Origin of the sequence: Streptomyces sp. NPDC090025, from assembly GCF_044748125.1 — a bacterium.
Taxonomy (GTDB): domain Bacteria; phylum Actinomycetota; class Actinomycetes; order Streptomycetales; family Streptomycetaceae; genus Streptomyces.
Window position 1 is genome coordinate 507041 of record NZ_JBIVFL010000003.1, and the last position, 210299, is coordinate 717339.

191 protein-coding genes, 4 tRNA genes, 1 other RNA gene and 2 pseudogenes (1 of these 198 cut by a window edge) are annotated in these 210299 nt (G+C 72.9%); 95 read left to right on the plus strand and 103 right to left on the minus strand.

Annotated elements, in window-relative coordinates; all coding sequences use genetic code 11:
• Positions 1-10, plus strand: partial view of an SDR family oxidoreductase gene (locus ACIPXM_RS11595; RefSeq protein ID WP_401654558.1) — the end only. Its footprint begins 776 nt before the window's first position; 10 of the gene's 786 nt are visible here — the last part of the coding sequence; its start codon lies off the left edge, out of view; its stop codon occupies positions 8-10.
• A gap of 51 nt (positions 11-61) precedes the next feature.
• On the opposite strand, the gene ACIPXM_RS11600 is transcribed toward ACIPXM_RS11595, so the two are convergent.
• Positions 62-385: a nuclear transport factor 2 family protein gene (locus ACIPXM_RS11600; RefSeq protein WP_401654560.1), complete on the minus strand. Its 324-nt coding sequence runs from the start codon at positions 383-385 to the stop codon at positions 62-64.
• A 67-nt stretch (positions 386-452) separates the two neighbouring features.
• On the opposite strand from ACIPXM_RS11600, the gene ACIPXM_RS11605 reads away from it, so the two are divergent.
• Positions 453-782, plus strand: coding sequence for a MazG-like family protein (locus ACIPXM_RS11605; RefSeq protein ID WP_401654562.1), 330 nt, complete (start codon positions 453-455; stop codon positions 780-782).
• A gap of 30 nt (positions 783-812) precedes the next feature.
• On the opposite strand, the gene ACIPXM_RS11610 is transcribed toward ACIPXM_RS11605, so the two are convergent.
• From ACIPXM_RS11610 to ACIPXM_RS11620, 3 genes are all read right to left on the minus strand, one after another.
• A complete protein-coding gene (locus tag ACIPXM_RS11610) occupies positions 813-1109 on the minus strand; it encodes a hypothetical protein (RefSeq protein WP_401654564.1) in 297 nt (98 codons plus the stop codon).
• 169 nt (positions 1110-1278) lie between these two features.
• Positions 1279-1632, minus strand: a complete 354-nt coding sequence (locus tag ACIPXM_RS11615; RefSeq protein ID WP_401654806.1) for a hypothetical protein — start codon at positions 1630-1632, stop codon at positions 1279-1281.
• Positions 1633-1648: 16 nt separating this feature from the next.
• Entirely contained in the window at positions 1649-2905 is a 1257-nt protein-coding gene (locus ACIPXM_RS11620; protein ID WP_401654566.1) for a helix-turn-helix transcriptional regulator, read from the minus strand.
• A gap of 320 nt (positions 2906-3225) precedes the next feature.
• Here ACIPXM_RS11620 and ACIPXM_RS11625 point away from each other — a divergent pair.
• Positions 3226-3825 (plus strand): annotated as a pseudogene (locus tag ACIPXM_RS11625) (ATP-grasp ribosomal peptide maturase); the annotation flags it as partial.
• On the plus strand, positions 3822-4985 hold the full coding sequence (gene tgmC / locus ACIPXM_RS11630; RefSeq protein WP_401654568.1) for an ATP-grasp peptide maturase system methyltransferase: 1164 nt from the start codon (positions 3822-3824) through the stop codon (positions 4983-4985). The pseudogene ACIPXM_RS11625 and the gene tgmC, both read left to right, overlap by 4 nt.
• Before the next feature lie 77 nt (positions 4986-5062).
• Here the strand turns inward: tgmC and rnpB are convergent.
• Positions 5063-5461, minus strand: an RNA gene (gene rnpB, locus ACIPXM_RS11635) — RNase P RNA component class A.
• A 28-nt stretch (positions 5462-5489) separates the two neighbouring features.
• Positions 5490-6068 carry a Uma2 family endonuclease gene (locus tag ACIPXM_RS11640; protein ID WP_401654570.1) on the minus strand — a complete coding sequence of 193 codons (579 nt, stop codon included), beginning with the start codon at positions 6066-6068 and terminating at the stop codon, positions 5490-5492.
• Positions 6069-6265: 197 nt separating this feature from the next.
• Here ACIPXM_RS11640 and ACIPXM_RS11645 point away from each other — a divergent pair, with 197 nt between their 5' ends.
• Both ACIPXM_RS11645 and ACIPXM_RS11650 read left to right on the plus strand, forming a co-directional pair.
• Entirely contained in the window at positions 6266-7006 is a 741-nt protein-coding gene (locus tag ACIPXM_RS11645; protein ID WP_401654572.1) for a MerR family transcriptional regulator, read from the plus strand.
• On the plus strand, positions 7003-7869 hold the full coding sequence (locus ACIPXM_RS11650; RefSeq protein WP_401654574.1) for a hypothetical protein: 867 nt from the start codon (positions 7003-7005) through the stop codon (positions 7867-7869). The genes ACIPXM_RS11645 and ACIPXM_RS11650 overlap by 4 nt, the downstream gene beginning before the upstream one ends.
• Here ACIPXM_RS11650 and ACIPXM_RS11655 read toward each other — a convergent pair.
• Positions 7814-9289, minus strand: coding sequence for an RNB domain-containing ribonuclease (locus tag ACIPXM_RS11655; RefSeq protein WP_401654576.1), 1476 nt, complete (start codon positions 9287-9289; stop codon positions 7814-7816). The genes ACIPXM_RS11650 and ACIPXM_RS11655 overlap by 56 nt on opposite strands.
• A 241-nt stretch (positions 9290-9530) precedes the next feature.
• On the opposite strand from ACIPXM_RS11655, the gene yaaA reads away from it, so the two are divergent.
• Both yaaA and eda read left to right on the plus strand, forming a co-directional pair.
• The gene (gene yaaA / locus ACIPXM_RS11660) at positions 9531-10298 is read left to right on the plus strand and encodes a peroxide stress protein YaaA (RefSeq protein ID WP_401654578.1); all 768 of its coding nucleotides are present in this window, start codon (positions 9531-9533) and stop codon (positions 10296-10298) included.
• A 74-nt stretch (positions 10299-10372) separates the two neighbouring features.
• Complete coding sequence (eda, locus tag ACIPXM_RS11665) at positions 10373-10999, plus strand: bifunctional 4-hydroxy-2-oxoglutarate aldolase/2-dehydro-3-deoxy-phosphogluconate aldolase (protein WP_401654580.1); 627 nt, start codon at positions 10373-10375, stop codon at positions 10997-10999.
• A gap of 7 nt (positions 11000-11006) precedes the next feature.
• Here the strand turns inward: eda and ACIPXM_RS11670 are convergent, their stop codons facing one another.
• The 6 genes from ACIPXM_RS11670 to ACIPXM_RS11695 all read right to left on the minus strand — a co-directional run bounded on the left by ACIPXM_RS11670 (position 11007) and on the right by ACIPXM_RS11695 (position 17217).
• Positions 11007-11693, minus strand: a complete 687-nt coding sequence (locus ACIPXM_RS11670; RefSeq protein WP_401654582.1) for a TMEM175 family protein — start codon at positions 11691-11693, stop codon at positions 11007-11009.
• A 165-nt stretch (positions 11694-11858) separates the two neighbouring features.
• Entirely contained in the window at positions 11859-12692 is an 834-nt protein-coding gene (locus ACIPXM_RS11675) for a GNAT family N-acetyltransferase (protein WP_401654584.1), read from the minus strand.
• A gap of 89 nt (positions 12693-12781) precedes the next feature.
• Positions 12782-14428, minus strand: coding sequence for a bifunctional RNase H/acid phosphatase (locus ACIPXM_RS11680; protein WP_401654586.1), 1647 nt, complete (start codon positions 14426-14428; stop codon positions 12782-12784).
• Positions 14429-14441: 13 nt separating this feature from the next.
• On the minus strand, positions 14442-15185 hold the full coding sequence (locus ACIPXM_RS11685; RefSeq protein WP_401654807.1) for a zinc ribbon domain-containing protein: 744 nt from the start codon (positions 15183-15185) through the stop codon (positions 14442-14444).
• A complete protein-coding gene (locus ACIPXM_RS11690) occupies positions 15182-16000 on the minus strand; it encodes a Nif3-like dinuclear metal center hexameric protein (RefSeq protein WP_401654588.1) in 819 nt (272 codons plus the stop codon). Before ACIPXM_RS11690 ends, ACIPXM_RS11685 begins: the two co-directional genes overlap by 4 nt.
• A 173-nt stretch (positions 16001-16173) precedes the next feature.
• Positions 16174-17217: an ABC transporter substrate-binding protein gene (locus ACIPXM_RS11695; protein ID WP_401654590.1), complete on the minus strand. Its 1044-nt coding sequence runs from the start codon at positions 17215-17217 to the stop codon at positions 16174-16176.
• Positions 17218-17488: 271 nt separating this feature from the next.
• Between ACIPXM_RS11695 and ACIPXM_RS11700 the strand changes: the two genes are divergently transcribed.
• Entirely contained in the window at positions 17489-18841 is a 1353-nt protein-coding gene (locus ACIPXM_RS11700; protein ID WP_401654808.1) for a hypothetical protein, read from the plus strand.
• Positions 18842-18912: 71 nt separating this feature from the next.
• Entirely contained in the window at positions 18913-19098 is a 186-nt protein-coding gene (locus ACIPXM_RS11705; protein ID WP_401654592.1) for a hypothetical protein, read from the plus strand.
• A gap of 76 nt (positions 19099-19174) precedes the next feature.
• On the opposite strand, the gene ACIPXM_RS11710 is transcribed toward ACIPXM_RS11705, so the two are convergent.
• The 3 genes from ACIPXM_RS11710 to ACIPXM_RS11720 all read right to left on the minus strand — a co-directional run bounded on the left by ACIPXM_RS11710 (position 19175) and on the right by ACIPXM_RS11720 (position 22269).
• Positions 19175-20119 (minus strand): 3-oxoacyl-ACP reductase, encoded by a 945-nt coding sequence (locus tag ACIPXM_RS11710; RefSeq protein WP_401654594.1) that lies wholly within the window; start codon positions 20117-20119, stop codon positions 19175-19177.
• Between the two features lie 133 nt (positions 20120-20252).
• Positions 20253-21329 carry a Zn-dependent alcohol dehydrogenase gene (locus ACIPXM_RS11715; protein WP_401654596.1) on the minus strand — a complete coding sequence of 359 codons (1077 nt, stop codon included), beginning with the start codon at positions 21327-21329 and terminating at the stop codon, positions 20253-20255.
• 73 nt (positions 21330-21402) lie between these two features.
• Positions 21403-22269: a MaoC/PaaZ C-terminal domain-containing protein gene (locus ACIPXM_RS11720; protein WP_401654598.1), complete on the minus strand. Its 867-nt coding sequence runs from the start codon at positions 22267-22269 to the stop codon at positions 21403-21405.
• Between the two features lie 332 nt (positions 22270-22601).
• Here ACIPXM_RS11720 and ACIPXM_RS11725 point away from each other — a divergent pair, with 332 nt between their 5' ends.
• The 6 genes from ACIPXM_RS11725 (at position 22602) to ACIPXM_RS11750 (ending at position 28619) form a co-directional block, all read left to right on the plus strand.
• Positions 22602-23564, plus strand: coding sequence for an ABC transporter ATP-binding protein (locus tag ACIPXM_RS11725; protein ID WP_401654600.1), 963 nt, complete (start codon positions 22602-22604; stop codon positions 23562-23564).
• Positions 23561-24283: an ABC transporter permease gene (locus ACIPXM_RS11730; RefSeq protein WP_401654602.1), complete on the plus strand. Its 723-nt coding sequence runs from the start codon at positions 23561-23563 to the stop codon at positions 24281-24283. Before ACIPXM_RS11725 ends, ACIPXM_RS11730 begins: the two co-directional genes overlap by 4 nt.
• 68 nt (positions 24284-24351) lie before the next feature.
• Positions 24352-25518, plus strand: coding sequence for a sensor histidine kinase (locus ACIPXM_RS11735; RefSeq protein WP_401654605.1), 1167 nt, complete (start codon positions 24352-24354; stop codon positions 25516-25518).
• 192 nt (positions 25519-25710) lie between these two features.
• On the plus strand, positions 25711-26829 hold the full coding sequence (locus ACIPXM_RS11740) for a nucleotide disphospho-sugar-binding domain-containing protein (RefSeq protein ID WP_401654607.1): 1119 nt from the start codon (positions 25711-25713) through the stop codon (positions 26827-26829).
• 452 nt (positions 26830-27281) lie between these two features.
• Complete coding sequence (locus tag ACIPXM_RS11745) at positions 27282-27722, plus strand: tyrosinase cofactor (protein WP_401654609.1); 441 nt, start codon at positions 27282-27284, stop codon at positions 27720-27722.
• A gap of 69 nt (positions 27723-27791) precedes the next feature.
• Positions 27792-28619, plus strand: coding sequence for a tyrosinase family protein (locus ACIPXM_RS11750; RefSeq protein WP_401654611.1), 828 nt, complete (start codon positions 27792-27794; stop codon positions 28617-28619).
• Positions 28620-28649: 30 nt separating this feature from the next.
• Here ACIPXM_RS11750 and ACIPXM_RS11755 read toward each other — a convergent pair whose 3' ends face one another.
• Complete coding sequence (locus ACIPXM_RS11755) at positions 28650-28907, minus strand: hypothetical protein (protein ID WP_401654613.1); 258 nt, start codon at positions 28905-28907, stop codon at positions 28650-28652.
• Positions 28908-29042: 135 nt separating this feature from the next.
• On the opposite strand from ACIPXM_RS11755, the gene ACIPXM_RS11760 reads away from it, so the two are divergent.
• On the plus strand, positions 29043-29540 hold the full coding sequence (locus ACIPXM_RS11760) for a hypothetical protein (RefSeq protein WP_401654615.1): 498 nt from the start codon (positions 29043-29045) through the stop codon (positions 29538-29540).
• Positions 29541-29559: 19 nt separating this feature from the next.
• Here ACIPXM_RS11760 and ACIPXM_RS11765 read toward each other — a convergent pair whose 3' ends face one another.
• On the minus strand, positions 29560-29742 hold the full coding sequence (locus ACIPXM_RS11765) for a hypothetical protein (RefSeq protein WP_401654617.1): 183 nt from the start codon (positions 29740-29742) through the stop codon (positions 29560-29562).
• Positions 29743-29881: 139 nt separating this feature from the next.
• Here ACIPXM_RS11765 and ACIPXM_RS11770 point away from each other — a divergent pair, with 139 nt between their 5' ends.
• Positions 29882-30514, plus strand: coding sequence for a response regulator (locus ACIPXM_RS11770; RefSeq protein ID WP_401654809.1), 633 nt, complete (start codon positions 29882-29884; stop codon positions 30512-30514).
• 518 nt (positions 30515-31032) lie between these two features.
• Here the strand turns inward: ACIPXM_RS11770 and ACIPXM_RS11775 are convergent.
• From ACIPXM_RS11775 to ACIPXM_RS11800, 6 genes are all read right to left on the minus strand, one after another.
• Positions 31033-37449: an RHS repeat domain-containing protein gene (locus ACIPXM_RS11775; protein ID WP_401654810.1), complete on the minus strand. Its 6417-nt coding sequence runs from the start codon at positions 37447-37449 to the stop codon at positions 31033-31035.
• Between the two features lie 196 nt (positions 37450-37645).
• Entirely contained in the window at positions 37646-41329 is a 3684-nt protein-coding gene (locus ACIPXM_RS11780; RefSeq protein WP_401654619.1) for a LamG domain-containing protein, read from the minus strand.
• Between the two features lie 194 nt (positions 41330-41523).
• Entirely contained in the window at positions 41524-42975 is a 1452-nt protein-coding gene (locus tag ACIPXM_RS11785) for an MFS transporter (protein ID WP_401654811.1), read from the minus strand.
• 62 nt (positions 42976-43037) lie between these two features.
• Positions 43038-44225 (minus strand): lipid-transfer protein, encoded by a 1188-nt coding sequence (locus tag ACIPXM_RS11790; RefSeq protein WP_401654621.1) that lies wholly within the window; start codon positions 44223-44225, stop codon positions 43038-43040.
• Positions 44226-44273: 48 nt separating this feature from the next.
• Positions 44274-46496: an acyl-CoA dehydrogenase gene (locus tag ACIPXM_RS11795; protein ID WP_401654622.1), complete on the minus strand. Its 2223-nt coding sequence runs from the start codon at positions 46494-46496 to the stop codon at positions 44274-44276.
• A gap of 139 nt (positions 46497-46635) precedes the next feature.
• Positions 46636-47484: a helix-turn-helix domain-containing protein gene (locus tag ACIPXM_RS11800; RefSeq protein ID WP_401654623.1), complete on the minus strand. Its 849-nt coding sequence runs from the start codon at positions 47482-47484 to the stop codon at positions 46636-46638.
• A 160-nt stretch (positions 47485-47644) separates the two neighbouring features.
• On the opposite strand from ACIPXM_RS11800, the gene ACIPXM_RS11805 reads away from it, so the two are divergent.
• Complete coding sequence (locus tag ACIPXM_RS11805; RefSeq protein ID WP_401654624.1) at positions 47645-48706, plus strand: aldo/keto reductase; 1062 nt, start codon at positions 47645-47647, stop codon at positions 48704-48706.
• A 128-nt stretch (positions 48707-48834) separates the two neighbouring features.
• On the plus strand, positions 48835-49236 hold the full coding sequence (locus ACIPXM_RS11810; protein ID WP_401654626.1) for a DUF4259 domain-containing protein: 402 nt from the start codon (positions 48835-48837) through the stop codon (positions 49234-49236).
• 169 nt (positions 49237-49405) lie between these two features.
• Here ACIPXM_RS11810 and ACIPXM_RS11815 read toward each other — a convergent pair whose 3' ends face one another.
• Complete coding sequence (locus tag ACIPXM_RS11815; RefSeq protein WP_401654627.1) at positions 49406-50416, minus strand: quinone oxidoreductase family protein; 1011 nt, start codon at positions 50414-50416, stop codon at positions 49406-49408.
• A 172-nt stretch (positions 50417-50588) separates the two neighbouring features.
• Here ACIPXM_RS11815 and ACIPXM_RS11820 point away from each other — a divergent pair, with 172 nt between their 5' ends.
• Positions 50589-51095: a DinB family protein gene (locus ACIPXM_RS11820; protein WP_401654628.1), complete on the plus strand. Its 507-nt coding sequence runs from the start codon at positions 50589-50591 to the stop codon at positions 51093-51095.
• Between the two features lie 39 nt (positions 51096-51134).
• Here the strand turns inward: ACIPXM_RS11820 and ACIPXM_RS11825 are convergent, their stop codons facing one another.
• From ACIPXM_RS11825 to ACIPXM_RS11850, 6 genes and pseudogenes are all read right to left on the minus strand, one after another.
• Positions 51135-51515, minus strand: coding sequence for a hypothetical protein (locus ACIPXM_RS11825; RefSeq protein ID WP_401654629.1), 381 nt, complete (start codon positions 51513-51515; stop codon positions 51135-51137).
• 56 nt (positions 51516-51571) lie between these two features.
• Entirely contained in the window at positions 51572-52360 is a 789-nt protein-coding gene (locus ACIPXM_RS11830; protein WP_401654812.1) for a VOC family protein, read from the minus strand.
• 77 nt (positions 52361-52437) lie between these two features.
• Positions 52438-53427 carry an alpha/beta hydrolase gene (locus tag ACIPXM_RS11835; protein WP_401654630.1) on the minus strand — a complete coding sequence of 330 codons (990 nt, stop codon included), beginning with the start codon at positions 53425-53427 and terminating at the stop codon, positions 52438-52440.
• Between the two features lie 38 nt (positions 53428-53465).
• Entirely contained in the window at positions 53466-53891 is a 426-nt protein-coding gene (locus tag ACIPXM_RS11840) for a hypothetical protein (protein WP_401654631.1), read from the minus strand.
• 14 nt (positions 53892-53905) lie between these two features.
• Positions 53906-54241: a DUF397 domain-containing protein gene (locus ACIPXM_RS11845; protein ID WP_401654632.1), complete on the minus strand. Its 336-nt coding sequence runs from the start codon at positions 54239-54241 to the stop codon at positions 53906-53908.
• Positions 54216-55048 (minus strand): annotated as a pseudogene (locus ACIPXM_RS11850) (Scr1 family TA system antitoxin-like transcriptional regulator). The gene ACIPXM_RS11845 and the pseudogene ACIPXM_RS11850 overlap by 26 nt, the downstream one beginning before the upstream one ends.
• A gap of 85 nt (positions 55049-55133) precedes the next feature.
• On the opposite strand from ACIPXM_RS11850, the gene ACIPXM_RS11855 reads away from it, so the two are divergent.
• A complete protein-coding gene (locus ACIPXM_RS11855; RefSeq protein WP_401654633.1) occupies positions 55134-55559 on the plus strand; it encodes an ATP-binding protein in 426 nt (141 codons plus the stop codon).
• Positions 55560-55624: 65 nt separating this feature from the next.
• On the plus strand, positions 55625-56275 hold the full coding sequence (locus ACIPXM_RS11860) for a class I SAM-dependent methyltransferase (protein WP_401654634.1): 651 nt from the start codon (positions 55625-55627) through the stop codon (positions 56273-56275).
• Between the two features lie 31 nt (positions 56276-56306).
• On the opposite strand, the gene ACIPXM_RS11865 is transcribed toward ACIPXM_RS11860, so the two are convergent.
• Positions 56307-58172 carry a tol-pal system YbgF family protein gene (locus tag ACIPXM_RS11865; protein ID WP_401654636.1) on the minus strand — a complete coding sequence of 622 codons (1866 nt, stop codon included), beginning with the start codon at positions 58170-58172 and terminating at the stop codon, positions 56307-56309.
• Between the two features lie 116 nt (positions 58173-58288).
• On the opposite strand from ACIPXM_RS11865, the gene ACIPXM_RS11870 reads away from it, so the two are divergent.
• The 3 genes from ACIPXM_RS11870 (at position 58289) to ACIPXM_RS11880 (ending at position 61315) form a co-directional block, all read left to right on the plus strand.
• The gene (locus ACIPXM_RS11870; protein ID WP_401654637.1) at positions 58289-59164 is read left to right on the plus strand and encodes an N-acetylmuramoyl-L-alanine amidase; all 876 of its coding nucleotides are present in this window, start codon (positions 58289-58291) and stop codon (positions 59162-59164) included.
• Positions 59165-59266: 102 nt separating this feature from the next.
• Positions 59267-60178, plus strand: a complete 912-nt coding sequence (locus tag ACIPXM_RS11875; protein WP_401654638.1) for a DUF5336 domain-containing protein — start codon at positions 59267-59269, stop codon at positions 60176-60178.
• 126 nt (positions 60179-60304) lie between these two features.
• Entirely contained in the window at positions 60305-61315 is a 1011-nt protein-coding gene (locus ACIPXM_RS11880) for an LLM class F420-dependent oxidoreductase (RefSeq protein WP_401654639.1), read from the plus strand.
• Positions 61316-61367: 52 nt separating this feature from the next.
• Here ACIPXM_RS11880 and ACIPXM_RS11885 read toward each other — a convergent pair whose 3' ends face one another.
• The 3 genes from ACIPXM_RS11885 to ACIPXM_RS11895 form a co-directional block, all read right to left on the minus strand.
• The gene (locus ACIPXM_RS11885; protein ID WP_401654640.1) at positions 61368-61751 is read right to left on the minus strand and encodes a hypothetical protein; all 384 of its coding nucleotides are present in this window, start codon (positions 61749-61751) and stop codon (positions 61368-61370) included.
• A gap of 80 nt (positions 61752-61831) precedes the next feature.
• Positions 61832-62410, minus strand: a complete 579-nt coding sequence (locus ACIPXM_RS11890) for a TetR/AcrR family transcriptional regulator (protein WP_401654641.1) — start codon at positions 62408-62410, stop codon at positions 61832-61834.
• Positions 62411-62482: 72 nt separating this feature from the next.
• Positions 62483-63043: a hypothetical protein gene (locus ACIPXM_RS11895; protein ID WP_401654642.1), complete on the minus strand. Its 561-nt coding sequence runs from the start codon at positions 63041-63043 to the stop codon at positions 62483-62485.
• 306 nt (positions 63044-63349) lie between these two features.
• Between ACIPXM_RS11895 and ACIPXM_RS11900 the strand changes: the two genes are divergently transcribed.
• Complete coding sequence (locus ACIPXM_RS11900; protein WP_401654643.1) at positions 63350-64294, plus strand: helix-turn-helix domain-containing protein; 945 nt, start codon at positions 63350-63352, stop codon at positions 64292-64294.
• Between the two features lie 214 nt (positions 64295-64508).
• Here ACIPXM_RS11900 and ACIPXM_RS11905 read toward each other — a convergent pair whose 3' ends face one another.
• The 4 genes from ACIPXM_RS11905 to ACIPXM_RS11920 form a co-directional block, all read right to left on the minus strand.
• Positions 64509-65477 (minus strand): DUF2690 domain-containing protein, encoded by a 969-nt coding sequence (locus tag ACIPXM_RS11905; protein WP_401654644.1) that lies wholly within the window; start codon positions 65475-65477, stop codon positions 64509-64511.
• A gap of 148 nt (positions 65478-65625) precedes the next feature.
• Positions 65626-66714, minus strand: a complete 1089-nt coding sequence (locus tag ACIPXM_RS11910) for a prenyltransferase (protein WP_401654645.1) — start codon at positions 66712-66714, stop codon at positions 65626-65628.
• Positions 66711-67481 carry a class I SAM-dependent methyltransferase gene (locus ACIPXM_RS11915; protein WP_401654646.1) on the minus strand — a complete coding sequence of 257 codons (771 nt, stop codon included), beginning with the start codon at positions 67479-67481 and terminating at the stop codon, positions 66711-66713. The genes ACIPXM_RS11910 and ACIPXM_RS11915 overlap by 4 nt, the downstream gene beginning before the upstream one ends.
• A gap of 84 nt (positions 67482-67565) precedes the next feature.
• Entirely contained in the window at positions 67566-68954 is a 1389-nt protein-coding gene (locus ACIPXM_RS11920) for a glycosyltransferase family 4 protein (RefSeq protein ID WP_401654647.1), read from the minus strand.
• 296 nt (positions 68955-69250) lie between these two features.
• Here ACIPXM_RS11920 and ACIPXM_RS11925 point away from each other — a divergent pair, with 296 nt between their 5' ends.
• The gene (locus tag ACIPXM_RS11925) at positions 69251-69868 is read left to right on the plus strand and encodes a TetR family transcriptional regulator (protein ID WP_401654648.1); all 618 of its coding nucleotides are present in this window, start codon (positions 69251-69253) and stop codon (positions 69866-69868) included.
• A gap of 41 nt (positions 69869-69909) precedes the next feature.
• Here ACIPXM_RS11925 and ACIPXM_RS11930 read toward each other — a convergent pair whose 3' ends face one another.
• The 3 genes from ACIPXM_RS11930 to ACIPXM_RS11940 form a co-directional block, all read right to left on the minus strand.
• Positions 69910-70452, minus strand: coding sequence for a hypothetical protein (locus ACIPXM_RS11930; RefSeq protein WP_401654649.1), 543 nt, complete (start codon positions 70450-70452; stop codon positions 69910-69912).
• A 193-nt stretch (positions 70453-70645) separates the two neighbouring features.
• Positions 70646-70879, minus strand: coding sequence for a ferredoxin (locus ACIPXM_RS11935; protein WP_401654650.1), 234 nt, complete (start codon positions 70877-70879; stop codon positions 70646-70648).
• Positions 70879-72348, minus strand: a complete 1470-nt coding sequence (locus ACIPXM_RS11940) for an aldehyde dehydrogenase (protein WP_401654651.1) — start codon at positions 72346-72348, stop codon at positions 70879-70881. Before ACIPXM_RS11940 ends, ACIPXM_RS11935 begins: the two co-directional genes overlap by 1 nt.
• A gap of 137 nt (positions 72349-72485) precedes the next feature.
• Here ACIPXM_RS11940 and ACIPXM_RS11945 point away from each other — a divergent pair, with 137 nt between their 5' ends.
• From ACIPXM_RS11945 to ACIPXM_RS11975, 7 genes are all read left to right on the plus strand, one after another.
• Positions 72486-73538, plus strand: coding sequence for an MBL fold metallo-hydrolase (locus ACIPXM_RS11945; RefSeq protein ID WP_401654652.1), 1053 nt, complete (start codon positions 72486-72488; stop codon positions 73536-73538).
• A 278-nt stretch (positions 73539-73816) separates the two neighbouring features.
• Complete coding sequence (locus ACIPXM_RS11950) at positions 73817-75067, plus strand: prenyltransferase/squalene oxidase repeat-containing protein (RefSeq protein WP_401654653.1); 1251 nt, start codon at positions 73817-73819, stop codon at positions 75065-75067.
• On the plus strand, positions 75064-75774 hold the full coding sequence (locus ACIPXM_RS11955) for an SCO2322 family protein (protein ID WP_401654654.1): 711 nt from the start codon (positions 75064-75066) through the stop codon (positions 75772-75774). Before ACIPXM_RS11950 ends, ACIPXM_RS11955 begins: the two co-directional genes overlap by 4 nt.
• Positions 75775-75788: 14 nt before the next feature.
• Positions 75789-77069 (plus strand): energy-coupling factor transporter transmembrane component T, encoded by a 1281-nt coding sequence (locus tag ACIPXM_RS11960; RefSeq protein WP_401654655.1) that lies wholly within the window; start codon positions 75789-75791, stop codon positions 77067-77069.
• Positions 77066-78778: an ABC transporter ATP-binding protein gene (locus tag ACIPXM_RS11965; protein ID WP_401654656.1), complete on the plus strand. Its 1713-nt coding sequence runs from the start codon at positions 77066-77068 to the stop codon at positions 78776-78778. The genes ACIPXM_RS11960 and ACIPXM_RS11965 overlap by 4 nt, the downstream gene beginning before the upstream one ends.
• A complete protein-coding gene (locus ACIPXM_RS11970; RefSeq protein ID WP_401654657.1) occupies positions 78775-79713 on the plus strand; it encodes an ECF transporter S component in 939 nt (312 codons plus the stop codon). The genes ACIPXM_RS11965 and ACIPXM_RS11970 overlap by 4 nt, the downstream gene beginning before the upstream one ends.
• 307 nt (positions 79714-80020) lie before the next feature.
• Positions 80021-80422: a transglycosylase SLT domain-containing protein gene (locus tag ACIPXM_RS11975; protein ID WP_401654658.1), complete on the plus strand. Its 402-nt coding sequence runs from the start codon at positions 80021-80023 to the stop codon at positions 80420-80422.
• A gap of 145 nt (positions 80423-80567) precedes the next feature.
• Here the strand turns inward: ACIPXM_RS11975 and ACIPXM_RS11980 are convergent, their stop codons facing one another.
• Positions 80568-81737, minus strand: a complete 1170-nt coding sequence (locus ACIPXM_RS11980) for a steroid 3-ketoacyl-CoA thiolase (protein ID WP_401654659.1) — start codon at positions 81735-81737, stop codon at positions 80568-80570.
• A gap of 230 nt (positions 81738-81967) precedes the next feature.
• Between ACIPXM_RS11980 and ACIPXM_RS11985 the strand changes: the two genes are divergently transcribed.
• The 3 genes from ACIPXM_RS11985 to ACIPXM_RS11995 all read left to right on the plus strand — a co-directional run bounded on the left by ACIPXM_RS11985 (position 81968) and on the right by ACIPXM_RS11995 (position 84530).
• Positions 81968-83212, plus strand: coding sequence for a cytochrome P450 (locus ACIPXM_RS11985; protein WP_401654660.1), 1245 nt, complete (start codon positions 81968-81970; stop codon positions 83210-83212).
• Positions 83213-83286: 74 nt separating this feature from the next.
• The gene (locus ACIPXM_RS11990) at positions 83287-83961 is read left to right on the plus strand and encodes an O-methyltransferase (protein WP_401654661.1); all 675 of its coding nucleotides are present in this window, start codon (positions 83287-83289) and stop codon (positions 83959-83961) included.
• Between the two features lie 83 nt (positions 83962-84044).
• A complete protein-coding gene (locus tag ACIPXM_RS11995) occupies positions 84045-84530 on the plus strand; it encodes a GNAT family N-acetyltransferase (protein ID WP_401654662.1) in 486 nt (161 codons plus the stop codon).
• A 34-nt stretch (positions 84531-84564) separates the two neighbouring features.
• Here the strand turns inward: ACIPXM_RS11995 and ACIPXM_RS12000 are convergent, their stop codons facing one another.
• Entirely contained in the window at positions 84565-86619 is a 2055-nt protein-coding gene (locus tag ACIPXM_RS12000) for a DHA2 family efflux MFS transporter permease subunit (RefSeq protein WP_401654663.1), read from the minus strand.
• A gap of 187 nt (positions 86620-86806) precedes the next feature.
• Here ACIPXM_RS12000 and ACIPXM_RS12005 point away from each other — a divergent pair, with 187 nt between their 5' ends.
• The 5 genes from ACIPXM_RS12005 to ACIPXM_RS12025 all read left to right on the plus strand — a co-directional run bounded on the left by ACIPXM_RS12005 (position 86807) and on the right by ACIPXM_RS12025 (position 91188).
• On the plus strand, positions 86807-87946 hold the full coding sequence (locus ACIPXM_RS12005; protein ID WP_401654665.1) for a peptidoglycan-binding protein: 1140 nt from the start codon (positions 86807-86809) through the stop codon (positions 87944-87946).
• Between the two features lie 184 nt (positions 87947-88130).
• Entirely contained in the window at positions 88131-88796 is a 666-nt protein-coding gene (locus ACIPXM_RS12010; protein ID WP_401654666.1) for an HAD-IA family hydrolase, read from the plus strand.
• Positions 88797-89047: 251 nt separating this feature from the next.
• Positions 89048-89698 carry an HNH endonuclease family protein gene (locus ACIPXM_RS12015; protein WP_401654667.1) on the plus strand — a complete coding sequence of 217 codons (651 nt, stop codon included), beginning with the start codon at positions 89048-89050 and terminating at the stop codon, positions 89696-89698.
• A 221-nt stretch (positions 89699-89919) separates the two neighbouring features.
• Positions 89920-90411 (plus strand): DoxX family protein, encoded by a 492-nt coding sequence (locus ACIPXM_RS12020; RefSeq protein WP_401654668.1) that lies wholly within the window; start codon positions 89920-89922, stop codon positions 90409-90411.
• 126 nt (positions 90412-90537) lie between these two features.
• The gene (locus ACIPXM_RS12025) at positions 90538-91188 is read left to right on the plus strand and encodes a DedA family protein (protein WP_401654813.1); all 651 of its coding nucleotides are present in this window, start codon (positions 90538-90540) and stop codon (positions 91186-91188) included.
• Here the strand turns inward: ACIPXM_RS12025 and ACIPXM_RS12030 are convergent.
• A complete protein-coding gene (locus ACIPXM_RS12030) occupies positions 91142-91405 on the minus strand; it encodes a DUF2277 domain-containing protein (protein ID WP_401654669.1) in 264 nt (87 codons plus the stop codon). The genes ACIPXM_RS12025 and ACIPXM_RS12030 overlap by 47 nt on opposite strands.
• An 87-nt stretch (positions 91406-91492) precedes the next feature.
• On the minus strand, positions 91493-91717 hold the full coding sequence (locus tag ACIPXM_RS12035; RefSeq protein WP_401654670.1) for a hypothetical protein: 225 nt from the start codon (positions 91715-91717) through the stop codon (positions 91493-91495).
• Positions 91718-91933: 216 nt separating this feature from the next.
• On the opposite strand from ACIPXM_RS12035, the gene ACIPXM_RS12040 reads away from it, so the two are divergent.
• Both ACIPXM_RS12040 and ACIPXM_RS12045 read left to right on the plus strand, forming a co-directional pair.
• On the plus strand, positions 91934-92698 hold the full coding sequence (locus ACIPXM_RS12040; protein WP_401654671.1) for a GntR family transcriptional regulator: 765 nt from the start codon (positions 91934-91936) through the stop codon (positions 92696-92698).
• Positions 92699-92884: 186 nt separating this feature from the next.
• The gene (locus ACIPXM_RS12045; protein WP_401654672.1) at positions 92885-93334 is read left to right on the plus strand and encodes a lamin tail domain-containing protein; all 450 of its coding nucleotides are present in this window, start codon (positions 92885-92887) and stop codon (positions 93332-93334) included.
• A gap of 30 nt (positions 93335-93364) precedes the next feature.
• Here the strand turns inward: ACIPXM_RS12045 and ACIPXM_RS12050 are convergent, their stop codons facing one another.
• From ACIPXM_RS12050 to ACIPXM_RS12065, 4 genes are all read right to left on the minus strand, one after another.
• A complete protein-coding gene (locus ACIPXM_RS12050; protein ID WP_401654673.1) occupies positions 93365-93952 on the minus strand; it encodes a DUF4231 domain-containing protein in 588 nt (195 codons plus the stop codon).
• A gap of 33 nt (positions 93953-93985) precedes the next feature.
• Positions 93986-94513: a hypothetical protein gene (locus tag ACIPXM_RS12055; RefSeq protein ID WP_401654674.1), complete on the minus strand. Its 528-nt coding sequence runs from the start codon at positions 94511-94513 to the stop codon at positions 93986-93988.
• A gap of 205 nt (positions 94514-94718) precedes the next feature.
• Entirely contained in the window at positions 94719-95186 is a 468-nt protein-coding gene (locus ACIPXM_RS12060) for a hypothetical protein (RefSeq protein ID WP_401654675.1), read from the minus strand.
• Positions 95187-95615: 429 nt separating this feature from the next.
• A tRNA-Val gene (locus ACIPXM_RS12065) sits at positions 95616-95687 on the minus strand.
• Between the two features lie 170 nt (positions 95688-95857).
• Between ACIPXM_RS12065 and ACIPXM_RS12070 the strand changes: the two genes are divergently transcribed.
• Both ACIPXM_RS12070 and ACIPXM_RS12075 read left to right on the plus strand, forming a co-directional pair.
• Entirely contained in the window at positions 95858-97207 is a 1350-nt protein-coding gene (locus tag ACIPXM_RS12070; RefSeq protein WP_401654677.1) for a hypothetical protein, read from the plus strand.
• A 23-nt stretch (positions 97208-97230) separates the two neighbouring features.
• Positions 97231-97443, plus strand: a complete 213-nt coding sequence (locus tag ACIPXM_RS12075) for a zinc ribbon domain-containing protein (protein WP_401654678.1) — start codon at positions 97231-97233, stop codon at positions 97441-97443.
• 11 nt (positions 97444-97454) lie between these two features.
• On the opposite strand, the gene ACIPXM_RS12080 is transcribed toward ACIPXM_RS12075, so the two are convergent.
• The 3 genes from ACIPXM_RS12080 to ACIPXM_RS12090 all read right to left on the minus strand — a co-directional run bounded on the left by ACIPXM_RS12080 (position 97455) and on the right by ACIPXM_RS12090 (position 102217).
• On the minus strand, positions 97455-98327 hold the full coding sequence (locus tag ACIPXM_RS12080) for an HAD family hydrolase (protein WP_401654814.1): 873 nt from the start codon (positions 98325-98327) through the stop codon (positions 97455-97457).
• Between the two features lie 17 nt (positions 98328-98344).
• The gene (locus ACIPXM_RS12085; protein ID WP_401654679.1) at positions 98345-100936 is read right to left on the minus strand and encodes a phosphoribosyltransferase; all 2592 of its coding nucleotides are present in this window, start codon (positions 100934-100936) and stop codon (positions 98345-98347) included.
• 66 nt (positions 100937-101002) lie between these two features.
• The gene (locus tag ACIPXM_RS12090) at positions 101003-102217 is read right to left on the minus strand and encodes an HpcH/HpaI aldolase/citrate lyase family protein (RefSeq protein ID WP_401654680.1); all 1215 of its coding nucleotides are present in this window, start codon (positions 102215-102217) and stop codon (positions 101003-101005) included.
• A 154-nt stretch (positions 102218-102371) separates the two neighbouring features.
• On the opposite strand from ACIPXM_RS12090, the gene ACIPXM_RS12095 reads away from it, so the two are divergent.
• Positions 102372-103274, plus strand: coding sequence for a TerD family protein (locus ACIPXM_RS12095; protein WP_401654681.1), 903 nt, complete (start codon positions 102372-102374; stop codon positions 103272-103274).
• An 85-nt stretch (positions 103275-103359) separates the two neighbouring features.
• On the opposite strand, the gene ACIPXM_RS12100 is transcribed toward ACIPXM_RS12095, so the two are convergent.
• The 6 genes from ACIPXM_RS12100 to ACIPXM_RS12125 form a co-directional block, all read right to left on the minus strand.
• Positions 103360-104106, minus strand: a complete 747-nt coding sequence (locus ACIPXM_RS12100; protein WP_401654682.1) for a Tellurium resistance — start codon at positions 104104-104106, stop codon at positions 103360-103362.
• A gap of 123 nt (positions 104107-104229) precedes the next feature.
• Positions 104230-105378 carry a DUF475 domain-containing protein gene (locus tag ACIPXM_RS12105; RefSeq protein WP_401654683.1) on the minus strand — a complete coding sequence of 383 codons (1149 nt, stop codon included), beginning with the start codon at positions 105376-105378 and terminating at the stop codon, positions 104230-104232.
• A gap of 30 nt (positions 105379-105408) precedes the next feature.
• Entirely contained in the window at positions 105409-105984 is a 576-nt protein-coding gene (locus ACIPXM_RS12110) for a TerD family protein (protein ID WP_401654684.1), read from the minus strand.
• A gap of 283 nt (positions 105985-106267) precedes the next feature.
• Positions 106268-106843: a TerD family protein gene (locus tag ACIPXM_RS12115; RefSeq protein ID WP_030210761.1), complete on the minus strand. Its 576-nt coding sequence runs from the start codon at positions 106841-106843 to the stop codon at positions 106268-106270.
• 138 nt (positions 106844-106981) lie between these two features.
• Positions 106982-107440, minus strand: a complete 459-nt coding sequence (locus tag ACIPXM_RS12120) for a peroxiredoxin (RefSeq protein ID WP_401654685.1) — start codon at positions 107438-107440, stop codon at positions 106982-106984.
• Between the two features lie 171 nt (positions 107441-107611).
• Positions 107612-108034, minus strand: a complete 423-nt coding sequence (locus tag ACIPXM_RS12125) for a DUF3052 domain-containing protein (protein ID WP_401654686.1) — start codon at positions 108032-108034, stop codon at positions 107612-107614.
• A 449-nt stretch (positions 108035-108483) separates the two neighbouring features.
• On the opposite strand from ACIPXM_RS12125, the gene aceE reads away from it, so the two are divergent.
• Together aceE and ACIPXM_RS12135 are read left to right on the plus strand one after the other, a co-directional pair.
• Positions 108484-111216: a pyruvate dehydrogenase (acetyl-transferring), homodimeric type gene (gene aceE / locus ACIPXM_RS12130; protein WP_401654687.1), complete on the plus strand. Its 2733-nt coding sequence runs from the start codon at positions 108484-108486 to the stop codon at positions 111214-111216.
• 108 nt (positions 111217-111324) lie between these two features.
• Entirely contained in the window at positions 111325-112134 is an 810-nt protein-coding gene (locus tag ACIPXM_RS12135; protein ID WP_401654688.1) for a potassium channel family protein, read from the plus strand.
• On the opposite strand, the gene ACIPXM_RS12140 is transcribed toward ACIPXM_RS12135, so the two are convergent.
• Together ACIPXM_RS12140 and ACIPXM_RS12145 are read right to left on the minus strand one after the other, a co-directional pair.
• Complete coding sequence (locus ACIPXM_RS12140; protein ID WP_401654689.1) at positions 112115-112600, minus strand: peptidase inhibitor family I36 protein; 486 nt, start codon at positions 112598-112600, stop codon at positions 112115-112117. The two genes, ACIPXM_RS12135 and ACIPXM_RS12140, sit on opposite strands and share 20 nt — an antisense overlap.
• Positions 112601-112738: 138 nt before the next feature.
• Positions 112739-114364 carry an MFS transporter gene (locus ACIPXM_RS12145; RefSeq protein ID WP_401654690.1) on the minus strand — a complete coding sequence of 542 codons (1626 nt, stop codon included), beginning with the start codon at positions 114362-114364 and terminating at the stop codon, positions 112739-112741.
• A gap of 129 nt (positions 114365-114493) precedes the next feature.
• On the opposite strand from ACIPXM_RS12145, the gene ACIPXM_RS12150 reads away from it, so the two are divergent.
• From ACIPXM_RS12150 to ACIPXM_RS12180, 7 genes are all read left to right on the plus strand, one after another.
• Positions 114494-115126, plus strand: coding sequence for a TetR/AcrR family transcriptional regulator (locus ACIPXM_RS12150; protein ID WP_401654691.1), 633 nt, complete (start codon positions 114494-114496; stop codon positions 115124-115126).
• A 288-nt stretch (positions 115127-115414) separates the two neighbouring features.
• Complete coding sequence (locus ACIPXM_RS12155; RefSeq protein WP_401654693.1) at positions 115415-116626, plus strand: alpha/beta hydrolase; 1212 nt, start codon at positions 115415-115417, stop codon at positions 116624-116626.
• Between the two features lie 76 nt (positions 116627-116702).
• A complete protein-coding gene (locus ACIPXM_RS12160; RefSeq protein ID WP_401654694.1) occupies positions 116703-117578 on the plus strand; it encodes a DUF4429 domain-containing protein in 876 nt (291 codons plus the stop codon).
• Between the two features lie 140 nt (positions 117579-117718).
• Entirely contained in the window at positions 117719-119113 is a 1395-nt protein-coding gene (locus tag ACIPXM_RS12165) for a sensor histidine kinase (RefSeq protein ID WP_401654815.1), read from the plus strand.
• Positions 119110-119796, plus strand: coding sequence for a response regulator (locus ACIPXM_RS12170; RefSeq protein ID WP_401654695.1), 687 nt, complete (start codon positions 119110-119112; stop codon positions 119794-119796). The genes ACIPXM_RS12165 and ACIPXM_RS12170 overlap by 4 nt, the downstream gene beginning before the upstream one ends.
• A gap of 384 nt (positions 119797-120180) precedes the next feature.
• Positions 120181-121164: an alpha/beta hydrolase gene (locus ACIPXM_RS12175; RefSeq protein WP_401654696.1), complete on the plus strand. Its 984-nt coding sequence runs from the start codon at positions 120181-120183 to the stop codon at positions 121162-121164.
• Positions 121161-122477, plus strand: coding sequence for an acyltransferase (locus tag ACIPXM_RS12180; protein WP_401654697.1), 1317 nt, complete (start codon positions 121161-121163; stop codon positions 122475-122477). Before ACIPXM_RS12175 ends, ACIPXM_RS12180 begins: the two co-directional genes overlap by 4 nt.
• An 87-nt stretch (positions 122478-122564) precedes the next feature.
• Here ACIPXM_RS12180 and ACIPXM_RS12185 read toward each other — a convergent pair whose 3' ends face one another.
• Positions 122565-123629 carry an aldo/keto reductase gene (locus tag ACIPXM_RS12185; RefSeq protein WP_401654698.1) on the minus strand — a complete coding sequence of 355 codons (1065 nt, stop codon included), beginning with the start codon at positions 123627-123629 and terminating at the stop codon, positions 122565-122567.
• Complete coding sequence (locus ACIPXM_RS12190; RefSeq protein WP_401654699.1) at positions 123626-124060, minus strand: MerR family transcriptional regulator; 435 nt, start codon at positions 124058-124060, stop codon at positions 123626-123628. The genes ACIPXM_RS12185 and ACIPXM_RS12190 overlap by 4 nt, the downstream gene beginning before the upstream one ends.
• 61 nt (positions 124061-124121) lie before the next feature.
• On the opposite strand from ACIPXM_RS12190, the gene ACIPXM_RS12195 reads away from it, so the two are divergent.
• Positions 124122-124964, plus strand: coding sequence for a serine hydrolase domain-containing protein (locus ACIPXM_RS12195; protein ID WP_401654700.1), 843 nt, complete (start codon positions 124122-124124; stop codon positions 124962-124964).
• A gap of 68 nt (positions 124965-125032) precedes the next feature.
• On the opposite strand, the gene ACIPXM_RS12200 is transcribed toward ACIPXM_RS12195, so the two are convergent.
• Positions 125033-125914, minus strand: a complete 882-nt coding sequence (locus tag ACIPXM_RS12200; RefSeq protein ID WP_401654701.1) for a class I SAM-dependent methyltransferase — start codon at positions 125912-125914, stop codon at positions 125033-125035.
• A gap of 227 nt (positions 125915-126141) precedes the next feature.
• Here ACIPXM_RS12200 and ACIPXM_RS12205 point away from each other — a divergent pair, with 227 nt between their 5' ends.
• Positions 126142-126753, plus strand: coding sequence for a TetR/AcrR family transcriptional regulator (locus ACIPXM_RS12205; protein WP_401654702.1), 612 nt, complete (start codon positions 126142-126144; stop codon positions 126751-126753).
• A 12-nt stretch (positions 126754-126765) separates the two neighbouring features.
• Here ACIPXM_RS12205 and ACIPXM_RS12210 read toward each other — a convergent pair whose 3' ends face one another.
• From ACIPXM_RS12210 to ACIPXM_RS12230, 5 genes are read right to left on the minus strand one after another with little or no spacing between them, the layout of a single operon-like run.
• On the minus strand, positions 126766-127368 hold the full coding sequence (locus ACIPXM_RS12210) for a hypothetical protein (protein ID WP_401654703.1): 603 nt from the start codon (positions 127366-127368) through the stop codon (positions 126766-126768).
• Positions 127365-128849, minus strand: a complete 1485-nt coding sequence (locus tag ACIPXM_RS12215; RefSeq protein WP_401654704.1) for an ATP-binding protein — start codon at positions 128847-128849, stop codon at positions 127365-127367. Before ACIPXM_RS12215 ends, ACIPXM_RS12210 begins: the two co-directional genes overlap by 4 nt.
• A complete protein-coding gene (locus ACIPXM_RS12220; protein ID WP_401654705.1) occupies positions 128846-129532 on the minus strand; it encodes a response regulator in 687 nt (228 codons plus the stop codon). The genes ACIPXM_RS12215 and ACIPXM_RS12220 overlap by 4 nt, the downstream gene beginning before the upstream one ends.
• A gap of 50 nt (positions 129533-129582) precedes the next feature.
• A complete protein-coding gene (gene murJ / locus ACIPXM_RS12225; RefSeq protein ID WP_401654706.1) occupies positions 129583-131292 on the minus strand; it encodes a murein biosynthesis integral membrane protein MurJ in 1710 nt (569 codons plus the stop codon).
• Positions 131289-132485, minus strand: coding sequence for a lipid II:glycine glycyltransferase FemX (locus ACIPXM_RS12230; protein ID WP_401654707.1), 1197 nt, complete (start codon positions 132483-132485; stop codon positions 131289-131291). Before ACIPXM_RS12230 ends, murJ begins: the two co-directional genes overlap by 4 nt.
• Before the next feature lie 212 nt (positions 132486-132697).
• Here ACIPXM_RS12230 and ACIPXM_RS12235 point away from each other — a divergent pair, with 212 nt between their 5' ends.
• Complete coding sequence (locus ACIPXM_RS12235; RefSeq protein ID WP_401654708.1) at positions 132698-133918, plus strand: Ig-like domain-containing protein; 1221 nt, start codon at positions 132698-132700, stop codon at positions 133916-133918.
• A gap of 24 nt (positions 133919-133942) precedes the next feature.
• On the opposite strand, the gene ACIPXM_RS12240 is transcribed toward ACIPXM_RS12235, so the two are convergent.
• Entirely contained in the window at positions 133943-134608 is a 666-nt protein-coding gene (locus ACIPXM_RS12240; RefSeq protein WP_401654709.1) for a pirin family protein, read from the minus strand.
• Positions 134609-134724: 116 nt separating this feature from the next.
• Between ACIPXM_RS12240 and fasR the strand changes: the two genes are divergently transcribed.
• The 5 genes from fasR to fabF all read left to right on the plus strand — a co-directional run bounded on the left by fasR (position 134725) and on the right by fabF (position 139613).
• Positions 134725-135906 (plus strand): fatty acid biosynthesis transcriptional regulator FasR, encoded by a 1182-nt coding sequence (gene fasR, locus ACIPXM_RS12245; protein ID WP_401654710.1) that lies wholly within the window; start codon positions 134725-134727, stop codon positions 135904-135906.
• Between the two features lie 89 nt (positions 135907-135995).
• Positions 135996-136916: an ACP S-malonyltransferase gene (locus ACIPXM_RS12250; RefSeq protein ID WP_401654711.1), complete on the plus strand. Its 921-nt coding sequence runs from the start codon at positions 135996-135998 to the stop codon at positions 136914-136916.
• An 18-nt stretch (positions 136917-136934) separates the two neighbouring features.
• Positions 136935-137966 carry a ketoacyl-ACP synthase III gene (locus ACIPXM_RS12255; protein WP_401654712.1) on the plus strand — a complete coding sequence of 344 codons (1032 nt, stop codon included), beginning with the start codon at positions 136935-136937 and terminating at the stop codon, positions 137964-137966.
• A 56-nt stretch (positions 137967-138022) separates the two neighbouring features.
• Positions 138023-138271, plus strand: a complete 249-nt coding sequence (locus ACIPXM_RS12260) for an acyl carrier protein (protein WP_109001422.1) — start codon at positions 138023-138025, stop codon at positions 138269-138271.
• A gap of 79 nt (positions 138272-138350) precedes the next feature.
• The gene (gene fabF / locus ACIPXM_RS12265; RefSeq protein WP_401654713.1) at positions 138351-139613 is read left to right on the plus strand and encodes a beta-ketoacyl-ACP synthase II; all 1263 of its coding nucleotides are present in this window, start codon (positions 138351-138353) and stop codon (positions 139611-139613) included.
• Between the two features lie 172 nt (positions 139614-139785).
• On the opposite strand, the gene ACIPXM_RS12270 is transcribed toward fabF, so the two are convergent.
• On the minus strand, positions 139786-141432 hold the full coding sequence (locus tag ACIPXM_RS12270; RefSeq protein WP_401654714.1) for a PQQ-binding-like beta-propeller repeat protein: 1647 nt from the start codon (positions 141430-141432) through the stop codon (positions 139786-139788).
• 81 nt (positions 141433-141513) lie between these two features.
• Positions 141514-142008, minus strand: coding sequence for a DUF3145 domain-containing protein (locus ACIPXM_RS12275; protein WP_401654715.1), 495 nt, complete (start codon positions 142006-142008; stop codon positions 141514-141516).
• A 297-nt stretch (positions 142009-142305) separates the two neighbouring features.
• Here ACIPXM_RS12275 and ACIPXM_RS12280 point away from each other — a divergent pair, with 297 nt between their 5' ends.
• Positions 142306-143217 (plus strand): SGNH/GDSL hydrolase family protein, encoded by a 912-nt coding sequence (locus ACIPXM_RS12280; protein WP_401654716.1) that lies wholly within the window; start codon positions 142306-142308, stop codon positions 143215-143217.
• Between the two features lie 106 nt (positions 143218-143323).
• Here the strand turns inward: ACIPXM_RS12280 and ACIPXM_RS12285 are convergent, their stop codons facing one another.
• Complete coding sequence (locus ACIPXM_RS12285) at positions 143324-145831, minus strand: beta-glucosidase (protein ID WP_401654717.1); 2508 nt, start codon at positions 145829-145831, stop codon at positions 143324-143326.
• A gap of 139 nt (positions 145832-145970) precedes the next feature.
• Here ACIPXM_RS12285 and ACIPXM_RS12290 point away from each other — a divergent pair, with 139 nt between their 5' ends.
• A complete protein-coding gene (locus ACIPXM_RS12290) occupies positions 145971-146561 on the plus strand; it encodes a TetR/AcrR family transcriptional regulator (protein ID WP_401654718.1) in 591 nt (196 codons plus the stop codon).
• 35 nt (positions 146562-146596) lie between these two features.
• Here ACIPXM_RS12290 and ACIPXM_RS12295 read toward each other — a convergent pair whose 3' ends face one another.
• On the minus strand, positions 146597-147865 hold the full coding sequence (locus tag ACIPXM_RS12295; protein ID WP_401654720.1) for a serine hydrolase domain-containing protein: 1269 nt from the start codon (positions 147863-147865) through the stop codon (positions 146597-146599).
• A 250-nt stretch (positions 147866-148115) separates the two neighbouring features.
• Between ACIPXM_RS12295 and ACIPXM_RS12300 the strand changes: the two genes are divergently transcribed.
• The gene (locus ACIPXM_RS12300; protein WP_401654721.1) at positions 148116-148844 is read left to right on the plus strand and encodes a carbon-nitrogen hydrolase family protein; all 729 of its coding nucleotides are present in this window, start codon (positions 148116-148118) and stop codon (positions 148842-148844) included.
• A gap of 213 nt (positions 148845-149057) precedes the next feature.
• Here the strand turns inward: ACIPXM_RS12300 and ACIPXM_RS12305 are convergent, their stop codons facing one another.
• On the minus strand, positions 149058-151262 hold the full coding sequence (locus ACIPXM_RS12305; RefSeq protein WP_401654722.1) for a M4 family metallopeptidase: 2205 nt from the start codon (positions 151260-151262) through the stop codon (positions 149058-149060).
• A 145-nt stretch (positions 151263-151407) separates the two neighbouring features.
• Between ACIPXM_RS12305 and ACIPXM_RS12310 the strand changes: the two genes are divergently transcribed.
• Complete coding sequence (locus tag ACIPXM_RS12310) at positions 151408-152373, plus strand: LysR family transcriptional regulator (RefSeq protein ID WP_401654723.1); 966 nt, start codon at positions 151408-151410, stop codon at positions 152371-152373.
• A 196-nt stretch (positions 152374-152569) separates the two neighbouring features.
• Positions 152570-153835, plus strand: coding sequence for a serine hydrolase domain-containing protein (locus ACIPXM_RS12315; RefSeq protein ID WP_401654724.1), 1266 nt, complete (start codon positions 152570-152572; stop codon positions 153833-153835).
• A gap of 16 nt (positions 153836-153851) precedes the next feature.
• Here the strand turns inward: ACIPXM_RS12315 and ACIPXM_RS12320 are convergent, their stop codons facing one another.
• The 3 genes from ACIPXM_RS12320 to ACIPXM_RS12330 form a co-directional block, all read right to left on the minus strand.
• On the minus strand, positions 153852-154700 hold the full coding sequence (locus tag ACIPXM_RS12320) for an EI24 domain-containing protein (RefSeq protein WP_401654725.1): 849 nt from the start codon (positions 154698-154700) through the stop codon (positions 153852-153854).
• A gap of 107 nt (positions 154701-154807) precedes the next feature.
• Positions 154808-155230 carry an organic hydroperoxide resistance protein gene (locus ACIPXM_RS12325; RefSeq protein WP_401654726.1) on the minus strand — a complete coding sequence of 141 codons (423 nt, stop codon included), beginning with the start codon at positions 155228-155230 and terminating at the stop codon, positions 154808-154810.
• A 64-nt stretch (positions 155231-155294) separates the two neighbouring features.
• Positions 155295-156314 carry an NADP-dependent oxidoreductase gene (locus ACIPXM_RS12330; protein WP_401654727.1) on the minus strand — a complete coding sequence of 340 codons (1020 nt, stop codon included), beginning with the start codon at positions 156312-156314 and terminating at the stop codon, positions 155295-155297.
• Positions 156315-156434: 120 nt separating this feature from the next.
• Between ACIPXM_RS12330 and ACIPXM_RS12335 the strand changes: the two genes are divergently transcribed.
• Entirely contained in the window at positions 156435-156866 is a 432-nt protein-coding gene (locus tag ACIPXM_RS12335; protein ID WP_401654729.1) for a MarR family winged helix-turn-helix transcriptional regulator, read from the plus strand.
• A gap of 9 nt (positions 156867-156875) precedes the next feature.
• On the opposite strand, the gene ACIPXM_RS12340 is transcribed toward ACIPXM_RS12335, so the two are convergent.
• Positions 156876-157652: a hypothetical protein gene (locus ACIPXM_RS12340; RefSeq protein ID WP_401654730.1), complete on the minus strand. Its 777-nt coding sequence runs from the start codon at positions 157650-157652 to the stop codon at positions 156876-156878.
• A gap of 122 nt (positions 157653-157774) precedes the next feature.
• Here ACIPXM_RS12340 and ACIPXM_RS12345 point away from each other — a divergent pair, with 122 nt between their 5' ends.
• The 6 genes from ACIPXM_RS12345 to ACIPXM_RS12370 all read left to right on the plus strand — a co-directional run bounded on the left by ACIPXM_RS12345 (position 157775) and on the right by ACIPXM_RS12370 (position 165841).
• Entirely contained in the window at positions 157775-158404 is a 630-nt protein-coding gene (locus ACIPXM_RS12345; protein ID WP_401654731.1) for a hypothetical protein, read from the plus strand.
• Positions 158405-158766: 362 nt separating this feature from the next.
• Entirely contained in the window at positions 158767-159840 is a 1074-nt protein-coding gene (locus ACIPXM_RS12350) for a rod shape-determining protein (protein ID WP_401654732.1), read from the plus strand.
• A 172-nt stretch (positions 159841-160012) separates the two neighbouring features.
• The gene (locus ACIPXM_RS12355) at positions 160013-161527 is read left to right on the plus strand and encodes a GAF domain-containing protein (RefSeq protein WP_401654816.1); all 1515 of its coding nucleotides are present in this window, start codon (positions 160013-160015) and stop codon (positions 161525-161527) included.
• A gap of 96 nt (positions 161528-161623) precedes the next feature.
• A complete protein-coding gene (locus ACIPXM_RS12360; RefSeq protein WP_401654817.1) occupies positions 161624-162823 on the plus strand; it encodes an MFS transporter in 1200 nt (399 codons plus the stop codon).
• Positions 162824-162843: 20 nt separating this feature from the next.
• The gene (locus tag ACIPXM_RS12365) at positions 162844-164394 is read left to right on the plus strand and encodes an acyl-CoA synthetase (RefSeq protein ID WP_401654733.1); all 1551 of its coding nucleotides are present in this window, start codon (positions 162844-162846) and stop codon (positions 164392-164394) included.
• Positions 164387-165841 carry a carboxyl transferase domain-containing protein gene (locus ACIPXM_RS12370; RefSeq protein WP_401654735.1) on the plus strand — a complete coding sequence of 485 codons (1455 nt, stop codon included), beginning with the start codon at positions 164387-164389 and terminating at the stop codon, positions 165839-165841. Before ACIPXM_RS12365 ends, ACIPXM_RS12370 begins: the two co-directional genes overlap by 8 nt.
• On the opposite strand, the gene ACIPXM_RS12375 is transcribed toward ACIPXM_RS12370, so the two are convergent.
• The 5 genes from ACIPXM_RS12375 to ACIPXM_RS12395 all read right to left on the minus strand — a co-directional run bounded on the left by ACIPXM_RS12375 (position 165763) and on the right by ACIPXM_RS12395 (position 169826).
• Positions 165763-166941, minus strand: coding sequence for an esterase-like activity of phytase family protein (locus ACIPXM_RS12375; RefSeq protein ID WP_401654736.1), 1179 nt, complete (start codon positions 166939-166941; stop codon positions 165763-165765). The genes ACIPXM_RS12370 and ACIPXM_RS12375 overlap by 79 nt on opposite strands.
• Positions 166942-167160: 219 nt before the next feature.
• Complete coding sequence (locus tag ACIPXM_RS12380; protein WP_401654737.1) at positions 167161-167334, minus strand: hypothetical protein; 174 nt, start codon at positions 167332-167334, stop codon at positions 167161-167163.
• Between the two features lie 158 nt (positions 167335-167492).
• Positions 167493-168743 (minus strand): MFS transporter, encoded by a 1251-nt coding sequence (locus ACIPXM_RS12385; protein ID WP_401654738.1) that lies wholly within the window; start codon positions 168741-168743, stop codon positions 167493-167495.
• A complete protein-coding gene (locus ACIPXM_RS12390) occupies positions 168740-169210 on the minus strand; it encodes a GNAT family N-acetyltransferase (RefSeq protein WP_401654739.1) in 471 nt (156 codons plus the stop codon). The genes ACIPXM_RS12385 and ACIPXM_RS12390 overlap by 4 nt, the downstream gene beginning before the upstream one ends.
• A gap of 106 nt (positions 169211-169316) precedes the next feature.
• On the minus strand, positions 169317-169826 hold the full coding sequence (locus ACIPXM_RS12395; RefSeq protein WP_401654740.1) for a MarR family winged helix-turn-helix transcriptional regulator: 510 nt from the start codon (positions 169824-169826) through the stop codon (positions 169317-169319).
• A gap of 110 nt (positions 169827-169936) precedes the next feature.
• Between ACIPXM_RS12395 and ACIPXM_RS12400 the strand changes: the two genes are divergently transcribed.
• The 4 genes from ACIPXM_RS12400 to ACIPXM_RS12415 all read left to right on the plus strand — a co-directional run bounded on the left by ACIPXM_RS12400 (position 169937) and on the right by ACIPXM_RS12415 (position 173537).
• Positions 169937-170353, plus strand: coding sequence for an organic hydroperoxide resistance protein (locus ACIPXM_RS12400; RefSeq protein ID WP_401654741.1), 417 nt, complete (start codon positions 169937-169939; stop codon positions 170351-170353).
• A 174-nt stretch (positions 170354-170527) separates the two neighbouring features.
• Entirely contained in the window at positions 170528-170851 is a 324-nt protein-coding gene (locus ACIPXM_RS12405; RefSeq protein WP_401654743.1) for an SCO0607 family lipoprotein, read from the plus strand.
• A 246-nt stretch (positions 170852-171097) separates the two neighbouring features.
• Entirely contained in the window at positions 171098-173152 is a 2055-nt protein-coding gene (locus tag ACIPXM_RS12410; RefSeq protein ID WP_401654744.1) for a phosphocholine-specific phospholipase C, read from the plus strand.
• A gap of 94 nt (positions 173153-173246) precedes the next feature.
• A complete protein-coding gene (locus tag ACIPXM_RS12415) occupies positions 173247-173537 on the plus strand; it encodes a hypothetical protein (protein WP_401654745.1) in 291 nt (96 codons plus the stop codon).
• 39 nt (positions 173538-173576) lie between these two features.
• On the opposite strand, the gene ACIPXM_RS12420 is transcribed toward ACIPXM_RS12415, so the two are convergent.
• Positions 173577-174101, minus strand: coding sequence for a cupin domain-containing protein (locus ACIPXM_RS12420; protein ID WP_401654746.1), 525 nt, complete (start codon positions 174099-174101; stop codon positions 173577-173579).
• 308 nt (positions 174102-174409) lie between these two features.
• On the opposite strand from ACIPXM_RS12420, the gene ACIPXM_RS12425 reads away from it, so the two are divergent.
• A complete protein-coding gene (locus ACIPXM_RS12425; protein ID WP_401654748.1) occupies positions 174410-175033 on the plus strand; it encodes a TetR/AcrR family transcriptional regulator in 624 nt (207 codons plus the stop codon).
• Positions 175034-175094: 61 nt separating this feature from the next.
• Here the strand turns inward: ACIPXM_RS12425 and ACIPXM_RS12430 are convergent, their stop codons facing one another.
• On the minus strand, positions 175095-175754 hold the full coding sequence (locus ACIPXM_RS12430) for an isochorismatase family protein (RefSeq protein ID WP_401654749.1): 660 nt from the start codon (positions 175752-175754) through the stop codon (positions 175095-175097).
• Positions 175755-175893: 139 nt separating this feature from the next.
• Positions 175894-178665: an ATP-binding protein gene (locus ACIPXM_RS12435; protein WP_401654750.1), complete on the minus strand. Its 2772-nt coding sequence runs from the start codon at positions 178663-178665 to the stop codon at positions 175894-175896.
• 313 nt (positions 178666-178978) lie between these two features.
• On the opposite strand from ACIPXM_RS12435, the gene ACIPXM_RS12440 reads away from it, so the two are divergent.
• Positions 178979-179851, plus strand: coding sequence for an alpha/beta fold hydrolase (locus ACIPXM_RS12440; RefSeq protein ID WP_401654751.1), 873 nt, complete (start codon positions 178979-178981; stop codon positions 179849-179851).
• A gap of 170 nt (positions 179852-180021) precedes the next feature.
• Entirely contained in the window at positions 180022-180627 is a 606-nt protein-coding gene (locus ACIPXM_RS12445; RefSeq protein ID WP_401654752.1) for a GPP34 family phosphoprotein, read from the plus strand.
• 72 nt (positions 180628-180699) lie between these two features.
• Here the strand turns inward: ACIPXM_RS12445 and ACIPXM_RS12450 are convergent, their stop codons facing one another.
• From ACIPXM_RS12450 to ACIPXM_RS12465, 4 genes are all read right to left on the minus strand, one after another.
• Positions 180700-181674, minus strand: a complete 975-nt coding sequence (locus ACIPXM_RS12450; RefSeq protein ID WP_401654753.1) for a hypothetical protein — start codon at positions 181672-181674, stop codon at positions 180700-180702.
• A gap of 348 nt (positions 181675-182022) precedes the next feature.
• Positions 182023-182099: transfer RNA gene (locus ACIPXM_RS12455), tRNA-Ile, on the minus strand.
• Between the two features lie 165 nt (positions 182100-182264).
• Positions 182265-182337, minus strand: a tRNA-Asn gene (locus ACIPXM_RS12460).
• Between the two features lie 5 nt (positions 182338-182342).
• A tRNA-Asn gene (locus ACIPXM_RS12465) sits at positions 182343-182415 on the minus strand.
• Positions 182416-182550: 135 nt separating this feature from the next.
• Here ACIPXM_RS12465 and ACIPXM_RS12470 point away from each other — a divergent pair.
• From ACIPXM_RS12470 to ACIPXM_RS12485, 4 genes are all read left to right on the plus strand, one after another.
• Complete coding sequence (locus tag ACIPXM_RS12470) at positions 182551-182844, plus strand: YtxH domain-containing protein (RefSeq protein WP_401654754.1); 294 nt, start codon at positions 182551-182553, stop codon at positions 182842-182844.
• A gap of 114 nt (positions 182845-182958) precedes the next feature.
• Positions 182959-184398, plus strand: a complete 1440-nt coding sequence (locus ACIPXM_RS12475) for an FGGY family carbohydrate kinase (protein WP_401654755.1) — start codon at positions 182959-182961, stop codon at positions 184396-184398.
• Positions 184399-184558: 160 nt separating this feature from the next.
• Positions 184559-186292, plus strand: coding sequence for an ABC transporter ATP-binding protein (locus tag ACIPXM_RS12480; RefSeq protein WP_401654756.1), 1734 nt, complete (start codon positions 184559-184561; stop codon positions 186290-186292).
• Positions 186292-188229, plus strand: coding sequence for an ABC transporter ATP-binding protein (locus tag ACIPXM_RS12485; protein ID WP_401654757.1), 1938 nt, complete (start codon positions 186292-186294; stop codon positions 188227-188229). The genes ACIPXM_RS12480 and ACIPXM_RS12485 overlap by 1 nt, the downstream gene beginning before the upstream one ends.
• A 34-nt stretch (positions 188230-188263) precedes the next feature.
• Here the strand turns inward: ACIPXM_RS12485 and ACIPXM_RS12490 are convergent, their stop codons facing one another.
• From ACIPXM_RS12490 to ACIPXM_RS12515, 6 genes are all read right to left on the minus strand, one after another.
• Complete coding sequence (locus tag ACIPXM_RS12490) at positions 188264-189430, minus strand: RNA polymerase sigma factor (RefSeq protein WP_401654819.1); 1167 nt, start codon at positions 189428-189430, stop codon at positions 188264-188266.
• 175 nt (positions 189431-189605) lie between these two features.
• A complete protein-coding gene (dnaG, locus tag ACIPXM_RS12495) occupies positions 189606-191525 on the minus strand; it encodes a DNA primase (protein WP_401654758.1) in 1920 nt (639 codons plus the stop codon).
• A 36-nt stretch (positions 191526-191561) separates the two neighbouring features.
• Complete coding sequence (locus ACIPXM_RS12500) at positions 191562-192824, minus strand: NAD(P)/FAD-dependent oxidoreductase (protein ID WP_401654759.1); 1263 nt, start codon at positions 192822-192824, stop codon at positions 191562-191564.
• Between the two features lie 148 nt (positions 192825-192972).
• Positions 192973-194349 carry a deoxyguanosinetriphosphate triphosphohydrolase gene (locus ACIPXM_RS12505; protein ID WP_401654760.1) on the minus strand — a complete coding sequence of 459 codons (1377 nt, stop codon included), beginning with the start codon at positions 194347-194349 and terminating at the stop codon, positions 192973-192975.
• A 48-nt stretch (positions 194350-194397) separates the two neighbouring features.
• Positions 194398-195198: a sirohydrochlorin chelatase gene (locus ACIPXM_RS12510; RefSeq protein ID WP_401654761.1), complete on the minus strand. Its 801-nt coding sequence runs from the start codon at positions 195196-195198 to the stop codon at positions 194398-194400.
• Positions 195199-195343: 145 nt separating this feature from the next.
• Positions 195344-196045 carry a hypothetical protein gene (locus ACIPXM_RS12515; RefSeq protein ID WP_401654762.1) on the minus strand — a complete coding sequence of 234 codons (702 nt, stop codon included), beginning with the start codon at positions 196043-196045 and terminating at the stop codon, positions 195344-195346.
• A gap of 74 nt (positions 196046-196119) precedes the next feature.
• On the opposite strand from ACIPXM_RS12515, the gene ACIPXM_RS12520 reads away from it, so the two are divergent.
• The 3 genes from ACIPXM_RS12520 to ACIPXM_RS12530 all read left to right on the plus strand — a co-directional run bounded on the left by ACIPXM_RS12520 (position 196120) and on the right by ACIPXM_RS12530 (position 200056).
• Positions 196120-196878: an aquaporin gene (locus ACIPXM_RS12520; RefSeq protein WP_401654763.1), complete on the plus strand. Its 759-nt coding sequence runs from the start codon at positions 196120-196122 to the stop codon at positions 196876-196878.
• Positions 196879-196921: 43 nt separating this feature from the next.
• Entirely contained in the window at positions 196922-197650 is a 729-nt protein-coding gene (locus ACIPXM_RS12525; protein ID WP_401654764.1) for a vancomycin high temperature exclusion protein, read from the plus strand.
• A 165-nt stretch (positions 197651-197815) separates the two neighbouring features.
• Positions 197816-200056: a molybdopterin oxidoreductase family protein gene (locus tag ACIPXM_RS12530; protein ID WP_401654766.1), complete on the plus strand. Its 2241-nt coding sequence runs from the start codon at positions 197816-197818 to the stop codon at positions 200054-200056.
• Here ACIPXM_RS12530 and ACIPXM_RS12535 read toward each other — a convergent pair.
• From ACIPXM_RS12535 to ACIPXM_RS12555, 5 genes are all read right to left on the minus strand, one after another.
• A complete protein-coding gene (locus ACIPXM_RS12535; protein ID WP_401654767.1) occupies positions 200031-200444 on the minus strand; it encodes a gamma-glutamylcyclotransferase family protein in 414 nt (137 codons plus the stop codon). The genes ACIPXM_RS12530 and ACIPXM_RS12535 overlap by 26 nt on opposite strands.
• Complete coding sequence (gene cutA / locus ACIPXM_RS12540; RefSeq protein WP_401654768.1) at positions 200441-200773, minus strand: divalent-cation tolerance protein CutA; 333 nt, start codon at positions 200771-200773, stop codon at positions 200441-200443. The genes ACIPXM_RS12535 and cutA overlap by 4 nt, the downstream gene beginning before the upstream one ends.
• 36 nt (positions 200774-200809) lie before the next feature.
• Entirely contained in the window at positions 200810-202630 is a 1821-nt protein-coding gene (locus ACIPXM_RS12545) for an ABC transporter ATP-binding protein (protein ID WP_401654820.1), read from the minus strand.
• 236 nt (positions 202631-202866) lie between these two features.
• Positions 202867-204621, minus strand: a complete 1755-nt coding sequence (locus tag ACIPXM_RS12550; protein ID WP_401654769.1) for an ABC transporter ATP-binding protein — start codon at positions 204619-204621, stop codon at positions 202867-202869.
• Positions 204622-204804: 183 nt separating this feature from the next.
• Entirely contained in the window at positions 204805-205392 is a 588-nt protein-coding gene (locus tag ACIPXM_RS12555; RefSeq protein ID WP_401654770.1) for an NADPH-dependent FMN reductase, read from the minus strand.
• 80 nt (positions 205393-205472) lie between these two features.
• On the opposite strand from ACIPXM_RS12555, the gene ACIPXM_RS12560 reads away from it, so the two are divergent.
• From ACIPXM_RS12560 to ACIPXM_RS12570, 3 genes are all read left to right on the plus strand, one after another.
• Positions 205473-206330, plus strand: a complete 858-nt coding sequence (locus ACIPXM_RS12560; RefSeq protein WP_401654771.1) for an aminotransferase class IV — start codon at positions 205473-205475, stop codon at positions 206328-206330.
• 383 nt (positions 206331-206713) lie between these two features.
• On the plus strand, positions 206714-207235 hold the full coding sequence (locus tag ACIPXM_RS12565) for a hypothetical protein (protein ID WP_401654772.1): 522 nt from the start codon (positions 206714-206716) through the stop codon (positions 207233-207235).
• Between the two features lie 90 nt (positions 207236-207325).
• Complete coding sequence (locus tag ACIPXM_RS12570) at positions 207326-207952, plus strand: class F sortase (protein ID WP_401654773.1); 627 nt, start codon at positions 207326-207328, stop codon at positions 207950-207952.
• A gap of 46 nt (positions 207953-207998) precedes the next feature.
• Here ACIPXM_RS12570 and ACIPXM_RS12575 read toward each other — a convergent pair whose 3' ends face one another.
• Positions 207999-208784 (minus strand): sulfite exporter TauE/SafE family protein, encoded by a 786-nt coding sequence (locus ACIPXM_RS12575; RefSeq protein ID WP_401654774.1) that lies wholly within the window; start codon positions 208782-208784, stop codon positions 207999-208001.
• Positions 208785-209005: 221 nt separating this feature from the next.
• On the opposite strand from ACIPXM_RS12575, the gene ACIPXM_RS12580 reads away from it, so the two are divergent.
• Positions 209006-210299 (plus strand): NAD(P)/FAD-dependent oxidoreductase (locus ACIPXM_RS12580; protein WP_401654775.1); only part of this gene is annotated, 1294 nt, incomplete at its 3' end.

The window sequence follows — 210299 nt, forward strand, 5'->3', positions numbered from 1 at the left end:
GCGGGGCTGAGGGCCCACGGGGCCCTTCGGCCCCGCCGCCCTGGGGCCGGGCTCCGAGGAGCTACGCCTGCCCGGTCTCGAAGCGGGAGATCCGGTCGCCTTCGACGGTGAACCGCCAGGCGGTGCGCATCGATCCCCAGGTGTCGTTGGTGTAGGTGGCGACGAGCGCGCGGCCGCCGTCGGACTCGCTCTCGATGTCCATCCGGCCGTTCGAGGAGAACACCTCCCGGTCGGTCCACTCCTGGAGGTTCCGGTCGGTGCCGTCGTCGGACATGGTGGCGTCCGCGGTGAGGAGCGCGGTGAACGCCGGGCGGTCGTTGGCGTTGAGGGCGGTCACGAAGGCGCGGACGACGGGGTCGCTGAGCTGTGCCACGGGAAGGGTCATGCCCTACCGGTACCGCGCCCGCCGCCCCCGGAGCGCGCCGACGCGCCCGGCTGGCAGGCTGCCCCTCATGACCGACTCCGTATGGCCCACCATCACCCGCCTCCACACCTGGCTCGGCGCCCACCAGGACCTGCCGCGCGGCGAGGAGATCCTGCTCCGCGTCCTCAAACTCTCCGAGGAGATCGGCGAAACCGCCCAGGCGGTCATCGGCGCCACCGGCCAGAACCCCCGCAAGGGCACCACCCACACCTGGCAGGACGTCGAGTCCGAACTCTGCGACGTGATCATCACGGCGATGGTCGCCCTGCGCACCCTGACGCCGGACGCGGCGGAGGTGTTCGAGGGGCACGTGGAGCGGGTGGCGCGCAGGTCGCTGGGCGAGGCGGGGAAGGAGTGAGTGGGGCCGGCCGCCCTCGCGGCGGAGGGGTCAGGCGGGGCGGGTGTGCCGGGGGTGGCCGTCGTCGATCATGCGGGCGTCGGCCAGCGCGAAGACGGGGAACCCAAGGGTGTGGAACAGGTGCTTCCGGGCCCGCACGACGTCCCGGACACCCGTCACGTCCTCGATCAGCTCGCGGGCGTAGTACAGGGCTCCGCCGACGAGCACGTACCACTCGCCTTCAAGGGTGACGGTCTGATGCGCGGGGATCCGACGGGCGGCGGCCGCCTCGATCTCCTCACGGGTGGCGCTCTCGACACTGCGCGGCAGACCGCTGAAGGTGGTCACGGATCCCCCTCGGATCAACACGTCGTGGAACGCGTGCATCGTAGCGACGGGCGGACTGCGTGAACGTACGGGGATGCCGCCTCCGCGGCTACGTCGATGGCCACGCGACAAGGCACCCCCGCCCGGATCCGCCTGCACCGGACGGGGACGCCGCCACACCTGAGATCGATCAGACGGTCCGCTCGATACGTTCGAAGATGTCCGCGTCCGTCTCCCGCTGCCAGACCGGCAGGTCGGACCAGTCGGCGACATATCCGGGCTTCGGGTCCTCGAAGTGCCTGAACATCTGAGCCGTCCAGCAGATCGCGACAAACCGGCCCTTCTGCTCCCGGGTGAGCCGCGCCGCATGCCCGCCGCTGACCCCGATGAAGTCGCGCACCTGCCCGTACACGGCGGCGGCGGCTTCGCGCTCCCACTCCGGCGTCTCGTCCCACGGCGTGACGTAGCCGGGCTTGGGCTCGCCGGGATAGTGCTTGTTCACACCGTCGATCCACGCCTCGCGGAAGATCCGGCCGTCGTTCATGCGCGTGCCCCTCTCGTCATGCGGTGCGCGGAAGCGCCGCGATTCGGTGATCAAGAGTCGAGACTCGGTCATCGGACATCAGCGGGGCAAGACGCCCTCGAAGCCCGTCCAGCTTCTTGCCGATGAATCCCGAGTGGGACCGGTCGGCCAGACCGAGAGCCTGCTCCGCGTAGTGCACAACCTGGTCGATGTCCAGCCTGTGCACCCCGAGCACGGCGAGGTCGCTCAGAACGGCGGCGCGGCGACGCAACGACAGAGGCTGGGCAAGGGCTGCGGTGAGCGCTTCCTCGGCGAGGTCAGGGCGGCCCAGTTGGAGGTAGCAGGCCCCTCTCTCCTCCGCCAGGCGGGAGCCGTCGAAGCGGAGCCAGCCGCCGTTGCCGGAATGAGCGCCGTCGAGGGTGTGCACTTTCTCGGCTTCGTCAAGAGCCCGGTTGCACGCGTCGAGATCGCCCACGGCCGCGTACGCCTGCGCTTGGACGGCCGCGACCCAGTGGCGGGTGGAGAGAGCTCCGTCGCCCCTCCGCGCGATGCGGGAAGCGGCCGAGGGCAGGGGCTGAGCAGCGTGCGCGCGGCGTGCGTACAGCTCGACGTACGCGTGGCGGGTCATGGCACAGGCCCACAGGTCGTGGTCTCCACCGGCGTGGGCCGCGTTGGCGGCCAGGGTGTAGCACTGCGCGGCGTCCGTGTACCGGTTGGCGTCGAAGAACAGCTCGCCGACGAGCTGGTAGACGTCGGCCGCCATCCGACACAATCGGGACCGCTCCACAGCGGTACGGGACTCGGTGAGTCCCTTCGTCATCACATCGAGCTGCGCGCGCACCGCAGGGAAGACGACCTGCTTGGCGTCCGACAGCGCGTAGACCTGCCAGAGACTGCGGTGCAGGGCATCGCCCGTCTCCAGGAGTGACGGCACCACCCGCCCTCTGGCGGCCTCACCGGGATCGGGAAGAGCGATCAGCGCACCCGTGACGGCGAGCAGACCCAGGACTTCGCGACGCTTCATGTCGTCATCATCACCATGGAGGAGGAGTGGAGCAGCGGAGGTACCGGCTGTCTCAACCGACCGTTCGTCGGAGAGAAGGGCTTCCAGCTCGGAGAGGGTCACTCCCAACAGCTCAGCGATCGCCGGCCGTTGGTGGGGACGCGGGGTGGCGCGACCACTTTCCCAACGGACCACGGTGGACGCGGCCACCGAGAGCGCTTCTGCGAATTCCTCCTGAGAGTAACCCCGTGCCACGCGCCGTTCCGCAAGGTGCTCACGCCTCGACGTCATAGGTCTCCCTTCACGAGAACCCTTTCATGCACTCGTGCCCGCCACGCACCAACGCCCGGGAAACGCCTGGGGATTGCGCGAGGTCCGCTCTGGGAGAAGGTAACGGATCGTCGTTCACTGGTCGCACGCCGCTCGACCGCGCGCCCCTGAGTCGCCCGCGGGCCGCAGATCGCCGTCCGCGCCCCTGGCGCAGGCCGATTCCCGCACCACGTCCTTCAACCCAAGGAGTCTCATGACCGCCTCTGTCGCACTCCCCTTCCCCACGCGGCCGTGGGGTGCGGGCCGACTCGCGCCCTACCCGACGGCCATCCGCCTGCCCCCCCCTGCGCGTTGCCGCCGCCGACTACAAACCCGCGCAGCTCGCTCTTGCCCAGCAGCTCGGTTTCACCATCCCGTCCACCCTTGTCACCAACGACCCGGTCGAGGCACGCGAGTTCGTCCACGCCCAGGGGCAGGCGATCTTCAAGACGCTGCGATGGACCCCCTACACGCGTGACGGCGTGCCGGTGACGGGATGGGCCGCCCCCGTCAACGCCGAGGAGATCGACGAGAGCGTTCGGGTCGCGCCCCATCTGTTCCAGGCTCGCGTGGACAAGGCCGCCGACGTTCGCGTACTGCTCGTAGGTCGGCATACGTTCGCCGTACGCATCGACTCCGACCTCCTGGACTGGCGCAAGGATTACAGCGCCCTGACCTACACCGTGAAGCACCTGCCCGACCGGGTGGTCAGGGGGCTGCACGCCTACCTGGACCAGCTGGATCTGGTATCGGGAAGCTTCGACCTCGCGGTCGACCGTGCAGGGGACTACTGGTGGCTGGAACTGAATCCCAACGGACAGTGGGGGTGGTTGGAGACCGAGACCGGCCTCCCGATGTCCGCTGCCTTCGCCGACATACTCGCACAAGGAGATCACCGATGACCGATCCGGCATCCGAGCGACACCGCATGGCGAAAGCGCTCGCGAACGAAGGCGTCCTGAAATCGCCCTGGCTGTGTGCGGCCGTCGAGGCCGTCCCCCGCGAGCGGTTCCTCCACCCGGGAGTGTTCCTGGACGAGGGGCGGGCCTGGCGGCCCGTCACCGCCGCAGGCATGGATCCGGACGAGTGGCTGAAGACCGCGTACAGCGTCGACACCCTCACCACCCAGCTCGACGGCCACCTCACCGCCGACCAGACCGACGAACCCGTCGCGGGCGTGCCCACGTCATCCTCGACCGACCCGGCCACCGTCGTCGGCATGATCGAGGCGCTTGACCTCGCGACGGGCCACCGGGTCCTGGAGATCGGTACGGGCACCGGCTACTCCACCGCCCTGATGTGCCACTACCTCGGCGAGGACGACGTTGCCACGGTCGAGGTCGACGCACAGGTGGCCGCACGCGCCGATACCGCCCTCGAAGCCGTCGGCTTCTCGACGTGGACGGTGACGGGTGACGGGCTCCTCGGCCACCCGTACCGAGCGCCGTACGACCGGGTCATCGCCACCTGCGCGGTCCGCCGCATCCCGTACGCGTGGATCAGGCAGACGAGACCCGGGGGCGTCGTCCTCGGCACGGTCGGCTCGTGGCCGTGGGGAACCGGCCTCGCGAAGCTAGCGGTCGGCGAGGACGGCACCGCCGAGGGCTCGATCATCGGGCGCTCCTCCTTCATGCAGGCGCGGGCCCAGGCAGTGGCCCCCGTGGCGGGCGATCTCTCCGCCCGGACCGCGTACGCCGACAGCGAGCGACACGTTCTGGTGTCCCCCCTCGTCCTCGAGGAATGGATGCCCGCCTTCCTTGCTCAGTTGGCGGCGCCCGGCGCCCAGTTCGTCCGCGCGACGAACGGCGACGGCTCACCGCTGCGGTACCTGTTCGATCCGGAGCGGGAGTCGTTCGCCGAGTTCCTCGTCGACGGCGAGAACTGGACCGTCCGCCAAGGCGGCCCGGTGGCCCTGTGGGACGACGTGGAACGTTCGCTCGTCGCCTGGCAGGACGCCGGGACACCGGAGATCGACTCCGTACGACTCCGTGTGACGCCCGCGTCCCACCGGTACTGGATCGACCAGGCGCCGTCCCTGCGCTGGGAGCACCGGATCACCTGACCAGGGGCGAACGCCGGTCGACCCGGCACAAGAAAAGGCTCCTGATCTGCGAAAACGCAGGTCAGGAGCCTGAGGGGCAGACGAGCTGGGCTGTACGCCGGGTTCTGTACCCCGGGACCTCGCGGTCGTCGGGGTGACGGCCATCCATCTAGGACCGGCGTTGCCGCCGGTCTCGTGCGGTCTACCCGCGAACTCGGGCGGGCAGCCCTCGAACGTCCGCGCAGAGACACCGAGGTGTCCCCTTTTGACCTTGCTCCGAGTGGGGTTTACCTAGCCGCCTGAGTCACCTCAGGCGCTGGTGGTCTCTTACACCACCGTTTCACCCTTACCGAGGACCGAGGTCCCCGGCGGTCTGTTTTCTGTGGCACTGTCCCGCGGGTCACCCCGGGTGGCCGTTAGCCACCACCCTGCCCTGTGGAGCCCGGACGTTCCTCGGGAGGATCCGAAGACCCCCACGCGGCCGCCCGCCCGGCTCGTCTGCCGTGTCGACCATGGTACCCGCTGTCAGAGCAGGTCCTCCGTCACGAGGTCGAAGCCGAAGGGCCCGGGCAGGGCGACGGACTTGCCGAACGGCACCCGGTGCGCCTCGCGGTAGTCGCCGTCCGCCGGGTCGGTGAAGAGAGTCACGGCCGCGTCGTCCCGGTCGACCAGGAGGTGGAGAGGGATGCCGCCGCGGGCGTAGCAGCGGCGCTTGACGTCACGGTCCCGGTGCGGGCGGGTGGAGGTGACCTCCAGGACGAGGGCGACGCCGTCGCAGGGCATCCAGGAGTCGGCCCCCCGGAAGAGTGCGAGGTGTTCCGGGGCGAAGGTCGCGTCCGGGATGACATGGTCCCGGGGAGCCCCGGGGACCTCCTTCAGTGTCAGCCCCTTGTTCCCCGAGACGTCCATCGCCGTCCCCGCGTTCCGGAGCACCTGCTTGATGATGCGGCTGATGCAGTGCTCATGGTCCCCGTCCGGCGGCGGCGTCACGACGATCTCCCCTTCGATCAGCTCCGCCCTGAAGCCCTCCGGCGTCTGAAGCGCCAGAAAACCCTCCAGCAGGATGTCCTCCCGCGTGAGTGGTTCGTGCGGCATGGCAGTCATGCCGTGATCGTCGGACATCGGGCACCCGCCGTCCCTGGGATCGATCGTCGTTCCCCCGATCGTGGCACAGGACCTCGCCGCGGCGCCGCAGGTCCGCGCCGACCGCCCGGGCCCCACGGCCACGGCCACCGCTGCCGCCACCGCTGCCGCCGCACTCCGCTTGACCTTGTCGCAGCGTCAAGGTTTCTACTGGACCCATGCGAATCGGCGAGCTCGCCGCCCTCGTCGGGGTCACCCCGCGGGCCGTGCGGCACTACCACCGGATGGGGCTGCTGCCCGAGCCCGAGCGGCGGGCCAACGGGTACCGGGAGTACGGGATCCGGGATGCCGTACTCCTCGCGCGGATCCGGCGGCTGGCCGAGCTGGGGCTCGGGCTCGACGAGGTCGGGGACGTGCTCGCCGATGACGCCGGGCGGGAGCTGGTCGAGGTCCTGGAGGAGCTCGACGAGGACCTGGGGCGGCAGGAGCGGGTGATCCGGGAGCGGCGGGCGCGGCTCGCCGAGCTGCTGGCCGAGGCCCGGGAGGGGCGGCTCGCGGCCGAGGGGCCGGTGTCGCCCGAGCTGGCCGGGCTGCTCGCCGACCTCGGGGACCTCGGCGAACTCGCCGCCTCCCCCGTCGCCGTCAAGGACCGTGAGCTGCTCACCCTCCTCGACACCATCGTCGCCCCGGAGGAGCGGGCCCGGCTCATGGACCTGATGCGCGGGTCCGCCCCGCACGCCCCCGAGCTCTACGCCCGGCTCGACGCCCTCGCCGAGCTCTCCCCCGAGGACCCCGCCGTCGCCGAGACGGCCGCCGCGCTCGCCGCCGTACTGCCCGACGAGGTCGGCGTCGAGGTCCCCGACAACGGTCTCGCCGACGTCTTCTTCGAGGGCCTCGCCCCCGCCCAGACCGCCGCCGTCCACCAGGCGCTGCGGATCGTCGCGGAGCGCGCCCGATGAGCCGCGTCGGGCCCGGACCCGGCCCCGGACCCGGACAGCGGGCGCGGATCTGGGGCGCGTACGCCCTGCTGCCCGCCGAACTCGTCCTCGTCGGCTGCCTCGCCGCCGGTGTCCGCGTCCCGCCGCCCGTCCTCGCCGGCGCCGAACTCGCCGTCGCCCTGCTGCTCCTCGCGCACGGCCTCGCCTTCCGCCGGCTCCGGCGGCGCGGGCACACCGCCCGCCAGGCGCTCGACGCCCTGCTCCCGGCGCCCGTCCTCGCCCTCGTCGGGCACGAGCTGCGGCTGCTCGCGAGTCTCGGCCGCTGGATCGCCCGGCGCCCCGACCGGGGCGGCCCCGGGACGCTCGCCTTCCCGCACGCCCGCGACCAGGCGGCCCTGATGTACGGCTTCACCTTCGTCTGCGTCGTCGAGACGGCCGGCATGGCGTACCTGCTCTCGGCCTGGCCGGTGGTCCACGCGATCGTCCTCGTCCTCGACGTCTACACCGTCCTTTTCGTGCTCGGCCTGCACGCCGCCTCCGCCACCCGCCCGCACCTGCTCACCGCCGACACCCTCCGGGTGCGCCAGGCCGCCCACGTCGACGTCCTCGTACCGCTCGACCGGATCGCCGCCGTCCGGCACGAGTCGCTGTTCACCCACGAGAAGCGGGACGGCGAGCTGAACCTGCCGGTCGGCTCGCAGACCACCGTCACCCTGGAGCTGACCGAGCCGGTCGACGCGCCCCGGCTGTTCGGCCCGCCCCGGCCCGTACGCACCGTCCGGGTGCACGCCGACGACTCCCGCGCCCTGTACAAGGAGCTGAGCGCCCTCACGCGGGAGCGAACAGCACCTTCGCCCGTCCCGGATCCGCCTGCGTCAGTCTGACCCGCAGCCACTCCCCCAGCGGCAGCCGCGCCGTCCCGCCCTCGATCCGGGCGACCACCGCCGGATCGTCCAGATGGACGGTGCCGACCGCCGGTTCGCGGTCCTTGACGTCGATCACGTACGCGTCGAACAGCTCCCCGATCCGCCCGCTGAGCAGCGCCGCCTCCACGATGTCGACGGACTCCCGCTCGACCGTGTTGGCCCGGCGCGACCCGCCGGCCATCTCGTCGGGCAGGGCGGGCAGTGCGGCCCGTACCCACTCCGGCGGCTCCTGCCCGGCCACCGCCGCCACGCACAGCTCCCCGGCGTACCGGTCGACGAGCCGCCGCAGCGGCGCCGTGCAGTGGGTGTACTCGTCGGCGACGGCCGCGTGCACCGCCGGGTCCGGCACGTCGCCGTCGGTGAAGACGGTGTACCCGGCGCCGCGCAGCAGCGTCGTGCACTCCTGCAGGAACGCCGCCTGCCGCGGATCGTTCGGGTCGGCCGAGCGGACCACGTCGGCGTACGAGACATGGTGCGGCCAGTCCACGCCGAGCGCCTGCGCGGAGCGGCGCAGCCGGGCCACGGCGCCGTCCGGAGCGGTGGGAAGGGTGCGCAGGATGCCGGTGCCCGCCGCGGTCATCAGGTCGGCGGCGGCCATGCCGGTGAGCAGCGAGATCTGGGCGTTCCAGCCGTCGGCGGGCAGCGGGGCGCGGTAGGCGAGGCGGTAGGTGTGGTCGTGCTCGACGATCTCCTGCTCGGGCACGTTGAGCGAGATCCCGCCACGTTCGGCCTCCAGTTTCTCCCGCAGCAGGCCGATCTCGCGGAGCAGCGCGAGGGGTTCCTCGGCGGTGCCGGTGTCGATCCGCCGCTGCACGCCCGCGTAGTCGAGTTTCGCCCGGCTGCGGACCATCGCCCGGCGCACGTCGGTGGCGACCCGGCGCCCCTCGGCGTCGAGGTCGATCCGCCACAGCAGCGCGGGGCGCGGCTCGCCGGGCAGCAGGCTGGCGGCGCCCTCGGACAGCAGGGTGGGGTGCAGCGGCACCTTGCCGTCGGGGAAGTAGAGGGTGAGGACCCGGCGGTGGGCCTCGGCGTCGAGGGCGCCGCCGGGGGTGACGAACGCGGCGACGTCGGCGATGGCGTACTGCACGCGGTAGCCGCCACCGGCCCGGCGGGCGAGGTGCATCGCCTGGTCGAGGTCGGTGGAGGTGGGCGGGTCGATCGTGAAGAACGGCAGGTCGGTGGCGTCGAGCCCGGGCAGCCGTGGCGCCTTGGCCGCGGCCTCCGCCTCGGCGTGCACGTCGGCCGGGAAGCCGTCCCGGCCCCCGTCCGCCGGGCCCTCGGGCACCTCGGGGACTCCCAGCTCGGTCCGGAGGGCGCGCAGCGCGGCCCGCAGGGGCGCCTCGGCTGCGCCGGTCACATGGATGTGGCGGCGGGGCATGGACCGAGCGTATGGCGGGCGGGCGGCCGCGGCATGTCGTAGGTGCAGGGGGCCGGGTCGGGTACGGGTCGGGTCCGGTACGGGGTGGGGTGGCGGCTCCCGTACGGGTCGGGCGCCCGGTCCGGTACGGGTCCGGGTCGCCGGTCGCGCGGGGTGCGGCGGTCCTGGGGCGGGGGCGGGACCTCGTACGCTGGAGCGCTGGGGCCGCACCCCCACCCCTGACGTACGAAGGAGAACCGCCGTGCTCGTCCTGTTGCCGCCGTCCGAAGGCAAGGCGTCCTCGGGCCGCGGGGCGCCGCTGAAGCCGGAGTCGCTGTCGTTGCCCGGGCTCGCCGAGGCGCGGGCGGCGGTGTTCGACGAGCTGGTCGAGCTGTGCCTCGGGAACGAGGAGAAGGCGCGCGAGGTGCTCGGCCTGAGCGAGGGGCTGCGCGGCGAGGTCGCGAAGAACGCCGAGCTGCGGACGGCCGGCGCGCGGCCCGCCGGGGAGATCTACACCGGTGTGCTGTACGACGCGCTGGGCCTGGCCACGCTCGACGCCACGGCGCGGCGGCGGGCGGCGCGTTCGCTGCTGGTGTTCTCGGGGCTGTGGGGCGCGGTGCGGGTGACCGACCGGATCCCGTCGTACCGCTGCTCGATGGGTGTGAAGCTGCCGGGCCTCGGCGCGCTCGGCACCCACTGGCGCGGGGCGATGGCGGCGGTGCTGCCGGAGGCGGCGGGCAGCGGTCTGGTCCTGGACCTGCGGTCGGCGGCGTACGCGGCGGCCTGGAAGCCGAAGGGCGAGCTGGCGGCCCGTACGGCCACGGTGCGGGTGCTGCACGCGCCGACCCGGAAGGTGGTCAGCCACTTCAACAAGGCGACGAAGGGCCGGATCGTCCGCAGCCTCCTTGAGGCGGGGGCGGTGCCGGGGGACGTGGCGGAGCTGGTGACGGCGCTGCGGGACCTGGGCCACGTGGTGGAGGAGAGCGGGAAGCCGGGCGCGCTGGACGTGCTCGTGGACGAGATCCACTAGGACCCCCACCAGGGCGCATTGCATCCTGCGCAACGCTCGTTGCACGTTCCGCTTGCCGTCGGCAGGATGGGCGTATGACGAGCGTGCTTGACCTTGCCCACCCCGCCCCCGTCGTCCCCGTCGTCGTGATCGACGACGCCGCCGACGCCGTACCGCTGGCCCGCGCCCTGGTGGCCGGCGGCCTCCCGGCGATCGAGGTGACCCTGCGCACCCCGGCGGCCCTCGACGCGATACGCGCGATCGCCGACGCCGTCCCCGACGCCGTGGTCGGCGCGGGCACGGTCGTCACGGCGGCGGGCGTCGCCGACGCGGTCGCGGCCGGGTCCCGGTTCCTGGTGAGCCCGGGCTGGACGGAGGGGCTGCTCGACGCGATGCGCGGGTCGGGCGTGCCGTTCCTGCCCGGCGTGTCGACGACCTCGGAGGTCGTGGCGCTGCTCGAACAGGGCGTCACGGAGATGAAGTTCTTCCCGGCGGAGGCCGCGGGCGGCGTCCCGTACCTCAAGTCCCTCGCGGGCCCCCTCCCGCAGGCCCGCTTCTGCCCCACCGGCGGCATCTCCCTCGCCTCGGCCCCCGGCTATCTGTCCCTGCCCAACGTCTCGGTCGTCGGCGGCACCTGGATGCTGCCCCCGGACGCCCTGGCGGCGCGGGACTGGGCCCGGGTGGAGGCGCTTGCGCGCGAGGCGGCGGCGTTGCGCGGCTGACCGCTGGTCACCCGGCCGAGGTACGGCGCTGGACGCGGCGCGCCACGGCCAGCACCAGCGGCACCGTGAGCCAGCACACGTACGCGCCGGGGCCCCGCAGCAGGAACGCAATCGGGATGGACACCCCGAACACGGCAGCCAGGCAGACGCTCCGCACCAGGTTCTCCACGAACACCCGGGGCGGGGCGTCCGGCCGGTGGAGGTGCGCGTGCCGGATCTCCCGGATGATCAGCGCGAACGACGTGCAGGCCAGGACCTGGACGAGCGCGTACAGGCTGAACCGCGGTGCGAAGGCGCTGTCGGAGGTGATCACCCGGGTCGCGAACGGCATCATGACCTGTAGGAACAGCCAGGCCATGGTGAGCGAGGTCAGCCGGCTGGTCAGCGTGGACACGTACCGGAAGACCTCGTGGTGGGCGCGCCAATGGGCGGCGATCACCACGAAGCTGACCCCGAAGGCCAGGTACTCCTTGCCGTGGTCGGCGACCGAGTCGAACACCGCACGGGTGGTGTCGCCGGACGGGACGGGAAGGTCGAGCGCGAGAAGGGTCAGCGCGATCGCGACCGTCGCGTCGACGAACGCCATGAGCCGGTCGGCGGCGCGCGCCCCCGCCGCGCCGGTCCCGTCGTCGGCCTCGGGTCCGGCGGGTCCGGCGGGTCCGGCAGGTCCGGCAGGTCCGGTCTGGGTCGTCATGGCGAGGAACAACTCCCTGTGGCTCGGGCGCCCGTTCCCGTCGTCCGGGTCCGGGGAGGGTGGCCGGCGGGCGCCGGGTCTCACGGCCAGGACGATCATGACGGTCGGAAGGGCCCGAACGGCCGGAACGAGGGCCCCGTGGACGACGAGTCGTCGCCCCCGGCGTCAGACCAGGGTGTCCGGGACGGCGGCGAGGTGGTCGCGCACGGGGCGGTAGCCGAGGCGTTGGTAGAGGGCGTTGCTGGTGGGGTTGGCCAGGTCGGTGAAGAGGAGGACCTGGGTGGCGCCCGCCGTGCGGGCGGCCCGGCTGACGGCGGCCGTCACGGCGCCCCCGTAGCCACGGGCGCGGTGGGCGGGTGGGGTGTAGACCGGTGAGACCCGGGCCTGGCCCGCCTCCGTACGGGAGACGCTCGCCATCGCGACGGGCTCGCCCGCCACCTCCCAGAGGTGGAGCAGCCCCTCGTCGACGCGGGCCCGGACGTTGGCCGAGTGGTCGGCGTCGGGATCCTCCCCGATGTCCGCCGCGAACGCCCGCATCCAGTCGAGTACGAGCGGGACGTCCGCCGCCGTCGCGAGCCGGGCGCCCCCGGGCGGGCCCGGCTCCTCGGGGGTCAGCTCGCCGAGCCGGTACAGCCGCATCCGCCGCGTGACCCGCCACGCGCGCCCGCTGCCGAGCCCGTACGCCTCGACGGCCGCCGCCTCGCCCCGTACCTCTCTCACCTCCGGAATCACCTCCGGAATCGTCTCCGGCGTCACGGCCGCGAGCAGCCGCGCCGCCTCGTCGTCCATCGCGCCGAGGACGAGCATTCCTCCGGCCGTCACCAGACAGACCCCGCTCACCTCACCGGCAGCACGCTCGTGCGCGAACCAGCCGCGTCTGCCGTCCCCGCGCAGCATCGTCAGCAGCACCGTGTTCCGCGCGGGGTCGGCGGCGAGAGCGGTGTGCGCGGCCTGCGGCAGCGCGGTGGGGTCGTCGGTGAAGTGCCAGGCCCGGTTCATGGGGCGATGGTGGTACGGGGCGGGTGGCGGGGCCAGCGGATTTCGGCCCGGTTTCGGCACGGCCGACGGCCCGGCCGCCACGGCATCCGCTAGCGCAGGTGGGAGGTGTCGTTGAGGAGGCGGACCGAGGCGTTGCCGTCCGCGTAGTAGGCGACCGCCGAGAGGGACGCCGCCGAGAGCTCCATGCGGAAGAGGGATTCCGGCGGGGCGCCGAGGGCCAGCCTGACCAGGGTCTTGATGGGCGTGACATGGGTGACCAGAAGGACCGTGCGCCCCGCGTACGCGGCGGCCAGCCGGTCCCGCGTGGACGCCACCCGGCGGGCGACCGTCGCGAAGCTCTCGCCGCCGCCGGTCGGTGCCGCCTTCGGGGAGGCGAGCCAGGCGTCCATGTCCTCCGGGTGGCGCTCGCGGACCTCCGCGAAGGTCAGGCCCTCCCAGGCGCCGAAGTCCGTCTCCCGCAGGCCGTGCTCCACCCGGACGTCGAGGCCGAGCCGGGTCGCCACGGTCTGCGCGGTCTGCAGGCAGCGGGTCAGCGGGGAGCTGACGATCTCCTGGATCGTGCCCCGCGCGGCGAGCGCCGCCGCCACCGCGTCCGCCTGACGGCGGCCCGCGTCGGACAGCTCGGGGTCGGAGCCCCCGCTGCCGGAGAACCGCTTCTCGGGCGTCAGCGCGGTCTCACCGTGCCGCAGCAGCACGAACGTCGCCGGAGCGCCCATGTCGGGCCCCGACCAGCCGGGCGCGGAGGGCGCGGACGGCGCCTTCGGCGCCGGGGGCGCGGGATCGGGCGCGGAGCCGCTCGGGTCGGCTGCCTCGGGCGCGCCCGGGCCGTCGTCGGCCGCTCGCACGGCGCGGCCCGTCGGGGCGTTCCGGGCGGCCTCCGCCTCGAAGTCGCCGCTCGCAGCGGGCGCCGAACCGGATTCCGGCCCGCCCTTCGTCCCGGCGCTGTACCCGGCGTTCTGTCCGGCGTTCTGTCCGGCGTTCTGCTCGGCCTCGCGGTCCTTCGCCGCCGCGGCCGCCAGCGACGTACGGGCCCGCTCGGCCACGCGCCTCGCCTCGTCGGCCGGGAACAGGCCCTCGGACGCCTCGGACGCCTCGGCCGGGTCCGTCCGCGTCGGCCGGTCCGCCGAACCCGCGCCCGTCGACGCCGTACTCGTCAACGCCGTACTCGTCAGCGCCGCACGGGCCCGCGCCGCGCCCGCCGTCGCGTCGCCCGCCGCCGCCCGCGCCGCGGCGAGGTCGGCCGCGTGGTCCACGGCCGTCGACACCGAAGCCGAAGCCGACATCGACGGCGACCACTGCTCGCCGCGCCGACCCGCGTCCATCGCCTCGTTCGCCAGCCGGTCCGCGTGCTTGTTGCGCTCGCGCGGGATCCACTCGTAGCGGACCTGGCCCGCCGGGTAGACCCGGCCAGCCTCCGCCGCCAGCGGCTTCATGTCCGGGTGCTTGATCTTCCAGCGGCCGGACATCTGCTCGACGACCAGCTTGGAGTCCATCCGGACGTGGACGGCCGCGTCGGGGAAGAGTTCGCGCGCGGCGCGCAGCCCCGCGACCAGGCCCTTGTACTCGGCCACGTTGTTCGTCGCGACGCCGATGTACTCGGCCCGCTCGGCGAGCGTCTCGCCGGTCGCCGGGTCCAGGACCACGGCACCGTAACCGGCGGGACCCGGGTTGCCCCGGGAGCCGCCGTCGGCCTCGACGATCAGCTCCCGCGGCCCGCGCGCACTCGGCGTCGACACGACGATGCCCGCCCTACAGGCCGGACTCGGCCGTACGGACCAGGATCCGGTGGCAGTTCTCGCAGCGGACCACCGCGTCCTTCGCCGCCGCCCGCACCTCGTTGAGGTCGGTGACGCCCAGCTCGATGTGGCAGCCCTCACACTTGCGCTGGTACAGCCGGGCCGCGCCCACGCCGCCCTGCTGCTCGCGCAGCTTCTCGTACAGCTTCATGAGGTCGGCCGGGACGGAGCCCGCCACCAGCTCGCGCTCCTTGGCGACCCCGGCGGAGTCGCCGTCCAGCTCGGCCTGGGCGGCGTCACGGCGGGCCGTGGCGTCGTCGACCTTCGCCTGCACCGCGCCGACCCGCTCGGTCAGCTCGGCGACCCGCTCCTGGGCGGACTCGCGGCGCTCCATGACCTCCAGGACGATCTCCTCGAGGTCGCCCTGGCGCTTGGCGAGCGAGGTGATCTCGCGCTGCAGGTTCTCCAGGTCCTTCGGGGAGGAGACCGCGCCGGAGTCGAGGCGCTGCTGGTCGCGGGCGGCGCGCTGGCGCACCTGGTCCACGTCCTGCTCCGCCTTGGTCTGCTCGCGGGCGCAGTCGCTCTCCTCGGTCGTCGCGGCGACGAGCAGGTCGCGGAGCTGGGTGAGGTCCTTGTTCAGGGACTCGATCTCGGCGTGCTCGGGCAGCGACTTGCGCTTGTGCGCGATCTGCTGGAGACGCACGTCCAGCGCCTGGACGTCGAGAAGTCGGATCTGGTCGGCGGGCGCGGCGTTCAGTTGGGGGCTCCAGGAGAGGTGTGGTGGGCGGACCAGGGGTCGGTGACCGTGTCCGAGACGTGGACGCGGAGGTCCCAGCCGTGGCGGTCGGAGATCGTGTCGAGCTGGGCGGCGGCCTGCTCGCACCAGGGCCATTCGGTGGCCCAGTGGGCGGCGTCGACGAGGCCGAGCGGGGACCGCTGGGTGGCCTCGGAGACCGGGTGGTGGCGCAGGTCGGCGGTGAGGAACGCGTCCACGCCCGCCGCCCGCACCGCGTCGAAGAGGCTGTCGCCCGAGCCGCCGCTGACGGCGACCCGGCGCAGGATCTGCTCGGGGTCGCCGGCCACCCGGATGCCCTGCGCGGTGGCGGGCAGCCGCTTGGCGGCGCGCGCCGCGAACGCGGCGAGGGTCTCGGGCTGGTCGAGCTCGCAGATCCGGCCGAGGCCGGTCTCCGGCACGAGCGGCCCGGTGACCCGCAGGTCGAGGGCGCCGGCGAGGGCGTCGGAGACGCCGGGGTCGGCGGTGTCGGCGTTGGTGTGCGCCACGTGCAGGGCGATGTCGTGCTTGATCAGGGTGTGCACGACCCGGCCCTTGAAGTGGGACGCGGCGACGGTGGTGGTGCCGCGCAGGTAGAGCGGGTGGTGGGTGACGACCAGGTCGGCGCCGAGCCGGATCGCCTCGTCGGCGATCTCCTGGACGGGGTCGACCGCGAACAGGACACGGCGGACCTCGGCGTCGGGGTCGCCGCAGACCGTGCCGACGGCGTCCCACTGCTCGGCCCGCTCGGGGGGCCAGAGGGCGTCGAGCTCGGCGATGACTTCAGACAGACGGGGCACGGAGGAAAGGCTACCTGTCCCCCGCGCCCCGGCGTCCTGGCGCCCGTGCGGCCTGTGGACAGCCGGAAGGTTGTCCACAGGCCGCGGGAGGCGACGGCGGGCGCTACTCCTTCACCGCTTCACCGCTCCACTTCCTCACCGCTTCAATTCTTTAACGCTTCAATTCTTTAGCTTCACTTCTTCACGAGGTCCGCGCGCAGGTCGTCGAGGACGCTGTTCGCCGCCGTCACGCCGAGGCCCAGGTACCAGGTCTCGTCGGGCACGTCCTTCGCCTGGCCGGCCTTGACCGCCTTGAGGTTCTTCCAGAGCGGGTTGGCCTGGGCGGTGTCGCGCTTGGTGGCCTTCGGGTCGCCGTACACGCCGGTGAAGATCCAGTCGCCGTCGGCCTGGTCGATCTTCTCCGGGCTGACCTCGACGGCCAGCTCGTTCACCTGCTGGTTCGCCGGCCGGGGCAGGCCGGTGTCCTCGAGGATGGTGCCGATGAAGGACGCCTTCGCGTAGAGCCGGATCTTGCCCGGGAGGTAGCGGACCATCGAGATGGTCGGCTTGTTGGGGCCGACGTCCGTGCCGAGCTGCTTCGCCTTGGTCTCGTACGCCGCCAGCTTGTCCTCGGCCTCGGCGGTCTTGTCGAGCGCGGCGGCGTTGAGCAGGTAGTTCTCCTTCCAGGTGAAGCCCGGACGGATGGAGAACACGGTCGGCGCGATCTTCGACAGCTCGTCGTACTTGTCGGCGGCGCGCAGCTGGCTGCCGAGGATGAGGTCGGGCTGGAGGTTGGCGATGGCCTCCAGGTTGAGGTTGTTGATGGTGCCGACGGACTTCGGGTTTCCGGCGTCCTTCTTGAGGTAGCCGGGAATGCCGTCGTCGCCCTCTGAAGGCGCGTAGCCGACCGGCTTGATGCCGAGCGAGACGACGTTGTCGAGCTCGCCGACGTCCAGCACCACGACCCGCTTCGGGGCGGCGTCCAGCTCGGTCTTGCCGAGCGCGTGGGTCAGGGTGCGCGGGAACTGGCCGGGCTTGGCGTCGGTGCCCATGGCGGCGGTCTTGGCCGCCGCGTCGCCGAAGTCCTTGCCGCCGGTGGCGACGTCCTTCTTCTTCGCGCTCTCGTCCTTCTTGGCGCCGCCGTCCGCGGCTCCGTCACCCCCTCCACAGGCCGCGAGGGTGAGCGCGGCGGCGAGGCTGAGGGCGGCGGCTGCGGTGCCGCGGCGGCGAAGGGACATGGCGGGGTCTCCTGTACGCGTACGGGGTCGACGACGGGGTCACCGGGGGCGGCGGCCCGCGACCCGGCGGAGGCCGGCAGCACACTGACAGCGGACCGACAGATTCCACTTAGGGTCGCCTTACCTTACCTACCCCTGGCCACACCAGCACAACCCGCCCCCTCGGCTCAGCGAAATCGCCCGACAGCCACCCTTTGGTGTGAAGTGGGATGGCTCGTGTTGTTCGGCTGGAAGTGCGAAAACTAGCTTCATGGCCGGAGGTGACGAGTCGATGACAGCCTGTGCCATCGAGCCCGCCGCGGGGGACGCGAGCGAGCCGGACAACCGCCCCGGCACGACGCCCGGGGGCCATGCCGCGGCGGACGACGGGGAGCCGTTCCCGGGGACGCCGGGCCTTCAGGGGCTGCCGGGACTTCAGGGCATGCCGGGGATCCCCGGGTCACCGCCCCGCCCCGGCTTCACGATCACCGCGAACGGCTGCTACGCCGCGCGGCTCGCCGGGACCGGCGACGCCCTGTACGCCGAGCGCTGGACCCTCGACGGGCCCGAGCCCTACGCCGTACCGCTGCCGCTCGCGCAGCCCGAGGAGCCCGGCACCCTGCTGCTGCCGCTCGCCGACGGGCGGGTCCTCGTCGGACGGGCGGTGGACGGACTGCGGTACACCTTCTCGCTGCTCTACCCCACCGGGCCCGACACCGGACAGCTCGCCCTCGGCGCCGTCGAGGCCCCCGCGCCCGGCGCGCTGACCCTGCTCCCGCCGTCGCCGGACGGCATCTGCGCGTACGCGATGTGCGTCGGGCCCGACACCACCACCCTGTGGCTGGTGGCGGGCGGCGCCTTCGGGCCCGAGCAGGTCGCCGAGATCAAGGGCCGCTGCACGGGCGGGGTGTGGCTGGACCGTACGGGCCGGATGCTCGCCCTCGACCGGCGGCTCGACGACGGCCCGGTCAAGGCCGTCGCGATCGACCTGGAACGCGGCGGCGAGGTCACCCCGCTGCTCCAGATCACCGAGCGGAGCCACGACCGGCTGCTGCTCGCCGACCCCGACAGCGGGCTGCTCCTGATCCGCTCCGACGCGCCGTCGCCGGGGCACGACCGGCTCGGCTGGGGCGTCCTCGGCAGCGTGCGGCCGATCCGCTTCCCGGACTGCCTGCGGCTCGACGACGCGGCGGTGACGCCGTTCGCCGTGCAGCCGGGTCAGGTGCTGACGCCGGAGAGCTGCGGGGTGGCGCTGCGGATCGACACGATGACCGGCAGCTGGCTCGGCATGTGGCGCCCCTCCGGCCGCCGGATGCACCAACTCGCCGCGCCCGGCGGCTGGTTGGCTGGTGCGGGACTGTGGACGGCGGAGGGCGTGCTGCGCCTCCCGTACGCCACGGCCGACGCGCCCTGCGCGCTCGCCGAGCTGGTGGAGCCGCCAGAACCGGCCGAGCAGATCGGCCCGATGGGGCCGATGGGGCCGATGGGGCTCACCGCACCGGGCCCGGGCTGCGGGTCCGCCACCGGGCACCCGTCGGCCGCGCCCGGTCCTGGCCTCGGGCCCCGGATCTGTCGCCCGGTGCCGCTCGGCCAGGCCCCGCTGACCAACCGGGGCCCCGCCGCCCGCCGCGGCACCACCCACTGACCCGCCCTCCCGAGGACACGATTCATGAACCACTTGAGGAAACTCCCGGTGAACCCCTCCGAGGAGTGTCGGTGGCACCCCCTAGACTCGCCTCGCCGCACAGCAAGAGCGACATCTACGGGGTGAGTTCCACCATGAGCAACACGGACACGCAGGAGCAGACCGGCTCCGGCAAGCACCGCGGCCCGGCCGCACCGGCGGAGGACTCCTCCGCCAACCCGCACGGGCGCCACCGCCGCGATCCCGACGGCCAGTAGCGGGCACGGCGGTGTACGAGCGGAGGCCCCCGGAATCGGTCGATTCCGGGGGCCTCCGCTCTCCTGTACGCGACGATCAGTCCTTCTTCAGGCCCAGCACCTCCGCCGCCGCGAACGTCTCGCCCGCCGGACGCTCCGCGTAGTGCGGGGTGAGCAGCGCGTCCAGTTCCTCGTACGTGAAGACGTCCTTGGCGGTGTCGAACTTCGCGGCCACCTTCGGCCGGTCCACGATCGCCACCATGCCGCCGTGGACGACGAGGAGTTGACCGTTGACCCCGGCCGCGGCCGGGGAGGCGAGATAGCCGACGAGCGGTGCCACGTGCTCGGGCGACAGCGGGTCGAGCTCGTCCGCGGCCGTCGGCTCGGCGAACCCGGCGAACACGTCCTCCGTCATCCGGGTGCGGGCGCGCGGGCAGATGGCGTTCGCGGTCACGCCGTACTTGGCGAGCGCGAGCGCCGTGGAGGTGGTCAGGCCGACGATCCCGCCCTTGGCCGCCGCGTAGTTGGGCTGCCCGGCGGACCCGGCGAGGAACGCCTCGGACGAGGTGTTCACGATCCGCCCGTACACCCCCTCCTCGCCCGCCTTGGCGCGCGCCCGCCAGTGCACGGCCGCGAAGTGGGTGGTGTTGAAGTGGCCCTTGAGGTGGACCCGGATGACCGAGTCCCACTCCTGCTCGCTCATCGAGAAGACCATCCGGTCGCGCAGGATGCCCGCGTTGTTGACCAGGATGTCGAGCTTGCCGAACTCGCTCACGGCGAGGTCGACCAGGCCCCGCGCGGTCTCGAAGTCGGCGATGTCGCCCAGGTGGGAGACGGCCTTGCCGCCCGCCGCGCGGATCTCGGCCGCGACCTCCTCGGCGGGGGCGGCGGACGCCTCGCCCGAGCCGTCGCGGCCCGGCTGCCCGAAGTCGTTGACGACGACGGCGGCGCCGAGCCGGGCGAGTTCGAGCGCCTCGGCCCGGCCGAGCCCGCGGCCGGCGCCGGTGACGATCGCGCTCAGCCCCTCAAGAGGGAGTGCCATGGCAGATCAAGTCCTCTCAGATCCCGGTACGGATCCTGCTGCGGATCCCGAAGGTGCGATCCCGAAGGTGCGATCCCGACGGTCAGATCTCGGTACGTCGTCAGATCTCGGTACGTCGTCGGATCTCGGTACGTCAGATCTCGATGCAGGTGCGCAGCGCCGCGCCCGTCCGCATCTGCTCCAGCGCCTCGTTGATGCCCGCGAGCGGCACCCGGTGCGTGATCAGCGACGCCAGGTCGATGCGTCCCGCCCGCCAGAGCGCGATGGCCCGCTCGTACGAACGGAGCACGTCCCCGCCCCCGTACATCGAGGGCAGGATCTTCTTCTCGTCGAAGAACAGCTCGAACATGTTGAACTGGAGGAAGTCGTCGAGGGCGCCCGCGCCGACGACGCAGAGGGTGCCGCCGCGCCGGGTGGTCTCGTACGCGGTGCGCGCGGTGGCGGACTTGCCGACGACCTCGAAGACGTAGTCGAAGCCCTCGCCGCCGGTGATCCGCTGCTTGGCGTCGGCAAGGGCGTCCGGGGCGACGGCCTCGGTGGCGCCGAAGCGGAGGGCGGCCTCGCGGCGGGACTCGACCGGGTCGACGGCGACGATCTGGGCCGCGCCCTGGAGCTTGGCGCCCTGGATCGCGGAGATGCCGACGCCGCCGCAGCCGATCACCGCGACCGACGAACCGGCCTCCACCTTGGCCGTGTTGATGGCCGCGCCGAGGCCGGTGGTGACGCCGCAGCCGATCAGCGCGGCGATGTCGAACGGCACGTCGTCCGGGATCGGGACGGCGCAGCCCGCGTCGACGACGACCTCCTCGGCGAAGGTGCCGGTCCCGGCGAAGCCGAAGACGTCGCCGCCGGGGCGCTTGAAGTTGGGGGTGCCGGCGTTCATGAACCCGGCGAGACAGAGCTGGGTCTGGCCGCGCTTGCAGGCCGCGCAGCTGCCGCAGGCGGGCAGCCAGCACAGCAGCACCCGCTGTCCGACGGTGAGTCCGGAGACCCCGTCGCCGATGTCGAGGATCTCGCCCGCGCCCTCGTGTCCCGGCACGAACGGCGCGGGCTGCGGCAGCACGCCGCTCATCGCGGAGACGTCGGAGTGGCACAGGCCGGTGGCCCGTACCCGGATCTTCACCTTGCCGGGGCCGAAGCCCACCGCCTCGACGTCGTCGACGACCTCAAGCTTGTCCTGGCCGATCTCGTGCAGTACGGCTGCGCGCATGGTGCGGCTCCCATCAGGTACGGGGTGGGACGGGTCCATTCGGATCGATCGGGTACGGCCCGGCTGCTCTCGCTCAGGCGTGGTCGCCGACGGTGACGACGGTGTCGGCGAGGACCGGCGCGTCGTCCCGCTCCGCCGCGGTGACCGTGACCTGGATCCGGTCGTCGTCGAGCCGCCACATCCGGATCCGCAGCGTCTCGCCCGGGAAGACGATCCCGGCGAACCGGGTGCGGTAGCCCCGGACCCGGGTGACGTCGCCGTCGAGCAGGGTGTCGACGACCGCCTTCAGCGTCATCCCGTACGAGCAGAGCCCGTGCAGGATCGGCCGGTCGAAGCCCGCCAGCTTGGCGAACTCCGGGTCGGCGTGCAGCGGGTTCCAGTCGCCGGAGAGGCGGTAGAGCAGCGCCTGCTCCTCGCGGATGCGCCGTTCGGCGGTGGCGTCGGGGGCGCGGTCCGGGAGTTCGAGGCGCTCGGAGGGCCCGCGGTCGCCGCCCCAGCCGCCCTCGCCGCGTACGAAGATCTGCGCGTCGCTGGTCCACAGCGGTCCGTCGGGGTCGGCCGCCTCGGAGCGCAGCACCAGAACGGCCGCCTTGCCCTTGTCGTACACGGCGGCGACCCGGGAGGTGGAGACCGCGCGGCCGGCGACCGGGAGCGGGCGGTGCAGGGTGATCGACTGGCCGCCGTGCAGGACGGCGGCGAGGTCGATGTCGACGCCGGGGGCGGACAGGCCGCCGACGACGCCCATGCCCGCGCCCGCGACGGTGGCGAAGCTGGGCAGGACGTGGAGCCGGGATTCGAGGGTGTAGCGCAGCTCGTCGGGGTCGGTCGCCGGGACGCCCGCGCCGAGGCCCAGGTGGTAGAGCTGGACGTCCTTGTGGTCCCAGGCGATCTCGGCGCTGCGGGGCTCCGCGGCGACGGCCTTGGCGGCGTCAATGGGCATCGCGTTGCTGCTCCTTGTGGCGGGTGAAGACCTCGGCGCGGCCGTCCGCACCGTCGACCGCACCGAGGCCGTGCGGGGACCGTTCCGCCGCGCCCTCCGCCCTCCGACCGCCGGAACCGTACCGGGAACCGGAGGAAGAACGAGAACGCGTTCTAGAACGGTGATCCCCATGTATAGCCGAGCGGTGGGGAGTTGTGAACCCTCCGGGCGACCACGCCTGACGCCACGTCAGATACTGGCGGGCGAGCCCTGGCACCCAGGACATTTGTCACGGCCAGGTCCGTACGCCTGAGCCTGCCCGGGCCCCGCCCCCGCTCCGTACCTTCATGGACATGAAGACGAACGGGGAACCCGCGGTGACCTTCACCGCCGCCACCAGGACGTACGGCACCGTCCGTGCCGTCGACGGCATCGACCTGACCATCGCGCGCGGCGAGACCGTCGCCCTGCTCGGCCGCAACGGCGCGGGCAAGTCCACCGCCATCAACCTGCTCCTCGGCCTGGACGAGCCGACAACGGGCAAGGTCCGGCTGTTCGGCGACGCCCCCGCCCGCGCGGTGGCGGCCGGCCGGGTCGGCGCGATGCTCCAGGACACCCGCCCGGTTCCCCGGGTCACCGTCCGCGAACTGGTCGAGTTCGTCGCCCGCACGTACCCCGAGCCGCTGCCGGTCGACGAGGCGCTGGCGCTCGCCGGGCTCACCGAGCTGGCCGGCCGCCGCGTCGACCGGCTCTCCGGCGGCCAGGCGCAGCGGGTCCGGTTCGCGATCGCCCTCGCGGGCGATCCGGAGCTGGTCGTCCTGGACGAGCCGACCGCGGCGCTGGACGTCGAGGCGCGGGCCGCGTTCTGGGACTCGATGCGCGGCTTCGCGCGGCGCGGCAACACCGTGCTGTTCTCCACCCACTACCTGGAGGAGGCGGACGAGAACGCCGACCGGATCGTGGTCGTCGACTCGGGCCGGATCCTCGCCGACGGCACCGCCGACCAGCTGAAGCGGGCGGCGGGCGGCACGGCCGTCGCCATCGACCTGGCGGGCGGCCCGAGCGAGGGCCTGAGCGAGCTGCCGGGTGTCACGGCGCTGGAGATCCGCGGCGACCGCGCGCAGTTGCGCAGCACCGACCCGGACGCGACCGTCCGCGCGCTCGCGGCGCGCGACCTGATCCGGGGCATCGAGGTGACCCCGGTGTCCCTGAACGAGGCGTTCCTGACCCTGACCCGCGCCACCGGCGCCCCGTCCACCTCGCCCGCCTCCCCCTCCACCACCCCCGCCGATCACGACATGGAGCTGTCCCGATGATCACCGCGTACGTACGGCTCGAAGTCCGCAGGACCCTCCGTGACGCCGGGTTCGCGATCTCCTCGATCGCCATGCCGGTGATGATGTACCTCCTCTTCACCAACCTCGGCGGCCAGAACAGCGGCGAGTTCAAGACCGCCGCCATGGTCGGCATGGCGGCGTACGGCGCGCTCGGCGCGGCCCTCTCGCTCGGTACGGGCGTCGCCGAGGACAAGTCCTCCGGCTGGCTGCGGCAGCTGCGGATCACCCCGATGACCCCGGCCCAGGTGGTCGCGGGCCGGGCGCTCACCGGCACGGTCGTGGTGCTCCCGGCGATCGCCGCCGTGCTGTTCGCGGGCGGGGTGGTCAACGACGTACGGCTCGCCGGCTGGCAGTGGGCGGCGGTCGCGCTGACGCTGTGGGCGGGTTCGCTGCCGTTCACACTGCTCGGGCTCGGCAACGGCTACCGGCTCTCCGCGCAGACCACCGGCGTCGTGAACATCACCTGCAACCTGGGCCTCGCGGTGCTCGGCGGCCTGTGGTTCCCGGTGGACCTGTTCCCGCACTGGCTCGCCACCCTCTCCGCGTACACCCCGACCAACCGCTTCTCGGAGCTGGGCCGCGCGGTGACGGAGGGCGTGCTGCCGGGCGCGACGACGGTGCTGATCCTGCTGGGCTGGGCGGTGCTGTTCGGCGGGTACGCGGCGGTCTCGTACCGTCGTTCCGCACGGACGGCGTGACCCAGCACGCGCCAACGAGCGAAGAGCGAAGAGCGAAGAGCGAAGAGCGAAGAGAACGAGGGGGATCGATGCGCGACTTCCTGCGGCGCCGGGCGGAGAGCAAGGCGGGCCACGGGCCGACCGGCCTGAGTCTGCTGCCGTGGCTGCTCATGGGCCTGGGCGCGCTGTCCCACCTCATCTCGGGCGAGGCGGCGAACCCCTGGGTCGGCGGCCTGGGCCTGCTGACCTTCAACACCCTCTACATCTGGGTCGTGATGCGGGCGTTCGTCCCCGCCGCCCGTGACACCGCGCTGACCTGGTGGCTGCTCGGCACGCTCCTCGCCCTCACCTTCGCCCTCGCCATCGTGTACGGCCGTGAGTGGCTGCTGCTGTTCCCGCTCGACGGGCTCACGGTCGGCGCGGTGGTGCGGGGTGGGCGGATGCTGCGGCTGACCGCGTTCCCGCTGGTGGCGGGGGTGGCGGTGGTGACGATCTGGCGGGACGGCTGGGACTCGTTCGGGATCGTGTACGGGACGTTCATCTCGACCATGGTGACGGCGGCGATCCTGGCGCTGAGCGAGACCGTGCAGGAACTGCGCGCGACCCGGGAGGAACTGGCCCGCACGGCGGTCGAGAAGGAGCGCCTGCGGTTCTCCCGGGACCTGCACGACCTGCTCGGCCACACCCTGTCGGTGATCGTGGTGAAGGCGGAGGCGGCCCGGCGCCTCGCGCCGCGCGATCTGGACGCGGCCCTTGCGCAGGTCGGGGACATCGAGACGGTCGGGCGGCAGGCGCTGACGGAGATCCGGGAGGCGGTGACGGGGTACCGCGAGACCTCGCTCGCGACCGAGCTCGACCGGGCGCGTGACGTGCTGACCTCGGCGGGCATCGAGCCGGTGGTCCGCCAGTCGGGTCCGCCGCTCGAACCGCGGACGGCGGCGCTGCTGAGCTGGGTGGTGCGGGAGTCGGCGACCAACGCGGTACGGCACAGCGGCGCGACCCGCTGCGAGATCGAGGTGGGCGGCTCGGCCGAGCGGGTGCGGCTGACGGTGACGGACGACGGGCGGGGTACGGGGTCGGGCACCCCGGGCAGCGGGCTGCTCGGCCTGCGGGAGCGGGTCGCGGCGGCGGGCGGGACGCTTGAGGCGGGCCCGGGGCCGCGCGGCGGGTTCCGGGTGACGGCGGAGCTGCCGGTGGAGGAGGCCGGGGCGGCGGACGGGGTTCTGGGACGGGCCGCTGAGGCGAACGACTGCTGAGACGAACGGCCGCTGCCGGGGCGGATGCTGACGGGGCGGCCGCCGAGGCGCGAACGACCGCTGACAAAGCGGCCTTTCGGGAGGATCCGTACGGCGGATTTTTCTGTCCGGATATCGACGCTACCGGGGGAACACCGCGCCGACGCATGCCGGTTCACGGAATGCAACCGCCAGTAGGGCAAGGAGATTCCCGTGCGCATTCTGTTCACCGGTCCGGCCGCGGCCGGCCATCTGTTCCCGATGATCCCGACCGCGCAGGCGCTGCGCGCCGCGGGCCACGAGGTGCTGTTCGCCGGTTCACGGCCGTTGGCGTCGTTGCGCGAGGCGGGGTTCCCGATCGTGGAGATCGGCGACGGGCGCTCCCCCCGGGAGGTGATCGAGCAGACCGGGGAGGGCGTGGGTTATGTGTCGCCCGACATGACGACGGAGGAGATCCTCGACCGGGCGGCCCGGATGTTCGCGAAGGTGTCCCGCCCGACCGTGTGCGGGCTCCTGGACGTCGCTGAGAGCTGGGGCCCCGACCTGCTGATCCACGACTCCTTCCAGGCGTCCGCCACGCTGGTCGCGGCGAAGCTGAAGATCCCGTCGGCGATCCAGAACTTCGGCGTCACGTCCGGGCTCGACATGGCGCGGCGCCTCGCGGCCAACTTCGTCGAGGTGTACGAGGCGTACGGCGTGGCCGGACCCGCCGAAGCCACCCCGCTGGACATCGTGCCCGCCTCGCTCGGCGGCGACGTCGGCAGCCTGCGGATGCGCTACGTCCCGTACAACGGCGGCGGTTTCGTCCCCGCCGAGCTGCTGCGCCGGGGCGAGCGGCCGCGGGTCGCGGTGACGCTGGGCACGGTGCTCACGGAGATGGACGGGGTGCGGTCGATCGTCCGGCTGATGGAGGCGGCGGCGTCGGTGGACGCCGAGTTCCTGCTCGCGGTCGGTGACGCCGACCTCGGCCCGCTGGGCACCCTGCCCGACAATGTGCGCCCGCTGCCGTGGGTGCCGCTCGCGGAGCTCCTGACGACCTCCGACGCGCTGATCCACCACGGCGGTTCGGGCACGATGCTCACCGCTCTGCAGGCCGGCATCCCGCAGCTCCTGCTGCCGCAGGGCGCCGACCACTTCACCAACACCGACGCCCTGACCGCGACCGGCGCCGCCCTGACGTCCGCGTCCGACGCCGTGGACACGGCGCTGCTCGCCCGCCTCACGGGGGACGCGGACGTGCGCGAGGCGGCGCTCCGGCTCCAGGCGGAGAACGCCGCGCTGCCGACCCCGGCGGATTCGGTCCCGGCGCTGGAGTCGCTGGCGGCCTCGTAGTCGGACCTCGGGCGGATCCGGCCCGGATCCGGCGCGGATTCGGCGCTGGTCCAGTGCGGACCCGGTGCTGATCCGGTGTGGACCCGGCGCTGATCCAGTGTGGACCCGATGCGGATCCGGTGCGGATTCGGTGGCGACGACCGGGATCAGGCCAGTTTGAGGCCGGGCCCGGGGCGTGCCCTCCGCCACAGCGGGGAGGGCACGCCGAAGATCGTTCGCGGAGCGGGCCGGTTCTGGGCGGAGGATTTCATTCCGCACCCTCCGGAGAACCCCTCCACAGCAAGATCATCTTGCTTCAACTTTGCACTATTCGGGGAAGGTTGTCCGCTTCGCGCCCAACCCATTCGATCAGATTTCCGACACGCCGGACCCCCGGGATACCAGTGGAACACACCGGGGGCATATGACCAACCCCCGGTGGCTGCATCAGCACAGCCATGAGGGGGTTCTTCATGTCCCGTTCCACCACCATCACGCGTCGCAAGGCCCTGGGGGTCGCGGCCGGCGCCGCCGGCGCCGCCGCGGGTCTCGCCCTGGCGGGCCCGGCCCTCGCCGAGGCGGCCACTTCCCCGGCCACCAGCCCGGCCACGGACCCGGCGCCCGCGCCCGGCCCCTTCGACGAGGTGTACCTCGGCCGCCGCATCAAGGGCACCCCGGCGTCGTCCGGCGGCGGCCACCACGGCGGCCACGGCGGCGGTCACGAGGGCCACGGCGGCGGCTACACCGTCACGATCGACGGCGCGGAACTCCACGTCATGCAGAACGCGGACGGCACCTGGATCAGCGTGATCACCCATTACGAGCCCGTCGCCTCGCCCAAGGCGGCCGCGCGCGCGGCCGTACGGGAGCTCCAGGGCGCGCCGCTCGTCCCGCTGACCGTCCCCGCTCTCTGAGCGTTCCCGCCACCTGGGCGGGCTCGCCCGTCGAGCGTTCCCGCCGTCCGATCGGAGCCGTACACCACCATGACCATACGCAAGAACCAGGCCACGCTGACCGCCGACGAGAAGCGGCGGTTCATCGCCGCGCTGCTCGAGCTGAAGCGCTCGGGCCGCTACGACACCTTCGTCACCACCCACAACGCCTTCATCATGAGCGACACGGACAGCGGGGACCGGGTGGGGCACCGCTCGCCGTCGTTCCTGCCCTGGCACCGGCGTTTCCTGCTGGAGTTCGAGCAGGCGCTGCAGTCGGTGGACGCGACGGTCGCCCTCCCCTACTGGGACTGGACGGCCGACCGCACCTCCCGGTCCTCCCTCTGGGCCCCCGACTTCCTCGGCGGCACCGGCCGGGCCCGCGACGGACAGGTCACCGACGGCGCGTTCGCCCGCACCGGCAACCGCTGGACGATCACCGTCCGGGTGGACGGCCGCGACTACCTCCGCCGCGACCTGGGCGCGGGCGGGCGCCAGCTCCCGACGCGGGCCGAGGTGGACTCGGTGCTGGCGATGGAGACGTACGACATGGCGCCCTGGAACAGCGCGTCGGACGGCTTCCGCAACCACCTGGAGGGCTGGCGCGGGGTCAACCTGCACAACCGCGTCCATGTGTGGGTGGGCGGCCAGATGGCGACCGGCGTCTCCCCCAACGACCCGGTGTTCTGGCTGCACCACGCCTTCATCGACAAGCTGTGGGCGGACTGGCAGGCCCGCCACCCGCGTTCGCCGTACCTCCCGGCGGCGGGCACGGCGAACGTCGTCGACCTCAACGACACCATGCGGCCGTGGAACGACGTGACCCCGGCGGACCTGCTCGACCACACCCGCCACTACACGTTCGACACGGCGGCGTAGGGGTCGCTCCGGGGAGGGGGAGGGGCGAGGTCAGCCGATCTGGCTGACGGAGTCGTTCCCGCCGATGGTGACGTCCCCGCCGTCACCGCCACCGGCGTGGCCGGGGCCATGGCCGTGGCTGTGGCCGTGGCCGGGCGTCAGGAGCCCGAGCAGCGGCACGTCGGGGGCGGGGGCGGCCAGCGTCTGCCCACCGCCCCCGCCCAGGGCGAGGGCGGTCATGCCGACGACGGTGGTGACCAGGGCGAGCGCGGCGCCGCCGCGGGCCCCTCGGTTCAGGTGGCTGTTCATACCCCGCCCAACGACACCCCGCCCGTCCCGGATGCGCCGGGCCCCCTGATTTTCACCGGTGGTTGGCCTGCTGGACGTATAAGGTGCTGCCGCTGCCTGTGCGGAACGGTCCGCCGCAGGTCACGAGGGGGAAGCATGAGAAAGCTGTGGGCCTGCGGCCTGGTCCTGGGCATGGCCGGTCTCGTCGGGTGCGCGGGCGGGTCGGGCGGGTCGGGGGGCGCGTCGGACGCCTCCGACACGTCGAAGAACTCGGCGTCGCCCAGCGCGAAGCCGTCGCCCGCCGTGACCCTCACCATCAGCGGCTCGCTCGCCGTGGAGCTGCCCACCGGCAAGGGCCCCGCCGACGGCGAGCGGTGCAAGGCCCCGTCGGGTTCCAGGCTGAAGGCCGGGGCGAAGGTCCGCGTGACGGACAGCGGCGGCAAGGTCCTGGGCTCCGACCGGCTGAACCCGGGCACGGCCTTCGGCAGCAGCACCTTGATGCTGTGCAGGTTCCCCGTCTCCTTCAAGGTACCGGGGGCGTCCGCCACGTACGTGCTGAGCGTCGAGGGCTTCCCGCCGTTGACGTACACCCGCGAGGACATCCGGCGCGGGCTCGACCTCTGGGAGTCCGACGGCAAGCTCGAACCCCAGTAGGTCCCGGCGGGTTGTCCTGCTAATCCCACTTGTACCCGTCGCCGAAGTTCAGGGTGTGCTCCAGGACGTCCTCCAGCGGGTCGTCGATCTGGCCGGTGCTGATGAGGGCGACCACGGGTGAGTCGTGGGTGTCGCCGGAGTCCGCGACGGCGGTTCCGGCGGCGCCCGCGCCGAGGGCGAGGACGAGGGACGCGACAGTCATGATCTTCTTCATGACTCGATCAACGAAGCAACCCGCCGCACGATGCGCCCGATCACCCGGATCCCCCACCCGCCCCTTTCCCAACGCTTCCCGACGGGCCCCAACCCCGGCCCCGCCCTACCCTGTTCCCGTGAACGAGATGCCGCAGGACCACCGGCCCCAGAAGTGCACCCGCGTCCTCCTCGCCGAGGACCAGGGCATGATGCGCGGCGCGCTCGCGCTGCTGCTCGGCATGGAGCCGGACCTGGAGGTCGTCGCGCAGGTCGGCCGCGGCGACGAGATCGTGCCGACGGCCCTGATGACCCGGCCCGACGTGGCACTCCTCGACATCGAGCTGCCGGGCCGCTCCGGCCTCGACGCGGCGGCCGACCTGCGCGACGAGGTCCCCGACTGCCGGGTCCTGATCCTCACGACCTTCGGCCGCCCCGGCTATCTCCGCCGTGCGATGGAGGCGGGCGCGGCCGGCTTCCTGGTCAAGGACGGCCCGGTCGAGGACCTGGCCGAGGCCATCCGCCAGGCCCTGCGCGGCGAAACGGTCATCGACCCGGCCCTCGCGGCCGCCGCCCTCAGCGCGGGCCCCAACCCCCTGACCGCCCGCGAACGCGAGGCCCTCGGCGCCTCGGTGGACGGCGCGACGATCGCGGACATCGCGACGAAGCTCCACCTCTCCGAGTCGACGGTCCGCAACTACCTCTCCTCGGCGATCGGCAAGACGGGCACCCGCAACCGCATGGAGGCGGTCCGGGCGGCCCGCCAGCAGGGCTGGCTCTGAGCCCGGACGGCGACCGTCCACGCGAAGGGTCACCGCCCCCCGTCGGCGCCCGGCGCGTTTCAGCCTCGTCGGCGCATCGATGTCCGGTCCGAGTGAACGCTTGATCAGGAAGCGCCCGTCGGCGGGGTAGGGGCCTGCAGGAGGTACTTGAAACGCAGTTGCCCCTCTCACGAAAAGAGGGGCAACCACTCCAACTCGAGTTGAATCAACTAACGCGCGACTGAATATTCAGCACACCAATACAACTCATTCAATTGAAGTGAAATCCGGCACCCCTTCGAGCGCACCAGGATCGCCGAACGAGTAGAATTCACCCGCACGCGTCGCACCAGCCCGGGAAATCCTGACCCCATGAAGGCAAGTGCCGCACCAGAAGAGTGCGTAGCCAACCCGCTCGGTCGGGTCACCAATATATCGCAAGTGAAGCTCAAGCGACCCGCATTTCGGACACACGACGTGATCCTCGTCGACAAAATTTGCCATGGCCGAGAGCCAAAGACTCCTCTTGCTTCTCTTCATCAAGGAGTCCCTCCCCCATTTCGCATCTGATACGTATACCAGAAGCCATCCTCGCTACCCCACGCCGCCGCTTCCCTCAAATCCGCATCCACCGTATCAATCGGCTGTCCATGCAACCTTAGCTGCATCACGTGCGTCCGCTCATGACCAATGGTTTTCACGAGATTTTCGGGATCCCTGAATGCCTCCGGATAGAAAGCCATCTGCTGCGTTTCCGGATTCGTATGCCCATACATAGGCTTCCCTACAAGTTCAGGGTTTCGCTCGATCCTGAACTTTGTGCCCGCTAGCGAAATATCAGCCTCCTTTGCATACTGCTTCACTGACCTCCTGGTCATCGGAATACTCAACCCCGAGTACTCACCAAGGTTACCTCCTCGCCGGTACAGCAAGGAGGTGAACGTCTTCCCAGCGGCCACCTCCGGAGCCACTGGACCAAGCGGAACTCCAGCCAGTATCCCGCCGTGCTCTACTCCCATCCCGAAGCTGGCCGAAGTCAAGTCCGCACCATTATCGGCGAACTCCTTGGCGGTCGCCTCACCTGCACATTCAACCGACCCGAAGAGCTTGAACAAATTACAACTGAAAGTAAGCGTCTCGACGGCCCCCGTGACAATTCCAGCCAAGTAGTCACGATCATCACCAACGGGCTGATTGGTCCGCTTACTCTTGCACGAAAATCGGTTGCAGCTTACTTCAGTGTTAGCAGGCTTACTGGTGGTCGTACCGTCGGCTCCGGTCACCGCGACAAGTGAATTTCCGGGGAAGGCGGGGGGCTTGCTGGTTGTCGGGGTACACGAGTTCCCATAGGCGCTACACACCTCCCGCAGCCCCGTCGGGTCCGAAGACGTCGCCGGGTGCTGGTTCGCGTAGCTGTAGCCGTTCAGCGACTGGTGCTGGTCGGTGGAGAGCAGCGGGTCCACACTGATGAACTGGCCGATCGACGGGTCGTACTCGCGAGCCCCTATGTGCGTCAGGCCCGTCGTCCTGTCCGCCGTCTTGTCCAGGAAACCGCGGTCCGTCAGCCAGGGGCCGGTCGAGCCGCCGCGCTCCGCGCCGAACGGCGTCATGAAGCGCTTGGTGATCTTCTGGTCGGTGTCCGCGCCGATCGCCAGGCTCTGGGTGCCGTGCTGGTCCCCGGCCAGGAACTGGACCTGGGCGGTGCCGGACTGGTTGGTGCGGACGGCGATCGCGCTGCTGCCCACCGTGTAGGTGCGCTGTGCCCAGGCCGTGGTGCCCTTGACGTGCAGCTCCGTCGCACCCGCGTACAGGACGCGCTCGCCGTCCTGCGTGTTGCGGATCAGCAGGGTGCCGTCGGCGTCATAGATGTAGTCCGTGGTCTTGCTCGACTCCACCAGCTGGGAGAGCCGGCCCTCCGCCGACCACTTCAGGTCCTGCTGCCCCGTCGCCCCGGGCCGCTTGCTCGTGTTGCCCGCGGTGTCGTACTCGTACAGCTTGTCCGCCTTGGCGTCAGCCGTACCGCACGCGGATCGGCTGGTCGTGAACGCCAGAGCGTGCGGCTGGGTCGGCGAGGTGTAGCAGTACCTCGTCGTGGTGTCGGCCGCTGTGGTGTGCTGCGTCTCGGTCTCGCGCTGGCCCGCCTGGTTGTAGGTGTACGACGTCCAGTAGGGAGCCGGGCCGCCCAGAGTGCCCGCGCCGCGCGCGTCGGAGCACTTCTCGGACGCCGGGGTCCACGCCTCGGTCATGCGGCGGTAGCCGTCATAGGCGAAGCACTGCGTCTCGGACTTGGCCGTCCCGCCGAGTGTGCTGGGGTCGGCGATGGACGTCACGTTGCCGGCCTGGTCGTAGCCGTAGCCGAGGGCTTGCGGCATCCACGGGTGGGTCTCGTCCGTGACGTTGCTCGTGAGGAGCCGGTCGGTGCCCTTCTCATAGGTGTTGGTCACGTAGACGTTCCGGTCTCCCGGGCCGCCACGCCCCAGCTTGAGCTGGGCGACCTGCCCCAGAGCCGTGTAGTCCACGTTCAGCAGGTACTTGCTGAGCCCCTGGAGCTGCGTGACCTGTCCCAGGTCGCCGTAGCCGTACTCGAGGGTCTCGCCGGGGAGGCCGCCGAGCGCCGGCTCCGAGGTGCTGCCGATGGTGCCGTCGACGCGGTAGCCGGTCTTGTAGCTCAGCGTCGCCGGCTGGCCCGCCTTCACGAGGGCGTCCTCGGCGGGGAGCTGCAGCTCCGTCTCCTTCACGCGGCCCAGCTCGTCGTACTCCTTGACGCGCTTGGTGTACTGCGTGCCCTGCTCGCCCCCGACGAAGCGGGTCGACGCCGTGGGCAGGCCCTTCATCGGCACGTCGTACGTACGCCGCGTCAGCAGCGTCTTCGTCGTGTCGTCGAGGGACCAGGTGTCGGTGGGCCTGCCGAGATTGTCGTAGGCGCTCAGGACCGTCTTGCCGCCGGTGGTCGACTTCACGACACGGTCGAGCACGTCGTACTCGGTCGTGGTCGGTCCCTTGTCGGGGTCCGTCGCCGTCTTCTGCCGGCCGAAGAGGTCGTAGGTGTAGCTCCACGTGGCCGAGTCGGGCCCGATGACCTTGGCCTGCTTGCCGTCCGGGGTGTACGCGAACTTCGTGGAGGTGTACGCGTTGCCGAGGGTGGCCCCGTACGCCTGGTCCGCAGGGTCCGCACCGGCGTACTCGCGGGTCTCCACGGTCCGTCCGAACGCGTCCACGATGGTGCGGGTCGCGGTCCCGCCGTCGAGGGCGGTGGTGGCAGTGGAGTCACCGGTGTAGCTGGTCCTGGTGGTCCACTGCTTCACGCCCAGGATGTAGAGACTGCTGGACGTGGCCCGCTCGGCGCCGTCGAAGACGGTCTCCGTCTGCTTGGGAGCCCCTCCGTACTCGGCCCGTGCGTAGGAGCCGTTGGGCGTGGTGGTCGGGTCGAGGATGTCGGCGTACGCCTCGTAGGCGAGGCCACGGGTGTCGTAGCGCGTGTCCGTGAGCAGACGGCCGCCCTGCGGTGTGGGGGACTGGGTCTGCAACGGCCGCAGCAACGCGTCGTAGATCGCGTAGGTGGTGGTGTACGTCGTGCCGTCGGCCTTGAGCGCCGAGGACGAGACCCAGGACTGCTGCTTGGCGTTGCCGACGAAGTACGTGTAGGTGCTGTTGGGCGACTGGCTGCCGCGGATGCGGTTGGGCAGCCAGACGTCCGTCAGGCGTCCCAGCGCGTCGTAGGCGAGCTCGGTCTTCTTCTGGTTGGCGTCGTAACTGCGCAGCGTGAGACCGCGGCGCGGGTCGAGGTAGTTGAAGGTCTTGTGGGTGGCCGGGTTCGTGACCGAGGTCATGGTCAGCGGTCCCGCCTCGGCGGGGGTGTACGCCGTGGTGGCCGACTTGTCGTCGGCGTTGGTCACCGTGGTCGGCCGCCCGAGCTTGTCGTAGGCGGTCGCGCCGAGTTTCTGCCACTTGATCGGGGTGGCGTACTCCTTCGCCCGCCCGGTCCACGTGACGAGCCCCTTGGTCGGCTTCATCGTGTCGGACCAGGTGAGGCCGTCGTACGCGGTGGCGACGTCGGACAGGACGCTGCCGCGGGTCCCGTCGGTGTTGGCGAGCTTCGGTGCGGTCGCGGCGTATCCGCAGGCCAGGGCCACGGTGCGGACCCGCGACACGAGCCCGGTGAGACCCACAGCGTCGTTGCGCGCGTATGTGGTCTCGGTGCAGGTCTCGTCGCCGGACTTCGCGAGGTCCCCTGAATCGAGGGTCTCGGTGGCCATGCCGTAGCTGTCGAACGTGCGGGTCTCCGTCGCCCGGGAACGCCAGCTGTCCGTCGCGGTCAGGTAGGTGGACTTCGTCGTCTTCTTCGTACGGACGAATCGGGCGACGTGATCGCCGGCGTCCGGCACATCGGTCTGGCGCGCCGTCTCGGCCGACCAGGGGTCGTTCACCGTCACCTCGATCGGGCTCGCGCCGTTGTAGGTGACCTGCTCACGGAGCATGCCCGAGTAGGCGTCGCTGTCCACGATGGACGGGATGGCGATGGCCGGCTCGGCGAGCTTGGCGAGCGAGACGGACTTGGTCGTGCCGTCCTTGTTGGGGTCCCCGTGCATGCCCTGCATGAACAGCGACACCGTCTTGGAACGGACGGGCTCGTTGCGTGATCCCTTGTGGACGGTGACCTCGCGGTAGCCCCGCCAGTCGGACCAGGTGCGCTCGGCCTTCGGCGTCATCGGGTCGTCGCTGTAGTGCCAGGCGGGACCGCTGTACACGTACTCGTTCTCGACGGCACCGTTCTGGAACGCGGGGTCCGTGGTCGTCACGCCGAGGACGCGGTACTTGTGGAACCAGTCGATGGACGCTTCGGAGGAGCCGTTGATGTTCCAGAACTGCGGGTAGCAGTTGCGGGTGTTGGTGTCGGGCGCGGCGGTCAGCACCTTGCTGCGCACGCACTCCGGGGCGGACATCGTGACGGTGGTGATGGCGCCCGTCTCCGAGGTGATGGTGGAGATGCGCGGCCGGGACATCGGCAGGATGTTTTCCGTTGCGTCGACCCGGTTCTCGCGCAGGATGTACGTGAAGGTGATCGGCTGGATCGCGATCATCTGACCGGCCTTCGCCCACCGCTTGATCGCGCTGAGGGTCAGGACCTGGTCGGACGAGTCGCCGATGTCTCCGCCGTCCTTGTACTCCTGGACGAAGTCCCAGGCGTCGACGGTGTCGTACGCCTTGGTCGTGCTGTTCCACGAGTAGGTGTCGATGCCGGTCAGCCGCTTGCGGCTGAAGAAGGACGCGGAGGACGAACGGCAGTCGGTGGAGTCCTTCGCGCAGATCGCGTCGAAGGGCACGTCCGGCCAGTTCTCGGCGGTGTCCTTGGTCAGGGACGTGCAGTCCGCCGCCGTGCACCGCTCGGCATAGCCGAACGTCACCTTGGCGTCGGCGTCGTCGGTGAACAGGGCACCCGCCCGGAGGCCGTACTTGATCTCCGCCAGGGTGCCGCCACGCACGTACTCGGTGTCGGCCTTGGTGGCCTTGTTCTTCTTGTAGTAGTTCTTCTCGGCCGTGTACCAGTACGTGGCCGCGTTGCCGCGGGTGTCCTCGACGCGGTCGAGGTTCCACCGCCACGCCTGGTTCAGCGACCGGTCGGCGAACGCGGTTCCCTTGTCGTATCCCGGCTCGCCCGAGTCGTCGCCGAAAACGGGCACGGTCCAGGTCGAGTTGGTCCGCTGGGTGGTCGCGTCGGGCAGCTTGTTCTGCCCGAACACGTACGTGGTGCCGTCCCCGGTGACGACCGTCCAGTACTCGCCGTTGTCGTCGCCGTTGTCGGCTCCGGTGCCGCGGGTCACGGTCGAGGCGTCGTCGTTCTCCAGCTTCCACACGTCGGCGGTGGAGGTCTTGACGAGCCGCGAGGACTTCCCGTTCAGCACCAGACGGGCGTTGTCGTACTTCCAGCAGCGGTCGAACACGTCGTCGTGTTCGTCGTCGTCGCAGCTGCCGTACGCCCTCTCGATGTACGACTCGGTGAGGGAGAAGCCCTCACCGACCGAGGTGGCCTGGTTGTTGGTGGTCGCGGTCCGGCCGTCGACGCTTCCGGAGTCGTACGACAGCGTCAGGGACGGCGTGGGTCCGGCGGCCGCGGGCGGCAGCGTGAAGCCGTACGACCAGGTGAACGAGCCCGAGTTGTTCCCGGCGCTCCAGGACGAGGACGAGGACAGCGGGGTGGCGCTGTAGTTGCCGGTGCCCTTGGGGGACGCACCGCTGCCGGAGTCGGAGGCGGTCAGTGCCAGGACGGTCGCCCCGGGGGCCGACGAGCCGAGCTGGGTGGTCGGACCCGCGTCCGTTCGGGCGATCGGTACCTCGGCGGAGACCGTCTGGGTCTTGGTGTCGTTGCTCGAGGTCAGCGGGATCTCAGTGCGGCATTCGGCCTTCTCCGGAGTGGTCAGGGCACAGGCCGGGAGCTGGACGAGGCCCAGCCGGCCGGACCAGCCGCCGCCGACCGCCGAAGCGAACGCACCGTATCCGACGCTGATGCGAGCGGTACCGGTGTCATCGGCCGCCGCGGTCAGCACGACGCCGTTGATCCCGAGCTTGTCCGCGATCGCCCGGTCCAGCACCTTGATCGTGGTGTCGGCGCCGGTGTCGAGAGCCGAGGCGGCCGTGCCGGGCGTCAGGGCGACCGGCAGGCCGCCGGGCGCGGCCCGGCCGCCGGTCCGGCCGGCGAGGGTGATGTCGGCGGTGCCGGCCTTCGGCCAGGTCGACCGGCGCAGCTCGGCGCGGGCCCGGTCGGCCTGCGCCTTGTTCTCCCGCAGTTCGCGCGTGACCTGCTGCCGCGCCTTGTTCAGCGCCGCAGCGGTGTACGGCGTGACCTTGCTGGCGTGCTGTTCGGGAAGTGCCAGGCGGCCCAGCCCCCTGCCGCCGTCATCGGCGACGACGGGGGTGAGCCCGAGCGGGACCGACAGCGAGAGGGCCAGCGGCACCACGACCAGCGCGCGTCGGCGCAGATCGTGGCGTTTCCCTCTCGTGCGGCCGAATCTTCCTATGCCAATGCGTATACGCACAGATTTCCCCACCCGATGAGATTCGTGAGAGACGAATGCCCCGTGCTCGACCGCACGGAAGCTCGATCGGGTGGCGCCGCGAAGGCGGCACCACCCGATCAGTTGTGTGACGTGCCGATCAGGACCCGATCTGGGCGTCGAGCTGGTCCTCGTGGTTCATGGCCCCCGCCCAGACCCGGAGGTCGGAGATCCGCGCGGGCAGGAAGTGCTTCCAGACCCCGCCGGTCATGCCCTTGGCCACCGCGAACTCGCCACTGCCCAGGGCGGCGGTGTAGTCGCCGGGCTCAGCGTCGGCCGAGGTGCCCACGCGCAGCGTGACCTTCTTCTCCTGGGCGTCGAAGATCCCGACCAGGCGTACGGAGGTGTCGAGCACCGCCTTCGACGTGGACTGGACCCCGTCGAAACTTCCGTCGGCGTTGACGCGCCCGAACTGCCAGAACCCGACCGGAACGGTCTTTCCCTCGCCCGGCTGCGGCTCCGGCTCGTCGTCTTCGGAGACGACCTCCGTGCCGGTCACCTTGAACCAGAGTCCCCAGGAGGAGCCGTTCGCGGTGCGCTGACCGACGATCTGGCCCACATACCCCACGCCGTTCTGGAGCGCCTTGGCGCTGTCCACGGCGACCTCGCTCGTGACGGTGAACGATCCCGCGTCGTCGACCAGTGGGCCCGCGGTGGTCGCGGCGTCGTCCACACCGTCGAACTCGATGGCGGAGTCCTTGACGGACCCGCCGCCCTGCAACGTCAGCGCCCGGTCGTAGCCGGAGGTCGTGTCGGTGACGGTGGTGCCGGAGACTCCGGACGCGTTCCAGTCGGCGACCAGTTCGGCGGCCTGGAAGCCACCGGGAAGCAGGGTCCGGGCCTCGTCCGCGATCTCCGCGTCCGTCAGGGCCCGCTGCCAGACGGCGACTTCGTCGAGGGAACCCTTCCAGTAGTCGTAGTACGCCTGCCGCCAGGTGACGCGACCGATCTGAAGTCCACCGGTCGACGCCCACGAGGAAGCGACCGCCTTAGTGCCCTGCAGCTCCCCGTTCACGTAGAGCTTGATCTGCTTCGTCGCCTGGTTGTAAACGGCCGCCAGATGCGTCCAGGCCCCGATGGCCGCAGGACGCTTTGCGGTGATGATCTGGTTGCTGATGTCACCGTCGGACGCGTCCCTGGGAGAAGTCCGCAGTTCCCAGGTCTTCGAGTCCGACCGGTATCCCAGGTAGAAGGCGCTGTACCACGTGCCGTTCTGTCCGAGGGCTGTGTAGTTGCGCGCTCCGTCGTCCAGTCGGACCCACGCCGAAGCGGTGTACGAGGCTTCCGTCTGAACCACGGGTGCGACGGTCGAGGCGTAACCGTCGGTCCCCGACAGTGCCAGCCCCTTGTCGGTGACAGGCTTGGCCAGCGGCCCGTTCGCGTCACGGGTGATGAGGCCACGTCGTCCCCGACCGTCGCGGGTCACCGTGCCCGTCAGCGTCGCCGGCGAGGAACCGCCGATCTCCGAGGCGTCAAGGGCCGCGCCGGACTCCTCGTCGAAGCTCCAACGCGCGACCGCCGCCTCGCCGCTCGACACCTTGAACTCGACGAAGGCCGAAGCGCCAGGGCGCCCCAGCGTGTCCACGCCACGCACCTCGAGCTGGTACGTCCCCTTCGACGGCGGAGTCACCGCCGCCTTGGGGGCGCCACCGTTGATCGAACTCCACGCCGTGGCCCCGGTCGTGCGGTACTGGTACGACTTGTTCGTGTCACCGGCCGCGGGACGGAACGTGAAGAACCCGGTCACACCGGGAGCTCCGGCCTCGGGACAGTCGTTGACCAGGCATTCCTTGTACGGGCCGTTGAGCTCGACCGAAGGCCGCTTGGGCGCGGTCGGGTCCACCTTGAAGTAGCACCAGCTGGTGTAGCCCGAGGACTGGGAGTACGTCCCGTCGTCGTAGAGCGCCTGGGTGAGGGACGCGTAGCGGTGCAGCGGCCCTTCGGCGAGCGGCTTGCCCCAGCTGGTCGTGGCCTTGACGTTGTCGCCGATGGAGTTCGTGCCGGTGGGGCTGCTGATGCCTGAACCGGACCAGGTCTTGTCCGCGGCCTGGGTCTCGATCCGGAACCACGCGCGCAGCTTGGCGCCCGCCTCGCCGCCGGGTGCCGTCTGCGGCGTGGAGGTGAGGGTGGGCGTGGGGTCGGAGATGATCCGCGGGTCGGCGTCGTTGGTGCTGCAGGCCGCCGCCGAGCCGGTGACGATGCCGACGTTCGTCGGCTTGGCCGGGTACGCGACGTAGGCGACGCGGAGGACGGCGTCGTTCCTGAACCGCTTCCAGGCGGTGGGGTCGTTCTCTTCGTGGGCGCGCAGCTCCAGCGTCAGGCGCGAGAACTTGCCGGCGGCGAAGTCACGCACCGTCGGAGTGAGGTTCTCGTTCGTCTCCGAGGGGCTGTCGTTGAACTCGATCGGAGCGTCCGGAGCCGGCTCGGGACAGTTGTTCCCGCGCCCTGCCGACACGTTCACGTCCACCAGCCAGTCCAGTTCCTTCGGCCGGGAGGCCCAGGTCGTGGAGGAGGAGATGTTGTCGGTACGGACCAGGTCGACCAGTCGCGGTTCGCACTGGTACGCCCACGGCTCGGTCACCGCGAACGTCGCGTCGAGCACCCGCTTGCCCTTGAGGCTGTCCGGCGCGAACTCGAAGTAGAGGCGCTGCACATAGCCGTTTCCACAGTAGGCATTGCTCGTGCTGCCGCACAGGCCCATGCCCCGGCCATTGTTGTCCTTGTCGTTGTCCCAGCCGTAGGACGTCGTCCCGTGGCTGTTCAGCAGGGTGCGCTCCGCCTCGCCCCAGGTCACGGTCGGGTCGATGAACAGCGGGTAGGCCGCCGTGTCGGTCTCGGCGAGCATCGCTCCGTCCGGCACCACGGACACGGTGCCGGTGCCGAGCCTGACCGGCATCACGGACACCTTGTCGCCCGCCCCCGGGGCCGTGCCCGCGCCCGCTGCCTGCGCCTCCGCCCGGAGCGCGTCGGTCGCCCGCGCGTCCTGCGCGGGCTCCTCCGACCTCTGGGCCGTCGACTTCTGCGCCGTCGACTTCTGCGCCGCCTTCCGCGTCCCCGCGGAGGCGGAGAGTGTCTTGCCCGCCGAGTTCCACATCACGGCGGAAGGCGAACGGAAGACCGTGCGTCCGGCCGCGTCGACCGCGTTCAGGGTGCTCGCCGCACCCTCGCGCACCTGGAGTCCCTTGGTCTTCAGACCGAAGGTCAGCTCCTTGAGCCGCGGGTTCGCCGCGGCCTTCGGCGTCTTGACCACCAGCACGTGCTGGAAGCTCTCGACGGTGGCGGTCACCTTGAGGTCGACGTCCGGAAGCACGTCGTGGTAGACGGCGTGGTTGCCGTCGAGGACCGGTGCCGGCAGGGCACCGCCCTGCCAGGCGAGCTCCAGCGTGTGCCCCTGCTCCTCGATCACCGCGAGCGGATCGGTGGAGCCGCCCCGCGAAAAACTCATCGCCGCCGAGGCCGCCTTGGGGCCGATCGTGCCGTCGGCGCGACGCTCGAGCGTCGCATCCGGCTCCTGCCAGCCGCCGCCCGGCTTCGTCACTCGGACGGGTACGGCTGACTCCTCCAAGGTGAAGCTGTAGCCGTCAGGGTTGGCGAAGACCGTTGTCCGTTCCCCGCGCTCCCCCTCCACCTCCACCTGGCTGCCGGACGCCTTGGCCTGCTCAAGGGCCTGACGGCCCTCGTCCTCGGACGAAACGGACTCCGACGTCTGCGGCGCCTGCTGCGCGGCCTGGGCCGCCGGAACGTGCAGCACCGAGCCGGTCGCCAGGACAGCCAGCACCGCCATCGATCTGCGGGCACGCCAAGGCGCCCACCTTCTCTTCACAATCCCCACCCCTGTTCATGCTGCATACGCAACAACGGGGTACCCAATGACGCCGCTTCAGGCCAGGTCAACCGAATTGTGGAGAGTCTGGCAAGTCACCGAAGTTTCCATGCGGTTCTCCCCCCGGATGTCCCGATTGCGCTTTCCCCACTCCTTCACCGGGCGGGGTGTCCCTCCCGCCCCTCCCGCCGTTCCCGCCCCGGCAGCCACACCGCCATCACGCCCGCCGTCACCACCAGCACCCCCGCCGCCACCCGGAACGCCATCGCGTAACCCGAGGTCAGGGCCTCGGCCGAGGTCGATCCCGCCGTGGTCGAGGCGGCGACCGTGGAGAGGATGGCGAGGCCGAGGGCGCCGCCCATGGTGCGGGAGGTGTTGATGAGGCCGGAGGCGAGGCCCGCCTCGGCGGGTGGGGCCTGGGTGGTGGCGAGGACCGCGAGGGGGGTGGAGGCGATGCCGATGCCGAACATCATCAGGATGCCCGGGAGCAGGATGGTGGTCGCGTAGGTGCCGTCGGCGGTCATCGTGGACTGCCAGGCGAAGCCCGCCGCCGCGATCAGCGCGCCGGTCACGGCGACCCGGCGGGCGCCGAAGCGGGGCAGCAGGCGGGGGGCCAGTTTGGAGCCCGCGATGACGCTGACGGAGCTCGGGACCAGGGCCAGGCCCGCGGCCAGCGGCCCGTACCCGAGGACGTTCTGCGCGTACAGGGTCATGAAGAACCACATGGCGAACGACGTCGAGCCGCACATCAGCATCGTCGCGTTCGCCGCCGACACCGCGCGGACGCGGAAGATCCGCAGCCGCATCAGGGGTTCCGCCGTGCGGTGCTCGACCAGCAGGAAGAGGGCCAGGAGCAGCAGGCCGGCGCCGAGCGGGGCGAGGGTCGCGGGGGCGGTCCAGCCCGCCTGTTCGGTCTGCACGATGCCGTACGCGAGGGTCGCGAGGCCCCCGGTGACCAGGACCGCGCCCGGCAGGTCGAGCCGCCGTCCCGCGCCGGGGTGCTTGCTCTCGTTCAGCCACAGCAGCGCGCCCGTCACCACGAGCGCCCCCACCGGCACGTTGATGAGCAGCACCCAGCGCCACGACAGCAGGTCCACCAGCACGCCGCCGACCAGGCCACCGGCCGCGCCGCCCGCCGCGCCCACCGCCGTCCAGGTGGCGACCGCCCGGGTGCGGGCCGGGCCCGCCGGGACGGCCGCGGTGACCAGGGTGAGCGTCGCGGGCGACAGCACCGCCGCGCCCAGGCCCTGCACGGCCCGGGCGGCGAGCAGCTGCCAGCCCTCCTGGGCGAGGCCGCCCGCGAGCGAGGCGAGCGTGAACAGGAGCAGGCCCGTCACGAACATCCGCTTGCGGCCGAAGAGGTCCGCCGCCCGGCCGCCGAACAGCATGAAGCCCGCGAAGGCGATCGAGTACACGTTCACGACCCACTGCAGGCCGGAGGCGCTCAGCCCGAGCGCCGTCCGCATCGACGGCAGCGCCACGTTCACCACCGACACGTCGAGCACCACCAGGAACTGGCCCGCGCTGGCGATCAGCACCACCAGCCACATCAGGCGTGGGTCCCGGACCGGCCCGGACCCGGGCCCGGGCCCGGCGGCCCCGGACATCCCGGGTATCTCGGGGTCGGACGGCGACGACGACGAAGACGTTCTCTGCTGCGGCATGCGCCCTATCGTCGCAGCAGCGTCACCACCGCCGCCCCGCCCAGCCCGATGTTGTGCGCGAGCCCGACCCGCGCCCCCGCCACCTGGCGCGGGCCCGCCTCGCCGCGCAGCTGCCACACCAGCTCCGTCGCCTGCGCGAGCCCGGTCGCGCCCAGCGGGTGGCCCTTGGAGATCAGACCGCCCGACGGGTTCACCACCCACCGCCCGCCGTACGTCGTCGCCCCCGACTCCACGAGCTTGCCGGACGCGCCCTCCTCGCACATCCCGAGCGCCTCGTACGTCAGCAGCTCGTTGATCGAGAAGCAGTCGTGCAGCTCGATCACGTCGACGTCCTCGATGCCGAGCCCGGACGCCTCGTACACCTGGCGCGCCGCCGCCCGTGACATCGGGCGGCCGACGACGTCGATGCAGGAGCCGGAGGCGAAGGACTCCTCGGTGTCGGTGGTCATCGCCTGCGCGACGATCTCCACCGCCCGGTCGGCCAGGCCGTGGGCGGCGACGAACCGCTCCGAGACGACGACCGCGGCGGCGGCGCCGTCGGAGGTCGGGGAGCACTGGAGCTTGGTGAGCGGCCGGTGGATGGTCTTGGCGGCGAGGATCTCCTCGACCGTGTAGACGTCCTGGAACTGCGCGTTGGGGTTCTGCGAGGAGTGCCGGTGGTTCTTGGCGGCGACAGCCGCGAGCTGCGCCTCGGTGGTGCCGTAGCGCTCCATGTGCTCGCGCGCCGCGTTGCCGAAGATCTGGGCGGTGGGCGGCGACATCTCGAAGCCGTGCCCGGCGGCCATGATCCCGTAGTGCCGGGCGACCGGCGAGGTCTTGAAGTCGCCGCCGTCCGAGCCGCCGCCGAGGGCGCCGCGCGCCATCTTCTCGAAGCCGAGCGCGAGCACGCAGTCCGCGCCGCCGCCCTCGACGAACTGCCGGGCCATCATCAACGCGGTCGACGCGGTCGCGCAGTTGTTGTTGACGTTGTAGATCGGGACGCCGCTGAGCCCGATCTCGTAGGCGGCGCGCTGACCGGCCGTCGACGCCTGGAAGCAGTAGCCGACCGGGACCTGTTCGACCAGGTCGTACGGGATCCCCGCGTCCGCGAGGGCGGCGGTGCCTGCCTCCTTCGCCATGTCCCAGTACTGCCAGTCCCGGGTCTCCGGCTTCTCGAACTTCGTCATGCCCACGCCGACGATGTACGACTTCACAGCAGGACCTCTCAGTTCTGTTCGCATCAGTCTCGGGTCAGTCTCGGTTCAGTCTCTGGGGAGGCCGAGCAGGCGCTCGGCGACGACGTTCAGCTGCACCTGGGTCGTGCCGCCCGCGATGGTCAGGCAGCGCGACATCAGCAGTCCGTGCACGGCCCGTTCGCCGGGGCCCTCGGCCACCGCGCCCGCCGGGCCGAGGAGTTCGAGGCGCAGTTCGGCGACCTTCTGCTGGTGCAGGGTCTGGACGAGCTTGCGGACGCTGGCGCCCGGGCCCGGTTCGAGGCCCGAGACCTGGAGGAGCGTCGTGCGCAGTCCGATGCAGGCGAGGGCGTGCGCCTCGGCGACGAGGGCGCCGACCCTGACCCGTACGGACGCGTCGGCGTCCTGGCCCGAGGCGCCGGAGGTGCCCACGGCGCCCGAGGCCGCCGCGATCAACGCCTCCAGGCCGTTGTCGAAGGCGACCTGGTCGGCCATGTGGACGCGTTCGTTGCCGAGGGTGTTGCGGGCGACCCGCCAGCCGTCGTTCACCTCGCCGACGACGGCGTCGGCCGGGAGGACCGCGCCGTCGAACCACACCTCGTTGAAGAGGGATTCGCCGGTGATCTCCTTCAGCGGCCGGATGTCGATGCCGGGGGTGTTCTTCATGTCGACGACGAAGTAGCTGAGGCCGCGGTGCTTGGGCGCTTCGGGATCGGTGCGGGCGAGCAGGATGCCGTAGTCGGCGATCTGGGCCGAACTCGTCCACACCTTCTGCCCGTCGATCCGCCACCGTCCGTCGTCGAGGCGTTCGGCGCGGGTGCGCAGGGCGGCGAGGTCGGAGCCCGCCTCGGGTTCGGAGAAGAGCTGGCACCACTGCTGTTCGCCGCGCAGGGTGGGCAGCAGGTGGCGTTCCTGCTGGGCCTCGGTGCCGTACGCGAGGAGCGAGGGGACGACCCAGGTGGCGATGGACAGCGGGCTGAGGACGACCCCGGCGGCTTCCATCTCCCTTTGTACGGCGAGCTGTTGTACGGGCCCGGCGCCGAGTCCGTACGGTTCCGGGAGGTGCGGGGCGGCGTAGCCGGTGGCGGCGAGCGCCTTGCGGGCGGCGCGGGGTTCGAGTCCGGCGGCGGGGGCCAGGGCCGTACGGGCCGCCGCCCCGAACTCCTCGGCCTCCGCCGGGAGTTCGAGGCGGAGTTCGCGGCGGGCTCCGGTGGCGGCGTGCCGGACGGCGGCGAGCCGGTGGGTGTCGCCGGTGCCGAGGAGCTGGCGGGCGACGAGGGCGCGGCGCAGCGCGAGGTGGGCGTCGTGTTCCCAGGTGAAGCCGATGCCGCCGAGGATCTGGATGCTGTCCTTGGCGACGGTGTAGGCGGCGTCGAGGGCGGTCGCGGCGGCGAGGGCGGCGGTGAGCGAGCGCGTCCCCGACGCGTCTCCGACGCGGGTCTCGTGGGCGGCGCGGGCCGCGTCCCAGGTGAGGGCGCGGGCCTGTTCGAGCCGGACGAGCATGTCGGCGCACAGGTGCTTGACGCCCTGGAACTGGCCGATGGGCTTGTCGAACTGCACGCGGGTGCGGGCGTGTTCGGCGGCGGTGTCGAGGGCGCGGCCCGCGGTGCCGCAGGCGTCGGCGGCGAAGAGGACGGCGGCGAGGTCGCGCACGGTGGCGGTGTCGAGCGCGCCGAGCAGCCGCCCGGCCGGTACGAGCACGCCGTCGGCCCGCACCTCGGCGGTCGGCCGGGTGGGGTCGGCGCCGGTCTGCGGGCGTACGGCGAGGGTGTCGGCGTCGACGGCGAGCCACACGGTGCCGTGGACGGCGCGGGCCGGGAGGATGAGCAGGTCGGCGCAGGCGGCGCCGAGGACGGGCGGGGCGAGGCCGTCGAGGACGAGGCCGTCGGCACTGTGCGAGGGGGCGGCGGTGAGCGTCCCGGCGTCGAGCGCGACGGCGGCGATCCGCTCCCCCTCGCAGACCGCGGCGGCCTCCTCGCCGCGCCCGGCCCGGTGCAGCAGTTCGGCGGCGAGGACGCTCGGCAGGTACGGCCCCGGCAGCAGCGCCCGGGCGGCCTCCTCCAGGACCACGGCGAGGTCCGTCAGACTCCCGCCCGCCCCGCCGCACTCCTCCGGCAGATGCACCCCGAGCAGCCCCTGCCCGGCGAGCCCGGTCCAGTACGCGGGGCGGGTGGCGGCGAGCTCGGGGAGGTCGAGGTGCTTACGGACGTCCTCGGGCGGTACGGCGCGGGTGAGCCAGCCGCGTACGGACCGGGCGAGCTCCCGCTGTTCGTGCGTGATGGCGATGCCCATGGGCGGCAGACTAGAACACGTTCCAATCTGACGGAAGGTCAGATCGGTGAGGAGTTGGGGCGGGAGGCGGGGTGGGGGCCCGGGCGGGAGGCGGGGGCGAGGGCCGGTGCCGGCGGCCGGGGCCGGGGCCGGTGGCCGGTCATCGGGCGCACAGGCGGTCCAGGGCCGCGCGGCTCTCCTCGTCCGCCGGGCGGTAGACGAGCAGGCGCAGTCCCGGGTCCTGGAGCGGTTGCAGGACCTCGAAGTCGACGGTGATCGCACCGGCGACCGGATGCCGCAGCAGCTTGCGGCCGCGTCCGTTGACACCGACCTCCCGCTCCGACCACAGGCGGGCGAAGTCCTCGTCCTCCTTGACGAACTCGGCGATGAGGTCGGCCAGTTCGCGGTCCTCCGGGTGAGCGGCCCAGGCCGCGCGCAGGTGGGCGATGCCGTCCCGCAGGACCTGCTCACGGTCGGCGTAGAAGCCGCGCATGGCCGGGTGCAGGAGGCAGAGCCACATGGCGTTGCGCCGGGCGGGCGGCACGGCGTCGAAGTCCGGGAGCAGCCGGGCCATTTCGGGGGTCCAGGCGAGGATGTCGTAACGGTGGTCCAGCAGCATGGCGGGCAGCGGGGAGAGGTCGCCGACCAGGCGGGCCAGCGACGGCGCCGCATCGGAGGCCGGGCCGCCGGTGGTGCCGGGGCGGCGGTGTCCGGCCAGGTCGAAGAGGTAGTCGCGTTCGCCGGCGTCCAGGCGCAGCGCCCGGGCCAGCGCCGCAAGCACCTCCGCGGACGGCCGCAGGCCCCGGCCCTGCTCAAGCCGGACCACGTAGTCGGTGCTCACCCCGGCCAGCTCGGCGACCTCCTCGCGGCGCAGCCCCGGCGTCCGCCGGGCCCGCCGGTGCGACGGCAGGCCGAGCCGGTCGGGGTCGAGCCCTTCGCGCCTGCTCCGCAGGAACGCGGCCAACTCCTGGGTGGGGTCCATGGCGGGGTGGATGGTTCGGGTCGTCATGACCGGTCCAACCCGCCAGGGTGGGACCGCTCTTCCCAGGAAGTTCTCTCCCTTATCCAGGGCCGGCCGCCGCCGCAGACTCGGTTCCGGAAACGGAACACGAGCCCGAGCCCGAGCCCGTAGAGGGACAGGCGCACGGGCGCGAACGCAGGAGAGCCTGATGGCACTGGCCCTGGACGACTACCGGCTGCTCGGCCGCTCGGGACTGCGGGTCTCCCCGCTGGCCCTGGGCACCGCGACCTTCGGCACCGAATGGGGGTGGGGCGCCGAACGGGCCGAGGCCCGCGAGCTGTTCGACCGGTACGTCGGGCTCGGCGGCAACCTCCTCGACACCGCCGACACCTACACCGAGGGCAGCTCCGAGCGGCTGCTCGGCGAGTTCGCCCGTGAGGAGCGCGAACGCCTGGTCCTTGCGACGAAGTACTCGACGCTGCGCCGTCCCGGCGACCCGAACTCCGGGGGCGGGCACCGCAAGGCGCTGTTCGGCTCGGTGGAGAGCAGCCTGCGGCGGCTGGGCACCGACTACATCGACCTGCTGTACCTGCACGTGTGGGACGCCCGGACGCCGGTGGAGGAGGTGCTGCGCGGTCTGGACGACCTGGTCCGGCAGGGCAAGGTGCTCTACGTGGCGATCTCCAACACCCCGGCCTGGCAGGTGTCCCGGATGCAGACGATCGCCGATCTGCGCGGCTGGTCGCCGCTGGTCGCGCTCCAGCTCGAATACAGCCTGATCGAACGCACCGCGGAGCGCGACCTGATCCCGATGGCCCGCGAGCTGGGCCTGGGCGTGGTCCCGTACTCGCCGCTCGGCGGCGGGGTGCTCAGCGGCAAGTACGGCCGCGACGACGTGGGCGCGGCGGGCCCGGGTCCCGACGGGAGCACCCGCCGGAGCCACAACCTCGCCCTGGGCACCCTCACCGAACGCAGCCTCGGTGTGGCCGGGGTGGTCGGTGAGCTGGCCGACGAGCTGGGGCACACCCCGGCCCAGGTGGCGCTGGCCTGGACGCTGCGGAAGCCGGGCGTGACGAGCACCCTGCTCGGCGCCCGCACCCCCGCCCAGCTGGAGGACAACCTGGGCGCCCTGGCGGTCGAACTGACGGACGCGCACCTGGCCCGGCTCGACGCGGCGAGCGCGATCGCCCTCGGCCAGCCGCACGACCTGCTGGCGAGCGAGCCCATCCGCCAGGTGACCACGGGCGGCCTGCGCATCGAGACCCGCTGACCGTCCGAGGGCGGGGTTCGGGACGGGCGGCCGTCGTCTCCCGGGGCGTTGTCAGTGGCGGGTGCGAGGATGCGGAGCAAGGGTCAGGGACGGCGTCCGCCGGGTGGCCGGGAGAGAGTGGGCACAGCATGGGTACCTGGGACATCGGTCCGTTCGACAACGACACGGCCGCCGACTTCTCGTACCGGATCGACGCCGCGCCGGAGGCGAACAAGGCGGCGGTTCTCCTCGCCGCCTTCGAGGAGGTCACCGGCACCGGCGACGAGTACCTCGACGCCGACCTCGGGGTCGAGGCGATCGCCGCCGCGGCCCTGGTCGCCGCGCAGTGCCCGGGCGGCGACCCGGTGACCACCTCGTACGGCCCGAAGGAACCGATACCGGCCCTGCCGACCGCCCTCCGCCCGCCCGCCGTGGCGGCGCTCGACCGGGTGCTCGGGGCGGAGTCGGAGCTGCTCGAGCTGTGGGAGGAGTCGGACGGGGAGGAGTGGAAGGCGGGGGTGCTGCGGCTGCGGGCCGTCCTTGCGCGGTGAGTTCGGCAAGTCGGTGAGCGGCAGGTCGGTGAGCGGTGAGTTCGGCAAGTCGGTGAGAGCCGCACGCGCGGATCGGTCTCCAGGCCCCGGCCTCAAGGCTCCCCGGCCTCATCACCGGCACCGGTACCGGTACCAGTACCGGTACCAGTACCGACACCCGCACCGGCGATCAGCTCTGGGCCTCCTCGCGGTGTCCAGGAGCGGCGGCACCAGGTATGACGAGCAGCTTGCCGGTGGTACGCCGAGCCTCCAGGTCGCTGTGGGCCCTGGCGGCCTCGGACAAGGCGTAGCGGCCCGTCACGGTGATCTCAAGGGCCTTGGAGCGCACCCACTCGAACACGTCGGCGGCCCGTCGGAGCAGTTCGGACCGGTCGGCGATGAAGTCCCCGAGGCTGGGCCGGATCAGGGTCAGCGAACCGCCGGCGGCGAGCCGCATCGGATCGAACGGCGGCACGGCACCGCTTGCCGCGCCGAAGAGCACGAGGTGGCCGCGGGGCCGCAGGACGGCGAGGCTCGCGTCGAAGGTGTGCGCGCCGACGCCGTCGAAGACGACCGGCAGTCCCTGACCGCCGTTGAGCCGCCTCACCTCGGCCGCGAGGTCGTCGACCGCGGAGGAGAGGATCACCTCGGCGGCCCCGGCACGCTTCGCCAGCTCGGCCTTCGCCGTGGTCGACGTCGTGCCGATCACCCTGCCGCCGAGATGGGTGATGAGCTGGGTCAGCAGCAGCCCCATGCCACCGGCAGCCGCGTGCACGAGCACCGTGTCGCCGTCCTGAACCGGGTAGGCGTCCTTGACGAGATAGTGCGCGGTCATGCCTTGGAGGAGCACGGCGGCGGCTGTCTCGAAGTCGATGTCGTCGGGCAGCGGCACCAGCCGGGAGGCGTCCACGACGGCCCGCTCGGCGTACGAGCCGGGAATCTCCACCCAACCGACCCGGTCCCCGACGGCGACGTCGGTGACGCCGGGTCCGACCTCGACGACCGTCCCGGCGCCCTCGGCGCCCGGGGTGAAGGGCAGCGGGAGGCTGTAGCGGCCCTCGCGGTGGTAGACGTCGAGGAAGTTGACCCCGGACGCGGCGACCTCCACGACCGCCTCGCCGGGACCCGGCCGCGGCTGGTCCACCTCGGCCTCCCGCAGCACCTCGGGACCGCCCACCTCGTGCACCTGGATCGCTCGCATGACACTCCCCTAGCGGCTCATCAATAACGGCTCGTCGACAACCGCTCATCGGACAACGGCTGGTCCCCCCGCCAACCCCGTCGACGGCGATCCGATTCCCGGCACGCGTCTTCCCGGCACGCGTCGATAAATGTCTCGACAGCGGGCGCGGTGGTCAGGGATGCTGCGCGCGATGACCAAGATCGATGACACGCCGTCCGCCTGGGACGAGCGCACGCAGCTGACCACGTTCCTCGACTACACGCGGAACATCGCCCGCGCCAAGTGCTACGGCGTCTCCGCCGAGAACGCACGCAAGGCGATCCTGCCGACTTCTCCGCTGATGACCGTCAACGGGGTGATCAACCACCTCCGCTGGGTCGAGTACTACTGGTTCCAGGTGGTCTTCCTCGGCGAGGAGGACCTGGCGCCCATCACGGACGAGGACCCGGACGGCGAGATGCGGATCGCCGTCGACTTCCCGCTCACGCAGCTGCTCGACGAGTACGCCGAACAGAGCGCCCGCTACCGCGAACTGGTCGCCGCGACCGACCTGGACCAGCGGGCCGTGCGCCCCATCCGCGACGGTCGCCACGTCGACCTGCGCTGGATCCTCCTCCACCTCACCGAGGAGACGGCCCGCCACAACGGCCACCTGGACATCCTGCGCGAGCTCCTCGACGGCAAGACCGGCAACTAGGCACGGCTGCCCGGCCGCCCGGCTGCCCGGCTGCACGGCCTAGCCGAAGAAGCGCCTCAGGCCCCTCGGGGACTCCGGGCGACGCCTGCCCTCGATCTCCTCCTGCGAGGAGACCAGCTCGCCGACGCTCACCCGGAACCGGGTCTCGTCGTACGCGCGCGTCAGCCGGACCAGCAGCGTGCCGTCCGGCATCCGGTAGATCTGGCGTGCCGGACGGCCGCCCGGGTTCAGGAAGCGGGCGATCTGCGCCGGGAGATGGCTCTCGGCGAGTTCCCGGGCCGCCGCCTCGGCCGCCGACCGGTCGCCCTCGACCTCGGTGGTACGGGCCAAGTGCCAGCGGTACAGATCGTGGCCCTCGCCGTCGATGCTCACGTACCGCTCCGTCTCCTCTTCGAGGACGACGTACCAAGATCCCGTCATGCCGCGACCCTACCTCCGGGGTCGCGGCACGACGAGGGATGCGCCGGGGCCGGGACCTAGCTAGGGCTCGACGCCTTGATCACCGAGAACGGGCCGCCCTGCGGGTCCGCCAGGACCGCCATCCGGCCCGCCGCCATGTCGAACGCCGGGGCGAGGACGGTCCCCCCGGCGCGCACGGCAGCGGCCTGGATCGAGTCGACGTCGTCGACGCTGAAGTACGCCTGCCAGTGCGGCGGCACACCTTCCGGGAAGCTGTTCAGGTCCATCATCCCGGCCACCGCGCGGCCGTCGACCTGGTACTCGATGTAGCCCTCGGCGCCCGGCATCTCCGACGCCGCCGTGGTCACCGGAAGGACGGTCGAGTAGAACGCGGACGCGGCCGGGAGGTCCTTGGTGACGACCTCGTTCCAGACCAGCGCGCCGTGCTCGTTCACGATCCGCGCGCCGTCGAACGTGCCCCGCTGCCAGAAGCCGACGACCGCCCCCGTCGGGTCGGCGACCACCGCCATCCGACCCAGGTCCATCACGTCCATCGGCGGAACGATCACCGTGCCGCCCGCCTGCGCGACCGCCTTCGCGGTGGCGTCGAGGTCGTCCGTGGCCAGATACGTCGTCCACACGGTCGGCGGCATCGGGTCCGGCACCGTCCCGTCCGGGTTCATCGCCGCCATGATCCCGGCGACCGGCTGCCCCTTCAGGGTGCAGACCGCGTATCCGCCGGTCTCCGCAGGACCGACCTCTCCCTGCCACCCGAACAGGTCGCAGTAGAAGTCGAGCGCGGCCTGCTGGTCGGGCACCATCAGGTCGATCCAGCACGGCGTACCGGCTTTGTAGTTGCCGTTCATCTCGGGCACGGGACACTCCAGGGGACGGAGAGACGGCGATGCGGGGGCCTGTGCGCCCCGGCCCGCCGGGGACACCCCTAACCTTCCGCCGCCCGCGCGAGGATCCGCCGCAGCCACGCCGTACGCGTACGGCGCGCCGCCCGCGTCACCTCAGCGGTCCTGGCGATCCCGTCGAACCCGTGGCACGCCCCCGCCCAGACGTGCAGTTCCGCCTGACCGCCCGCCCGCCACAGCGCGTTCGCGTACGCCACGCCCTCGTCGCGGAACATCTCCGCCGACCCCACCTCCACGTACGCCTCCGGCAGCCCGGCCAGGTCCCCCGGCCCCGCCCGCCCCGGCGCCGCGTACAGCGGCAGCTCCGCCGCCCCGAACCGCTCCCCCAGATACGCCCGCCACACCGTCCCGTGCGAGACCAGGTCCCACACGTCCACCCCGGACATCGCCCGCGCCGAGTTCGCTGGATCAGTAGGCGTGGTGACCGTCCGGTCGTCCAGCATCGGCGACAGCAACATCTGCCCCAGGGCCCCCGGCAGGCTCCCCCTGTCCCGTACGAGCAGGGCAAGGGCCGCCGCGAGCCCGCCGCCCGCGCTCTTCCCGCCGATCACCAGGCGCCCGGGGTCGATCCCCCACTCCCCCGCGTGCGCCACCGCCCACTCCAGACCGGCGTACGCGTCCTCCACCTGCGCCGGATACGGCGCCTCCGGCGCCAGCCGGTACTCCACCGACAGCACCGCCACCCCCAGCGGTTCCACCCACTCCCGCAGCACCGTCGGCAGCACGGACCACGCGTTGCCCATCACCATCGCCCCACCGTGCAGGTAGTACAGCAACGGCAACGCCCCACCGGCCCCCGCGGGCCGCGCGCTCACCAACGTCACCTCCGGCGCCCCGGACGGCCCCGGCACCCGCCGTTCCATCACCTCGAAGCGTCCGCCGTCCCGCAGTTCGTCGAGCGTCGGCCGGGGCCGGGAGGCCGCGTCCCGCGCGCGGTGCGCGGCCAGGTCCGCGACGGCCGCGATCGGCGTACGGTCCTTCGCCCGCCCCAACGCCGCCAGCGCCGCCGCCACTTCCGGATCGAACGGTGTCGGCCTCGGCACCTCGCGGCTCACACCGCGTCCCGCCGCCTCGCCCGCCGGGCCCGTACCGCCAACACCACCGACGCGACCGTTGCCCCGACGACCGTGACCGCGAACACCAGCAGCGCCGGGTTCACCCACCACGGCACGATCTCCTCACCCGCACACACGAGACTCACCGGCAACGCGTCCGACGAGTCCGGCATCCTCTTCGTACCCGCGTTGAAGTAGCAGGCGTCCTCAGGGAAAAGGAACGGCAGGTACGACAGCCCGTATGCGTGCACCGCCGCCCCACCGACCGCCGCGAGCCCCGCCACCAGGGCGGCAACCTTGGCCGGCGTTGGCTTGCGCCTGCCCCCTTGCCCGGGCGCAGGCGCGTCGCCCCGGCGGGCCCGTACCCACCCCACGACCGCGATCCCGGCCCACGCCGGAAGGGCGAGGGCCAGGATCACCATGCCTATGAGAGCGATCAGCGGAGCGTCCCTCGCGCGGCGGCCGTGACGAAGGCCGCGAACGCGGCGGGCGTGGTGAGGAAGTGGGGGCCGGTGGGGTTCTTGGAGTCGCGCATGGCGATGTGCGCGGTGAGGTCGGCGACCTCGACGCAGTCGCCGCCGGTGTTGCCGCTGTGCGAGGACTTGTGCCAGGCGGCCGTGCCGAGGGGCGCGCACTCGATGCAGTCGCCGCCGTTGGAGCCGCTGTACGACGACTTGCGCCAGGTGACGGAGCCGACCGGTGCGCACTCGACGCAGTCGCCGCCGTTGGGGCCGCTGTACGACGACTTACGCCACAGCGCGTTGGTCCCCATAACGTTCCTCCATCACGCGCAAGATCAGTTCCGCTGAATCCTCTACGGAGAGGGCGGACGCCTGCAAGTGAGCGTAACGAAGTGCGGCCTCCCGGACCGTGTCCTCATTGGCCGTGGTGTGGCCCGAGATCAGATCCTCCGTGTACACGACGTCAGGATCGTCCTCGAACCTGAGGGAGTTGAACGAGCCGATCAGGCTGGCGTGCTCGCCCGCCGCGAAGGGAAGCACCTGGACGTGCACCCAACGCTGCCGCCTGAGACTCAACAGGTGCTCGAGTTGGTCGCGCATGATTGCGCGAGAGCCGATCGGCCTGCACAGGGCGGCCTCGTCGAGGATGACCCAGATCATCGGCGGCCTCTTCTGCGCCAAGAGGCGCTGGCGGTCGATGCGAGCCGCGACCAGCTCGTCCAGGTTGTCCGGCATCCCTGTAGCCAGAACCGCCCGGGCATACGCCTCCGTCTGCAGAAGGCCGTAGACCATCTGCGACTGGTACGTCGAGATGTAGGCGGCCTTCGCCTCCATTTCGGCGTACTCCTGGAACCAGGTGGGGAGTTGACTCCTCAGCACCAGGCCGACGAGCCTTGAGAACAGCCCGTCCGCCCCAGCGCCTTGTCGACTCGTTCCGAGAACTCACGCGTCGGTACCTTCCGCGCGGTCTCGATCTGGCCCACCAGCGAACCCGTGCAGTACAGAAGATCACCCAATTGATCTTGGTTGAGTTTCGCCGCCTTCCTCAACCGGCGTAATTCCGAACCGTAGTAATCCAAGGGCGAAGCGAACGGATCAAGGATGCGAACATTGGCCACGAGGCGGTCACTCCTCAAGCTCACGAGTCCAGCGGTTGCTTCCCGCTCGTAGCCGAGCGTAACGAGACCACTCCACTCTGGTGGCATGAATCACACAACCGACCTCTATCCGACGGAACTTGCCTCCAGCTACCGCATGGGCTTCACCGTGGGTGAGCACTCCGCCGGTCACATGCGGCGCATCCTCCGCATGTTCCTCACGCGTTGGGGGCTCGACCCGCTCGCCGACGCCGGGACGCTCGCCCTCACCGAGCTCGTCGCGAACGTCGTACGGCACGTGCCGGACCGGCGGTGCACGGTCCTCATCCTGCGGGAGCCGTACGGGCTGCGGGTCGAGGTCACGGACGACGTGCCGGGGGCGGTGTACGCGAAGGCGGCCGAACCGCTCGCCGAGAGCGGGCGGGGGCTCGCGCTGGTGGAGGCGGTGGCGGATCGGTGGGGGTGTCAGGACAGGAGGGACGGGCGGGACGGGCGGGACGGGAAGACGGTGTGGTTCGAGTGCGACGGGTAGGGCACGATGGGCGGCCACACCCGCTTACCCACGAGTAGTCCCGTCACCAGCAGGAGGACCCGCCCATGACCGCCGCCGAGGCCGCGACCGCGCCCAGCCCCGAGATCCTTGCCGCCTTCGAGGCCGCCAAGGGCTTCATGCCGGTCAAGGAAGGTCTCGCGCTGTACGAGGCGGCCGCCGACGCGGCCGGGCGGCTCGGGCTGCCGATCCTGGAGGTCGGCACGTACTGCGGGCGTTCGACCGTGCTCCTGGCGGACGTGGCGCGGGCGGCGGGGACCGTCGCGGTGACGGTGGACCACCACCGGGGCAGCGAGGAGCAGCAGCCGGGCTGGGAGTACCACGACCCGACCGTCGTCGACCCGGAGGTGGGGGTCATGGACACCCTCCCCACCTTCCGCAGGACCCTGCGCAAGGCGGGACTTGAGGACCACGTCATCGCGGTCGTCGGGCGTTCGCCGCAGGTCGCGGCGGTGTGGGGCGGGCAGCTCGGGTTCGTGTTCATCGACGGCGGCCACACCGACGAGCACGCGACCGCCGACTACGAGGGGTGGGCGCCGAAGGTGGCGCCCGGGGGCACGCTCGTCATCCACGACGTGTTCCCGAACCCGGAGGACGGCGGGCAGGCCCCGTACCGCATCTATCTGCGTGCGGTGGAGTCCGGTGACTTCGAGGAGGTCTCGGTCACCGACTCGCTCCGGGTCCTGCGCCGCCGCTGAGGCACCTGCCCCGCCCCCCCGTAGAGGGCCCTTACCGGCTGAGCAGTGAGGTCACGTACAGGCAGTTGGTGTAGCTGTAGCCGGACTCGATCTTCGCCGTGCTGCCCTTCTTCACCTGCGCCGACGTCCTCGTGCTGTCCCGCTTCTGGAGCATCTGGTAGCTGCCGGGCGGCAGCGTCAGCACGCGCTTCGGGTACTTCGAGGACGCGCCCGCGCAGGGCTTGAGGCCGCCGCGCGGGACGAGCAGCGCCGGGTAGGCGGTGCAGGTGGTGCAGGCGGGGATGGTGACGCGGCCGGTGACGGGGCCGGTGTAGAGGACCTCGACCTCGCCGGGGCCGTCGTTGCTGATGACCATGAGCTGGCCCGAGCCGCTCGAAGTGGCCCCGGACGGCACCTTGTTGCCCGCCGCGGGGGTCTCGCCCGCGATCTCGGCGGCGATGGCGACGTTGCGGGCCTGGTCGGCCTGCGGGCTTGACGGGTAGGCCTTCACGTAGTCCGTCATCGTCGAGATCGCCTCGGTGAACTCCTTCTTCTTGAAGTGGTCGATGCCGCAGCCGAAGTCGCCCTTCTCGATCGACCGGGTCACGTCCGCGCCGAGCGCCGCGAAGGTCGCGCTGGGCAGCGCGTCGACCGTGGTGTCGAAGCGGCGCAGGTCGGCCACCGTGACGCAGGGGGCGGTCCCGAGGCCCTTCTCGCGGTTGCGCAGGTTCTCCCGCAGCGTGGGCTCGATCTTCTGCGCGAACGGCGACTTCGGGAAGGTGGAGAGCAGCGAGTTCAGGTGCTCGCCCGAGGTCGTCTCCTGCCCGACCGTGCCGATCGTGCGCGTGCCGCACTCGAACCACGACTCCGCGAGCGGGTCGTCGGCCCGGCCGACGAGCGTGCCGAGCAGACCGCGGTCGACGGTGCCGGGCAGCGAGCGCAGGTGCTGGAGGGCGGGGACGGCCGAGCAGTAGTCCTTCTTCGTGTACGGGGTGGCCACCGAGGTCCAGTAGGTCTGGAGCCGGTCGGGGACCAGCTTCCCGGCCCGGGAGCCGGAGTGCTTGGTGCCGAGCCGCTGGTAGGTGTCGAGCGCCTGGCGGTAGGCGGGGGCGACGACGATGAAGCTCTGGCCCTCGGAGTCCTTGACCTTCTTGTCGGCGGCGGCGAGCTGGTCGAGCAGCTGCTGCTCCTTCGCCTCGTCGCGGGCGGCGCCGTACGCGAAGCCGCCGCCCACCGGGACGGCGAAGAGCACGAGCGCGAGCGGCACGACCAGGCCCTGCCGGGCGGAGGCCCAGGGCGCGAGCGGGGTGCGGCGGGCGACGCGGGCCGCGTCGGCGGCGGAGAGGAGGACGAACACGGCGTACGCGATGAGCGCGCCGGCCGGGATGCCGTCGGGGTCGGCGGGCAGGGCCACGACGATCAGGGCGATGGTGGCGGCGCAGCAGACGACGACGCCGATCCAGCGCCGCAGGAGGACGTAGCCGAGGCCGAGGCAGGAGAGGTTGAGGAGGGCGACGGCGACGGCGTTCGCCCAGGGCTGCGGGGGCGCGGGCGGCGCCGGGGGCACCGGGGGCACCGGGGGCATGCCCATCAGGTGCCCGGGCGGGGGCATGCTCAGGGGCTGCTCGGGCGGGGTCGGCGGGCCGAAGCCGGGCGGGGCCGCGTCGTACACCGGCGGCGCGGCGGGCGGCGGCGGAGGCGGGGGCGGGGGCGATAAGGGGGTCTCGGACCCGGCGGGGCCGGGGCCGCCCTGGCCCGCGCCGCCAGGTCCGGTGCCGAGGTGCTGGGTCGTACCGGGGCCCGTCCACTCCCAGGGCGACGGCGGTCTGTCCTGTTGCTCCCCCTGGTTCTGCGGCTGGCTCTCGTTGCCGTTCCGACCATGATCGTGGTCGTGGTCGTGGTCGTGATCATTGGCCATCACAGTTCCCCCTCCCGATGGTTCCCCCCACTTACCCTTCACCTCCCTCTCACACACGTGAGGGCGGATCGGTTCCGCTGCGCACATTCGGGCGCCGGAGCGCCTACAGTCGCGGGGTGCCGTACGACCACTGGAAGCGCTCCGCGCCCGCACTGCTCCCGCCCCTGTCGCTCGCCCTCGCCCTGCCGCTCCTGCTGACCGGTTGCGGCGGCGCGGCGACGGAGGCCGTCCGGCCCCCGGCCCGTACCCCCGCGTCCGCCGAGGAGGCCAAGGCACAGCTCGCCGCGTCGCCCACGGCCCCGGGCACCCCTGGCCGGCTGCCGCTCGCCGGGCGGACGATCGTCATCGACCCGGGCCACAATCCCGGTAATTTCCGGCATTCCTCGGAAATCAACAAGAAGGTGAACATCGGGACCACTCGCAAGGAGTGCGACACTACGGGCACCGCCACGAACGCGGGCTACACCGAGGCAGCCTTCACCCTCGATGTTTCACACCGTCTTCGCGATCTCCTCAAGAAGCAGGGCGCGAAGGTGATCCTCGTGCACGACGCGGAGCGTCCGTACGGCCCCTGCATCGACGAGCGGGCCCGGGTGGGCAACGCGGCGAAGGCCGACGCGGTGGTGTCGGTGCACGCCGACGGCTCGGCGGCCGGGCACCGGGGGTTCCATGTGATCCTGCCCGCGCGGGTGCGCGGCGGGACGGCGGACACCGCGAAGATCGTCGGGCCGTCCCGTACGCTCGGCGAGAAGCTCGTCACACAGTTCGCCCGCGCGACCGGGTCAAAGCCCGCCAACTACATCGGATCCGGCACCGGGTTGGACGTCCGTGACGATCTCGGGGGTCTCAATCTCTCAACCGTTCCCAAGGTGTTCCTCGAATGCGGCAATATGCGTGATCCGAAGGACGCCGCCCTCCTGACCGACGCCGCCTGGCGTCAGAAGGCGGCTGCGGGCATCGCGAACGGCATCGCTGCTTACCTCAAGGGGTAAGAACAGGAGCGTTCGGGGCGACCGATAGATTCGCTCCGTACGATGGGGCGCCCCCCGTGCTTCGCGCCACCCCGACGAGACGACCCGACGAAGGATTCTTACGTGAATATCCGCTCCCTCACCCGAGGCGATGGCGTGCTGATCGGCGCAGCGGTGGTGCTGTTCATCGCCTCGTTCCTCGGCATCTCCGGCTGTGACGCGCCGGGCAACATCTGTGACTCGATCGACGCGCCGTACGCCTGGGAGGTGTCGCCGCTCGGCTGGGGCTCCTTCTTCCTCGGCATCGCCGGTGCGGCGCTGGTGGTGGCGTCGCGCGCGCTGCCGCAGATGCAGCAGCGCAAGGTGGCCGGTCTCGAGCTCGGCCAGGTGGGCGCGGCGTTCGCCGTGGCCTCCGCGTGGACCATGCTGATGTGGGTCTTCGAGTCGAGCAACGCCGGTGCCGGTCTGATCCTCGGCCTGATCGCCTCCCTGGTGGTGGCCGCGGCCGCCATCGCGGGCCCGCTGGTCCCCGCGCTCCAGGGTCCGCTGCTCGGTGCGCCGAAGCCGCAGACGCCGCAGCCGTACGGGATGCAGCCGGGTCAGCACGGTCAGCCGGGTGTCGGCGGCGGCATGCCGGGCGGCGGCTACGGCTACCCGGGTGCGCAGCAGTCGCCGTACGGCGGGCAGCCGGACCCCTCGATGGGCGGCGGGCAGCAGCTGGGCGGTCAGCCGTACGGCGCGCAGCCGCACCAGCAGCAGGCGGCCCAGGCCCCGGCTCCGGCCCAGGCGCAGGCCCCGCAGGCGGCGGCCGCTCCGGCGGCCGCGGCTCCGGCGGCGGACTTCGCGCCGTTCTGGTTCGCGGTCCCGGCGGCGCGTCCGCTGTACGCCGAGGACGGCTCGGCGGCCCCGATCGCGGAGCTGGCCCCGGGCACCTGGTACCTGGCGGTCGAGCAGCGCGGTCAGGCGCTGGTGGCGCAGACGCAGGACGGGCGCCGCGGTGTGCTCCAGGACACGACGGGCATCCAGCGCGGCTGACGCTCCTCTCGTTCCGATTCTCCTCCGACGGCCCCCCGTCCGGATCTCTTCCGGGCGGGGGGCCGTTGGCGTACAGTCCGGGACCCTGGGTCTTGAACTGACGGATCGTCAGAAAGGTGGCGTGCCATGCGACTCGGCCTCGCGCTCGGGTACTGGGGCCGCGGCCCTTCCCCGTCCCATCTCGAACTCGCCCGCGAGGCGGAGGAGTTGGGCTACGACTCGGTGTGGACGGCGGAGGCGTGGGGGTCGGACGCGTTCACCGCGCTGACCTGGATCGCGGCGCACACCTCGCGGGTGCGGCTGGGCACGGCGGTGGCGCAGATGGCGGCGCGGACGCCGACGGCGACGGCGATGCACGCGCTGACCCTGGACCATCTGTCGGGCGGGCGGATGATGCTGGGGCTCGGGCTCTCCGGGCCGCAGGTGGTGGAGGGGTGGTACGGGCGGCCGTTCCCGCGCTCGCCGCTGACGGCGACGCGGGAGTACGTGGACGTGGTGCGGCAGGTGCTCCGGCGGGAGGGTCCGGTCACCCTGGACGGGCGCTACCACTCCCACCCGTACGCGGGCTCCGACGGCACCGGCCTCGGCAAGCCGCTCAAGCCGATCACCCATCCGCTGCGGGCGGACCTGCCGGTGCTGCTCGGCGCGGAGGGTCCGAAGAACATCGCCCAGACGCTGACCATCGCCGACGGCTGGCTGCCGCTGTACTGGTCCCCCAGCCGCTGGTCGGAGGTGTACGCCCTCCCGGCGACGCTCCCCGCCGGGTTCCTGGTCGCGCCGATGGTGCGGGCGCAGGTCTGCGACGACGTGGCGGCGGGGCTGCTGCCGGTGAAGGCGATGCTCGGGTTCTACATCGGCGGCATGGGCCACGCGGCCCGCAACTTCCACGCCGATCTGATGTGCCGCATGGGCTACGAGGCCGAGGCCCGCCACATCCAGGCCCTGTTCGCCGAGGGCCGCCGCGAGGACGCCGTGCTCGCCGTCCCCGACGCCTTCGCCGACGAGATCTCCCTGGTGGGCCCGCGCGAACGGATCGCGGAACGGCTGGCCGAGTGGCGCAAGGGCCCGGTGACGGACCTGCTGGTGACGGCGCCGGACCGGGAGACGCTGCGGGTGCTCGCGGAGTTGAACGGGTGAGGGGTTCCTGGGCGGGGCGTGACCCGGTCCATGACGGGGTCCGCGGTCCGCTCTAGGACGGGTTCTCTTCGGGCCAGGTGTGGCCTTCGCGCAGCGCCCGCAGGGCGAAGGCGAGGGTGCCCTCGGCGCGGTCGTCGGTATAGGAACAGACCTCAAGCCACGACAGATGGCCGTGCCTGGTGAACAGCAGGATCTCGCCGCACAGGTCACCCGCCTCCGTGTAGTACTGGGCATCGACCGCCACACGGGTGCCCCGCTCGACGGGCGCCGGGGCGACCACGGCCGGGTCGATCTCCTCGAAGTAGGCACTGCCGCAGCCGCACGAGCAGCGCTCGTACACACGGACGTACGGGAGCTGGGCGCGCAGCGCGCGGTGCACCGGGTCGTCGGCCTCGCTCAGGACGACGTCGAACGCCTCGGCCACGTCGTCGGGCATGGGCCCACTGGGCCCACCCGTCCCGCTCGACCCGCTCATGGCGTTCACGGCGTTCACGGCGTTCACGGCGTTCACGGCGTTCACGGCGTCTGCGGGCGGAGGGCCGGGGTGAGGGCCTGGAGGACCGTGGGCATGAAGTCCGGCGGGACGGGGCGGGTGCCCAGGAGCCAGGTGTGGTAGATCGGGCCGTAGATGAGCTCGACGGCGAGTTCGAGCTCCAGGTCGGCGCGGAGCTGGCCGGCCTCGACGGCCTTCGCGAGGCGGGCGACGCACGCGTCGATGGAGCCGCGCAGGATGCGCCGTACCCCGTCGGCGGCGAACTCCTCCGACTGGGCCGCGGCGATCAGGCCGCGCCAGATCGCACCGAAGTCGCCCTGGAACAGCGCCATGACGTTGGCGGTCTGGGTGGTCAGGTCGACCATGATGTCGCCGGTGTCGGGGAATCCCGCCGACGCGTCCCGGTGCATCTCCACACCGTCGAGGAGGATCGCCGCCTTCGACGGCCACCAGCGGTAGATCGTGGTCTTGGCCACGCCCGCCCTGGCGGCGATCGCCTCGATGGTGACCTGCGCGAACCCCCGTTCCACGCAGATCACGAACGCCGCCTCGATGACCGCCCGCCGAGCTTGCTCATTACGGCGGGACGCATCGGGTGACATGACGGGAGCATACCTCACGCGCTACGCAACGTTGCGTAGCGGCTTACGTGCTCGGCCGCCGCCCAGTCTCGCTCAGCCGCCGCTCAGCTGGGACGCGCTCGGGACCTTGTCCACGACCTCCGCGCCCGCGCTCTTGCCCGCGTTCTTGACGTTGTTGATGACGTCCTCGAACGCGCCGATGTCGCCGTCCGTCGCCTCGCCCTTCCTGAGCTTCGTCCCCAGGTCCTTCAGCGAGTCGATGCCCGCGCTCAGCGGTGCCACCGCCTTCGACAGGAGCTCGTCGCCCTTGGCGTTGTTCACCGCCGCCTTGAGCCGGTTGTAGGTGAACGCGCCCGCGAGGCCCGCCTTGACCAGGGCGAAGGTGCGACCGTCGGCACCCTTCTTGAACTTGCCCGCGCGGTAGGGCTTCACGATCCACTGGTACGTCGCGCCCGCCGCCAGGCCCGCGTTCGCCACGAACCGGGTCTTCGCCAGCTTCTGCTGCTCGAAGCTCGCCGAGGCGGTCGGCGTGGTGTCCGAACCGGTCGTCAGGGAATTCTTGCTGTCGCTGCCGCAGGCGGCGGTCGTCGCGAGCAGCGCGCCGGACAGGAAGAGGGCGACCGCGGCACGGCGCGCGCGGAGGAAGCTGGGCACGGTGAGACCTCCCTGGGTCCCCGGGGACAGTGGCGCCAGCCTCACCCGCCGCCCCCGGGTCCGCCAGCGGAGTGAGTCCGTACGGGTTCAACCGTCCCTCCTTCCCCTCACCCCGACCGACATCTGTGCAGGTCAGAGCCGTGGGACGTCCCATCGCGTCCCTGGGACGGCGGCACCTCTGGCCCCAAGCGGAACCCACGACGGAGAGTGGGCCAGAGGCCCGGGACCGTTCCGGAGGGCCCAGAAGTCGGCCGCGACGCGGCAGGGGGGACGAGCACGATGGCCGGGGCTATGACGGTCGGGGCTATGACGGTCGGGGTGAGGACGACCGGGGCGAGGACGACCGGGGGGCCGGCCGTCGGGGCGCAGCGGGGGCGCGCCGGGGCCGCCACGGCGGTGCGGCGGCGGGTGTGCGCCGTCGACGGGCGGTGCCAGTGGTTCTACGGCGCCCCCGACGCCCGGCTGCGGCCCGGCGTCGGTGTCTACCGCGGCTACCGCTCGCCCGCCGGGGTCCCGCAGGAACGGCTCGTCGTGCCGACCGGCCGGGTCTCGCTCCTCATCGGCTTCGGCGGCTCCGGCGGCCGGCTGCGGGTGCACGGCGCCACCGGCCGGGCCTCGGGTGCCTCCCTCGTGTCGGGGCTGCACACCCGGGCCCGCGTCCTCGACCACGGCGGCGACCTGCACGGCGTCGAGGTGACCCTCACGCCCTGGACCGCGCGCCGGATCTTCGACGCGCCGCTCGCCGATCTCGCGGACACCCTGCTCGACCCGGCCGACGTCCTCGGGCCCCAGGCCCGGCACCTCGCCGACGCGCTCGCGGACGCCCCCGACTGGCCGGCCCGCTTCGCCCTGCTCGACGCGGCACTGCTGCGCTGGAACGCCCGGGCGGCGGACGGCGGCCGGGCCGGCCGCCCCGACCCGGCCGTCCTGGAGGCGTGGCGGCTGCTCGAACGCGCCTCGGGCGACCTGCGCGTCCGTGACCTCGCCGCCGCCACCGGCTGGAGCCCGCGGCATCTGCAGAGCCGCTTCCAGGCCGAGCTGGGCCTCAGCCCGAAACAGCTCGCCCAGGTGCTGCGCCTCGGCCGCGCCGTCCGCGAGCTGAGCGCGGGGACTCCGGCGGCCGCGGTCGCGACCCGCTGCGGCTTCTACGACCAGGCGCACCTCAGCCGCGCGTTCAACGGCTTCACCGGTCTGCCGCCGGGCCGCTTCCTGGCCCGGCGGGCGGCGGCGAGCGCCTGGCTCGCCGGTTGAGGCCGCACCGGACCGCCCGCACTCGACGGCCCCACGGAAACCGTGCGCGTTTTTCCAATACCCGGCGGCGGGGCGGCTGCGAACCTGGAACCCAGTCCGCCGCTCGACCCGTGCTCGGGTACGGGGCGGGGAACCGGTGTCACGGGGGTGCACCGGGCCCCGCCCCGTACCGCCCCCCTTGCCACTACGGCTACGGCCACGACCACGGCCGGCGCTACGGCTGGGCCTTCTCCTCGCTCGGGATGAAGCGTCCGGTGCAGCCGCGCGGGCCGTCCTTCGGGAGCGCCGCGCAGACCCAGACCGAGCCGTGCTCGGGGGCCGCGACGAGCGGGGTGTAGACGTCACGGTCGTAGTGCACGACGTCGGCCTGGGCCGCGCCGTCCGAGTTGTTGACGACGGCCGTCGCGCCGACCTCGGCGAACGAGATCCGGCCCCAGGCGGCCTGGCAGGCGCGGCTGTAGCGCAGCTCGATGACCAGGTCCTTGGGGATGGAGCCGGTGCGTACGGTGATCGCGTCCGCGCCGCAGTTCATCTTCTTCGGGTCGCGGCCCTCGCAGCCCGTCAGCTTGCAGCCGGTGGCCGGTCCCACCACCTTCACGGCCTGCGTCGGGGCCGCCTTCGCCTTGGCGTCGCCGCCGTCACCGCCGCCGCCGAAGGGCGGCACGCCGAGCGCGTACGTGGTGGCGCCCGCCACCAGGACGACCGCGAGGACGAGCGAGGCCCACAGGGCCGTACGACGCCGCCGGGCGGCCGGGACCGGGCCCGGGGCCGGAGACCCGGCGGGCTCGGGGGAGCCGGAGGAGTCGGAAGACTCGGCGGACTCGGGCGACTCCGCGGCCGCGTCCGGCCCGGCGGCCGCGCCCGACCCGGGCTCCGAAGACCCCTCGGCCGTCCCCGCGGTCCCCTCGGTCGCCTCCGCCGTCCCCGATGCCTCCTCCGGCGCCGTGCGGCGGGCGTCCTCCGCGTCCCAGAGGGCGAGCAGCGGCTCGGGGTCGGTCCCGCAGAGCTTCGCGAGGCGTTCGACGGCGTCACGCGGCGGGAACTGCTTGCCGTTGACCCAGCGCTCCCACGACGACTTGGCGTAGTGGGTCTTCTCGCTCAGTTGCGCGAAGCTCGAACCCGAAGCCTTCTTCAACGCGAGCAGTTCGCCCGCGAGGTCGCCCGCCGCCCCCCGTTGCTCCATCCGCCCGCTACTCCCGAGTCCTGAATCCATGTCCGCGTGCGGATCCGCGTCGAATCCGCGTACTCATGTCGGGCATGAGTACGCACATCCTAGAGCTGGCCGAGACGCCACTTTTACGTGCATCCAACATGGATTCGGCCATGCGATTTCAGCCGAGGCGGCAGTCGTCGCAGTCGGGTTCGAGGCCGCGCGGCAGGCGTTCGCCGCCGAAGACGGCCACCGTCGCCTCGTCGCCGCCGAGCGCCGCCACCGCGAGCAGCAGCGAGCCCGCCGTCCAGGTGGTCTGCTCCTCCGGCCACATCGCGCGGTTGCCCTCGAAGACGTACCCCGTCCAGTAGTTGCCGTTCTCGGCCCGCAGATGGCGGATCGAGGTGAGGATGTCGAGCGCCCGGTCCGACTCCCCCATCGCCCAGAGCGTCAGGGCGAGTTCGCAGCTCTCGCCGCCCGTCACCCACGGGTTCGGCAGCACGCAGCGCACCCCGAGCCCGGGGACGACGAAGTCGTCCCAGTGCGCGTCGATCCGCTCCTTCGCCGCCACGCCGGTCACCGCGCCGCCGAGGACCGGGTAGTACCAGTCCATCGAATAGCGGGACTTGTCGAGGAACCGCTCCGGATGGCTGCGGATCGCGTGCCCGAGCGCCCCGGCCGCCAACTCCCAGTCGGGCTGCGGCTCTTCGCGCTCCTCCGCGATGGCGAGCGCGCAGCGCAGCGCCTGGTGCACGGACGAGCTGCCGGTGAGCAGCGCGTCCGGTACGGGAGTGCCGTCCGCCTCGCGCTTCCAGCCGAGCTGGCCGCCGGGCTGCTGGAGCCCGAGCACGAACCCGACGGCCGCCCGCACCACCGGCCACATCCGGTCGAGGAAGACGTCGTCGCCGGTCGAGAGGTAGTGGTGCCAGACGCCGACCGCGATGTAGGCGACGAAGTTCGACTCGCGGCCCCGGTCTGTGACGTCGTCCGGGTCGCCGTCGCGGTAGGCCGCGTACCAGGATCCGTCCGGATTCTGGTGCTCGGCCAGCCAGGCGTAGGCGCGGGCCGCCGCCTCGTGCTCGCCCGCGGTGTCCAGGGCCATGGCGGCCTCGGTGTGGTCCCACGGGTCGAGGTGGTGGCCCCGGAACCACGGGACGGCGCCGTCCTCGCGCTGGACGGCGAGGATGCCCGCGACGGTCCGCGCCGCCTCGGCGGCGGTCAGGACGCCCGGCAGGACGAGGTGCTCCGCGATGCGCTCGGGAGAGGTCACCGGCCCGCGCCCGCGGTGTCCGCCACGCCGTCCGCGCCGGTCTCCGTCTTCGGCAGGTGCGGCTTGGTCGCGTACGCCACGAAGCTCTTGCCGACCACCGGGTTGAGCAGCTGCTCCGCGACCCGGGTCACGGCGGGCTTCTTCATGATGTCCCAGACCAGGAGCTTGTGGTACGCCCGGACCGGCAGCGCCTTGTCGTTGTCCACGCCGAAGGCGCACTTGAGCCACCAGTACGGCGCGTGCAGGGCGTGCGCGTGGTGGGTGCCGTACGGCTTGAGTCCGGCCTGGCGCATCTTGGCGAGGAGTTCGTCGGCCTTGTAGATGCGGATGTGGCCGCCCTCGACCTCGTGGTACTCGTCGGAGAGCGCCCAGCAGACCTTCTCGGGGCCGTAGCGCGGCACGGTGACGGCGATCCGGCCGCCGGGCTTGAGGACCCGGACCATCTCGGCGAGCACGCCCTTGTCGTCCGGGATGTGCTCCATGACCTCGGAGATGATGACGACGTCGAAGGACTCGTCGGGGAACGGCAGGTTGAGCGCGTCGCCCTCCATCGCGGTGGCGGTCGCACCGGCCGGGGCCTCCCCCGCCTCCTTCATCGCCGCGAACCACTTGGCGACCTCGCGGATCTCCTCGGCGTTCTGGTCGAGGGCGACGACCTGGGCGCCACGCCGGTAGCACTCGAAGGCGTGCCGCCCGCCGCCGCAGCCCAGATCGAGCACGCGGTCGCCGGGGGCGAGCGGGAAGCGGGTGAAGTCGACGGTCAGCACGGGGTCTGCCTTTCAGTGGCTTCGTGTCAGTGGCTTCAGGGCCGTGGGGCGCGGGCCGTGGGGCGCGCCGGTCGGGGGCGCCGGTCAGGGGCGGGGTGCCGCGGCCCGGGCGGATGTCCGGGCGGCGGCACCGGCGGTGCGCGCGGGGGCGGTACGCGCGGGGGCGCCGCCCTGGCGGTCGATCGCCGCACGGTACAGCTCGGCCGTGCCCTGGGCGGCGCGGGCCCAGGTGAAGTTGGCCAGGACCCGCTCCCGTCCGGCCGCGCCGAGGCGGGCCCGCAGGGCCGGGTCGCCGAGCATCCGGCCGAGCGCGGCGGCAAGCGCGCCGGGGTCGCCGGGCGGCACCGCGAGGCAGGTCTCGCCGTCGGGGCCCGCGACCTCGGGGATCGCGCCGCCGGTGGTGGCGACCAGCGGGGTCGCGGTGGCCATCGCCTCGGCGGCGGGCAGCGAGAAGCCCTCGTAGAGGGAGGGGACGCAGGCGACCTGGGCCGAGCGGACCAGGTCGACGAGCTCCGCGTCCGTGACGCCCTTGACGAACCGGACGGCGCCGGCGAGCCCGTACCGCTCGATGGCCTGGGCGACCGGACCGTCCTCGGCGCGCTTGCCGACGACGACGAGGTGGGCGTCGGGGTGCTCGGTGCGGAGCTTGGCGAGCGCCTCGACGAGGAAGACCAGGCCCTTGAGGGGTACGTCGGCGCTGGAGGTGGTGACGATCCGGCCGGGGACCTCGGCGACGGCCGGGTCCGGGGACCACAGGTCGGTGTCGGCGCCGATGTGGACGACCTCGACGCGGTCGGGGCGGACGCCGAGGTGGTCGACGATCTCCTGGCGCGAGGTGCCGGAGACGGTGAGGACGGACGGCAGGCGGCGGGCGACCCGCTTCTGCATCCGGGTGAAGGCGTACCAGCGGCGGACCGAGGCGCGGCGCTTCCAGTCCTCGGCGGCGTCGAGTTCGAGCTGCCGGTCGACGGTGATGGGGTGGTGGATCGTGGTGACCAGCGGGGCGCCGATCGCGCGGGGGCCGCCGAGGAGCCCGTACCCGAGGGTCTGGTTGTCGTGGACGACGTCGAACGCGCCGCGGCGGGCGGCGAGCATCCGGCGGGCGCGGAGCGAGAAGGTGAGCGGCTCGGGGAAGCCGCCGGTCCACATGGTGCCGACCTCGACGGCGTCGATCCAGTCCCGGTACTCGTCGCGCCCGGGGGTGCGGAAGGGGTCGGGCTGCCGGTAGAGGTCGAGGCTGGCTATCTCGGTGAGCGGCACGCCCTCGTCGAGGGTGGGGTACGGCTGGGAGCCGAACACCTCGACGCGGTGGCCGAGCCGGGCCAGCTCGCGGGAGAGATGGCGGACGTAGACGCCCTGGCCGCCGCAGAACGGGTTGCCCTTGTACGTGAGGAGTGCGATCCGCAGCGGATCGTCACCGCCCGGTCCCGCGCCGCCCTGTCGGGGGCTTGCCTCTATGGCCTCCGCGGTCACTTGCGACCCCCTTCGAGCGTGCTTTTCGCGGGAGCGTAACCGCCCGCGCTAATCTAGAACAAGTTACAGACTTGATCGTTCATGATCTCCTTGACCATGGCGATCATGCTCGTGATCGTTCACCGTCCCGGAGCGGCCGGGTTCGCGGGACCGGAATCGAGTGATCCTCAAGGAGCACAGAATCTACCGGCAGGTAGCCTCGTCGCGAGTCCGGGAACAGGTGATTCGCGCCACGGCGGGCGCCGGGCCCATACTGTCGCTCCGCCCTCGCACGGCACCGCACGGAACGGGACCTCATGACCGCGGAAGACAGACCTGCGTCGGCGCCCCTGACGGAGCGCCAGGAAGCACGCCGACGGCGCATCCTGCATGCCAGCGCGCAGCTGGCCGGGCGCGGCGGGTTCGACGCCGTGCAGATGCGGGAGGTCGCCGAGGCGGCCGGGGTGGCGCTCGGCACGCTCTACCGCTACTTCCCGTCCAAGATCCATCTGCTGGTCGCGACCATGCAGGACCAGCTCCAGCACATGCACACCACGCTGCGGAAGCGGCCGCCCGCCGGTGACGACCCGGCGCAGCGGGTGGCGGAGACCCTGATGCGGGCCTTCCGGGCGCTGCAGCGCGAGCCGCAGCTCGCGGACGCGATGGTGCGGGCGCTGACCTTCGCCGACCGGAGCGTGAGCCCGGAGGTGGACACGGTGTCGCGGCTGACCACCGCGATCATCCTGGACGCGATGGGGGCGGAGCACCCGACGCCGCAGCAGCTGTCGGCGGTGCGGGTGATCGAGCACACCTGGCACTCGGCGCTGATCACCTGGCTGTCGGGGCGGGCGTCGATCGCACAGGTGAAGATCGACATCGAGACGGTGTGCCGGCTGATCGACCTGACGGCGCCGCGGGCCCCCGGGGCGCGCTAGCCGCCCCGGGGTGCCGCAGGCCGGGCCCTGCCCGGATCAGGTCAGGGCTTCTTGTTCTTCTCCAGGTCGGCCTTGAACAGCTCCGCGCACGCGGGCGTGTTGTTCGTGCCCACGAACATCACGAGCTTCAGGACGCCCGCGGTGTGGTCGCTGGCCTTGACCGTCCAGGTGCTCTTGGTCAGGGACTTGATGGTCGAGCCGCTCTCCTCGACGGACTGGCCGGTGGCCCAGCCGCCCTTGGTGAGCGCCGCGACCGTCTCCGTGTAGGACTTCTTCGGGTCGGCGGCCTTGCGGGTGTCGGGCATCCAGCTGACCATGCACTTCTCCAGGCCCGGCGGGATCTGCTTGCCGGTCGGGTCCTGGGCGAAACCGGCGGCGGTGGCCGCGGTCTCGATCTCCTTCGACACGGCGTCGGCGGTGAGCTCACCGCCCGCCTCCGCGCCGCCGGTGGCCCCCGCCGTCGAACCGGCCGTGGACCCGGCGGAGGCCGAACCACCCTTGTCCGCCGCGCCCTTGTCCGTACCGCTGTCGCTCCCGCAGCCCGCGACCGACAGCATCACACCGGCGGCCGCGGCAGCGGCCACCCACTTCGCCTTGCGCACAACTCTCCCAATTTCGGGCACACGAAGGCCCCTTGCCCCCGTAGACAGGGGCACAGTTTTGCACGCGTGAACCACTGTTCGGGAAACGGAACGCGGGAGGCGGAAGACGGGCGGTGGACGACGTCCGGCCCGTGGGCCGGGGCGCGCCCCGGCCCACGGGCCGAACTCCTCCCCGCTACTCCTCGGGCGGGAACACCGGTTCGCCGCCGTCCGCGAGCGTGATCGAGATGGCCTCCACCGGGCAGCCCTCGGCGGCCGCGAGGACCTTCTCGTTGGCGTCCGACTCGGGGTCGCGGGGGTGGGACTGGCGGGCCGCGTCGAGACGGAATCCGGCCGGGGCGTGGTTCACGCACATGCCGGAGCCGATGCAGACGCCCCGGTCGACCTCCACGTGCCAGCGGTCGCCCATCACGCCCCACCCGGCCCCTGGTAGCCGGCGGGCAGGTGGATCATCTTGTGCTCCAGGTACTCGGAGAAGCCCTCGGGGCCGAACTCGCGGCCCACGCCGCTGTTCTTGTAGCCGCCGAACGGGCCGAGCATGTCGAGGCTGAAGGTGTTCACGTTGAAGGTGCCGGTGCGGACCCGGCGGGCGAAGTCGACGCCGTGCTCGACGTCGCCGGTCCAGACGCTGCCGGACAGGCCGTACTCGGAGTCGTTGGCGATCCGCAGCGCCTCGGCCTCGTCCCCGTACGGCAGGAGGCAGATCACCGGCCCGAAGATCTCCTCGCGGGCGATCCGCATCGAGTTGTCGACGCCGCCGAACAGCGTCGGCTCGACGTACCAGCCGCGTTCCCGGCCCTCCGGACGGCCGCCGCCGGTGAGCACCTTGGCGCCCTCCGCCTGGCCGATGCCGATGTAGTCGAGCGAGCGCTGCTGCTGGCGCCGGGCGACCAGCGGGCCGACCTGGGTGGCCGGGTCGAGCGGGTCGCCGACCACCAGGGCGCCCGCCGCCGCCGCGAACGCCTCGGCGGTCTCCTCGTAGCGGGAGCGCGGGACGAGGATGCGGGTCTGGGCGACGCACGCCTGCCCGTTGTTCATCCAGGCGGACGGCACGACCCCGGCGACGGTGGCGTCGAGGTCCGCGTCCGGCAGCACCACGGCCGCCGACTTGCCGCCGAGTTCGAGGGTGACCCGGGTGAGGTTGCGGGACGCGACCTCCATCACGCGCTTCCCGGCGGCGACCGAGCCGGTGAAGGAGACCTTGTCGATGCCGGGGTGCCCGACCAGGTACTCGCTGACCTCGCGGTCGGCCGGGAGGATGGAGAGCACGCCCTCCGGGAGCCCGGCCTCGGCGGCGATCTCGCCGAGGATGTACGAGTCGAGCGGGGTCTCCGGGGAGGGCTTCAGGATCACCGCGCATCCGGCGAGCAGCGCGGGCCCGAGCTTGGCGGCGGCGGTGAACTGCGGCACGTTCCACGGGACGACGGCCGCGACCACCCCGACCGGCTCGCGCCGCACCAGGATCGGCCCGAGGGCGCCGGAGCGGTGCTCCTCGAAGGCGAACTGCCGGGCCACGGTGATCGCCGAGTCCCACACCATCATCGCGCCGAGCGCCTGCGCGAGCACCGACCAGGAGTAGGGCGAGCCGTTCTGCGAGCTGATCGAGCGGGCGATCTCCTCGTGCCGTACGGCGATCGCGTCCTTGATCCGCCCGACGACCTCGATCCGCTCCTCCAGCGTCATCCGGGGCCACGGCCCCTCGTCGAAGGCCCGGCGCGCGGCGGCGACGGCCCGGTCGACATCGGCCTCGGAGGCGTGCGGGACGCGGCCGATGACCTCCTCGGTGTGCGGGGAGACCACCTCGATGACCGCGCTCCCGAGCGGATCGGTCAACTCGCCGCCGATGAACAGTTTTCCGTGCTCCACAAGCTCGGTCATGACCGACTGCCTCCCGGAACCTCGCCGCGACCGCTGGCCGCTCCACCACTTCTGACGATGTTTCAGAACTGATACCAGTTCTAGTTATAGTGGGCAATGGCCAATGGCCGTACCGGTACGCAGAGATGAGGACGCTCATGACGCAGCTGCCCGACACGGTCATCCAGCACGGCGGGGGTGTCTGGTCGATGCGCGTGCCCATCCCCGACAACCCGCTCGGGCACACCCTGGTGCACGTGGTCGACACCGACCGCGGCCCCGTGCTCGTCGACACCGGCTGGGACGACCCCGCGTCGTGGGCCGAACTCACCGGCGGGCTCGGCGTCCTCGGCATCGACGTCCGGGACGTGCACGGCGTCGTCGTCACCCACCACCACCCCGACCACCACGGCCTGTCCGGCCGGGTCCGGGAGGAGTCCGGGGCCTGGATCGCCATGCACGCCGCCGACATCGCCGTGGTACGCCGCACCCGCGGCTCCGAACCCGGCACCTGGCTCGACTACCTCGCCCGCAAGCTCGCCGCCGTCGGCGCGCCCGACGAGCACATCGCCCCGCTGCTCGCCGCCCGGGCGGCGGGCGGCCGGATGCGGACCCTGCCCGGGCTCGGCTCCGCGCTGCCCGACCGCGAGATCGTCCCCGGCGAACTGCTCGACCTCGCCGGACGCAGGCTGCGCGCCGTCTGGACCCCCGGCCACACCCCCGGCCATGTCTGCCTCCACCTGGAGGAGGCCCACCCGGCCGGGCTGCCCGGCCGCGGCCGGCTCTTCTCCGGCGACCATCTGCTGCCCGGGATCAGCCCGCACATCGGCCTGTACGAGGACCCCGACGAGGCCACCGCCGCCGACCCGCTCGGCGACTACCTCGACTCCCTGGAACGGATCGGCCGGCTCGGCGTCGCCGAGGTGCTCCCCGCCCACCAGCACGCCTTCACCGACGCGGCCGGGCGGGTGCGGGAACTGCTCGACCACCACGAGGAGCGGCTCACCGGACTGCTCGCCCTGCTCGCCACCCCGCTCACCCCCTGGCAGCTCGCCGAGCGGATGGAGTGGAACCGCCCCTGGGACCGCATCCCGCACGGCTCCCGCAACATCGCGGTCAGCGAGGCCGAGGCCCATCTGCGCCGCCTGGTGAAGCTGGGCCGCGCCGAGGCACTGCCGGGGACGGACCCGGTGGCCTACCTGGCGGTGTGAGGCGGGGCCCGGACCTGGGCGGCCGGTAAAGTGGGCGGTCGTCGTCATGCCCGTACAGGGGAAAGCCGGTGCGAATCCGGCACTGTCCCTTCCCCTGCCCCGACGCTCCGAGTGGGGTGGGGACACCCCACTCCGTGAGCCACCCTCCGCCAGAAGCAGGGGGGTGGCGAAGTCGGAACGCCCGGTACGGGACGTGAGCGCCGGCACCGTCGAGGAACACGGTGCCGGAGGCCGGCTCCCCGGGTGCCGGTGTCCGGTGCCCGCAGGAGAGAAGAGCCATGATCAGCGTTCGCCGCGCCGCCGCCGCACTCGCCGCCGGTGCCGTGCTCAGCACCACCGTCGCCGGAGTGGCCACCGCCGCGCCCTCGCCGCCCGTGCAGGTCCCGGCCGGTCTGTACGGCATGACCGACCCCACCTACGACGGCGTCTGGCGCCAGTCGCTCGCCTTCCTCGCCCAGCGCACCTCCGGCATCCAGCCCGCCGACCGGGCCGTGGACTGGCTGCTCGGCCAGCAGTGCGCGAACGGCGCCTTCGCCTCCTACCGGCCCGACCCGGCCGCGGCCTGCGACGGCAAGACGATGCTCGACAGCAACGCCACCGCCGCCGCCGTGCAGGCGCTGACCTCGGTGAAGCGGCAGTCCGCCGACCCGGAGAAGGCCGAGCAGGCCGTGCAGAGCGGCCTGGCCTGGCTGAAGAGCGTGCAGAACAAGGACGGCGGCTGGAGCTTCACCCCCGGCTCCCCCAGCGACGCCAACTCCACCTCGATCGTCGTCAGCGCCCTCGCCGCCACCGGGACCCGCCCCGGCATGGTGAAGTCGCCCGACGGCAAGACCCCGTACGACGCGCTGCTCACCTTCGCGCTGCCGTGCGCGGGTGACGCGGCCGAGGGCGGCGGCGCGGGCGCCTTCGCCTACCAGCCGGACAAGAACGGCAAGCTCGTCGCGAACGCCGACGCCACCGCCGCCGCCACCCTCGCCGGGCTCGGCAAGGGCATCACCGCCCGCGGCACCGGACCCGAGCAGCCGCCGACCTGCAGCACCACCCCGAAGCCGACCCCCGAGCGGGCCGCGCTCAACGGCGCCTCCTACCTCGCCGCCCAGCTCGCCGGGAGCGGCCACCTGGTCACCCCGCCGATGCCCGGCGCCGCCGACGCCAAGGAGCAGCCGGACTACGGCAACACCGCCGACGCGGTCGTGGCGCTCGCCGCCGCCGGGGCGAAGAAGGAGGCCACCGGCGCGCTGACCTGGCTGGAGCAGAACTCCACCGCCTGGGCCCGGACCAGCGGCCCGGCCGCCTACGCCCAGCTGGTGTTCGCCGCGCACGCGATGGACACCGACCCGCGTTCCTTCGGCCGCACCGACCTCATCGAGCAGCTGAACGCCACCGGCCCGGAGCCGAAGGCCCCGGACAACTCGCAGGCGTCGACCGGTGACGACGACGAGGGCGGCTTCGACGTGTGGTGGATCATCGGCATCGGCACGGTCGTCGGCGTCGGCGTCGGCTTCCTGCTGAGCGGCCGGAAGAAGTGAGCCGCCGGACCGCCGTACGGCTCCGGCTCGCGGCGGGGCTCGGCGGCGCGCTGCTCATGGGCGCCGCCGTCGCCGCGCCCGCGCAGGCCGCCGGCACCGGCTACCGCTACTGGTCCTTCTGGGAGGACAAGGGCGGCAGCTGGGGCTACGCCACCCAGGGCCCGGCGACCGCCCGGCCCGCCGACGGCGACGCCCTCGGCTTCCGCTTCGCCGTGAGCCGGGACGCCGCCGACGCCACCAAGCCCACCGCCGCGCCCGACTTCGCGAAGACCTGCGCGGCCACCGCGGCGAAGGACGGCACCAAGCGGGTCGCCCTCGTCATCGACTTCGGCACCACCGCCGACGCCCCGCCCGGCGAGACCCCGCCGAGCCCGGCGGTGCGCTCCGCGTGCGCGCGGGTGCGGGAGGACGCGACGGCCGCCGAGGCGCTCGCCGAGGTCGCCAAGCCGCTGCGGTACGACAGCAACGCGCTGCTCTGCGGGATCTCGGGCTACCCGAAGGCGGGCTGCGGCGAGGCCGTGGCCCTGCCGGACCCGGGCTCGTCGACGGCCGCCCCGTCGGCGGTCCCGTCGGCCACCGGTTCCGCCGCCGCCTCCGCCGACGCGCACCCGGGCTCCGGGGGTCCTTCGGTCGGCCTCCTCGCGGGCGGCGCCGCCGTGGTCGTGCTCGGCGCGGCGGGCATCTGGCAGGCGCGCCGCCGCCGCTGATGCCGACTCCGCGGATGACGTACGGGACGGGTGCGGGGGCGGGGGCGGGGGCGGGGGCGGATGCCGACGCCGGTACCGCTGCCGGTGCCGGTGCCGGTGAGGGCTCGGGGGCACGGTCCGGCGGGCGGCGGGCGGGGCGGTTCGACCGTTTCCGCGCGCCCGTCGCCGACCGGGCCAACGCGCTGCACCCGGGTGCCTGGTGGCTGTGGGCGCTCGGCCTCGCCGTCGCCGCCTCCCGCACCACCAACCCCCTCCTCCTCGGCCTGATCGTCGGGGTCGCGGGCTATGTGGTGGCGGCCCGCCGCACCGACGCGCCCTGGGCCCGTTCGTACGGCGCCTTCGTCAAGCTCGGACTGTTCGTCGTCGGCATCCGGGTCCTGTTCTCGCTGCTCCTCGGCTCGCCGATCCCGGGCTCCCACCCGCTGTTCACGCTGCCGGAGCTGCCGCTGCCCGACTGGGCGCAGGGCATCCGGATCGGCGGCCGGGTGACCGCCGAGCAACTGCTCTTCGCGCTGTACGACGGCCTGAAACTGGCCACCCTGCTGATCTGCGTGGGCGCGGCGAACGCGCTCGCCAACCCGTCGCGGCTGCTGAAGTCGCTGCCGGGCGCGCTGTACGAGGTCGGGGTCGCCGTCGTCGTGGCGATGACGTTCGCACCGAACCTGGTCGCCGACGTGGTGCGGCTGCGCACCGCCCGCCGCTTGCGCGGGCGCCCCACCGGCGGGGTGCGGGCGCTGCTCCAGATCGGTCTGCCGGTCCTGGAGGGCGCGCTCGAACGCTCGGTCGCGCTCGCCGCGTCGATGGACGCGCGGGGGTACGGCAGGACCGCCCAGGTGCCGCGCGCGGTCCGGCGCACCACCAATGTGCTCACCCTCGGCGGACTGCTCGGGGTGTGCGCCGGTTCGTACGGGCTGCTCGCCGCGCAGGGCGCGGGCTACGGCCTGCCGCTGCTCGTGGCGGGCCTGCTCGCGGCGGTCGGCGGGCTGCGGCTCGGCGGCCGCAGGACCGTGCGCACCCGCTACCGCCCGGATCCCTGGGGGGTGCGGGCCTGGCTGGTCGCGGGCTCGGGGGTGGCGGTGGCGGCCCTGGTGATCTGGACGGGCGCGGCGGTGCCGGAGGCGATGCGGCCCGGGCTCGTACCGCTGGAGGCGCCGCAGCTGCCGGTGTGGCCCGCGGTGTCGGTGCTGCTCGGGCTGCTGCCCGCGGTCGTGGCGCCGCTGCCCGTCCTCTCGGATCCGCCGCCGCGGTCGTCATCGTCATCGTCGTCGTCGTCGTCGAAGGAGTCTGCTCGGTGATCCGTTTCGAGAACGTCTCGGTGACGTACGACGGCGCGGCCGCCCCGGTCCTCGACGGCGTCGACCTGACCGTGCCGGAGGGCGAGCTCGTGCTGCTCGTCGGCCCCTCGGGTGTCGGCAAGTCGACTCTTCTCGGCGCCGTCTCCGGCCTCGTCCCGCACTTCACCGGCGGCACCCTGCGCGGCCGGGTCCTGGTGGACGGCCGCGACACCCGCACCCACCCGCCGCGCGAGCTGGCCGACGTGGTCGGCACGGTCGGCCAGGACCCGCTGGCCCATTTCGTCACCGACACGGTCGAGGACGAGCTGGCGTACGGCATGGAGTCGCTCGGCCTGGCGCCGTCGGTGATGCGGCGGCGGGTCGAGGAGACCCTGGACCTGCTCGGCCTCGCCGAGCTGCGCGACCGGCCGATCGCCACGCTCTCGGGCGGGCAGCAGCAGCGGGTCGCGATCGGCTCGGTGCTGACCCCGCACCCCAAGGTGCTGGTGCTCGACGAGCCGACGTCGGCGCTCGACCCGTCGGCGGCGGAGGACGTCCTCGCGGTGCTCCAGCGGCTCGTCCATGACCTCGGCACGACGGTCCTGATGGCGGAGCACCGGCTGGAGCGGGTGGTGCAGTACGCCGACCAGGTCCTGCTGCTGGACGGGGCGGGGCCCGGAGCGCGGCTCGGGGCCCGGCTCGGGGCGCCCGCCGAGATGATGGCCGTCTCGCCGATCTTCCCGCCGGTGGTGGGTCTCGGCCGACTGGCCGGGTGGGAGCCGCTGCCGCTGACGGTGCGGGACGCGCGGCGGCGGGCGGGGGAGATCAAGGAGCGGCTGGGCGGCACTCCAGCCCCGCCGGCGTTTGAGGCGCGGGGGTCCGGGGGCGGAGCCCCTGGTTTCGGGAAGGGGCGGGGCGGGGGAAGGAAAGCACCCCCGGACACCCGTACCAGCGCCGACACCGGCCCCACGGACCAGCCCCTTCTCCGCACCACCCGCCTCGCCGTCCGCCGCGGCCGTGTCGAAGCCCTCCGCCGGATCGACCTCACCGTCACCGCGGGCGAGACCGTCGCGCTCATGGGGCGCAACGGGGCCGGGAAGTCCACCCTGCTCAGCACCCTCGTCGGGATGCTCGCCCCCACCTCGGGCACGGTCCGCGTCGCCGGACTGACCCCGCACGCCACCGACCCCCGCACCCTCATCCGGCAGGTCGGCCTGGTGCCGCAGGAGCCGAGGGATCTGCTGTACGCGGATTCCGTCGGCGAGGAGTGCGCGGCGGCGGACTCCGACGCGGGCGCGGCGCCGGGCACCTGTCGGCGGCTGGTGGCGGAGCTGCTGCCGGGGCTCGCGGACGACACGCATCCGCGGGACCTGTCCGAGGGGCAGCGGCTCGCGCTGGCGCTCTCCGTCGTGCTGACGGCGAAGCCGCCGCTGCTGCTCCTGGACGAGCCGACCCGGGGCCTGGACTACGCGGCGAAGGCCCGGCTGGTGACCCGGCTGCGGGCGCTCGCCGCCGCCGGGCACGCGATCGTGCTCGCCACGCACGACGTGGAGCTGGTGGCGGAGCTCGCGGACCGGGTGGTGATCGTCGCGGGCGGTGAGGTGGTGGCGGACGGGCCGACGGCGGAGGTCGTGGTGTCCTCGCCCGCCTTCTCGCCGCAGGTCGCGAAGATCCTGGCGCCGCAGCCGTGGCTCACGGTGGAGCAGGTCGCGGAGGCCCTCCAGCGATGAGCCCGTCCCGCCCGGGCCCCGCCCGTACCCCTGGTACCCCTCGTACCGCGCGCCCTCCCCGTACTGCACGCCCCATCCGGCTCGGCGCGAAGTCCGTCGCCGCCCTCGCCCTGGTCTCCTTCGTGGGCCTGGTCGCGATCGGCTGGCCGCTCTTCGCGGACGCGGACTCCGCGCTCACCGACCACGCCGCCGACGCCCCCTGGTTCTTCGCGCTGCTCCTGCCCCTCCTCATCGCGGTCGTGGTGGCGACCATCGCCGACTCCGGGATGGACGCGAAGGCGGTGGCGATGCTGGGGGTGCTCGCCGCCGTGGGGGCGGCGCTGCGGCCGCTCGGGGCGGGGACGGCCGGTCTTGAGCCGATGTTCTTCCTGATGGTGCTGAGCGGCCGGGTGCTCGGGCCCGGCTTCGGCTTCGTGCTCGGCGCGGTCACCATGTTCGCGTCCGCGCTGCTCACCGGCGGGGTGGGCCCGTGGATGCCGACGCAGATGCTGGCGATGGGCTGGTTCACGATGGGCGCGGGCCTGCTGCCGGGCCCGGAGCGGCTGCGCGGCCGGGGCGAGCGGTGGCTGCTCGCCGGGTACGGGTTCCTGGCGGCCTTCGCGTACGGCACCGTCACCAACCTCTACGGCTGGGTCACCATCGGCGGCGGCCTGCCCCAGGCCGACGGGAGCGGGGCGGGCGGCGACGGCGGGATCTTCTTCGTGCCCGGGGACTCCCCCGCCGCGAACCTGGCCCGTTTCCTGGCCTTCCTGGTCACCACCTCGCTCGGCTGGGACCTGGGCCGGGCGCTGCTCACCGTGGTCCTCACGCTCACCGTCGGCGGTCCGCTGCTGCGGGCGCTGCGGCGGGCGACCCGGCGGGCGAACTTCGAGGCCCAGGTCACATTCGAGGGCCCGGAAGGGGCCCCTCGGGGTGAGGCGCCTCATAGGACCTAGGTCACGTACGACCGGACCTAGTAGACCTGTACGAACCGGATAAAGACCCCACAGACCGGTCTGACCTGCGCGAATCCCCCCACTCCCGACCCGGGGCTGTCCTCCCTGGGTCCGAACCTTCCTCGTACCGGGGGTGATTGCGCCGCCCCGCCAGGTTTGTTTCTCTGGTGGACGTCGCCAGGCAGCGGTGCTCACCGAAGCACCAGGGCCAGGCCGGTTTCCCCACCAGCTCCCGGGCTTCCGGGCTCTGGTTCCGGCTTGTCCAAAACGCCCGGCGCGACCTTGCCCCCGACGTTAGGTACACGTTTTGTTCCGCTCGATCGCCACCCGCGCCGCCTCCCGCAAGAAGACCTTCGCCGTTTCCGCCGCCGTTCTGCTCGGCGCCTCGGGTGCGGTGCTCGGCACCACGGGTACGGCCTCCGCCGCCACCCCGCAGGAGCTCGCCCGGCAGATCGTTCCGGCGGCTCAGTACGCTTCCTTCAGCAAGATCGTGGAGCACGAGTCCGGCTGGAACCACACCGCCACCAACTCGTCCAGCGGCGCCTACGGCCTGGTCCAGGCCCTGCCCGGGTCGAAGATGTCGTCCGCCGGTGCCGACTGGAAGACCAACCCCGCCACGCAGATCAAGTGGGGTCTGGACTACATGAACGAGCGCTACGGCTCGCCGAACGGTGCCTGGTCCTTCTGGCAGTCGCACGGCTGGTACTGAGCCGGCCCCACGGCCCGCCTGACCGGCTGACCACCGCCTGACGTCGCAAGGCCCCGCCCTCCTCACGGAGGGGCGGGGCCTGCGGCGTTTTCCCGTACCCGCTTCCCGCACCCGCTTCCCGCATCCGCGAAGCGGGCGGGCGGGATCAGAGGCGCTGGATGATCGTGCCGGTCGCCAGCGCGCCACCCGCGCACATCGTGATCAGCGCGAATTCCTTGTCGGTCCGCTCCAGCTCGTGCAGCGCCGTGGTGATCAGCCGGGCACCGGTGGCGCCGACCGGGTGGCCGAGGGCGATGGCGCCGCCGTTGACGTTGACCTTCTCCAGGTCCTGGTCGAAGACCTGCGCCCAGGACAGGACGACGGAGGCGAACGCCTCGTTGATCTCGATCAGGTCGATGTCCTTGAGCGACATCCCGGCCTTGCCGAGCACCGCCCTGGTCGCGTCCACCGGCCCGTCCAGGTGGTAGTGCGGGTCGGCGCCGACCAGGGCCTGGGCGACGATCCGGGCGCGCGGGCGCAGCTTGAGGGCGCGGGCCATCCGCTTGGAGGCCCACAGCACGGCGCAGGCGCCGTCGGAGATCTGCGAGGAGTTGCCCGCCGTGTGGATGGCGGTGGGCATGACCGGCTTGAGCCCGGCGAGCGCCTCCATGCTGGTGTCGCGCAGGCCCTCGTCCCGGTCGACCAGCCGCCACATGCCGTGGCCCGCGGCCTGCTCGGCCTCGGTGGTGGGGACCTGGACGGCGAAGGTCTCGCGCTTGAAGCGCTCCTCGGCCCAGGCGACGGCGGCGCGCTCCTGGGAGAGCAGGCCGAGCGAGTCAACGCGCTCGCGGGTGAGACCGCGGCGGCGGGCGATGCGCTCGGCGGCCTCGAACTGGTTGGGCAGGTCGACGTTCCACTCGTCGGGCCAGGGCTTGCCGGGGCCGTGCTTGGAGCCGGAGCCCAGCGGGACCCGGGACATCGCCTCGACGCCGCAGCTGATGCCGATGTCGATGACCCCGGCGGCGACCATGTTGGCCACCATGTGGCTGGCCTGCTGGGAGGAGCCGCACTGGCAGTCGACGGTGGTGGCGGCGGTCTCGTAGGGCAGCCCCATGGTGAGCCAGGCGGTGCGCGCCGGGTTCATGGACTGCTCGCCGGCGTGGGTGACGGTGCCTCCGACGATCTGCTCGACGCAGTCGGCGTGGATGCCGGTGCGGCCGAGCAGCTCGCGATAGGTCTCGCCGAGGAGGTAGGCGGGATGGAGATTGGCGAGCGCGCCTCCGCGCTTGCCGATGGGGGTGCGTACGGCTTCGACGATGACGGGTTCCGCGGCCATGAGCTCGTCCTCTCCTCGCCCGTGCGGGGGTGTCCCGGCACCCGCGCCGGTCGGCGTCACGTAGAACTAGTACGCGTTCTAGTTCTGAGTGCAGTCTTATGACTGCTACCGCCGGTACGCAAGGGTCCGGGAAGCAACAGTTCCCACCCCTTCTCTTGCCACTTGTAGAACTCGTTACTACCTTTCCCGGCAACTTCTGATGGGCCATCAGATTATGGAGTGTGTTGCCGATGCCCTGCCCCCATCTCTCCGAAGGGTTCGACGCCACCGACCCCGATCTGCTCCAGAGCCGCGTACCGCACCCCGAGTTCGCGCAGCTGAGGCAGACCGCTCCCGTCTGGTGGTGCGCCCAGCCTCCCGGTGTCACCGGCTTCGCCGACGAGGGCTACTGGGCCGTGACGCGGCACGCCGACGTCAAGTACGTGTCCACGCACCCGGAGTTGTTCTCCTCCAACGAGAACACCGCCGTCATCCGCTTCAACGAGCACATCAGCCGCGACCAGATCGAGGTCCAGAAGCTGATCATGCTCAACATGGACCCGCCCGAGCACAGCCGGGTCCGCCAGATCGTCCAGCGCGGCTTCACCCCGCGCGCCATCCGCAGCCTGGAGACCGCGCTGCGCGACCGGGCCCGCTCCATCGTGACCGAGGCCAGGGCCGCCGCGGGCCCCGACGGCGCCTTCGACTTCGTGACCAGGGTCGCCGTCGAACTCCCGCTCCAGGCCATCGCCGAACTCATCGGCGTACCCCAGGAGGACCGGGCCCGGATCTTCGACTGGTCGAACAAGATGGTCGCGTACGACGACCCCGAGTACGCCATCACCGAGGAGATCGGCGCCGAGGCCGCGATGGAACTCATCGGCTACTCGATGAACCTCGCCGCCAGCCGCAAGGAGTGCCCGGCCAAGGACATCGTGTCGCAGCTGGTCGCGGCGGAGGGCCAGGGCAACCTGTCCTCCGACGAGTTCGGCTTCTTCGTGCTGCTGCTCGCCGTCGCGGGCAACGAGACGACCCGCAACGCGATCAGCCACGGCATGCACGCCTTCCTCACCCACCCCGACCAGTGGGAGCTCTACAAGCGGGACCGCCCGGCGACCGCCGCCGAGGAGATCGTCCGCTGGGCCACCCCCGTGGTCTCCTTCCAGCGCACCGCCACCCAGGACACCGAGATCGGCGGCCAGAAGATCAAGCGCGGCGACCGGGTCGGCCTGTTCTACTCCTCCGCCAACAACGACCCCGAGGTCTTCGAGGACCCGGAGCGCTTCGACATCAGCCGCGACCCGAACCCGCACCTCGGATTCGGCGGCGGCGGACCGCACTTCTGCCTCGGCAAGTCCCTCGCCATCAAGGAGATCGAGCTGATCTTCGAGGCGCTCGCCGACGAACTGCCCGACCTCTCACTGGCCGGCGACCCGCGCCGGCTGCGGGCGGCCTGGCTGAACGGCATCAAGGAACTCCAGGTGCGGGTGGGCTAGGCCGTGTGCCGTACCGGCGAACTGGCCGGAGTCGTACGGGCGCTGCCCGGGCGGCCCGGTGTACGTTCGCCGGTATGACCAATGACCAGGCTCAATGGACCGCCGTCGACACCTACTTCACGGACCTGCTGGCCCCGGAGGACGAGGCGCTGAGCGCCGCCGTCGCCGACTCGGCCGCCGCCGGCCTTCCGGACATCGCCGTCGCCGCGAACCAGGGCAAGCTGCTGCACCTGCTCGCGGCGGCGGCCGGTGCCCGCTCGATCCTGGAGATCGGCACCCTCGGCGGCTACAGCACCATCTGGCTGGCCCGCGCGCTGCCCGCCGACGGCCGGATGACCACCCTCGAATACTCCGCCGAGCACGCCGACGTGGCCCGGGCCAACATCGCCAGGGCCGGTCTGGACAAGAACGTCGACGTCAGGGTCGGCGCCGCGCTCGACACCCTGCCGCTCCTGGAGCAGGAGGGCGTCGGCCCGTTCGACTTCGTCTTCATCGACGCGGACAAGGTCAACAACCCGCACTACGTGAGCTGGGGCCTGAAGCTGTCACGCCCGGGCACCCTGATCGTCGTCGACAACGTGGGCCGCGAGGGCCGGGTCGCCACCCCGGACCCGGACGACGCGGCGATCACCGGCACCCGCGCCATGTTCGACCTGATCGCGAACGAGCCCCGGCTCGACGCCACCGCCTTCCAGACGGTGGGCTCGCGCGGCTACGACGGTCTGCTGATCGCCCGCGTCGTGAGCTGACCCGTCGAAGGGGCCGGTACGGCTCCGGTACGGTCGGGCCGCCGGTGAAAAATCGGCGGCGCGCCGGGTCGTGCGCGCCGACAATGGCGCGCATGACCTGGAACTTCTCCCTCGAACCGGTCGGCACCGCCGACGCCACCGCACTGCGCCGCGCCTACTTCGGCGATGTCGCGAGCAGCTACTACGGCAGGCTCGTCCCCGAGGACGAGTACGACGAGGAGATGATCGCGGAGGGCATCGAGCTGCTGGCCCCGCCGACCGGTCAGTTCCTGGTCGGACGTCACGACGGCACGCCCGCGGCCTGCGGCGGCTTCACCCTCCTCGACGCCGAACGGGCCGAGCTGACCCGGGTGTTCATCCGCCCGGAGTTCCGCGGCAAGGGCGGCGCCGATCTGCTGGTCGGCGCCCTGGAGGACGCGGCCCGGACGCTCGGCGCCCGTCGTACGGTCCTCAACACCCGGCTCGACCTGGTGGAGGCGCGGGCGGTGTACACCCGTAACGGATACGACGAGATCCCGGCGTACTGCACCGGGCCGTACATGGAGATCTGGTACGGCAAGGAGCTCTGAACGACCGGCGGAACCGGGGGGCTCAGGCGTGGGCTCAGGCGTGGTGGTCGCCCGGCGGTTCGGGCGACCGGGGCCGTTCGCCGTCCGAGCCGCCCAGCTCGGCGGTCAGCTGCTCGACCAGCCGGACCAGATCGGTGGGCCGGTCGGGCCCCCACCAGTCGCCGAGGAGATCGGCGAGCGAGTCCTCGCGGGCCTTCGCGAGCAGCACCGCCGTCTCCGCGCCGGTCTCGGTGAGCACCAGTTGCAGGCCCTCGCGGCCGACGAGCCGCCGCTCCTCCAGCTCGCGCGCCGCCTCGGTGATGGCCCGCAGCGGCACCGGGGTGGTGTCGGCGAGCCGGCCGGGTTCGACGGCGCCGTGGCGGCGCACCCGCAGCAGCAGCCAGCTCGACGCGGGCAGCAGGTCGAGCCCGGCGCGCGCGGTGATCTTCTCGTAGATCTCCTTGCGGCCCTCGCGGGTGCCGAGCACCGAGAGGGCCCGCGCGCACTCGTCGTACGAGGACCGCTCGACCGGATTGGCGGCGAGCGTCTGACTGGAGTCGGGCGCGGTGACCGAGCCGCGCAGCCGGTCCTCCTTCAGGAACCACGAGATGACGAAGGCGACGAGGACGACCGGGGCCGCGTACAGGAACACGTCGGTGATCGAGGTGGCGTACGCGTGCAGCACCGACGGGCGCAGCTGCGGCGGGAGTTGGGCGATGACGCGCGGATCGGCGGAGATCTGTGAGAGGTCGGCGCCGGGCGGGAGCTGCTGTCCGGCGAGGGCGTCCTGGAGCTTGGCGTTGAGCCGGTTGGTGAAGACGGTGCCGAAGACGGCGACGCCGAAGGAGGCGCCGATGGAGCGGAAGAAGGTGGCTCCCGAGGTGGCCACGCCGAGGTCCTGGTAGGAGACCGAGTTCTGCACGACCAGCACCAGGACCTGCATGACCAGGCCGAGTCCGGCGCCGAACACGAAGAAGTAGACGCTCATCTCCCAGGTGGAGCTGGTCTCGGTGAGCCGGTGCAGGAGCAGCAGACCGATGAAGGTGACGGCGGTGCCCGCGATCGGGAACACCTTCCAGCGGCCGGTGCGGGAGACGATCTGCCCGGATCCGGTGGAGGTGATCAGCATGCCCGCGACCATCGGCAGCATGTGCACGCCGGACATGGTGGGGGTGACGCCCTGCACGACCTGGAGGAAGGTCGGCAGATAGGTCATCGCGCCGAACATGGCGAAGCCGACGACGAAGCTGATGACGGAGACGAGCGCGAAGGTGCGGATCCGGAACAGCTTGAGCGGCAGCACCGGTTCGGCCGCCCGTCGCTCCACCCGGACGAACCAGACGAGCAGCACCGCGCCGAGCACGGCCAGGCCGATGATCTGCGGGGACGCCCATTCCCAGGTGGTGCCGCCGAGGGAGGCGACCAGGACCAGGCAGGTGGCGACCGAGGCGATCAGGAAGGTGCCGAGGTAGTCGATGGTGTGCCGGGTGCCGCCGGTCGGGATGTGCAGGACGGCGGCGATGACGAAGAGCGCGACCACGCCGATCGGCAGGTTGATGTAGAACACCCAGCGCCAGGAGAGGTGTTCGGTGAACAGGCCGCCGAGCAGCGGCCCGAGGACGCTGGTGGCGCCGAAGACCGCGCCGAACAGGCCCTGGTAGCGGCCGCGTTCGCGGGGCGAGACCAGGTCGCCGACGATCGCCATCGACAGGACCATGAGCCCGCCGCCGCCCAGGCCCTGGAGCGCGCGGAAGGCGATGAGCTGGGGCATGTTCTGGGCGATGCCGCAGAGCGCGGAGCCGATGAGGAAGATGACGATGGCGCTCTGGAAGAGCTTCTTGCGCCCGTACTGGTCGCCGAGCTTGCCCCACAGCGGGGTGGCGGCCGTGGACGCCAGGAGGTAGGCGGTGACCACCCAGGACAGGTGCTCCAGGCCGCCGAGCTCGCTGACGATGGTCGGCAGGGCGGTGGAGACGATGGTCTGGTCGAGTGCGGCGAGCAGCATGCCGAGCAGCAGCGCGCCGATCGCGACCATGACCGTGCGACGGCTCTGCCCCTCCCCCGGTACGGGGCCACCGCTGTCCTGCGGCGCGCGTACTTCCTGGGCCATGGGCGTGTCTCCTCGCGGTCGAACGGCGCTGTCAGCGGCGCTGTCGGCGGCCTCGATACGCCTCCATCCTGAGGTGTTCGTCCCGGTATGGCCCGTCGGGGGACGGTTGAGGGGTACAGGTGTTCACCCTGGCGCGGGGACCTGACTGCATAATCGCTCGCAGTTGAACCGGGGAGGGGACCCAACGATGTCCGGACACGTCTGTCCTGAATGCGGTGTACACAGACCTGGCTGCGCCTGCGACCGCGCGCAGGCACAGGCGGCCGAACTGGCCGCCGCCGAGGCGTTCGACCCGCTGCGCATCAGGCCGTACGTGACGCTGAACGGCACCCCGGAGGACCCCGCCCCACTGCCCCCGCCGCCCCCGGCCCCGGTCGGCCCTCCGGCGGGCCCGCTGCCGCCCGAGGTGCCCGCGACCCGCGCGACACAGGAGCCGGTCGGGAGGCCGGCCGGGGGGCCGGAGACCATGCGGTTGCTGCTGCCGCTGGACGGGAGCGGGTACGAGGAGGGTCCGGCGCACGGGCAGGGTGCGCCGTACGGGCAGGGTGCCGCGTACGGGCCGGGCGGCGGGTACGAGGACGGTGGCGGGTACGAGGACGGCGGCCCCGCTCACACGCTGGCGTACGCCCCTGAGGGGCGCGGGAAGCGGGACGGCAGGCGGGGCCGTACGGCGGCGCTCGCGGGCCTGGTCGCGGCGGCCGTGGTGGGCACGGCGGCCCTGGCGGTCGCCTTCGTCGGCAGCGGCGACGGCGGCGACACCGAGGACCGGGCCGGGGTGCCGGAGGTGACCACCAGCGCGTCCGAGAACGTGGCCGTCTCGGAGGCCCCGAGCACCACCCCGACCGCGGACCAGGACTCCCCCTCCACGACCCCGAGCGGTTCCGCGCGCCCCTCGAAGAGCCCCTCCGCGTCCGGGTCCGGCGCCGGGTCCGCCTCCCCCTCGGCGACGCGCGGCGCGGCGACCGCGTCCGGCTCGGCGGCCCCGCCCCGGCCGACCGGGGCCACGCCCAGCGGGCCCGGCCCGACCGCGTCCAGCCCGGCGGTCCGGCCGCCGGTCCCCCCGACCCTGAGCCCGGGAGCGACCGGCGAGGAGGTGCGGGTGCTGGAGCGGCGCCTGCGGCATCTGGGCCTCTACTCCGGCCCGATCGACGGGTCGTACGGCCGGAAGGTCGAGCGTGGGGTCACGACCTTCCAGTCCTACATGGACATCGACGAGGACCCGGAGGGCGTCTACGGGCCCGCCACCCGGCGTGCCCTCGAAGTCGCGACGAAGGGGCTGGACACGAGTGGCGCCGACGACGGCGGTGACGACTGGGGCTGGGGCTGACGGACCCCGCCCCGGGCGGTGCCGTACCGGCGGCACGACACCCCGCTTTGTATCGCAACGGAACAAAGCGGTATCGTGGCAGGACAAAGTGGCCCCGCCCGCACTCCCTGACCTGGCGGGCGGGACCGCTTCGTACCCCCGCGCACAGCCCGCACCCCATCTCCGACCCCTCTGGAGAGCCCCGATGACCGCCACCACCCCGGCGACGCTCACCACCCGCGCCCTCCTGCTCGACATGGACGGCACCCTGGTCAACTCGGACGCCGTCGTGGAGCGCTGCTGGCGGCGCTGGGCGGAGCGGCAGGGCCTGCCCGGCGACGAGGTCCTGAAGGTGGTGCACGGCCGCCAGGGCTACGCCACGATGGCGGTGCTGTTGCCGGAGCGCCCGATGGCGGAGAACCTCGCGGACAACCGGGTGATGCTGGCCGAGGAGACCGCGGACCTGGACGGCGTGGTGCCGGTGCCGGGCGCGCCCGCGTTCATGGCGGCGCTCGCGTCGCTGCCGCACGCGCTGGTGACCTCGGCCGACGTGCCGCTGTCGACGGCCCGGATGGGCGCGGCGGAGCTGCCGATGCCCGCGACCCGGATCACGGCGGAGTCGGTGGGCGCGAGCAAGCCGGACCCGGAGGGCTTCCTGAAGGGCGCGGCGGCGCTGGGCTTCGAACCGGCCGACTGCGTGGTCTTCGAGGACTCCGAGGCGGGCATCCAGGCGGGCCGCGCGGCCGGCATGCGGGTGGTCGGCGTGGGCCCGCGCGCGGCGGCGTTCGCGCCGGACGTGCACGTCATGGACCTGACGGGGATCCGGATCGAGCGGGCGGCGGACGGCACGCTGACGCTGACCTTCGACTGAGCCTCCGGGCGGACCTTCGGGTCCCTCAACTCCCCCTGGCGGGGCGGACGAGACGTCCGCCCCGCTTTTCGCTGCCCGCGCACGGCCGGAGCGGGCACCGGATCACCCCGCACACCCCTCACATCCCTCACACCCCCCACCCCTTGGCATGACATGCCCATGGCACCATCCTGTCACCCGGCACACCCCCCACCGAAACCTGCCGCCACCAGGATGACCGACCAAGGTCCCCCCACCTCAAGGGAGTTCGCATGTCCGTCGTCGCTGTCTACGCGCGTCGATGCGCGGCGCTCGCCGCGTCCGCCACCCTCGCCGTCACCGGCCTGCTCGCCTCCTCGCCCGCCGCCCAGGCCGCCCCGCCCACCCCGGTGAGCGCGGCGACCGCCCGTACCTACCTGGCCGCCCTGACGGTGCAGGCGGAAGGTTCCTCCACCGGCTACAGCCGGGACCTCTTCCCGCACTGGATCACCCAGTCCGGCGCCTGCAACACCCGGGAGGTCGTCCTGAAGCGGGACGGCGTGAACGTCACGACGGACGCCAACTGCGCGGCGACCGGCGGCAGCTGGTACTCGGAGTACGACGGCGCGACCTGGACGGCCGCGTCGGACCTGGACATCGACCACGTGGTCCCGCTCGCCGAGGCATGGCGCTCGGGCGCCAACACCTGGACCACCAGCCGCCGCCAGTCGTTCGCGAACGACCTGACCCGGCCGCAGCTGATCGCGGTCACGGACAACGTCAACCAGGCCAAGGGCGACAAGGACCCGGCGAAGTGGCTGCCGTCGCGCACGGCGTACCGCTGCACGTACGCGCGGATGTGGGTGCAGGTGAAGTACTACTACGCGCTCAGCGTCGACTCGGCCGAGAAGAGCACGCTCCAGTCGATCCTCAACGGCTGCTGACCGAGCCGCCCGGAGTTCGGATGACGGACGGCGGTGGCCGGGTGACGGACGGCCGTGACCCCTTGGCGAACGGCGTGCGGTCGTTCCCGGCCACCTTCGGCCGGATATAATTGTTGAACTTGCAAGTAATAGTGAGGGGTGCCTAACCTAGGGCCTTCGTCGGTTCCCGTCCCCCACGGCCGCGTCCCCCGGCGCGGCACGACCGAAGGAGTCCGCCCCCCATGAATGCGCTCACGGACCGCCTCAACCAGCTTCAGCCGTACGTCCTCGGCCTGTTCCGGATCGTCGTCGGCCTGCTCTTCCTCTGCCACGGTGCCGCCTCCGTCTTCGGCTGGCTCGGCGGCACCGACGGCTCGGGCGGCACGTACGAGACCGGTGCCTGGCCGAGCTGGTACGCGGCGGCGATCCAGCTCGTCGCGGGCACCCTGCTGATCCTCGGCCTCGCCACCCGCCCGGCCGCCTTCATAGCCTCCGGCTCGATGGCCTACGCCTACTTCAACGTCCACCAGCCCCAGTCGCTCTTCCCGCTGGAGAACGGCGGCGAGGCGGCGGCGATGTTCGCCTGGGTCTTCCTGCTCCTGACCTTCAGCGGCCCGGGCGCGCTGGCCCTGGACGGACTGTGGTCCGCGGCGCGGAACCCGGCGGGCACGCAGGCGGCGGGTGCCAAGGCGGAGCGGGACGAGGACGAGGGGCGGGCGCGGGTCGGCGCCTGACCGGCCACCGGCGCCCCCTGACGGAAGGGCGGCGGAGGGCCGGACGAGCGGGGCGAGCGGCGCCCCGCCCGTCCGGCCCTCCGCCGCCGCCGCGTAGGCTCAGGCCCCGTGAACGTGCTCGACGGCATGGGGTGGTCGCTGCAGGAGCTGACCGCGGGCCCGTGGATCTACGCGGTGGTGACGGCCTCCATCCTGCTCGACGTCCTGCTGCCGGTGCTGCCGAGCGGCATCCTGGTCGTCACGGCGGCCACCGCCGCGTCGGCGACGACCGCGGTCACCGTGGCGGGCGGGGGCGCGGCCGCGGCGGCGCCGTACGCGCCCTCGTTGCTCCCGCTGCTCCTCTGCGCGGCCACCGCCTCGTTCCTGGGCGACCTCGCCGCGTACCAGCTGGCCCGGCGCGGCGGGCCGCGGCTCGCCCGTACGACCGCACGCTCACGCCGTCTCACCGCCGCGCAGGAACGTCTCGGCGAGACCCTGGCCCGGGGCGGCGGACCGCTGATCGTGCTCGCCCGGTTCGCTCCGGCCGGGCGGTCGGTGGTGTCGCTGGGCGCGGGCGCGACCGGACGGCGGCGGCGCGACTTCCTGCCGTGGTCGGCGCTGGCGGCGACGGCCTGGGCGACGTACAGCGTCGGGATCGGCTGGCTCGGCGGCCGCTGGCTGGGCGCGACCTGGCTCGGCGCGGCGGTCCCGGTGCTCGCGCTGTTCCTGGCCGGAACGCTCGCGGCCTATGTCATACGGCGTCCGGCTGCGGCTCCTGAGCCCGCTCCCGCTGCCTGACCGGGTGCGCGCCGCGGACCTCCAGATCGGCGAGGAGCCGGGCGGTGGCCTCGGCCACCTCCTCGACGGCCCGCTCGAAGACCTGGAGGTTGTGGGCGGCGGGCGCGCGGAAACCGGAGACCTTGCGGACGAACTGCAGCGCTGCGGCGTGGATGTCGTCCTCGGTGGCCTCGTGGGGCAGGACGGGCGGGCGGAGGGTCTTGATGCTTCGGCACATGCTTTCAGTGTGACGCGCCCCACTGACAAGCGGGCGGCGTCCGGCGACGGCCGGGCCCCTACTCCCCGGCCCCTCCCCCCCTGCTCCTTATCCCCCGAGGCCGCGTCGGCTCCGCGCGTTGATCTCGGCGGCGCGGGCGCGCAGCTCGCGCATGGGGGTGGCGAGCTGGATGTCGGCGGGGTCGGCGTCCCAGGTGGTGCCGCCGTCGACGGGGCGGATGTGGAAGCGGCCGGCGACGGTGTCGACGTAGAAGCCGACCCGTCCGGTGGCGGTGTCACGGACGAGGTCGCCTGCCTCGGGCACGGGCTGCACGCTTCCCTCCCTTCCGGAGGTCGGTGGACCACGGATCAGCGGTCACGGAGATCAGATGGATACACCCAGCGAAGCGGCGTGACACCTCTCTGTCAACGCATCTCTAGAGATGTCCCCCGAAGGATGGATCGACGGCGCGGGGCGGCCCGGGCGCGGGCACCGGGCCGCCGGGGCGCGCCGTAGGGTGTCCCGCAGACGGAAGGGAGTGGTCCACCCATGACTGACCCGGAAAGCGGTCGTCGGCCCAAGTACCAGCGCATCGCCGATGAGTTGAGAACCGCGATCCAGTCGGGCACCTTCGCGCCGGGCGACCGGCTCCCCGGCGAGAACGACCTCATGTCCACGTACGACGTGGCCCGGATGACGGCCCGTCAGGCGTTGTCGGTGCTGCGCAACGAGGGGCTCGCGGAGGCGCGCAAGGGGGCCGGGGTGTTCGTGCGGGCGTTCCGTCCGCTGCGCCGCCGGGGCATTCCCCGGCTGGCCCGGGACCAGTGGGGCAGCGGTCGTTCGGTGTGGGCGGCGGACGTCGAGGACCGGGCCCTCGTGGTGGACCAGATCGAGGTGACCCCGGCGGCACCGGCGGGCGCCCGGGTGGCCCGGGTGCTCGGCCTCGACTCACCGGACGCGCCGGTGTGCGTGCGCAGCCGTCGCTTCGTGCTCGACGAGAAGCCGGTGCTGCTGTCCGTGTCGTACCTTCCGGCGGGCCTGGCCGAGGGGACCCCGATCGCGGCACCGGACACCGGCCCGGGCGGCACGTACGCCCGGCTGACCGAGCTGGGCCACCGCCCGTCGCGGTTCCGCGAGGAGATCCGCTGCCGGATGCCGACGGCGGAGGAGAGCACGCGTCTCGCGCTCGAGTTCGGGACCCCGGTGATCCTGATCGGCCGGACGGCGCTCACGAAGGCGGGGATCCCGGTCGAGCTGAACGAGATGACGCTGGACTCGGCGTCGTACGTCCTGGAGTACGACTTCGACGCCTGAGGCGGTACGGGGCGGGGCGCGGGGCCGGTACGGCGCGGGCGACCGGCGAGGCGAACCACACGATCCGGCCAAATCCGCAGGCGATGTAATGCCCTTGTGAAGGATGTGCGTAGTCTGTGTGCCCGCCGGGCCGCGCCGTCGAGGCGCCGGTCGCCCGGCCGACGACCAGACCATCAAGGGACCTTCATGCTCCGTACGCGCACCGTCGCGGCAGCCGCCGCGGCCGCCGCGGCAGCCCTGCTCCTGCTGCCCTCGCCCGCCCAGGCCGCCGGCTCCGTGCACCTGTACAAGATCTACTACGACAGCCCGGGCAAGGACACCCGCTCGACGGCGAGCCTGAACGCCGAGTACGTGCAGATACGCAACACCACGGGTGGGGCGGTCAACCTGCGCGGCTGGACGGTGACGGACGCGTCCAACCACCGCTACACCTTCGGCAACTTCACCCTCGGCAAGGGCAAGACCGTCACGGTGCACACCGGCAAGGGCAGGAACAGCGCCGCCCACGTCTACCAGGGCCGCGGCGCGTACGTGTGGAACAACGACCGCGACACGGCGACGCTGCGCCGCGCGGGCGGCGGCTGGGTCGACAACTGCTCGTACAACTCGACCCGCCGTGACTCCGTGATGTGCTGACGCTCGGGGCCTGATGCTCAGGGCTGACGCTCAGGGTGCCGGGGTGGTGGCGTCCGCCTTCGCCCCGGCACCCGGCGCATCGGCGCCTTCGGTGGCGTCCCCTTGCCGGGAGGCGGGGATCCCGTACTGCTGGAGCTCGGAGTTGACCTGGCCGCCGAGGGTCATGACGTTGAGCGTGGCGGAGTTCTCGCTGGCGATGGCCTTCTCGACGCGGGCGACGAGCGTGGTGAACGAGTCCCGGTCGGACATCCCGTGGTACGGCCCGACCCGCGCGGCGAAGTAGACCCGCTCGTGCCCGAGCAGCTGCTCGGTGGAGCGGTAGTTCTTCCACTGCTCGCGGTACCGGTAGACGCTCTCCAGCGACACCGACGCGACGACGACAAGACTCAGCACGGTCGCGGTGATCCGCGCGAACCCCAGATCCAGATTCACCAGCACGGGCACGAGCGCACCCCCGACCACCGACACGGTCCGCATCCGCAGATGCATGGCCTTCATCTTGGTGGCCTTGCGGTCGTACCACTCCTGATACTGCCCCAGCCGCTCGTCCAGATACCCCTGCGGCGTCATCACCCCGGCCCCCACGTGCACTTCGGGACCGTCCCCCCTGTCGTCCATGCTCCGGAGTACACCGGCGCGGCCACCCGCCCGTCAAGCGGCCCTGGCGAGGGGAAGCCGCTCGCTGTACGGCCAGGTGAAGGTGCGGTCCGCTTCGAGCCGGGCGTCGCCCCAGTGGATCCCGTGGATGCCGCCCGTGGCGTCGGCCGTGAAGAACACGCACACCAGGCGGGAGTCGACGCCCAGCTCCTCGAACCTCTCGCGCAGCCCCAGGAATTCGTCGGTCACGAGCACCTCGTCGATCTCGAACAGCCCTTCGGGCGCCTGCGGTCCATGGGCCTGGAACAGCCGCCGCCGGGTCGGCGAGGCGTTGGCGGGCAGCCGGGCCCGGTCGAGCGGCCGCGGCCGGTCCGCGTAGCGGAACGGGAACAGCGCCTGGCCGTTGACCACGGCGTACTCGTACCCGCGCACATCCCGTACGACCTCACCCAGCTCCCGCGCCAGCTCGGCCAGTTGCTCCCGGACGGCCTCAGCGAGGGTCACCCCGTACGGACTCCGCTTCTTGAGCGCGGCGGCCCGGTGCGTGGCCCGCGCCGTCTCATGCGCCCGCGCCAACCGCACGGGCACCCCTTCGACAACGGCCCCCGCCAGCCCCCCGAACCGCCCCAAAGCCCAATCCGAGACCATCCCCCGCCCTCCCCCTGACCAGCCCGTCCCCCTTGTGTGCCAGCTCCCCGGACCCGCGACAAGACCACGATCCGGCCAGTCCGGTCTCACGGCCGGGGCCGCTGGCCGCTGGCCGCGGAGCTTCGGGCACGCGGAGGGACTACCGCCGAGACGCTTCGGTCACCCGCTTCAGGTCCCGACCGCTCATGCCGAACAGCACATTGTGCTGGTGGTACGTGAAGGTGTAGTCAGCGAGGAGAGCGGCGGCGATGAACTCGCCGTTGGTGACGTACGTACCGGTTGCCCGCTCCATCACATGCTTCACGCCGTAGCTGCTGACGGTAGGCGTCTTGATCGGCGCGATGTTCTGGCTCAGCCAGGCGACGGTCTCCCACACCTTCCCCACGCCTGCGAGCAAGCTCTCCCGGTCGGAGTCCAGTTCGGCCCGGCGCTGCTCGGCCGTCTTGCGAAACGGCTCGAAGACGCCGATACCGAAGTCGTTGAGCAGCGGATGCCGCTGCATCACGGCGTCCAAGTCATTCACTTGTCGGCGCGCCACCATGTACGGCAGTCCGGTGGCTTTCTGGTGGGCGTGAATCGCGGCCTTTCGGCGCCGGTCCGCGGTCATCGTGTGGCTCCGTCTCGCGGGACGTCCCACGCCCGCCCCGCCGTGGATGCTCGAATGACCTGGCGGAACGCTGCTGCGCGATTCGGAGAACCTTGTCTTCGCCGCCAGGATGGACGTGGGCCACCATGACTCGGAGCGGGCAGGCGCTACTGCCGCGCACAGCGTACTCCTCGGCTCGGCCCGCCCCGACCAACTCGCCCAGGATTCGACTGGCGCACCCCGCTACCGACCTCGTCCCGCATGCGCGGTGCCGGTCGCGGCCAAGGCCGCCACCGGGCCTCAGGAAATGATCATGATCGTTCAGGGGGACTTCAGGAGCCGGCCCGGCCCGTGAACCCTCCGCAGCGCACCCCCTGACCACCCGCGAACGCCTTGAGACCCAGTTCGATGGAACACCATCTGAACTGGGCCTCAAGACTTCTACCGCGGTGGGCGCGGACGGTTTCGAACCGCCGACATCTGCTTTGTAAGAGCAGCGCTCTACCCCTGAGCTACGCACCCGGACAATGAGGCAACAGCCTACATGGCCGACCCGTGGGGACCGCAAACCGATAGGGAACGGGCGTCGGGGTGGGGTGGGAGGGGCGTGTGTCCGGGTGGGTGGGGTGGGAGAATGGGGGGTCCGGGCAGGTGGCGGAGTGAGCGCGGGGAGAGGGAACGTGGCGGCGAGCGTGCGCAGGGGCAGGGTGGGGTCCGGGATCGCTGGTTCGGTGCGGTTGGCGCTGGCGTTTCCGCTGCTCGTCGCCGTGGTGCTGCCGCAGGCCCTGGCCGGGAGCGGGGGTGGTGGGCGGCGGTGGTTCGGGGGGCGGGACGAGAGCCGACGGGCCGAGGCGCAGGCCGCCAAGGACGCCGCGGCCGCCGCCTTCTACGAGCTGGACACCGCGCAGCGCGGTCTGCGGATCTCCATCGAGACGATCACCGCCGTCGACGACTCGGCGGACGCCCGCCGTGCCGTCGAGGGGTTCGCGGCCCTGGGGCGGCGGATCGACGAGGTCAGCCACGGGTACATCACCGCCGTCGACACCCACGACCTGGACCGGGTCGAGCTCGACGCCGCCACCGCCGGGCGCGCCAAGGGCGAGCTGGAGCGGGCGAAGGCCGAGCTGGTGCGGGTCAAGGGCGAGCTCGACCGGTTCGAGCAGGGGCTCGGGCCGCTGCTCGACCGGGCCGAGACGCAGCTGGCCCGGCTCGCCCCCGCCGTCGAGCGGGCGCGACAGGCGCTCCGGAACGCGAGCACCGCTCTCGACGGCACGCGGGAGGCCGGGTTCCAGGCCGACGACCTGGCCCTGCGGCTCGCCCGCCTCGGCCCGGAGCTCACCCGCCTCAACGAGGGCGCCGGACGGCACGGCGTCGCCGAGACCCTGCAGCGCGCCGACACCGTGCTCCGTGAGGCCGAGGCCGTACGGGCCGAGGCCGAGCGCGTCCCCGAGCGGGCCGCCGAGATCGACAAGCGGCTCGTGTCGCTCCGTACCCGCGCCCAGGCGCTCACCACCCGGGCCGCCGGGGTCGAGCCGGTCCTCTCCGAGCTGCGCCGCCGCTTCTCGGCCGCCTGCTGGCAGGACCTCCAGCACGTGCCCGAGCAGGCCGCCGGCGCCGCCCACCAGGCCGAGGAACGGCTCGCGGAAGCAGCAAAGGCGCGGTCGGAGCAGCGCTGGCCCGACGCCACCGCGCTGCTCGCCACCGCCCGCGCCCTGCTCAACACCGCCGACGAGGGCGTCTCCGCCGCCGGTGACCGGCTGCGCCGCCTCAACGCCGTCGCCAAGGACCCGCAGGCCGAGATCGAGCGCGCCCGGTTCGCCGTACGGGACGCCCAGCGGCTCGCGATGGCGGGCCGCAGCACCCCCGACCCCCGGCACGCCCGCCCCCTCGACGACGCCGTCGCCCGGATCGACCGCGCCGTCGCCGGTCTCGACACCGGCCGCCACCCCGACTACTGGGCCTTCCTCACCGAGTTGGAGGCGATCCGTGCGACCGCCGCCCAGGTCGTCGAGCAGATCCGGGACGAGCGGGGCCGGGCCTGACCGGTACGCCGTAACCTGTGCGCATGCCTCGTTACGAGTACCGCTGCCGCACCTGCGGCGACACCTTCGAGCTGAGCCGGCCGATGGCCGAGTCCGCCGCCCCCGCCGCCTGCCCCGTCGGGCACGACGACACCGTCAAGCTGCTCTCCGCCGTCGCCGTGGGCGGCAGTGCGAGCTCCGGACCGGCCCCGAGCGGCGGCGGTGGCGGCTGTTGTGGTGGAGGGTGCTGCGGCTAGCAGCCGTCCGGTCAGGCGGTGTGGCGGTGCTCGTGTGCCGCCGCCCGGAAGCGGCGGATGATCTCCTCGCCCGCTGCCACGCCCCGCTCCGCCAGCGCCGCCAGATGCGGCGCGGTCAGCTCCGTGTCGGCGAGTTCGCCGTGGCCCGGCCGCCAGGCCAGGTCGGCGGCGAGCAGCAGATCCGCGTCGAGGAGCGAGTCCCCCGCCGCCAGCGTGAGCGTGGCGCCGACGCGCCGGGCCACCTCGCGCATGGCCGCGCTCTTGGTGAGCGGCCGGGGCACCGCGTACACCTTGCGGCCCTGCAGCGACACGGTCCAGCCGCGCTCGTCCGCCCAGGCGGTGAAGCGGTCGAGCCAGCCCTCCGGCAGCAGGTCGCGTTCGATGACGAGGTATGCGAACAGGTCCTCGGCGACGCGGTGCTTGCGCACCCAGGACGGGTCGGTGGTCTCCGTCAGGTACGCGCGGATCTCGGCGAGCGGCGCGCACGCCTCGGCGAGCCGCCCGCGCACCTCCGCCTGCCAGTCGGGGTCGGAGACGCCGTCGACGAGGATGTGGCCGCCGTTGGCGCAGATCGCGTACGCGGGCGCCGTGCCGGGCAGCCGGATCCGCTGGTACTGCTTGCGGGTACGGGTGGTCGTCGGCACGAAGACCGTCTCGGCGGCCAGCGCCCGCAGTTCCTCCGCGGCCCGCTCGGTCAGGTACGAGAGCGGCTTCGCCTCGTGGACCTCGACGCAGAGCAGCCGGGGCGCCTGCGGGTCGGGCATCCCGAGCGCGAGTGCCCCGCTGGAGTAGATGAGGGTGCGGTCGAGGTCGCTCGCGACCAGGACCGTACGCGTACCGGTCGCGAGGCCGGACGCCGTGGTCTCGGGCGTCGGCGCGGGCACCGTCGTCTCGGGCGCGTTCACCGGGACACCACCGCCGTGCCGTTCGCACCGGTCGCCCCGCGCGTGTACTGCGGGTGGATCAACCCCACGCAGGTGTACGGCAGTTCGTCGACCTCCTCGACCGGCACCCCGCGCTGTTCGGCGAGCAGCCGTACGTGGGCCAGGTCGGCGCCCGCGCCCCGCTTGGCCAGGATCTTCCAGGGCACCCGGCGCAGCAGCACCCGGGTGGTCTCGCCGACCCCGGGCTTGACCAGGTTGACGTCGTGGATGCCGTACTCCTCGCTGATCCGCTCGACCGCCGCCCAGCCCTCCCAGCTCGGGGTGCGGTCGGCGGCGAGCAGCCGCTCGACGTCGGCCGCGACGGCGGCCGTCACCTCGGGGTCGTCGAAGCGGGCGGCGACGGCGTCGAGGAAGTCGGTGGAGACGTCGGCGCCGGCCAGCTCGCGGTAGAACTTGGCGCCGTGGAAGTCGTGCGGGCCGACCAGGTCGGAGCGCAGCACGGTGCGCGATATCAGGCCGGAGACCGTGGAGTTGAGGCACGCGGAGGGGATGAGGAAGTCCTCGCGGGTGCCGTAGGTGCGCACGCAGGAGCCGGGGTCGGCGAGCACCGCGATCTCCGGCACGAACCGCCCGTACTCCGCCGACCGGCCACCTTCCACCGCCTCGCCGCCGCCCTCCGTCGGACCGGCATCGCCCGCCGCCTGGGCGGACTTCGCGAACTCGGCCAGCGCCTCGCGCAGTTCGCGGGTGATGGCGCCCTTGCCGGTCCAGCCGTCCACGAACACCACGTCGGCCGGGTCGTGATGGGCGGCGAGCCAGCGCAGCGCGTTGGCGTCGATGCCGCGGCCACGGACGATCGAGACGGCGTAGTGCGGGAGTTCGACGCCGTGGCGTTGGAGCGCCCAGCGGCGCATCAGGACGCCGACGGGCGTACCGGCCCGGGCGAGCGACACGAGCACCGGGCGCGGGCCGCGCTCGGCGAGCACGGTCTCGGTGACGGTGCCGACGGCGCGGGCGATCCGGGCGGCGGAGTCGTCGAGCGCGGTCCGGAACAACTCCTGGTAGGCGGCGCTCGGCTGGTACTCGACCGGCAGCGACTCGGCGTAGTGCGCGCCGCCGCTCTGGATGGCCTCCTCGCGCTCCTCGGTCGGGGCTTCGAGCTCCACGTCCGAGAGGTCCTGGAGCAGCCAGCCGACGTCCTCGGGGGCGTACGAGGAGAAGGCGGGGCCGCGGAGCGGCTCGGGCAGCATGGAGCTCCTTCCGGGAGCTTCGTCGGAGTCCCAGGTCGCGGTGGGCGTGCCGGGGGGCGTGTAGGAGGGGACGACGGCGAGCACGACGTGCGGGACGTGTTCGGCGAGGCGGGCGAGCAGCCCGTCGGGGGCGTGCAGCGCGGGGGTGTCCCCGGCGGAGTCCACGACCGCGACGACGGCGTCGAAGCCGCCGCCCGCGACGTTGTACGCGTACCGCTCGCCCGGTCCGTCGGCGGGCGCGTCGTGCGCCGGGAACACCAGGCGGGTGCGTATCGCGTAGCCGGGGTCGTCGACGGCGAGCACCGGCGACCGGGTGGTCGTCGAGTAGCGGACCTCGGCTGCGGCGCCGTCCTGCCGCTCCAGCGCGAGCGCGAGCCGCAGCGGCGCGTACATCAGCTCCTCCGAGCCGAGCACGAGCACCCGGGGCGGCGGCGTGGCGCCGGTGCTCTGCGAGTACGGCAGGGCGGCGGCGAGCCGGGCGGCCATCGCGGGCAGGGCCGCCTCCAGGTCCTCCCGGTGCCCGGGGGTGAAGCCGTGCCGTCCGCCGTCGGGCAGCCCGCCGGGCCAGCGCAGGTCGACCCGTACGACACCGCCCGTACCGGGACCGGGACCGGCGACACCGGTACCGGGCGCCGCGCCCGCCTCGTACCGCGTCACCAGCTCCTGCCCCTTGGCGAGGACGCCGTCCGGCAGGTCCACCGTCCCGGCCGCCAGGGTCAGCAGGTCCACCCGGGCGCCGAGCTCGGCCGCGAAGGCGTCGAGCCGGGCCCGGTCGGCGGGGGTGCGCATGTCGACGAGGGCGATGACGACGTAGCGGTCGCGGGGGTGGCGCTCGTGGAGGTCGCGGATGGTGTTGAGGACCGTGTTGCCGGTGGAGAACTCGTCGTCCACCAGGACCAGCGGGCCGTCGCCCGCGAGCAGCTTCGGGTCCTCGGGAAGCAGCAGGTGGGAGGTGGCGTGGGAGTGGGACTCCTCGAAGCCGCCGGCCGGGGTCACGCCCTCGACGGGGCGGCGGGTGGAGTGCAGGTACGGCGCGAGGGCCAGGCCGTCGGCGACGCTGTGGCCGAGGCCGGTCGCGGTCTCCGCGTAGCCGAGCACGACGGCCCTGGCCGCCTCCTCGTCGCCGAGCAGCCGCCGGGCCCGTACGCCCAGGTCGTACCCCGCCGCGTGGACCACCGAAGGCCGCTGCGGCACGTGCTTGCCGAGCACGTTGGAGACGAGCAGGTGCGCCCGCTTGGGGTTGCGGCGCAGCGCCAGGCCGAGCAGCGCGGGCAGCGCCTCGTCGCCGAGCAGCTCGACGCCGAGCCGCTCCGCGACCCACGTTCCGGTCCACACCACGTTCTCGTACCTCTCCGTCATCCCTCGTCCGTCATCAGTCGTCCGTCGTCCGTCGTCCGTCACCGCTGATCAGCGGTGACGGGTCCCTCATCGCGGGGCTTCCGCCACCGGCGGCAGGCAGGCCGTGAGCAGCTCCACGAAGCCGACGTCCTCGCGGGCCACGCCGAACACCTCGGCGCGGCGCAGGGTCCGTTCGGCCCAGGCGCGGTGCGGCTTCACCTCGTTCATCTTGTTGGTGTACGCGGAGCGGAGCACTCCGCCACCCCCTCGTTCCGGCCGCAGGATGTCCTGTGCGTCGCTGTACTCCTCGTGGCTGACCACGGACAACGCGTGCACCGGCACCACATGGGTGGGGTGGATGCAGGTCTTGCCGAGCAGTCCGTTGGCGCGGTCGAGCTCGATCTCGCGGAGCAGTCCGTCCAGGTCGTGCTCGATGAGCGCGGTGCGCAGCGCCTCGGCGCGGCCCTCCAGGAAGGGGCTGCGGCGCAGCTGCGGCTTGAACATGCGCTCGCCGGGTCTGAAGTACTCCCAGACCGGGCCCGTGATGGTGAAGCCGGTGCCGTCGGAGCGGCCGAGGACGTTGACGACGTCGCCGATGACGGCGGCGACGATCTGCACGTCGTACGCGGTCATGTCGGGCGAGCGGCGCAGTCCGTAGTTGGAGCAGAAATCGGTGACGCCGAGGCGGAGGGCGAGGATCCGGTCGCGGTACTTGTCGGTGAGGGCGGCGATGCCCGCCAGGGTCTCGACCCGGGTCTCCAGGTGGAGGAGGTCGGGGGACTCCAGGACGGGCATGGCGAAGAGCCGGCGGCCGCAGGCCCGCTCGGCGACGGCGAGGGCTTCGAGGAAGGGGCGGCCACGGCTCTCGGTGAACTTGGGAAGTACGAATCCGGACAGCAGACGGACCGTATCGCCGAGCCGCTCGACGAGGTCGGTGATCTGGTGCGGTTCGCGGACCCGGATGAAGAGCAGGGGGAGGTCGTCCGCGCCCCGCGGGTCCGGGCCGGACCCGCCCGGCGCCCCGGCGGCGAGCTCGGCGAACTGGTGGACCAGGTTGGCCTCACCCGCCGCCACCTCGGTGTCATTGATGGAGTCCTCCAGGCAGAGGACCATCGAGACGACGCCGTGGGCGGCCTGCTTGCGGATGTCGGCGGCGAGCCGGGGCCGGGTCGCGGGGCTGTAGAGGGTGGCCCCGAGGGCGACGGCGAGCGTGCGCGCGGGAGAGTCCGCCGTGAATTCGGCGGGCTCCCGGTGGAACAGTCCGGCCCGCGTGGCGGCCGGGATGTGCCCGAAATGACGCATGTATCTCCCCCGGTCTGCCGGTACGGCCATGTCGACACGTGGCCGGTAATAGTACGTAGGTAAGGGTGTCCATAGTTCCCCGTGGGCGTGAAGTTCAGGTAACTCGTCCGCTTCCGGCCCCCCGCGTTGTCCCGGGGGCCGCCGGGCAGGGAAGATGACCGGCATGACGCACGCGATGCTGAAGGGCTCCAACGTCCCTCTCGACACCGCGGCCGTACGGGCCGTGCTGCGCTGGACCCCGGGGCCGGGGGTGCCGGACGTGGACGCCTCGGCGCTGCTGCTCGGGGCGGACCGGCGGGTGCGCTCGGACGAGGACTTCGTCTTCTACAACCAGCCCCGCCATCCGTCGGGCCTGGTCCGGCGGCTGGCGAAGAAGCGCGGCCCCGAGGGCCTGACGGACACGGTCGAGGCCGATCTCACGGCCCTGGAAGCCACGGTCGACCAGGTCGTGATCGCCGCCTCCTCGGACGGCGGCACCTTCCGCACCGTCTCCGACCTGCGGATCCTGCTGTACGACGCGGCTCCGGGCGCGACGGGCGGCGAGCCGCTCGCGGTGTTCGACGTGTCGGCGGAGACCGGCGAGGAGACCGCGATCATCTGCGGCGAGCTGTACCGCCGGGGTGACCGCTGGAAGTTCCGCGCGGTGGGGCAGGGCTATCCGACGGGCCTGGTCGGGCTCGCCACCGATTTCGGGGTGTCGGTCGACGACGCCACGGCGGCTGCCGAGTCGGGTGCGGAGACGGGTACGGAGACGGGGGCAGGCGCAGGGGTACGGGCCGGGGCCGAGGCCGAAGGCGCCCCGCACGGGCCCGGTTCCGACCTGGACGCGACCGTCGCGCACGCTCCCGGCGGCCCTGGCGGCGCGGTCGGCCCCGGCGGTCCCGGTGGGGTGGTGGTGCCGCCGCCGCCCGGCGTACCGCCGCAGCCGACCCAGCCGCCCGCGTACGGCTACCCGCAGCCGGCCGGGGCACCCGGTCCCGCGCCCGCCTACGGCTATCCGCACGGGGCGCCGGAGTTCCGGATGCCGCCGATGGGCCCGCAGTTCATCGGCCGCTGAGCCCCGCCCCGTACCGCCGGATCCGCCGACTCCGGATCCGTCGGCTCCGGATCCCCCGCCACCGTCACCGTCACCGTCACGACGGTCATGTCTTGGACTTGTAGCCGCGGCCCCACTGCAAACCCCAGCCGTACAGCCGGTCCAGCTCGCCCTGGAAGCCGTACACGAACCGCACCTCGCGGCGGACGATCAGATCGCCCTTGACGTTGTCGACGGTGAAGACCGCGCAGGAGCGGGCCTGCGGGGCGTGCTCGTCGAGTTCGATCTCGATGCGCGGGCCGTTGCTCGGGTAGAGGGTGATCTTGGCGTGGGTGCGGTCGAAGGCCGGGGTCTGGTCGTAGATGTAGACGAAGAACAGCAGCCGCTTGATCTCGTCGCGGTGGTCGAGGTTGACGAAGATCGTCTCGCCGGACGGGGCGCCGAACCGGTCGTCGCCGCTGAGCTTCACGTACGGCGCCTCGTTCAGCTCGCCGAAGAAGCCGCCGAGCGGCTGGACCACGCCTTTGCTGCCGTCGGCCAGCTCGTAGAGGCAGCCGAGGTCGAGGTCGACGTTGACCATGCCCTGGGTGTGCGCCTGGACCTCCTCCGGCTTGAACAGCCGCAGCGGGTGGCGGAGCAGGCTGGTCGACTGGCGGGGGCGGCGCTCCAGGTCGGAGGTGCGCATCCGCCAGGAGAGGTTGACCCGGAGGTTGCCGGTGGCGGCGCCCTGTTTGGTCAGGGAGACGCTGGGGCGGCGGCGGGTGAGGTCGATCGCGTCCGACCCGAAGGCACCGGAGGCGCCGGAGTCGAACGGCTCCCCCCGGCCCGGAAAGAGATTGTCGAAGAAGCCCATCGGCTCGCACCCCCCATTGCTGACCCCACCCCCCGTGACGTGGCGCGCCCGGTGCGCACACGCCGCGGGGCGGCCGGGTGCACCGGCCGCCCCGCAGTGAAGCGTTCCTCATTGTCGGGGGTGTCACACCCCGGACGACACCTCTGTCTTGTCGCCGGGGCTGTCAGCTTTTCCCTCGGCCGCCGCGAGGGCCTTGTTGCGGCGGACGGAGGACAGGAACGACCAGCCGATGAGGGCGACGCCGATGCCGCCGGTGACGATCTCGGGGATCTCGTACTGGATGGTGATCATGAGGACCACGGCCAGGGCGCCGATGGCGTAGTGGGCGCCGTGCTCCAGGTAGACGTAGTCGTCGAGGGTGCCCTGGCGGACCAGGTAGACGGTCAGCGACCGGACGTACATGGCGCCGACGCCGAGGCCGAGGGCCATCAGGACGATGTCGTTGGTGATGGCGAAGGCGCCGATGACTCCGTCGAAGGAGAAGGAGGCGTCGAGGACCTCCAGGTAGAGGAACATGAAGAAGGCGGCCTTGCCGGCGAGGGCGACCGCGGAAACCTTCTTGCCGCTGCGCTTGGCCGCTTCCTCGGCCTCGTGCTCGCGCTCCTCTTCCTCCTCCAGCTTGTTCTCGAAGTAGCCGGAGAGACCGCCGACGACGAGGTACGTGATGAGTCCGGCGATGCCGGAGATGAGCACTGTCTGTGCCTTGTCGACGTGCGCGCCGCCGTGCTGGTGGGCGTGGGTCGCGAAGGTCATCGAGGTGATGAGCAGGACGATCAGCGCGATGCAGACCGACAGCATGTCGACCTTGCCGAGCTTGGCGAGCGGGCGCTCGATCCAGCGCAGCCACTGGATGTCACGGTCCTCGAAGATGAAGTCGAGGAAGATCATCAGCAGGAACATGCCACCGAAGGCGGCGATCGACGGGTGCGCGTCGGTGACCAGTTCCTGGTAGCGGTCCGCGTCGTTGAGCGCCAGGTCGACGGCCTCGATCGGGCCGACCTTGGCACTGATGGCGACGATGACGACGGGGAAGACCAGCCGCATGCCGAACACCGCGATGAGCACGCCGACCGTCAGGAAGATCTTCTGCCAGAAGGCATTCATCTTCTTGAGGATTCCGGCGTTGACCACCGCGTTGTCGAAGGAGAGGGAGATCTCGAGGATGCAGAGGATCGCGACGACTCCGAACGCTTCCCACCCCCCGTAGAGCACCGCGGCGATCAGGCCGAGCGCAGTGATCGCGAACGACCAGCCGAAGGTTTTCAGAACCACTGTCTACCCCATCGTGAGAAGTACGCCGCTTTACGAAACGTTGACCCCGAAGTCTAGAGCGATGCCCCGGAGGCCGGACGCGTACCCCTGACCCACTGCCCTGAACTTCCATTCGCCGTTGTAGCGGTAGAGCTCACCGAAGATCATCGCGGTCTCGGTGGAGGCGTCCTCGGAGAGGTCGTAGCGGGCGAGTTCCTGACCGTCCGCCTGGTTCACGACACGGATGAAGGCGTTGCTGACCTGGCCGAAGGTCTGGCCGCGGTTGTCGGCCTCGTGGATCGAGACCGGGAAGATGATCTTGTCGCAGTGGGCCGGCACCCGGGTGAGGTCCACGATCAGCGACTCGTCGTCGCCGTCGCCCTCACCGGTGAGGTTGTCGCCGGTGTGTTCGACGGAACCCTCGGGGCTCGTGAGGTTGTTGTAGAAGACGAAGTACTCGTCGCCGAGCACCCGGCCCGACTGGCAGAGCAGCGCGCTGGCGTCGAGGTCGAAGGGGGCTCCGGTGGTGGAGCGCGCGTCCCAGCCGAGACCCACGAGCACCTGGGTGAGGTTGGGTGCGGCCTTGGAGAGGGAGACATTGCCTCCCTTGGCGAGCGTGACGCCCATGACGGTGGGTTCCTCCCCGTGGGTCCTACGGATGTGCGAAGTGGTGCGGGCGCGTCCGATGGTGCGGGAGCGCCGGGTGGTGCGGGTGTGCGCACTGCGGTGCGGGTGCGCCGGGTGGTGCGTGGTGCGTGGTGCGTGGTGCGTGGTGCGTGGTGCGTGGTGCGCCAGATGGTGCGGGTGCGAAACGTGGTGCCGAGGCGCGTCCGGCGCCGCACGAGGAGTGCGGCGCCGGACGGGTGCGGGACCGTGACCGGTCCCCGTGTGGTCAGACGTTGACCTCGGCTCAGACGTTGACGCCGAAGTCCTGCGCGATGCCGCGCAGACCCGAGGCGTAGCCCTGGCCGACCGCGCGGAACTTCCACTCCGCGCCGTGGCGGTAGAGCTCGCCGAAGACCATGGCGGTCTCGGTCGAGGCGTCCTCGGAGAGGTCGTAGCGGGCGATCTCGGCGCCACCGGCCTGGTTCACGACGCGGATGAACGCGTTGCGGACCTGGCCGAAGGACTGCTGGCGGTTCTCGGCGTCGTAGATCGAGACCGGGAAGACGATCTTGGCCACATCGGCCGGCACGCCCGCGAGGTTGACCTTGACCTGCTCGTCGTCACCCTCGCCCTCACCGGTGAGGTTGTCACCGGTGTGCTCGACCGAGCCGTCGGCGCTCTTCAGGTTGTTGAAGAAGACGAAGTCCTGGTCGTTGCGGACCTTGCCCTCTTCGCTCACCAGGATGGCGCTGGCGTCGAGGTCGAAGTCCGTACCGGTGGTGGTGCGAACGTCCCAGCCCAGACCGACGGTGACGGCGGTCAGGCCGGGGGCCTCCTTGGTCAGCGAGACGTTGCCGCCCTTGCTGAGGCTGACTCCCACGAGTCCCTCCATTGGTTTCCTAGGGGCAGCGCCCCCGTCGTGCGTTGGCATCGGATCAACGTCTGGATCCTAGTGACGGGTTCCCAGTCGAAACAGACGTTTCGTCCGAGTGTTCCGAGTGTCGGGCTCCGGCGCAGCTCAGAGGGCGGCGAGCGCCGCCGCGTAGGCGTCGGCGTCGCGGGCGTCCGGGAGGGCGTTGACGACCGCCCAGCGCACCAGGCCCGCCTTGTCGACGACGAAGGTGCCGCGCACCGCGCAGCCCTTGTCCTCGTCGAAGACGCCGTACGCGCGCGAGGCGGCGCCGTGCGGCCAGAAGTCGGAGAGCAGCGGGAACTCCAGCTCCTCCTGCTCGCCGAAGACCCGCAGGGTGTGCATCGAGTCGGCGGAGACGGCGAGCAGCTGGGTGTCGTCGTTGACGAACTCGTCCGCCCGCTCGCGCAGCACCCGCAGTTCGCCGGTGCAGACCCCGGTGAACGCGAACGGGTAGAAGAACACGACGACGTTCTTCTCGCCGCGGAAGTCGGAGAGCCGCACGGTGCGCCCGTGGTTGTCCTTCAGTTCGAAGTCGGGTGCCGCCGCGCCGATCTCGATCGCCATGCCGTACGCATCCCTTCGCCGGTGGCCCAGCCCTTGGGCCGAATCGGTGAAACCCACCCTAAGGGGTGGACAGCGGACCACCCCGCACGCCCGTACCCGGGCTTCCGCGGACCCGCACGCACGGGAGCCCCCGCCGGGAATCCGGCGAGGGCTCGGCGCAGCGTAGCGGGGTCAGCGCTTCGGGGTGGCGAGTCGGGTACCGACCCAGTCCTTGGCGACACTGATGCTCTTCGTCTGGGAGAGCCCAGCGGTCTGCGCGCCATCGTTGATGTCGCTCGGCTCGATGTAGCCTTCGCGGCCCGTCTTCGGGGTCAGCAGCCAGATCTGGCCGCCGTCCTCGAGGAAGCCGATGGCATCCACCAGGGAATCGGTGAGATCACCGTCCTCGTCACGGAACCACAGCAGTACGACGTCGGCGACGTCGTCGTAGTCCTCGTCCACGAGATCCTGGCCGATAAGGGACTCGATGCCTTCACGGAGATCGTGGTCGACGTCGTCGTCGTAGCCGATCTCCTGGACCACCTGTCCGGGCTCGAACCCCAGCCTTCCGGCCGGGTTGGTCCGCTCCTCCGCGTGGTCCGCGGTCGCGCTCACGGCTTGCCTCCTGCTCATGTATCGGAAAATGCCTCGCCGCGCGCGTGCGCGCGGCGCTGGCCGTAGTCCACACGTGCCGGGGCGGATCGCGCAAGTACCCGGCCGATGAGACCGCCGAAACGGTGACGTTTGGGGCCGTCTCGCCGCAACTTCCGGCGAGTGACCGTCGCGCTCCGTGACGTGGCACGCACTCTTCGCCCCGCAATGTGGGGCTCTGCGGCTTCAGTCTGCCGAACGCGCTGACGAAACGCATGCGCGGGATGGGCGTAAGGTTGCGATTTGACCGGACCGGAGACCGTCGGCGGACCGTCGGCGACGGGCTCTGGGCGCCCCGCGAGGGTTACCGCTCGGTAAAGATGACGTTTGCCGTCGGCGGGGTACACGATGAACATCCCGGCCCCAGCGGGGCTCCCGTCCCGCTGGGCTCCACCGAGCAGCGAAGGAACAGCGTGGCTTCCGCATCCGATCGCAACCCGATCATCATTGGCGGCCTCCCCAGCCAGGTCCCGGATTTCGACCCGGAAGAGACCCAGGAGTGGCTCGACTCCCTGGACGCAGCCGTCGACGAGCGGGGCCGGGAGCGGGCCCGCTACCTCATGCTCCGGCTGATCGAGCGGGCGCGCGAGAAGCGCGTCGCGGTCCCGGAGATGCGCAGCACGGACTACGTCAACACCATCGCCACCCGTGACGAGCCGTTCTTCCCCGGCAACGAGGACATCGAGCGCCGGGTGCTCAACGCCACCCGCTGGAACGCGGCCGTCATGGTGTCGCGCGCCCAGCGCCCGGGCATCGGGGTCGGCGGTCACATCGCCACCTTCGCCTCCTCGGCCTCGCTGTACGACGTCGGCTTCAACCACTTCTTCCGCGGCAAGGACGAGGGCGACGGCGGCGACCAGATCTTCTTCCAGGGCCACGCCTCCCCCGGCATCTACGCCCGCGCCTTCCTGCTCGACCGGCTGACCGAGACCCAGCTCGACGCGTTCCGCCAGGAGAAGTCGAAGTTCCCCAACGGGCTCTCGTCCTACCCGCACCCGCGGCTGATGCCGGACTTCTGGGAGTTCCCGACCGTGTCGATGGGCCTCGGCCCGCTCGGCGCGATCTACCAGGCCCGGATGAACCGCTACATGGAGGCGCGCGGCATCGCCGACACCTCCAAGTCGCATGTGTGGGCGTTCCTCGGCGACGGCGAGATGGACGAGCCGGAGTCGCTCGGCCAGCTGACCCTGGCGGCCCGGGAGAACCTCGACAACCTCACCTTCGTCGTCAACTGCAACCTGCAGCGCCTCGACGGCCCGGTGCGCGGCAACGGCAAGGTCATCCAGGAGCTGGAGTCGGTCTTCCGGGGCGCCGGCTGGAACGTCATCAAGCTGATCTGGGACCGCTCCTGGGACCCGCTGCTGGCGCAGGACCGGGACGGCATCCTGGTCAACAAGATGAACACGACGCCGGACGGGCAGTTCCAGACGTACGCCACCGAGACCGGCGGCTACATCCGGGACCACTTCTTCGGCGACGACCAGCGGCTGCGGGCCATGGTCGACGGCATGACCGACGACCAGATCCTGCACCTGGGCCGTGGCGGTCACGACCACAAGAAGATCTTCGCGGCGTTCTCGGCGGCCAAGTCCCACAAGGGCCAGCCGACGGTCATCCTGGCGAAGACGGTCAAGGGCTGGACCCTCGGCCCCAACTTCGAGGGCCGCAACGCCACCCACCAGATGAAGAAGCTGACGGTCGACGACCTGAAGCGCTTCCGCGACCGGCTGCACATCCCGGTGACGGACCGCCAGCTGGAGGACGGGCTGCCGCCCTACTACCACCCGGGCCGGAACTCCGAGGAGATCCAGTACATGCACGACCGCCGCAAGGCGCTCGGCGGGTACGTGCCCACCCGGGTGGTCCGCTCCAAGCCGCTGGCGCTGCCGGACGACAAGACCTACGCGGCCGTCCTCAAGGGCTCGGGCCAGCAGCAGATCGCCACCACGATGGCGTTCGTCCGGCTGCTGAAGGACCTGATGCGGGACAAGGAGATCGGCAAGCGCTTCGTGCTGATCGCCCCCGACGAGTACCGCACCTTCGGCATGGACTCCTTCTTCCCGAGCGCCAAGATCTACAACCCGCTCGGCCAGCAGTACGAGGCGGTCGACCGCGAACTGCTGCTCGCCTACAAGGAGTCCCCGACCGGCCAGATGCTGCACGACGGCATCTCCGAGGCGGGCTGCACCGCCTCGCTGATCGCCGCGGGCTCCGCGTACGCCACCCACGGCGAGCCGCTCATCCCGGTCTACGTCTTCTACTCGATGTTCGGTTTCCAGCGCACCGGCGACCAGTTCTGGCAGATGGCCGACCAGCTGGCCCGCGGCTTCGTGCTCGGTGCCACGGCCGGCCGTACGACGCTGACCGGCGAGGGCCTGCAGCACGCCGACGGCCACTCGCACCTGCTGGCCTCGACCAACCCGGGCTGTGTCGCCTACGACCCGGCCTTCGGCTTCGAGATCGCGCACATCGTCAAGGACGGTCTGCGCCGGATGTACGGTCCGGACGCCGAGGACGTCTTCTACTACCTGACGGTCTACAACGAGCCGATCCAGCACCCCGCCGAGCCGGCCGACGTGGACGTCGAGGGCATCCTCCACGGCATCCACCGCTACCGCCGCGGCGAGGCCGGGGCGATCCCGGCGCAGATCATGGCCTCCGGTGTCGGTGTGCCGTGGGCCCTTGAGGCGCAGCGGATCCTGGCCGAGGAGTGGAACGTACGGGCCGACGTCTGGTCCGCCACCTCCTGGAACGAGCTGCGGCGCGAGGCCGTGGACGTGGAGCGCCACAACCTGCTGCACCCGGACGAGGAGCAGCGGGTGCCGTGGGTGACCCGGAAGCTGCAGGGCGCCGAGGGCCCGTTCGTGGCCGTGTCGGACTGGATGCGCGCGGTGCCGGACCAGATCTCCCGCTGGGTGCCGGGCCGCTACACCTCGCTGGGCGCGGACGGCTTCGGCTTCGCGGACACCCGGGGTGCCGCGCGTCGCTTCTTCCACATCGACGCCCAGTCGATCGTGCTCGCGGTGCTCACCGAGCTGGCCCACGACGGCAAGATCGACCGGTCGGCGCTGAAGCAGGCCGTGGACCGCTACCAGCTGCTCGATGTGGCCGCCGCCGACCCGGGCGCGGCGGGCGGCGACGCCTGAGCCCGGGCCCGCCGAACCGGGCTGACGGCGCCTCTGGCGCGTAACCGCTGGTGAGGGGCGGTGGGACCATGGTCCTGCCGCCCTTCGGCGTTCCCTACGATGCCGGTCATGAAGGATCGCTGGGAGGAACGCACCCAGACACCGCTGCTGGTGCTCGCCGTCGCGTTCGGGATCGCCTACGCCGTGCCGATCGTGGCGCCGGACGCCGCCCCGTGGGTGCACCGGCTGTGCACCCATGTGGAGTGGGGGGTGTGGGCCGCGTTCGCCCTGGACTATCTGGTCCGGCTGGGACTCGCCCCGGCCAAGTGGGCCTTCGTGCGCGGCCATCCGGTGGATCTGCTGGCCGTGATACTGCCGATGGTGCAGCCGCTGCGGCTGCTCCGGGTGGTCTCCACGCTCCTCCTGGTGGGCCGGCGGGCCCGGATGGCCCCGCAGATAACGCTCACCACCTATGTGGCGGGCGCGGTGGTCGGGCTGATGATGTTCGGCTCGCTGGCCGTGCTCCATGTGGAGCGGGACGCGCCGAACGGCAACATCAAGACGCTCGGGGACGCGGTCTGGTGGTCCTTCACCACGATGACCACGGTCGGCTACGGCGACCACGCCCCGACCACGGGCCTCGGCCGGGTGCTCGCGGTGGGCCTGATGCTGTCCGGGATCGCCCTGCTCGGTGTGGTGACCGCGAACATCGCCGCCTGGTTCATCGCGCGCTTCGAGCGGGACGACGAGGTGGAGCGGCGGCAGACCGAGCTGCTGCTCGCGCTGACCGAGGAGGTCAGGGAGCTGCGGGCCGAGGTCGCGCGCCTCTCACCCCCGCAGCCCCCGGCGCCCGCGCAGCCCCCGCCGCCCGCCGAGCCGGCCGGGCCCGCCGCCACCCCGGCAGCCGCCGCCGCTGCCGTCACCGCTCCCAGATCTTGAACGCCCGCACCTGATAAGGGGATTGCGGCACCCACACCCCCTTGCCCGGATAGGTCTCGAACTCCCCGGTCTCCGCGCACTCGGCGGACTGATAGGTGGTGACCGGCCGCCCGGTCCGGTTGGCGAGGGACTGCGCGCTGGTGCCCGCCGGGAGCGCGACACAGCTCTCGATGTCGAGCGCGGCCAGCTCGTGCGCCTGGGCGCGGCCCTTGAACTCCGTCTTCGGCCACAGGCACAACTGGCCCGGCCCGCAGGCCCCGAGCGTCGTGGCCCCGGCCGCCGTCACCGCGCTCCGCACGGTCGGCACCGCCGCCTGCGCCGGGAGCGTCAGCAGCCCCGTCAGCGCCGCGAGCACCACCCCGGCGGTGAGCGCCGCCCGCCGCACCCCGGCCACCCCGGCCGCCCCGGCCGCCCCAACCGTGTCCGTCGCCTGAGCCGTCTTCTCGGTCATCGTGTTCGTGAACATGCAGGTGAACCCCCGTCTCGTAACTCTCTGTAATCAAGAGCATGGCGAAGGAACCCACCGCATGGAAGAGGGGCCGCCCCCGTTCACGCGAACGGGTGACGGCCCCCTACGGGAACCCTGAGAGCCTGGGTCAGCGGGTCAGATGTGGCCCACGCCCGCGCCCGCCTCCGCGTTCTCACCGCGCTTGGTGAAGGTCGCGACGACGGCGGCGAGGACGGCCACCACACCGGCGACGGTGAAGGCCGCGCCCATGCCGTCCATGAAGGTGTCGTGGATGACGTTGCCGATGGCGTGGACGCTCTCGGGCGTCATGCCCGGCGCCTTCGCCAGCTCCGGCGGGACCATGCCGAACTCGGCCGCCTGCTCAAGGCGCGGGTCGGCGGCGCCGGGCAGTCCGGCGGACGACCAGTTCTCGCCGAAGGAGCTCGCGACCTTGGACGACATCACGGCGCCGAGCACCGCGGTGCCGAGCGCGCCGCCGACCTGCATCGCGGCCTGCTGCAGACCGCCGGCCACACCGGAAAGCTCCAGCGGCGCGTTGCCGACGATGACCTCGGTGGCGCCGACCATGACCGGGGCGAGGCCCAGGCCGAGCAGGCCGAACCACAGGGACATCGCGAAGGTGCCCGTGCCGGACGAGAGGGTGATCATGCCGAACATCGCGACGGCCGTGCACACCATGCCGCCGACCAGCGGGACCCGCGGGCCGAACTTGGTGATCAGGGCGCCCGCCAGCGGCGAGGAGACGATCATCATGCCGGTCAGCGGCAGCAGGTGCAGTCCGCTGTCGACCGGGCTGAGGCCCTTCACGCCCTGGAGGTAGAAGGTCACGAAGAAGAGGCCACCCATGAAGGCGAAGGCCATCAGGATCATCAGCACCACACCGGCCGACAGCGGCACGGAGCGGAACATCTTCAGCGGGATGAGCGGCTCGGCGACCCGGGTCTCCCAGATCGCGAAGACCACGAAGAGCACCAGGGCGCCGATCAGGCAGCCCCAGGTCTTGAGGTCGCCCCAGCCCCAGGACTCACCGGCCTTGATGATGCCCCAGATCAGGGCGCCCATCGCGGCCGAGAGCAGCACGATGCCGGGGATGTCGAAGGAGCGCGGGGCGTTCTCGGCGCGGTGGTCCTTGAGGATCACCAGGCCGAGGACGAGCGCGAGGACGCCGACCGGCACGTTGATGAAGAACACGGACTGCCAGCTGACGTGCTCCACGAGCAGGCCGCCGACGATCGGGCCACCGGCGGTCGAGGCGCCGATGACCATGCCCCAGATGCCGATGGCCATGTTGAGCTTCTCGGCCGGGAAGGTGGCGCGCAGCAGACCGAGCGCGGCCGGCATGAGCAGCGCGCCGAAGAGGCCCTGGAGCACCCGGAAGGCGATCACGAGCCCGATCGAGCTGGACAGGCCGATCGCGCCGGAGGCGACGGCGAAGCCCGCGATGCCGATGAGGAAGGTCTGGCGGTGCCCGAAGCGGTCACCGAGCTTGCCCGCGGTGACCAGCGCGACCGCGAGGGCGAGCAGATAACCGTTGGTGATCCACTGCACCTCGGCGAGCGACGCCTGGAGGTCGTCCTTGATGGCGGGGTTGGCGATGGCCACGATCGTGCCGTCGAGCGCGACCATCATCACGCCCACGGCCACACTGAAGAGGGTCAGCCACGGGTGCCCGCGCAGTCCCTTCGCCGGGGCCGCCGCTGCGGGCTCCCGGTCACCCCCTCGACCCTGCGGGGCCTTTTCCACGGTGGTCTGACTAGTCATGAGAATCAGGCTAATGTCAGCGACTGACAATTGACAAAGCAGTTCACGTGCCGGTAACTGTCGCGTAGCTCACAGGTACGCTGAGTCGGACGAAGTGACCGAAAAGTTACGGTGAAAGGGCCCCGAGAAGTGACCGTTGCCCCCGGTCTGCGCGAGCGGAAGAAGCAGCGCACCCGCGACGCGCTGATCAGGGTCGCGCTCGAACTGTTCACCACCCAGGGGTACGAGCGGACCACCGTCGACGAGATCGCCGACGCCGTCGAGGTCTCCCAGCGCACCTTCTTCCGCTACTTCGCGACCAAGGAGGAGGCCGCGTTCGCGGTCCAGCGGATGGTGGAGGAGCGTTTCCTGCAGGCGCTCGCCGAACGGCCGCCCGGCGAGGGCCCGTACGACGCCATGCGCAACGCGGTGCTGAGCGCCTGGGACACCATCGGCGAGGCGATCGCCGAGGTCGTCCCCGTCGAGCTCTACATCCGCAGCTTCCACCTCATCGAGTCGACGCCCCCGCTGCTCGCCGTCCATCTGCGCCGCTCCACCGAGATGGAGGACTCCATCGCCCGGCTGATCGCCGACCGCGAGGGGATCGGCCTGGACGAGGACCCGCGACCGCGGATCGCGGTCGCCGCATTCAGCGGGGTGATGCGGGTCGCCGGCCAGCTGTGGGTGCGCACCGAGCAGCCCACCCTGGAGTCGATCAGGGCCCTCACCGAGCGCTACCTCGACCACCTCGGCCCGGCGCTCGAACCCCGCTGGCGGGCGTAGCGGACACACCCCGGCAGGGGTCCTTACGAGGGGCTTTACGGGACGGCGCGGGCGAAACCCCGCCCGTACGTGATCCACGTCACCCCGTACCCGGACGCACCTGTGCGCCCCTCAGGGGGTGCCTTGCCGGTCGGGCCGGATCAGCGAGCGGGGTCCTGGGGCCCTGGATCCAAGGCGGAGGAGGGAGTCGACGCGGAGCGTCGGCGACCGACGACAACGCGGGAGACAGGGTCGCAGGACGCCGGGAGCCCGGCACGACCGGTGAGGCACCCCCTAAGGTTGCCCCCAATGCCTTCCTTCGACTCCTCCCCCACCCTCTCCGTCTGGCGGATGCTGCTCGCGCTCGCCGTCGTGTTCGTGCTCCTCGCGACCACCGGGTGGACCACCATCCGCCACCAGCGCGCGCCGGGCCCGACCCGGAAGGACGCGCTCAACGCGTGGACGCACGCCCGGCTCGGTGGCCGTGCGCTGCCGGACCCGGCGGCCCCGGCCCGTACGATCGCCGCGTTCTTCGCCACCATCGGACCCGGTCAGGGAGCCAGGCTCGCGGACACCCATCCCCTGGTGGTGGGAAACCTCAACGGCGTCCCGGTCGCCCTGCGCTACCGGGCCAACCGGGTCTCGCTGTCCCGGGCCCTCGCCGCCGAGCGCGGCCGGGTCGAGGACCCGCGGCTGACCGCCGACGGACGGCGCGAGGCGGTCCGGCGGGTGCACCGCTTCACCAGCCTGATGCGGGCCGACCGGCAGATCCTCGCCTTCGACCCGACCGGCACCGGCCGCACCGCCGAGGTCCTCGGCGATCTGACCAGGGCCCGGCGGGTCTCGGTGATCGTGCCCGGGGTCGACACCAATCTGCTCACCTTCCAGAAGACCGCCCGCCGCTATTCGGCGCCCGCCGGGATGGCGACCGCGCTGTACGCGGCGGAGCGCCGGGCCGACCCGCGGACCAGGACGGCCGTCATCGCCTGGGCCGACTACACCGCCCCCGTGGGGGTCGGCATCGAGGCGGCGACCGGGCGGATGGCCGAGAACGGTGCCGTCCGGCTGGTCGATCTGGCCGGCGCGCTGCCCGGCGACGCGCCCGTCACCCTGTTCTGCCACAGCTACGGCTCCGTCCTGTGCGGGGTCGCCGCGCCCCGGCTGCCCGCCCGGGTGACCGATCTGGTGGTGGCCGGCAGCCCCGGGATGCGGGCCGACCGCGCCGCCGACCTGGGCGGCCCGGCCCGGATCTGGGCGATGCGGGACGAGGACGACTGGATCGCCGACGTGCCCCACATGGAGCTCGGCGGGGTCGGGCACGGCGCCGACCCGGTCGCCCCCGAGTTCGGCGCCCGGCGGCTCTCGGCGACCGGTGCGGCCGGGCACACCGGCTATTTCGAGCCGGGCACCCGCAGCCTGGAGAACTTCGCCGCCCTCGGGGTCGGCAGCTACGGGCAAGTGACCTGCGCGAGCGCCGACAGCGCTTGTCTCGACGGAATCTTCGGCGGGACACCGTCCTGACGCGCGTAGATCACGGCGGATTTACGGTGGTTGCGAAGGGGCGACGTCCGGGCATACGCCGCATACGATGAGGCGTATGGGTGATGTGCTGGCCGGAATTCATGCCACCTGGGAGTTCGAGAGCGACGCCGTCGTCATCCGCTTCGACCGGGGGATCCGCACGCCGAAGCTGCTCGGCGCGCTGCGCGAGCGGCGGGTGCCGCACGAGGCGCTGGCCTCGGTGACGCTCGCCCCCGGCAGGCGGGGCACCCTCGTGCTGCACGCCGAGCCGAGAGCGGGCGCCGATCCGCTGATGGAGGCGGCCGCCGGACAGCTCAAGGACGGCTGCGACCCGTACCGCCTGGTGCTGCCCGCCGAGCGCGGGGCGCTCGCCGAGCGGCACCTCGACGAGCTGCGCGCCGTGCTCGCCGACCGCCCCGGCGGCACCGGGCCTGTGGACGGCTTCCTGGTGGCGCCGCCCGCCGGACCGCAGTCCTTCAAGGCGTACGACGGGAAGGCCACGTTCGACGGGACCGGCGAGATCGGCTTCCGCTGGTTCTGCACCGGCGCCTCCTCGGAGAAGTGGAAGGCGGGCGACCAGACCTTCAGGACCCGGGAGCTGAGCGGGGTCGAGTGGCATTCGCCGGAGCACGCCGAGGGCTGTCTGCGGCTGCTGCGCCGGGACGCCGCCGACGAGCCCGCGCCCCGGCCCGACCACGACCCGGCCTCCGTCGTCTTCGGCTTCGGCTACGGCTCGGTGCACGAGTCGCTGCCCTTCGCGGCTGCCGTCCTGGCGGCGATCCGGGGCGGCTCGGCCCGCTACCCGGCGCCGGTCCCGGCCCAGGCCACCGCAGCCCCTTCGTCGGCCGCCGCCCCGGTCGCCGTACCGGTCCCTGCCCGCCCGCACGCTCACGCCGACGCCGTCGGGAACGCCGTCGGGGACTCCGCAGAAAGGATCCGCCAGATCCGCTGAGCCCGTGGCCGACCGGGGCACACCCGGCCCGGGAACCCCGGCCGCCCCGATGTCGTACTCCGGTATCACCCCACGGCCCGCGCCCCGGTATGACGTGCCCGGCCGCCCCCCGCGCCTACCCTGAGCGGGCCATGAACGACATCGAGAAGGACACCAAGAGGGGCACCGAGAGCAACGCCGACACACGGCGCGGGACCGGTCGCTTCCAGGAGCGGATGCCGCAGGCCGTCGGCCGGGCCGGGAGCCGGGCCAGGACCGCCGTGCGGGGTCTGGGCAGCGCGCTCGCCACGCCGACCGGGCCCGGCGAGCCGCTGTTCGCCAGGGCCGCCTCGCCGTGGCTGCGCTGGCTGCCGTACGCGGTCGCGTTCGCCCTGGTGTCGGCGCTGCTGCCGGTCACCATCACCGTGCTGACGCAGTCGTACCACGTGCACGGCGCGATCGCGGGCGCCCTCGGCACCGCGCAGACGGCGCCGCTGCTGCTCGCGGTCACCCGGCCGCTGCAGGCGTGGTGGGTGATCTTCGCGGCGGACGTGGCCGGTGGCTTCGTGCTGCTCGTCCCGGACTACGACGGCGCCCTGCCGACGCCGTGGACGCCGATGGTGGTGGTCGGTTACCTCTTCCTGATGCTCGCGCTCGGGCTGCGCGAGTCACGGCGCGCGCTGCTCGGGGTGTGGCTGTCGACCGGGGTGGCGGGCGCGGTCTTCGAGATCGTCTCCGCCGACCGGCCGGGCACCGGCGTGATCGTGCTGCTCTTCGTCCTTTCAGGCGTGGTGCTGCTGCTGACCTCGACGCTCCGCTCGCGCGGTGACGCGGAGCGGCGCCTGGTCGAGCAGGAGAACATCAGCGAGGCCGAACGCGGCCGCCGCACGCTCCTGGAGGAGCGGGCCAGGATCGCCCGCGAGCTGCACGACGTGGTCGCCCACCACATGTCGGTGATCACCGTGCAGGCCGACTCGGCGCCGTACCGCATCCCGGACCTGCCGGAGGCGGCCCGCGAGGAGTTCACGTCGATCGCGGGCGCGGCGCGCGAGTCGCTGGCCGAGATGCGGAGGCTGCTCGTGGTGCTGCGCAGCGACGGCACCGAGGGCGAGCGGGCGCCGCAGCCGGGGCTCGACCGGGTGCAGCAGCTGGTGGAGGCGGCGGTACGGGCCGGGGTCCCGGCGGAGCTGTCGCTCGCCGCCGACCTGGGCGAACTGCCCCCGGCGGTGGACCTGTCGGGGTACCGGATCGTGCAGGAGGCGCTCGCCAATGTGATCCGGCACGCGCCGGGCGCCGCGACCCGGGTGTCGGTGCGCCGGGACACGGCGGGGCAGCTGAACGTCCTGGTGGTCAACGGGCCCGCCGCCGAGCGGGTGTCGGCGCCGGTGGAGGGCGGTTCGGGCACCGGGCACGGCCTGATCGGGATGCGGGAGCGCGTACGGTTGACCGGTGGCTCGCTGGACACCGGGCCGCTGCCGGACGGGGGTTTCCGGGTCGCCGCCCGGCTGCCGCTGAACGGCCCGAACAGCCCGACGGACCAGAAGGACGCCCCGTGACCATCCGCGTGATCATCGTCGACGACCAGGCCATGGTGCGGGCCGGTTTCGCGGCCCTGCTCGCCGCGCAGAGCGACATCGACGTGGTGGGCGAGGCGCCGGACGGGCGGCAGGGCGTCGCGGTGGCCCGTTCGACCCACCCGGACGTGGTCCTGATGGACGTGCGGATGCCGGAGATGGACGGCCTCGCGGCGGCCCGGGAGATCCTGAACCCGCCGCCGGGCGTGGTGCACCGGCCGAAGGTGCTGATGCTGACCACTTTCGACGTGGACGACTACGTGTACGAGGCGCTGCGCGCCGGGGCGTCCGGCTTCCTCCTGAAGGACGCGCCGCCGGCCGATCTGATCGCGGCGGTGCGAGTGGTGGCCGGGGGCGAGGCACTGCTCGCGCCGTCCGTGACCAAGCGGCTGATCGCCGACTTCGCCGCGTCCCGGCCCGCGCCGCGCGCGGACCGGGCGGCGCTGCGGCTCAACGGTCTGACGCCGCGCGAGACCGAGGTCCTGGAGCTGATCGCCCGCGGCCTGTCGAACCAGGAGATCGCCGAGCACCTGGTGCTCGCCGAGCAGACCGTGAAGACCCATATCGGCCGGGTGCTGGCCAAGTTGGACCTGCGCGACCGCGCGCAGGCGGTGATCTTCGCGTACGAGTCGGGTCTGGTGACGCCGGGTGGCACCGGGCAGTAGCGGCGCCCGGTAGCGGCCACCGGCCGCGAGACGGACGCAGACGCAGACGCAGACGCAGACGCAGACAGGCGTACCCGGGTACGGGGGTGAGGTCACCCGCGTACCCGGGTACGGCCGTTCCGGGGCGGGCCCGCACCCCGGCCCGCCCGGGCGATCCATCCTCCGGACCCGCCCTGACCTGCGATTTCGCCCGCTCGCCCGGCGACTCCTGGGGCAGGCCCCCGGGGGACAGCCCCACCCCCGTCCTCCCGCTGGCCGCTCGTCCCGCCCCTACCCCGGTATCACCAGCGACTTGGCTCCCCGGTGTGACGTTCCGTCACCCGTCCTCTTCCTACCTTCTCCTCGCCAGCGACGAGAGAGACAGGAACGGAAAGGGAGGGCCGCATGGGCCGGTTCAGGAGGACCCTGGTCGCCGCCGCGCTGACCGCCACCGTGGTGGTGGGGACGGCGGGTTGGGCGTCCGGATCGAGCCAGCTGCCGGTGACGGGCCCGCCCGTCGGGACGGCCGCGTGGAAGGCGGCGGGCCTGCCGGACCCGGCGCGCATGACGGTCGGCCGGACCGCCGCGTACATCGCGGGCCTGAGCCCCGAGCGGCAGCGGGAGCTGGTCCGCAACCACCCGGACGTCCTCGGCAACCTGGACGGCGTCCCGCTCGCCCTGCGCTACGCCGCCAACTCCCGTACCGCTCCCGCCGCGTTCGCCGGACAGCAGGTGCTCGCCTACGACCCGCGCGGCCGCGGCCAGGCGGTGCTGGTGTACGGGGACCTGGCCACCGCCCGCCATGTGGCGGTGATCGTGCCGGGGTCCGACACCGACGCCGGGCACCTCGGCAGGCTCGTCCAGAAGGCCACCGCGCTGCGCGAGGCGACCGGCGGCCGGACCGCGGTGATCGCCTGGGCCGGGTACACCACGCCGGTCGGCGTCGGCATCGACGCGGCCTCCGGCGAGCTCGCCGAGGCGGGGGCGGACCGGCTCGTGCGCTTCACGGACGGGCTGCGGGCCGTCGGCGCCGCCGAGCCCGCCGTGTTCTGCCACAGCTACGGCTCGGTGGTGTGCGGGCTCGCCGCCGACCGGCTGAAGGCGAAGGACCTGGTCGCCGTCGCCTCCCCCGGGATGCGCGCCGACGACGTGGCCGCCCTGAACACCACGGCCCGGGTGTGGGCCGCGAAGGACGCCACCGACTGGATCGACCGGATCCCGAACGTCGAGGTCGCCGGGATCGGTCACGGCACCGACCCGACCGCGCCGGAGTTCGGCGCCCGCCCCGTGCCCGCCGCCGAAGCGCGCGGCCACGACGGCTACTTCACCCCCGGCACGGACTCGCTCCGCGCCTTCGCCGCGATCGCCGAGGGAGACGACCTCCGATGAAGACCCTGACCCTGCCCCGTACCAAGGACACCGAAAGCACCGAGGGCACGACCGCTGCCGTCGAGGGCACCGAGCCCGCTGCCGCCACCGCCGTGGCCCGGCCCGCCGTCGGACCGTTCGCGAAGGCCGCCGCCGCCATCGACGCCCGCACCCCCGCCCAACGGGACCGCGCGATCGACGGCCTGCGCGCGCTCGCCCTGCTCGCCGTGCCCACCGGGCACTGGCTGCTCGGCGGCTTCACCCGCTCCGCCGACGGCGCGCTCCACAACGCCAGCCCGCTGTCCGCGTTCGGCGGGCTCGCCCCGGTCAGCTGGATCCTGCAGATGCTCGGCATCTTCTTCCTGGTCGGCGGCTACGCGGCGGTGCTGTCGTTCCGCCGCCACCAGGGCTCCACGGCCGACTGGCTGAAGGGCCGGCTCGCCCGGCTCGGCCGCCCGGTGCTCGGGGTGACGGCCGTGTGGGCGGCGCTGCTCCCGCTGCTGCACTTCGGGCTCGGCGTGCCCGCCGACACCCTGCGGACGGCGTCCACGCTGGTGATCCAGCCGCTGTGGTTCGTGGGCGTGTACACGGTGGTCACCGCGCTCACCCCGCTGTGCGTGCGGGCCGCCCGGCGGCTCGGCGCCTGGGCGGCGGCGCCGCTGCTCGGTTCGGTCGCCGTGGTCGACTTCCTGCGCTACGGGCCGTACGCGGATGCCGTGCCGTCCTGGCTGAGCCTGCTCAACATCCTGCCCGGCTGGCTGTTCGCCTATCAGCTCGGCGTCTCCTGGGGCGAGGGCCGGGTCACCCGGCGGCACGCCTGGGGGCTGCTGCTCGGCGGCGCCGCGCTGTTCGCCGCGCTGCTCGTGTGGTTCGGCTACCCGGCCTCGATGGTGGGCGTGCCGGGCGAGGCCCGCACCAACTCGCACCCGCCGTCGCTGCTCGTGCTCGCCCTGGCCGCCGCGCAGAGCGGCGCCGCGATCCTGCTGCGGGAGCGGTTCGGTCGGCTGCTGCGGCGGCCCGCGCTGTGGGCGCCGGTCGTGGTGATCAACCTGTCGGCGATGACGATCCTGTGCTGGCACCAGACCGCGATGCTGGCGGCGGCGATCCCCGCCTCGTACGTCGGTGAGGTCACCGGCCTGGTGGGTGCGCCGGACTCGGTGGGCTGGATCCTGGCCCGGCTGGCGTGGATGCCGCTGTTCGCCGGACTGCTGGTGCTGATCGGGCGGTACGCGCGGGGCTTCGAGTCGCCGTGGACGCGGACCGGCACGGCCCGCAGGGCGCTCGCGGGGGTGCTGGCGGCGGGGTTCGCGGTGTTCGCGCTCGGCCTGGCGTAGGTGCGTGGACGCGGCGGAGCGGGCCGACGGCCGGTGGGGCGGGGGACGGATCCCCTGCCCCACCGGCCGTCCCGGCTGCCGCCCGGCTCAGCTCTCCCGGGCGGCCGAGGTGAAGGTCATGTCCGGGTAGCGGTCGCCGGTCACCTGGCCGGCGATCGGCTCCAGGGCGGCGAGCTCCGCCTCGGTCAGGGTGATCCGGGTGGCCGCCGCGTTCTCCAGGAGCCGGGACCGCTTGCGGGTGCCCGGGATCGGGATCACGTTCAGGCCGTGCGCGGCGGCGCGGGACTGCACCCAGGCGAGGGCGATCTGCGCGGGCGTGGCGCCGTGCGCGGCGGCGATGTCCCGGACCGGGGCGAGCAGGGCCGCGTTGCGCTCGGCGTTCTCGCCGGTGAAGCGCGGCTGGCGGCGGCGGAAGTCGTTCGCGCCGAGGTCCTTGCCCGCGTCGGCGAAGGAGCCGGTGAGGAAGCCGCGGCCGAGCGGCGAGTACGGCACGAAGGTCACGCCGAGTTCGGCGGCGGCGCCGACGGCGCTGCGCTCGACGTCCCGGGAGAACAGGGACCACTCCGACTGCAGGGCGGCGATGGGGTGCACCGCGTACGCCTCGCGCAGTTCGGGTCCGGTCACCTCGCTCAGCCCGATCTGCCGGATCTTGCCCTCCTTGACCAGCTCGGCGAGGGTACCGACGGACTCGGCGAGCGGCACGGCGGGGTCGCGGCGGTGCAGGTAGTAGAGGTCCACGGCGTCGACGCCGAGGCGGCGCAGGCTGCCTTCCAGGGAGGAGCGGATGTACGCCGGGGAGTTGTCGACGCCACGGGCGCGGGCGTCCTCGGCGTCGCGGACGATGCCGAACTTGGTGGCGAGGACGATCTCGTCGCGGTGCGCGGCGACGAACGGGGCGAGGAACTCCTCGTTGGCGCCGTAGGCGTAGGAGTCGGCGGTGTCGATGAGGGTGACCCCGGCCTCCAGGGCCGCTTCGAGGGTGTCGCGGGCGGCCGTCTCGTCGGTGTCGCCGTAGAACTCGCTGATGCCCATGGCGCCGAAGCCCTGGACGCCCGTCACGGGGCCTTCGGGCCCGCCGATCCTGACGGTCGGGATCGGGAAGGCGGGGGCGGCGGAGTCGGTCTGGGCGGGCGTGCTGCTGCTGCTGCTCATGAAGGGGTGCCTCCGCAGACGGTGCTGTAGTGGTCGATCTTGAGGTCGAGTACGGCCAGGGCGTCCTGCAGCTCGGCGATCCGCGCGATGACGCCGTCCCGGGTGGATTCCAGGAGCGCGCGCCGCTCGTCGTGAGTGTGCGGGCCCTCCTGGATGAGTTCCGCGTACCGGACCATGTCGGCGACGGCCATGCCGGTGAGCCGCAGCTTGCCGACGAAGCGCAGCCAGCCGAGGTCGCGCTCGGTGAAGCGGCGCTGGCCGGTGTGCGAGCGGTCGACGTGCGGCATCAGGCCGATCCGCTCGTACCAGCGCAGGGTGTGCGCGGAGAGGCCGGTCAGGGCGGCCACCTCGCTGATGGTGTAGCGCTCCTTGCCGACCGGTGCGATGCTCCGGGCGGCGGCGCTCATGGTCTCGGTCTCGGTCACGCTCATGACCACCACGCTAAAACCTTGGAGTGCACTCGAAGCAAGTGGGGCCAGTAGGCTCGGCGGCATGGAGAGCAGCAGCGTGCCCAGTCTGGCGTCGATCGAGCAGTGGCCGGTCCCCACCGCGGCGGCGGCCGTGGTCCGCGCGGACGGCACGGTGGCCGGGGCGCACGGCCCCACCGGCCGGCGTTTCCCGCTCGCCTCGGTGACCAAGCCGCTGGCGGCGTACGCGGTGCTCGTCGCGTACGAGGAGGGCGCGATCGACCTGGACGAGCCCGCCGGGCCCGAGGGGGCGACCGTACGGCATCTGCTCGCCCACACGTCCGGGCTCGCGTTCGACGAGAACCGGGTGACGGCCGCTCCCGGCACCCGGCGGATCTATTCGAACACCGGCTTCGAGGTGCTCGGCGACCATGTCGCCAAGGCCACCGACATCCCGTTCGCGGAGTATCTGCGCCAGGCCGTCCTCGAGCCGCTGGGCATGGCCGCCACCACCCTCGACGGGTCCCCGGCGAAGGACGGCGTGTCGACCGTGGACGATCTGGTGCGGTTCGCCGCCGAGGTGCAGGCGCCGCGGCTGCTCGACGCGCGGACGGTCCTCGACGCGATGACCGTGACGTACCCGGGTCTGACCGGCATCCTGCCCGGCTACGGGCACCAGCGGCCCAACGACTGGGGTCTCGGCTTCGAGATCCGGGACGGCAAGTCGCCGCACTGGACCGGTGCGGGCTCCTCGCCGCGCACGTTCGGCCACTTCGGGCAGTCCGGCACGTTCCTGTGGATCGACCCGGAGGCGGCGGCCGGGCGGGGCGCGGCCTGTGTGGCGCTGACCGACCGGGCCTTCGGCGCGTGGGCGGTCGAGGCGTGGCCGGTGTTCACGGACGCGGTCCTGGCGGACCTGCGGAGGTAGCCCGGGACCGGGCCCGGGCCGCCCCGGCGCACCCCGGCGCCCCGCGCGCGTTCAGACCGGGCGCGCGTTCAGGCCGGGCGCTCGGCCGTGGCCAGCCAGGACGTGCTGAGCAGCCGCACCGTCCGGCCCGTCGTGGCCCCCGCCCCCTCGTGCCGGCGCAGGTGGTCGACGAGGGCCCGCCCGGCTGCCTCGCGGGTGTGCGGGGCCGCCTGTGCCATGAGGTGGCGGCCGGGTCCGCTGGTGAGCAGGAACCCGGCCGCGTCCGTCGCGTCGGTCCCCCAGGTGCCGTACGCCCGGACCGGCGCGACGGCGACGCGGACGAACCCGGCGGCGTCGAGCACCGCCTTGATCCGCTCGGGGTCGGCGAGCGAGAACATGCCGGGCAGCCCGGCCCGGCCGAAGTCGCCGAGCGGGAGGTGCTCGCCGAGCGCGGCCATCGCGGCCACCCACTCGTTGTCCTCCGGCGCGGCCGGGCAGACGAAGGCGAGCCGCCCGCCGGGGCGCAGCGCCCGGCCGATGTTGCCGAAGGCGGCCTCGGGGCCGGCGAAGAACATCACCCCGTAGCGGCTGACGGCACGGTCGAAGGAGCCCGGCGGGAAGGGGTGCGTCTGGGCGTCGCCCGCCACGAAGGTGACGTTGCCGACGGCTTCGGCGGCCGCCCCGGCCCGCGCGGCGTCGAGCAGCGGAGCGGACAGGTCGAGCCCGGTGGCGTGGCCCCGGTGGGCGCGGAGCGCGGCCCTGCGGGTGGTCTGTCCGGCACCGCAGCCGAGGTCGAGGACGCGGTCGGCCGCGGCGATCCCGGCGGCGTCGAGCAGCGGCGCGTCGAACCCTTCGTTGACGGCGTTCCAGCGGTCCTGCCCGGCCGCCCAGTGGACGCCTTCGGGGCCGTTCCACGCCTGGGCCTGGGCGGTGTTGGCGCGTTCGGACGACTCGGACGGCTCGGACGACAAGGCGGCCTCCTGGGGGCACGGGATGGGGCGCCCATGAGAATGGGCGAACGCCCAAACAGTATGGGCGTCCGCCCATACTGGCAATCCCCCGGCGCCCGGCCGGGACCCGGCCCGCGTAGGATCCGGTGACCGGGCCGGGTCCGGACGGCCGTCCGACAACCGGCCGCACGACGACAACCGGCCGTCCGACGACAACCGGCCGCACGACAGAGAGAACGGGTCACCACATGTCACCGCGCGGAGTGGCCACGCCGGACGTGCGCGAGCGGCTGTTCGCGGCGGCCGAGCGGGTCGTGGAGCGGGACGGCCCGGGCGCGCTCACCAGCCGCGCCGTCACCACCGAGGCGGGCTGCGCCAAGGGGCTGCTGCACGCGCACTTCGCGGGGCTCGACGAGTTCGTCGCGGAGCTGTGTCTCGACCGGTTCGCGCGCACCGCGGAGCGGGCGGGGGCGCTGGCCGGGCTGGTCGGGCAGGGCACCCCGGCGGCGAACCTCGGCGCCGTCGTGCACGCGCTGTTCGGGCCCGGCGGCCCGGCGGTCTCGGGCCTGGTGCTGACCCGGCCGACCGCCGCGGGTCTGGTCCGGGACGCCTTCGCGGCCGGGCGGCCCGGCTTCGGCGCGGTCGAGACGGCGGTCGCCGGTTATCTGGCGGCCGAGCGGGACCTCGGCCGGATCCCGGCCGGGCGGACCCTGGCCCCCGAACTCGCCGCGCTCGCCCTCGTCGGCACCGCCCATCACCTCCTGATGACCGGCGCACCCGGCGCACCCGGCGCACCGGACCCCCGGGCGGCACTCACCGGGCTGATCGCGGCCCTGGTCGGGGACAGTACCGGCGGGTGACCCGGCCCCGGGTCAGTCCGCCTCGCAGCGCTCGGTCGGCAGGGCGCCGTCCGTCCCGGAGAGGATCACCGGCATCGGTTCGCGGTCGGCGGAGGGCTCGGCGTAGGCGGCCGTGCAGACGATCTGGCGGCGGGCCAGCGGGGAGAGTTCGGAGACCCGGGCGACCATCCTGACGTGCAGGATGGTCGAGCCGTCGGTGGCTTCCTGCGGGGTGGTGTGCGGCTTGGCCTGGCGCGGGAGTTCGATGGCCGTGTGCAGTCCGGCGGCGCGTTCCTCGGCGTTGGGGCCCTTGAGCAGCGACGCGAGGACCTCGTCGGTGCCGTCCCGGGTGCCGCGTTCGGTGCGGAAGCCGTCGGGGTGGGTCGGGTCGGGGGTGGGCCGGCCGTCGGGCCGGCCGAAGACGGTGGTCCTGCCGACATCGCGGGCGACGAGCATCAGGCCGCCGTTGGGGCCGACGAAGAACAGCACGTTCTTGTGGTCGTCGGTGGGGTGCACGGTCACGGTGGCGGCGGGCCCGGCCTCGACCACCTCGCTCTTCTGGATGCCGCAGGCGCCGAGCGCGCCGAGCGGCAGCAGGGCGAGCAGGGCGGCGGCCGTGCGCCGGGCGCGGGTCACCGGGGTATCCGGACGGTGAAGACGGCGCCGCCGTCGGGGCGGTTGGCGGCGGTGACGGTGCCGCCGTGCAGCAGCACGTTCTCCCGGGTGATGGCGAGGCCGAGGCCGCTGCCCGCCGAGCGGGTACGGGCCTGGTCACCCTTGTAGAAGCGGTCGAAGACGTGCGGCAGGACGTCGTCGGGGATGCCGGGGCCGCGGTCGGCGACCTCGGTGACCAGCCAGTCGTCGGTGGCGGCGACCCGGACGGTGACCGGCGGGCGGCCGTGCCGCAGGGCGTTGCCGACCAGGTTGGCGACGACGATGTCGAAGCGGCGCGGGTCGAGCCGGGCGCGGATGCCGTCGGTCAGGTCGACCTGGATCCGTTCCGGGTCGGTCCAGTGCCGGTTCTGCAGGGTCTTGCGGACGGCCTCGGCCACGTCGAGCTCGTCGGTGTGGAGTTCGGCGGCGCGGGCGTCGAAGCGGGAGATCTCCATCAGGTCCTCGACGAGCACGGCGAGTTTGCCGGTTTCGGCGCTGATCAGGCGCACCGCGCGGGCGGTGTCGGGGTCGAGCGAGGCGGCGTCCTCGTCGAGGACCTCGGTGACGGCGAGCATACCGGCGAGCGGGGTGCGCAGTTCGTGGGAGACGTCGGAGGCGAACCGGCGGGCCCGGGCCTCGGCCTGGCGCAGCTCCTTGACGGAACGTTCCAGCTCGGCGGCGGACGCGTTGAAGGTGCGGGCCAGGTCGGCGAGTTCGTCGCTGCCCTTGGCGTGGATCCGGGTGTCGAGGCGGCCCCGGCCCATGCTGTGGGCGGCGCGGCGCAGTTCGCGGACCGGGCGCAGCACGCCCCGGGCGGCGATCAGGGCGGGGACCAGGGCGACGAGCAGCGCGGGCAGCGCGCCGTCGCGGGCGGCGATCACCATCGCCTCGATGTTGGCCTCCTCCTCGCCGAGGTCCATCACCGCGTACATGACGAGTCCGGTGGGGCGGCCCTCGGGGAGCCGGCCGACGGTGCCGAAGACGGCGGGGACGGCGATGGTGAGGTAGGGGACGCCGTTCTTGACCACGCGCTGGAAGCTGCCGTGGCTGGTGCCGACGGCGGTGGCGCGGCGGCGCAGTTCGGGGGTGATGACGCTGGACTCGGGCCGCTCGGCGGAGGACATCCGCAGGCTGCCGTACTCGGCGTAGACCCGCCAGGCGCGCGGCTTGCCCTGCCGGGCGATCCGCTGGAGCTCGTTGCGCAGCCCGTCGGGGTTGACCGGCAGGGAGACGCTCATCGTCTCGACCTGCTGGCGGAAGGTGGTGACGGCGGTGTTCTGGGTCTGTTCGAGGATGGCGGTGCGGGCGGCGCGGTAGGTGAGCGCGGCGGTGGTGCCGCAGCCGACGGCGGCGACGAGCAGGAAGGCGAGGACGAGCCGGGTGCGCAGCCCGAAGAGCTGGGGGCGGCCGAGGCGTCTGAGGGGGCGGTCGGTGGCGTCGCCACCGGGGACGTGGGCCTTCACGTCAGCGGGCCGAAGCGGTAGCCGAAGCCGCGCAGGGTCTGGATGTAGCGGGGGTCGCCGGGGGTGTCCTCGATCTTGTTGCGGAGCCGTCGGACGCAGGCGTCGACGAGCCGGGCGTCGCCGTGGAAGCTGTGCTCCCAGACGTGTTCGAGGAGCTGCTGGCGGCTGAAGACCTGCTCGGGGGCGGCGGTGAGGTGGAGCAGCAGCTTGAGCTCGGAGGGGGCGAGGGCGATCCGCTCGCCGTTCTTGGCGACGGTGAGTCCGGCCCGGTCGACGGCGAGCTCGCCGTGGAACTCGATGGCGGGGCGGCCGGTGGCGGGCTCCTCGATGCGGCGCAGGACGGCGCGGATCCGGGCTTCGATGACCTCGGTACGGGCGGGCTTGACGATGTAGTCGTCGGCGCCGGCCTCCAGGCCGATGACCACGTCGAAGTCGTCGCCGCGGGCGGTGAGCATGATGATCGGCAGCTGGCTGCTCTCGCGGACCCGGCGGCAGACCTGGACGCCGTTCATGCCGGGCAGCATCAGGTCGAGGAGCAGCAGGTCGGGCCGGAACTCGGCGAGGGCGGCGAGCCCGGCCTCACCGGTGGCGGCGGCGCGCACCTCGTGGCCGCGGCGGCGCAGCCCGAGTTCGACGCCCTCGCGGACGGAGGGGTCGTCTTCGATGAGGAGCACGCGTGGCATTGGTGGAGTATCCCAAGGTCGTGAGGGGGTCGGGCGGGGCGGGGTGCGGGTCAGCGGCTTCGTCGGGCGAGACGCGCGAGGCGCCCCGAGACGTTCCCGGTGAGGGCGCGCACCTCGGTGAGGCGGAGCGGCCGGGCGAGCAGCAGGAAGACGGCGAGGATGGTGGCGGCTCCGGCGAGCCCGGCGGGCACGGCCCCGGCGGGCGCGGTGCGGTCGGCGGTGAACAGGCCGAGTCCGGCGGCGGGGACGGCGGCGACGAGCATCCGCAGCAGCGCGGCCCCGGCCCCGGTCGTACCGGTCGTGATGCCGGTCGCCGTGTCGGTTGCCGTGTCGGTCCCGGCCCCGGTGCCGGTCGTGCCCGCCGCCCGCCCCGTACCGCGCAGCCTGCGGTGCAGCACGTACGCGGTGAGCCCCCAGCCCGCCCACAGCGCGAGCGAGTACCCGGCGGCCATGCCCGCGACCGTCCAGCGGTCCGGCAGCACGGCGGGGGCGAGCAGCGCGAGGCCCGCGTTCGTCCCGGCGATCACCAGGTTGAGCAGGAACGGGATGCGGGTGTCGCGCAGCGCGTAGAAGGCGCGGGTGCACACGTACTGGCCGCTGAGCGCGATCAGTCCGGGCGCGAGCGCCATCAGGATCCAGGCCATGGAGCGCACCGCGGCCGCGTCGGTCCTGCCGTACTGGAAGACGGTCGCCATCAGCGGGACGGCGAGCGCGAACAGCGCGCAGGCGGCGGGGATCACGGCGGCGGCGCTGGTGCGCTGGGCTTGGGCGACGTCCCGGCGCACCGCCGCCAGGTCGCCGTCGGCGGCGGCGCCGCTCATCCGCGGCATGAGGGCGGTGACCAGGGCGACGGTGATGATGCCGTGCGGGACGGCCCACAGCAGATAGGCGTTGTTGTACGCGCTGAGTCCGGCGCCGTCGGCGCGCTGACCGGCCGCCGTGGCGACCTTGGTGGTCACCCAGTAGGCGGCCTGGTTGGTGAGCACCAGGAGGACCAGCCAGCCCGCGGCGCGCAGCGGGGCGGCGAGTCCGCTGCCCCGCCAGTCGAGCCGGGGTCGCCAGCGGAACCCGGCGGCGCGCAGCGACGGCAGCAGGGCGAGGGCCTGCAGGGCGATGCCCGCGGTGGTGCCCCAGCCGAGCAGGGCGGTCTCGCCCGCGGTCAGGGTGCCGCCGTCGGAGACGGCGAGGAACAGCGCGAACACCGCGATGACGACGAGGTTGTTGAGGACCGGCGTCCACATCATCGCGCCGAACCGGCCGCGTGCGTTGAGCACCTGGCCGAGCAGCGTGAACAGGCCGAGGAACAGGATCTGCGGCAGGCAGGTCCTGGCGAAGGCGACGGTCATGTCCCGCTGGTCGCCGGTGTAGTCGGTGTAGCCGTCGACGATGACGGGCGCGGCGAGCACCGCGCAGCCGGTGATCACGGTGAGGGCGAGCGCGCAGACGGTGAGCAGCCGGTCGGTGTAGGCGACGCCGCCGTCCGCGTGCTCCTTGGCCGCCTTGACGAGCTCGGGCACGAAGACCGCGTTGAGGGCGCCGCCGAGCAGCAGGGTGTAGACGATGGTGGGGACGGAGTTGCCGACCGCGTAGCCGTCGGCAACGAATCCGGTGCCGATCGCGGCGGCGACGACCGCGGACCGGACGAAGCCGGTGGCGCGGGAGACCAGCGACCCGGCGGCCATCAGGGCGCCGCTGCGGGCCACCGAGGGCGCGGCCTTCGCCGCCGTGCCGGGTCCGGTGGCGGTCGTCGTCGCCGTCATCGGCGGGCCAGGTACGCCTGGAAGGCGCGGTACAGCGTGTGGTTGGTGGTGCCGGGCAACGGAATCTCCCACTCCCCCAGGGTCTCGACGACCTGTCCGCCGGTGCCGAGCTTCCAGCGCAGCAGGCCGTGGGCGCGGTCGCCCGGGTCGAGGGTGGAGGGTACCCCGCGCAGGTCGTAGACGGCCGCGCCGAGCGCGTGGGCGTCGAGCATCATCCGCCACTGCAGCGCGTTGGAGGGGCGCACCTCGCGGCGGTGGTCGGCGGAGGCGCCGGTCTGGTACCAGACCCGGCGGCCGACGGTGATCATGGTGTGGGCGGCGAGCACCTCGCCCTCGTGGCGGGCCAGGTAGAGCCGCATCCGGCCCGGGTGCTCGGCGTTGAGCACCGCGTACTGGCGCTCGTAGTACGCCAGCGAGCGGCCGAGCCGGAAGCCGTCGCGCTCCTCGGTGATCCGCAGCAGCCGGTAGAACTCGGGCAGGTCGGCGGCGGAGCCCACGACCACCTCGACGCCCGACTTGCGGGCCTTGCGGATGTTGCGGCGCCATTCCTGGTTGAGGCCGCTCCACAGGTCGTCGGCACCGCGCCCGGCGAGCGGCACCTGGTAGACGTGGCGGGGCTGCGCGTCGGCCCCGTCGGCGCCCTTGTCGTCGCCGCAGCGGCGCCAGCCGCGGGCCCGCAGCCGTTCGGCGACGGCGGAGCCGAGCGGGTCGACCTCGCTGGCGAGCACGTCACCGAGGCGGCGCCCCGGCCCGGTGTGCGCCTTGAGGTGGGCGGCGGTCCAGCGCCGGTAGTCGGGCGAGGGCCCGATCCGTACGGCGAACACCCCCGCGGCCCGCAGATGGGCCAGCAGCGGGGTCAGCCAGGAGTCGATGTCGGGGTCCGACCAGTCGGCGACCGGCCCCTCGGGCAGGTACGCGAAGTACTTGCGGGTGCCGGGGAAGGCCCGGAGCAGCACCAGGGCGACCCCGTCGGGGCGCCACGAGTGCTGCCCCCAGCCGAGGAGCTGGTGGCTCCAGCCGTCCTTCACCTGGGCCCAGGCGGGCAGTTGCAGGAAGCTCGGACCGCCGGGTCCGGTGGAGCGGGCGGCGAGGAAGGCGCGGTACGCCTCCGGGGTGACCGGTCCGAACCAGGGCGCCGGGGCGGTGGGCGCGGATGCGGGCGCGGGTACGGGCGTCACGAGCAGCGCTGACACAACGGGAGCCTCCTTGTTCCGCCCCTTCGGTGGTGGGGCGCACAGCAGGCTCACAGCCGGTATTGACCGGTCCGCGCGAGGAATGTGACCGGACGATGACCGTTTCTCTGCAGCGCCCGTCATACGGCCCCGGGGCCGCCCACGGGGCCCCCGGAGCGTCCTAGAGTCCGTCGCATCCCGCCCTTTCCACTCCTCACGAGGAGGTCCGTGCCGTGCCGCGCACCCGCATACGCATACCGGTCCACAGCCCGCTGATCCCGCTGATCGCGCTCACCGCCCTGTCCCTGACGGCCTGTTCGGCGGCGACGGCGGGCGGCCCGGCCGCCTCGGGGCAGTCCGCGGGGGCCGCCGCCGGGGACGGCAAGTCCGCCCGGGGCCCGGCCGCCCAGGTCACCGTGGCACCGCCGAAGGCGGGCCTGCCGGTCACCGTGACGGCGACCGGCGGCACCCTCGCCCGGGTGAAGGTCGTCGACGCGGACGGTGTCGAACTCGTGGGCCGTACCGGCGCGGACGGCGCCGCCTGGACCTCCGAGCGCAAGGCCGGGCCCGGCTCCTCGTACACCGTCGAGGTCACCTCGCGCGGCACCGGCGGCACCGAGAGCACCGCCCGGTCCTCGGTCAGCGTCCCGGCGGCGGAGCTGGTCAACAAGCTGACGCTGGCGCCCGGCAAGAACACCACGGTCGGGGTGGCCCAGCCGCTGTCCATCGTCTTCGACCGGCCCGTGACCAACAAGGCCGACGTGGAACGGCAGTTGAAGGTGACCACCTCCAACGGCACCGAGGGCGCGTGGGGCTGGGTCACCGACTACTCGGGCCGGGACCGGGCGGACTGGCGGCCCAAGGACTACTGGAAGCCGGGCACCAAGGTGACCCTGGACGCCACCCTCGACGGCACCGACTCGGGCGCCCGCGGCGGCTGGTTCGTCCGCGACTACCGGACCGGCTTCACCGTCGACTCCGACTCCCGGGTGGTGAAGGTCGACCTCGACCGCAAAAGACTCGAGGTGGTCCGCAACGGCCGGGTCGTCACGACCATCCCGGTCTCGGGCGGCACCCCCGGTGGTGACAAGCGCTCCTGGCGCGGGACGGCGGTCCTGATGGCCAAGGAGGGCACGATCCGGATGAACTCCGAGACGGTCGGCCTCGGCGACGCCTACAACAAGATGGTCGACTCCTCGATGCGGCTGACCTGGTCCGGGATGTACGCGCACGCGGCCCCGTGGAACGCGGCCTGGTTCGGCAAGGCCAACAAGAGCTCCGGCTGCATCGGCATGAGCAAGGCCGAGGCCGCCGCCCTGTTCGACGCGCTGCGGCCCGGCGACCCGTTCGAGATCAAGGGCGCGGACACCAAGGGCGTCGTCGCCGAGGGCAACGGCTACGGCGACTGGAACGTGTCCTGGACCGAGTGGAAGAAGAAGAGCGCCCTTGCCTGAGCCGTCGTGGGGGCCGTGACGGCGTCAGCGCGCCGCCGTCATCTCCCACAGCAGGACCTCGGTGTCCTCGCCGGTCGCGAGCAGCGCCAGATCCGTCCCGCCGGTCACCCGGGCCGCGTCGCCCGCCGCCAGCTCCTCGCCCGCCAGCCGCACGGTGCCCCGCACGACGTGCGCGTACAGCAGCTCGGCGTCCGGCACCGCGGCCCGCTCGCCGAGCGCGAGCCGCCGCACGTGCAGCAGCGCACCGGACTCGGGCAGCGCGTACGGGGTGGCGTCGGCGATACCGGGCACCACCTCGTAGCGCGGCTCGCCGCCCGGCTCCAGCGGCGCCAGCCACATCTGCACGAAGACCAGCGGCTCCGGCCCGTCGTTGCGCTCCACGTGCCGGACGCCCGCCGCCGAGCTGAGCCGCTGCAGATCGCCCGCGCGCACCACGGTCGCGTGCCCGGTGGAATCGCGGTGGGTCAGCTCGCCCTCGACGACCCAGGTGACGATCTCGGTGTGGCTGTGCGGATGCTCGTCGAAGCCCGCGCCCGGCGCGAGCCGCTCCTCGTTGCAGGCGAGCAGCGCGCCGAAGCGCAGGTTGTCGGGGTCGTAGAAGCGCCCGAAGGAGAAGGCGTGCCGGGTGTCGATCCCGGCCTCCGGGTCACCGCCGGGGTACCGCTCCGCGCCGCGCTGGATGCGTATCACGGGATCACGGTAGCGGCGCGGGGCCCGGCCCGTACAAGCCCGTCGGCACGGTCCGACGCCCGCGTGCCACGCCCCGGCCCGACACGCGGGCGTCCCGATAAGGCAGTCTTGTCCCCGTGCCTGAACCCGTGAACGCCGCTCACCCGCATGCCGCGACCCTGAAGCGCCTGGAGCAGTCCTCCGGGCGGCTCGCCGCGAACGCCATTGCCCGCATGGACGAGACGCTGCCGTGGTACCGGGCGATGCCGCCCGAGAACCGGTCGTGGATCGGCCTGGTCGCGCAGGCCGGCATCGCCGCGTTCACCGAGTGGTTCCGGCATCCGGAGACCCCGCAGGCGATCTCCACCGACGTCTTCGGCACCGCGCCGCGCGAGCTGACCCGGGCGATCACCCTGCGCCAGACCGTCGAGATGGTGCGCACCACCATCGAGGTCATGGAGACGGCGATCGAGGAGGTCGCCGCGCCCGGCGACGAGAGCGTGCTGCGCGAGGCGCTGCTCGTCTACGCCCGGGAGATCGCCTTCGCGACCGCCCAGGTGTACGCGCAGGCCGCCGAGGCCCGCGGCGCCTGGGACGCCCGGCTCGAATCGCTCGTGGTCAACGCGGTGCTCTCGGGCGAGGCCGACGAGGGCGCGGTGTCCCGGGCGGCGGCCCTCGGCTGGAACTCGCCGGAGAACGTGTGCGTGGTGCTCGGCACCGCCCCGGACGGCGACAGCGAGCTGACCGTGGAGGCGATCCGGCGGGCCGCCCGGCACGCCAAGCTCCAGGTCCTCACCGGCGTCCTCGGCGACCGCCTGGTGGTCATCGCGGGCGGCAACGACAACCCCCTCGCGGTCGCGAAGGCACTGATCGGGCCGTACGCGGCGGGCCCGGTGGTGGCCGGTCCCGTGGTCCCCGACCTGCTCGCGGCGACCCGGTCCGCGCAGGCCGCGGCGGCCGGGCTCAAGGCGTGCACGGCCTGGCAGGACGCCCCCCGGCCGGTGCTCGCGGACGATCTCCTGCCGGAGCGCGCCATCGCGTCCGACCCTTCGGCACGCGAGCAGCTGGTGGAGGAGATCTACAGACCGCTGGAAGAAGCGGGCTCGGCGCTGCTCGAAACCCTGAGTGTCTATCTGGAGCAGGCCAGCAGCCTGGAAGGCGCCGCACGGATGCTGTTCGTGCACCCGAACACCGTGCGCTACCGGCTCCGACGTGTGACCGACGTCACCGGCTGGTCGCCCTCCGATGTCCGTTCGGCCTTCACCCTGCGGATCGCGCTCATTCTCGGGCGCTTGGCCGACGCGGACACCCAGTCCTAGACTTTTGTCGGACACCAACAATTCCCCCGACGGTTCTTCGTCCCTGTCCCCACGGGCGTCCCGGACCGTCCACAAGAGAGAGTGTGAGGGTGCTCGTACTCGTCGCTCCCGGCCAAGGCGCTCAGACGCCCGGCTTCCTGACTCCCTGGCTCGACCTCCCCGGCGCGGAAGACCGCCTGCGGGAGTGGTCCTCGGCGATCGATCTCGACCTGGTCCACTACGGCACGAACGCCGACGCGGACGAGATCCGTGACACCGCGGTCGCCCAGCCGCTGCTCGTCGCGGCCGGTCTGCTGTCGTTCCACGCACTCGGTCTCGACGCCGTCCCCGGCGCCGTCGCCGGTCACAGCGTCGGTGAGATCACCGCGGCCGCCTTCGCGGGCGTCCTCGACGACACCGCCGCGCTCCGGCTCGTCCGGGCCCGCGGCCTGGCGATGGCCGACGCCGCCGCCGTCACCGAGACCGGCATGGCCGCGCTCCTCGGCGGCGAGCCCGACGTCGTCCTGCCGCACCTGGAGAAGCTCGGCCTCACCCCGGCCAACGTCAACGGCGCCGGTCAGATCGTCGCCGCGGGCACCGCGGCGCAGCTGGCCGCGCTCGCCGAGGACAAGCCCGAGGGCACCCGCCGGGTCGTCCCGCTGAAGGTGGCGGGCGCGTTCCACACGCACCACATGGCCCCGGCCGTGGCGGCCCTCGAACTCGCCGCCAAGGACCTGGCCCCGGCCGACCCGAAGACCGCGTACGTCTCCAACCGGGACGGCCAGGTCGTCACCGGCGGCGCGGAGGTCATCTCCCGCCTCGTCGGCCAGGTCGCCAACCCGGTCCGCTGGGACCTGTGCATGGAGACCTTCAAGGAACTCGGCGTCACCGGACTCGTCGAGCTGTGCCCCGGCGGCACGCTCACCGGTCTCGCCAAGCGCGCCCTGCCCGGCGTCCCGACCGTGGCGCTGAAGACCCCGGACGACCTCGACGCGGCCCGCACGCTCGTCGCCGACACGGCCACCGGCTGACAAGGAGTGTCGAAGAGCATGGCCAAGATCAAGCCCAGCAAGGGCGCCCCGTACGCGCGGATCCTCGGCGTCGGCGGCTACCGCCCGACCCGGGTGGTCCCCAACGAGGTCATCCTGGAGCGGATCGATTCCTCGGACGAGTGGATCCGGTCCCGCTCCGGCATCGCGACCCGGCACTGGGCGTCCCCCCAGGAGACCGTGACCGCGATGTCCGTGGAGGCCTCCGGCAAGGCGATCGCCGACGCCGGGATCACCCCGGACCAGATCGGCGCGGTCGTCGTCTCGACCGTGTCGCACTTCAAGCAGACCCCCGCGGTCGCCACCGAGATCGCCGACAAGATCGGCGCGGGCAAGCCCGCCGCCTTCGACATCTCCGCCGGGTGCGCGGGCTTCGGCTACGGCCTGACCCTCGCCAAGGGCATGATCGTCGAGGGTTCCGCCGAGTACGTCCTCGTGATCGGCGTGGAGCGGCTCAGCGACCTGACCGACCTGGAGGACCGCGCGACGGCCTTCCTGTTCGGCGACGGCGCCGGCGCCGTGGTCGTCGGCCCCTCGGACGAGCCGCACATCGGCCCCACCGTGTGGGGTTCGGAGGGCGACAAGTCCGAGACGATCAAGCAGACCGTGCCGTGGAACGAGTTCCACATCGGCGACGTGTCCAAGCTGCCGCTCGACGAGCGCGGCGAGGTCAAGTTCCCCGCCATCACGCAGGAGGGCCAGGCGGTGTTCCGCTGGGCCGTCTTCGAGATGGCGAAGGTCGCCCAGCAGGCGCTCGACGCCGCCGGAATCTCGGCGGACGACCTGGACGTCTTCATCCCGCACCAGGCCAACATGCGGATCATCGACTCGATGGTGAAGACCCTCAAGCTGCCGGAGCACGTCACGGTCGCCCGTGACGTGGAGACCACCGGCAACACCTCGGCCGCCTCGATCCCGCTCGCGATGGAGCGGCTCCTGGCGACCGGACAGGCGAAGAGCGGCGATACGGCGCTCATCATCGGATTCGGGGCGGGTCTCGTCTTCGCCGCGACGGTCGTTACCCTCCCCTAGGCACTCCGGATCTTCCGGACGCCCATTTCCTCAGCACACACAGAAGGAGCGCCACCATGGCCGCCACCCAGGAAGAGATCGTCGCCGGTCTCGCCGACATCGTGAACGAGATCGCCGGCATCCCGGTCGAGGACGTCCAGCTGGACAAGTCCTTCACCGACGACCTGGACGTCGACTCGCTGTCCATGGTCGAGGTCGTCGTCGCCGCCGAAGAGCGCTTCGACGTCAAGATCCCCGACGAGGACGTCAAGAACCTCAAGACCGTCGGTGACGCGACCGCGTACATCCTGAAGAACCAGGGCTGATTCGGTCCCGGCTGTTCCGGTCCGCCACCCAGCGGTGGCGCCGTTTTTCGACCATCACACATATGGAGAAAGAATTCCTGTGAACTCGACCAATCGCACCGTGGTCGTCACCGGTATCGGCGCAACCACTCCGCTGGGTGGCGACTCCGCTTCCACCTGGGAAGGTCTGCTCGCCGGGCGTTCCGGCGTCAAGCCCCTGGAGAGCGAGCGCTTCGCCGAGCTGCCCGTGCGGATCGCCGCCACGGCAGCCGTCGACCCCTCCGAGGTCCTTCCCCGCCCGCTGGCCCGCAAGCTGGACCGCTCGGCGCAGTTCGCGCTGATCGCGGCCCGCGAGGCGTGGGCCGACGCGGGCTACACCGGCCCGGCCGGCGAGGACGAGAAGATCGCGCCCGAGCGGCTCGGTTCCGTCATCGCGTCCGGCATCGGCGGTGTCACCACCCTGCTCGACCAGTACGACGTGCTGAAGGAGTCCGGCGTGCGCCGGGTCTCCCCGCACACCGTGCCGATGCTGATGCCCAACAGCCCCTCCGCCAACGTCGGTCTGGAGGTGAACGCCCGCGCGGGCGTGCACACCCCGGTCTCCGCGTGCGCGTCGGGTGCCGAGGCGATCGGCTACGCCATCGAGATGATCCGTACCGGCCGTGCCGACGTGGTCGTCGCGGGCGGCACCGAGGCGGCCATCCACCCGCTGCCGGTGGCGGCGTTCGCCAACATGATGGCGATGTCCAAGAACAACGACGAGCCGCAGCAGGCATCGCGCCCGTACGACAAGGGCCGCGACGGCTTCGTGCTCGGCGAGGGCGCCGGTGTCGTGATCCTGGAGTCCGAGGAGCACGCCAAGGCGCGCGGCGCGAAGATCTACTGCGAGGCGATCGGCCAGGGCCTGTCGGCCGACAGCCACCACATCGCCCAGCCCGAGCCGACCGGCCGGGGCATCGCGGCGGCGCTGCAGAACCTGCTCGACACCTCGGACCTGAAGCCCGCCGAGGTGGTCCACCTCAACGCGCACGCCACGTCGACGCCGCAGGGCGACGTCGCCGAGATCAAGGCGCTGCGCAAGGTGCTCGGGGACGACCTCGGCCATGTCGCGATCTCCGCGACCAAGTCGATGACCGGCCACCTCCTCGGTGGCGCGGGCGGCATCGAGACCGTCGCGACGGTCCTGGCGCTGCACCACCGGGTGGCCCCGCCGACCATCAACATCGACGACCTGGACCCCGAGGTCGACGCGGACATCGTCCGTGACGAGCCGCGCGAGCTGCCCGCGGGCACGATCGCGGCGATCAACAACTCGTTCGGTTTCGGCGGCCACAACGTGGTCCTGGCGTTCCGTTCGGTCTGATCCTCTGACGCGCCCCTCGCGCCGCTCGGCGCCGGGGGCGCCTCACGGGCTTCGGGGCGCTGCGGCGGACTCCGTCCGCCGGGCACGAGCCCCCGCCCCTGTCGTACGTGAAGGCCCCCGCCGGTTGTTCCGGCGGGGGCCTTCGGCGTGTCCGGGGCGGCGCCCGGTGAGGTCAGCGCAACGCGAAGACCGCCGGTTCGCTGGTGCCCGCGTAGCGGTTGACCACGATGTGACCCCCGGCCACCGGGAACAGCAGCGGGGAGATCGAGACCAGCCAGGTGCCCGGCTCGACGCCGGCGGCCACCCGGCCGCGTACGGCCCCGGTGGCGGCGTCGAACCGGACGACCTGACCGGAACCGGTGAGGAACCCGACGGTGCCGTCGGGCTCGGCGGCGACCGCCTCGAACCTGTCCACCTCCCGGTGCTGCCACAGTCTGCGGCCGTCCTTCAGCGCGTACGCGGCGACGACGGACGAGATCGACCCGCTGTCGCGGACCATCGCGTACAGCCGGTCCCCCCTCACCACGACGGGGTCGCCGACCGGGTCGATCTCCCCGTCGGGCCCGAACAGCGGCACCGAGCCGAGCGGGCGGCCCGCGCCGTCGAAGGCGAGCAGCGCCCGGGTGCCGCGCGTGTCCGTCTCCCGTACGGCGACGACGGCCGGGGTCGTGGACACCACCGCGGCATCCAGCGTGGACTCCACGTCCAGCGCCCGCCGCCAGCTTTCCCGGCCGGTCGCGGTGTCGAGCGCGACGACCCGCCCACCGGCCTCGCACTGCTCGACGAGCAGGGTACGGGCGGGGTCAGCGCCGATCGCCCGGACCGCGCAGCCGCGGCCGTTCGGCCGGGCCCAGCGCTCCGCGCCGCTCTCCGCCGAGCGGCCCCGCACCACCGTCTCCCCGGCGACGACCGCGACCGGGCCGCCGACCGCCAGGCCGCCCACCTCCTCGTCACCGCCGACGGACCGCCGCCACAGCTCCCGGCCGGTCTCGGTGTGCACGGCGGCGACGGTCGCGCAGGGCTTGTTGTGCCGCCCGTACGCGACGAGGCCGACGCGCTGGGACACCCCGGGGCTCATCCGGCAGACGGCCTGGCGGACGGGTGCGGGCAGCCGCCAGCGGGGCTTGCCGTCCTTCATGCCGTACGCGGTGAGCCCGTCGGCCCTGGCGTCGACGACGCCGTCCGGGAGCGCCCAGGCACCGGGCCCCTCCTCGCGGCCTCCGGGCCACGGCACCCGCCAGCCGATCAACGCCTTCCCGGGCTCCGGCGGCTCCGTCGACGCGCTCGCGCCGGGCGCGGCCGACGCTCCGGGCCGTGCCTCCTCGCCGTCGCTGCCGGTCAGCCACCACACACCGGCGCCGAGGACGGCGAGGCAGACCACCACGACCAGGGCTCCCCGGCCACGTCCGGGCCGGGATCCGGCGGGCCCGGACGATCCGGACGATCCGGCCGGGCGCGGCGCGGGGGCCACGACCGACACCTTCGCCGGTCGCCGGTCGGGCACATCCAGGGCGGCGGCCCGCACCGTCATGTCCTGGCCCACCGGGCCCCAGGCCCGCGCCCGGCCCGGGTCGCGGCCGGCCGCCTTCGGCGCCGGGCCCGTGCGCTTGTCCAGGGCCGCGCCCGCCCGCGCCACCGCCGGAGGCACCGCCACCGGCCGCGCCGCCGCCCGGCCGCCGCGCCGACCGAGCCCGTACCCCACCGCTCCGGCCACGAGCACCAGCACCCCGGTGAGCAGCCACCACAGGACCGTCGGGCCGCCGCCCGGCCCCCCGGACAGCGAAACGGCGGCCGAACCGGCCGCCGTGGGTCCCCGCATCACACACCCCCGCCCCGGGCCCGCCCCCTGCGGGCCCAGCGCGAATCTAAGGGGTGCGGGTCCTCATCGGGAGGGCGCCCCCTAGACCACCTGGTGCAGCCAGCGGACCGGGGCGCCCTCGCCCGCGTAGCGGAAGGGCTCCAGTTCGTCGTCCCAGGGCTTGCCGAGGAGTTTGGCGATCTCCGCCTCCAGGACCGTTTCGCCCTGTGCGGAGCGGGCCAGGGCGGCGCGCAGCCGGTCCTCGGGGATCAGGATGTCGCCGTGGATGCCGGTGACCGCGTGGAAGATGCCGAGCGCGGGGGTGGCGCTGTAGCGCTCGCCCTCGGCGGTGGCGGAGGGTTCCGCGGTGACCTCGAAGCGGAGCATCTGCCAGCCGCGCAGCGCGGAGGCGAGTTGGGAGGCGGTGCCGGTCTCGCCCCGCCAGGAGAACTCGGCTCTCCAGGTGCCCGGGGACGCGGGCTGCCGGATCCAGTCGAGCTGGACCCGTGCACCGAGGACGCCCGCCACCGCCCATTCGACGTGCGGGCAGAGCGCGCGCGGTGCGGAGTGAACGTACAGGACTCCACGTGTCGTCACCGGGACCTCCAGTGTGGGACGAGGTTCGCCTATTCCCAGCGGCCTCAGTAAACAACATCATGATGTTCGCGCTTCGCAAACCCCCAAAAAGGGGACAGCATGTGACGTGATGTAATTTACCGGGGCCGATGGGCGGGGGCGCCTCTGGTTCGACGGGGGCAAAGCTACCGTGCCTCGCGCGTGTCGGGGTGACGTACGGTCGGTCGGGGACGGGTGGACACGAAGCTTTCACCCGCCAGGACGCGACCGGGCCGGGCCCGGCGCGTCGCGACCGAGGACCACGGAGGAACGCACCGCATGACGCACCGGCCGCAGAGGCGACGACGACGAGGCAGGGCCGCCGCCATGACCGCCGGGGCGTCACTCTGTGTGACGGCGCTGCTCGCCGGGTGCTCCGGCGGCGGGGCCTCCGAGGACACCCCCGGGACCGGCGGCGCGGCCCGTACGTCCTCGCCGCGTCCGACGCCGGTGTGGAACCCCTCCCCCGGTTCCGTCGCGGCCGTCGGCGACTCCATCACCCGCGCCTTCGACGCCTGCACGCTGCTCGCGGACTGCCCCGAGGTGTCCTGGGCGACCGGCACCGACACCGCCGTCGAGAGCCTGGCGCTGCGGCTGCTCGGGCCCGGCGAGGTGGCCGGGAAGACCTGGAACCTGGCCCGCACCGGGGCCCGGATGGCCGAGCTGCCGGAGCAGATGGCCGCGGCGGCGGCCGAACGGCCCGAGCTGGTCACGGTGATGATGGGCGCCAACGACGCCTGCCGGGACCGGGCCGAGCTGATGACCCCGGTCGCCGACTTCCGGGCCTCCTTCACGGCGGCCCTCGGCAGGCTGCGGGCCGGGGCGCCGAAGGCGCAGGTGTACGTGTCGAGCGTGCCGGACCTGCGGCGGCTCTGGGAGACCGGGCGGACCAGCCCGACCGGCCGTCAGGTGTGGCAGCTCGGGGTGTGCGGCTCGATGCTGAAGGACCCCGAGGACCTGTCCCCGGCCGCGGAGCGGCGGCGCGGCCAGGTGCGCGAGCGGGTGGTCGCGTACAACCAGGTGCTCAAGGAGGTGTGTGCGAAGGACGTCCGCTGCCGGTACGACGGCGGCGCGGTCTTCGGCTTCGCCTTCGACCAGGGCCAGCTGAGTCCCTGGGACTTCTTCCATCCGAGCAAGGACGGCCAGGCGCGCCTCGCGGAGCTCGCGTACCGCCAGATCACCCGTAGCTAGGCCCCCTTCCCGGGACTCCTTCCCGGGACTCCTCGTCCAGGGCGTGGGGAAGCCCCGGGGCGGAGGTCAGGTTCCGCCCCGGGGCCGGTCATGGGCGCCGCCGGGCTCAGATCTCCAGCGTCGCCGTCAGCCGGGCGTCCGCCAGGGAGTGCGCGGCGAGCACCTGGTAGGCGCCGTCGACGAAGGCCCAGTCGCCCTTGCCGTCGCGCAGCGACTCGTCCCAGATCTCGAAGGCGCGGCGCGGGAGTTCGATCGTCACCTCGACGCTCTCGCCCGCGGCGGCCTCGACGCTCGCGAACCCGGCGAGCCAGCGGGCCGGGCGCTCGACGGTGTCGGCCTCGGGCGCCAGGTAGACCTGGACGACCTCGCGGCCGGTGCGGTCACCGGTGTTGGTGATCCGGACGGTGGCGGCGTCCGGGGTGACCATCAGGGAGTCGTACGTCCAGGTGGTGTAGCCGAGGCCGTGGCCGAACGGGTACGCGGGCACCGCGCCGGACTTGTCCCAGGCCCGGTAGCCGATGAACACGCCCTCGGTGTAGGCGAGTTCGCCGTCGATGGGGGTGCACTCGGTGACCGGGACGTCGGCGAGCGAGACCGGCCAGGTGGTGGGCAGGCGGCCGCCGGGCTCCTCGGCGCCGGTGAGCACGTCGCCGAGCGCGGCGCCGCCCTCCTGGCCGGGGAACCAGCTGAGCAGGATCGCGGCGACGTCCTCGCGCCACGGCATCTCCACCGGGGAACCGGCGTTGACCACGACGACGGTGTTGGGGTTGGCGGCGGCGACGGCGGCGACCAGGTCGTTCTGCCGGCCGGGCAGGCCGAGGTCCTTGCGGTCGAAGCCCTCGGACTCGACGCGCTCGGTGGTGGCGACGACCACGACGGCGGTCTCGGCGGCGCGGGCGGCCTCGACGGCTTCGGCGATCAGTTCGTCGGCGTCGCGCTGCGGACCGAGGTGGACGAAGGAGAACATGACGGCCGGGAGCGGGGCCGCGAACTCCTTGTCGAGGGTGTGGAGCAGGGACACCTCGACGGTCTCGCCCTCGGTGAGGGCGACCTTGCCGCGCTCGACGGGCGAGCCGAAGAACGCCTCGAAGGGGTCGACGTCGGCGCCCATGGAGTGGACGCCGTCGAAGAGGGTCTCCCCGGCGACGGTGAGCGCGAAGGCGCCGAGGCCGCGGGTGCCGAAGGAGTGCTCGCCGCTCTCGCGCGGGGTGAAGGTGCCGATGACCTCGATGGAGGCGAGGGTCTCGTGGGTGGCGCCGGCCGGGAGGTCGTCGCCGATCCACTGGACCTGGCCGTTGGGCAGGCTGCCCTCGCCGAGGACGGTGCCCGCGGCGTCGCGGCAGATCGCGCGGAGGGTGAACCCCTGGTCGGCGGGGGTGAGTTCGTCGCTCGGGTCGGCGCCGACGGTGAAGACGAGGGCGCCGTCGGGCAGCGCGGCGGTGAGGCCGCCGAGCGGGGCGACCACATGGTCGGGGAAGACCTGGGCGGAGCCGCCGCCGAGCACCCGGGCGTCGCGGGCGGCGGCGCCGGAGAGGGCGACCGTGCCGGGCCGCAGCGGCAGGGCGGGGGCGCCGTCGCGGGTCTCGTTGCGGACCAGGACGAAGCCGCGGCGGGCGATCTCGCGGGCCAGGGCGTCGCCGTCGAGGGCGGCGGGCGGCTCGGTGACGGCGGCCGGGGCGCCGTCGAGGACGCCGACGCGGGCGGCGAGCCGGAGCACGTTGCGCACGGCGGCGTCGACGTCGGTCTCGGCGACCTCGCCGGAGCGGACGGCGGCGGCGAGCGCGGGGCCGTAGACGGTCTGCGGGCCGGGCATGGCGACGTCCATGCCGCCCTCGATGTCGCCCTTGGTGGAGCGGGCGGCCATCCAGTCGGAGACGTTGTAGCCGTCGAAGCCCCACTCGCCGCGCAGCACCTCGTTCACGAGGTAGCGGTGCTCGGTCATGGTGATGCCGTTGACCCGGTTGTAGGCGGTCATGATGCCCCACGGGTGGGCGTTCTTGACGATCGCCTCGAAGGGGGCGAGGTAGAGCTCGCGCAGCGGGCGCGGGGCGATCACGCTGTCGACGGTGAAGCGGTCGGTCTCGGCGTCGTTGCCGACGAAGTGCTTGACGGTGGTGCCGACGCCGCCGTCCTGGACGCCCTGGACGTAGCCGGTGCCGATGGCGCCGGTGAGGTACGGGTCCTCGCTGTACGCCTCGAAGTGGCGGCCGCCGAGCGGGGTGCGGTGCAGGTTGACGGTGGGGGCGAGGAGGACGTGGACGCCCTTGCGGCGGGCCTCCTGGGCGAGCAGGCGGCCCGCGCGGCGGGCGAGCGCCGGGTCCCAGGTGGCGGCGAGGGCGGTCGGCGAGGGCAGCGCGACCGACGGGTCGTCGGCGGTCCAGCGGACACCGCGGACGCCGATCGGGCCGTCGGACATGACCAGCGAGGCCAGGCCGATCTCGGGCAGGGCGGGCAGCGACCACATGTCCTGGCCGGCGAGCAGCCGGGTCTTGGCGTCCAGGTCGAGCTTGCCGAGCGCCGCCTCGACGGCCTGCTCGCGCGCCGCGTCCGCCGCCGGGTCCGTGCCGACACCCGTGCCCGTGGCCGTGTGCGCGCCGGTGCTCGTGTCTGCCATGGCCGTACCTCCTCGTAGTGAGCCTGTGCCGCCATGGTGGACTGCCTACCGGTAGATCGGTAGGTTACGTTAGCATTTCGTTATCTTGACGATGACGTACGGTCCTTCTCACAGGGACCGTCGGAAGGGGGACGAGGCCATGGCACGGGCCAGGAGCGAGGAACGGAAGTCGGAGATCGTCCGCGCCGCCCTGGAGGTGATCGCCGAGCGGGGCTACCGCGGCGCGTCCCTCGGCTCGGTCGCGGAGCGGGTCGGGCTGACCCAGCAGGGTCTGCTGCACTACTTCCCGACCAAGGAGGCGCTGCTCGTCGCGGTCCTGGAGGAGCGCGACCGGTGGGACACCAGCGGCGCCCGGGAGCGCGAGCTGTGGCGGCTCGACCTCATGGACTCGCTGGTCGAGTACAACGCCATGCGCCCCGGGATCGTGCAGACCTTCTCCGCGCTGCTCGGCGAGAGCGTCACCGAGGACCACCCGGCGCGCGCCTTCTTCACCGAGCGGTACGCGTTCGTCCGGGGCAACATGGCGGACGTGATCCGCGCCGAGCTGGGCGAGGACCTGCCGGGCGGACTGACCCCGGAGCGGGCGGCGACGCTGCTCACGGCGGTGATGGACGGCCTGCAGTTCCAGTGGCTGCTCGACCCGGACGCGGTCGACATGGGCGCGTCCTTCCGGGACTTCGTCCGGCTGCTGCGGGAACGGCGGGAAGGCCCCGGCCCGGCGGGGCCGTAGCCGCACGCCGGGCCGGGGCCGGGGCCGCAACGGGCCTACCGGGGCGGGACCTTGCCGTCGTACACGTGCTTCGGGGTCATCAGCGCGGTGATGTCCCGGGCCACCGGGCTGGACGGCTCCTGGCCCTGCGCGGTGGTGGAGTCGGTGTTGAGGATGAGCACCAGGGTGGCCTTCTCCTCGGGCAGGTAGACGGTGACCGTCTCGTACCCGGGCAGCGAACCGTTGTGCCCGAGCCAGCCGTTGGCGTCGAAGATGCCCAGGCCGTAGCTGGTGCCGGGGAAGCCGGTCGGCAGCGTCTTGAGGCGCTGCTTCTGGGTCTCCGGGCTGAGCAGGGTGCCGGTGGCGAGCACCGGGGCCCAGCGGCGCAGGTCCTGGAGGTTCGAGATCATCCCGCCGGCCGCCCAGGCCCAGCTCGGGTTCCAGTCGGTGGCGTCGGCCTCGGCGCCGCTCAGCGTCTGGTCGGTGTAGCCGTGGGCGTGCGGCTCGGGGAACTCGGCGCCCTTCGGCAGGAAGGTGCGCTCCAGCCCGGCCGGGCGCACCACCCGCTCGTGGATGACCCGGGCGAGCGGCTGTCCCGTCACCTTCTCGACGACCAGGCCGAGCAGCACCAGGTTGGAGTTGCAGTACTCGAACTTCGTACCCGGGGCGAAGGTGTTGGCGTGCCGGTAGCCGTAGGAGAGCACCTCCCACGGGTTGTAGGGCCGGTTCGGGGCGCTCAGCAGGTCGTGGATGAAGTCGGGGTCCGAGGTGTACGGGAAGAGGCCGCTGCGCATCTCGGCGAGGTGGCGCAGGGTGATCTTGTCGCCGTTGGGGACGCCCCGGATGTAGTCGTCGATCGGGTCGTCGAGGCCGACCTTGCCCTCGTCGACGAGTTCGAGCAGCGCGGTGACCGTGAAGGTCTTGGTCTCGCTGCCGATCCGGACGAAGGTGTCGACCGGCATCGGCGCGCCGGTGCGCTTGTCGGCGACGCCGGTGGCCCGGACGTAGCAGCCCTTGCCTGGCATCCACAGGCCGACGACGAGACCGGGGATCCCGGCCTTCTTGCGGGCGTTCTCGATGGTGCGGTCCAGCTTGGCGGTGAGCGCCGGGCCGAAGCCGCCCCGCGGGCAGTCGTCGCCGTGGCCATGGCCGTGACCGGGGCGGTGCCCCTGGGCCTCGTCGGGTCCGGGGGTACCGCCGTACCGGCCGTCGCTCGGGGAGGGGACGGCCGGTACGGCGGTGGCGGGCGGTGCCGTCAGCGGTGCGAGCACGGACGCCACGAGCAGCGCCGCGGCACACAGCCGGCGGTGGGAGGTACGGGGCATGTCGGGGCGCCTCTTCCAGGTCGCGGCGGGCCGGGCTGGCTCGACACAGGATCAGCACCTCGTCGCGGCGGGGACGGCCGCCGCGCGCCGGGGGCCGCCGCGATTCCACTCGAACGGCGCCCGGGACCCGGGTCCCGCCGCCCCCGGACGGCGGACCGGGAGCGGTGGCGAGGCTGGGAACGGACGGCGGACCGGCAGCGGACGCGGGACCAGGCCCGGACCCGGACGGCCGACTGGGATGATGGCGGCCATGATCGTCGCCGCCACGCAGTTCGCCCCGGTCGCCGGGGACATCGACGCCAACGTCCGCACCATGGCCGGGCTCGTCCGCGCCGCCGGGGCCGAGGGGGCCCGGGTGGTCGTGTTCGCCGAGCTCTCGCTGACCGGCTACGCGCCCCGGCTGATCCGGGACGACCCCCGCCTGATACTCACCGAGGACGACCCGCGCCTCGAACCCGTACGGGACGCCTGCCGCGAGGTGTCCGCGGCGGTCGTCGTGAACGGCCCGGTGCGCGCCCCCGAGGGCGGCGCCGACCGGCGGCCCGGCATCACCAGCCTGGTCGTCGGCCCGGACGGCGGGCCGCTCGCCCGCTACGACAAGCGGCATCTGTACGGGGTGGAGGCGGAGGTCTTCGCGCCGGGCACGACGGACGGGCGCTTCGTCCTCGACGGGGCCCGGTTCGCGCTCGCGACCTGCTACGACAACCGGTTCCCCGAGCTCGCGGAGCGGGCGGCGGCGGACGGCTGCGCGGCCTATCTGGCCAGTTCGGTGCTGGGCGCCGACAACGACTCGTTCACGGACGTCTACCCGGTCAGGGCACGGGACTTCGGGCTGCATGTGGTGCTCGCCAATGTGCTCGGGCCGAACGAGGACGGCGTGGGCTGCGGACTCGCGGGCGGCTGGGGCCCGGACGGCGCCCGGCTCGCGGACGCGGGCGGCGAGGCCCCGGGCTTCGCGCTCGTGACGGTGCCGGTCTGACGGGCCGGGTGCACCGGAGCCGTACGGGCGGAGCCGTACCGGCGGCGAACGCCCGTACAGCCGCTGCCCGTACGTGGAGGTGCCGGGCGGCCGGTGAACAGGTCACCGGCCCCCCGGCGGGGCGCCGTCACGGAACCCCCGGTCCACGACGGCGCCCCCTCCCCGGGACGGGGCGTTCTGGGTCGCGCCCCCGGGGATCCTCGGGCGGCTCCCCTACGGGGCGCTCAGGCCCAGCGTGTACGCGCCGGAGCCGCTGTAGGCGTGCACCACATAGCGGTAGTAGCCCGCGGTGCCGCGGTAGCTGATGTCCTCGTCGGCGCTCTCGGTACCGCCGACGGCGACGTCGACCCAGCCGGAGCCGTTCCACTTCTGCAGGTAGAGGTCGAAGTCGGTACCGGCCGGACCGCGCAGGCAGCCCACGTGGGTGCCGGAGGTCGCCGAGTAGTAGTACGAGCCGTCCGGCTGCGCCTCGGCCTGGCCGGAGGAGAGCGAACCCTCGTAGGTGTACTCGGTGTTGTCGCAGCCGGTGGGCTGCGGCGTGCCGCTGCCGACGGTCAGCTGGTAGGTGACGGTGTGGGTGACGGAGCCCGTACCGGTGACGGTGATCGGGTAGCTGCCGTTGGCGGTGCCCGCGCCGACCTGGACGGTCATCGTGGCGGAGCCGCCGGAGGTCACCGAGGAGGGGCTGAAGGAGACGGTGACGCCGCTGGGCGCGCCGCTCGCGGAGAGCTGCACGGTCTGGGCGTTGCCGCCGGTGGTGGCGGTGCTGACCGTGGAGGTGGCCGAGGCGCCCGGCTGGACGGAGCCCGCGGCCGGGTTCAGGGCGAGCGAGAAGTCCGGCGTGTTGGTGCCGCCGCAGTCGGTCTCACCGGACTGGGCCGGGACGCCGATCGCGTTCCAGGCCGTCTTCACCGCGTTGCACTCGGCGCTGCCGTAGGTGTTCTTGGCGCTGGTCAGGGTCGCCTTGCGGGCGGCCAGGTGGTTCCAGGAGGAGGTCTTCATCAGCAGCGCGCCCATGAAGATCTTGCCGGCCTTCTGCACGCCGATGCCGGTCACCGAGGACGGGCCGCCGGAACAGATGGGGCTGGCGGGCTTGCCGCCGCCGGGGTTGGAGCCCTCGGCGAGCAGGTAGAACCAGTGGTTCTGCGGACCGGCCGCCGCGTGCACCTCGGTGCCGGAGTTCAGCTGCGGGTAGCAGTTGGGGTCACCGGCGAGCGAGGGGTTGTACATGTAGCGGATCGGCTTGTTGTCGCCGAGGAAGTTGAGCTTCTCACCGACGGTGTAGTCGGGGGTGTCGTTCGGGTTGTTGGCGAAGTGCTCGGTCAGAGCCCCGAATATGTCTCCGGTGGACTCGTTCATCCCGCCGTTCTCGTTGGACGAGCCGGAGCTGCCGGGGGTCTTGTCGAAGATCTCGTGGCCGTACTCGTGGGCGACCACGTCGATGCCGGTGAGCTGCATCGAGCTGTTCTGGTTGTGGCCGTAGGTGGTCTTGGTGCCGTCGTAGTAGGCGTTGACCTCGCCGAGCCCGGCGCGGGCCGGGACCATGCCGCCCTGGCCGTTCTGCCCGTTGTAGCCGAACCACTGCTTGAGCATGTCGCTCTCGCGCTGGGCCGCGTACATGATGTCGACGCAGGCGGTCACCAGGTCGTTGGCGGTGCCGTTGCCCCACGGCGGGGTGCCGGTGTAGGTGCTGCCGTTCTGGCCGCCGCAGCGGAAGCCCGAGCGGTTGGGGTCGGTCATCGAGGAGGCGGCGGTGTCGATGGTGACGTTGCCGTTGTGGAAGCCGCGCCCGTCGGCGTGCAGGATCTTGTCGGTGGCGCGGGTGACGGCACCGGTGCGGGCGTCGACGAAGGTGTCGAGCGAGCTGGGGCGGTCCTGGGCGGTGCGGCCGACGACCAGGGTGTGCCAGGTGAGGACCGGCTTGTTCCCCTTGAGCAGCACGGTGAGTTCGGGGGTGCTCGCGCTCTCGACGCTCGCCAGCTGGCCCTTGGCGGTGGCGAGGGCGGCGGCGGAGCCGACCGTGGCCCGGGTGGACAGCTTGATGGCGGGGGCGGGCGCCGAGGTGACGTGGCGGACCTTGCCCGCGCTGTCGGACAGCACCACGGCGTCGCCGCCCGCGACCGGCAGGCCCTTGTAGGTGCGCTGGTAGGCGGCGTAGTAGAGGCCGCCGGTCCACGGGGTGACGCCGGTGCGGACGAGTTCCTCGTCGGCGCCGTGGCGCAGTCCGTCGAGGCCGCTGTCGGCCGCCTTGTCGGCGGCGGCGAGGGCCAGGGACTTGCCCTGCCCGGGGGGTACGGGCTGGGCCTGCGGGGTGGCCGCGGGGCCGGGCGCCGCGGTGGCGGTGCCCGCGAGCGCGCCCGCGAGGCTCGCCGTCAGCGCGAGCGCTGCCAGGGCCGCCGAGAGTCTGGTGGGGTGCACGTCTGCTCCGTTCGGGTGGGGGGAGACGGTGGGACGCGCCGAGTATGGGCGTGGACATGCCCATCAGGGGACATCTCACCCGGCATAAGACGGGGGTTATGCCGAACCCCGCCTTCCACCCGGTCCGGCTGCATACCCTGCTGAAATGCAGCTGGAGTTGAGGCATCTCGAAGCCGTCTGCCGGATCGCGGAAGCGGGCAGTCTGGGGCGCGCGGCGGCCCGGCTCGGGGTGTCCCAGCCGGCCCTCTCCGCCCAGCTGCGGCGGATCGAACGGGTCGCGGGCGGCGAGCTGTTCGTCCGCGGCCGGCACGGCGTCGACCCCACCCCGCTCGGCGAGTTCGTGCTCTCCAAGGCGCGCCGGGTGCTCGGCGAGATGGACGCGCTGGCGGCCGGGGCCAGGGCCGTCGCCCCGCATCCGACACTGCGCCTCGGCTGCATCCTGCTGGTCCTGGTGGACCGGCTGATCGGCCGCCTCGACCAGGAGCTGACCGGCCAGGAGATCGCGGTGAGCGTCGAGCACTCGGTCACCGCGCTGACCCGGCTGCTCGGCGCCGGACAGTACGACGCGATCGTGTACGGGGAGGTCGCCGAGCACGAAGTGCCGCTGCCCGACGGGGTGGTGGCCCGCACCCTGATACCGAAGGAACCGTTCTGCGTACGGCTGTCGGCGGCGCACCCGCTGGCCGCGCGGGACCGGATCGGGCTCGCCGAACTCGCCGACGAGACCTGGATGACGCTGGTCGAGGACGACGACGGCGGCCCGGAGGCGCTGGTCGAGGCGTGTCTGCGGGCCGGTTTCACCCCGCACCTGCGGCACCGGATCGCCGACCGCAAGATGCACTACGACCTGATCGCGGCGGGCCGGGCGATCTCGCTGAGCCAGCCCACCGCGCCGGGCGCCGAGGGCACCGTGCTGCGCCCGCTGACCGGCGACCCGGTCACCGGCCGGATCCGGCTGGCCTGGAACCGCTCGGCCGTCTCGGTGCCGCGCGCGGCACTGCTCTACCGGGCGGCGGCCCTGGCCTATCTGGACAACGTGCCCAACAACGCCTTCCACCGGACGTGGTGGGAGGCCCGCCCGGAACTCCACCCGGACCTGACCGCGCCGTGACCGGACCCCTGCTCGTGGCCCGGCCCCGGCCGCACCCCTGATCGCGCCCCTGATCGCGCCCTTGATCCCGCCCGGCCCGCGCCCGGCCCGGGCCCTGAGCCGACCGGCCCCCGCACGTCCCCCCGCACGGGCGGGTCACGGGCGGCGCCCGGAGTGTTCGGCGAGGCCGCCGGGGCCCGGCCGCGATAGTGCCGCCATGAGACGCACCCCCCGCACCTCCCGCCCCGGCCGCGCTTCCCGTACGCCCCTGCTGCTCGGCGCGGCGCTGCTCACCGCCGTGCTCCAGACCGCCGCGGCTGCGGGCCCCGGCCTCGCCGCGGCTCCCGGGCCCGCCGCGGGCCCGCCCGGTCACGGCGACCGTGACTGCGCGCGCACCCGGCATCCGCTGGACGACCGGGGCCGCGCGGTCCTGGCGGCCGTACGCGAGGCCAAGGCCGACCTGCACCTGAACGCGGTGCTCTTCCGGGTCACCGTCGACGGCCACGACCTGGTCACGGACGCCGTCGGCGAGTCCATGACGAGCGTCCCGGCCGAGCCGGACATGCACTTCCGGGCCGGTTCGGTGGCCTTCGCGCACATCGGCACCACCGTGCTGCGGCTGGTCGAGCAGCACCGGCTCGACCTCGACGCCACGATCGACCGCTGGCTGCCCGAGGTGCCCCGGGCCAAGGAGATCACCCTGCGGATGCTGGCCAACAACACCTCGGGCCTGCACGACTACGTCACCGACCCGAAGTTCGGCGCCGAGCTGACCCCGCACCCGTTCCGCGCCTGGACGCCCGAGCAGCTGCTCGCGTACCCGTACGCGCACTCCTTCTGGTACGACCCGGGCACCAACTGGAGCTACTCGCACGCCAACTACCTGCTGCTCGAACGCGCCCTTGAGCGGATCACCGGGCAGCCGATCGACGAGCTGGTACGGGAGCAGGTCACCGGCCCGCTGGGGCTCGACGACACCCGCAGCGGCCGCACCCCGGAGATCCCGCGCCCGGCGCTGCACGCCTTCACGTCGGACCGGGGGATCTACGAGGAGTCGACGTTCTGGAACCCCTCCTGGACCACCGGCCCCGGCGCGGTGATCACCTCGACGGTCTGCGACATGGCCCGCTCGGCGCAGGGCATCGGCAGCGGTGAGCTGATCTCCCGGCGCTCCTACCGCACCCTGCTGGACCCGGGCACGGTGGGCCTCGGGGTGCCGACCCGGAAGTGCCCGGCCGACATCTGCCTGAAGCAGACGCCGGCCAAGCACTTCGGGCTCGGTGTCATCGTCGCCAACACCTGGCTGCTGCAGAACCCGTCGTTCTCCGGGTACGCGGCCATCCAGGCGTATCTGCCGTCGAAGCGGCTGGCGATCGCGGTGTCGACGACGAAGAAGGCGGACTCCCCTGCGGGCAACAACGCGGAGACCGTCGCCCGGCGGATCGGCGCGCTGCTCGCCCCGGAGCACCCGCTGGCGCCCTGACGGCGCCGGGCGCGCCTCAGGCGCGGGCGGCGGGCCCGGTGGGTCCGGCGGTCCCGGCCTGGGCGGCCGCCGGGCCGCCGTCCGGCCCGCCCCCGGTGCCCTCGGTGTCCTCGGCATCGGAATCGGCCGTCTCACCGGTCAGTTCACGGGCCATCAGGGTCGCTCCGGCGACCGCGCCCGGCATGAGCAGGACCGCGACGAAGGGCACCAGGAAGGCGAGGGTGAGCGGGACGCCGAAGCCGAGGACGGCGGCCCGGCGGCCGCGCAGCAGGGTGAGGCGTTCCTTGAACTCCACGCCGCGGCGCTGCAGCGCGACCGCCGTCAGCTCCTCGGTGAGGAAGAAACCGGAGACGCAGAAGCCGATCGCGGGGACCACGGTCTGGCCGGCCACCGGGATGAACCCGGCGGCGAACAGCAGGATGCCGTAGAAGGCGACCCGCACCAGGACCCGCAGGCTGTCCCGGGCGGAGATCCACAGCTCGCGCCAGAGCGGCAGACCGGACTCGGGGACGTCGCCGCCCTCGGTGCGGTCGACGGCCTCGGACAGCGACTCGTAGAAGGGCTGGCCGACGAGCAGGGTCACCGCGGTGAAGGTGATCACGGCCAGGAACAGGCCGAGCGCGAAGACCAGGAAGATCAGGGTGTTGCGCAGCAGGGCCTGCCAGGGCGAGCCCCAGTCGTCGGCGAACGGTGTCGCCCAGGCCGTCAGGTCGTCGGCGCCGTAGACGAGCCCGACGAGCGCGCCCACGTAGAGGACGAGGGTGACGAGCCCGGGCAGCAGCCCGAATCCGAACCAGCGCCCATGGCCGGCGACCCACTTCTGGCCGCGCAGCAGATATCTGAATCCCACCCCGAAATCACGCATGGCGATCACCCTAGGGCCTGTCCGGCGGATCAAGGCTCGGGGCAAGGAGAAGGGCCGCACCCTGGTCGGTCAGGGTGCGGCCCCTCTCCAGTCTGGCGGAACGAAACTCAGACGGCGAGCTCGACCGTGATGTTGCCCCGGGTCGCCTTGGAGTACGGGCAGACCTGGTGGGCCTTCTCGATGAGGTCCTTGGCGGTCTCGGCGTCCACGGTCGGGATCTGGGCCGAGATCTTGACGATGATGCCGAAGCCCTCGTCGTTCTTGCCGATGCCGACCTCGGCGGTGACCGTCGAGCCGGTGATGTCCACCTTCTCGTCCCGGGCCACCACACCGAGCGCGCCCTGGAAGCAGGCGCTGTAACCGGCGGCGAACAGCTGCTCCGGGTTGGTGCCCGCACCGGAGCCGCCCATCGCCTTGGGCGGGTTGACGACGACATCGAGCTGACCGTCGTCGGTGGCCACCCGGCCGTCGCGCCCGTTCTCGGCGGTGGCGACGGCGGTGTACACGACGTCGGACTGCGTGATCGACATGCTGGTGTCTTCCTTCTTCAGTTCGCCGCGACTCGCGCCCACGATCGCGAGGGCTGAGGGAAGACTAGCGGGTCGCCGATACGACCATCTTTCCGGTGTTGTCACCGCGCAGCATGCCCAGGAAGGCGTCCGCGCCGTTCTCGATGCCCTCGACGACGGTCTCGCCGTACTTCAGCTCGCCGGAACGCAGCCAGCCGCCGACCTCGGTGACGAACTGCGCCTGCATCCCGTAGTGGTCGCCGACCAGGATGCCCTGGAGGCGGAGCCGCTTGCCGATGATGGCGGCCATGTTGTGCGGGCCGGGGACCGGCTCGGTGTCGTTGTACTGCGCGATCATGCCGCAGAGGGTGGCGCGGCCGTGCACGTTGAGCGAGGCGATGGCCGCCTCCAGGTGGTCGCCGCCGACGTTGTCGAAGTAGACGTCGATGCCGTCGGGGGCGGCGGCGCGCAGCTGGTCCTTGACCGGTCCGTCCTTGTAGTTGAAGGCGGCGTCGAAGCCGAGCTCCTCGACCAGCCACTTGACCTTCTCGGCCGAGCCGGCCGAGCCGATGACCTTGGCGGCGCCCTTGAGCTTCGCCATCTGGCCGACCTGGCTGCCGACGGCACCGGCCGCGCCGGAGACGAAGACGGTGTCGCCCTCCTTGAAGGAGGCGACCTCGAAGAGGCCCGCGTAGGCGGTGAGGCCCGGCATGCCGAGCACGCCGAGGTAGGCGGAGAGCGGGGCGAGCGAGGCGTCGACCTTGGTGGCGTGCTGGGCGGGCACGTCCGCGTACTCGCGCCAGCCGAGGCCGTGCAGCACGTGGTCGCCGACGGCGAAGCCCTCGGCGTTGGAGGCGACGACCTCGCCGACCGCGCCGCCGTCCATGGGGGCGTCGAGCTTGAAGGGCGGGATGTAGGACTTCACCTCGTTCATCCGGCCGCGCATGTACGGGTCGACGGAGAAGTGGAGGTTGCGCACCAGGACGCGGCCCTCGGCGGGCGCGGCGACCGGGGCCTCGCGCAGGGCGAAGTCCGCGGGCACGGGCCAGCCGTGCGGACGGGCGACGAGGTGCCACTCACGGCTGGACGCGGGGAGTACGGACATGGGCGGAGCCTCCTGGGAACGCTGCACTACGACCGAAGCTTCACGACCTGAAGCTTCACCAACTGAAACAACCATGCTCCTGAATATTTCATGTTGTCAAGTATCGGGGTACGATGAGGCATGCCCAGCTCACGAACGGACCCCCTGACCCGCGAGGTCGTGGACCTCATCGGCACGGTCGTGGCCCGCTACCACGAGGAGTACGAGGAGGCGGCCGCCGCGCACGCGCTCACCGGAGCGCAGGCCCGGGTCCTCGGCCTGCTCGCCCTCGAACCGACCCCGATGCGCAAGATCGCCACCCAGCTCAGGTGCGAGCCGTCGAACGTCACGGGGATCATCGACCGCCTGGAGTCCCGCGGCCTCGTCGAACGCCGCCCGGACCCGTCCGACCGCCGGGTCAAGGTCGCCGCCCCCACCGACGAGGGCCGCGAGACCGCCCGCCACCTGCGCGACTCGCTCCGCTTCGCCCGCGAGCCGCTGGGCGAGCTGACCGAGGTCGAGCGCACCCTGCTGCGCGACCTGCTCAAACGGATGCTCGGCGAGACGCCCTGACGGGGGTCCCTACACGCACCACCACAGGAACCACGTACAGGTCGGTTCCGGGCTCGGCGTGGTGGGCGCCGTCGGAGTGCCCGCCGACGGGGACGGCGGGGTGGAGCCGCCTGCCGAGGGCGTGACACCACCCGGAGCCGTGGTCGCGGGCGGCGTGACCGGACCACCGGTCGTGGCCCGCGGCGAGGGCCCGGAACCGGACCCCGGCCCCGCCGACGCCCCCGTACCGCCACTCGGCCCCGCACCCGCCCCCGTACCGCTGCCGCCGCCACTCGCGTGACCGGACCCCGAGCCCTTCCCCGGCGCCGGGCGGCCCGTGCCACGCCCCGGATGCGGGGTGCCGGACGGCCGGACCGACTCCGACGCGACCGGGTCCGGACTCGCCGGACCGCTGGGCCGCTCCGAGGGCGCGGGCGGATCGGGATCGAGGGTCGCCTCCGCGGCCTCCTCCCGCACGGCCGAGGCCCGGCCGCCCTGCGGCGGCTCGACGGCCAGCTTCGCCAGGCTCAGCGCACCCGCCGCGAGCACGATGCCGAGGGCACCGAGCAACACCGTGCGCCCACGCCGGGCCCGCGCCCGGCGCTCCCGCCGCGCGGCGGAACGCCCGGCGGAACGCCCCACGGGCCGCGCCGCCGGGGCCAGCTCGAAGCTGAACTCCGGGGCGGCGGGCGGGGGCGCGAAGGACGTGGGGGGAGCGAGGTGCCGCAGCTCCTCGGCGGGGGTCCCGCAGCCCGCACAGGCCAGGGCGCCGTTGAGGTGCCGTCGGCACTGGTGGCAGTAGTCCATGGCGCCCGCAGGCTATGCGCCGAAAGGAGCCCCCTGATAGCCGCCCAGGTGAGGATCCTGTGAGGAAACCGCAGGTCGACGACGTGCCGTCGCGATTCTCCCGCTTCGGGCAGGATGGCCGCATGACCCCTGCCGACCGCATTTCCGCCCCCTTCGGGCCGTACGAGTTCCAGCTCGTCCTGCTCCGGCGGATGGCCGACCACCAGCCGGAGCTGGTGGACGACGCCCTGCGCGAACTCGGCGTGGGCCGCACCGAGATGCGCGAGGCGAACAAGCGCTGGCAGGCATGGGCCCACGTACGGAGCGGCCCGGGCGAACTCGGCCCCGGCGAACTCGCCCGCTACCGGCGGATGCTCGGCACCCCCGAGGCCCGCCACCCGGTGCCCGGCGGCCCCGCCGGGGACGGCGAGGCATGGCTCTGGCCGGTGCCGCTCTGGCCCGACCTCCGCTTCACGGTCCTGACCGGCCCCGCCCGCACGGTCTGGTCCCGCACCCTCAGCCGCGCCCCCGGCTCCCCCGCCCCCACCCTGCGCACCGCCACCGACCTGCGCGCCTGGTCCTGCACCATCGACGAGGTCTGGCGGGCCTTCCCCGGCGCCGACTTCCGCCCGGGCGCGGGCCCCGCCCTGGCCCGCCTCGACTTCGCCCTCCCGGACGGAACCCGCCAAGGCGCCGAATTCGCCTGGGGCCTCTACCAACGCCCCCTTCCTCCGCTCCCCCCAACCCCCCGGCCCACCCCCCGAGCCCACTGACCACCCGCCCTCACCCACCCACACCCCTCAACCCACCCACCTCCCCTCCCCCTCCCCTCCCCCTCCCCCCGGCAAGGGGCGGCGGGGCCGGAGCGGCCCGGGGGCGCAGGGGGCGTGCAGGGGGTCGCGTCCGGGACGTAGAGCGTGATTTGTGGCGCGAGGGACAGGGCATGGCGGTCTCTTGTGACCTCGCCGCGCCGTAAATCATGCAGTCCCGGATGCGACCCCCGGAACGCCCCCGGCGCCCCCGGGCGGCTCAAGCCAACGCGCGCCCCGCGCCCCCCGGCAGCACGATGCCAACAGGACCGCGCTCCCCGCGCGCCCGCCTCGCCCGTGCCAGCACCGCACCCCGGAGGACCCCCGTGACCGTCAGCCTTGAGCAGCTGCGCCGCTGCCATGTCGCCGTCGACCTGGGTGCCGCCCGCACCCGGGTCTTCGTCAAAGGCGCCGGCCTCGTCGTCGACGAGCCGTCCGTCGCCGCCGTGAACACCCGTACCGGCGCCCTCATCGCCGTCGGCGCGCTCGCCGAGAAGATGACCGGCCGCACCCCGGACTACATCCGGGTGGTCCGCCCGGTCTCCGGCGGCACCGTCGTGGACATCGAGATGGCGCAGCGGATGCTCCGTCACCTCCTCGGCGACAAGCTCCGCCGCCAGCTGCGCCGCAAGCCCCGGCTGCGGGCGGCGGCCTGCACGCCGCACGACAGCGACCCGCTCGCCCAGCGCGCCGCCGTGGAGACCCTGGTCGGTCTGGGTGCCCGCCGGGTGGAGCTGGTCGACACCCTGATCGCGGCGGCGGTGGGCTGCGGCCTGCCGGTCGAGCAGCCGACCGCGACGATGATCATGGTGTGCGGGGCCGCCACCACCCAGGTCGCGGTGCTCTCGCTGGGGGCGATCGTGACGGCCGAACGGATGCCGGTGGGCGGCGACGCGATCGATCACGCGATCATCCAGCACCTGCGCCACCAGCACGAGCTGATGCTGCCGAGCCAGTCCGTGCGGCCGCTCCAGGTGGCGCTGCACGGCAACGGCCTGACCCTGCAGGGTCCGACGTTCACGGAGATCCACGGCCGTGACGTGGCCACCGGCCTGGCCCGCTCGGTGACCGTGGACACGGCGGCGGTCCGTGAGGCGATCCAGACGCCGCTGACCGCGGTGCTCGACGGCATCGGGAAGGTGCTGCGCGACTGCCCGCCCGACCTGGTGGCGGATCTCGCGGACCGGGGCATCATGATGGTCGGCGGCAGCGCCCTGCTGCCGGGCCTGGACCAGATGCTGCGTCAGGCGACGGGCATGCCGGTGCACATCGCCGAGCGGCCGGACGTGTGCGCGGTGCTGGGCCTCGGTGCGATGCTGGAGGGGCGGATCCAGCCGCTCGTCCTCGACCCGCTGGCCGATCCCACCGGGAGCGCCGAGTCCGTCCACGACGGCGAGTGACCCATGGCTGGGCGTTTTGTACGACAATGAGCCCATGTCGATCATGGACGAGGACGACCAGCACGCCGCCCCGCGCCCCGGCACCGGGCCCGCCCCGGACCCCGGCACCCGGCCCACCCCGGACGCCGACCCGGAATCCGCCCCGGACGCCGACCCGGAGCCGCGCCTCCCGATGCTGCTCGAAGCCGTCCTCAGCGTGGGCAGTGAGCTCGAACTGCGCAGCACCCTCCAGCACATCGTGGCCACGGCCACCGCGCTGACCGGTGCCCGCTACGGGGCGCGCGGGGTCGTCGACCCCGAGCGCCGCCGGATCACCGAGCTGTTCACCTCCGGCATGACCGACGAGGAACGGGCCCGGATCCCCCGTCTCCCGGACGGCCACACCGGGCTGCTCGGCGTCCTCGTCCAGGACCCGCAGCCGCTGCGGCTCGACGATCTGACGACCGATCCGCGCTCCTCAGGGGTGCCCGAGGGGCACCCCGCGATGCACGGGTTCCTCGGGGTGCCGATCCGGGTGCACACCGAGGTGTTCGGCAATCTGTACCTGACCGAGAAGGCGGCCGGTCCTTTCACCGAGGAGGACCTGGCGCTGCTGCGGGTGCTCGCCTCCCAGGCGGGGATCGCCATCGGCAACGCCCGCCTGTACGAGACCGCCCGCCAGCGGGAACGCTGGATCGAGGGCGCGGCGGCGGTGACGACCGCGCTGCTCGCCGGGGAACCGGCCGAGGACGCCCTGACCACGGTCGCCGAGCGGGCCAGGCTGCTCGCCGACGCCTCGGCCGGGGTGGTGCTCCAGCCGACCCCCGAGGGCGGCATGGAGATCGTGGCCGCGTCCACCACCGAGGACCCCGGCGATCTGGTGGGCACCACGATCGCGCCGGGCTCGCCGGTCCTGGTCCAGCTGCTGGGCGGCGAGCCGGTGTTCATCGAGGACTCGGCGTCGGATCCGCGGATGACCACTCCGGTACGGAGCAGGTTCGGGCCGTCGATGATGCTGCCGCTGCAGAGCGGCGGGAAGCTGATCGGCACCCTCGCGCTGCCCCGGCGGCGCGGTGGCCGCCCGTACTCGGCGGTGGACCGGCTGCTGGCCTCGCAGTTCGCCTCGCAGGCGGCGCTCGCCCTGGTGCTCGCGGACGCCCAGCACGACCGGGAGCAGCTGGCCGTCTACGAGGACCGCGACCGGATCGCCCGTGACCTGCACGATCTGGTCGTGCAGCGGCTGTTCGCGACCGAGATGATGCTGGAGTCGACCCGCCGCAGGGCGGCCGTGCCGGATGTGGACGTGCTGCTCGGCCGGGCGGTCGACGAGCTGGACTCCACCATCCAGGAGGTCCGCACCACGATCTTCGCGCTCCAGCAGCCGCCCGCCGACGCCCCGGCCTCGTTCCGCGGCCGGGTGCTGCGGGAGACCGGCGGGGCGGCGGCGCTGCTCGGCTTCCAGCCGTCGGTGCACTTCTCGGGCGCCGTCGACACGCTGGCCGACGAGACGGCCGCCGACCGGCTCCTGGCCGCGCTGCGCGGCGCGCTCGCCGCCGCGCACCGGCGCAGCGGGCTGGGGGCGGTGACGGTCGAGGTGGCGGCCGACGAGTCGGGCCTGCGGCTGCGGGTCGAGGACGACGGGACCCCGCCGACGGTGATGACCTGGCCCGAGGAACCCGGCACCGACGGGGAACCCCGTACGGAGTAGTCCCGCGCGCCCCTCCCCCGCCCCCGGCCCTTGACTGGGGAGGTGGACACCGAAGCGCAGGCGAAGATCCCCGCGGCCGCCTACCGGAACCTCCTGATGGCCACGATCGGCTTCACGCTCACCTTCTGGGCCTGGGACCTGATCGCGCCGCTCGGCAGCTGGTACGGCGACCGGCTCGGGCTCAGTTCGTTCGAGCAGTCGCTGCTGGTCGCCATCCCGGTGCTCGTCGGCTCGCTCGGCCGGATCCCGGCGGGCGCGCTGACCGACCGGTACGGCGCCAAGCTGATGTTCCCGCTGGTGTCGGCGCTGACCATCGTGCCCGTACTGCTGCTGATCCTGGTGAAGGACTCGTACGGCCTGATGCTGGTGGTGGCGTTCCTGCTCGGGCTCGGCGGCACGACGTTCGCCATCGGCATCCCACTGGTCAACTCCTGGTTCCCGCCCGCCAAGCGGGGCTTCGCGCTCGGGGTGTTCGGCATGGGCATGGGCGGTGTGGCGCTGTCCGGCTACTTCACGCCCCGGATCGCCAAGCACGGCGAGAACCTGCCGTTCGTCGTGGTGGCCGTCGCCCTCGCCGCGTACGCCGTGCTCGGCGCGCTGCTCATCACCGACCGCCCGGACCGCCCGGTGCCCGCCGCCTCGCTCGGGCACCGGCTGGGCCAGGCCGGGCGGCTGCGGGTGACCTGGGAGCTGTCGGCGCTGTACGCCATCGGGTTCGGCGGCATCGTCGCGTTCGGCGTCTATCTGCCGACGTATCTGAAGACCTGGTACGAGCTGGACCCGACCGACGCGGGCACCAAGGCCGCCGGGTTCGCCCTGGTGACCGTCATCTTCCGGCCGCTCGGCGGCTGGCTGTCGGACCGGATCCACCCGGCCCTGGTGACGGCCGTCGCGCTCGCCGTGGTGGCCCTGCTCGCCATCGTGCAGGCGTTCGACCCGCCGCTGAACCCGGGCGGCACCACCGCGCTGCTCATCATGGCGGCCGGGCTCGGCACCGCGAGCGGCTCGGTCTTCGCGCTGGTCTCCCAGGTCACCCCGCAGCCGCAGGTCGGCAGCGTCACCGGCATCGTCGGCGCGATGGGCGGCCTCGGCGGCTTCGTGCCACCCCTGGTGATGGGCGCGATCTACAGCGCCAAGGACTCCTACTCGATCGGCTTCATGCTCCTGTCCGACCTGGCGCTGGCCGGTTGCGTGTACGCGTACGGGCGGATGCGCACGATCCAGCCGGACGGCGCGGCGGGCGACGGCGGGGCGGCCGGTCCCGACGTGAGCAAGGTCGCAGCGCGCCGTCCCTGACGCCTGGGCAGAATGCCCGCATGAGCGCCCTCTTCCCGGCCCTGCGGGCCGCGAGCGACCCCACGACGGCCGGCCGGACCGCGCTGCGGTTCGGCACGGACACCGCCCTGACCTACGCCGACCTGGCCCGGGCCGCCGGCGCGCTGGCCGAACGGCTGCGGGGCGCCCGGCGGGTGGCCGTCTGGGCGACGCCGAGTGCGGAGACGGCGGTCGGCGTCGTGGCCGCGCTGCTCGCCGGAGTGCCGGCCGTCCCGCTCAACCCGCGCATCGGAGCGGCCGAACTCGCCCACATCCTCGGCGACAGCGCCCCCGACCTGGTGCTGGCGGGCGCCGGGGACACCCTGCCGGACGGGCTCGCCGGGCTGCCGAGGACGGACGTGGACGTACGCGTACGGGCGGCGGGCGCCCCGGAGCGGTCGGCGCCCACGTCGGGCCCCGCCCCGGACCCCGACCCCGAGCTTGGTCCCGACCCCGATCCCGAGTCCACCGCTCTCATCGTCTACACCTCCGGCACCACGGGACCGCCCAAGGGCGTCCTGCTGTCCGGCCGAGCGGTCGCCGCCTCCCTGGACGCGCTGGCCGACGCCTGGGACTGGACCGCCGACGACGTGCTCGTGCACGCCCTGCCGCTGTTCCATGTGCACGGCCTGGTGCTCGGCGTGCTCGGCCCGCTGCGGCGCGGCGGCGAGCTGCGGCACCTGGGCGGCTTCTCGGTCGAGGGGATCGCGAAGGAGTTGGGCGGCGCGGGCGGCGGGACGATGCTGTTCGGCGTACCGACGATGTACCACCGGATCGCCGAGGCACTGCCCCACGAACCCGCGCTGGTACGGGCGTTGGCCCAGGCACGGCTGCTGGTGTCGGGCTCGGCGGCGCTGCCGGTGCACGACCACGAGCGGATCGCGGCGGCGACCGGGCGGACGGTGATCGAGCGGTACGGGATGACGGAGACGCTGATGCTGTGCTCGCTGCCCGCCGCCCCGGCCCGGCCCCGGCCGGGGTCGGTGGGACTGCCGCTCGGCGGTGTCGAGCTGCGGCTCGTGGAGGAGGACGGCTCGGTCCTCGACCCGGCCGCCGGGGAGTCGGGCGCCGACGCCGTCGGGGAGATCGAGGTGCGCGGCCCGAACCTGTTCTCCGGGTACCTCAACCGGCCCGACGCGACGGCGGCGGCCTTCGCCGAGGGCGGCTGGTTCCGCACCGGGGACATGGCGGTCCGGGAGGCCGACGGCTATGTGCGGCTGGTCGGCCGCAAGGCCACCGACCTCATCAAGAGCGGCGGCTACAAGATCGGGGCGGGCGAGATCGAGAACGCCCTGCTCGACCACCCCGGGGTGCGCGAGGCCGCCGTCACCGGCGCGCCCGACCCGGACCTCGGCGAGCGGATCGTGGCCTGGATCGTCCCGGCCGACCCGGCCGCCCCGCCGGCCGCGCGGGCGCTCGCCGAGCACGTCGCCGCCCAGCTCGCCCCGCACAAGCGCCCGCGCGAGGTGCGCTATCTGACGGCGCTGCCGCGCAACGACATGGGCAAGATCCTGAAGAAGGCGCTGCCGTCCGCCGAGGTGCTCGATGTCTGACCCGGATCTCTCCGCACACCCCGGCCCGATGCCCGGCCCGTCCCCCGCGCGGCTCTCCGCGCGGGCCGCGATCGCCCTGGTCACCGACGACTTCGTCCCGCTCGCCACCGCACCCGCACCGGCCTTACGTGACGGTCCCGACGGGCCGCTCGGCTGGACCGGGTACGACGCCTCCCGGGCCCGGGCCGCCGAACGCACCGGCGAGGACGAGTCGGTGCTGTGCGGCACCGCGACCGTCGACGGGCACGGCTGCGTCCTCGTCGTCTTCGAGTTCGGCTTCCTCGGCGGCTCGCTCGGCCGCACCGCCGGGGACCGGCTCGTCGCCGCCCACCGCGCGGCGGCCGACCGGCGGCTGCCGCTGGTGTCCCTGGTGGCGACGGGCGGCAGCCGGATGCAGGAGGGCATGATCGCGCTCGGCCAGCTCCAGCGGGTCGCCGCCGCGACCGTGGAGCTGCGCGCCGCCGGTGTCCCGCACCTCGCGGTGCTCCGCGACCCCGCCACCGGCGGCGGCTGGGCGACCGTCGGCGCGGGCGGGGACGTGGTGCTCGCGCTGCCGTCGGCCCAAGTGGCCTTCGCGGGCTCCCGGGTGCGTCCGCCGGAGGCGGACCCGGCCGCGTACACCGCCGAGGACCAGTACGCCCACGGCCATGTCGACGCACTGGTCCCGGCCGCCGAACTGCGCGCCACGCTGGGCCGCTGGCTGCGCCTGCTCACCCCGACGCCCGAACCCACGACCGGCCCTGGACCGGCCCCCGCCCCGACCGCGCCCGCTCCCCCGCCCGCCGCGCTCGGCTCCGCCGCGCCGCCCGCCACCGGCTGGGACGCGGTGCTCGCCGCCCGGGCCGCCGGACGGCCGCGCGCCGACGCCTACCTGGACGCCTACTTCACGCTGCGGGCCACCATCCGCGGCGACCGCACGGGATCCGTCGACCCCACCGTGGAGTGCGGCTTCGGACTCCGCGCCGACGGCCGGGTGGTGGCGTACGCGGCGCAGTGCGGCGGCGCGACCCGCCCGGCCGGGTTCCGCACGGCGGCCCGGCTCGTCCGGCTCGCGGACCGGCTCGGCATCCCGGTGCTCACCCTGATCGACACCCCGGGCGCCGCCAACGACGCGGCGGCGGAACGGGCCGGGGCCGGGCCCGCCATCGCGGAGGCGTTCGCGGCGATCGCCGCCGCCCGCACCCCGGTGACCTCGCTGCTGATCGGCGAGGGCGGTTCGGGCGGCGCGCTGGCGCTCGCCGCGCCGGGCGCCACCTGGGCGGCGCCCGACGCGTACTTCTCGGTGATCGCACCGGAGCTGGCCGCGCAGATCCTCAAGCGGGACCCGGAGCGGGTGCCCGAGACGGCCGGCCAGCTGCGGATCCGGCCTCAGGACCTGGTGGACCTGGGGGTGGTCCGGGGCATCGTCCGGGGCGCCGCCCACGGCACGGTGACGTCCAGCGAGTAGAGCCGGGTGATCTGCTGGGCGATGTCGTTGTCGTCGCTGACGAGCAGCAGCCGCAGCCGCTGACCGCGCGGGCCGCCGCCCTCGTACGAACGGACCGCCATGCCCTCGATGTTGTCGATCAGCGGGTGGTTCTGCGGCAGGTGCGAGGGCGCACCGAGGGTCGGGCAGTCGTCCAGGTCGGCCAGGAGCGTCTTGCGCAGCACGCCGTGGCGGCCGAGTCCGGCCTCGGTGAGGCGGTCGACCCGGCCGACGTCCTCGGCGCCGCGCGGGTCGGTGACGTACAGGCGCACGGTGATGCGGAACGTCTCGGTGAAGCCGCGCTCCAGGACGAGCAGCCGCCCGTCGCCGACCGGCGCGAGTTCGACGAGGCCGTGGCCGGGGTCGACGGGGTACGCGTACTGCTCGGCGAGCCGGTACGTGCCGTGCGGGCCGGGCCGCCAGGTCTGGACCCGGTTCAGGGTGCGCCCGGCCGCGTCGGTGCCGTCGCCCGCGAGCGGGCCCTCCATCCCGGCGTACAGCCGCCCGCCGGAGACGGTGAGGCTCTCGAAGGTGCGGTTGCGTTCGGCGCGCCCGGCGGGGGCGACCCGCAGCGCGGCGGGCACCGGCAGTTCGGCGAGCAGGGTGCCGCCCGGGCCGTAGCGGCGGACGGACGGCTCGTTCTCGGAGGTGACGAGCAGGCTGCCGCCGCGCTCCGCGACGATGCCCTCGGAGTCGAGCGGCGCTCCGGCCGGGTCGGTGAGCGGCACCGCGCCGGTGGCGACGGGGCGGCGGCCGGTCAGGCCGAGCGGGAAGAGCGTGGAGCGGTCGGAGAGCGCGACGGCCTTGCCGTCACCGGTGGTGGCGAGCGCCGAGAGGCCGCCGACGCGGGTGGTCGTCCCGGCGGCGGTGGACTTGTCGAGGGCGTCGGAGAACCCGGCGACCGACACCAGCGGCGAACACGCCCGCCCGGCCGACGAGTTCCCGCCGTTCGCCCGGGTCCCGTGGACGTCCCGAATCTCGTGGGCCGCCGCGGGCGGTGCCGCCAGGCACCCCAGCACGACCGCCGCCGACACCGACAGGGCCGTCGGTACGGCACTCCACGCACGCATGCGTATCCGCATGGGTCTTCTCCTCCGCCTGCTCGCGTCGCGCCCACGACCCGTCACAGCCCGACATCGTCCTACGGCATGCCGGTCGAGAGGTGAAGCCCCGTGCAACGCCGCATGAAGCCCCGAAGGTCCGGACAGCGGGCCCTCCCCCGGCCCTGGCCCCGGACAGGGGAACACCCCCTCGGCCGCGCGGGCCGAGGGGGTGTTCCGTGCGCGTGGCACGCTGAGCGGTCAGCCGTTGTCGCCCGTGCAGAAGCTGAAGTCGCTGCAGACGACGACCGTGTGGTCGATCTGCGTGACCACCGTCTCGTCGCCGAACTCCGGACCGTCGTTGGCGACGGCCGCACCGGCACCGGCCAGGACCGCGGCCGAGGCCAGGGCGAACGTGGCGATGAGCTTGCGCATGAAAACCTCCTGAGAGTGGGGTTGCTCAGGACGGAGCCTGTCCTCGGCATGGGACAGCGGCAAGTGCCGTCGCGTTGACGCGGCCGGGGGACGACCCGTTCGGCGGGCGCATTGCCGTTTCGCGCCCACCGCCCGGAGCAGTTCCCCGGTCGTCGGGCTCAGGCGGTCGGGTGCTCGGCGTCGTAGCGGCGGAAGCCCTTCGCGTACAGCGTGAGCAGGCCGATCGCGACGACGCAGGCGAGACCGCCGCCGGTGACGGCGATGGCCGGGGTGGTGAGGTCGGCGACCGAGCCCGCCAGGAAGTCACCGAGCCGCGGCCCGCCCGCGACGACCACGATGAACACGCCCTGGAGCCGCCCGCGCATCTCGTCCGGGGCCGCCACCTGCATCATCGTGTTCCGGAAGATCATCGAGACGGTGTCCGCGTAGCCCGCGACGGCGAGCAGCAGCAGCCCGAGCCAGAGGTTGCGGGTCAGGCCGAAGGCGGCGATCGCGGTGCCCCAGCACGCCACCGACAGCAGGATCGCCTGCCCGTGGTGCCGGATCCGGCCCTGCCAGCCGGAGAGCACCCCGCCGAGCAGCGCGCCGAACGCCGGTGCGGCGACGAGGAGTCCGGTGGTCTTGGCGTCGCCGCCGAACCAGAGCACGGCGATGGCCGGGAACAGCGCGCGCGGGTGGGCCAGGATCATCGCGCAGAAGTCGGAGAAGAACGTCATCCGCAGATTGGGGCGGGTGGCGAGGAAGCGCAGCCCGTCGAGGACGGAGGCGCGCTTGGCGCCGGTGCGCTCCGGCAGCATCGACGGCAGCCGCCACATCGCGTAGAGGGACGCGGAGAAGGCGATGGCGTCGATGAGGTACGCGGTCTGGTAGCCGGCCAGACCGACGATGAGGCCGCCCAGGCTGGGCCCGACCAGGGTGCCGAAGGTGGTGGTCATCGAGTTGAGCGCGTTGGCGGCGCGCAGCTGCTCGGGCGGCAGCAGCCGGGGGATCATCGAGCTGCGGGCGGGCGCGTTGAGCGCGCCGCAGACCGACTGCAGGGCGACGATCCCGTACAGGAACCAGACCTGGTGGAAGTGCGCGAAGGCGGCGGTCGCGAGCGCCACCGAGAGGACGGCGGAGCCGCTGGAGCTGGCCAGGCCGAGCCTGCGCCGGTCGACGGTGTCGGCGATGGCGCCGCCGTACAGGCCGAACACGATCAGCGGGACCAGCGAGAAGAGCCCGACCAGGCCGACCGAGAACGGCGAGCGGGTGATGTCGTAGACCTGGAGCGAGATGGCGAGGGTCGTCATGCCCTGGCCGACCCAGCTCACCGAGCTGCCGAACCAGAGGCGGCGGAAGTCGGCCGAGGTGCGCAGCGGGGTGAGGTCGGCGAAGACCCGGCGGCGTTCGGTGGCTTCGGTGACGGTCACGCGGCGTCGGCCGTCAGGTCGTAGCGCAGCTCGGGGCGCTCCCAGTGGATGTGGCCGGTGGGGCGCACGGTGCCGGTGCGGTGGGCGCCGGTGCGCAGGTAGAACTCCTCGGCGGGCGGGTGGGCGACCACCCGGATCGAGTCGAGCCCGGCGGCCCTGCCCTCGGCGGTCATGTGGTCGATGAGCAGCCGTCCGATGCCGAGGCCCTGGGCGTGGTCGGCGACGAAGGCGAGGTCGAGTTCGGCCTCGTCGAGGAGGAGGGCGTAGAAGCCGAGCACCCGGTCGTCGGCGTCGACCGCGACATGGACGGGATGGTGCTCGATGTACGCGCCGCCGACCTGGTAGCCGTCGACCATGGCGGCGTACTCGCCGCGATAGGCGCCGGAGGTCCTGACCAGCTGGGTGAGCCGCCGGGAGTCGGCGGCCGTGGCGCGCCGGAGCGTGATCCGGCCTGGGTTGTCGGGCATGGCGCGCAGTATAGGACCGTTCCTGGTATCGGAGCCTTACATTTTCGCGTCCGCGGCCCCTCCGGAAGGCTCCGTCACGGGGTCACGGGGTCACGACGTCACCAGGTCACGGGGCCGCGCAGGCCGCGAGGTCGTCCGGGTCGACGGAGTCGAGGCGGATCGCCAGGGCGGTCAGCCGCTCCCGCAGCTCGCGCATCTCGGCCAGGTCGAGCCCGGTGGCGGCGGCGATCCGGCGCGGCACGCCGAGCGCCCGCGCGCGCAGCGCGGTCCCCTCGGCGGTGACCCGCACGGTGACCGAGCGCTCGTCCTCGGGGCTGCGCCGCCGCTCGACGTATCCGGCCGCCTCCAGGCGCTTGAGCAGCGGCGACAGGGTGCCGGAGTCGAGCTTGAGCCGCTCGCCGATGCCCTTGACGGGCAGTTCGCCGTACTCCCAGAGGACCAGCATCGCCAGGTACTGGGGGTAGGTCAGGCCGAGCTCCTTGAGCGCGCCCCGGTAGACGCCGTTGAAGGCGCGGGTGGCGGCGTGCAGGGAGAAGCAGATCTGGTTGTCGAGCCGGAGGAATTCCTCGCTCCGATCCGCGCCGCCCTGCTCCACGTCTTGCTGGTCCACGTCCATGGTTCCCAGGGTACGGGAGAGCCGCATCACGCCCGATTGAGTTGTGCACAACTTAATAGCGCGCTATAAATAGAGGGCAGCAGCGAACCTCCCGAGGAACGGAAGAACCCATGGACGCGCTCTACACCGCAGTCGCCACCGCCAACGGCCGCGAGGGCCGCACCGTCAGCTCCGACGGCGTGCTCGACCTCCCGCTCGCCTTCCCGGCGGCCCTCGGCGGCAACGGCCAGGGCACCAACCCCGAGCAGCTCTTCGCCGCCGGTTACGCGGCCTGTTTCGCGAGCGCCATGAGCAACGTCGCCCGCCAGGAGAAGATCGACGTCTCCGAGGTGTCCGTCACCGCCGAGGTCTCCATCGGCAAGGACCCGGCCGACGGCGGCTTCGGCCTCTCGGTCGTGATGCGCGCCGAGCTCCCGGACCACCTCCAGGGCGAGGCCGGCGAGATGCTCCTGAAGAAGACCCACGCCTACTGCCCGTACTCGAAGGCGACCCGCGGCAACATCCAGGTCGAGCTCGTCATCGAGTAGTACCCACGGCTCCTGCCCACGCCTCATACCCAGGTCGTACGAGCGGGGCCCTGGTTGAGCACGTGCGCGGCCGCGCGGATGAGTACCCGTACCCATCCGCGCGGCCGCTTCGCGCGTCCAGACTGGGGCCACCCGGGGACGCCCGAAGTCCCCCGCAGCCCGCCTGGAGACCTCGTGTCCACGCTCCGCCGCCGCCTCCGCACCCGCCGCCCGGTCCGTCGCCCGCTCGCCGCCGCGCTCGTCGGCGTGACCGCGGCCCTCTCGCTGACCGCCTGCGTGGGGTACGAGGAGAACATCTGCAGCCGGGGCGAGTACCCGGCCATGGCGATCGGCGACTCCGGCAGCTACTGCGAGAAGGACGGCAAGGAGCCGGACCCGGGCTTCACCCGCTACCCCGAGGGCAAGGTCCCGCAGCACGTCGGCGACCAGTGGGACGAGTACTGGACCACCCGCACCGTCGACAAGGACGGCAAGATCATCGACCTGCCGGCCTCCTGAACGCCGGTCGTTCACTGACTCGTCGAGTGGACTTCTGTTGACAATCGTCCGCTACCACGGGAGCTTTGACCCTGGGAGCGTTCATAGTTGAGCAATTACGTTCGAGCACGGGGGATTTGCCGAACGTACGACGGGCAGTCATGGGACAGCCGCCGGGCGGTGGCCCGCGCGCGCTCTTCTTGGGGCGCTCGCGTCGGACCGGCCGTCCGGCGCACCGTGTCACTCACCCCCCGGAGGACAGCTCCCATGGCCGAACTCAATCGTCGCCGCTTTCTCCAAGTGGCGGGCGGCACCGCCGCGTTCACGATGCTGTCGAACAGCATCGCCCGCGCCGCGGCCATCCCGGCACAGGGCACCACCGGAACGATCCAGGACGTCGAGCACATCGTCGTCCTGATGCAGGAAAATCGTTCCTTCGACCACTATTTCGGTGCGATGAAGGGCGTCCGCGGCTTCGGTGACCCCCGCCCGGTCACGCTGCCCAGCGGCAAGTCGGTCTGGAACCAGTCCGACGGCTCCAAGGTGACCCTGCCGTTCCGCCCCACCAGCGACAAGCTGGGCATGGAGTACCTCCAGGGCCTCAACCACGACTGGCAGGGCGGCCAGAGCGCCTTCAACAAGGGCAAGTACGACAACTGGGTGCCCGCGAAGACCAAGGCCACCATGGCCCACCTCACCCGCGAGGACATCCCCTTCCACTACGCGCTCGCCGACGCCTTCACCATCTGCGACGCGTACCACTGCTCCTTCATCGGCGCGACCGACCCCAACCGCTACTACATGTGGACGGGTTACGTCGGCAACGACGGCAAGGGCGGCGGCCCCGTCCTCAACAACGCCGAGGCGGGCTACGGCTGGACCACCTACCCCGAGCGCCTGGAGGCGGCCGGGGTCTCCTGGAAGATCTACCAGGACATCGGCGACGGTCTGAACGCGGCCGGTTCGTGGGGCTGGATCAACGACGCCTTCCGCGGCAACTACGGCGACAACTCGCTCCTCTACTTCAACAACTACCGCAACGCGGCGCCGGGCAACCCGCTCTACGACAAGGCCCGCACCGGCACCGACGCCAAGGCCGGACAGGGCTTCTTCGACATCCTGCGCGCCGACGTGCAGGGCGGCCGGCTGCCGCAGGTGTCCTGGATAGCCGCCCCCGAGGCGTTCTCGGAGCACGCCAACTGGCCCTCGAACTACGGCGCCTGGTACATCTCGCAGGTCCTCGACGCGCTGACCTCGAACCCGGACGTGTGGGCGAAGACGGCCCTGTTCATCACGTACGACGAGAACGACGGCTTCTTCGACCACGTGGTCCCGCCGTACGTGCCGTCCGGCGCGGCGCAGGGCCTGTCGACGGTCGCCACCACGCTCGACTACTTCGGCGGCAAGACCGGTTACGCGGCCGGTCCTTACGGTCTCGGCCCGCGCGTCCCGATGATCGTCGTCTCGCCCTGGTCCACCGGCGGCTACACCTGCTCGGAGACCTTCGACCACACCTCGGTGATCCGCTTCATGGAGTCCCGCTTCGGGGTCCAGGAGCCGCAGATCTCGCCGTGGCGCCGCGCCGTGTGCGGCGACCTGACCTCGGCCTTCGACTTCTCCCGCACGCAGGCCCAGCCGGCCGCGCTGCCGTCGACGGCGGGCTACTTCCCGCCGGACAAGAACCGGCACTCCGACTTCCTGGCGACCGCCCCGGCGGTCGGCACGATGCCCCGCCAGGAGCCCGGCGGCAAGCCCACCCGGCCGCTGCGCTACGCCCCGTACGTGGACGGCGCCGCCGACACCACGGCCGGCACCTTCCGGCTGACCTTCAGCGGCGGGCCCTCGGCGGGCGCCCAGTTCTACGTGACCTCGGCGAACCGCACGGACGCGCCCTGGACGTACACGACCGAGGCCGGGAAGTCGATCGCGGACACCTGGAACACCAAGTACTCCAAGACCCTGACCGACCTCACCGTCCACGGCCCGAACGGCTTCCTGCGCCGCTTCCGCTCCCCCGGCAAGACGGCCGTCCCCGAGGTCCAGGCCCGCCACAACGCGGCCACCGGCAATCTGGACCTGACCTTCACCAACCCGGGCACCACCACCACGGTGACCGTCACCAACACCTACGCGGGCACCCCCACGACGGTGTCGGTCCCGAAGGGCGCCACGGTCACCCACACCGTCCCGCTCTCGGCCTCCGCCCGCTGGTACGACGTCTCCATCACGGCCGCCTCGACGACGGACTACCTCCGCCGCCTGGCGGGCCACGTGGAAACGGGCGCGGCGGGCACGTCGGACCCGGGGATCCTGACGTACTGACGCGTCGAGCGTCCTGACTCGCTGAGCACCGCGGCCGGGACGGATGAGTGCGCGTACTCATCCGCCCGGCCCTCGCGGCTGCTGGACTGCCCCCATGACAACGCCCTCCGCCGCACACCCGACCTGGTGGCGAGCCCCGCTCATCGCGACCCTCGTCGGCCTGCCGCTCCTGGTCTGGGAGTACAGCCTGTTCCAGGCCGACGGCTACACCAGCGGCATCGAGACGGTCCTCGTCCTCGGGATGCTCCTGCTCCCCGTCTCCTGGCTCCTCCCCCACCGCCGCACCTGGCGGATGCCACGCTTCCTGACCGCGGGGACCGTGCTCGGCATCACCGTCCTGCCGCTGCTGTTCGCGCTGCTGCTCGGGCTTGCCATGAGCTCGTAGGAGGCACTCAACCCCCCAGCCCCGGCCTTCGCCCCGCCGCTACTCCTTCTCCGGCAGGCTGTCGGTGTCGATGTCGAGGGCCAGCGAATCCCTGAACCCCTGCATGTGGCGCTCCATGGTCCACTCGGGGACGGCCTTGCCGGGGATGGCGTCGTCGCCCACCTGCACGCTCGCCTCCGGGCCTCCGGGCGAGAAGAAGAAGAGCATCTTCGTGGTGTGCACGCCCTTGTTCCGGAAGCGGTGGCGGATCCCCGGAGGGACGTAGAAGAAGTCTCCCGACCGGGCGTTGATCGTCTCGTCCCCGTTGAGGAACTCCAGCGTGCCGTCGACGATGTAGAACGCCTCACCGTGCGAGTTGTGCACATGGGCCGTCGGACCGCCGCCCGGCGGTACGGACGCCTCGACGAACCCGAATCGGCCGCCGGTCCGTGCCGAGTCCGCCTTCACCGTGTAGACGTCGCCGGCCACCCACTTCGACTCCCCCTCTCCGGCCGGGACGTACACGGCGCCGCGCTTCGTCCAGCGCGGATCGTCGGCGGGGATCTCCGGAATGACAAGGCTCATGACAGTCGCCTCCACACATCTGCGAATAGGGGCGGGAGTGCCCGGCGCGGGCGCTCCCGGCTTCGCTTGACACCTGTCAGATTACTCTTGGCCTGACAAGTGTCAAGCTTGGAAAGTCGTCGTACGGACCACCCGAAGGAGCCCACATCTCGGCGATGGCCGATTCCCGTAGGGTGTGTCGCTGGACGTCGCTGGACGTCGCTCGACGTCGCTGAACGTCGCTGGATGAAGAGCCATGGGAGCGAGGCCGCGTGTCCGAGGAACAGAGCGGTCGGCAGCCACGACCCGCCCGGAAGCGGGCACCACAGGTGGATCTCACCGAAGCCGAGATCCTCGAACGCGGACTGGAATCCTTCGCGGAGCTCGGCTATCAGGGCGCATCGGTGCGCGAGCTCGCCAAGCGGCTCGGCGTCAGCCACAACTTCATCAACGACCGCTTCGGGTCGAAGGAGAACTTCTGGCGCGCGGCCGTCGCCCACGCCTCGGCCGAGCCGCAGCGGAACCTCGTATCCGCCTTCGCGGTCCACGCCGAGGCCGAGGCCGACGACATCAGGACGTTCGAGGCCCTCGTCCGGGTCTTCTACCGGGGTGCCGTGAAGAACCCGGTGCTGAACCGGATCATCACCGCGGAATCGGCCCTTGATTCGCCCCGCCTCGACTACCTCCACGGCGAGGTCATGCGCCCGTTCCTCGAAGGGCTCGAACCGCTCGTCCAGCGGCTCATGGACGCGGGGCGGATGGCGAGGATCCCGATGGACACGCTGTTCAGCGCCCTCACCGGCCCCGCCCTGGTGTTCACCCAGGACCCCCTGGCGGCCCGCCTCGGCCGCTCCACCCGGCTGACGGACGCGGAATGGGAGCAAGCCGCCCAGTCCCTGGCCGAACTGGTCCTGCGCGGCCTGCTGCCGGGGACGCCCGGGCCGGACGCCTGAGACATCGCGCGCTCGCGCGCTCGCCCCGCTCCGGCCCGGGGGCTCGTCACGTCACGTCACGTCACGACAGGAAGTCGGGCGCCTTCACGATGCCGCCGGTCACCTGCGCCAGCACGTAGTCGGCGAACACCCCGGACGAGTTGGCGCGCCTCGACATGATGCCGTTGAGCGCGATCCGCTCCGGCGCGGTGTAGTCCGGAACCCACTCGCTGAACACCGCGAGCCAGTTGATCGGCTTGGCGCCGGCCATCGAAAGACGGACCTTCGCGTCCTCGTGGGCCTCCGGGGTGACCCCGGCCGAGCAGTCGGTGACGAAGAAGACCTCGTACCCGTCCTTGAGCGCGCCCAGGACGGCCTGCGTGAGGCACACGTCGGTGGAGAGACCGGCCATGATCAGCTTGCGGCGCCCGGTGGCCTCGACCGCCGCCCGCACGCCGGGGTGCGACCAGGCGGCCGTGGAGGTGCGGTCGATCGGCTCCAGGTCGGGGAAGGCCGCGGTGATCTCCTTGAAGAGGGGGTCGACCAGCACGCTGCCCGTCGCCCCCACGGTGGTGAGGACGGTGGGGACGCCGAGGGCCGCGGCCGTCTCCGCGAGCCCGGCCACGTTGTTGACGAGCTGGGTCTGCGAGGGCGGCGCCGTCTGGAGCGCGATGGCGGGCTGGTGGTCGATGAGCACGACGGCGGAGTTCTGGATGCTGAGTTCGGTCGGGTTCTCGGTCATGGGTCCCTGCCCCTCGGTGAGTTGCGGCGGCGTCTCCGCCTGGCATCGAGTCTCGGGATGCGGAGCGCGCGCCGGATCCGTCAGACAACTCCCCTTCGACGGCTGCCGGGAGGGCAGTCATCTGACGGTGGGCGCGCGGTCACTCGTCGAGCGCGGTCAGCGCGTCACGCAACGCCGCCCGCGTGGTGATCCCCAACTTCGGGAAGACCTGGTAGAGATGGGCCCCGACCGTGCGGTGCGACAGGTGCAGGCGGGCGCCGATCTGCTTGTTCGTCAGTCCGGACGCCGCCAGCTGCGCGATCTCCCGCTCCTGCGGCGTCAACGGCGAGCGCGCGGCGCCCGGCCGGGTCGGCTGACCCGACGCCCGCAGCTCCTTGCGGGCCCGCTCGGCCCACGGCACCGCGCCGAGCCGGGTGAACGCCGCCGAGGCGTTCCGTAACGGCTCACGGGCCTCGTTCCTGGCGCCCGCACGGCGCAGCCGCTCACCGAGAGCGAGCCGGATCCGCGCGGCGTCGAACATCCAGCGGTCCGCGCCCGGCGCCGCCAGTGCCGCCCGGAAGTGGGCCACGGCCTCTTCGTCGGCCACGGCGCACAGTCCGGCCGCGCCCGCGACGAGCATCGCGTACCGGTCGGAGATCCGGGCGATCCCGAGCTCGCGCAGCGCCCTCAGATGCGCGGCGGCCGCCGCGTCCCTGCCGGTCCTGACCGCCGCCTCGACCAGGTCGAACACACCCCACAGCGCGTGCGCGACGTAGGGCGCGAGCGTCCCGGCCGGGGTGAGCGCGGTGGCGTGCCCGTACGCCGCCTCGTCATCGCCGCTGCCCAGGCAGGACAGCGTCAGCGCTTGGCGGGCGAAGGACGCGGCGGCCCCGACGCCACGCGGCGCCGCCCACGCGATCATCCGCTCGCCCAGCGCCTCTCCGGCCTCGGACTCGCCGCGCGCTCCGTGCAGCAGCACCTGGTTGTACTGGAAGTACCAGGCGAAGAACGGGTATCCGGCCTCGCACAGGGCCATGCCCTCGTCGACGAGTTCCTGCGCCTCGGCCCACTCACCGGTGAGGAAGTCCTCCATGCACAGATGCATGAGCGCGCCCAGGTGACGCCGGGCGGGCCCGCCGCCGTCCCGGCCCGACCGGACCAACTCCCATAACTGGTCCTTGAGTTCACCGACCCGGTCGAGGTAGATCGTGGCGGTCGCGCCGCGCACGAGGAGCGTCGCGTCGTCCGTGCGCCGGAGCACGCCCCGGACCTCGTCGAGCTGATCCAGCACCGCGGTTGCGGCTCGGGCCGGATCCGGGAACGACCGCGCGGCCAGCGCCAGCACCGGCGGCGGAGCGGGCCTGACCCTGCCGACCGCGTCGGTGAACGCCTCCCACTTGTCCGCTCGTCCGCTCCACCAGCACACCAGTTGGAGGGTGTGCAGAGCGTCGACGAGCGCCTGGTCGTCCGCGTCGTACGTCGGCCCGGCCGCCTCGATCGCGCCGACCAGCAGCCGGTGCGCGGTGTCGATGTCGGCCTCGGTGTTGAGCAGCACGTACACCGCCGCGGCGGCCGCGTACAGAGTGCCGCCGCCTTCGGTGTCGATGCTCCGCGCCCGGTGCAGCAGCCCCGAGGCGCCGGCGACGTCACCGGTCGCCTCGGCTCCTATGTACGCCGCCTCGGCCAGCCGCCGCGCCCGGTCGTCCGCGGCGGGACTCAGATCGGCCGCCCGGGTGAGCGCGGCGACCGCGCCGACGGCGTCGCCCCGGCGCAGTGCCGAGTGCCCCGCGGCCTGGAGCAGGCGGGCGACCCGCTCGTCGGGTTCGATGGCGGCCTCGGCCAGGTGCCAGGCCCGGCGCTCCGGCCGGTCGGCCAGGGACGCGGCCAGGGCGAGGTGCGCGGCACGGCGTTCGGCGAGGGTGGACGCCTCCACGACCGCCGAGCGGATCAGCGGGTGCCGGAAGCTGAGCCGCCGAGTGGCGGTGTCGACCCGTACCAGGCGCTCGCGCTCGGCCGCGGCGAGGCCGGACAGCGTGCCCGCGTCGGGTCCGGCCGCGGTACGCAGGGCGCCGAGGTCCCCCGTACCGTCGAGGGCGGCCGACAGCAGTACCCGCCGGTCCGCGTCGGCCAGTGTGGTGACCCGCGCGACGAACAGCGCCCGCAGCCGTTCGCCCAGCGGCAGGACCACGGGCAGCTCTTCCCGGGCACTGCGCTGGGCCCCGCTGAGCTCGGCGGGCAGTTCGAGCAACGCGAGCGGATTGCCGCGGGCCTCGGCGACGACACGGGCCCGGACCCGTTCGGCCAGTTCCGGGTAGCGCGCGGCCAGCAGCAAGCGTGCCGAGTCGTCGTCCAGGGGGGCCAGCCGGATCTCGTGGAGCCCGCCGTGATCGAACAGGCCGGCCTGGCCGGTCCGTGACGCGGCCACGAAGCCGACCCGGCTGCCGGACAGGCGTCGGGCGACGAAGCCCAGCACCACGGCGCTCGCCCGGTCCAGCCACGGCACGTCGTCGACGATCAGGAGCAGTGGTGCCTCCTCGGCGGCCCGCCTCAGCAGCGCCAGTGCGGCGTTGACGAGGAGCAGCCGGTCGGGCGCCGGTCCGGTGGCGAAGCCGAGGGCGACCAGCAGGGCGTCGCGGTACTCGGGCCGCAGGGTCTCGGCGCCGTCCAGCACCGGAGTGATGATCTGATGCAGCCCGGCGAAGGTGACGTCCGCCTCGAACTCCACGCCGTCGGCGCGCAGCACCCGGGTCCCCGCCTCGGCCGCCGTCTCGGCGATCACGTCGAGCAGCGTCGTCTTGCCGACCCCCGCCTCGCCGACCACGTGCAGTCCGCGGCCGCCGGGGCCGTCCGCCAGGAACTCGCGCACCCGCCGCACATCCTCGATGCGCCCGACGATCTCCGACCTCCGGCCGATCGGCCCGCTTCCCGTCATCGCTGTCGTGCCCCCACTTCCCACTCGGTACGAGCACCGCCGACCGGAGGGGCGGCGCACTGGCGGCGCGGAACAGCCGCCGGACTCCTCGGCGGTCCCGCCCCTCGGCCGGCGTGCGCCCCGGGGCCCGACCGGTCGCATCCGCCACCACTCACAGTCGGATGACCGAGGCGGTCGGGGGCCGATCCCCGACAGGGTGGGCGCACGGGCCGAGTGCCGGCCCGCGCCGACCCTCGCAGCCCCCCCAGTCCTCCAGCCCCCCGACCTCCAGACACCTCCGGACCTCCAGACCTCCCCACTCAGGGATACCACCATGCCCCAAGTCCCGGCCGGTGACGGCGACATCGCGTTGTCCTACGAAGACCGCGGAAGCGGCCGCCCCGTGGTGCTGATCCACGGATACCCGCTGGACGGCCGCAGTTGGTACCGGCAGGTTCCGGCACTGCTCGCCGCGGGCCACCGGGTGATCACGTACGACCGCCGCGGGTTCGGGTGTTCGTCGCCCGCGCCCGAGGGCTACGACTACGACACGCTCGCGACGGATCTGCACGCCGTCCTGACGGGGCTCGACCTCACCGGAGCCGTCCTCGTCGGCCACGCCATGGGGACGGGCGAGATCGCCCGCTACCTCGGCACGTACGGCTCGGCGCGGGTGTCCAAGGCCGTGTTCCTGACCGCCCTTCCGCCGTACCTGCTGCGCGCCGACGGGTCGCCGCGCGGACTCGGCCTGTCCCACTTCGACGCCCTGATCACCCGCGTACGGGACGACCGGCACGCCTACTTCGCCGAGCTGTGCGGTACGTTCCTGGGCACCGGCGACCCGCCCGACGCCGACGCCGACGGCGAGGCGGCCACCGGCACCGGCACCGGCACCGGCACCGGCACCGGCACCGAACCGGAGGCACGGTTCCGCGCCATGGCCGCCACCGCGTCGGCGCGGGCGTGTGTGGCGGTGATTCCGGCCTGGATCACCGACTTCCGCGCCGACGTCGCCGCGATCGACGTCCCCGTACTGATCGTCCACGGCACCCACGACCGGCTGCTGCCGATCGACGCGACCGCCAGGCCGCTGCGCGCGCTGCTGCCGCGAGCGGCGTACGTCGAGATCCCCGGCGCACCGCACGGCCTGATCTGGACACACGCCACCGAGGTGAACCGCGTTCTGCGGGAGTTCCTGGCCGACTGAACCCGCGTCAGGACGATGTGCCGCACCGGGCGGTCGCCCGTCCCGCGCCGAGGGAGACCTGAACGCGCCGTTCGGGCTGCGGCCCGGTTCTCGTCCCTTCTAGTCTCGTACGGGGGAAGCGCCTCGCACGTCCTGGGGCCTTCCCGACACCGACCACGGGGAGGCGCCCGATGCCCACCGCCCGCGACCCGATGATCACCGCCATGGACGCGGCGTCCGGCGGAACAGTGCGCCAGGGCGAGCTGTCCCTCGCACTGGCCGGTGCCGAACTCCTCGACCTGCTCGCGGAGGAGGCCGCCACGCTCGACGGCGACCTGATCGTGCCGGCCGACCGCACCGGCCTGGGCGACGCGCTCCTCGACCAGGCCGCGGCGGCGCTCACCCGGGAGGCACCGTACGAGTACGTCGAGGACTGGCTGTGGCGCAGGGGCCGCGACCTGACCGGAACCTACGCGGCGGCCCTCGCGGCGGACGGCCGGCTCACCCGGCAGCGGAAACGCTGGCTGCCGCTCGCCCCCGGCCCGGTCGTCGTCTCCGATACGGAGGAGCTCCGGCACGCCAGGGAACGCCGGGCCTCCCACGAACCGGTCCTCACCCGCCTCGCCGCGGCGGCGGGCGTCCTCGCCGAGGAGGGACCGGAAGCGCCCGGTCCCGTCGACGGAGCGACGGGGACCGTCCTGGCCGCCGTCGAGGACGCGGTGACGGAGCTGGCCGCGGTACGTCAGCGGCGGGACATCGAACAGGCCGCGTTCGACAACGTCTGGCGTGCGCCCTGACGACGTCCGCCGCCCCCGCGATCACGGGCCACTCGTGACCCGCACCACGCACCACGCACCACGCGTCACGCGTCACGCGGAAAAATGGCGAGCCCGCATACGGATGTCGATCTCCAGCAGAAGGGCCCCCAGAGCGGCCCCGTACCGATCTCCGGCTTCTCTTCCGGTCGGGTTCGCCTGAAAGGAGAGAACCTGACGTGCGGCCTCCGGGAGGGTCGTCAGATCCATCACGTCAGGAAACGTCTCCCGGGCGGCCGACTCCAGTTCGGCGAGCGATTCCTCGGGGTTCTCCATCGTGAAGTACGGCCGCTCACGGGAGGTGAAATCGTCGCGCTCGAAGGCGAGAAGTTCGAAAAGGTAGTCGTGATAGCGGCGTAACAGTGACTCCGCCGCGAACGCGCCGTAAAGGTGGAGATCCGTCCCCCAGGGCGGGCAGGGTATCGTCCGGTAGTTGGCCTTGAGTATGGCCTCCGCCTTGCCCAGCGTTCTCGCGGCCACCACGCGCGCACGCTCCCGCACCTCGGCCGTCGGCCGCTGTGCGCGCGCCTCCGCGATCGCGGTACGCGCCTGCTCGGCGCTGGTCCCGAACGCCTGCCAGCCTGGGAACTGGGCCACGAGGCCCGCCAGGTCGAAGGCCCGGGGGCTGCCGCTCGGAAGCGGCGGAAGGCACAGCACGGAGATCGCGTCCAGGCACGCCTCGAACTCGCTGGACAGATTCACCGAGGAGGCGTTCTCGGTCTCGTACTTGGCGACTTTTTCCGCGAGCTCCTTCTTTTCCTGATGCTCCTTGTACGCCTTCCAGCCGAGCCAGGCCAGCTTCCCGACGAGGATCGCCGGGTGCGTCTGCGGTTGCGGCTTCGTGAAGTCGTGGACCTTGTAACTCGGCGGCGGCTGATAGGTCTTCTTCTTCGGCGGCCAGGAGAGCAGCCCCGGCGCCCTCGGGTCAGAGACCGAAAGAGGCGAATAGATCCTCGGCGGAATTCTTCGAGTGATTCCCGGAGGGTTTGCCGACACCCCACTGACGATCTTCCCGCGCTGGCTGCTCATCGAACCCCCACCACCTTGAGCCTGGCGGGGGCCTACCCTGCGGCCTGTCCACCGAAACGACCGGCGGGTTCACCCCGGACGGCCTGAGTGCGAGACGGCCTGAGTGCGGGACGGCGGCCGCCGCGCGTCGGGGACGCGCGGGCGGGACCTCCGCCGAAGAAGCGTCGGCAGTGAGGCACGGACGGTCGCGATGATCACGACTGGTCCGAACGGGCGTTTCAGGCGCGTCGCGCGCCCCGCGTCCCATCGGTGTCCAATCAGGTGTGCTTTCCTGCTCAGGACGGGCCGTCAGGTCCCTCCATCACGCACGTCTGACCGGCTCAGTGCCTGGTCAGGACGTTTCTGCTGTGGTGGGGCGGGTGGGACTCGAACCCACGGCCGACGGATTATGAGTCCGCTGCTCTAACCGGCTGAGCTACCGCCCCGTACACCACGGCACGTACAAGTGTGCGCGCCGTCTGCCGCAGCATAGCCGCTCATACGATCTCCTGCTCCGGATGGTCGGCCATGCTCGATCAAGAAGACACCCAGGTCCGGCGGGTGGTTCCACCGGAAACGAAAAAGGACCCCGAAGGGTCCTCTTCCGATCGCTCCCCCGGCTGGACTCGAACCAGCAACCCTCCGGTTAACAGCCGAATGCTCTGCCAATTGAGCTACAGGGGATCGCGCTCCCCCGACTGGACTCGAACCAGTAACCTGCCGGTTAACAGCCGGCTGCTCTGCCAATTGAGCTACAGGGGATTGCTGCGTTGCACCGAACGGCTCCACGCCAGGTCTCCCCGGGCGGCGCTCGCTCGCTGCGAGACATAGATTAGCGCAAGCAGGGGGGTGCTCCGCCAATCGGTATCCCCAGGGCGTCCAGGGAAGGATCGCAGCGTGCGGTACAAGCTGGTCTTCGTCGCCGGACTGGGCCTCGGTTTCGTCATCGGGACGCGGGCCGGGCGAGAGGTGTACGAGCGGATGAAGAAGTCCGCCAAGCAGGTCGCCGAGAACCCCGCCGTCCGCAACGCGGCCGAGTCCGCCGCGCAGGGCGGCCGCCAGGCAGCGGGCAAGGCCGTGCACGCGGTGGGCGACCAGGCCCAGCGGCTGCGGGCCCGGCGCGAGCACAACGGGCAGCTGCGGCAGTCCGAGAGCTTCCTGGACGACGACTGGGGCACCACCAACACCTGAGGCGACATCCGGGAGACATCCGGGGCGGCAACCTGGGCGGTGACCCGGGCCCGCCGCGCCCCGGGCCGTACACCCGGCCACGCCGGCCCCGTCCGTACGGCAGAATCATGTGCCATGGGGATAGTCGCCGGTCTGGACAGCTCTTCCGACTCCACGCGCATCGTCGTCTGTGACGCGGACACGGGTGCCGTGCTGCGGCAGGGCCATGCCCCGCACCCCTTGGAACCCAAGGCCACCGACGTCGACCCGCAGGCGTGGCTGCTCTCGCTCGGCGAGGCCGCGACCGGCGGGCTGCTCGAAGGCGTGCAGGCCATCGGCGTGTCCGCGCAGCCGAACGGTCTCGTGCCGCTCGACCGGCAGGGCGCCCTGGTGCGGCCCGCGCTGGTCGGCAACGACAAGCGGGCGCAGGTCGCCGCGGCCGATCTGGTCGAGGGGCTCGGCGGACGGCAGGCGTGGGCCGAGGCCGTCGGTCTGGTGCCGCAGGCCGGGATGCCGGTCGCCAAGCTGCGCTGGCTGGCCCGCACCGAACCCGAGCACGCCCAGCGGATCGCCATGGTCCTGCAGCCGCACGACTGGCTGGTCTGGCAGCTGCTCGGCCGCCCCGCCCGCCGCACCACCGACCGCGGCGCCGCCTCCGCCACCGGCTACTGGTCGGCCCGCACCGGTGCCTACCGCCCCGACCTGGTCGACCTCGCCCTCGGCCACCAGGCCGTGCTGCCCGAGGTGCTCGCGCCCGCCGAGGCCGCCGGGACCACGCCCGAGGGCCTGCTGATCTCCGCCGGCACCGGCGAGACCATGGCCGCCGCGCTCGGCCTCGGTCTCGGCACCGGTGACGCCGTCGTCTCGCTCGGCGCCTCCGGCTCCGTGATGGCCGTGCACCACGAGGCCCTGACCGACCCCGACGGCATGATCACCTCGTACGCCGACGGCGCCGGCACGCACCTGCCCGTCGTGCACACCTCGAACGCCGTCCGCGCCCTGCGCGGCACCGCCGAACTGCTCGGCGTCGAATCCCTCGACGAGCTGTCCGCGCTCGCCCTCGAATCCACCCCCGGCGCCTCCGGACTCGTCCTCCTCCCCTATCTGGAGGGCGAGCGCACCCCCCGGCTGCCCCACACCGCGGGCACCCTCAGCGGCCTGCGCCGCGAGTCGATGAAGCCCGAGCACCTGGCCAGGGCCGCCTTCGAGGGCATGCTGTGCGGGATCGCCGACGCCATGGAGGTGCTGCGGTCCCGCGGTGTCGAGGTGCGCCGGGTCTTCCTGCTCGGCGCCGCCGCCGGGCTGCCCGCCGTCCAGGCCGTCGCGCCCGGTGTGTTCGGCGCCCAGGTCGTGGTGCCGCAGCCCGCCGAGTACGCGGCGCTCGGCGCCGCCCGGCAGGCCGCCTGGGCGCTCGGGGTCTCCCAGGGCACCCTCTCCCCCGCCGTGCCGCCGGTCTGGCAGGGCGCCGCCGCACAGGTGTTCGAGCCGGGCGAGGAGCTGGCCGTCGGCCAGGCCGTGCGCCAGCAGTACGTCGCCACCCGGAACCAGATCCACCCCGGCGCGTTCAGCGCCTGACCAGGGGCGGGTCCGACGGCTCCGGCGCGTGACGGAGCCGGACCCCTGCGTGCGCGGCCCGGCGCGTGCGCGGTCGCGTACGTAAAGACTTCCCCCAGGCTCACCGCCCGACCCGGAAACGAGTCGTAACGTCTCGGCAGCGCGGGCGATAGTAGTCCCCGTGCTCATAAGACTTCTCCGGACCTTCCTCGGACCGTACAGAAAACCCATCGCCCTGCTGGTGCTGCTCCAGTTGCTGCAGACCAGCGCCACTCTCTATCTGCCGACCCTGAACGCCGACATCATCGACCACGGTGTCGTGAACGGGGACAGCGGCTACATCCTGCGCTTCGGCGCGCTGATGATCGGCGTGTCCCTGGTGCAGGTCGTCTGCAACATCGGCGCCGTGTTCTACGGCGCGCGGACCGCGTCCGCGCTCGGGCGGGACGTGCGGGCCGCGGTCTTCGATCGGGTGCAGTCCTTCTCGGCCCGGGAGGTCGGGCACTTCGGTGCGCCGTCGCTCATCACCCGTACCACCAATGACGTGCAGCAGGTCCAGATGCTGGTCCTGATGGCGTTCACCCTGATGGTCTCCGCGCCGATCATGTGCGTCGGCGGCATCGTCATGGCGCTCGGCCAGGACGTGCCGCTGTCCGGCGTGCTGATCGCCGTGGTGCCGGTGCTCGGCATCGCGGTCTCGCTGATCGTGCGGAAGATGCGGCCGCTGTTCCGCACCATGCAGGAGCGGCTCGACACGGTGAACCGGGTGCTGCGCGAGCAGATCACCGGCAACCGGGTCATCCGCGCCTTCGTCCGCGACGACTACGAGCGCGAGCGCTTCAAGGGCTCCAACACCGAGCTCACCGAGGTGTCGCTGTCCACCGGGCGACTGATGGCCCTGATGTTCCCGACCGTGATGACGGTCGTGAACGTGTCGTCGATCGCCGTCGTCTGGTTCGGCGCGCACCGCATCGACAGCGGCGCCATGGAGATCGGCGCGCTCACCGCGTTCCTCGCGTACCTGATGCAGATCGTGATGGCCGTGATGATGGCCACCTTCATGTTCATGATGGTGCCGCGGGCCGAGGTGTGCGCCGAGCGCATCCAGGAGGTCCTGGCCACCGAGTCCAGCGTGGTGCCGCCGGCCGAGCCGGTGCGGACCCTGGACCGGCGCGGGCATCTGGAGGTGCGCGGCGCGGACTTCCGCTACCCGGGCGCCGAGGAGTCGGTGCTGCGGGAGATCGAGCTGGTGGCGCGCCCCGGCGAGACCACCGCGATCATCGGCTCGACCGGCTCCGGCAAGTCGACGCTGCTCGGCCTGGTGCCGCGGCTGTTCGACGTGACCGGCGGCGAGGTGCTCGTCGACGGCGTGGACGTGCGCACGCTCGACCCCGGGCTGATGGCGCGGACCGTCGGCCTGGTGCCGCAGAAGCCGTACCTGTTCTCCGGGACGGTGGCGACCAATCTGCGGTACGGCAAGCCCGACGCGACCGACGAGGAGCTGTGGCACGCCCTGGAGGTGGCCCAGGCCAAGGACTTCGTGACGAAGCTGGAGGGCGGTCTGAACGCGCCCGTGGCGCAGGGCGGCACCAATGTGTCCGGCGGGCAGCGGCAGCGGCTCGCGATCGCCAGGACGCTGGTGCAGCGGCCGGAGATCTATCTCTTCGACGACTCGTTCTCGGCGCTCGACTACGAGACGGACGCGCGGCTGCGCGCCGCGCTCTCGGCGGAGACGGCCGACTCGACCGTGGTCATCGTCGCCCAGCGGGTGTCGACGATCAGGGACGCCGACCGGATCGTGGTCCTCGACGAGGGCCGGGTGGTCGGCACCGGCCGCCACCACGAGCTGATGGCGGACAACGAGACGTACCGGGAGATCGTGCTCTCCCAGCTGACCGAGGCGGAGGCAGCCTGATGGCCGGTCCTGGCGGACGGATGATGGCAGGCGGCGGCCCGGACCAGAGGTCGATGGACTTCAAGGGCTCGGGCAAGCGGCTGCTGAAGCAGCTGGCGCCGGAGCGCGCCCTGTTGTGGGTGATGCTGGTCGCCGGTGTGCTCTCGGTGGCGGCGTCGGTGGTCGGCCCGAAGATCCTGGGCAAGGCGACCGACCTGGTCTTCGCGGGCGTGGTCGGGCGACGGCTGCCCGAGGGCGTGACGAAGGAGCAGGCGCTCGCCGGGCTGCGCGCCAAGGGCGACGGCGGCATGGCGGACATGCTGTCCGGGGTGGACTTCACCCCGGGCAAGGGCATCGACTTCACGGCGGTCGGCGAGGTGCTGGGCTGGGCGCTCGGCGTGTACGTCGTCGCGGGGCTGCTGATGCTGGTGTCGACCCGGATGTCGATCACGGTGATCAACCGGACGGTGTTCCGGATGCGTGCGGACGTCCAGGCGAAGCTGGCGCGGCTGCCGCTGTCGTACTTCGACCGCGCCAAGCGCGGTGAGGTGCTGTCGCGGGCGACCAACGACATCGACAACATCTCGCAGACGCTCCAGCAGTCGATGGGCCAGCTGGTCAACTCGCTGCTGACGATCGTCGGCGTGCTGGCGATGATGTTCTGGATCTCGCCGCTGCTCGCGCTGGTGGCGCTGATCACGGTGCCGATCTCGGTGCTGGTCGCGACGAAGATCGGCAAGCGTTCGCAGCCGCACTTCGTGCAGCAGTGGAAGTCGACGGGCAAGCTCAACGCGCACGTCGAGGAGATGTACAGCGGTCACACCCTGGTGAAGGTGTTCGGGCGGCAGCAGGAGTCCGCCGAGGACTTCCACGAGCAGAACCAGGCGCTGTACGAGGCCGGGTTCAAGGCCCAGTTCAACAGCGGCGTGATGCAGCCGGTGATGCTGTTCGTGTCGAACCTGAACTACGTCCTGGTGGCCGTCGTCGGCGGTCTGCGGGTGGCGAGCGGCAGCCTGTCCATCGGTGACGTGCAGGCGTTCATCCAGTACTCCCGGCAGTTCTCGATGCCGCTGACCCAGGTCGCCTCGATGGCGAACCTGGTGCAGTCCGGTGTCGCGTCGGCGGAGCGGATCTTCGAGCTGCTCGACGCGGAGGAGCAGGCGCCGGACGCGCCGCGCGCCGCGACGCCGGTCGACCTGAAGGACCTCAAGGGCAAGGTCGCCCTGGAGCACGTGTCGTTCCGCTACGAGGAGGACAAGCCGCTCATCGAGGACCTGTCGCTGACGGTGGAGCCCGGTCACACGGTCGCGATCGTCGGCCCGACCGGCGCGGGCAAGACCACCCTGGTCAACCTGCTGATGCGGTTCTACGAGGTGACCGGCGGCCGGATCACCCTGGACGGCACGGACATCGCGAGCATGCCGCGGGAGGACCTGCGGGCCGGGATCGGCATGGTGTTGCAGGACACCTGGCTGTTCGGCGGCACGATCGCGGAGAACATCGCGTACGGCGCCACCCGCGAGGTCACCCGGGCGGAGATCGAGGAGGCGGCGCGGGCGGCCCACGCCGACCGCTTCGTCAGGACCCTGCCGGACGGCTACGACACGGTGATCGACGACGACGGTGCCGGGGTCAGCGCCGGTGAGAAGCAGCTGATCACCATCGCGCGGGCGTTCCTGTCCGACCCGGTGATCCTGGTCCTGGACGAGGCGACCAGCTCGGTCGACACCCGGACCGAGGTGCTGATCCAGAAGGCGATGGCGCGGCTCGCGCACGGGCGGACCTCGTTCGTGATCGCGCACCGGCTCTCCACCATCCGGGACGCGGACGTGATCCTGGTGATGGAGAACGGTTCGATCGTCGAACAGGGCACGCACCAGGAGCTGTTGGCGGCGGAGGGTGCGTACGCGCGCCTGTACGCGGCGCAGTTCGCGCAGGCGGTCGCCGAGGTGGACTGACCTCGGTCCGGGACCGGCCGGCCGTAGCGGCGGGTCAGTCGAGATAGCCGCGCAGCTGGTCGGCGTAGGCATGGTCCCGCAGCTTGTTGAGGGTCTTGGACTCGATCTGGCGGATGCGTTCGCGCGTCACGCCGAAGAGCTGTCCGATCTCCTCCAGGGTGCGGGGCCTGCCGTCGTCCAGGCCGTAGCGCAACTGCACGACCTTGCGCTCGCGTTCGCCGAGGGTGGAGAGCACCGCCTCCAGGTGCTGGCGCAGCAGCAGGAAGGCCGCGGACTCGACGGGGGAGGCGGCGTCGCCGTCCTCGATGAGGTCGCCGAGGGCGACGTCGTCCTCCTCGCCGACGGGCGCGTGCAGCGAGACGGGTTCCTGGGCGAGCCGCAGCACCTCGCCGACCCGTTCGGGGGCGAGGTCGAGCTGGGCGGCGACCTCTTCGGCGGTGGGTTCGTAGCCGCGTTCCTGGAGCATCCGGCGCTGCACCCGGATGACCCGGTTGATGAGTTCGACGACATGGACCGGGACCCGGATGGTGCGGGCCTGGTCGGCGAGGGCCCGGGACATCGCCTGCCGGATCCACCAGGTGGCGTACGTCGAGAACTTGTAGCCGCGCGCGTAGTCGAACTTCTCGACCGCCCTGATCAGGCCGAGGTTGCCCTCCTGGACCAGGTCGAGCATGGTCAGGCCGCGGCCCACGTACCGTTTCGCGACGGAGACGACGAGCCGCAGATTGGCCTCGATGAGCCGGCGCTTGGCGATCCGGCCGAGCACCACGATCCGGTCCAGGTCGTGCGCCAACTGGCTGTCGAGATCAGGGGTGCTGGTCAGCTTCTCCTCGGCGAACAGACCGGCCTCGACGCGCCGGGCCAGCTCGACCTCCTCGGCGGCGGTGAGCAGCGGCACCCGGCCTATCTCCCGCAGGTACTGCCGGAAGAGGTCGGACGAGGGCCCGTTCCCGCCGGGATCGGGCTTGCCGCGCCGCGCGGCGGCCCGCACGGGTTCCGGTTCCGGGTCCGGTTCCTGCTCGGCTTCGGCCAACGGCTCGACGTCCGGTTCGGCTTCGTCCGGTTCGGCTTCGTCCTCGACGGCGACGAGCTCGACCGGCGGGGGTTCCTGGGACTCCCGGGACGCGGGAACGGTCTGGGTCTGCACGGGGGGCGACCTCCAGGGCGGGTGATCGCTGCCGGTTCGGGGGCGTACGGGCAGCGGGACGGCACCGTCACCCAGTGTGGGGCACGAGCGCCAGCCGCCACGAGGGGCGTGCGGCGACTTTTTGAGTTCGGTACGTGACCGGCCGGTTACCCGGCGAACGCACGGCCGACGGACGCCCGGCCGGGGCGCGACCGGGGCACGTGCGGTGGCGCGGGCGAGGCGTGGACGGTCAGAGCGCCGCCGCGCCGTGGTTCTTCAGGGACTGGCCGTACTGGGTGAGGACCCAGAGCTCTTCCTGGAGCGCCGCGTGCTGCTGCGGGTCGCCGTTGTGGCCGAGCCGGGCCAGGGCGCCCTGGACGTCACGGATCCGGCGGTCGACGGCGCGCAGCCGTACGGTCACCAGCTGGTCGCCCGCGTACGCCTCGTCGACGTTCTTCGCGAAGATCGTCTCGACGGCGAGTTCGGTGACGAGGGCGCGCACGGTGTCGTCGGGGGCGGCCTCGCGGACCGCGTCGAGGTAGTCGGCGGGGGCCCCGGTGGCGCCGCCCGCGGCCTGGACGCACTGGCGGACGGCCGCGTAGGGCGGGGCGGTGAACTCGTCGATGCCGTAGGCGTCGAAGGCCGGGGAGACCAGCGCCGGGTACTGCAGGGCGAGCTTGAGGAGTTCGCGTTCGGTGCGGTGGGCGGGGCTGCGCAGGTTGAGCGCGGGGCCCGCCGGGCCGCTGGGGGCCTGGATGTCGTACGAGGAGCGCTGGGCGCCGCGGCCGGCCCCGGCGGACCGGTCGTCGCCGTGGCCCGGGCCCTGGCCCTTGCCGCCGCCGCGCTGCCAGCGGGCGACCTGGGCGACCCGGCGCACCACGAACTGGGTGTCGAGGATGCCGAGCATCCCGGCGAGCTGCACGGCGACCTCGTGCTGGGAGGCCACGTTCTTGATCCGGGCGACGATCGGCGCGGCCTCGTCGAGGGCGGCGGCCCGGCCGGAGGGGATCTCCAGGTCGTAGCGGCGGACGATCTGGCGCAGCGCGAACTCGAACAGCGGGACGCGCGGCTCGACCAGCTCGGCGACGGCCTGGTCGCCCTTGGCGAGCCGTAGTTCGCAGGGGTCCATGCCGTCGGGGGCGATGGCGATGTAGGTCTCGGCGGCGAACTTCTGGTCGTCCTCGAAGGCGCGAAGGGCGGCCTTCTGCCCGGCGGCGTCGCCGTCGAAGGTGAAGATCACCCGGGCCGAGCCGTTGTCCATCAGGAGGCGGCGCAGGATCTTGATGTGGTCGCCGCCGAAGGCGGTGCCGCAGGTGGCGATGGCGGTGGTGACACCGGCCAGGTGGCAGGCCATGACGTCGGTGTAGCCCTCGACCACGACGGCCCGGCTGACCTTGGCGATGTCCTTCTTCGCCAGGTCGACGCCGTAGAGCACCTGGGACTTCTTGTAGATCGGCGTCTCGGGCGTGTTCAGGTACTTGGGCCCGTTGTCGTCGTCGCGGAGCTTGCGCGCGCCGAAGCCGACGACGTCGCCGCCGACGTCCCTGATCGGCCACATCAGACGGCCGCGGAAGCGGTCGATGGGGCCGCGGCGGCCCTCCTGGGAGAGCCCGGAGAGGGTCAGCTCGCGGTCGGTGAAGCCCTTGCCGCGCAGGAAGCGGGTGAGGTGGTCCCAGCCCGCCGGGGAGTAGCCGACGCCGAAGTGCTCGGCGGCGGCCTGGTCGAAGCCGCGCTCGGCGAGGAACGTGCGGCCGATCTCGGCCTCGGCGGAGCCGAGTTGCTCGGCGTAGTACTGGGCGGCGATCTTGTGCGCCTCGACCAGCCGGGTGCGCTCGCCGCGCTGGTGGCCGGGGTTGTAGCCACCCTCCTCGTAACGCAGCGTGATGCCCGCGCGGGCGGCGAGCCGCTCGACCGTCTCCGAGAAGGAGAGGTGGTCGATCTTCATCACGAAGGCGATGGTGTCGCCGCCCTCCTGGCAGCCGAAGCAGTGGAACAGACCCTTGCTGGGGCTGACCTGGAAGGAGGGCGACTTCTCGTCGTGGAAGGGGCAGAGGCCCTTGAGGTTCCCGCCGCCCGCGTTGCGGAGCTGGAGGTACTCGGACACGACGGCGTCGATCGGGACCGCGTCCCGTACCGCCTTCACGTCCTCATCGTTGATCCTGCCTGCCACGCATGAATGATACGGGGGCGGGCGGGGAACCCGGGCTCAGGCAAGCAGCTCGTCGAGCGGCACCGAGGGGTCCGCGAGCCGGTCCTGGTCCACCTGGGCACGGGACCGGATCAGCCGCTGGATCGGATCTGTGACGTCCCACACATTCACGTTCATGCCGGCGATCACCCGGCCCTCCTTCAGCCAGAAGGCGATGAACTCGCGCTTCCCGGCGTCGCCGCGCACCACCACCTGGTCGTACGAGCCGGGCGGCGCCCAGCCCGAGTACTCCATGCCCAGGTCGTACTGGTCGGAGAAGAAGTAGGGGACGCGGTCGTAGGACACGTTCCGGCCGAGCATGGCGCGGGCGGCGGCCGGGCCGCCGTTCAGCGCGTTCGCCCAGTGCTCGACGCGGATGCGGTGGTGCAGGAACGGGTGGTGGGCGGCGGCCACGTCACCGGCCGCGAAGATGTCGGGGTCGGAGCTGCGCAGCGACTCGTCGACGGCGATGCCGCCGCCGTCGGCCCGGTCGACCAGGGCGAGCCCGGCGTTCTCGGCGAGGACCGTGCGCGGGGCGGCGCCGATCGAGACGAGCACGGCGTGCGCCGGGTGCTCCTCGCCGTCGTCGGTGCGGACCGCGAGGACCATGCCGTCCTGGCCGGTGATCTCGGTGAGCCGGGCGCCGAAGTGGAAGCGGACGCCGTGCTCGGCGTGCAGATCGGCGAAGAGCTGGCCGAGTTCGGGCCCGAGGACGTTGTGCAGCGGGGTCGGCTCGCTCTCGATGACGGTGACCTCGGCGCCGTACGAGCGGGCCGCGGCGGCCACCTCAAGACCGATCCAGCCGCCGCCCGCGATCACCAGGTGGCCGTTGTCCCGGCCGAGGGCGGTCAGCTCGTGGCGCAGCCGGTCGGAGTGGGCGAGCCGCCGCAGGTGGTGCACCCCGGCCAGGCCGGTGCCGGGGACGTCCAGGCGGCGCGGCTCGGCGCCGGTGGCGAGGAGCAGCTTGTCGTAGCGGATGACGGTGCCGTCGCCGAGCCGGACGGTGCGGGCGTCGCGGTCGATGGCGGTGACGGTCTGGCCGAGGTGGAGTTCGACGTCGTGCTGGGCGTACCAGGCGGGTTCGTGCACGAAGACCGAATCGCGGTCGTCCTTGCCGAGGAGGTAGCCCTTGGAGAGCGGGGGGCGTTCGTAGGGATGCTCGCGTTCGTCGCCGACGAGGATCACCCGGCCGTTGAAGCCCTCGTCGCGCAGCGTCTCCGCCGCCTTGGCCCCGGCCAGGCCACCGCCGACGATGACAAAGGTCTGATCTGCGTCGACCACGTTGATTCCTCCTCGTTGCGCCCGGTTCCCTACGCTACGCCCCCGGGCGCGGCCGGGACCGCACCCGCTCGGGACGTGGATGCGAGGGTCCCGCACCGGCCGGAAAGGCGAAAGGGGGCGAACGGCCCCCGCCGGGCGCCCCTCCCCGTCATGAACTGCGCGGCGGGCGGAGCCTGGTGTGCAGGGCGCGGGCGGACGCGTCGGTGAGGGACGCGATCTGATCGACGATCACCCGCTTGCGGGAACGCTCGTCGGGCGCGCTGACGAACATGGACCGGAACTGGGGTTCGAGCCCTTCGGGGGCGCGGGCGGTCAGCGCCTCGGCCAGCTCGGCGAGCACGATCCGCTGGTCGGCGCGGAGCGCCTCCTGCTCGGCGCGCTGCATCACGTACCGGTCGGCGACGGCCTTGAGGACCGCGCACTCGTTGCGGGTCTCGCGGGGCACGACCAGCTCGGCGCCGTAGCGGGTGAGCCGGCCGGTGCCGTACGCCTGCCGGGTGGCGCCCTCGGCGGCGAGGCAGAAGCGGCCGATGAGCTGGCTGGTGGCGTCCTTGAGGCGGGCCTGGGCGACGGCGGAGCCGTCGTAGCCGTGCGGCCACCAGTCCTGGTCGAGCAGCCGGTCGAGGGCGTCGGCGAGCTCCTGCGGGTCGGTGTCCTCCGGTACGTAGCGGCCGCGGGCCACGTCCCAGATGTCGGCCCGCTCGGGCTCGGCGAGCAGCAGGTTGGGGTCGATGTGCCCGGCGTGCAGGCCGTCCTCGATGTCGTGCACCGAGTAGGCCACGTCGTCGGACCAGTCCATGACCTGGGCCTCGAAGCACTTGCGGTGGGTGGGGGCGCCCTGCCGGACCCAGGCGAAGACCGGCAGGTCGTCCTCGTACACGCCGAACTTCGGCGAGCCGGGGTCGGTGGGGTGCTCGCCGCGGGTCCAGGGGTACTTGGTGGCGGCGTCGAGCGCGGCCCTGGTCAGGTTGAGCCCGACGCTGACGGGCTCGCCGGTGGCCGGGTCGGCGACGAACCGCTTGGGCTCGATGCGGGTGAGCAGCCGCAGCGACTGGGCGTTGCCCTCGAAGCCGCCGCAGTCCTTGGCGAAGTCGTTGAGCGCCTGCTCGCCGTTGTGCCCGAACGGCGGGTGGCCCATGTCGTGGGCGAGACAGGCGGCCTCCACGAGGTCGGGGTCGCAGCCGAGGGCGGCGCCGAGCTCGCGGCCGACCTGGGCGCATTCCAGGGAGTGGGTGAGCCGGGTGCGGGGGCTCGCGTCCCAGGCGTGGCTGCGGGTGCCGGGGGTGACGACCTGGGTCTTCCCGGCGAGTCTGCGCAGCGCGGCGGAGTGCAGGACGCGCGCCCGGTCGCGCTGGAAGGCGGTGCGGCCGGGCCGTTTGTCGGGCTCGGCGGCCCAGCGCTCGATGTCGTGCGCGTCGTAGCCGGGGGTGCCCCCGAGGGGGGCGGTCCCGAGAGGGGTGCTCCCGAGGTCGGTGGGTGTGGTGCCGGTGGGTGTGGTGCCGGTGGTGTCCGCGAAGCCTTCCATGCACCGAAGGTAACGGGCGGGACGGACAAAGGGATCGGACGGAAGGGATCAGACGGCGGCGAGTTGCCGCCGGGGCACCTGGGTGACGGCCTGGTCGTAGCGCCGCAGCAGCAGCCGGGCCAGGGCCGGGTGGGCGCCGAGCGGGGCGGCGGCGAGCCAGGGGGCGTGGGCGGCGGCGCGGGCGGCGAAGAGCCCGGGCGCGGTGAAGCAGGAGGCGACCGCGATCCGGTGGCGGCCCCGGGCGGCGAGCGCCCGGACCGCGTCGGGGACGGTGGGCGCGGCGGCGGAGGCGTACCCGGGCAGCACCGGCACCCCGCCGAGGCGTTCACCGAGCCGGGCGGCGATCCGGCGGACGCAGCGGACCGACTCGGGGTCCCGCGACCCGGCGGCGGCGAGCACCACGCCGGTGGTGGCCGATGCCCCGTCGGCGGCCGTCCAGCCCGCCTCGGCGAGCCGGTCGGCGAGCGCCTCGATCAGCAGCGGGTGCGGGCCGAGCGGCGCGGCGACGGTCGCCCGGAGGGCGGGGGCGGCGGCGAGTGCGGCGGGCAGGTCGTGCTTGACGTGGTGGCCGGGGGCGAACAGCAGCGGGACGAGGACGGCGGCGCGGCCCGGGCCGGTGCCGGTGCCGGTGCCCGGGCCCGTGCCGAGGGTGGCGAGGGTGTCGGCGAGCAGCGGCGCGCTGTGCTCGATGTGCGCGAGCCGCACGGTCAGTCCGGGCCGCAGCTCGCGGACCCGGTCGAGCAGCGTCGCCAGGGCGGCGGCGGCCCGGGGGTCGCGGCTGCCGTGGCCGACGGCTATCAGGTCGGGGGCGTGGGCGTCGGTGCGGGTGCTGCCGGTGAGGCGGGTCATGGGGTGATCGTGCCGAGGGCGCGTTGCCGCGCGGTTTCGCCGGGGTCACGGGTGGTTGCGGCGGGCTCACCGGGGGGTGGGGCGCGGTGTCAGGGCGTGGGCGCGGGCTCTGGCGGTGGGTGGGTCCGGGGGCCGGGGCCTCCGGTCAGCTCGCCAGCCAGACCCGCAGCGGGCCGATCGGCTCGAAGCCCACCGCGCACGCGGCGGCCAGGTCGTCGCCCGACTCGTAGCCGACGACCGGGAGTCCGGGGTCGGCGGCGGCGAGGGCGCCCGCCCAGGCGTAGGCGGGCGGCACGTCGTCGACGGTGAAGAGGTTGGACACTCCGGTGACGCCCGCCGAGACGGTGAGGACGGCACCGCCCAGGACCCGTCCTGCGACGTCGTAGCCGCCGACGACGGTGGTCGTCGGGTCGTCGAGGAGCCCGGGGCGGAACAGTTCGGCCTCCTCGGCGTCGCCGTCGCTCCAGGCCAGTGCCCAGGCGGCGAGGGCGGCCGGGGTGTCGACCGTGCGGTGTCCCGCCGTGACGGGCAGGCCGGGGCCGCCGGGGGCGAGGGCGATCCACTGCGCCTCGAACAGCGTCCGGAAGCCCGCGCCGGTCAGGTCGAGGCGGGCGTGGCTGTCCTTCACGGAGGCGCCGGGCGACACGTCGATCCCGGCGAGCACGTCCGCCGCCCCGGCGTCCTCGGTCAGGGTGACGGCGTCCGGGTAGTAGAGCGGGGTGCGGCGGGAGTTGGTCCAGGCGCGCGGGCCGAAGGCGCCGGGCAGGCCGTGGGTGCGGCACAGGGTGTCGCACCAGTCGGCGTTGTTGCGGACGGCGGCGGCGAGAACGGCGGCTTCGGTGATCACCTGCGGAGCATAGACGGCACGGATCCTTCCCTCCCCTCTTCTTTCATTCCGAATCACGGAATATCTTTTCCGCTATGAGAATGTCCCCCGTGCCGCTCCCCCGGCGCGCTCTCGCCGAGTTCACCGGCACCGCCGCGCTCGTCGCCGTCGTCGTCGGATCCGGCATCCGCGCCGACGCCCTCAGCCAGGACCTCGGCGTCCGGCTGATCGCCAACGCCGCCGCCTCCGCGCTCGGCCTCGGCCTGCTGATCGCGCTGATCGGCCCGCTGTCCGGCGCCCACTTCAACCCGGTCGTCACGCTCTCCGAGTGGTGGACCGCCCGTTCCCGGGGCGGCGCCAGGGCCGCCGCCGTCTATGTCGTCGCCCAGCTGGGCGGCGCCGTCGCGGGCGCCCTGTTCGCCGAGGCGATGTTCGGCCGGATGCCCGGCGCGGACCTGGCCACCGAGCAGCGGGCCGAACCCCATCTGCTGCTCGGCGAGGCGGTGGCCGCCGCGGGGCTCGTCCTGGTCGTGCGGGGCCTGAACCGGATCGGCCGCCCCGGGCTCGCGCCGGTCGCCGTCGCCGGATACATCGGCGCCGCCATCTGGTTCACCTCCTCCGGCTCGTTCGCCAACCCGGCGGCCACCGTGGGGCGTTCGCTCACCGACTCCTTCACCGGCATCGCCCCCGGCTCGGTCCCCGCGTTCGCCGCCGCCCAGCTCCTCGGCATGCTGCTCGGCATGGGCCTGGCGGGCCTGCTTTACGGGACGGGGCCCGGGTCCGGAACCGGATCTGGAGCAGAGGATTCCGTACCCGGCGAACCGAAACCGGCCGATTCGCGTCGAACAGGGTGACCGGCCCGACCGCACCCCGCACGACATCCCCGGAGGTACCCGCATGCGCGGCGTCCGCCTGCCCCGCCGCCTGCCCCGGCCACCGCGCCCGGCCCGGCTGCTCCCGCGCACCACGCGGGGCCGCCGCCGTGCCGTCCAGGCCGTGATGCTCGGGGCGGTGCTCGCGCTCGCGCCCGCCACCTGGATGCACGCGGTCGCCGCCGACCGGCTCCGCGCCCCGGCCGAGGTGCCCGCGCAGGACGTCGCCATGGTCTTCGGCGCCGGACTGTGGAAGGGCCGCCCCACCCCGTACCTCGCGCACCGGCTCGACGCCGCCGCCGAGCTCTACCGCACCGGCAAGGTCAAGGTCCTCCTGGTCACCGGCGACAACAGCCGCACCGAGTACGACGAGCCGAGCGCCATGCGCGCCTATCTGACGGCCCGGGGCGTCCCCGGCGACAAGGTGGTCAGCGACTACGCGGGCTTCGACACCTGGGACAGCTGCGTCCGGGCCAAGAAGATCTTCGGGGTGGACCGGGCGGTGCTCGTCACCCAGGACTTCCACATCAAGCGGGCGGTCGCGCTGTGCGGGGCGGCGGGCGTCGAGTCGTACGGCGTCGGGGTCCCCGAACCGCACGACGCCACCTGGTACTACGGCACCACCCGCGAGCTGGCCGCCGCCGGGAAGGCCGCCCTCGACGCGGCCCTGCGGCCCGACCCGCACTTCCTCGGCGACCGCGAGGACGGCGTGGCGAAGGCCCTGGCCGCACCCGCACCCGCGGCCAAGCCCTGAGTCCGAGGTCCTGAGCCCGAGGCCCTGAGCCCGGCCGCCGGGCCGGGTACGGCGCACCCTCACCCCGCGCCCTCACCCGGCACCCGGGCCCGGCCTGAGCACCCGGCACCCGCGCCGTAATGCGCGGCGACCCCGCCCGTAACACGTCCGCCGCATCCTCGGACCATGTCCGAGGCCACCGCCACAACCCCCGCCGCAGGCGCCGCCACCCCCGGGGCGACCGCCACCCACTGCCCGTACTGCGCCCTGCAGTGCGGCATGAACCTGCGGGTCACGAGAGACGGCGGGGGCCCCTCCGGCATCCCGCTCGAAGTCGTCGAGCGGCCCGACTTCCCGGTGAACCGGGGCGCGCTGTGCGGCAAGGGCCGCACCGCGCCCGCCGTGCTCGCCACCGGGGTCCGGCTCACCGAGCCGCTGGTGCGGCGGCCCGGCTCCGGCGCCCTCGAGCCCGCGAGCTGGGCCGAGGCGCTGGCCGTCGTCGCCGACGGGCTGCGCGGCACCCGGGCCGCGCACGGCGCCGACGCCGTCGGGGTGTTCGGCGGCGGCGGGCTGACCAACGAGAAGGCGTACGCGCTCGGCAAGTTCGCCCGGCTCGTCCTCGGCACCTCGCAGATCGACTACAACGGCCGCTTCTGCATGTCCTCGGCCGCCGCCGCCCACCAGCGGGCCTTCGGGCTCGACCGTGGCCTGCCGTTCCCGCTGGCGGACGTGGCCCGCAGCGGCTGCGTCATCCTCGTCGGCTCCAACCTCGCCGAGACCATGCCGCCCGCCCTGCGGTACCTCACCGAGCTGAAGGAGAACGGCGGCCGGCTGATCGTCGTCGACCCGCGCCGCACCCGGACCGCCGAGCACGCCGACCTCCATCTCGCCCCGCGCCCCGGCACCGACCTCGCGCTCGCCCTCGGGCTGCTTCACCTGGTGGTCGCCGAGGGCCGGGTCGACGAGGAGTTCGTCGCCGCCCGCACCACCGGCTGGGCCGCCGCCCGGGCCGCGGCGATGGCGCACTGGCCCGAGCAGGTGGAGCGGATCACCGGCGTGCCCGTGCCCCAGCTCCGTGAGGCGGTACGGCTGTTCGCCGACGCCGGGAGCGGCATGGTGCTCACCGCGCGCGGCCCCGAGCAGCAGTCCAAGGGCACCGACACGGTCGGCGCCTGGATCAACCTGTGCCTGGCGACGGGCCACGCGGGCCGCCCGTACAGCGGCTACGGCTGTCTCACCGGCCAGGGCAACGGACAGGGCGGCCGGGAGCACGGCCAGAAGGCCGACCAGCTGCCCGGCTACCGCAAGCTCGCCGACCCGGCCGCCCGCGCGCACGTCGCCGGGGTCTGGGGCGTCGACCCCGACAGCCTGCCGGGCCCGGGGCGCAGCGCGTACGAGCTCCTCGACGCGCTCGGCACCGATGTGCGGGCGCTGCTCCTGATGGGTTCCAACCCGGTGGTGTCCGCGCCCCGGGCCGCCCACATCGAGCGGCGGCTGCGCTCCCTGGACTTCCTCGCCGTCGCCGATGTCGTGCTGTCCGAGACGGCCGAACTCGCCGACGTGGTGCTGCCGGTGACCCAGTGGGCCGAGGAGACCGGCACCATGACCAATCTGGAGGGCCGGGTGCTGCTGCGGCGCCGGGCGGTCGACCCGCCGCCGGGGGTGCGCGGCGACCTGGCGGTGCTGCACGATCTCGCGGCGCTGCTCGGCTGGGAGAAGGGCTTCCCGACCGACCCCGAGGAGGTGTTCGCCGAGCTGCGGCGGGCCTCGGCGGGCGGACCCGCCGACTACGCGGGCATCGACTACCGGCGGATCGAGCGGGAGCAGGGCGTGTTCTGGCCGTGCCCGGACCCCGGTCCTGGCGAGCCGCCGCACCCGGGCACCCCCCGGCTGTTCCTCGACCGGTTCGCGACGGACGACGGGCGGGCCAGGTTCGTGCCGGTGACCCACCGGGCGGCGGCCGAGGAGACCGACAGCGCGTATCCGGTGGTGCTGACCACCGGGCGGGTCGTCGCCCAGTACCAGTCGGGCGCGCAGACCCGGCGGGTCGCCGAACTGACCGCCGCCGCGCCAGGCCCGTTCGTGGAGCTGCACCCGCGGCTCGCCGAGCGGATCGGGGTCGCGGAGGGCGAGCCGGTCGCGGTGGTGTCGCGGCGCGGCCGCGCGGTCGCCCCGGCCCGGATCACCACCTCGATCCGGCCGGACACCGTCTTCATGCCGTTCCACTGGCCGGGCGAGGGCCGCGCCAACACCCTGACCAATCCGGCGCTCGACCCGGTCTCCCGGATGCCGGAGTTCAAGGTGTGCGCGGTGCGGTTGGAGCGGGCGGCGGGGCCGGAGCACGCGGCGGATCCCGCTACCCCGGCCGCCCCGGCCGCCCCGATGCCCCCGGCCGCCCCGGCTACCCCGTCCGCTCCGGCCGCGTGAACCAGTCGCCGCCCTCGATCGGCGGCCCGAGCGGCGCGCCGGGCGCCGCCAGATACACCCAGGCGGCGGTGCTTGCCGCGTCCCGCTCCCGTACGACGTCGAGCGCGACCCGCCGGTATCCGGCGGGCAGCTCCAACCGGTCCAGCATGCCGAGCAGTTCATCGTGGCCGCCGGGCGCGGCGGTCAGCAGGGTGCCGGTGATCCTGCCCGTGCCGGGGACGGCGTACGGATAGCCGGGCCCGTCCCGCAGCTCGGCACCGGTGAGGGTCGCGGCCTCCTCGGCGGCGGTGCGCCCGGCGAGGAAGCGGTCGTGGTTGTACGCGCCGGGCCGCAGCGTCCCGTACACGAAGAACGGCAGCTCGGGAGCGGCGTCCGGCCGGGTGCTCACGGCCCGGTCGGCGGCGGGGCGGCGGTCTCCTGCTCCACCCAGCGCGCGTAGGCGGCGCCGACCCTGGCGGCCTGGGTGGCGACGATCTCGGGCGTCTCGTAGTCGTGCGCCGCGAGCAGATACGCCTCCAGGTCCGGGTACCGCGCCTCGGTGGTCTTGAGGACGACCTGCCACTCCTCGGTGGTCTCGATCGCCCCTTTCCAGTGGTAGACCGACGTGACCGGTCCGACGATCTGCCCGCAGGCGGCGGCCCTGGCCTCGACGGCGCCGCGCGCCAGGGCCTCGGCCTTGGCGCGCGCGTCGGTGGTGGTGACAACGGAGAGGATCACCCGGTCACGGTACCGAACCGGGGCGGGTTCTCCGGGTCACGCGGACACGCCCTGGGCCGCGTGCAGCCGGGCGTAGACGCCGTCGCTCGCGAGGAGTTCCGCGTGGGTGCCCCGTTCGGCGAGGGCGCCGTGGTCCATCACGAGGATCAGGTCGGCGTCCCTGATGGTGGACAGCCGGTGGGCGATGACGAAGGTGGTCCTGCCGTGCGCGAGCCGGGCCATCGCCCGCTGGATCAGCACCTCGGTGCGGGTGTCGACCGAACTGGTCGCCTCGTCGAGCACCAGGATGTCCGGATCGGCGAGGAACGCCCGGGCCAGGGTGAGGAGTTGGCGCTCGCCCGCGCTGAGCCCGGCGCCGTCCTCGGCGAGCACGGTGTCGTACCCGTCGGGCAGGGTCCGGACGAAGCGGTCGGCGTGCGCGGCCCGGGCGGCGCGCTCGATCTCGGCGCGGGTGACCTCGCGGGTCGTGCCGTACGCGATGTTCTCGGCGATGGTGCCGCCGAACAGCCAGGTGTCCTGGAGCACCATGCCGATCCGGGAGCGGACGGCGGCCCGGGGGACGGTCGCGATGTCGGTGCCGTCGAGGGTGATCCGGCCGCCGTCGACCTCGTAGAAGCGCAGGAGCAGATTGACCAGGGTGGTCTTGCCCGCGCCGGTGGGCCCGACGATGGCGACCTTCCGGCCCGGCTCGACGGTCAGCGACAGGTCGTCGATGAGCGGCTTGTCGGGGGCGTAGCGGAAGGAGACGTTCTCGAAGGCGACCCGCCCGGGGGACGGAGCAGTGGCCGGAGCGTTAGCCGGAGCGGTGACCGGACCGGTGGCCGGGCCGCGCCCCATGACGTCCTGCTCCGGGTCGGGCGCCTCCGGGTCCGGTGTCTCCTCGTCCGCGTCGAGCAGCGCGAACACCCGCTCGGCGGAGGCCACCCCGGACTGGAGCAGGTTGGCCATGGCGGCGACCTGCGTGACCGGTCCGTTGAACTCGTACGAGTACTGGATGAACGCCTGCACATCGCCGACGGTCAGCGTGCCGCTCGCGACCCGCAGCCCGCCGGCCACGGCGACGACCACATAGGTGAGGTTGCCGACCAGGGTGAGCGCCGGCTGGATGAAGCCCGAGATGAACTGGGCACGGAAGCTCGCCCGGTACAGCCGCTCGCCGAGCGCGTCGAAGCGCTCGACGGCCTCGGCGCGGCGGCCGAAGGCGACCACCTCCGCATGGCCGGTGATCATCTCCTCGACGTGTCCGTTGAGCCGCCCGGTCACCGCCCACTGCTTCACGAACTGCGGCTGGGCGCGGCGCCCGACGTACGCGGCGACGCCGACCGACAGCGGCACGGTGCCGAGCACGATCAGGGCGAGCGTCGGCGAGATCCAGAACATCATCGCGAGCACGCCGACGAGCGTGAGCAGCGCCCGGATCATCTGGCTGAGCGCCTGCTGGAGGGTGGTGACGACGTTGTCGATGTCGTTGGTGGTACGGGAGAGCAGTTCGCCGCGCGACTGCCGGTCGACGTACGACAGCGGCAGCCGGGACAGTTTGCCCTGGGCGCGGGCGCGCAGCCGGTGTCCGGCGCGCTGGACGACGGCGGTGGCGAGCCGCTGCTGGAGCCAGGTGAGCCCGGCGGCCCCGGCGACGAGCGCGGCGGAGAGCGCGAGGGCCCGGCCGACGGCGCCGAAGTCGACCCCGGCGGGGGTGCGGGCGCCGGAGACGACGAGGTCGGTGGCGTGGCCGAGGATCTTCGGGGAGAGCACGGAGAGGGTGACGGCGAGGACGGCGGCACCGGCCACGCCGAGCAGCAGCGGCCGGTCGGGGCCGAGGGTGCGCAGCAGCCGCAGGCCCGAGGCGCGGAAGTGCAGCGAGCGTTCGAGGGCGGGGCCGCCGCCGGGGCCGCGCTCGGCGGCGGGCGGGCCGAGCCGGGCGGGGGCGGCCGGGACGTGCCGCGTGTCGGGGGTGCCGGGCCGCTTGGCCTCGGGCTCGGGCTCGGGTGCGGTGCCGGTGGTGGGCTCGGCGCCGGTGGTGGGCTCGGCGCCGGTGGTCGTGGTGCCGGTGGTGCCGGTGGTGGTCGTGGTGCCGGTGGTGGGCGCGGTGCTGCTCACGCGGCGGCCTCCTGGGTGAGCGGGGACTGGGTGAGCGGGGACTGGGAGCGGACGATCTCCTGGTAGGTGGGGTTGGCGGCGAGGAGTTCGTCGTGGCTGCCGCTGCCGACGACCCGGCCGCCTTCGAGGACGACGATCCGGTCCGCGTCGCGGATGGTGGCGACCCGCTGGGCCACGATGACGACGGTGGCGTCGGTGGTCTCGGCGGCGAGGGCGGCCCGCAGCCGGGCGTCGGTGCTGGAGTCGAGGGCGGAGAAGGAGTCGTCGAAGAGGTAGATCCGGGGCCGGGCGACGAGGACCCGGGCGATGGCGAGGCGCTGGCGCTGTCCGCCGGAGAAGTTGCCGCCGCCCTGCTGGACGGGGGCGTCGAGCCCCTCGGGCAGCGCGCGGACGAAGTCGGCGGCCTGGGCGGTCTCCAGGGCCCGCCACAGTTCCTCGTCGGTGGCGTCGGGCCGCCCGTACCGGAGGTTGCCGCCGACGGTGCCGGAGAAGAGGTACGGCCGCTGCGGGACGAATCCGACGGTACGGGCGAGCAGCGCCGGGTCCAGGTCGCGGACGTCGGTGCCGCCGATCGCGACCCGGCCGCCGGTGGTGTCGTACAGCCGGGGCACCAGGCCGAGCAGGGTGGACTTGCCGCTGCCGGTGGAGCCGATGACGGCGGTGGTGCGGCCGGGGCGGGCGGTGAGGGTGATGCCGGAGAGGACGGGTTCCTCGGCGCCGGGGTAGCGGAAGCCGACGCCGGTCAGATCGAGCCGCCCGGGGTCGGCGGCGGGCGGCCGGGGGTGCGCGGGCGGGGTCACGGAGGGGGTGGTGTCGAGGAGTTCGCGGACGCGTTCGGCGCTGACCTCGGCGCGCGGCATGTGCAGGAAGAGGAAGGTCACCATCATCACGGACATGGAGATCTGGAGCAGATAGCCGAGGAAGGCGATGAGTCCGCCGGGCTGCAGCGCGCCGGAGTCGATGCGGTGGGCGCCGACCAGGACGATGGCGACGGCGGCGAGCTCCCAGACGAGCAGCACGACGGGGAACATGACGGCCTGGAGGCGTCCGGCGCGCAGCCCGACGTCGAGCAGACCGTCGTTGGCGGCGCCGAAGCGGCGCTGTTCATGGGCGTCGCGGACGAAGGCGCGGACCACCCGGATGCCGGTGATCTGCTCCCGCAGCAGCCGGTTGACCTGGTCGACGCGCCGCTGCATGCCCCGGAACAGCGGCCGCATCCGCAGCACCACGGCGCCGACGGAGAGCGCCATCACGGGGACGAACAGGAGCAGCACGAGCGAGAGCGGCAGGTCCTGGCGCAGGGCCAGGACCAGTCCGCCGACGCAGAGCAGGGGTGCGGCGACCAGCATCGTGAGGACGAGGACGGTGAAGGTCTGGATCTGCTGGATGTCGTTGGTGGTGCGGGTGACGAGCGAGGCGGCGCCGAAGCGGCCGGTCTCGTGGGCGGAGAAGCCCTGGACCCGGCGGAAGGTCTCGGAGCGCAGATCGCGGGCGACGCCCATGGCGATCCGCGCGCCGAGGTAGGTGGCGGCCGCCGCTGCGGCGGCCTGGAGCAGGGTGATCCCGAGCATCAGGCCGCCGCCGGAGAGCACGCGGCCGGTGTCGCCGCGCAGCACCCCCTGGTCGATGACTCCGGCGTTGAGGGTGGGCAGGGCGAGGGAGGCGAGGGTCTGGACGAGCTGGAGCAGGACGAGGAGGGCGAGCCGCGGCCGGTGGGGACCGAGCCGGGCGACGACGAGGCGGAGCAGCATGGCGGGTGTACCCCCTGGGCGCGCGGGTGGTGGGCGGCGGGTCCGGACGGGCGGGTGGTCGGGTGACGGGCGGGGAGGCCGGAGCGGCGCCGGCGACGCCGATGGCGCCGGCACCACCGCCGGCCGGCTCCGGCTTGGTCCGCTCCGATCCGATCCGGACCGAACCGGACCGGACCGGACCGGTCAACCGGCGTACGGATGGGTGGACTTGGCACTGCGCAGGGCGTGCCCCCACCAGCCGAGCTGGTCGAGCAGGGACTTGGCGGCGCCGTCGGGTCCGGTCGGGTCGAGGGGGTTGCCGTCGTCGCCGAAGCGGCCGTGGGCGCCGTGGAAGGAGACCGTGTCGCGGACCGTGACGGCGTGCATCTCGGCGTACACCTGCCGGAGTTGCTCGACGGCGCGCAGGCCGCCGGAGACGCCGCCGTAGGAGACGAAGCCGACCGGCTTGGCCTGCCACTCCTTGAAGTGCCAGTCGATCAGGGACTTGAGGGCGGCGGGGAAGGAGTGGTTGTACTCGGGGGTGATGACGACGAAGGCGTCGGCGGCGTCGAGGACCGGGGCGACCTTGGCGAGTTCGGCCTGGACGGCGGGGCTCGGCGTGTGCGAGAGGGCGGAGGGCAGGTCGACCTCGGCGAGGTCGACGATACGGGTGGTGAAGTCGTCGCGCTCGGCGGTGCGGGCGGTGAACCAGTCGGCGACGACGGGCGCGAAGCGGCCCTCGCGGTTGCTGGCGACGATGACGACGAGGTTCAGCGGGTTCGTGGTGTCCATGGCGAGAAGCTTGATTCCTCAAGCATGGTTGAGGTCAACCCCCTTCGATCGCGAGTTCTCCGCCACATACGGTGACCCTCATGACGACGCCTCCGACGCCTCCGATGCCCGCCACGCCGCCGACGCCCCCGACGCCCGCCGCTCCTGGCCCGGACCGGGAGGTGGCCCTCCACCTGTCCGTCGACGGCGCGCCCGTCGGCGACCCGGCCCTGCTCGCCACCCTGATGAGCGGCTACGGCCACTTCACCGCGATGCAGGTGCGCGACGGCCGGGTGCGCGGGCTCGGCCTGCACCTGGAGCGGCTCGACCGCGCCACCCATGAGCTCTTCGGCCGCGGCCTGCCCGGCGAGCGGGTGCGCGCGGAGCTCACCGGGGCCCTCGCGGCGGCGGGGCGACGGGACGCGGCGGCGCGGGTGTACGTGTACGGGGCGGGCGGCGGGCCCGGCGAGGGCGAGGTCAGGACCGTGGTGACGGTACGGCCCGGGGCCCCGGACGACCGGGCGCCGCGCGCCCTGAAGTCGGTGGACTACTGGCGGCCCGCCGCCCACATCAAGCACCTGGGCGGCTTCGGCCAGGCGTTCCACGGCGAGGCGGCCCGCAGCGCGGGCTTCGACGAGGCCCTGCTGACCGGCGGCCCCGACGCCGAGGTCGCGGAGGGCGCGGTCACCAACGTGGCCTTCTGGGACGGCACTTCGGTGATCTGGCCGACGGCGCCGCACCTCACCGGCATCACGATGGCGCTGGTCGCCCCGCTGCTGCCCTCGGTGTCCCGGAAGGTCACCCTGGCGGACGTGCCCGGGTTCCGTTCGGCCTTCGTGACGAACTCGCGCGGGATCGCGCCGGTGTCGCGGATCGACGACGTCGAGCTGATGGTGGACGAGGAACTGATGGCGCGGGTGTGGGCGGCGTACGAGGGAGCGACCTGGGACGTCCTGTAGGCGCCAGGGGGGCAGGGCCCGACGGACGGCGGACGACGGACCTACGGGTCGGGCACACGCGGCCCGGGGGCGCGGCCGGGCGGCCGGCCCACCGAGCTACCGGACGGGCGGCCCACCGAGCTACCGGACGGGGGGCCCGGCGAGCGGCCGGACGGGGGCCCGGCGAGCGACCGGGTGAGCGGCCTCACCCGTTCGGCACGGACCGTCAGCTGACGCCTCGAAACCCACCCTGACCTGCGAAAACGATCCGCAGCCAGGTGACGCGCCGTCCCGGACGGAGCAATTCTGATGGGACATCAGCAGGCGGGCGGGCCCGGCGGGCATTTATCTCGGTCCTACGGAAGCCCCTTTCCGGACGACCTACCGCGCGCCACGGAGGCCCCATGCGCCGCACCCCTGTCCCCGCCCTCCCGCTGCTCGCCGGCGCCGCGATCACGACCGTCGCCCTCGGCGTGCTCGCCGCCCCCCTGGCGTACGCGAACAACAACTCCGAGTCCCTGGAGATCTTCCCCTCCTCCGCGGACCCGGGGACCACCGTCACCGTGAACACCCTCGCCTGCGGCTCCCACGGCCACGGCGTCGGCGACGCGAACGCGCTCGGCGCGGGCGACTTCCAGCTCAATCCGAGCACGCACAAGGAGGTCGTGGTCGGCCAGTTCACGGTGCCGCACCACGCCAAGGCGGGCACCTACTGGATCAGTGTGGCCTGCGACAACGGCCGGACCGCGCGCGGCGAGCTGGTGGTCAAGCACCGCAACCCCAGCGGCCATGTGCAGACCGGCGTCGGGGGCAGCGTGACCCCCGACCACACCCAGGTCGCGGCGGGCGCGGCGGTGCTGGCCGCAGCCGCCGTCGGCGGTACCTGGCTCCTGCGCCGCCGGGCGAGCGGCGCGCAGGGCGGCTGAGCGTACCGCCACTCGTCCTGCCCCCGCCGCGCGCCCGCTGACGGCCCGGCGGGGGCAGGACCACCTTCCCGTACCGAAGAGGCAGGTCCCGTGAGCAACAGCAGCAAGGGCTGGGGCATAGCGATCGCCGCCTGCGTGGGCCTGTGGATGATCCAGAACGGCTCCGGCGAGGTGACCCCGCCGGTGCCGTCGGCGGCCCAGGCGTTCGCGGCCGGTCCGAGCGTGCACACCGAGGCGGCCGCCGACCCGCTGCCGCCCGCCGCGCCGGTCCGGCTGCGGATCCCCGAGATCGACGTCGACACCCCGGTGATGGGCCTCGGCCTCGGCCCGGGCGGCGCCCTCGACGTGCCTCCGGCGGCCGACCGGAACATGGCCGGCTGGTACCGGGACGGCACCGGCCCGGGCGCGAAGGGCACGGCGATCGTGGCGGGCCACGTCGACAACGCGCGGGGCCCGGCCGTCTTCTACGCGCTCGGCGCGCTGAAGAAGGGCCACCGGATCGAGGTGGACCGCCAGGACGGCCGTACCGCCGTGTTCACGATCGACGCGGTCGAGGTCTACGACAAGGACGCGTTCCCGGACGCCAAGGTGTACGGCGAGGCGGACCGCGCGGAGATCCGGGTGATCACCTGCGGCGGCGCCTTCTCCCGGAAGTCGGGCGGCTACCAGGGCAATGTGGTGGCGTTCGGCCACCTGATCGGAGTGAAGGGCGTCTAGGCCGGGCGTCCAGACCGTGGCCCGTACGGGCCCAGGGGACGCCGCCTCACGCCCACTGGTCGAAGGCGAGCTTCGCGACCAGCGAGAACACGACCACCAGCAGCACCCCGCGGACGAACTCCGAGCCCCTGCGCAGTGCCATCCGGGCGCCCAGCGTGCCGCCCACCAGGTTGAAGACGGCCATCGTGCCCGCGAGGGCCCACAGCACATGGCCCTGGTAGGCGAACATGGCGAGCGCGCCCGCGTTGGTGCAGACGTTGACGATCTTGGCGGTGGCGGAGGCGGTCACCAGGTCGAGATGGAGCACGGCGGTGAGCGCGAGCACCAGGAAGGTGCCGGTGCCGGGGCCGAAGAGTCCGTCGTACAGGCCGATGCCGCCGCCGACCACGACGATCGCGGTGACCACCCGGGCGCGGGTGAGCGGCGGCCGCTCGGTGCCCTCCGCGCGGGCGCCGAAGGACGGCCGGAGCAGCACGAACGCGGCCACGCCGAGCAGCACGACCATGATGACCGGGCGCAGCACCTCGTTGCTGATCCCGGCGGCGAAGAACGCCCCGCCCATCGACCCGGCGAGCGCGGCGAGTCCGATCCTGACCGCCATGCCGACCTGTACGGGCGCCTTGCGCACATAGGTGACGGCGGCGCCGGAGGTGCCGACGATGGCCACGGCCTTGTTGGTGGCGAGGATCTGCGCGGCGGGCAGCTGCGGCAGGCCGAGCAGCAGCGCGGGCAGCAGGAGCAGCCCGCCGCCCCCGACCACGGCGTCGATCCAGCCGGCGGCGAGCGCGGCGACGCAGAGCAGCGCGAGAGTGGTCAGGGATATGTCAGGCATGCGGGTGAGCCTAGAGGGCGGATGCGTGTGCCCTCCATCGATTCCCGGCGGTCTTGAGCAAGCCCAGAGCTTCCGGCCGCGCGCCCACCCTCACGGCCCGCCCTCACCGTGCGCCCTCACCGTGCGCCCTCACAGCCCGCCCCGCCGTCCGTGAGATCAGCGTTCCGCGCGGGAAACAACCGGGTTCCCGGCGGGTAACACCCGCCGCGCACGCTTCCCCCATGAGTACACGGATCGTGGTGGTCGGCGGCGGCACGGCGGGCGCCCGGCTCGCCCAGCGCCTGCCGGTCACGCTCCTCGGCGAGGAGCCGCACGCCCCGTACAACCGGCTGCTGCTCGCGGACGTGCTGGCCGGGCGGTACGGCCCCGAGGTCATCGCGCTGCCCGCGCCGTGCGAGCCCGCCCGGCTCGGCGTCCGCGCGGTGCGCGTCGACCGGGCGGCCCGCCTCGTCGAGTGCGCGGACGGCTCCCTCGTCCCGTACGACCGGCTGGTCCTGGCGACCGGCGCGGCCCCCGTGCTGCCCCCACTGCGTGGCCTGCGGGGCCCGCGCGGCACCGAGCCGCCCACCGGCGTGCACGCCTTCCGCACCCTCGACGACTGCCTGGCGCTGCGCGCCCTGGTCCGGCCCGGGGTGCCCGCGGTGGTCATCGGCGGCGGCCTGCTCGGTGTCTCGGCCGCCCGCGCCCTCGCCGCGGCGGGCGCCGAGGTGGTCCTCGCCCAGCAGGGCGAACACCTGATGGAACGCCAGCTCGACCCCACCTCGGCCGCCCTCCTCCTGTCCCATCTGCGGGACCTGGGCGTGGAGGTGCACACCGAGTGCCGGGTGAGCGGCCTGCGCTCGGAGTCCGGCGCGGTGACGGCCGTCGAACTGGCCGACGGCTTCGTCCTCGACGCCCGGCTCGTGGTCCTGGCCTGCGGCGTCCGCCCCCGGGTGGCGCTGGCCAGGGACGCGGGCCTGGCGCTGCGCACGGGCATCGTGGTGGACGACGAGCTGCGCACCTCCGACCCGCGGATCCACGCGATCGGCGACTGCGCGGAACACCGCGGCCAGGTCTACGGCCTGGCGACCCCGGCCCTTGACCAGGCGGACGTCCTCACGGAGCTCCTCCTGACGGACCTCCCCCACCTCAAGGACCATCTGCCCACCCCCGGCCACGTGCCCGTCCACCCCGACCAGCCCCCCACCTTCTCCCTCCCCGACCCCCCGACGCCGCCGGAGCCCACCCACCCCGACCACGTCCTCACCCCCTCCCACCCCCCGGTGGCGAGCGCCCCCCGCACCCATCCACCCACCACCCCGCTCGTCGGCGGGCGGACGACTGAAGACCGTCCGGGGGCCGGGGTCGGAGCGTGTGGGTCGTCCGGACGTAAAGCGCCGGAACGCGCGCGGAGCGCGGTGGAGGCGCAGTCCGGACGATCCGCACCGGAGACCCCGGGGGGGGGGGGGGGGGGGGGGGCGCGCCCCCCCCCCCCCCCCCCCCCCCCCCCCCCCCCCCCCCCCCCCCCCCCCCCCC

What these genes read in the sequence shown, in the direction of transcription:
- ACIPXM_RS12075 (WP_401654678.1), top strand. Translation starts at nt 97,231, where the DNA reads ATGCCTCGTTACGAGTACCGCTGCCGCACCTGCGGCGACACCTTCGAG.
- ACIPXM_RS12485 (WP_401654757.1), top strand. Translation starts at nt 186,292, where the DNA reads ATGGCCGGTCCTGGCGGACGGATGATGGCAGGCGGCGGCCCGGACCAG.
- ACIPXM_RS12260 (WP_109001422.1), top strand. Translation starts at nt 138,023, where the DNA reads ATGGCCGCCACCCAGGAAGAGATCGTCGCCGGTCTCGCCGACATCGTG.
- ACIPXM_RS12120 (WP_401654685.1), bottom strand. Translation starts at nt 107,440, where the DNA reads ATGGCGATCGAGATCGGCGCGGCGGCACCCGACTTCGAACTGAAGGAC.
- ACIPXM_RS12550 (WP_401654769.1), bottom strand. Translation starts at nt 204,621, where the DNA reads ATGCTGCTCCGCCTCGTCGTCGCCCGGCTCGGTCCCCACCGGCCGCGG.
- ACIPXM_RS12375 (WP_401654736.1), bottom strand. Translation starts at nt 166,941, where the DNA reads ATGCGGATACGCATGCGTGCGTGGAGTGCCGTACCGACGGCCCTGTCG.
- ACIPXM_RS12190 (WP_401654699.1), bottom strand. Translation starts at nt 124,060, where the DNA reads ATGAGCGTGACCGAGACCGAGACCATGAGCGCCGCCGCCCGGAGCATC.
- ACIPXM_RS12050 (WP_401654673.1), bottom strand. Translation starts at nt 93,952, where the DNA reads ATGGACGACAGGGGGGACGGTCCCGAAGTGCACGTGGGGGCCGGGGTG.
- ACIPXM_RS12520 (WP_401654763.1), top strand. Translation starts at nt 196,120, where the DNA reads ATGAGAATGTCCCCCGTGCCGCTCCCCCGGCGCGCTCTCGCCGAGTTC.
- ACIPXM_RS12335 (WP_401654729.1), top strand. Translation starts at nt 156,435, where the DNA reads ATGCCCAGCTCACGAACGGACCCCCTGACCCGCGAGGTCGTGGACCTC.
- ACIPXM_RS12530 (WP_401654766.1), top strand. Translation starts at nt 197,816, where the DNA reads ATGTCCGAGGCCACCGCCACAACCCCCGCCGCAGGCGCCGCCACCCCC.
- ACIPXM_RS12320 (WP_401654725.1), bottom strand. Translation starts at nt 154,700, where the DNA reads ATGCGTGATTTCGGGGTGGGATTCAGATATCTGCTGCGCGGCCAGAAG.
- ACIPXM_RS12505 (WP_401654760.1), bottom strand. Translation starts at nt 194,349, where the DNA reads ATGGAAGGCTTCGCGGACACCACCGGCACCACACCCACCGGCACCACA.
- ACIPXM_RS11710 (WP_401654594.1), bottom strand. Translation starts at nt 20,119, where the DNA reads ATGGCACTCCCTCTTGAGGGGCTGAGCGCGATCGTCACCGGCGCCGGC.
- ACIPXM_RS12085 (WP_401654679.1), bottom strand. Translation starts at nt 100,936, where the DNA reads ATGACGGAGAGGTACGAGAACGTGGTGTGGACCGGAACGTGGGTCGCG.
- ACIPXM_RS11700 (WP_401654808.1), top strand. Translation starts at nt 17,489, where the DNA reads ATGACAGCCTGTGCCATCGAGCCCGCCGCGGGGGACGCGAGCGAGCCG.
- ACIPXM_RS11695 (WP_401654590.1), bottom strand. Translation starts at nt 17,217, where the DNA reads ATGTCCCTTCGCCGCCGCGGCACCGCAGCCGCCGCCCTCAGCCTCGCC.
- ACIPXM_RS11785 (WP_401654811.1), bottom strand. Translation starts at nt 42,975, where the DNA reads ATGTCCGGGGCCGCCGGGCCCGGGCCCGGGTCCGGGCCGGTCCGGGAC.
- ACIPXM_RS11605 (WP_401654562.1), top strand. Translation starts at nt 453, where the DNA reads ATGACCGACTCCGTATGGCCCACCATCACCCGCCTCCACACCTGGCTC.
- ACIPXM_RS12205 (WP_401654702.1), top strand. Translation starts at nt 126,142, where the DNA reads ATGTCACCGCGCGGAGTGGCCACGCCGGACGTGCGCGAGCGGCTGTTC.
- ACIPXM_RS11865 (WP_401654636.1), bottom strand. Translation starts at nt 58,172, where the DNA reads ATGGCCAATGATCACGACCACGACCACGACCACGATCATGGTCGGAAC.
- ACIPXM_RS11670 (WP_401654582.1), bottom strand. Translation starts at nt 11,693, where the DNA reads ATGACGACCCAGACCGGACCTGCCGGACCTGCCGGACCCGCCGGACCC.
- ACIPXM_RS11935 (WP_401654650.1), bottom strand. Translation starts at nt 70,879, where the DNA reads ATGGGCGACCGCTGGCACGTGGAGGTCGACCGGGGCGTCTGCATCGGC.
- ACIPXM_RS12300 (WP_401654721.1), top strand. Translation starts at nt 148,116, where the DNA reads ATGATCGTCGCCGCCACGCAGTTCGCCCCGGTCGCCGGGGACATCGAC.
- ACIPXM_RS12095 (WP_401654681.1), top strand. Translation starts at nt 102,372, where the DNA reads ATGACCGGCATGACGCACGCGATGCTGAAGGGCTCCAACGTCCCTCTC.
- ACIPXM_RS11860 (WP_401654634.1), top strand. Translation starts at nt 55,625, where the DNA reads ATGACCGCCGCCGAGGCCGCGACCGCGCCCAGCCCCGAGATCCTTGCC.
- ACIPXM_RS12435 (WP_401654750.1), bottom strand. Translation starts at nt 178,665, where the DNA reads ATGACGGGAAGCGGGCCGATCGGCCGGAGGTCGGAGATCGTCGGGCGC.
- ACIPXM_RS11645 (WP_401654572.1), top strand. Translation starts at nt 6,266, where the DNA reads ATGCGAATCGGCGAGCTCGCCGCCCTCGTCGGGGTCACCCCGCGGGCC.
- ACIPXM_RS11940 (WP_401654651.1), bottom strand. Translation starts at nt 72,348, where the DNA reads ATGACCGAGCTTGTGGAGCACGGAAAACTGTTCATCGGCGGCGAGTTG.
- ACIPXM_RS12510 (WP_401654761.1), bottom strand. Translation starts at nt 195,198, where the DNA reads ATGACCCGCCTCACCGGCAGCACCCGCACCGACGCCCACGCCCCCGAC.
- ACIPXM_RS11620 (WP_401654566.1), bottom strand. Translation starts at nt 2,905, where the DNA reads ATGACGTCGAGGCGTGAGCACCTTGCGGAACGGCGCGTGGCACGGGGT.
- murJ (WP_401654706.1), bottom strand. Translation starts at nt 131,292, where the DNA reads ATGACGGCGACGACGACCGCCACCGGACCCGGCACGGCGGCGAAGGCC.
- ACIPXM_RS12160 (WP_401654694.1), top strand. Translation starts at nt 116,703, where the DNA reads ATGGGTGATGTGCTGGCCGGAATTCATGCCACCTGGGAGTTCGAGAGC.
- ACIPXM_RS12315 (WP_401654724.1), top strand. Translation starts at nt 152,570, where the DNA reads ATGAGACGCACCCCCCGCACCTCCCGCCCCGGCCGCGCTTCCCGTACG.
- ACIPXM_RS12270 (WP_401654714.1), bottom strand. Translation starts at nt 141,432, where the DNA reads ATGCGGGGACCCACGGCGGCCGGTTCGGCCGCCGTTTCGCTGTCCGGG.
- ACIPXM_RS11970 (WP_401654657.1), top strand. Translation starts at nt 78,775, where the DNA reads ATGAGCCCGTCCCGCCCGGGCCCCGCCCGTACCCCTGGTACCCCTCGT.
- ACIPXM_RS12000 (WP_401654663.1), bottom strand. Translation starts at nt 86,619, where the DNA reads ATGGCCCAGGAAGTACGCGCGCCGCAGGACAGCGGTGGCCCCGTACCG.
- ACIPXM_RS12575 (WP_401654774.1), bottom strand. Translation starts at nt 208,784, where the DNA reads ATGCCTGACATATCCCTGACCACTCTCGCGCTGCTCTGCGTCGCCGCG.
- ACIPXM_RS11810 (WP_401654626.1), top strand. Translation starts at nt 48,835, where the DNA reads ATGGGTACCTGGGACATCGGTCCGTTCGACAACGACACGGCCGCCGAC.
- ACIPXM_RS12220 (WP_401654705.1), bottom strand. Translation starts at nt 129,532, where the DNA reads ATGCCACGCGTGCTCCTCATCGAAGACGACCCCTCCGTCCGCGAGGGC.
- ACIPXM_RS12180 (WP_401654697.1), top strand. Translation starts at nt 121,161, where the DNA reads ATGAAGACCCTGACCCTGCCCCGTACCAAGGACACCGAAAGCACCGAG.
- ACIPXM_RS11720 (WP_401654598.1), bottom strand. Translation starts at nt 22,269, where the DNA reads ATGCCCATTGACGCCGCCAAGGCCGTCGCCGCGGAGCCCCGCAGCGCC.
- ACIPXM_RS12400 (WP_401654741.1), top strand. Translation starts at nt 169,937, where the DNA reads ATGGACGCGCTCTACACCGCAGTCGCCACCGCCAACGGCCGCGAGGGC.
- ACIPXM_RS11640 (WP_401654570.1), bottom strand. Translation starts at nt 6,068, where the DNA reads ATGACTGCCATGCCGCACGAACCACTCACGCGGGAGGACATCCTGCTG.
- ACIPXM_RS11995 (WP_401654662.1), top strand. Translation starts at nt 84,045, where the DNA reads ATGGCGCGCATGACCTGGAACTTCTCCCTCGAACCGGTCGGCACCGCC.
- ACIPXM_RS12155 (WP_401654693.1), top strand. Translation starts at nt 115,415, where the DNA reads ATGCCTTCCTTCGACTCCTCCCCCACCCTCTCCGTCTGGCGGATGCTG.
- ACIPXM_RS11675 (WP_401654584.1), bottom strand. Translation starts at nt 12,692, where the DNA reads ATGAACCGGGCCTGGCACTTCACCGACGACCCCACCGCGCTGCCGCAG.
- ACIPXM_RS11765 (WP_401654617.1), bottom strand. Translation starts at nt 29,742, where the DNA reads ATGACTGTCGCGTCCCTCGTCCTCGCCCTCGGCGCGGGCGCCGCCGGA.
- ACIPXM_RS12060 (WP_401654675.1), bottom strand. Translation starts at nt 95,186, where the DNA reads ATGACCGCGGACCGGCGCCGAAAGGCCGCGATTCACGCCCACCAGAAA.
- ACIPXM_RS12295 (WP_401654720.1), bottom strand. Translation starts at nt 147,865, where the DNA reads ATGCCCCGTACCTCCCACCGCCGGCTGTGTGCCGCGGCGCTGCTCGTG.
- ACIPXM_RS12100 (WP_401654682.1), bottom strand. Translation starts at nt 104,106, where the DNA reads ATGGGCTTCTTCGACAATCTCTTTCCGGGCCGGGGGGAGCCGTTCGAC.
- ACIPXM_RS12345 (WP_401654731.1), top strand. Translation starts at nt 157,775, where the DNA reads ATGACCCCTGCCGACCGCATTTCCGCCCCCTTCGGGCCGTACGAGTTC.
- ACIPXM_RS11655 (WP_401654576.1), bottom strand. Translation starts at nt 9,289, where the DNA reads ATGCCCCGCCGCCACATCCATGTGACCGGCGCAGCCGAGGCGCCCCTG.
- ACIPXM_RS12280 (WP_401654716.1), top strand. Translation starts at nt 142,306, where the DNA reads ATGACGCACCGGCCGCAGAGGCGACGACGACGAGGCAGGGCCGCCGCC.
- tgmC (WP_401654568.1), top strand. Translation starts at nt 3,822, where the DNA reads ATGACCGATCCGGCATCCGAGCGACACCGCATGGCGAAAGCGCTCGCG.
- ACIPXM_RS12360 (WP_401654817.1), top strand. Translation starts at nt 161,624, where the DNA reads ATGGCCACGATCGGCTTCACGCTCACCTTCTGGGCCTGGGACCTGATC.
- ACIPXM_RS11600 (WP_401654560.1), bottom strand. Translation starts at nt 385, where the DNA reads ATGACCCTTCCCGTGGCACAGCTCAGCGACCCCGTCGTCCGCGCCTTC.
- ACIPXM_RS11800 (WP_401654623.1), bottom strand. Translation starts at nt 47,484, where the DNA reads ATGACGACCCGAACCATCCACCCCGCCATGGACCCCACCCAGGAGTTG.
- ACIPXM_RS12525 (WP_401654764.1), top strand. Translation starts at nt 196,922, where the DNA reads ATGCGCGGCGTCCGCCTGCCCCGCCGCCTGCCCCGGCCACCGCGCCCG.
- ACIPXM_RS11990 (WP_401654661.1), top strand. Translation starts at nt 83,287, where the DNA reads ATGACCAATGACCAGGCTCAATGGACCGCCGTCGACACCTACTTCACG.
- ACIPXM_RS12010 (WP_401654666.1), top strand. Translation starts at nt 88,131, where the DNA reads ATGACCGCCACCACCCCGGCGACGCTCACCACCCGCGCCCTCCTGCTC.
- ACIPXM_RS12410 (WP_401654744.1), top strand. Translation starts at nt 171,098, where the DNA reads ATGGCCGAACTCAATCGTCGCCGCTTTCTCCAAGTGGCGGGCGGCACC.
- ACIPXM_RS12415 (WP_401654745.1), top strand. Translation starts at nt 173,247, where the DNA reads ATGACAACGCCCTCCGCCGCACACCCGACCTGGTGGCGAGCCCCGCTC.
- ACIPXM_RS11745 (WP_401654609.1), top strand. Translation starts at nt 27,282, where the DNA reads ATGTCCCGTTCCACCACCATCACGCGTCGCAAGGCCCTGGGGGTCGCG.
- ACIPXM_RS12145 (WP_401654690.1), bottom strand. Translation starts at nt 114,364, where the DNA reads ATGACTAGTCAGACCACCGTGGAAAAGGCCCCGCAGGGTCGAGGGGGT.
- ACIPXM_RS12370 (WP_401654735.1), top strand. Translation starts at nt 164,387, where the DNA reads ATGTCTGACCCGGATCTCTCCGCACACCCCGGCCCGATGCCCGGCCCG.
- ACIPXM_RS11925 (WP_401654648.1), top strand. Translation starts at nt 69,251, where the DNA reads ATGACCGCGGAAGACAGACCTGCGTCGGCGCCCCTGACGGAGCGCCAG.
- ACIPXM_RS12025 (WP_401654813.1), top strand. Translation starts at nt 90,538, where the DNA reads ATGGGGTGGTCGCTGCAGGAGCTGACCGCGGGCCCGTGGATCTACGCG.
- ACIPXM_RS12340 (WP_401654730.1), bottom strand. Translation starts at nt 157,652, where the DNA reads ATGGACTACTGCCACCAGTGCCGACGGCACCTCAACGGCGCCCTGGCC.
- ACIPXM_RS11770 (WP_401654809.1), top strand. Translation starts at nt 29,882, where the DNA reads ATGCCGCAGGACCACCGGCCCCAGAAGTGCACCCGCGTCCTCCTCGCC.
- ACIPXM_RS12430 (WP_401654749.1), bottom strand. Translation starts at nt 175,754, where the DNA reads ATGACCGAGAACCCGACCGAACTCAGCATCCAGAACTCCGCCGTCGTG.
- ACIPXM_RS12090 (WP_401654680.1), bottom strand. Translation starts at nt 102,217, where the DNA reads ATGCGTCATTTCGGGCACATCCCGGCCGCCACGCGGGCCGGACTGTTC.
- ACIPXM_RS11820 (WP_401654628.1), top strand. Translation starts at nt 50,589, where the DNA reads ATGACCAAGATCGATGACACGCCGTCCGCCTGGGACGAGCGCACGCAG.
- ACIPXM_RS12440 (WP_401654751.1), top strand. Translation starts at nt 178,979, where the DNA reads ATGCCCCAAGTCCCGGCCGGTGACGGCGACATCGCGTTGTCCTACGAA.
- ACIPXM_RS12365 (WP_401654733.1), top strand. Translation starts at nt 162,844, where the DNA reads ATGAGCGCCCTCTTCCCGGCCCTGCGGGCCGCGAGCGACCCCACGACG.
- ACIPXM_RS11890 (WP_401654641.1), bottom strand. Translation starts at nt 62,410, where the DNA reads ATGTCACCCGATGCGTCCCGCCGTAATGAGCAAGCTCGGCGGGCGGTC.
- ACIPXM_RS11855 (WP_401654633.1), top strand. Translation starts at nt 55,134, where the DNA reads ATGAATCACACAACCGACCTCTATCCGACGGAACTTGCCTCCAGCTAC.
- ACIPXM_RS12290 (WP_401654718.1), top strand. Translation starts at nt 145,971, where the DNA reads ATGGCACGGGCCAGGAGCGAGGAACGGAAGTCGGAGATCGTCCGCGCC.
- ACIPXM_RS12380 (WP_401654737.1), bottom strand. Translation starts at nt 167,334, where the DNA reads ATGCGCAAGCTCATCGCCACGTTCGCCCTGGCCTCGGCCGCGGTCCTG.
- ACIPXM_RS11725 (WP_401654600.1), top strand. Translation starts at nt 22,602, where the DNA reads ATGAAGACGAACGGGGAACCCGCGGTGACCTTCACCGCCGCCACCAGG.
- ACIPXM_RS11760 (WP_401654615.1), top strand. Translation starts at nt 29,043, where the DNA reads ATGAGAAAGCTGTGGGCCTGCGGCCTGGTCCTGGGCATGGCCGGTCTC.
- ACIPXM_RS12110 (WP_401654684.1), bottom strand. Translation starts at nt 105,984, where the DNA reads ATGGGCGTCACGCTCGCCAAGGGAGGCAATGTCTCCCTCTCCAAGGCC.
- ACIPXM_RS11980 (WP_401654659.1), bottom strand. Translation starts at nt 81,737, where the DNA reads ATGGCCGCGGAACCCGTCATCGTCGAAGCCGTACGCACCCCCATCGGC.
- ACIPXM_RS11615 (WP_401654806.1), bottom strand. Translation starts at nt 1,632, where the DNA reads ATGAACGACGGCCGGATCTTCCGCGAGGCGTGGATCGACGGTGTGAAC.
- ACIPXM_RS12015 (WP_401654667.1), top strand. Translation starts at nt 89,048, where the DNA reads ATGTCCGTCGTCGCTGTCTACGCGCGTCGATGCGCGGCGCTCGCCGCG.
- ACIPXM_RS11945 (WP_401654652.1), top strand. Translation starts at nt 72,486, where the DNA reads ATGACGCAGCTGCCCGACACGGTCATCCAGCACGGCGGGGGTGTCTGG.
- ACIPXM_RS12390 (WP_401654739.1), bottom strand. Translation starts at nt 169,210, where the DNA reads ATGCCCGACAACCCAGGCCGGATCACGCTCCGGCGCGCCACGGCCGCC.
- ACIPXM_RS11815 (WP_401654627.1), bottom strand. Translation starts at nt 50,416, where the DNA reads ATGCGAGCGATCCAGGTGCACGAGGTGGGCGGTCCCGAGGTGCTGCGG.
- ACIPXM_RS12560 (WP_401654771.1), top strand. Translation starts at nt 205,473, where the DNA reads ATGACGACGCCTCCGACGCCTCCGATGCCCGCCACGCCGCCGACGCCC.
- ACIPXM_RS11905 (WP_401654644.1), bottom strand. Translation starts at nt 65,477, where the DNA reads ATGGAGCAACGGGGGGCGGCGGGCGACCTCGCGGGCGAACTGCTCGCG.
- ACIPXM_RS11885 (WP_401654640.1), bottom strand. Translation starts at nt 61,751, where the DNA reads ATGCCCGACGACGTGGCCGAGGCGTTCGACGTCGTCCTGAGCGAGGCC.
- ACIPXM_RS11840 (WP_401654631.1), bottom strand. Translation starts at nt 53,891, where the DNA reads ATGGTGATCCTGGCCCTCGCCCTTCCGGCGTGGGCCGGGATCGCGGTC.
- ACIPXM_RS11960 (WP_401654655.1), top strand. Translation starts at nt 75,789, where the DNA reads ATGACGTACGGGACGGGTGCGGGGGCGGGGGCGGGGGCGGGGGCGGAT.
- ACIPXM_RS11880 (WP_401654639.1), top strand. Translation starts at nt 60,305, where the DNA reads ATGCGACTCGGCCTCGCGCTCGGGTACTGGGGCCGCGGCCCTTCCCCG.
- ACIPXM_RS11825 (WP_401654629.1), bottom strand. Translation starts at nt 51,515, where the DNA reads ATGACGGGATCTTGGTACGTCGTCCTCGAAGAGGAGACGGAGCGGTAC.
- ACIPXM_RS12140 (WP_401654689.1), bottom strand. Translation starts at nt 112,600, where the DNA reads ATGTTCACGAACACGATGACCGAGAAGACGGCTCAGGCGACGGACACG.
- ACIPXM_RS12175 (WP_401654696.1), top strand. Translation starts at nt 120,181, where the DNA reads ATGGGCCGGTTCAGGAGGACCCTGGTCGCCGCCGCGCTGACCGCCACC.
- ACIPXM_RS12325 (WP_401654726.1), bottom strand. Translation starts at nt 155,230, where the DNA reads ATGTCGATCACGCAGTCCGACGTCGTGTACACCGCCGTCGCCACCGCC.
- ACIPXM_RS12330 (WP_401654727.1), bottom strand. Translation starts at nt 156,314, where the DNA reads ATGTCCGTACTCCCCGCGTCCAGCCGTGAGTGGCACCTCGTCGCCCGT.
- eda (WP_401654580.1), top strand. Translation starts at nt 10,373, where the DNA reads ATGACGAGCGTGCTTGACCTTGCCCACCCCGCCCCCGTCGTCCCCGTC.
- ACIPXM_RS11805 (WP_401654624.1), top strand. Translation starts at nt 47,645, where the DNA reads ATGGCACTGGCCCTGGACGACTACCGGCTGCTCGGCCGCTCGGGACTG.
- ACIPXM_RS12555 (WP_401654770.1), bottom strand. Translation starts at nt 205,392, where the DNA reads ATGGACACCACGAACCCGCTGAACCTCGTCGTCATCGTCGCCAGCAAC.
- ACIPXM_RS11795 (WP_401654622.1), bottom strand. Translation starts at nt 46,496, where the DNA reads ATGGGCATCGCCATCACGCACGAACAGCGGGAGCTCGCCCGGTCCGTA.
- ACIPXM_RS11830 (WP_401654812.1), bottom strand. Translation starts at nt 52,360, where the DNA reads ATGAACGGCAACTACAAAGCCGGTACGCCGTGCTGGATCGACCTGATG.
- ACIPXM_RS11900 (WP_401654643.1), top strand. Translation starts at nt 63,350, where the DNA reads ATGACGGTCGGGGTGAGGACGACCGGGGCGAGGACGACCGGGGGGCCG.
- ACIPXM_RS11735 (WP_401654605.1), top strand. Translation starts at nt 24,352, where the DNA reads ATGCGCGACTTCCTGCGGCGCCGGGCGGAGAGCAAGGCGGGCCACGGG.
- ACIPXM_RS11780 (WP_401654619.1), bottom strand. Translation starts at nt 41,329, where the DNA reads ATGGCGGTGCTGGCTGTCCTGGCGACCGGCTCGGTGCTGCACGTTCCG.
- ACIPXM_RS12020 (WP_401654668.1), top strand. Translation starts at nt 89,920, where the DNA reads ATGAATGCGCTCACGGACCGCCTCAACCAGCTTCAGCCGTACGTCCTC.
- ACIPXM_RS11985 (WP_401654660.1), top strand. Translation starts at nt 81,968, where the DNA reads ATGCCCTGCCCCCATCTCTCCGAAGGGTTCGACGCCACCGACCCCGAT.
- ACIPXM_RS12475 (WP_401654755.1), top strand. Translation starts at nt 182,959, where the DNA reads ATGGGGATAGTCGCCGGTCTGGACAGCTCTTCCGACTCCACGCGCATC.
- ACIPXM_RS12040 (WP_401654671.1), top strand. Translation starts at nt 91,934, where the DNA reads ATGACTGACCCGGAAAGCGGTCGTCGGCCCAAGTACCAGCGCATCGCC.
- ACIPXM_RS12185 (WP_401654698.1), bottom strand. Translation starts at nt 123,629, where the DNA reads ATGAGCAGCAGCAGCAGCACGCCCGCCCAGACCGACTCCGCCGCCCCC.
- ACIPXM_RS11950 (WP_401654653.1), top strand. Translation starts at nt 73,817, where the DNA reads ATGATCAGCGTTCGCCGCGCCGCCGCCGCACTCGCCGCCGGTGCCGTG.
- ACIPXM_RS12255 (WP_401654712.1), top strand. Translation starts at nt 136,935, where the DNA reads ATGGCCAAGATCAAGCCCAGCAAGGGCGCCCCGTACGCGCGGATCCTC.
- ACIPXM_RS11730 (WP_401654602.1), top strand. Translation starts at nt 23,561, where the DNA reads ATGATCACCGCGTACGTACGGCTCGAAGTCCGCAGGACCCTCCGTGAC.
- ACIPXM_RS12310 (WP_401654723.1), top strand. Translation starts at nt 151,408, where the DNA reads ATGCAGCTGGAGTTGAGGCATCTCGAAGCCGTCTGCCGGATCGCGGAA.
- ACIPXM_RS12450 (WP_401654753.1), bottom strand. Translation starts at nt 181,674, where the DNA reads ATGAGCAGCCAGCGCGGGAAGATCGTCAGTGGGGTGTCGGCAAACCCT.
- ACIPXM_RS12445 (WP_401654752.1), top strand. Translation starts at nt 180,022, where the DNA reads ATGCCCACCGCCCGCGACCCGATGATCACCGCCATGGACGCGGCGTCC.
- ACIPXM_RS11650 (WP_401654574.1), top strand. Translation starts at nt 7,003, where the DNA reads ATGAGCCGCGTCGGGCCCGGACCCGGCCCCGGACCCGGACAGCGGGCG.
- ACIPXM_RS12420 (WP_401654746.1), bottom strand. Translation starts at nt 174,101, where the DNA reads ATGAGCCTTGTCATTCCGGAGATCCCCGCCGACGATCCGCGCTGGACG.
- ACIPXM_RS12395 (WP_401654740.1), bottom strand. Translation starts at nt 169,826, where the DNA reads ATGGACGTGGACCAGCAAGACGTGGAGCAGGGCGGCGCGGATCGGAGC.
- ACIPXM_RS12005 (WP_401654665.1), top strand. Translation starts at nt 86,807, where the DNA reads ATGTCCGGACACGTCTGTCCTGAATGCGGTGTACACAGACCTGGCTGC.
- ACIPXM_RS12030 (WP_401654669.1), bottom strand. Translation starts at nt 91,405, where the DNA reads ATGTGCCGAAGCATCAAGACCCTCCGCCCGCCCGTCCTGCCCCACGAG.
- ACIPXM_RS12285 (WP_401654717.1), bottom strand. Translation starts at nt 145,831, where the DNA reads ATGGCAGACACGAGCACCGGCGCGCACACGGCCACGGGCACGGGTGTC.
- ACIPXM_RS11845 (WP_401654632.1), bottom strand. Translation starts at nt 54,241, where the DNA reads ATGGGGACCAACGCGCTGTGGCGTAAGTCGTCGTACAGCGGCCCCAAC.
- ACIPXM_RS12045 (WP_401654672.1), top strand. Translation starts at nt 92,885, where the DNA reads ATGCTCCGTACGCGCACCGTCGCGGCAGCCGCCGCGGCCGCCGCGGCA.
- ACIPXM_RS11750 (WP_401654611.1), top strand. Translation starts at nt 27,792, where the DNA reads ATGACCATACGCAAGAACCAGGCCACGCTGACCGCCGACGAGAAGCGG.
- ACIPXM_RS12135 (WP_401654688.1), top strand. Translation starts at nt 111,325, where the DNA reads ATGAAGGATCGCTGGGAGGAACGCACCCAGACACCGCTGCTGGTGCTC.
- ACIPXM_RS12565 (WP_401654772.1), top strand. Translation starts at nt 206,714, where the DNA reads ATGCGCCGCACCCCTGTCCCCGCCCTCCCGCTGCTCGCCGGCGCCGCG.
- ACIPXM_RS11715 (WP_401654596.1), bottom strand. Translation starts at nt 21,329, where the DNA reads ATGCGCGCAGCCGTACTGCACGAGATCGGCCAGGACAAGCTTGAGGTC.
- ACIPXM_RS12355 (WP_401654816.1), top strand. Translation starts at nt 160,013, where the DNA reads ATGCTGCTCGAAGCCGTCCTCAGCGTGGGCAGTGAGCTCGAACTGCGC.
- ACIPXM_RS11755 (WP_401654613.1), bottom strand. Translation starts at nt 28,907, where the DNA reads ATGAACAGCCACCTGAACCGAGGGGCCCGCGGCGGCGCCGCGCTCGCC.
- ACIPXM_RS12195 (WP_401654700.1), top strand. Translation starts at nt 124,122, where the DNA reads ATGGAGAGCAGCAGCGTGCCCAGTCTGGCGTCGATCGAGCAGTGGCCG.